The sequence below is a fragment of the Leptospirales bacterium genome (assembly GCA_019694655.1).
Classification (GTDB): Bacteria; Spirochaetota; Leptospiria; order Leptospirales; family Leptonemataceae; genus SSF53.
Genome location: JAIBBN010000003.1, coordinates 55,533 through 286,218 on the forward strand (window position 1 = coordinate 55,533; position 230,686 = coordinate 286,218).

A 230,686-nucleotide genomic window follows, 5' to 3' on the forward strand; every position below is an offset into this window, starting at 1 on the left:
CGCATCGTGGACGGCGCCTCGCGCAGCAGCGTGCTCGATTTGCCAGGCGCCGATCAGGCCCTTGGACGCGTGCGAGGCGAACTGGAGGAGAGCGATACCGAATCCATTCGACGCTTCGCGGAGCGCGTCGCGCGACAGGCGGCGTTGAATCCCGAGCTGCGGCTGCGACGTGACAATCTGCTGGCACATTCGCCGGAAGATGCGCGCGAGGATCTGTCCGGCTTCTGGCCTGGCGAGCAGGAAGCGGGCGACGCGGCGCGCGAAGCCTTTGAACTTCTGGAAAACCAGAAGGTGGTCACCGCCACGCGCAGCCAGCGTACGCTGCGTCAGTCGCCGGCGGCGGTTTACGTCGTGACCGAACGCCAGATTCGCGAGCGAGGCTACCGCACCCTGGTCGACGCGCTGCATGACATTCCGGGCTTTGATATCATCCATACGTATGGCATCTTTCCAGAGTTGGTGCATCCGCGCGGCCTGGTTGGCAACAATCAGCGCACGCTGATCTATATCGACGGCATTCTCGACAACAATATCAGCGAGCGTGCAACGCTTGGCGGCTCGTTGCGATACCCGCTCTTCAACGTCGAACGCATCGAGGTAGTGATGGGTCCGTCTTCCGCGCTCTATGGCGCCAACGCCTTTGGAGGCGTGATTCAAGTCTTCACCAAGGGCGGCGACACAGCGCCCGGCGGCGATGCGGAAGTAGGTTATGGTCGCTACCTGGATGCTGGATACGCGCCCGGCGCCTACGGGGCTGTGGCCGGTCGCGGTCGCAGCAGCGATTCGGACATGCATTACTCCGCCGCTGGATGGTTTTTCAGTTCGCGCGGTCCGTACTTTGGCGATCGACAATCCTTGCGCTCTAAGTCGGTCAACGAGAACGACCCCCGCTGGCAACTGGAGAAGGAAGCCTGCGGCGGACCGTGCGTCATCCCATCCGACGCCATTGGTTATGACTGGTCGCCTTACTACAATGCATCGCAGGAGGAAAGCTACAATCTCTCCGCACGCCTGCAGGCTGGCGGCTTCTCACTGCGCACTGTCAACTGGCAGCATGTACAGGCCGACGGAACCTTTGCCAATGGCAGCAACCTGGTCGATACCGATCAGCTTGGGTTTCAGCGTTCGGGCTGGAATTTTCGCAACAATGCCGCTGCTCTGGCCTATGACTGGAACATTGCCAGCGCTGCATCGCTCAACAGCGAGATAGCAGTACGGCACACGGAATTGCTGGGCTCCAGTCGCGATGTAACCGTCAATCGTGCGCCCGATCCGCTGTTCTATTACGATCTAAACCGTAGCGGCGACTTCAAGCTGAATGAAAACTACAGCCGGGCTGACTATTCGCTGGAGTGGCGCGAAAAGCTGGAATGGAATATTTCGCGCCGTCTGCAGACCCTGGCCGGCGTCGAAGCGGTGCAGGAAAGCACGCCGCGAGATTACGGCGCAGCCAAGCGATATGTGTTCAGCACCTACGCTGGCTACTTGCAGGCTCAATTCCTGCCAATCGATATGCTTGAGGTCTTGATTGGTTATCGCTATGACTTCAATACGAACTACGGCCAGGCGCATACGCCGCGCGTCGGCCTGACCTTAAGCCCCGCTGGATGGCTGACGCTGCGCGCCATGGCCAGCACCGGTTTTCGCGCGCCGACGCCCTGGGAACTTTTCAACGAAACGGCTCAGCGTCGCGCCAATCCTGATTTGCAGCCTGAGCAAATGCGCAGTTATGAGCTGGGCGCGGGCCTGCGTTTCTTGCGCGACTACTATTTGCAGTTCACCTTCTATCGCAACGAGATCAGCGACCTGTTGCTGGAAGCGCAGGCGAGCGCGCTGCCCAGACCGGAAGGCGGCTACTACAATCAAAATCAAAATGTCGGCCGCGCCCGGATTGTTGGCGCGGAGGCGCAGCTGGACGCGCGGCCCCTGGAATCGATCAACGTGGCTCTGGGCTACAGCTACAATCGCGGCTTCTACTTTGATCTCCCGCTTGGGCAAGCAGCGCCGCTTTCGACTCGCGGCCGACCGGGCGATGATCTGCTGCGCGACTACATTGGCGCGGCAACCGGAACGCGTCCCGGCGATGAACGCGGCGATATCCCCAACATCGCTCCGCACCGCGTTTTTGTAGGCCTGACCTGGCGTCCGATTCTCGACCTCAGCCTGCACCTGCGCGCCAATTACGCCGACATCCGTCGCACAATTGCCAGCAATCCAGAAAAAACCGTAGCCGGCTATTTACTGCTGCAGCTAAACATCCGCTATGAGAATCTTTTTGGCCTGCAGGGATGGTACGCCAGTCTGCTGTTGCGCAACGCAGGAGATGTCAGCGCCTATGATCCGGGCATTCGCAACGCAACCGGCGACTACTACCCCACGCGCCATCCCATCGAGGAGCGCAATATCTGGTTGAGTTTAGGCTACAAATTCTAATGTTCGCACCATCCACGCCAGGTTGCGTCAGTTTTCAGCCAATCAACGGAGAAAAGGTTTCCAAACTATGCGGCGGCAGTCCATTCAGCAAGTGAAGCGGCTGAGCTGCATTGCATTTCTGCTGCTGGCGCAGCTGGGCCTGCTGCGGCCGGCGCTGGCTGAGGAAAATAGCTCCGTCACTGTATGGATTGCTGTTTTCCAGCCGGCGGAAGGTGAGCGGCGCAATGAGCCGCTTGAGCAGCAGTTACAAACGGCTCTGGCCACGGCTTTTGCCGCCCAGGGCTACGCTGTGGAGCGCGGCAACGGTTCGCTCTCGGATTTGCCGGCGGGCGCAGGCTTGGCCGTGGGCGGCTATTACGCTCGTTCCAGCGCCGGCCGGGTCAGCCTCTATGGCTTGATTGTTGATCGCGGCCGCCGTCGCGTGATCGATGCTACCGCGCGCAACAGCGTGCTGGACCTGCCGGGCGCCAGCGCCGCACTTTCTCATGTCCGGCGCGACCTGGAAGAGAGCGATGGGCAGGCCATCGAGCGTTTTGCCGGCCGTGTGGTGCGGCAGGCGCAATTGAATCCGGATTTGCGTTTGCGTCAGGACAACCTGGAATCGCAAACGCCTTCCGGGGCGCGCGAGGATCTCGCGGCCCTCTGGCCAGGCGAGGAGGGATCGCGGGCCGCTGCGCGCGAAGCCTTTGAACTGCTGGAAAATCAAACGGTCGTTACGGCAACGCGCAGCCAGAGTCGACTGCGCGATACGCCCTCGACGGTATACGTCATTACCGAACGGCAGATCCGTGAACGAGGCTACCGCACTCTGATCGACGCTCTGGAAGATTTGCCGGGCTTCGATACCATTCACGTTTACGGCATCTTTCCAGAACTGGTGCATCCGCGCGGACTGGTTGGCAACAACCAGCGAACCCTGGTCTACGTAGATGGCGTACTGGATACTAACATCAGCGAGCGCGCCCCGCGCAACGGCACGCTGCACTTCCCGCTCTTCAATGTAGAGCGCATTGAGGTGGTGATGGGACCATCGTCCGCCCTCTATGGCGCCAACGCCTTTGGCGGCGTTATTCAGATCTTTACCAAAGGCGGAGATGTCTCGCCTGGCGCCGAGGCCGAGGTCGGCTACGGTCGTTATCTGGATCGCGGCTATTCGCCGGGAGCGCACGCCGCCCTTGCCTCGCGCGGTCGCAGCAATGACAGCGAAATGCACTACTCAGCTTCGGCCTGGTTCAACAGTACGCGCGGGCCCTACTTTGGCGATCGGCAGTCGCTGCGTCCGCGTTCGGTTGATGAAAACGATCCGCGCTGGCAGCTGGAAAAGTCGCTGTGCGGCGGTCCCTGCACGCCAGGCGCCGATGCTGTTGGATTCGATTGGTCGCCGTACTACGACGCCTCCGCTCAGGAGGACTACAACATCACCGCTCGTTTTCAATCGGGCGGCTTTTCACTGCGCACTGTGAACTGGCAGTTCCGACAGCCCTACGGAACCTTTGCCAACGCCGGCGCCCAGGTCGACACGCACCAGATGCGTTTTAAGGGCTCCGATTGGGATTTTCGCAACAATGCCGCGACCATGGGCTACAATGCGAGCCTGGCGCAGTCGCTTTCGCTGGAAAGCGAGATCGGCGTGCGCCATACGGAAGTGCTGGGCAGCAGCAGCGACGTGACGGTCGATCCGCCGGACCCGTTGTACTACTACCGTCTGGATCATACTAAGGGATTCACAACTAACGACAAGTATGCGCGCGCCGACTATTCGCTGGAATGGCGGGAAAAGCTGGAATGGAACGCCTCGCGCCGGCTGCAAACCATCGCCGGAATTGAAACAACGCAGGAAAGTACGCCGCGCGGCTACGGCGTGTCCGAGCGCTTTCTATCCACTACCTATGCCGGCTATCTTCAGGTGCAAATCCTGCCGCTGGATGCCTGGACGGTGCTGCTTGGCTATCGCTACGACCTGAATACGGACTACGGCTATGCGCACACGCCGCGCCTGGGCCTGACTTACCAGCCCTGGGATTGGCTTTCGCTCAAGGCCGTGGCCAGCGCTGGATTCCGTGCGCCGACCGCCTGGGAGCTGTACAACGAAACGCCACAACGTCGCTCCAATCCTGACTTGAAGCCGGAGCGCATGCGCAGCTATGAATTTGGAGCTGGCCTGCGCTTCCTGCGCGACTACTACCTGCAAACAGCCTTGTATCGCAATGAAATCAGCGACCTCCTGCTGGAGGTGCAAACCACCCAGCCGCGTCCGGTAGGCGGCTACTACAATCAAAACAAGAATGTGGGTCGCGCCCAGGTCTACGGCGCAGAGGCGCGCCTTGATGCGCGCCCCTGGGAGTCGCTGAACTTTGACCTGGGCTACAACTACAATCATGGCGAATATCGCAACCTGCCGCCGGAGCAGAGCGCACCGCTTTCGGTGCGCGGCAGACCGGGGGACGATCCGTTGCGCGACTATCTGGCAAGCTACAGCGGACGGCGCGTCGGCGATGAGCGCGGCGACATACCCAATATCTCGCCGCATCGCGTCTTTGCCAGCGTCGTCTGGCGCCCGTGGACCGATTTGAGCGTCAGCCTTCGAGTTATTCACTATGACGTTCGTCGCACCATTGCCAATAACCCGGAGCGAACGATTCCCGGTTATTACTTGACCCACATCAATATTCGATGGGAGAATTTTCTGGGATGGTCTGGATTTTACGCCGCTCTGTTGATCCGCAACGCCGGGGATATCAGCGCTTACGATCCGGGTATTCGCATTGCCGATGGCAGCTTCTATCCTTCGCGCCATCCGCTTGAGGAACGCAACGTATGGCTGAGCATCGGCTACAAATTCTAGTTGCAATAGCGCTGATGCTGGGCGCCTGCGCGGCCTCCGCAGAAGCGCCGGTCCAGGCGCCGTCCCCGCAGCCGGCTTCTGCAGCGGACAGCAGCGGCGGCCAATCGGCAACTGCTGCCGTACACGCTCTGGTCAGCGCTGATAGCGGATACTACCAGGAAGCGCTGCTGGGAATTGAGTCGTCGCTTGAATCGGAATTGCAGGTACACTACATCGACATCCAGTCGGCGCCGGCCGCCGCTGAAGCGTTGATTGACAATCTGGACCGCCCGGGCTTGATCCTGTTGCCGCTGGGCGGCGCCGCCGCCGCCTTTGCTTTACAGTATGCTCAGCAAGCGACGGTGCTGGCCGCGCTGGCCCCTTCGCCCAATCGACTGCGCGAGTTGCATCAGGATCTCTGCGGCGTCAGCCTGCCAGTTCCAACCGATGACTACATCTCGGCCCTGCGCGAGTTGCGTCCGGGAGCGCGGCGCATCTACGTCGTCTATGCCAGTCAGGAGGGCGAATTTTCGGCTCTGGCCCTGCGTCTGCACGAAGACCAGCAGCATCTTTCGCTTACCTGGGCCAATGCGCCCTCGCTGGCGCGACTGCGGGCGCAGCTGGCCCAGGCGCCCGAGGATATCGAAGCTGTCTTTTTGCCCGCCGATCCAACCTTTGGGCGCGAAAGCTTTCAGGCTCTGGTCGAGTTCAGTCGTTCGCGCGGCATTCCGTTGATGGCGGGCTTTGCGCCGCTGGTTCGTCTGGGCGCAAGCTTTGGCTATGCGCCGGACGCGTTTCATGCCGGAGCACTTAGCGCACAACTTGCAAATCGCATACTATCGGGCGGCAACTGCGCCGAAGAGGGAATGCATCCTCTGGATTCCGCCGCTTACCAGCTCTGGATCAACGACGAGGCTCTGGAGGGCATCGGCATCCGCGCGCCGGACAGCCTTCGCCTGCGCGCCCAGTCGGCTCGTGCGCAGCGCGCCGGTCTGGACCTTTACCTCGAAGGTCGTTACGAAGCGGCGCGCAGCGTATTTGCCTGGGCCGCTTCGGTGGACCCGCAAAATCCCGCCCTGCGTCGCTACCTTTCGCTCACCGTGGAAAAACTCTCCGGTCGCGAATTGCAGGCCGAACGCGATCGCGCCCGCCAGGCGCAGGCGCGCGGCGATTTGAGCGGCGCAGAAAGCGCCTTGCGGCGAGCGCTTACGCTCAGTCCAGACAATGTAGAATTGCGCGGGCAGCTGCGCCAGGTGCAAACGGAACTCTGCGAACGCAACCGATTGCGCGGAAGGCAGACGGAAGCCTCGGGGCGCAGCATCGAAGCGCTGCGCATCTTTGCTGGCGGCGAGTGCATGAACGCCGATGCCGCCCGGCTGCGCCATAGCCTGCGCGGGGAGTTTGACGGCATCCTGGAGCAAGGTCTGACCAGTTATCACGGGCGCGACTATCGAGGGGCCATCGAAAAGCTAGAGCAGGCACTGCTCATCGATCCAGGCAGCCAGAACGCGCGCGCCTACCTGGATCTGGCGCGCAAGAAACTGCAGGCCCTTGAGCGCTTGCAGCGCCAGCAGCCTGTTCGCTGAATCGCTCCGCAGGGCAGACCGATGCCAGCGGCGATTCGCGCTTGCGATGGGGCGCTGGAAGCGTCCTGCTGGGTCATGAGTCCGAAGCCAAAGTGGATCGCCCGTCGCTGGCTGCTGCGCATTACGCCGGGTCGGACCGATGAGCTGCTGGATATTGAAATCCTGAAATCCGAGCGCATTCGCAGTCTGGCAGTGTTGAGCATTGTCGCCAGCGGCGCACTTGTCTGGCTGGCGATCTATCTCCTGGCAAAAGACTCTTTCAATGAGTCGCTGGGCATGCAGTTCCCCTTTGAAGCGCTGCTCTTTACTCTGGTAGGCGCGGCGCTGTACGAGAGCGGTCTGGCGCTGGCGCTTCGATTTCTGATTGCGCGTCGCCGCCGTTTTCCCGACGTTCCGCGCCACCTGCATACAATTCTGGAAACATCGATTCCCGGAATGCTCCTCTGGATTCTCTGTGAACGATTGACGTCGCCGCTTTTCGCCCTGCTTTCGCCGCTGACACTGATCTTCTTTCTGTTTATCATCCTTTCCATCTTGCGTTTGCGCATGGGGCTATCCGCGCTAACCGGTTTGACGGCGGCCATCTGGCTGGCGGCGCTCTCCTAGCGCTATCTTCCGCAGATACCGGCGGATCTGGCGCCGTCCTACTTGCGATCGACGGTCCCGGCCATGGCGCGCGCAGCGCTGTTGCTGGTGGCCGGCCTCGTGGCCGGTTTTGTGGGGCGCCAGTTGCGTCTGCGATTGTCGCATTCTCTTGATCTGGTTGAGGAGCGCAATCGGGTCGTGGGCATGTTCGGTCAGTATGTGAGTCCGGAAGTTGTCGATCGGCTGCTGCAACAAAAGCAGGAACTGCCGCCCGAAATGCGGCACGTCTGCGTGATGTTCATGGATATCAGAAATTTCACGGCCTTTGCTGAAAAGCGCGGTCCGGAGGAGGTCATTCTCTATCTGAATACGCTCTTTCAAGAGCTGATTGAAATTGTGAACCGCCACAAGGGCATCGTTAACAAATTTCTAGGCGATGGCTTCATGGCCGTATTCGGCGCGCCGATCTCCAGCGAAGGGCGAGATGTGGACAACGCAGCGCGGGCCGCGCTGGAAATTCTGGAGCGCATCGATCAGCTGAATCGCAGCGGACAGATCGCTCCCACTCGCGTCGGCATTGGTTTGCATGCCGGGCCGGCAATGACCGGCAGCGTCGGTTCAGCAGATCGTAAGGAATACACAATTATTGGCGACACGGTCAATCTCGCATCGCGCGTAGAACAATTGAACAAAGAGCATGGCAGCGAGCTTCTGGCCACCGATGCAGTGGTGAGCCAGCTTGGCGCCGACGCTGTCGCCCGCGGATTGCAGGCCCGCGAATTGCCAACGGTGCAGATCCGCGGGCGCGAGGCCCCGGTTCGACTTTTTCGCCTGCGCTGAGGTCGTTGCCGCTCTCCGTATCTCAACGCTGGAATTGCTCGAGATCCTGTCCGGCCAGCGCCTGCTCCAGGCGCTGTGCGTGGCGCTCGACGCTTGCTGAGGTCTCATCGTCGACAAACATCCCCGTTGCTTTGACTACGGCTTCGGCTGTGGCCTTGTTGGATTCAAATTCGCGTTCGATCGTCTGCCGCGAGTTTTCCAGCTGCTGTCGGGTTTCGGCTGGCAGGTCGTTGCGCGCCAGCTGTTGCTGAATCTCAGCCAGACCCTCTTGCTTTTTCTGCTCCAGTTCCTTTATAAAGGAGCGCGCTTTGACCACGCTGAAGGCCAGGGCGATCTTGGCGTTGGTCTGCTGGAATTGGGCCAGGCTTTCAAATCCCGCTTCGCGAGCGATTTTTTCCATTTGCGCATCGTCGCCGCCCTGTCCGCCAGGCGCGCCTGCGGCGCGCATGCCGTCTGCGGCGCGAATGTACTTTTCGATGGTGGCGTCGTCGATGGCGCCGCCCAGCAGTTTACTGCAGAGCGTGAATGCTGCCAGACATAGCAGGATAAACAGGAAGATTGGTTTGCGCAAGTTCATTGCATACTCCATCGGTAGTTGCCAGAGAAGGTGTCTCCCGGATTGCTGCGGTCAAGCAGAACAGCCTTGCCGATCGCCCGCGGTTTAGCCGCGGGGGCGCAGTTTCACGGTAAAGATCAGGAGGAATACCGAGAGCAGCGAACAGCCAAGGATAAAGTAGAGCATTTGGTCCCAGCTTTGCTCGGCAAGCACGCCCGAAATCTTGGCCATGGCGGCTCGGCCGCTGTAGCCCGCCAGCCCAATGAAGCCGGCGGCAGCGCCCACTGCCTTCTTCGATGAAAAGTCCAGGGCAGCAATGCCAATCAAAGCAACAGCGGGATAGACGAAACAACCAATGACCGCAAAGGCCGCATAGACGACCCACAGCTCGCTGTGCGGTGCGTAGACCAGTACGGCAAACGCGCCAGTGACAATCACCATGCACAGCAGGCTGACCAAACCGCGCCGCCCCTTCAATCGATCTGAATACCAGCCAACCAGGATCGTCGTGGGGATGGCGGCGGTTTCCAGCACCGAGGTGCTGAATCCGGCGGCAACAATATCCACGCCGCGCGCCTCTTTCAAGAAATGCGGACCCCAGTCAATCATTGCATAGCGCGCAATATAGACAAAGAAATTGGCCAGCGCAAAGGTCCAGATGATTCGATTGGTCAGCACGTTGTCAATGATCAGCTCGCGAATGTTCAGTTCCTTCTCATGCGTTTCACGACCTGCCGGCGGATAGTCGTTGCGAAACTCTTCAATGGATGGCAAGCCGAGGGACTGTGGCGTATCACGCAGACGCGCAAGGAGGTACAGGGCGCCAGCCAGTGCAATCGCGCCGGGTATGTAAAAGGCGGCCTGCCAGCCGATGACTTTCGTGAGCAGTGCGGCCAGCGCGCCGATGCTTGCCCCGCCGACGTTGTGCGCGGTGTTCCAGATCGAAAACTTCAGGCCCCGTTCATTTTCGCTGAACCAGTGGCCAAGCGTGCGACCGCAGGGCGGCCAACCCATGCCCTGAAACAATCCGTTCATTCCCCACAGCGTTAGATGCAGCCAGTAGTCATGCGCTGCCGAAAAGGCGAAGTTGCAGAACGCCGTCAGCGCGAGGCCGAGGGCCATGAAGGTGCGCGGGTTGGAGCGATCCGACCAGGCCCCCATGAAAAACTTTCCGACTCCATAGGTAATTGCGGTGATGGCCGCAAAGTCGGCCAGTTCGCTCTTGCTGTAGCCCAGCGCTGCGCCGAAGTCGGCCTGCACCGGCGCCAGATTGTTGCGCACCAGATAGAAAAGCGAATAGCCGATGAAGGTCGCTTCCAGCATTTGCCAGCGCAACCAGGGGAAGCGCCGTTGCACCTCGGCCTGCGGCAATTGCGGACGGTGCGCGGCCGGCTGCAGGAAGGGGAGGTTGGCAAGCATGCGCTCGAATCTGGAAGAGGCGCCCTTGCCGGCAATCTCATTCAGCGTACATTTTGGAGAAAGCGATGCCGCGATTTCAGCCAGCAATCAATCATCTTGCGCTGTTTGCCCGCGATCTGCCGGCGCTGGCGCACTTCTATGGCCAGACGCTACAATTATCGGAACTGGCGCGCCGCTTCGGGACCGCCGGCGAATTGCGCGCCGTCTGGTTCAACCTGGGCCCCAGCGTATTGATGCTGGAACTTGCCGACGCGCAGGCGGCTTCTGCAGCGCCATCGCTGCCGCCGGCAATGCGTCCGGCCGGCGCCTTTCTCTTGGCCATCAACGTCGATGATCGCCAGCGTCAGCGATTGCTGGCTGCGCTTGCCGATGCGGGCGTCGCGCTACTCCGCCAGAGCGAATACAGCGACTATTTCCTGGATCCCGAAGGCAATCGACTGGCCCTGAGCCGGTTTGAAATCGCAACATTTCTTGAGGCCGAGGGCGAGTGAAATCAGTTGCAGGCCGCCAGCCAGGCGCCTGATTCGACAGCCGGAAGCTATGCTGAACACGTCGCCCAGGAAACGCCCGCTGCGCCGCCTGATTTTTCCGATCCTGCTGATGATCGTGATCTACGTACTGCTGGGCAATGCTCGCAGCGTTGCCGAGAATCCCTTTTTTCCAGGCGCCAGCATCAGCGTAAACCGCATCGTGCCCGTGCTCGGCGGCGTGCTCTTTGGCCCCTGGGCGGGCCTCGCAGTTGGATTACTGGGCACCGCATTCAATGCAGTCTCCCCGGGCGGCGGCTACTTTGAATGGTTGAGTATTTTGCCGCATGCCCTGATGGGCCTCGCTGCCGGAATCCTGGCGCGCATGACGCCAACGCCGCTGCCGATGCTGGCCGTGTATCTGGGCATCGCCCTGCAGGCCGCCGCCTTCTGGATTGCAGGCGAGACCAGCTGGATCGAACTCAGTCGATCAAACTTTATCTGGCGTCAGCTGAGCGATGGATTGGTAACGATCATGGCAGCTCTGGTAGTGGCGGCGCTATTCCGCATTACTGCCGCCAGCGTACGCGATTGAATGGCCCATCAGTCTCTGCCAGGTGAGATCGCTATGGAAGAACAAAGTATGCCCGTTTCGCTGGAAAAACGCGTCTGGTTTGGCATGGCCCTGATCGGCGCTGCACTCACTTTCTTTTTTGCGCTGGGCTTCTATTTCTACACCATATTGCTCAGCCTGGCGCTGGGTCTTGCCCTGATTACGCTGGTGCGCAAGTTGCGCGGCGACCTTTCCAGCAAACTGGATCCCTATCGACTCTCTGAACGGCGTCGTCAGGCGCATACGATTGTCATTGCCGCACTCTGGATCATTTCCGCCGTCTATTTACTGCTTGTTTCTCTGGAGGACCTGAATCAGGCGCTCGATCGACTGCGGCCCGGTTCGCTGAGCTGGCAGACTTTTTACGATCAGGGACTCCGGCCTTTCTTGCCGCGCGAGGTGCGCACCAGCGCCTACTTTCAGGAGATCTTTCAGTCGACCGGCGACTATCTGGGGGCGCTGCTGCAGGCAAAATTTGCGCAGATTCCAACCGTGCTGTTCACCTGCCTGTTGATCATACCGCCAATGCTATTCCAGTACTTTCGCAGCGGTCAGGACCTTCGCCAGCGCATGGCACTACGCTTGCCGGAAGAGTTTCGCTCCAGCTTCGAGCAGGCCTGGTTGCGCACCGGGGCGCAACTCAATGACTATCTTACCGTCGCGGTTGCCGAGGCAACGGTGGTGGGCGCCATTTCCTGTCTGGGCTTCTACATTGGAGGCGTCAAGGGCTGGCTGATTCTTGGAGTGCTTGCCGGCCTTGCCAATATGGCCCCGGTTTTCGGGCCGATCATTGGCGCCATTCCGCCAGTGATGATCTCGCTGGCCTTGCGCGATCCGACCGCCGCCCTGATCGCGTTAGCTACCAGCGGCTTTGCACATGCCGTCGACAATCTGGTGCTGGTGCCGGTGATGGTAGCGCGCAAAGTCCAGGTCAATCCGCTGGCTGCAATGTTGCTGCTCTTGACCGGCGCCGCGGCCTTTGGCGCGATTGGCATTGTCTTTGCGGTCCCTGTCTATCTGGTCTACCGCATCATTCTGACCGAAAGCTACGGCGCACTGGTGCGCGTTTACGATCCAGGAATCGCGGCGGCCTTTGAATCGCGGCAGCAGGCGCTAGCGGATCAGCAGGCCCCTCAGCAGCAGTCACAACAGCAACAGCAGTAGTCCCCACTTTGTCGCGCCGCTCAACGTTGTAGCGGGGCCTCCGGAGAACGGCGGCTGAGATGTCCCTGCAGCGATCGGCGCAGTCCGAAACGACGGTCCACCAGCGGCAGCAGTGCGCCCTCAATGACTGCCGCCAGTACAAAGGGCGTGGCCAGCGATGCCAGCAGCAACGCGGCCAGCAGGGCCGGGCGCTGCCAGTTGGCCAGCGCCGCCATGCAGACAATGCCAGCGCTCCAGATTGCCAGCGAAAGGATCAACGCCGACCTTTGCAGGCGGCGGGCCCAGCGAGCATGCTGCAGAAAGCTTCGAATATGCATAGTGTTTCGCTCCCTGGCGATGCAGCCAGCATCGCGGATTGAATCTCTATGCAGTCAGACGAATCTGCGTTGCCTGTGGTTGCGACAAATTACGGTCCGAAAAAAGCGAACTTCGCGCCCGTCCGGCCGTCCCGCTATTGCTCGTCTTCGGCAAGCGTAATCAGCATGTCATCGGGGCCCAGATCGAAGGTCTCATCCTGCGGCGGAATCAAGCGCACGCCAAAATTGTTTTCCGGCGATTGCTCCGCGCCGCCCAGTCGGATGCCGATCAGCGTCTCGTTGCGCGCTCGCGCTTGAACGATGCACTGCGCATAACTCAGGCGCGCCGGCAGATTGCCGAAAAAGAGCGAGGCGGGTTTGAGATAGACCTCGGCGCCGTCGGCGCTGAATAGATCGTCATAGATCGCCATCACGTCCGGCTCCTGTGATACCTGGGCGACGATTCGAGAAACAAACTGATTGGAGATCAGAAAGTCGCGTACGCCTGTTTGCAGAACCAACTCAATATTTTCGGAGTCCATCACCTCGGTGATCAGTTTGGTGTCCGGCTCGCGACCGTTTTGCGCTGTCGTCTGTCGGAAGTGCTGGCGGAACTGCAACAGAATGGCAATGGAGTCAGCGTCTACTTCCTCGGCGCTTTCGCCGTCGCCGGCCAGCAGCAGGGCATTGTCATAGCTTTCTGGCTGCAGACGCGCCAGAATATCGGGAGAGTGGACGTCGGCTTGAATCAGTTTGATGCTCAGGTTGCTGCGCGATTCGCGCAGCGCATCAACGGCGGACTTGATCGTTTGCGTCGGCTGGGCGACAACGACATGGATTTCCGATCCGGGGCTGGCGTAATCGGCATATTCCCCGATGATTAGCGGCGTCTTGGAATTCCAGCCAACCAGCAATTGCTTTTCCGGCTTCAATTCGCGGCGTCCCTGCGGCAAGAGAGCGGGGGCCAGCGCCGGGCCAGCGTCCAGACAGCGAATGGTTGAATCATCCTCGGCCAGAACAATCGCCTCTTCGCCATCAACTGGCTTGTAGCTGGCCGGCGGATTCAGATGAATCTTGCCTTGCACGTCGCGAAAGCCAAGCAGCGCACAAGCGGGAAAGGCCAATTGCAGAAGGTCAAAGCTGCGGCCGCCCCAGCCGCCCGCGTGGCGATAAAAGTAAAACTCACAGCCTTCAAAGCCGACCAGATTCTGATAAACGACTGCCAGACCGGAGGTGCGCGAGGTTTGCACCAGCAGCCGCGCCAGAATCAGATCTTCGTGGATTGCCACGATTCGACCGGGCGCCAGAGCCTCTGCCAGCTTGCGATTGCGGTCCAGATGCAGTTCGGCGGCGATGGGCGGCGCCACATTGTCGCAGGCGGCCAGGATAGCCAGAATTGCCTTGAGGACGCGCGCATCGCCATTGGCGCGCGCATCGCGCGCGGCGGATGAACCGGCTTCATTCAAGACGACTACGCCGCGCGCTTCGCCTACCGCCATCTTGCGCAACGAATCGATGCTGGTGGTAGAGCCGCTGCGCGTAATGATGCGCGTCGATTTGCGGTCCTCGATGTGCTCCGCAAAGTAATCGTCCATTGTCTCTTTGTCCGCTTCGGCCAGAACGCCAATTGCCGCGTCGCGCTCCGATTCATTGGCGATGATCAACTCGCGTATCACCTCCACCGATCGATCGCGAAAGCCCAGAATCAACGTGTGCCCGCTCTCCAGCACTGCGCTCTTGCCCTTGCGCAATTCCTGGAGCCGCGCCTCAAATTGCTGCGTAATGAAGGCAACCAGGCTGGAAAAGAGGACCAGCCCCAGGCTGACAGTGGCAATGCCCCAGAATTTGTTCAGCGCGTTGGCGTCGCCGTCTTCGGCCACCGCTCCGGCGTCCGATATTTGTAAAAAGGTGCGCCACAGCTGATCATTGAGCGCCTGCAGGTTTTCGTCCGGCCAGATCAGGCCGCCCAGCAGTCGCAACAGGGCCATCGCCGCGTAAGCAATGGCGAACAGGCTGATCAAGGCCAGAAAGACGGAGAGACCGCCGCGGGCCATGAAGTTGTCGATCGCGTAGCGCAGGCGCGCGCCAAAGCTGGCGCGTTGTTTGGAAGATGACATCAGAGTGAGAGGGCTTTTCGCCCGGCGACTGTAAAGCGCTTTTCGCCGTGCTGACTGGCAGCAAGGCCTGGCGCGTTCCAGCGCAATCGCCTGCGAAAAATTCTTGAAGCTCAATCCGGCCGCCAGCCTGCTCGTCGCCGCCGCGGGCCAGGAAGTCTGCGATAGGAGTCTTACTTGTCCGGACACGATTCTTCGTTGCGCGCGATCTTTTTTGCGCTCTTTGCCAATCTGGGCATCGCTCTGGCCAAGGGCGCCGCGGCGTTCTATACTGGCTCCGGCAGCATGCTGGCCGAGTGCATCCACAGTACTGCTGACTGCGCCAACCAGTTGTTGCTTTTGCTTGGCCTGCGCCGATCGCGACTGCCGCCGGACGAAGAGCATCCGCTTGGCTACGGCAAAGTCGTCTATTTCTGGAGTTTCATTGTCGCCCTGTTGCTGTTTAGCGTTGGCGGGCTTTTTTCCATCTACGAGGGCCTGCACAAGTGGCAGAGTTCGGAGGCGGTCGAAAACCCATGGGTCGCTTTAATCGTACTCGGCGTATCTATCGTGCTGGAGTCGGTCAGCTGCTATGGCGCCTTGCGCGAAGCGCGCAAGTTGCGCGGCCAGCGCTCCTTCTGGTCCTGGCTTTCGCAATCGCGCAACGCTGAGTTGGTGGTTGTTCTGGGCGAAGACATTGCGGCGCTGCTTGGACTCAATCTGGCTTTTGCCTTTGTACTTGCTACGATGCTCAGCGGCGATTCGCGCTGGGACGCCGCCGGTTCTATTGCCATTGGCATTGTATTGCTGGCCGTGGCGATCTATCTGGCGCGACACATCAAGGGGCTCTTGATTGGCCGATCGGCAGATCCTGAGATGCGCGCCATGCTCGAAGATCATATTGCCCGCGACCCGGCTATCGAACGCGTCCTTAAGGTGCTTACTGTGCAGTTTGGTCCGGATGTGATGCTTGCGGCCAAGCTAAAGCTCGCATCCGACCTGTCCCTGGCCGAGGCGATAGACGCCATCAATCGACTGGAGCGCGAACTCAAGGCGGCCTTTCCGGCAGTGCGCTGGTCCTTTATCGAACCTGATATGCTCGACTGAGCGCTCCGTTGCGCCAGGTTGGTCCGATGGCTGCCGCTTTGAATTCGCGCCCTGAGACGATCCTCTCCATACGCGGATTGAACAAGATCTACAGCGGCGGGCTGCAGGCGCTGCAGGACATCCGCCTCGATATCCGCCGCGGCGAAATCTTTGCTTTGCTGGGACCAAATGGGGCTGGCAAGACCACGCTGATCAGCGCCATTTGCGGAATTGTGCAGATCAGCTCTGGGACCATCCTGGCTGATGGACACGACGTGGTGCGTGATTCGCGCGCCGCACGATCGATCATTGGCCTGGCGCCGCAGGAGCTGGCGACGGATGCCTTTGAGAGCGTGTGGGCAACAGTGCAATTCAGCCGCGGTCTTTTTGGCAAGCCGCCCGATGCGGCTTTCCTGGAACAGCTGCTGCGCGATCTGGCGCTCTGGGATAAACGTTCGGCGCGCATCATGACTCTTTCCGGAGGGATGAAGCGACGCGTGATGATTGCCAAGGCGCTGTCCCATGAGCCGCGCATCCTTTTTCTTGATGAGCCGACGGCGGGCGTCGACGTTGAATTGCGCCGTGAAATGTGGTCCATCGTGCGCCGACTGCGCGATCAGGGCGTCACCATCATACTGACCACGCACTACATTGAAGAAGCTGAGGAAATGGCCGATCGCGTTGGCGTGATTCAGAACGGTCGCCTGATTGTAGTTGAAGAAAAGGACGCCTTGATGCGCAAATTGGGCAAGCGTCAGTTGATCTTGCATTTGCGTCACCCGCTGCGATCAATCCCAGAAACGCTTTCCGATTTGCCGCTGCAGCTGGAAGGCAACGGCGAGTTGCTGGTCTTCAGCTATGATGCTGCGCGCGTCGAGAGCGGCATCAGCGAGTTGCTATCGCGTTTACAGGCGCAGCAGGTCGACTTCAAGGATATGCAGACCCGCGAGAGTTCTCTGGAAGAGATCTTTGTGAGCCTGGTAGGAGGCAAGCTGTGAATCTGTATGCCATCCGGGCTATTTATCGCTTTGAAATGGCGCGCACCGGCCGCACCCTTATGCAGAGCATCCTCTCGCCGGTGCTTTCCACCTCGCTCTACTTCATTGTTTTTGGAGCGGCGATCGGCTCGCGAATGACGGCGATCAATGGCGTAAGCTACGGGGCCTTCATCGTTCCCGGCCTGGTCATGCTTTCCATTTTGAACGAGAGCATCTCCAATGCCTCCTTTGGCATCTATATGCCCAAATTCACTGGCACGATCTACGAAACGCTTTCAGCGCCGATTTCCTTTGTCGAGGTGCTCTGCGGGTACGTGGGTGCTGCGGCCACCAAATCTTTGATCCTGGGCGCGCTGATGCTCGCGGCCGCCAGATTCTTTGTGGACTATCAAGTAGCGCATCCAGGCTGGATGCTATTCTACTTGCTGCTGACAGCAACGACCTTTAGCCTGTTCGGATTTATCATTGGCATCTGGGCCGACGGATTTGAGAAGCTGCAGATCATCCCCTTGCTGGTGGTAACGCCGCTGACCTTTCTGGGCGGCAGCTTTTATTCCATACAGATGCTGCCGCCGCTCTGGCAGACTGTCTCGCTTTTCAATCCGGTGGTATACCTGGTCAGCTGCTTTCGCTGGAGCTTTTTTGGATCGGCAGATGTCGACGTTCCGCTGAGCACAGCAATGATCCTGCTCTTCCTCTCCCTGTGTTTGGGCTTTGTCTGGTATGTCTTCCGCAGCGGCTGGCGGCTGCGTCAGTAACCGGCCGGCGCAGTCTGGCGCTCAACCGCCCCACAGGCGGCGCTCCAGGGCCAGCAGTTGTGCATCGCCTGGATAGGTATTGCGCGCGTCGGCCATCAGTGCGCGGGCTCGCGCGATTCGCCCGGCGCGTGCGCTCATTTCAATCAAATGCAGCAGATTGGGAATGTGCTCCGGCTCGCGCAGCAGCAGCCTCTCGCCTTCTTTGACGGCATCGTAGAATTGCTCCAGTTTTCCAAGGGCGACAGAAAGCGGAAAAAGGTAGCGAGTGAGGTGCGGATGCGCCGCCAGAAGGACGCTGCCTATTTCCGCCGTCCGTTCGTAGTCGTCGGCTTCGATAGCGCTTTCCAGTTCGGCAATGGTTTGTTTCATTACCTCCTGGTTCAAATCATCGAGCATGTTTTCACGCCAGCCCAGGCGCAGAATGGAAAGATCGTCGGAGGGATCGCCGTTTTGCAAGAGCGATCCAAAGACGCCGCGCAGGCTGCCGTCCTGTTCTTCAATGCAACGCAAAAAGCTGCGACCCTCGTCGCCCTTGTCATCGCCGCCGGAGGAAAATTCATCGCGCCCATCGGAGCCCAGGAATACCGCATCGCCGCAGCGCAGCGGCGTCACATCAATACAGGGAAACGCTGCCGGACGGTCATGACCCAGCTTGCGCAAGCGCTGACTGGCGAACAGGTAGCGCGCCCGGCCATCGCGATACAGCGCAATTTCCGGGTGCATGGCATTGATCGTGTACAATGAGCCGGTATAGTCATCGAGCAGTCCAAAGACTGCAGACATCAGCATACTGCCTTCGAAGCTTTCGAAGGCCTTGTGCAGCGCGAAGTAGCAGCGCTGCAGCCAGTTTTCGGGCGAAATATCGCGGTCCTGCTCCGCCGAGAGCGTATGCTGCACCATGGATTTGAAAACCGTACCCAGCACCAGCACGCCGCCGGCGCCCTGGATTGATTTGCCCATTGCATCGCCATTCAGAAATACAATGTAGGGTCGACCGCCCAGATCCATGTTCTCGGTGATATTGATATCGCCGCCCAGCTCCCACTGACGGTGGCGAAACATGAAGCGCTTCTTCTGGCGAACCATTGAATCTACGGAGGTATTGGCGCTGGATGCGCGGCTGCGACTGAGCGGCTCAATGAGCAACATGTTCAAGAAGTAGTCCATGTCCTGCTGTTCTTTCAGCTCGCGAACTTCATTCAGCGCTTTGCGCAGCTCGGCGGTCCGGTCCTCCACCTGCGACTCAAGACTGGTATAGAGACGGGCGTTATCCAGGCTGATGGCGATCTGCGATGTCAGGACATTGAGCAATTCCATCTGACCGCGATTGAATGCGCCAGCGCTGAGCGTATTCTCCAGGTAGACGGCGGCAACCAGCTTGCCGTGACGCAGAACGGGATAGCAAAGAACCGAGCGCGGCTGTCGGGAAAGAATGTAGGGGTCCTGAACAAAGAGTCCTTCGCGCGTGGCGTCGGCCAGCAGCACTACCTCTTCTGTTCGCAAAACATAGCGAACGATGCTGACGGCCAGCTCCTCCGTTTCTTCCAGCGGCGCATTGGCAAAGATCAGCGCGCCATCATTGCGGTTGGATGATGCGGCGACGCGCCAGCGTTCGCCGTCATGTAGCGTCAGGGCGCCGCGATCGGCGCCGGCTATCTCAAACAGAATTTGCAGCAAGCGATCCAGCAGGCGATCACTCTGAATTTCGCTGGAGATTGCCTGCGAGGCGCGAACGACAGCCTCCAGGTCCATGGCGCTGCCGGCGTCGGTCAATGCGTCATCGGTTGCCGAGAGACCGGCGCTTTCCGGGTTTTCTCCAATAAAACGGGCCAGGGTCGCCGCCGCCTGGACGGCCAGCGGTCGGCTGCCCCAGGTGCGGAAGGCGCCCTCCGCCAGTTGCAAATGCATGACGGCATATGCCTTTTCCTCCTGCGCGGCGCAAAGCTCAGCAAGCAGTTGGTGGGCGATTGCTTCCTCCAGCCAGAAGCGATTGTTTCGCGCCAGTCGTTGCGCTGCGTAGAGCTTGCTACGGGCTCGGCGGGTGCGGCGTTGTAATTGGAGCAGCAGGGCATGAGCAATGGCCGCTTTGTGCCCGTAGTTTTCCGGGCAATTGGCCGCCCAGCTTTGCAGCTGCCGCACGCAGCGCGCCAGTTCGCGACGAAGAGTCGCCCGCTTCCAGCCGCGGTGTTTCGCCGCTTGCCGGGCCGCAATCAGCGCCTGAAAAAAGCAGAGTTCCGGAATGAACATCATTCCCAGCATCGCGCCGCTGAGCGGCAGCGCCAGACGCAGATAACGGTCGGCCTGCGTCAGGTCTCCAAAGAAGTACTCCAGTCGCGCTTTGCAGAGATAGTAATCGAAAAGGGCATTGGCATTGCTTGATGCCAGCCATTCGGGCAATGCGCTTCGCTCATCAAAGTAGTCACCCTGCAGCAGCAGCAAATCGCTGGCCTGTCCGCGCAGATTCTGGATGAACTGCTTGTTCAACTGATACAACTGGTAGGCGTTGTACTGCTTGAGACTCTGGAACAGATCATCGTGTCGGCGAAAGCTCTGCAGAGTCTCTTCCAGATTGCGACGCATCAAGGACATCTGGAAATGCATATTATTGAGCGCGTAGGAAGTGTACTGCAGGTCGCCATTGGCCAGCCCGCTTTCAATGGAGCGGCGAAAGATTGGCTCCTGTTCGCGCGCCGCCGTGCGCCAATGGGCGATCATTGTGGCGTGGATGAAGAGAACGCGGCATTCGATGGCCCGGGCGCGATCGCCGAATCGCTCGAGGGTTTGAATGGCCAGCTTTCCGAGTCGTTCGCCCGCCCGGTAGTTCCCCAGTGCGGCGCACTGCAATACGCCAAAGGTGGCGTAGGAAAAAGCGGTCAATGGCGCAGCGCCATAGCGCAACGAAAGGTTAACCATTTTCAGGACCAGCAGCGGGAAGAGCGCGGGTTCGCCAATGTAGGCAGCTGCCAGACTGGCGTTGAGAATACGAATAGCAGCCCGCGCCCGGACCTCTCTCATCTCGCCAATTGCGGAGAGGCTTGTGATCGGTCGACGGCCCCGTCGCCGCCAATAGCGGAGCAGTTCCAGGATCAGATTCCAGCGGCCGGCCCGGCGCGGCAGCGGCGCCTCCAGTTCGCGCAGTGATTCGCGCAGTTGCTGCAGCGCTTCGGTCATTCGATTCTGACTTACGTACATCGAAGCGCGCAGTTCAAAAATCGGCGCCTTATCGACGGCGTCCCTGGCATGGCGAAGGATCACATCGAAGGTGGACTCCGCCGCCTCGTAGTCTTTGCTCAGGTATTCCGCCGCCGCTTTGCCGGAAAAGAGCCCAAGCGATTCCGTGTAGCGCTGCAGCCAGGCATCCTCGGGTAAAAGGTCGATAGCAACCTTGTAGTAGCCCAGGGCAGCGTCATAGGCCGTTGCCGCCAGCGCCCGATCAGCCGCCGTATGGTTCAGGCGCAATCCCTGTTCGCGCTCATCCGCATCGCGCAGCAGCGGCAGCGCCTGATTCAACTGGGTGACGACTGTAAAGATGTGATCTTCAAGTCGAAACTGATCGAGCATCGCCAGGTAGCTTCGGGCGATCAGTAAATGCAGCCGCATGCGTTCATTGGAGTCGATCAGAGCATAGGTTGCTTCGCGAATCTTGTCGTGAGCAAAGTTCGCGTCGTTTTTGCCAAGGCGCAGGAATCCCTCGTTGGCCAGGCGGACAAGCGATTCGGATGATTGCTCCGGATCGTTCGTTTCAATTTGCAGAAATACGTCGCGACGAAACCATGCGCCCACGCAAGCAGCAACTTTCAATACCTGTTGATCGACTTCGCTTTGCAGACGAATCCGCTCGATCATGAACTCCGCAACATTGGCGGAGATGTGCGCCTGCTCGACCTCTTCTGCGTTCCAGACCCATCCGGCGCCTTCGTAGCGGAGCAGCCGCTTTTGATAGAGGCTGCGAAAGACCTCGCCCACAAAGAAGGGATTGCCCTTGGTTCGATTGTAGATAAGCGTCGCCAGCCCGAGGGCCCGCGACTCTGGCAGCCGAAGCGTGTCTTGAACCAGCTGCGCAACGTCGGCCTCCGTCATCGGCGGCAGAGAAATCTCCAGCAGCGGCGCATCGCTACTGCGCAGCGATTCGAGCAGCTTGCTCAGCGGGTGGCTGTCATCGACCTCGTTGTCGCGATAGGCAAGTATGAACAGCAGGTGACGGATTTCGCGATTCCCCAGCGCGGACTCCAGCAGTCGAAGGCTGGCAGCATCGGCCCATTGCATATCATCCAGAAAGATTACGCTGGGATAGGACCGGCTGCCAAAAGCGGCGATGAAGCGCTGGAAGAGAATGTGAAAGCGGTTTTGCGTCTCCTGAGCGGACAGCGCCGCCAATTCGGGCTGCGGTCCAATGAGCGCCGAGAGCTCCGGAATGACGTCAATGATGGCGCGGCCGCCGTCGCCCAGGGCCTCCAGCAGGCGCTGCCGCCAGTAGTCTACGTAATCGGCGCTGCCGGTTAGAATTTGCCGAACCAGAGACTGGAAGGCGCGCACCAGTCCGCGATAGGGGACGTCGCGCTTGTAGCTATCGTACTTTCCATCGCCAAACAATCCGCGCGCTGCAATGATCGGCGCCTGCGCTTCTTGAATCAGGACCGATTTGCCAATTCCCGAACGCCCCGATACGAATATCGTTTCCGTGCGGCCGGCTCGCGTACGCTCGAAGGACTGTACAATCTGCGCTACCTGCAGGCTGCGGCCGTAGAGCCTTTCGGGCATTGAGAAGCGGCTGCTGCGGTCGCGCTCGCCAACTGCAAGCTGCAGATGATAAAGGCCCTCTTCACCCCTGTTCTCCAGCTCCTGCTGACAGAGCAGAAGATCAAAGAGCAGTCCATCGGCGCTCTGGTAGCGATCTTCCGGATTCTTTTCCAGGAGTCGCATGGCGATGGCTGAAAGCGCCGGCGCCGCGCCCACTCGCTCAGCCGGAGTTGCCGGCGTGCGAGCAATGTGAGCATGGATCAAACCGAGGGGGTCCTGGACCGAGAAGGGGGCGTCGCCGCACAGATAGTGATAGAAGATGGCCCCCAGCGAATAGAGATCGCTGCGATAGTCGACGGAGCGACTCATTCGGCCCGATTCCTCGGGCGACATGTAGGCCAGCTCGTCGCTTCGGGAGAGGTCCAGCAGCGGCGAGGGGCTTCGACGCTCGAGAAAGGTAGCGGCGCTGAAATCAAAGAACTGAATGCTGCCGTTGACCACGTTGTAGAGCATCGCCGCCGGTCGCATTGCCGAGAGCACGGCGCCACAGCTGTGCAGCCGGGCAAGGGCATGCGCCGCGCCGGTGACAATATCTAGCGCCAGGCTGTTGTCCCCGGGCCCTGGCGGCGGCAGCGGCGTTCCTCCGCGGTCTTCCAGGATCAGGCTGAGGCCGCGCGCGCCCTGCACCAGTCGCGGCGGCGTGAGCTGAAGCTGAGCGTACAGTTTCTGCAGAAATTCGTATTCCTCGCGCAGTCGCTTTTCTGTTTCACTCTGCCGCGGGCCGGGGATGCATTCGCGGACCAGCTCACTGCCGCCGTCCGTTTCGACGCGCAGCAGTTGCAGGCCATTGCGCTGTGCCAGGATAGTTCGCTGCGGACTGTCTACGGGAACATGCGCCATGGCCAACTACCACTTGCCGGCGCTGAACCCTCCATCCACGGGAATCACGGCGCCTGTTACATAAGACGCAGCAGGAGAGGCCAGCCAGACTACAGTGTCAGCTATTTCTTCCGGCGCCGCAAATCTTTTCATTGCTGTAAGATCCAACTTTTTCTGCGTACGCTCTGGATTGGCCTGCAGACGTTCGGGACTGTTCATTCCGCCGAGTACCGGTCCGGGCGCGATGGCATTGATGCGAATCTGCGCTGGGGCCGCCTCGATGGCCGCTGCCTTTGTCAGCGCCAGTACGGCGCTCTTGGAGGCGCAGTAGGCCGCCTGAGCGGGCAGAGCGATCAGGCCGGCGACCGAGCTATTGTTGATGATGGCGCCGCCCTTGCCGCGCGCCATCAATCCAATTTGCGCCTTCAGGCAATAGAAGACTCCGTTGAGATTGATGGCAATGATACGCTGCCACTCGTCGATACTCATTTCGGCGACGCTCAGATGCTTGCTGGCAGTTGCGCCGGCATTGTTGAAGGCTACGTCGAGGCGCCCTTCGCATCCGGCAATGTCCTCGTGCAAATTACGCACGGAATCCGCGTCGCTCACATCGCAGCGGATGAAACGGTGCGTGCGATTGGCGCCGAGGGCGGCCAGCGCTTCCCGGCCGCGAGTTTCATCGCGTCCGCTGATAATTACCAGGGCGCCCAGGGCGGCAAAGCGCCGGGCAACGCAAAGGCCCATGCCGCTTGTGGCCCCCGTGACCAAAATGACCTGATCGGCAAAGGCGTCTTTCGATTGCGAGGCTTCGCTCATTCCCAGATCCGATCGCGGTCGGCGTCATTTTCGATGCGTTGCAGGAGGTCCAGAGTCACCTCGGCCAGCGCATCAATCTGGTAACGCACGCCAAGCTCGGTCATGGCCTGGCGCTGGAAACTGAAGGGATGGGCGATGTTCATGGCAATGAAGGGCGCCCGCGCCGCCCGCGCGGCGCGAGCAATCTCTGCTTCTTCATCCATAAACAGCGTCTCGCGCGGATCAAGTCGAAAGATATCGTAAATGATCTGGCGAACGCCCGGCCGGATATCGCGCGTTTGAATATAGCCAGGCCCGTCAAAGTAAGCTTCCAATCCGCGCGTGTTGGCGTCGAAGTAAGAGCGGTCGGCGCCGCCGTAACAGACCACGCGGTAACCGCAGCCGCGCAGTAAATGCAGCATGGGCTCCAGTCCCGCATTGCGACGAATGCGCCGACTGCTTTCAAAGGCGCGGCGCTCCTGGTGATAGAGATTGACAATGTCCTCCTCCGTATGGGCAAGCCCGTAGCGTTCGACCAGGAATCTGGCGGCATGACGCTGGGGCCTTGCAAATACGTTGGCCTCAACCTCGGCGCTGTAGGATACGCCCAGCTTTTCCGCTACAGCCAGGGTGATAGGCGCCAGAATGTTTTCCAGGACCACGCCGTCGAGGTGCAGAAAGACGTAGCGAATCACCCGTCCCCCTACACAATCTGACGGCGCTCAATCAGCCGGCCGTAGCGGCGAATGGCTTCAGCCAGATTCTCGCTGCTATTCTGACTGATCTCCAGAATTTCAAAGCCAGCGCGGCGCTGATCGGAGGCGCTGCCATCCTCAGAGCTCCAGGCGCACCGGCAGCGGCCGTGGACGAAGCCGATGTTCTCGAATTGCATAATAAAATCGAGCGGTTGAGCATCGCCCGCCGGCGGCTGATCTTTTGCGGCCCCTCGCGCCGAGAAGCCGCCCTGAGAAAAGTCGAGCAGCGCCGATTGCCATTCGTGTTCTTGCTCATTGTCCTGGTAGTGGATGCAAATCTTCCGCTGTAAGTTGGGGGGCAAGGCAAAGCGCATGCTGCGATCCGAGTCCTCCGATTGCTGCGATTTCAGCCGACGATACAGTTTCAGAGGCAGTATGGTGCTGGAGGCCTGGACGCGACTGATTTCCTGGCCGTCCTGGTAGGCGCTGAAATGCATCAGTATGGCTCGCCACATTCCATCCTTGTCGACCTTCAGGGTGGCAGGTTCGGCAATCAGCTTAATTGGAAGATTGATGCGAGCGTATTGTAGAAACTGACTGCTGAGCGAATCCAGAAGGAAGGTTACGCCTTCGACAGGTACATTGCCGAAGACGTGGTGGCAGGCGATTCCAAACTGCCTTGCCGCCTCGGTTATGTGCATGCCGGAGATGTGTTTGAGATTGGGCGGAGCAAAGAAGCCATGATCCTCGGGGATAAAGAGACTGGCATAGAAGCGGTCCACAGGAAAGCGGGCCCCGGATCGACACAGGATCTCCGATACGAGCGCTCGCTCCGCGGCGCTGCTGTAGAGTTCAAAAAGTTTCAGTGCGCGCAGGATTTGCAGCTCTTGCTCCTCATTCAGCGAGTCGGACAGCCAGTAATGGTCGGCTGGCGATTGCAGAGAGTAGATCGAACGCAACAGCTCCTGCGTTTCCGGGTTTGATTGCAGCTTTGCCAGCATGCCATTGGCCTCGGCGGCGTTCAGCTGTAGCGGAAGACCGCGCAGCAGATAGGCGGGGCCGTTGCGGCCGGCGCCTTGCGCATACAGGCGTTGGAGAACGATAAGCTCGTCGGCGCCAATCCGATCGCTCAAATGGGTTTCGAAGAAATCGGCATCGATTTCCCGCGGCAATTCCCGTCGTATGTTGGCCACAAATGAGTCGCTTTGATAGTATGTACGAGTGTAGTGATTGCTGACTATGCGCGGTCCATAGGCGGTATGTTGGGCAATCCGTTCGGCAACTTGTACGGTCATGAGGGCCTCCACAGATGAATGGCCCCGATGCTAAGCGACAGCGCTTCCGGCGCCAAGCGCAATTTTACAATTTGTCTTAGTTTGGCAGTGTATAGTTAATATGACTTGTAAAGGTACTTTTTGAAATAACAGCGATTGACCATGGGACGGGCCTCAGCGGCGGCGCGGGGGGTGGTCGGGATGCGGGTCGCCGGGAAAGGGTGGCGTAGCGGCGCGGGAGGGAAAAGGGGCAGCGGACGGTGGAAAGGGGCGACCTGCGAGCCAGGCTTAGCGCCAGGCCCGCGGGTCGTCCGCCTGGGTCAATGGTGCATCATGCCCATTTCGGCGCAGGCTTCGGGCATATGACCGCCCATCATGTCGCTGCAGGCGGCGCCAAGCATGGCGTCCATACAGGCCTTGGCCTTTTCCAGTTCGGCGCGTGTCAGCGGCCGAGCCGGTTCGTCGCTTCCGGCGGCCGGCTGACGCGACTGGGCCACTGAGGCTTCGAAGCGCGCCTGACAGGCATCGCCGCCTGGCATCATGCGTTCCGCCATCTCACGCTGTGCAGCTGGCAGACTGGCAAGCTGCTCACGCATACACGCGCTCATCTTGTCGCAAACTTTCTGGGAATAGCCCTTCATTTCGGCAGCAGCTTCCTCTGCGGAAACGGGGGCGTTGGGATCTTTGGAGCAGGCTGCAAAGAGCGCCAGAAGGGCGGCTGCAGTCAGCGCCAGGGTTGCTTTGTTCATACCTGGCAACTCGCGGCCACTGCTGGCGTGGCAATCGTAAATTGAGTGGCGCTTTGCAAATCTGTGGCGCCTCGCCCCCTCAGGGCGTGCGCGCTTGATTCTCCAGGACAGCGCCGCCCTCCGATGGCGGCGCCTCGCGCACGATTTGCTGAATCTCGCCCAGCGCAAAAGTGAAAGTCTGCGCGCCGCACTTGAATTCAATACTGCTGTTAGCGGAAAACAGGACTGCCCCGTAGCCGCCCACTTGAGCGTTCAGCGCCGGAGACGCGCTACCCGGTCGCAGTGATTCGATTTTTCCCGGCTCCAGGCGCAACGGTTCCAGACTGTCTGCGGCAAGCGCTCTGCCCTGTATGCTCACGATCTGTCCAATAAAAAGAGCGCCGTCGCTGGCGCTCAAATAGAGCGCCTGGGGCGCCGCTGGCGCTGGCGTCGCATTGCCCTGAACAGAGGCGATTTGCGCCCAGAGGACCTTGCGCACGCTGGCCCCGCGCAGCTCCAGTTCAGCGTCTGCCGGCAGCGCGCGGAAGTGCGAGCCATCGACCAACCGAACCTCGTACATGCCTTCGGTGCGAACAATCGATGCTACGCGCTCCGCTGGCGTTTGCAGCTGGCCGCGAATTGTGCTGAAGCGTAGCTGGCCTTGCAACTGGCCTTCGATGCTTTCTCCGCTTTGCAGCTGCACTGAGGGCGTCAGACTGCGCGCCAGAAAATCAGCAAAATAAAAGCGATGTCGAGCGGCATCGGCGTCGCTGTAATAATCCATGACAATTTCAACGCGGTCTACCGGGGCGCTTCCATTGTAGCGCACTACGTAGAATTCCCCTTCCTGACCGTTACGCGAAATATTTTCGTAGGGTTGGCTGACATCAATGGCGCCGAGCTGCGTTTGGCCGCTGAACAGGGCGACCGAGGCCTTGTCCACGGTATCGGAATAAAAGCGCAGTGCGCGCAGCGCCACCGGCGATTTAAAGCGAAAGCTGAAGGTCACCACCTCGGACTGGTGGCGGACAAAGCTGTCCAGCGAAGAATCGAGAATTGCAACATCGCGACCTTCCGCTGGCGCGCTGCTGGAGTTGAGCTCAATTTGAGCGGCAGAAACGGCCGCGCCCAGCGCGCCGTGCGCTCCCAGGTTTGGCGTGGCAACAGCGCCCGGGCGTCCCTGCGCCAGCGCCGGTTGACTGAAGCTCAGCGCCGCCAGAAGCAGGGCCAGAAGTTTCCAGAAATGCATTGAGTACGCTCCGCGATCCAACAGACCGCTGCGGACGAGGGACGCTGCCAGTGGCGTCGCGTAAATCAACAAAATGCTCGAAGACTGGCCTTTTTTCCGGGATTTGCCGGCGGCGCTGACGGAAGTCGATCAGTCTAGAATCGCAGAGTATGTGCCGACGCTCATCATTTCCTTGCGATCGAATGCGTTTCGCCAGCTCGCCACGCAATACGGCCTCGTAGAACTACGGGGCGGCGCTGCCGCCTTCTGATACCTTCTCTCAAATCCTGATTTTTTCGCTCTTTGCGCGGCTTTTGGCTTGATAGGGGCCGCTGCTTCCAGGGCGCTGATTGCATCCTCTCAACGGAAGGATTTGAATGCAGCAACCAGAATACGACAACAGTATCGTTCGTGGCTGGGTAATCAGCGCTATCGTTTGGGCGGCGGCCGCATTGCTTGTGGGCGTGCTGATCGCTTTCCAGATGGTATTTCCCGAACTGAATACCTCTCTACCCTATTTTAGCTTTGGTCGACTGCGGCCATTGCATACCAACGCCGCCATCTTTGGCTTCACCTTGAGTTTGGTGTTCGCCACGATGTACTACGCAGTCCCGCGTCTATTGAAGACCCCGCTGTGGTCGCCCGTGCTCTCCCGGGTCCATTTCTGGGCCTACATACTGACCATTATCTCCGCCGCCATTACACTGCCGGCCGGTTATACACAGAGCAAGGAATACGCCGAGCTGGAATGGCCGATCGATATCCTTATCGCCCTGTGGTGGGTGGTCATGTGTATCAACTTCTTCATGACCATTGCCAAGCGCAATGAGAAGCATCTCTATGTAGCCATCTGGTTCTGGATTGCCACCCTGGTGACCATCCCGATCCTCTACATCGTAAACAATCTGGCAATTCCCGCCGGACTGCTGAAATCCTTCTCTGTCTACTCGGGCGTAACCGATGCCAACATCCAGTGGTGGTATGGCCACAACGCCGTGGCCTTTGTGCTGACCACGCCGATTCTGGGCATGATGTACTACTATCTGCCCAAGCACACGCGGCTGCCGATCTTCAGTCACCGCATCTCGATCATCCACTTCTGGTCGCTGATCTTTATCTACATCTGGGCCGGCCCGCACCACCTGCTGTACAGCCCGGTGCCCGGCTGGGCGCAAACCCTGGGCATGGTCTTCAGCGTGGCGCTGATTGCGCCTTCCTGGGGCGGCATGCTCAATGGCTTTTTGACGCTAACCCAGGCCAAAGAGAAGCTGCGCACCGACGCCACCCTGAAGTTCATTCTGGTGGCGCTGACCTTCTATGGCATGTCCACTTTTGAAGGTCCGATGATGTCGATCCGCGCCGTCAACGCGATCTCGCACAACACGGACTGGACCATTGGTCACGTGCACAGCGGCGCCCTTGGCTGGGTGGCTGGCATGTGTTTTGTGGCGCTTTACTATCTGGTGCCGCGGCTGTGGAATGCGAAGCTCTACAGCGAACGTCTGGCAGAAGTGCACTTCTGGCTGGCAACGGCCGGAATTCTGTTCTACGTAGTATCCATGTGGATTGGCGGCGTTGCTGAAGGACTGATGTGGCGCGCTGTCGACGCCATGGGAGAACTGCAATACCAGACCTGGGCGGAAATCATTGATCAACTTAAGATCTACCGATTCTTCCGCGGACTGGGCGGTCTGCTCTTCCTCAGCGGCTTCCTTGTCATGTGCTACAATCTGGTAAAGACGATCCGCGCTTCTGGCGAGGGATTTGAGCCGGTAGATCTGCGCGAGGCGCAGCCTGCTCGCGCTTAACAGGAGTCCATAATGAGCGAATCGAAAATACCAAAAGAGCTTACAGTCTACGAAAAGCTCAGCGCCAAACTGGATTCCAAAGCGCTGCGCTTTACCATCTTCACCACGATCGCCATACTGATTGGCGGTCTGGTGGAAATTCCGCCCTTCTTCATGATGGGCCAGGTGCAACCCACGGACCAGCAAAAGCCGTACAGCGCGCTGGAACTGGCCGGTCGCAACGTCTACCAACAAGAAGGCTGTTTCTACTGCCACACGCAATTGATTCGCCCCTTCAAGTGGGAGACGGATCGCTGGGATAAAGCCCGTCAGTATGGACCGGAGCCTTATTCCAAAGCTGGCGAGTTTGCTTATGATCATCCCTTCCTGTGGGGGTCGAAGCGCACCGGTCCGGACCTTTCGCATGAGTCCACCATCCGTCCCAGCGCGGCGTGGCACTACGATCACCTGCGCAATCCGCGTGCAGCGGTAAGCCAGTCGATCATGCCTGCCTATCCATGGCTGGAGAAGACGCCGATCGATGTCGCCGAGACGCTGGCCAGCATGCGCGCCCTGAGCGTTGTTGGCGTGCCCTACAGCGATGCGCAGATTTCGGCGGCCGAGAGCGAGCTGGCCGGAAAGACACAGGCCGATGCGCTTGTCGCCTACCTACTGAAACTGGGACGCGACAGTGTGGCGCCACAGGCTGCCTCACGGTAAGCGTCGATGGACGAGTTGTTGATCGGAATCTACAAGGGTTTGCGTTTGCCGCTGCTGGGCATGGTGTTGTTGTTCATCACCTGGTATATCTACCGCCCGTCGCGCAAACGCGAACTGGAGCAGGCTCGCTTTGATATGCTCAATGACGAGCTGGACCCTGAACTGGGCGAACGCGCCCGTATGGCCGCCGAGGGGCGCGCCCAGGAGGCGAACTGACAATGGCAGATAGAAAAGAATATCGTGATGACGAAGAGATCTACGAGGGTCGCGGCTGGCTTCCCACGTGGTGGACAGTGATGCTGTGGGCTGGCTTTGCCTTTGCTGCTGTCTATAGCATCTACACCCATGGAGTCGCTGGCTGGTCGCAGGAAGCGCAGTACCGCGAGGAAAGCGCCGCCATCGAAGCGCTGCGTCCCAGAACAGTGGCCACGCTGGGCGAAGATGGCGCCAATCCGCTGCGCGGCGATGCCGCGGCCATTGATCGCGGTCATAAGACCTTCCTGGCCAACTGCGCTGCCTGTCACAAAGAAGATGCTACCGGTAATATCGGTCCCAACCTGACTGATACGACCTGGTTGCATGGCAATACGGACCGCGCCCTTTTCGCGCTGATCATGGAAGGAGCGCTTACTCCGGACACCTGGAAGCAAAATCCTCCCAAGGGACCAATGCCGGCGCACAAGGACCTGCTTGGCGCTCAGAAAGTGTTGGAGGTCATGTCCTATCTGGCTACATTGAATACAAGTTTGAAGCCCAGATAAGCATGGCGCGCTGCCAGACAGCGCACAATCGATGCAGGAACCGTCCGTCTCCCTGGCCGCTGTAGCCGGGAGACGCGGCGGGGATCGCAGGGGAGGGCCGGATGGTAATCGCCAGGCCAATCGAAGGAAAACACCGCTCAATCAAGAATCGAATCAACTATCTGCTATTCGCCCTGTTCATGGGGCTTCCCTTCATTCGAATTGGCGGCGTGCCGCTGGTGCTGCTCGATATCCCGGCGCGCAAGTTTCATATCTTTGGCCTTACCATCTGGCCGCAGGAGCTGTACTTCCTGCACATGCTGGTCATCTTTCTGGGCCTCTCGCTTTTCTTTTTTACGGCGTTGTTTGGCAGGATCTGGTGCGGTTACGCCTGTCCGCAGACAATCTTTACTGATGCTTACAATTTTACCGGAAAGCTGATCGTCGGCAGCGCCTTTGGCAAGCCGACGATGACTGCGCTGGATCGGGTCAAGCTGGCTGTGATCTGGCTGCTGCAGTCTTTCTTCTTCAGTTTCATCTTCCTCGCATACTTTGTACCGTTTGAGGAAATGTTCCGTCGCCTGGCGCATTTTGAAGTATTTGCCGCCGGATCATCGCTGCCCGCCTTCTGGGTATTGGCCCTGGGCGCTTCCACGGCAGTAGCTTTCTTCAACATGTTCTACTATAGAGAGAACCTCTGTCGCTATGTTTGCCCTTATGGCCGCTTTCAGACGGCGCTGCTCGATCGGCACAGCCCGATCGTCATGTACGATTTGAAACGCGGCGAGCCGCGACGCGAAAAAAAGCAGAAGATCGGCGACCACGGCGGGGACTGCATCGATTGCGGCATGTGTGTTCAGGTTTGTCCGACGGGCATCGATATTCGCGATGGTCTGCAAATTGGCTGCATTACCTGCGGGTTGTGTGTCGATGCCTGTGCCCAGGTGCTTTCGCGCTATGACAAGCCGACGCTGATCGACTACCGCACGGTGCATGAAAGCGAAAATCCGACGATTGGCCGCCACCGTCCCTACTTTCGGCCGCGTACATTGGTCTATGGCATCCTGATCAGCATCACTATCGTAAGCTTTGCAGTGATGCTCTATTTGCGCACGCCCATCTACGCCGCCGTATTGCGCGACCAAAGCATCCCTTCCGCTTTCATTCCGGGCATCGGCTACCAGAATGTCTTTGAAATCCATGTCGGCAACAAGTCGGCCAATCCGCTGAACCTTGACCTGCGCCTGGAAAGCGATCGCGGTCTGGAGCTGGCCTCAACGCAGGAGGGCTTTACGGTCCCGCCGGAAGACCTGACCAGCATGCGCGTCGTAGTGCGCTATCCATCGCCAGCCCCGCAGGCGGCGGGCGCGGCGCCTGTGACCTTTGTATTCCAGGACCGCGACAACCCCTCCAACGTGCAGCGCGTCAAGGCCAGTTTCAATCTGGTCTCGGTGCAGTAGGCCTTTGATGTCACGATCGCTGCGAACAGCTTTCATCACTATCGGCCTGTTTTTTGCCGTACTCTTTGCGGCTGGCGCTTATACAATGAAGCTGGCCTTTGCCGGGCACGAGCCTGCTTTGAACGAAGGCTACTACGAAATGGGCCTCGACTATCAGCCGCGCCTGGACGCGCTGCGCCGCGGTCGCGAACAGGGCTGGCGTCTGCTTCCCGATTTCGAAAACCACGCCGTACTGTCCAATGCAGCGCCGGTGGTTGTGTGGCGGCTGCAGGCGCCGCCCGGTCGCAGCATCGAGAGTGCAAAACTGAGTATTACCGTGGAGCATCCGGCCTCCGTGCGCGGCCGGCGCCAGGTGCAGGCAACTCTGGATCAGGCGCAACGCGAGGGCCCATCGATGCTGGTCTTTCGCACGCCGTTGAAGTTTGAAAGATCCGGCGTCTATGAAATTCAGGCGGAACTCAGCGTCAATGACGCAGTGGTCGTCGGCGTCTGGCAGCTTAGCGTAGCGTCCGGAGCGCACTGATGCCGGGACTGTTGATCATGCTACCCATCGCCATTGTACTGGCCTTGACCTTTCTGGGACTGTTCTTCTGGAGCATGCGCAACGGCGACATCGAGGACGCAGAAATGGCTTCGTTGCGCGTGGTCATGGAGGACGATGATGGCGTTGACCTGAGCGTTGGCAGGAATAGCGGCAAAGAATCCCCCGCAAGGTCAAAGGTCGGCGGCGGCAAATCCGGGGGGAGCGCGCTGGCGTGAGCGCCATGCTTGGCCTCGCGCTCCTGCAGGGCGTGGTGGGCTCCGTACACTGCGCCGCAATGTGCGGCCCTTTTGCCTGCGCGCTCAGCGCCGGGCAGCGCAGCCTGACGGTTCAACTGCTCTACAATCTCGGTCGCAGCCTTTCCTATATGACGGCGGGCATGCTGCTCGGCTGGCTTGGCGTGGGCGCAGATGCCTTCTTATTTCGCGATGCCGCCGCGTGGATCGGGGCCTTGCTGATGATTTACTTCGGTCTGGCCACAATCTTTCCAGCGCTGCAGTGGAAGACGCCAATCAGCAGCTGGATCTATGCGCCCATGCGTATGGCCGGTCGCCTGCTTGGTTCGCGTGCGGCGCGCAGTGAAAACGCCCTGCTGCTTGGCATCGTCAGCGGACTCTTACCCTGCGGCTTGCTGTATTCGGCCTACGGACTGTCCCTTGCTCAAGGGCATCCGCTGGGCAGCGCAATGGTGATGTTTGCGTTCAGTCTGGGAGCTTATCCCGTACTGCTTGCGATCGGGCTGCTTAGCGGCGAGGCCGGTCGACTGCTTCAGGGGCGGCCGGCGCGCGCCGCCCTTGGTTTGTTGATGCTGCTGGCCGGCTTCTGGATCATTATCATGCGCTACCAGGGTCAAATGCATCACAGCCATGAGATGGCTCCTGAGCAATCGGCGGCCGAAGCTCCGGCCGGGGTGCTGCGATGAGCGCAGCGCTGAGCGCCGCTGCGCCGGCCGTTGCAAAGCTACAGCATTGCAGACATTGTGGTCAGAGTCTTCCGCCGGGCAAGGCGCCCGCCGAGGCCCTTGATCCCGAGACGCAAGGTCCGGTCAGCTTCTGCTGTACGGGTTGCGCCGGCGCCTTCCAGTGGATCCACGAATCTGGCGCCTCTGCCTACTACCGCTTTCGCAGCGAGTACGCGCCGCGTCCAGGCGAGGGTTTGCCTGACGACCTTTACACGATGCTGGAAAAGGAAGCGGCAGCCGATGAGAGCGGCTTTCGCAGCGGCGTCTATCGCCTGGAAGGATTGCATTGTGCCAGTTGCGTCTGGCTGAACGAGAAACTGCTCTCCCGTCTGCCCGGGGTGGATCAGGTTAAGGTGCAGCTGGCCAGCGGCCGCGTGCGTTTGCGCTGGAATCCGGCAGCAAGCAGTCTGGCTCAAATCGCCGCCGAGGCGCGACGCGCCGGCTATGTCCTGTCTCCGGCTTCCGGCGCCGAAGGCGGCCGCGAGGACCAGCTCTCGACCGATCTTTTGCGTCGCATGGCTCTGGCCGGCTTCTTTGCCGGCAACATCATGCTGATCAGCGTTGCGCTGTATGCGGGCTACTTTGACTTCATGGACCGCTACACGCGAAACTTTTTTCATCTGACCGGCTTTTTACTGGCCACGCCGGTAGTCTTTTATTCGGCGCGCGTTTTTTTCCGCGGCGCCTGGTCGGCCTTGAAGCTGCGCCTGCTGAGCATGGACATCCTTACTTCGCTGGGAGTACTGCTGGCTTACAGCTACAGTATCTTTGCCACGCTGGCCGAACGAGATCAGGTTTACTTTGATTCGATCTGCTTTGTAGTTTTTGTGGTGCTGATCGGGCGCTTCATTGAGCGGAGGCTGCGCAGCCGTGCGCTCTACTTGCTGGAAAATCTTGGCAGCCGTGCGCCGCGCGCGGCGCGCCTGGTCGCTGCCGATGGCATTCACTGGATTCCCAGTTCGCAGATTGCGCCGGGACAGCGCCTGCGCCTGCTGCCCGGCGAAGCGCTGGCGGCGGATGGCGAACTGCTTGCGGAACGCGCCGAGTGCGATGTTGCCGCTCTCACCGGCGAATTCGAACCGGCCCTCTACCGCCGCGGACAGGTCATACCAGGCGGTGCAAAGGCCCTGGGGGCCGGCTTTGATATACTGGTTCGACGCGAGGCCTCGGCCAGTTACTTGAGTCGACTTAAAGAACTGGCGGAGAGCTCCATCGATAGCGCGCCGCGCGGGCAGCTGCTTGCCGAGCGTATTGGCCGCTGGTTTGTCGCCTTTGTTCTTGTGGCGGCGACGGGGACGGCGCTCTACTGGGCGTGGTGGAAGGGCGATGTCGGCGCGGCGGTTTTGAACACCGTTGCACTCTTGATCGTAGCCTGCCCCTGCGCCTTGAATCTGGCCATTCCCTCGGCCTCCATTGCTGCGGTGCAGCGGGCCTTCCGACGGGGCGTAGCCCTGCGCGACGCCAGCGCACTGGAGCGGCTGGCGGCGGTGCGAACTATGGTCTTTGACAAGACGGGCACGCTCACCGCCGGTCGTTTGAAACTTGCCGCTGTTCAGATTCTCGATGCTTCCATCGACGAAGTGCGCGCCCTGCAACTGGCTGCGGACCTCGAATCCAGTGCGGCCGTGCGTCATCCCCTGGCCGAGGGATTTCGTCGCGCTGCTGGCGCCTCCGCAACCAGCTTTGACTCCGCGACGTTTTCGCCAGGCTGCGGCGTCGAAGGCAAGGCCGGCGGCGCCGCGTATCGACTGGGCGCACTGCACTGGCTGCAGGCCGACATGCGTGGCGCACTGGCGCCGCCGCCGATGGCCGCAATCGGCATGAGCGTCTATCTCTGGCAGCTGACAGAAGGGCAAGCCCGCCCCCTGGCCGTGTTTGGATTCGAGGATTCGCTGCGCGAAGGCGTGCCGGCGATGCTGGCTGAACTCTCGCGACACATGAAGATCTTTTTGCTCAGCGGCGATCATCCGCAAAATGTCGAGCGGCTGGCAATGAGCCTTGGAATTGTTGATTTTGCCGGCGGCCGACTGCCGGAAGAGAAAAAGGCAATGCTCCGCGACCTCAAGCGGCGCGGCCCGACGGCCATGGTCGGCGACGGCGCCAATGATTCTGGAGCTCTGGCGCAGGCTGATGTGGCGATCAGTTTTGCCCATGGCGCAGATCTGGCCATTGCGCAGGCCGATCTGCTCTTGCTGAACGAGGACCCTGCTGCACTTTCCTATGCGTACCTTCTGGCGCGCTCCATGCGCCGCAAGGTGCGTCAGAATCTGGCCCTGGCCTTCCTCTACAACGCCGCCCTGGCGCCGCTGGCGATGATCGGACTGCTCAATCCGCTGGTTGGCGCACTTTTTATGGCAGCCAGCTCGATCACGGTGGTTCTCAACTCCCTGGCCCTTCGGTTGCCGCGGCATATAACCGAAACTGAAAAAGAGCTATGGAACTCCGCGAATACGTAGCGCTGACCGGCGCGTTGAAATCATCGCAACCTGTCCGATTGCCGATCAGCGTTCTGGCCAGCACACAGCAAAACCTGGCTGTCGGTCTGCTGGCCAACGCCCTGGCCGATATTGGCGCCGCTCATCTGCAACCAGCAATCAATCTGGCCGTTCAGGAATTGCTGAACAACGCCGAGCTGGCGCTGCACTTTGAAGACTTCCTGAGCAGCAGCGGTCGCCAGGCGGACGATCCGGAAGGAAGATCGGCCTTTGCTGGCGAGTGGAAAGAGAAAAGCGCGGCATTGCGCGCCGCCCTGCGCAAGAAGCCGCCGCGCATTCAACTGGAGCTCAAAATCGAAAATGGCGAACTGTTTGTCGCCGTTCATGGTTTGGGCGCGCTCTATCCATTTCAGGAGGAGCGTATCCGCCAGCGTTTGCAGGCGGCAGCAGCGGCGGACAGTTTACAATCACTGGAGAAGATGAACTGGAAAACAGAACAGGGCGGCGGCCTTGGCGTAGCGGTCGCTGCCATTGCCCTGCGCCGGGCCGGCGGAGAGCTGCAGTTCCACAAGAGCGCCGAGGGCGTTCGCTTCCAATTCAAGGTCGCTCCGGCGCGCGCCGCCGAGGAGCGGGTCGATCCGGGCGTTCTGCTCGAACTGGAGGCGATCCCGGCTTTTCCCGAGCACATTCGCAAACTGCGCGAACTCTGCGACTCGCCGGTCTCCAGTCTGAAGCAAGTCGCTGATTTTTTGAATCGCGAGCCGGCGCTGGCCAGCGGCATCATTCGCCTGGCCAACAGCGGCGGCTTTGCCGGCGGCAATATCATTGATCTACACGAGGCGGTGAAGATCGTCGGGCTTCGCAATATTTCTCAGCTCTTGTTGCAAGTGGGCGCTCTGGAAGTGCTGACCGCACGTTATGGCGGCAATGAGGAATTGATTGAACATCCCGTGCGCGTAGCATCCTTTGCTCGCTCGCTGGCCAAACGAAACAAGCGCGCAGCACTGGCCGATCAGGCCTATGTCGGCGGCTTGCTGCACGATCTAGGCAAACTGGTGCTGTACGCCGCGACGCGTAATCGTCCGGGATACGATTTTCTAAGTCATCATCGCAGCCGCAATAGCGTGGTGGAGATCGAAGAACTGGCCTGGGGCGTCGGACATGCGCGGGTAGGCGCCATGCTGGCTGCCAAATGGAATTTCCCTGCGCCCTTGATCGCCGCCATCGAGCGCCACCACGCGCCCCTGGCAACAGCCGACGCCCACCGCGACTTGTGTGACATGGTTTATCTGGCCAATGCTATGGCTGACAGTCTCGACGGCCAGTTGGACTTTTACTGTCTGGATCCGGGCGTTCTGGAGCGCTTCAATTTGACCAGCGAAGAGGCGTTCCTGATGCTCTCTTCGGCCCTGGACAGCGAAGCCTCGCGCTAAGGCGACGCGATCCTGGCAGCAGGCCTGTTAGCTAGCGTCGCAGGTCGCCCAGGCGGCGCACAAATTTCACGATCTGGTAGTTCCAGCGATAGAAAATGAAACGCAGCGGTCGCGACTGGTAGCGGCAGACGTGGCCCACAGGCAGGCTGCGGTTGCGGCGATTGCTCCAGGTGATTTGCCCGCGAACGGAAATTGGCCGCCAGCGGCCGGGCAGTCCGTCGCTTTCCTGACCATTGAGGTCGCCAAAGCGCAGCGTAAGGATTTCGCCGTCGGCAAAACTTTCGAGCGCCGATAAGAATACGCCCGTAGGTCGAAGATCAAAAAGGCTGAGCGTGACTTCGCGTCCGTCCTGCCGCGCTACGGCTGCGCCGCAAACAGCCGGCGTGCGCAACATCAGGTCGCGAAAATAGAGAAAGTTGATTTTATCGCTCAACAACAGCAGTACTGCAACCGCCGCCGGAAAAAGTGAAAACAGCGAATGAATCAGCGGGCCATCGAGGTCCGGCAAGCGTCGCGGAAGTTGCAACGGATCATGCAATAGCCACGCGGCAAGCGCCGCCAGCAGGAAGAAGACTCCAGCTGCCGTGCGCCAGGGTCCCCAGACCGAAAGCAGTAGTTGCGGCGTTTCCTCGGGCGCTTCTTGCATTTCATCGAGGCGCTTCTCATACTCGCGCTGGGCGAGCGCCACATCGAGATCGTCCGCGTCGATGCCTATCATCTGCAGTACATTTCGTCCAAACTGGACGCGGGCCTGGGCCAGGGTCAGCTCCAGCCAGATCATGCCAATAATCAAAAGCGGCGAGATCAGGTAGACCGCCGCTCCGCCGCGCAAGATCATCCAATCGTAGAGTCCGTGGATCAGGATCGGCCAGAACAAAGCAGCGAAGATTCGTCGGTAGCGGCGCAGGGAGAGCCAGCCGCTACCGGTTCGCTGCGCTGAGGCTGCGGCCGCTTCACTCTCTGTTGCCTGGAGCGATTCGGATTCCTGCAGTTGCAAAAAGGAAGGGCTGGAGAGCAGGGACATGGATACGAACCAGGCCATGATGCCCGAGAGGAATGCATGCAGCGGGATGCAGGTTAGACTGCGCAGTAGAATGACGTAGCCCGGAAAGCCGGCCGCATAGTACAGATTCTCGGCTACCGCAAAGCCCAGACCAATGAGAATTCCATCGAACACGCCTTCCACGGCGGTGAAGGTTTCGCTACTGCGCCGGAGCACGTTGTAAATAAACAGGAAGCGCACCAGCTCCTCGATGGCCGAAGCGTGCAGGAATGCTTCGATCAAAGGGCTATTGTCTGCTGGCAGGAGCTGGTGCAGTGCGCGCTGAACCAGCATGGTCAAGGAGGCGCTGAAAAGGCCGAGAAAGAAGGCGCGGCTTTGCAGGATGATCGAACGGCGAAAGACGAAGTGCCTGAAGTAAGCGAAAAAGAATACGGCAAAGACCCCCAGGGGGGCCGCTACCTTGACTACGCTTTCCAGTTTTTCCATCTTCAGATATGCTCAGCGTACCGGAAAGCCTGTAGAGAAAAAAAACGCTCCGGCCGTTTCCAACCGGAGCGTTTCGCCTCGAAGCAAAGGACCGATCAGGCGTTTGGGCGCAGGCGTCGGTAGGCGTAGATTCCAGCCAAACCAAGGGCTGAGATCAACACGGTAGCGGCAAGCGCAAAGACGCCGCCATTGCCTGATTTGCGCAAATAGCCGGCCAGCGCCGAACGGTGCGATTCGCCAATGCGCTCCAGTTTGATGCTGCGGATTTTTACGTTTGCATCATAGTCGCCTTCTTTGAAGCTATCGTTCAACCAGGTGACCAGGAGCAGCTGATTGCCGCCGGTCAGGTCAATTGTCGTTGATCCGCTCTTGTACTTGTTGTCGGCGGCTTCGACGTTCAACGCGGCGGTTACGCCATCGGCGGCCAGTAAGAGCTGAAAGGCATCGTATCCGCGCGGGAGTTTCAGCTCGCCGTGATTTCTGGCCTCCACCGTAACGCGGTACTGTCCCGCCGGCAGATTGGCAAAGCAGAAGCCAGCGGCCTGGTTTTGCCAGTAGGTGTAGAGCGCGCCCTCGTCATCCAGGAAGAAACGGCCATTGGTGTAGCACATTTCTGATCCGCTGCGGTCCAGAGAGGATGCGGCGCTGACGCCATCAGCGTCCTCTACCCACACATCGCCAATCTGAATGTTTGCATCATAGACGCCTTCCAGATAAGCGTCGTTGGTCCAGACCAGGTTCAACTCCGGATTTCCTTCTTCCAGTTGGACCAGTACGGAGCCCGTATTCCATTCGCTGTCTGATGCTTTGATCAGCATGCTGCCAAGGACTCTGTCACTGTGACGATCTTTGACCAGCACGATGAAGCTGGTGTAGAAAGAGGGCAGGGGGCCGTGGATATTGCGCGCCTTCACATGGAGACGGACCCAGCCGCTATTGCACTGGTGGAGTACTTTGGCGACCAGTTCCTGATCTTGCCAGTAGGTGTGCAGCAGGCGGTCGCCGCTGTTGCCATCGGTATACCATTTTCCGCCCTCCGGATGCAGTTGGACGGTGCGCTTGCTGCAATCGTCGCCGCTGGCGTTTTCATCATCAGAGTTGCCGTTACCGTTACCGCCAGCATTTCCATTGCCGTTGCCGCCAGCGTTACCATTGCCGTTGCCATTGCCGCCAGTATTGCCTGAACCGCTGTCGCTATCGCCGCTGCCTGATCCGCTGCCACTATCGGCGCTGCCTGATCCGCTGCCGCTATCGGCGCTGCCAGAGCCGCTGCCGCTGTCGCCGCTGCCAGAGCCGCTGCCGCTGTCGCCACTGCCAGAGCCGCTGCCGCTATCGCCACTGCCTGATCCGCTGCCGCTATCGGCGCTGCCAGAGCCGCTGCCGCTACCATTGTCGGCGACCTGGTCCGTATCGCTGCCGCTCTGACCGTCGTCGCCTGGAGGAGTCTCCTCGCCCCAGCCGCCGCCGCTGTCTTCATCCCCGCCAACTACGACGCCGCTGCCGCCGCCGCCCGAGCTTGTATCGCCCGGCGCCGGATCAGCCGGCGGATCCAGTGTAACCGGTTCGGTGGCCGGGGTGTCTCCGGCGGAACCGCTGTAGTCATCAGGCGTTACGCCCGGTCCGCCAAGTCCCGCCAGCAGAAGTAATGGCAGCAGATTGTCATCGCTGCCGCCACAGGTGGTTGCTCCGCCGCTCAGCAGCGCAACCAGCAACGCTCCAGTAATAATACGCTTCATAGTGCTTTCCTTTTTCCCCGCGCCAACGAGTCGTCCTCGAATATCGCGTTACTACAGTCTTATATACGGTCAGCCTCCCATTCCCATTACCGGCTCACTATGAGATTTCTGCCGCAGATGTTCAGAAAGTGCTAAAATCAGGCCTTGCGGGGGGGGCTGGCAAAGCTCCCAATGATGGCCGCTCGGCGACGACCCAGCCCCTGTCGCGGGGCGCTCAGGACGCAATTTCTTAAATATTGACTTATTCGATCGTTATTTGAGCCTTGGCTGCACGGCCCCTCTCTCATGCGCCTATCCCGGAAATCTGACTATGCACTGCGCGCCATTTTCATGCTGGTCGATCATCGTGGCCGCGGGCCGCTTTCCATTCGGCAGCTGGCAGAGGCCAACCGAATTCCCAAACCTTTCCTGGAACACATCCTGCTGGAGATGAAGGCGCGCGGTTGGGTCGAGAGCTTGCCCGGCAAACGCGGCGGCTACCTGCTGGCCCGCGACCCGGCAGAAATCACAATGGGTATGATAGTGCGCCATTTTGACGGGATTCTGGCGCCAATTGATTGTGTTTCGGTTGCCGCTTATCGTCGCTGCAGCCAGGAAAGCGTCTGTCGCTTTCGACGCGTGCTGCTGGAAGTGCGCAATGCAGTGGCCAGCATGATGGATCAGGCCAGTCTTGAGGTCGTTCATCAGCGCGCGCTGGTATCGCATCGCGAGGTCTTCTCCGAAGGCTTCGTTGGCGGCGGAGGCATCTAGGCCTATGACTTGCCAGGTCCGCGGCGCTGAGCCTGAGCCCACAATAACGACTGAATTAGACGTATATAGTCCGATTCGCGGCGGAGGATGGCGGCGGCGCCTGTGGCCGTTGTTTGGTCTGGCGCTGGCGGCGGCCTGCAGTCAGGGCGGCCCCGAGCGCCGGCTCCTGCATGTTTCCTTTGATTCTACTTCCGAGCTTTTTGCGCAGTTGAATCCAGTCTTCCTGGAGCAGTGGCAGGTCTACAGCGGTCAGCGCTGGCAAATGGACCAGAGCCACGGCGGCTCCGCGCGCCAGGCGCAAGCCGTACTGGAGGGCCTCGATGCCGACGTCGTCAGCCTGGCCCTGGCCTATGATGTCGACCAGCTTGCCGATCCAGGCGGCCTGCTTTCCGTCGACTGGCAACAGGATCTGCCCGAGCACAGTTGCCCCTTTTTCTCCACCATTGTCTTCGTTGTGCGTAAGGGCAACCCCTGGCGAATTAGGGACTGGAACGATCTTTTGCAGCCGGGACTCAAGCTGGTCATGCCCAATCCGCGCAGTTCCGGCGGCGCTCGCTGGGCTTACCTTGCGGCCTGGGCGACGGCGCGCAGACGCGGCGGAGGGGAAACGGAGGCCCGCCGTTTTCTGAAAGCATTGCTTGCCCATGCCCAGTCGCTGGCGCCCAGCGCCCGGGCGGCGGCCAGCGACTTCGTTCAGCGTGGCCGCGGCGATGTGCTGCTGGCCTGGGAGAATGAAGCGCAATTGATCCTCGAGCGCCTGGGACCGGAAGGCTTCGAAATTATTACGCCGCCCATCAGCATTCTGGCCGAGCCGGCTGTTGCCGTAGTTGCCGCAAATGTCCGTCGGCACGGGGCCGTGCAAATTGCCCGGGCTTACCTGCATTACCTCTACCAGCCACAAGCCCAGGCGCAAATCGCTCAGTTCCATTTCCGCCCTCGGGATCACGCTGCATTTGCTCTGGGAAATTTCAGCAAGCTGCAGTTGCTGGATATTCGCCAGGAGTTTGGCGGCTGGCGCCAGGCGCAGCGTCGTCATTTTGCCGACGGCGCCGAATTTGATCAAATTTTCGAAGAGGTTTTCCGGCCTTGAGCGCAAAAGTCGCACACGGCGAGCTGCCCAGGGATCCTGCGAATGAGCGCGGCGCGTCGGCCGGTTCTGGCAGCGTCTTTCATGTGACATTGCTGCGACAATTGACCCCTGTTTGTCATGACTTTGTAATGTGGCTGTGGGATTACAGGATGCTTACAGGAGCATCTCGAATGGATTTCAAAATAGCCCGAATGATCGCGCTGGCGGCGGGGCTGATCGCCGCTGCGCCCTGGCCTTTGCTGGCTTACGAAGAAGAATGGAATGATCCAAAATTCGCCGATCCGGCCCCCGCTGTCGAGGAACCGGGCGGCGCGGAGCAGCTCTTCCGCGATTCAAGATTCCGCCTCGACGGCGTGGTATGGGCAGGCTATGAGTTTTTGGACTATCAGGCCAATGGCGCCAGCGACAGCTCCGGTCCAAACTCGGAAAAAGCTGGCTTTCGCGTGGGGCGCGCCTATGTCAACGCGCGCGGCGAGGCAGTGCGCGGACCCTATCAGGGCTTTGGCTTTCGCGTGACATTTGACGCAGCGCCAGCCGCCGGTTTTGGCGACGGATGTTCGGCCGACGGCAATTCGGCCTGCACGGGCGCCAATACCAGCCTCGCCTTTCTTAAGTACGCCTATATGAATGTGCCGCTCTACGCCGGCGGACGGCTTTTTCTTCGATTCGGGCAGCAGGAGACGCCGCTGATTGATGCGCCCAATGGCATTTCGCTGCAGGAAATCTGGGACTACCGCTATCTGGATTCCGATGGCAAGCCCATGTACGAAGAGCTGGGACTTGGCTCCTCCACGGACCGCGGTCTGAGCATCAACTTCAAACACGACTATCTCGGGATCTCCGCCTTACTTGGCAATGGCGAAAGCTACACGCGCGTCAATGCCCAGCAAATACGTCGCCAATCGCTGAGCGATCTGGCGCGAGGCGAAGGCGACTCCTATGGTCTGGATTTTTACGGCGCAGTGAGTCTGCGACCGACCGGCAAGGATCGCGATCTGGAATTGACCCTTACGCTCCCCTTTCGACTGCGCAACATTACAGGCATTGCTCCGGAAGAGACCAGCTTTGCATCGGTGGATCTGAGCAATCCCGCCGCGCCGCAGGCCAGTTATCTAATCGGCGACGAACGCGCCAAAAAGGACGCCGCCTACGGTTATGAAGCGGATGGCGTAATTCGCAGCGGCGATCTCAGTTTTACTGCCGGCCTCGGCCAGGCGGTGCGCGTCGATCGACGCGGACGCGCCTTCAGTTACAATCAGACGACTCTGGCCAATGGCATTGATCCAAACAATCAGACGCAAGTTCTGAACAGCATCAGCGTCGAGGAAGACGCCTATGGCGTAGCAAGCTACTTCTTTGCTCACGCGCGCTATGAATGGCTGGGCGCCTTCTTTCGCTACAGCGAAGGGAACTCCGATTCGGCCCTCAATGGCGCGCTGGGCGTCAGCACGCGGAAAAGCTGGCTTTCGCAAATGATCAATGCCGATCGCGCCGACGGCGTGCTGGGCAATTTGAGCTTCGGTGAAACGCGCAGTCTCGACCTGGGTCGTTCGCGTTTTCGCAAAATCACCTACGGTTTGACCTGGCACGCCAATGACCGCTTTCGGCTGAGCATTGGCCTGAGCCGGATCACCGGAACGACTGCCAGCGGCGGCGAGCGCCGCGTCAACGCACTGCAGCGCGTTTCCGGACAGGGCGCGGCTTCCAGTTTGAATCTGGCGCAGCAGCTGGAAAACAGTGCAAGTTTCAAATCCCAGCTTGGACTCAGCTCCAACGACCGCGTCGATCTGAACGACTTCATCGGCCAGCGCCAGGTCGAACAGCAGATCTTCGTTCGCTCACAGTATCTCTTTTAGGCGCGCGATGGAGGCCGGGTGAAAGCAAGATTCAAGAAGCACAGCATCTTACCCGGCTTTCGTCTGACCCTTGGCTACAGCGCCTTCTACACGCTGGCGGCAGTGTTACTGCCGCTGGCGGCAGTATTCTGGAAGGGCGTCGAAGGCGGCGCATTTCTGCGCGCCGCCTTCGACCCGCGGGCCTTGCAAGCTTACCGTGTCAGCTTTGGCTGCGCCCTGCTGGCTGCCGGACTCAATGCCTTCTTTGGCTTTGTTACTGCGTGGGCTTTAGCCCGTTACCAATTCCCGTTCAAGCGTATACTGGACGCTGCCATTGATCTACCCTTAGCCATACCCACGGCAGTTTCGGGCATTGCCCTGTGCGCTGTCTTTGCCCCGGACGGCTGGCCCGGGGCGTGGTTTTATGCCCTTGGTATTGAGACGGCCTACACTCCCCTGGGCATCGTCATTGCGCTGACCTTTATTGGACTGCCATTTGTGGTACGTACCCTCCAGCCGGCCTTGAGCGAGCTGGACCGGCAATTTGAGGAAGCGGCCTTGAGCCTGGGCGCCTCGCGCTGGCAGTGTTTCTGGCGAGTCATCCTGCCGGAAATGGCGCCGGCGCTTTTGATTGGCTTTGCCCTGGCATTTGGCCGAGCGCTTGGCGAATATGGCTCGGTGATTTTTATCGCTGGCAACATTCCCTACCGCAGTGAGATTGCGGCGCTGCTGATTGTCTCCCGACTGGAACAGTACGACTATCATGGCGCAGCGGCCATCGCCTGCGTGATGCTGCTGATTTCCTTTTGCGGATTGCTGGCCTTGAATTTGCTGCAGCGCCGCCTCAGCAGGGGGAGCGCTTGATGGATCAGCGGCCGTCGGCAGACAGGCAGGCGCCGCGAGTCAGCGGCGATCCAATGTGGCTCAAGGCCGCCTGTATAGGCCTCTCCTTTGTCTTTGTTGGCATTCTGGTGGCGACGCCCGTGGCGGCCATTTTCCAGCAGGCCCTGGCAAATGGCATCGGAGCATACTGGCAGGCGATCAGCAGCGACCAGTCCAGGCAGGCGATTGTACTCAGCCTGCTGGCCGCCTTTGTCGCCGTCCCATTGAACACGACCTTTGGAATCGCCGCGGCGTGGGCCATCGCTCGTTTTGAATTTCCAGGGAAGGCAACCTTTTCAGCAATCATCGATTTGCCCTTCTCTGTTTCACCGGTCATTGCCGGTCTGGTCTTTGTCTTGCTCTTTGGCGGTCGGGGCCTCTTTGGAGAATGGTTACAAGAGCACAACTTTCGAATTATTTTTGCCGCGCCGGGCATTGTCCTGGCCACTGTTTTTGTAACTTTTCCCTTTGTGGCGCGGGAATTGATTCCTTTCATGCAGGCCCAAGGCGCTGAAGAAGACGAGGCCGCCATGAGTCTTGGCGCCAGCGGTTTGCAAACCTTGCTCCGCGTTACGCTTCCTTCCATCAAGTGGAGTCTGCTCTACGGCATGATCCATTGCGCCGCCCGGGCCATGGGCGAATTTGGCGCAGTCGCCGTAGTTTCCGGACACATTCGCGGTCGCACGGTTACCGCGCCGCTGCAGGTGGAGATACTTTTCAATGATTTCCAGTTCACTGCGGCCTTTGCCGTCGCCTCGCTGTTGGCCGCGATGGGACTGGTAACTCTGCTCTTGAAAATCTTGCTCGAAGGACGTCGCGCCGATCATGGAAATTGAAATCAAAGGTCTCACCAAGCAGTTTGGCGATTTTGCCGCACTGCGCGGCGTTGATTTGCGGGCGCCATCGGGCGCCTTGACGGCGCTGCTGGGACCAAGCGGTTGCGGTAAGACGACGCTCTTGCGTATCGTTGCTGGATTAGAAACAGCAGACGGCGGAGAGGTGCTCTTTGGCGGCCAGCCGGCGGCGGCGCAGCTCAAGCAAAGGCGCGTCGGCTTTGTCTTTCAGCACTACGCTCTTTTCCGACATATGAGCGTCTTTGAGAATGTCGCCTTTGGACTGCGCGTCAAGCCGCGCCAGCAGCGACTGTCGCGCCCGGCGATTCGCGAGAAGGTGCTGGAACTGTTGCACCTGGTGCAGCTCAGCGGCTACCAGGATCGCCTGCCGGCGCAACTATCCGGCGGCCAGCGGCAGCGGGTTGCCCTGGCGCGGGCCCTGGCCGTGGAGCCGCAGGTCCTTTTGCTGGATGAGCCCTTTGGCGCGCTGGACGCTGGCGTCCGCCGCGAATTGCGCCGCTGGCTGCGCAAACTGCATGATGAAGTAAAGATTACATCGCTCTTTGTTACCCACGACCAGGACGAAGCTCTGGAGGTCGCCGATCAGGTGGCCATCATGCGCGCCGGAAAACTGGAGCAGGCGGGCGCTCCGGAGGCCGTTTACGCCCGTCCGGCGACGCCCTTTGTCTTTGAGTTCCTTGGCGCTGTGAATCTGTTCCACGGGCGAATGGAAAACGGGGCCTTGAACGTCAGCGACGTTCATTCCGAAGAAGCCGATCGCGCAGCGCTGGTCTATGTGCGTCCGCATGAGCTGGCCCTTTCCCGTCAGCGCGCCGCCGATTCATTGTTTTCAGCCACAGTGGAGTCGATTCGATCTGCCGGGCCGGCGGTACGCGTGTTGCTGCGCAGCGAGCGCGGCCAGAATCTGGAGGCCGAGCTGAGCGCCGAGCAGGGGCGTGCACTTGCTTTACTGCGCGGCGAAAGCGTCTTTGTGGCCCTGCGCAACAAACAGGTATATTTCGAAGATTTTGTGATTTGACCTTCCCGGAAAGCGCTGCGCCATTCCTGGTCGAGGACCGAGGAATCTGCATCCGGCGCCGCAATTTCCAGGATCGACGCCGGATTTCTTCTTGCTGTCCGCGCCGTGCCGGTTGCAGCTCTGGCGCTATGGCCGATTACTCAACGACAACAACCGTCTCCTGGGGCGAACGCCTCAAACAATCCATCACCACTACTCTGGTAGGCGCCGGGCTATTTCTGGCCGCCTTTCCAGTCCTGTGGTACAACGAACGCTGCTCGGTGGATAACATCCGAGGACTGGAAGCTTACGCCCAGGAATTGCGCAGTGTCGATGCCAACAGCGTCAGCGGCGCCGACGAGGGCAAGCCGGTGCATCTCAGCGGGCAGGCGGTGACCACCGAAACCTTGCACGACGATCTCTTTGGCGTTTCACGGGTTGCAATCCGCATTGAACGCGATGTAGAAATGTATCAGTGGAAGGAAACAGAGGAAAAAAAGACGCAAAACAATACCGGCGGCAGTCAAACGACCACCACTACGTATAAATATACCACCGAGTGGTCTTCCAGCTATCACGATTCCTCCCGCTTCAAGGAACGCAGCGGACATTCCAATCCCTCCATGCCGGCGCACAGCCAGACTTTCACGGCAAACAATGTAACCATCGGCGCGCGACGCTTCAGCGCGCAGATGATCAGCCAGATCGGCGGCAGCCAGGAGCTGGTTCCGGATAATGCCGGCGGCATGAGCCTGGCCGGACGCAGCGGACAGGCGGAGGGCGGCTACATCTATTTCAGCCAGGGCAGTCCTGGCAGCCCACAGGTGGGCGATGTGCGCGTGAAATTCAGCTATGTGCCATCCGATCAGACGGTTACTATCTTTGCCCGCCAGACTGGCAATTCTTTCGCTGGTTTGCCGCGCGAACATGGTACAGACATTTTGCGCGTCGATATGGGCCAGCTCTCCAAAGAGCAGGTAATCGAGGCTCAGGCCAGTTCGGATAAGGTGATGCGCTGGATTCTACGGATCGGCGGTTTTGCGGCGATGTGGATTGGCCTTGCCCTCTTTTTCCGGCCGCTGCGCGTGCTGGCCGATGTGTTGCCTTTTCTGGGCAGCCTTCTGGGGGCCGGCCTGACCATTTTCTCCGGCATCATTTCAGTGGTGCTGAGTTTCAGCACGATTGCGATCGCCTGGATTTTTTATCGGCCGCTGCTGGGCCTTGGACTTCTGGCAGTTGTAGCAGGGGCCATCGCTCTGGCCGTATTCATCGTCAAGAAACGCAAGGCCGCAGCGCAAAGCGCCTGATTGCATAGTGCAATGTATGCGGCGCAGCGTCAGGCTACGCCGCAGGCCAGATCCCCCGCAATTGCGGGGGATTTTTTTTAGCCGATCTCGCCGCTTTGCAGGCTGTGATGCACAAGCAGAAAAGCAAAAATCAGTCGATCAAGAGTCCGCGCTAGAGCGGCGTGCTCCATTTCGTCGATGCGGCCGTCGGCCAGGGCCAGGCCGTAGAGTCGCACCAGCTGTTTGAGTCGCGCACTGCGCATCACCTTCAGCCACCGCCCGATATCATGCTCCTGCATATGGCGCTGAGGACCCAGCTGACCCAGGCCATGCCAGCGACCGCCCTCCAGGCGAAGGTGCAGGCGAAACTCGTGGCGTAAATCGGTGCAGTCAAAGGCGGAGGCGCTTTCCAGGCGGGCGCGCATAGCCAGCAAATGATTCAGCGCATCATCCAGACGCGCAGCCAGTTGAAAGCGCTCCTGCCCGACCAGTTGGCCATCCGCAGTAAGACGACGAAATTCCTGATCCGCTTCATTGATCTTCTGTAGCAAGGTTTGCAGCCAGAATACCGTCTGCGAAGCGGCCGCCAGGTTGTAAGCGGGCCGAAAGCCTTGCGCTTCTACTACGCCGTCGCTGCGCAGAACGATCTGGTTCTGAGCGCTCATGCCGCTTCGGCCGCCGCCTGTGGCGAGCTGGCAGCCGGCGCGCCATGGATATGGAGCATGCGCGAAAGCAGCAGCGCAATGACGCACAATGCTGCCGCCGTCGCGCCAGCGCGGTCAAAATGCTCGATCACGCCCTGATGATCGCTGATCAGCGCGCCGCCCAGCGCCGCTGCCGCGCCCATGCCAATTTGTTGCACCGCCGAATTGATACTCATGAAGCCGCCGCGAATCCGCGCCGGTACTGTAGAAGTGACCAGGGCCATGGCCGGAATGAAGCGGCCATTGGCGGTGATGAAAAAAAGCGTCGTTGCGCTCAGCGCCGCCCACAAAGGCGAGGGTCGCATGTTGCTGATCCAGAAAATGGGTATCAGCGAAAGTAAGAGGAACAAAGAGAAAACGCGACGCTTGCCAAAGCGATCGGAGAGATGTCCGACAGTGGGCGCCGAAATGAAGGTCGCCGCGCCGCCTACAAAATAGATCCAGAACAGGTCTTCGTTGGCCACGCCAACATTCTTCTCCATGTACTGAGCAATCATCGGAATGATGGTGAAGTGTCCCAGCATTAGAAAAAAGGTAAAGACCAGGGCCTGCGCCACGCCGGGTTGTTCAAGCAGTGAACGCAGTCGCAACCAGGGATGAGCGCGCTGGCTCTCGTCGATATGAGCGCGCATCGATGGCACAAGGGCGGTAATTGCCGCCAGCAAGATCACGCCCAGAGCGGCAACGGCCACAAAGGGGGCGTGCCAGCCAATGTGATGCGCCAGCTTGAGCCCCGCCGGAACGCCAAACACCGAGGCCGCCGAAAAGGAAAGCATCACTATGCCCATTGCGCGACCGCGAAATTCCAGGGCGACGGCGTCGCCGGCTATGGTGAGTACCAGCGCGCCGGTCACCCCGCCAAAAGCCCCGGCCACGGTGCGCGCGGCCATCAGGCTGTAGTAGTCGGGGGCGATGGCACAGGCCAGCGTGCCAAGGGCGAAGCCAGCATAGAGCCAGAACAGCGCCGCTTCGCGATCCAGGCGATCGATAAACAAGAAAACAACCAATCCGGCAATAGCGGCGCTGATGCCATAAGCCGAAACCAGCCAGTTGAACTGGCGCACACTGATCTGAAATGCCTCGGTCAATTGCGGCGACAGCGGCATCATCACCATGAAGTCGATGATGTGCGTAAACTGCACCGCGGCAAGCGCCAGCAACAAATAGAGTTCTTTACGGGACATGGCTATCAGGTCAAAAAAAAGCCGGGGGCCTGCGGCGACCACTGAAAGACTGCATCCGGTTTGAAAGCGCGCATGGAAGGAGTCGCTTCTGTGCGGCAGAGCAGACCGCAATATGTAGTTGCCGCCCTCCAGGCGCCCGCTGCTCTGTCACACTACAGTATGCGCAACATCGCCGTTCTTTGCAATGATGAGCAACTGAATGCGGAGATTGCCGCCGCCTGTCAGGAGTTCGATGACGAATTCAGCCCGGTCTTTCTGGCTGCGGTCGATTCTTTCGTGCAGTATTTGAACTACGAACTGCCGGAGATCGATATCGTCTATTTCGGCGCTGCCGGCGTCGACGTCAGTACGGCCCTCGATGCCGTAAAGAACGACCCCTGGCTTCACTTTGGCGGAAGCATTGTCATCTACGATGAAGCAAGCGAACATGACCTGCTGGAACGCTTTCGAGGCGTCAACATCATCGCCCTGATCCATCGCGACCGCGTTTCACTCTATCTGCCGCGCGCCCTTTCTGTCTTGTATCTAAATCGAAGCATCCTCTTCCAGCGAGATTTGCACGCTCTGTTGCAGGCCAATCTGGAAGGCGCTTTCGTCATGAACAACGACCCCTTTGACGCCGCCACCTATTCTAATCTACTATCCAACTTTCTTTATAACTCCAATTTGCTTTCTCTGGAGGGGAAGTACGACTTTAACACCGCCCTGACCGAACTGCTCTACAATGCAATCGAGCACGGCAATTGCGGCATAACCTTCGAAGAGAAAAGGGAATTTCTTGCCGGCAACTCCGACATAGTTCGCTTGATTCGCGAAAAGAATCAGGCGCCGGAGGTAGGTCGACGCAAGGTGCGCCTGAACTACCGCATTTCTCCGGAGCGCTCTTCCTTCGCCATTCAAGATGAGGGCGCCGGATTCGACTGGCGCAGCCGCTACGGTCGCGAGGAAAACACGGAAGAACTGCATGGTCGCGGCATAATGATTGCGCGCCACTACTTGAAAGAGTTGCGCTACAATGAAAAGGGCAATGAGGTCTATTTTGAAATTGGCCATCTGGAAAATGAAAGCAACGCTGTGCCGCGCGTCTTTTCGCAGACTGCTGTTGAGGAATATCAAGACGGCGAAATCGTATTTCGCCAGGGAGACTCTTCCAGCCACATCTACTACATTGTGGCCGGTCGATTCGATATTTTTGCTAACGATCGGAAAGTATCGACCCTTACTCCAGCCGACATCTTTCTGGGCGAGATGTCCTTTTTGTTGAACAATCGACGGTCAGCTACCGTGGTAGCGGCCGGCGGCGGTTCCTTGATCAAGCTTTCCAAAGAAGCGTTTATCAACGCCATCAAGCGCGAGCCGCACTACGGAATATTTCTGGCGCGGCTGCTGGCGCAGCGACTGCAGCAATTGCACGACTTTCCGGTTTGAATTGTGACGCCGTGGCCGGCGCCAGCTCCGTCTTCAAAAGGGCAGGCGCGATCCAATCAGCGGGATTTCTTTGCGTCGCAGCCAGAGAATGGAAGCCGATAGCAGCAGGGCGGTCATCGCCAGCGCAAAAAGCAGGCCGCCATCATCCTGTACGACTACGCCAAGCGGACCGAGGTGCGCTGCCAGCGCGCCAAACATAGCGCCTGCGCTCAACACTGCGCCGCTGGCGGCGCTGCGAGGAATCACCAGCAGAATAGCAGCGACCAACTCCATGATGCCTGAGCCAATGCGTCCCCACGGTTCTGCCCCCAGCGTCGTAAAGATATACACCGACTCTGGCGCTGCTGTAAATTTGAAGAAGAGCGTCTGTACCAAGATCAATGCGACGACGATCTGAGCAATCCACAGGTAGTAGTTGCGGGGCGATGCGCTTGCCATATTGGGCTTTAGTCGCTCTGGCGCGGCATCCGTCACCGAAAAAAGTTGCATCGGGCGCCGGCCGCCGTCGAAAACGGTTCATGATTCAGTCGCTGCAGTTTGAAAGTTTGGAAGACCCTGCCGGGGATCTGCAGGAAGAACTCTGGGAGCGGCTGCGCGAGCACGGTCGCGGCAAACTCAGTAATCCGGCCCTGGCCGAGCACGCCTCGCTGGCTATTCTTGCTCGGGAAGATGGCGTTCTGCGCGCCGGACTTCTGGCGCTTACTTATTTCCAGGGGATGAATCTGCAATGCCTGTGGATTGACCAGAGCTGGCGCGGTCGACGTCTGGGATCGCATATGCTTGGCCTGGCGGAAGAGGCGGCCAGGGAGCGTCATTGCAACGTGATATTTGGCCACAGCTTTGGATTTCAGGCGCGCGACTTCTATGTCAAACACGGCTATGAAGTTTTCGGGGTGATTCCCGAGTATCCGCCGGGGCACGGTTGTAGCTTTCTAAAGAAAAGCCTGGCCTGAGGCCGGCGAAATCAGCGACCGCCGGCTCAGGTTCTTTGCGTCTAGCCCTTCAGCTTGCCGCCCAGAATTCCGTCCACGCTGGCCATGCCGCCGCCGCGGATCGTCAGAGCAATGGAGATGCCGATGGCCAGGAAGTGCAGCTCCCAGCCGAGACCGGCCTGTGTACTCACGAATCCAATGGCCCGGTGCATCAGAATTGCAGCGCCAATCATGATTACGCCCAGGCTGGCCGCGCTGAAACGGGTCAGAAAGCCGGTCAACAGGCCAAGCGAGCCAAAGGATTCGCCAATGATTACCAGAAAGGCGACCACCCCGGGCAGACCGGCGCCGGTCAAAAAGCCATAGGTCCCTTCAAAGCCGTAGCCGCCAAACCAGCCAAATAGCTTCTGCATGCCGTGCGGGAAAAAGAAAAGCCCCAGCGTTAGCCGCAGGATCAGGGAGATGTAGTCGCTGCTGTCAGTTTTCAGCAGTTTTTGTAGCACGCTCATTTTAGCTCGCTCCTTGCCGCCAGCGGCGGCGGCGACCGGTGGCCGCCGTGTGTTTCTCTATTTGTAACCGCACGGGTTCCAAAAGGTACGCATTTTTTTTGGCCGGGCGGGCCTGCGGTGGGAATTGTAGAATGCTTGCCGGCGGCGCTATTTGTGATGATGCTGGTTACAAAATTGCGCGCTGGAGCCAAGCCCTGTCCACCCTGTCATCGGCCCTTCTGTCCAAAGCCAGACCGCGTCTTTCGCCCGCAGACCCGGAGCGAGAACTGCGTTTGCGCCTGGAGCAAAGGCAATCGGAGCGCGCCTTGACGCTGATCGAACGGCACTATGGCCCCAGGCTGAAACGTCTGGCGCTGCGCTTGCTTGATGATGAAGATGATGTCGCCGACGCCATGCAGGAGACGATGATTGCCATCCATCGCTCGCTGGATCGCTTTGGCGGGCGTTCGCGCGTCTACACCTGGGTTTATCGGGTCGCTTTACAAACGCTGCTGAACTGGCGCCGGGCGCGTTCTCGCCGCCGTCGCCGGGAAAATCCTTCGACCATGCAAGCGGATATGGCCGGCGCCAAAGCGCCCGATAAAATTTGCGAGGAGCACTTTCGTCGCCAAATGCTGCGCTCCGCACTACTGGAACTGCCCGCCCGCCAGCGAATGACCTTGCTTCTCTTCGAGGATCAGGGTTTTAGTATTCGCCGGATTGCCAATTTCTTTCAAGAGGACGAGCGTGCAACGCGCGCTCGTCTGCACCGGGCCCGCGCTACGCTGCGTAAGGCGCTGCAGAAGGACCGCCGGCTGCCAGGCGAAGAATTGCTTGGACTCTTTCGCATCGATGCGGTCGGCCGCTTACGCTGAGCGTCGGCGCCGGCATCAAAGCATAGGCGCGCTATCCGCTGCGTCCGGTCCGCGGATTGCCCTCGCCCAACTTGACGTCTGACAGGCTGCTGCCTGGCTCAGCCGGATGGGCTGGCCTTTCAGGAACATTGTCTTTGAAGGCGGCGGCGTCTGGGGCGCCGCCTATGGCGGCGCACTGCTCAAGCTGGAAGAGCAGGGGATACTTGCCCAAATGGAACGCGCCGCGGGCACATCGGCGGGCAGTATTGCCGCCCTGACTGTAAGCCTGCGCTACAATGCTCACCAGATGCGCAAGCTGTTGCGCGACCTGGATTTCAGCAGCTTCACACAAAAATCCGAGCCGCTAAAATTCCACGATCGCTATGGCTGGTATACGACCGGAGCGCTGCTGGACTGGATTCAGCAATTGATCCGCGAGGCGGGACCCAATCTGGGCCGCGATTTGACCGGACAGGAGACCTTTGCTGATTTGAAGGCGGCCGGGGCGCTCGATCTGGTCGTTTTCGCCGCCGATCTGAATCGCCGCCGATCTATAGCATTCAGCGCGCAAAATACGCCTGCCGTTCCGGTGGCGGAGGCGGTACGCGCCTCGGCCTCCATTCCTGGATTTTTTCAGGCCTGCGAATTGAAGGTCAATGAGGAAAGGGCGCATATTTTTGTCGATGGCGGGATTCTGATCAACTATCCGATCATGGCCTTTGATCGCAATCGCCCCAATCGAGCAACGCTGGGTTTGAAATTTACCAGGCGCCGCCAGCAGCCAGACGCCCCGGCGGCGGATTTCAGTTTTGGCATGTGGTCGCAGTGGGCGCGCCAGCTCTACGATACGATCAGCAATCAGCGCAATGAAATTCTCTATCGAACTCCAATCTATTTGCGTCGGACAATCTTTATTGATGTCGGCGAAGCCTCCGCAGTCAATTTCGCCATCAGCGATTGGGAAAAGAATGAACTGATGGAACGCGGCTACCAGGGCGTGGAACGATTTGTGCACCGCTGGCAAACGGAGCACAGCCCGCTGGGACTGCTGCGCCGGCTATTTGGCTGGCGGCCGGAGCGCAAAGAGGCGGGTCTGTGAATCGCGGCGCCGCGCCGGCGCAACTGCAGCGGCGGATGAGCGATGCCCGAGCTTCCTGATCTGGAGTACGTGCGTGATCGACTCCGCGACGAGCTGCTGTCCTCCGGCCCGCGCGACCTGATGGAGTTCCGCGTTCGCCAGCCGGTGGTCATTCGCAATTTGAGCGGGCGTCCGCTGGAGGATTTGATGGCCGGCTGCCAGCTCGCCGGCATCCAGCGCGTCGGGCCTTTTCTGCAGTTTGAATTCGGCCAAGCGCGCCTGGCGGTGCATCCGATGCTGGCTGGCGCCTTTCGCCTCGCCGAACGGCCGCAGATGCGCGCCCTGTGCGTCGCCTTTCGCTTTGGCGAGCAAAGCTGGCTTTGCTACGGCGACGATAAAAAGATGGGGAAACTATACTTTTACCTTTCCGGCCAGGAATCTATGGTCCCGGACTTGCTCCACGCGGGGCTGCCGGTTCTATCCCCGGAGTGCAGCGAAGGCGCCTTTCTCGATATCCTCGCTCGCCGTCGCCAGCAGGCGCGTGCATTCTTGATGGATCATTCCAACCTCAGTGCAATAGGCAATGCGTACGCCGATGAAATCCTTTTTGAAGCCGGAATTCATCCCAAGACATCGGTTCAGCAATTGAGCGACGAACAGCGTCGCCGACTGTTTCAGGCCGTTCGGAGCGTACTGCAGCAAGGCATCGAACATGTTCGTGCGGCCGGCCGCCCGATCGAAGAGAAAGTACGCGATCATATGCAGGTGCGCAATCGCAAGGATCAACCCTGTCCGCGCTGTGGGACGCGCATTCGTCGGGCTAACGTCCTTGGCTACGACGCCTTTTTCTGCCCGAGCTGCCAGCCGGATACAAAGCGCGGATTCATTGATTGGCGACTGACCGAGGCTTGAAAGGCGGCCGGAAAGCGGCTTTACGGCGCCGGCCATTGGCCTATTCTGGCTGACCCGCTGGCGCAAGCTGCGGCTGCGAGGCGTCCGTTGACGCGCAATTTCATGGCCCCAAAAAAGAAACACGCACACAAGAACAACTACTACAACGACATTGCTCTGAAGCTGGCCAGCGAAGTCTTCGGCGTCGAACACTTGCACTATGGCTACTTCAAAGGGATCCAGGCGAACATTGAAAACCTGCCTCGCGCGCAAGACGCCTATCTCAAGAATTTGCTGAGCTTTATTCCCAGGAAAGGCGTCAAGAGGATCTTCGATGTCGGCTGCGGCGCGGGGGGAGCGGCAGCGGCGCTGGTGAAGCGCGGCTACCAGCTGGTCTGCCTGGCGCCGGATCCATATTTGATTGAAAAGACGCGACAGCGGACGGCCAACAAGGTACAAACCATCACCGACCTCTACGAGAATGTCGAGGATGAGGTTCCTGGAGCGTCAATGGACTTGATCCTGATGTCGGAGTCATGCCAGTACGTAAACGTTGACGCCGGCTTTGCCAACCACCGCCGCTTCTTGAGGCCGGGCGGCTATCTCCTGGTTGCCGACTTTTTCCGGACCAGGCCGGCCGATGAACGCAATCCCAGTAAGTCGGGTCATATGCTGGGGCCCTTTCTGGAGGCCGCACAGCGCAGCGGATTTCAGCTGTTGCGCCAGCAGGACATCACCGAGGCGGTAGCGCCTACAATGGATCTCTACCAGTCCTTCATTACCAATCGAATCTTTCCGGTCGTTGAGGCGCTGCTGGAACTCCTGCGTCGCGCGCTGCCGCGCACATTTGCCGTATTTCGTTTTTTTCTGGGCAAGCGCGCGTCCGCGTTGCAAAGCAAATACCAGAAACAGGGCGCAGCGCTATTCAAGGAATATAAACGTTACATGGTATTTTTGTTTCAGCTTTCCGCCAATTCCTGAAAAGGGGTCATGAATCCTTCTCTCCTATACCTGATCGCGGTTTGTCTCTGGTTCATGCTGCTTGGACTGGCGGTGGTCAGCTGGCGGGGCCTTGCCGTCCTCGGTCGCAAAAAACGCATCAATCAGTTCCCGGGCGGAGTACAGCATGGCGGCGACGCCTACTGGCGCCTGAATCGCGCCCATGCCAACACTGCCGAAAACTTGCCGCTCTTTGGCGCCGTTGTGCTTGTGGGCAATATCAGCGGCGCCGCCGGCGAGACCTTCGCCTTACTGGCCCTGGTTTACTGGTTGTTTCGCATGATCCAATCGGTCATCCACGTTAGCTCCGGTTCGGAAATTGCCGTGACCTTGCGCTTCAGCGCTTACTTCGTACAGCAGATCTGCGTTTTGTTGATGGTCTTCCAGATCTTGCGCCATGCCGCCTTGATCTGAGGCGGAGCAGAGCGCAATGCGCCGGGAACGAAGCGCGCACGTCGCGGCCCTGCTGCTGCTGGCGGTCTTTTTTTTGCTTGGGCTTCTTCTGCCTGGAATACACTGGCAGTTGCAACAGCGCTCGCTGAGCGCTTCTGCGGCTGACGGCGATCTGGCCAGAATCGACGCACTGCGCGCCCGCCGATTCTTTGTACGCTTCAATCATGGCTCGCGCGTTTCGGGCAGCCGCGGATTGCGCCGCGCCGGCGATGAGCTGCTTGCGGCCCTGGCAGAGGACGATATTCGAGGAGCAGTGCGCGGCGGTCAGATGCTGCTGGCCCCGGCTGCCGGTTTCGCGCAGCTTGCCGGGCTGCGAAATATTCTGGTCCATCTTCGCGGCCAGGGCGACGGGTCGCGGGCATTGCTATTGATGGCGCACTATGATTCCGCGCCTGGCAGCGAGGGCGCCAATGACGACGGAGCTGGCGTCGGCGCTATTGTTGCTGCCTTGCGCGCCCTGAAGGCAAGCGGGCGGATCTACCGCGACGCGGCCGGAGATTTGCGCCTGCAGGCGCCTGTGGACCTTATGGCGCTTTTTACCGATGGCGAAGAGCGCGGTCTCCTGGGGGCTCGCGCCTTCTTACAGGATGACGCTCTGGCCAATCGCGTAGCGGCCGTCGTCAATCTGGAAGCGCGCGGCGCTGATGGGCCGCCGCTGCTTTTTGAACTTGGCCCCGGCAGCGGCGGTCTGGTGCGCAGCGCCCTGCGATCGCCGGCAGTCCAGTTCCATTCGCTATCCGATCCATTGTTTGGTCTTCTGCCCTACGGCACAGATTTTGCGCCCTTCAAGAGCGCAGGCATCGCCGGCGTCAATCTGGCTTTCATTGAGGGGCCCGAGCACTACCACAATGCCCTCGACGCAGTCGCCTATTCCAACTTTGCATCGCACCTTGCTCTGGCCGGCGCCGCTCTGCGCATTGCTGAGGATTGGATTGCAAATGCGAACCCACAAAGCTCAATGCAGCCCGATCTGGCCGGATTCAGCCTGGGGAGCGGCGGCATTCTGCTGGAGCGTCGCAGTGCTCAAGTACTGAGCCTGCTGGCGGCATCGATCTGGCTCTGGATTGCATTCTGGCATCTGCGGCGCTGCAGCGCGGGCCGCATGCTGTCGCTCTGGCTATCTGTTCGCTGGCTAGTTCCGTGGATTGTTCTAGCGCTATGCTGGTTGCTGATCTGGCGAGGCGCTCAGGCCTGGCTCCCCGAGTTTGCCGGGCGTAGCTCGGGGGGAGAAATATGCACTGCTAAATGGTTGAAACCTGGACTTCTACTGGCCTTGATCGGACTTGCCTGGCGTTGGCGCCTGCGCTGTCCGGCCTTGCGCCAGGCAGAAACGGCGCGCTTCGAACGAGCCCTGATCTTCGGCATGCTGGCCTTGCTTTTCAGCTTTGACGGCGCTGCGGCTGCCTGGCTGGCGCTGCCGCTTGCTGCCGGCGCTCTTCCGGCGCAAGGCGCCCTGCGCCTTGCATCGCCGTGGCGAATGGTCGCCGAAAGCCTCGCCCTGGCGCCGCTGGCAATCAGTCTTGGCTGGCTCTGTTCCCTGCTCCATTTTTCCCTGGCGCTAAGTTCGATGTGCGGTTGGACTGCATTGCCGGCTGCGCTCCTGCCCTCGCTTGCGGCAGGAGCAATTGCCGAGCAGCAATGGCAACGGCGCAGCGCTCTGGTCTGTATCCTGGGAGGCGCGGCGCTTGCTCTGGGCTCGATGCTTGGCGCAAACGTCTCCTGCCCGTTGCAGGACAGCCTGATCTATTTGCAGGCCGGCGGCGAGGCGCAGTACGCCAGTTGTGATCAGCCGGCCGATGCCTTTGTGCAAAGCGTACTTGGCGCCGACTCAGCAGAGCGACCGCCGCTCATTACCGCGGCGCCGTTGTGCTGGCCCTTTGGCCGCGTCGGCGCAAGCCCGCGCTTTGTGGCGCGCGGAGCGCCGCCCCCCTTGCTGCAGTTTCAAACGGCGCCAGGCTTGCTCAGGCTGCGCGCCCAAAGCAGGCGCGCGGCGCCGCACCTCTTGCTGCGACTTCAACACAGTTCGCCGCTGGAATTGGAGTGGTCCGGAAAGAGAATACGCCTGCAGGCCCCAGACCGCTGGTATTCGCCGGCGCCTGGCGCCACCCTGCTGCTGATCAGCGACAGCAACTTGCCGGGCGGCGCCGTTGAGCTGCAGATTCGCGGCAGCGTGCAGGCCATCCAACTGATCGACCAGAGCTCGGGTCTCCCATGGGGCTTGCAGCCTGCCGGCCGTGCTGCGCTGCCAGGCGGCCGTTTTCCCTGGAACGACGGCATGATTGTTGCCGGCCCCAGATTCGCGCTTCCGGCGCTGGCCGAGTAGCTGCCCGCAACCCACGCCGGGCGCAAAGCGATTGACCCAAAAAGCCGGACCGGGCCAAAAGTGCCGTCGCGGGCGAACAGCGCGGCAGAATCTGGCGTCCAATGAACCGGCAAAGTTCCGTAGACGCTTTCGGAGTTTAGAATGTTAAAAATGCGATCCATCAGCGGCGCCCTGCTTTCCCTGGTCTGTTGCGCTTGCATCGCTTCGGCGCCGCGCGGCGAAGCTCTGCCGATCATGCAGGGCGAACTGGATCCGCGCATCCACAAGTTGATGGGCTCGCAGAGCGAACTCTACATGGCGCCGGACAGCATCCAGGCTTATCTGGTTTCCTCGGAACCCGCCCGGCGCGGCGACCGATTGGAAACCTTTCCAGTGCTGCAGCGCGGGCCGTTGCTGACTGCAGAGCAAGCGGGGCGACTGCAGCGCATGATGATCAACCCGCAAAGCTACAACTTTAACTCGGTCAAGAAGTGCCCCTTTTTGCCGCGTCTCGGCCTGGTTTTTTACAAAGGCGACGAGCGCGCGCACATCCTGGTATGTTTTTCCTGCAATGAATGGAGCTTTGGCTCCGGCGATCGCGGCGCTATCGAAGATATGGATTCGGTACGCCCGGAATTGCTGCGGCTGGCGCGCGAGCTCTTTCCTGATGACCAAGTCTTCCGCAGCCTGGAGGCGGCTCGATGAGAAAAAAAGAATCAATCACTCAACTGATTTCAGGCGCCTGTCTGGCGCTGCTGATTGCTGTGGCGCCCGCGGCGCTATCGGCGCAAACGCTGCACGCTGTTATTGCCGTGGATTCGGCGGACAGCAGCATTGGCGAGTCGGTCCAGAAGGATCTCGAATCGATGACCGCTCTGGCGCGGGAGATCAGCGCCAATACCGGCATGCGATTGAATCTGAAGCAAATCAGCGGCCGTCAGCTCAATGAAGGCAGTTTGATGGGCGCAGTTCGTGCATTGCGGCCAGCGCAAAACGACATGATCTTCTTTTACTATTCGGGCCACGGCTTTCGTCGTCAGACGACGCAAACCAACTGGCCGGTGCTGGCGATTCCGAATTCCGGCGGCATTGAATACAGCCGCATTCTCAGCGAATTGAGCGCCAAGAATGCGCGCTTCACGCTGGCCCTGGCGGACGCCTGCAATAGTTACATCGATCGTTCGGTGTCGCCGACTATGAACTTTCGGGCCTTCAGCGAGCCCAGCGCCAACAACTACCGACAGCTATTCTTGCAAAGTCGCGGCCGGGTCTTCGCCACCAGCTCCAAGCCTGGACAGTATTCTTATGCCTATGATGACGGCGGCGCCTTTACTCTGGAATTCATGAAGGCGTTGCGATCCGAGCTGAACGGACAGCAGGCCCCCAGCTGGGATCGCATGATGCGTCAGGCCGGTCGTCCCATTGGATCGGGGAGTTCCGTAATGAATCCGGTGGTGCAGGTTGCCTTGAATCAGTCGCCGGGCAACGTGGCTGACAACGATACGCCTCCGGGCCCGCCCGGTCCGCCCACGCCGCCGCGTCCCAATCAAACGACGGAGGATGAGGACGAGGCTGTCGATATTGAAGACGTAACGGAGTACGACGACTCCGACAGCGACGATGACGCCACGGAAGTTGGCAGCGAGGCATATTGCAACGAGCTGCGTGATTTTATGGGCACATTGCAGCGCATGGAATCCAACATGCCGGCAAACGTGAATCTCAGCCGGGACCGCACCCGTCGCGAGCAGTTGCGCCGCATGGCCGATCAGCTGGCGCAGATGGGCGGCGATGATCGCTATGGCGCGATTGTAGAACGGCTGTCAATTGCCGTAAAGCTTAACAATTGGTCCGGTTTTCGCGCCGCTTTTCGCGATCTTAAAAGTTACATGACCGGCCACCAGCGTCAACACTGCCGCTGATTGGAACATGACTTGACGGAGGCGGGCGCAACGAGCCCGCTTCCGGTCAGAGTGTCTACGCCCCCCGACGTTTCGCTGATCCTGCCTACCTACAATGAAGCGGAGAATCTACCGATTCTGCTGCAGCGACTGGCAGAGGCCCTCAAAGGACGTCGCTACGAGATCATTGTTGTCGACGATAACAGTCCGGATCGCACCTGGGATGCCGCCTCTCGCGCTTCGCAGGCCGACGATCACATTCAGGTAATTCGGCGATTTGAGGAACGCGGGCTTTCGTCCGCAGTGTTAACCGGCATGTCTGCAGCTCGCGGCTTGTGTCTGGCGGTGATGGACGCCGATTTGCAGCATGATGAGCGAATTCTTCCGCAGCTGATCGACCAGGTTCTGCAGGGCGAGGCGGACATCGCTGTCGGCAGCCGCGGCGCCGAGGGCGGAGACTACGGGGCCTGGTCGCGCCGCCGACGTTTGATGAGCTGGGCGGCCGCCTTTGCCGCGCGTCTGGCCTTGCCCATCAAGATGACCGACCCGATGAGCGGCTATTTCGTCATATCGCGCGAAGTATACCGCGAGACGGCTGAACAGATCAACCCGCGCGGCTTCAAGATTTTGCTGGAATTTGTAGGGCGAGGGCCGCGCTGGCGTATCCGCGAGACCGGGTACAGCTTCCGCAATCGTATTCATGGCGAGACCAAGCTCAGTCCCTCGGTCATACGCAATTACTTTGTTGCTCTCTATGATTTACGCTTTGGCCGCCTGATTCCGCCCTCCTTCCTGATGTACGGGGCGGTCGGCGCCAGCGGGGTTCTGGTCAATCTGATCGGGTTGCAGCTGGGCGAACTGTTGGGTTTGCCGCATTTGAAAAACGAAATTTTGCCCTACTTTGGTCCGATCTATCTGGCCGCAGTCCTGGGCTACCAACTGGCAATTTTGACTAACTATGTGTTAAATAACTATTTTACTTTCTGGGAACGGCGGCGTCGCGGTTGGGACAACGTGAGTGCGCTGCTTGTATTTCAGGCGGTCAGTATGCTGGGATTTCTGGTCTATCTGGCCGTCTTCCATCTGTTGCAGGCCAATGGCTTTCTGCTGGGCGCGCTCTCCGAGGAGCCGCGTCGTGCGGTGAATGCCATCGTCGGCACCCTGGTTGCGATGGTTACCAACTACTATCTAAACATCAGCTTTACCTGGAAAAGCAAATGAAGTTCGCGCCTGTCGCCCTCTGGCAAACTTCGCGCGCGATCGCTCTGGCCCTGACCGGCGGCGCGCTTTTTGCGGCGGCATCGACCTTTTTTGTTTCCTGGCGCATTTTTCAGTCGGAGTGCAGCTCGCGCGACGTTTTGCAGCCCGATGGCAATGTGCGCATGACCGAAGCGCTGGATCGTTACCAGGACTTGCGCGATGGTCGCGTACTTCGCACCCTGAGCGGTTATTTTTTGCAAGGCGACACCTGGCCGCCTTTTCGATCTACCATTGCCCTGGCGATCTTTGCTGCTGCCGGTCCGTCGCAGGAGGCGGATGCAGCGATTTCGCTTTTTTTCTACGGTCTACTCTACCTGGCTCTGGCGATCATTTTTTTGCGGCTGGGTCCAGGCTGGCTGAGCGGGGCCTGCGCCTTTGCCTTTTGCAGCGCGATGCTGCTGAGCGCAGGCGAGCTGCCCGCTTATTCTCTGGCTTCGATGCTCGAAACGCAGGGGATGTTCTTTCTAAGCCTTGCTTACTTTGCGCTTTTTGAACTGTATCGCAGCCCGCCGAGTCCGCCGCGCTGGCTGTGGATCTGGCTGGCTGTCGCCCTCGTCGGTCTGGCCGCTACCAAGTATCCATACGCTCTGATGCTGCTGGCCGCGGCGCTGGCTGTAGAGTTCCTGCGTTCGCCCGCGCAGCTTGCTGAATTTGTGGCTGGCCTGCTTGTCGATCGTTACCGCGGGCTGCGACGGCTGCTGGCGGCGGCGGCGCTGCTTGCCGTGCTGGCGATTCTTTTTGCAGGCAAACTGGGCTACACCGGTCTGAACAGCAAGACGCCGCGCTATGCAATCTGGCTAATTGCACTGGCCCTGTTCCTGGATTTGAACTGGGGATTCTTACGACAGCCTGAACTGTTACGGCGCGCACCGCATACGCTGCGCGCCATCTACCTGTGCGGCGCGGCGCCCTTTGCCGCCTGGATTCTCCTGCACCCCGATCGCTTCTCCAGTATCATTGGCGGGCAATTCTGGCAGCCGCCGCCGGGCATTGATCCTTCTTCGCTATTTCGCTCCTCATTCTTTGAGACCTTGTTCTTGCATATCTTTGCGCACGGCGGCGTTTTCCTGATTTTGCTGCTGGCGGCGCTGCTGGCCCTTGGCTTGCTTTTGTGGCGGGGAGGCGGGCCCGGGACAGAGCGCGCCGGGCAGTCCCCGGCCATCGAGACGCCGGCGCTCAGAAAAATTCTCCCTGGACGTCAGGCGGAGTCGGCAGTCAAGGCCCTGCATTGGCTGTCCGTACGGCTGCGTCCCTTGCGCCATCCGCTGGCCTCGGCTTTCTTCCTGATCTGGCTGCAATTTCTGGCGCAAGAAGTCTTTTCGCCTAACAAACAGGATCGCCACATCTACCATTTCCTGCCAGCGATGCTGCTCAGTTGTTCGCTCCTGGTGTTGCATACTTCTGGCTTTGTTCGTGATCAAAGGCTGCAGGGCTTGTTGCGCTATTTGCTCCCAACCGCCTTCGCCATTGCTGCTGCGGCGCTGGCGCTTTTACCGGGCGGAGCTTTGCGCAGCGACTGGGCCCGAGTCGACGGACGCCAGTTCTGCTTTACAGGGCGCGAGGCGCAGCTTTTCGAACCTGCGCGCTGGACAGTACGACAGCTTGAGGCGGGGCGGCGAACGATCGTGCTCAACTGGATGCATGGCGCGCCCATTTCCCGCGGACAGCGCGAGCAGGGCAGTGAGATCGACCTGTTGCTTCGCGTCGCCGCAATCCAGGCCGGAGGCGCAGTGCGCAACGATAGCCGCTTTCTGTGGAAGGACTGGAGCGAGTTTGATCGATTGCTGGCCGTGACGCCGCTCTGTGACGCCGCGCAGACGCAGGCGCGCGTTGCACGGCGCGCAGCCCAGGTTGGAGCGGCCTTCGAGCTGTTGCGCAGCGCAAGAGAGCCGGGGGGCAGAATCTGCAGCTACGAGTTTGCCCTGAGCGTTCCGGGATTGTGATTGCTCTGATCGGGGCGTCGCCGACGCGTCTGGAACTGCCAGGCCGCAAAAAGCCCTGCGGTTTTAGTCGACATCTGGCGCGCGCACTCCGTTCTTGCAGGCAGGCCTGTTCCTGGCGAAGCGCGGCAAACGGCCGACGCCGGGCAGGCCACAGGGCCGGCGGAGGTACCTATGTCAAAGGCAGAAATGGCGCGCTACTTGCCGAAGTTGATCAGCAAGCGCAACAGCATGCCCTTGTACATCACCTGGTTTGTTACCAATCGCTGTAACCTGTTCTGCGAGCACTGCTTCTACAGCGCCGAATTGAATCAGCCCTCGCAGGAATTGAGCCTCGAGGAAGTCGAGCGCTTCACCGCCACCATGGACCCCTTTCCGGTCTTGCTCTACAGCGGCGGCGAGCCCTTCATGCGTAAGGATCTGGCGGAGGTCACGCACGCTTTCTACCGCAACTGTCAGATCAAATACCTCAGCATCCCCACCAACGGCACCTTTCTCAAGCCAACGGAGGAGATTGCATCGCGCATGCTGGAGCTCTGCCCGGATGCCACTATCGTTCTAAATTTTTCCATCGATGGATTGGAACCGGAGCACAACCGCATCCGCGGCTCCAACAAGTCTTTCGCCAACGTGTTGCGCACATTCCATCACATGAAGGCCCTGAAGCAAAAATACAAAAACCTGCGCACTGGCTTTGTCTGTACCTTCACTGCAACCAACCAGGACACCATTCACAGCCTCTACGATTTCTTGAAGCAGCAGGGGCCGGACAATATTTCCATTAACCTGATTCGCGGTACGCCCAAAGTGCCGCAAACCAAGAATATCGACTTAGCGCGCTTCAAGGAAATCACGCAGCGCGTTCAGGCGGACCTGGAGAATTCCTCGCTGCCCGGCTATGATGAATTTTTGGCCGCCATGTCGCACAAGAAGTACGACATGGTAATCAGGACCTATGAGGACAACGCCTTCCAATCCATCTGCTACGCTTCGCAGATTGCCGGCGTTATCTATCCCAATGGCGATGTCTACCCCTGTGAATTGCTGGATAGTTCCAGAATGATCGGGAATATTCGCGATTTTGGGCTGGACTTTCGCAAGTTGTGGAAGAGCCAGCGCAACCGTGAAATCGCCGACTGGATCGTTGATACGAAATGTTTTTGTACGCATGAGTGCAACGTACATTGCAACACCGCCTTCAATCCGAAGCTATTTACGCAAATTGCGGCCAGCGCGGCGTTGCGCAAGGCGCGCAGTATCTTTGTTTCGCGTCCCGCTCCGCCGGCCGGGCCGCAGCTGCAGCCGGACGCCGCATTGGAGTCGGGCATGGCCCTTGGCCACGAACATCACGCCCAGGCCGAAGAAACTCCGGTAGCGCCTGGCTCGCATCGCTGAGCTTCAACACAGGCGGCGAATGCTGGCGCGCCAGGGGATTGAGCAAGGCGAGTAAAGCGGACGAGAGGAAGAATTGGCATGGTGAAACAAATGACCTCAGGCGCCTTTCAAGCCGGTAAGCTTGCCGTCAGCGCCGCAGACTGGAGCGCTGGATTTGCACTGCAGGGCGTGCGCCAACTGCTTTCAGCTTCACTGAGCTGGGGTGCTGCGGGCCTGCGCGCTGCAGCGGCGGCAGCAGAAGCGGCGCCCGGGGCCGCCGGTCTTGCCGATGCTGCCGAAAAGGCCGCGCAGTCCCTGCAGCAAGCCCATGACTCGGCCGACGCCGGTCTATCGCGCGCCATCCAGACGGTTGGCCTTTCCATGCGGCGCGCCCTGGATGCAGTGGAAGGAGCTGATGGCGCGCTGCATCGCGCGCTTTTTGAAGACATTCGCGTCTCCAGTATCCTCGGGCGGTCCTTTGGCGGCATAACCGAGGTCTCTTCGATTGAGGCATCCTTTCGACTTGCCGGCCGCGACGTTTCCATCGACGAGCTGGTCGCCGACTTTCAGCGCAGCGCATTACCGTCGGCTGCCATTTGCGTACCCGGTTTGTTTTGTGATGAAACGCTATGGGATGGAGAGGCCGGCGCCGGCGCAGCCAACGCCAGCCTCAGCGACGAAATGCGTCAGGCCGGATACTACCCGCTGATGCTTCGTTTCAATCCGGGGCTGCATATTTCCGAAAATGGGGCGCACCTGCTGCGGTTGATGGAGTCATTACTGCAATCGGAGACATTTCGTACGCAGCAACTGATTGCGATTACCTACAGTCAGGGCGGATTGATTCTGCGCAGCGCTCTGTTACAGTCCAGGAAGGATGGAAGAAATCTACACCAACGATTGCAGCGCGCGCTGCTGGCGGCCTCGCCTGATGGCGGTTCCTATATCGAAAAAATAGGCTTCTGGTTGGGCATGGCTCTGGGGGCCGTGCCAGCGCCTGGCATGCAGGCCGTCGCCTGGGTTGCCGATCAGCGCAGCGATGGCATCAAAGATCTTTCGCACGGGATCATCCGTCAGGAGGACTGGCAGGAGGGCGGGCAGCTAGAACGTTACGGCGCTCAACGCTACTTTGGCGAGCTTGATGAGATCGATGCCTACCAGGTCTACAGTCTGACCGCCGCCAAAGGCGAGCTCTGGACCGCCTGGTGGGGAGATGGCATTTGTGAAGAAGCCAGTCTCAAGGCAATCAGCGATCTGGCCTACCGGAAGCGCGCCGATGGCATAGAGCGTGTGACCGTGCTATACGGCGTATCGCACTTCCAACTGCTCGGTTCAGAAGGCTATCTGCAATGTCTGCGGCGTTTCTTGAAGTCCAAATCGGCTTAGCGCCTGCTGTCGGCCGCAGCGCCAGTGGCATGGCGCTTCATTGATTTTTCCCGGGCTTCCTATCATAACGGTCGCGCGTCTGCATTGCGCGGATTGAAGACGCGCACGTCGACGCGATAGCGTTCCGGTTCATGGTAGATGCCGCGAAAGATTCCGTAGCGAAGCAAGCCGTAGACCATGCCCAGCGCATAGCTCAGGTGGTGAACTGGATAGAGCAGAAGCGTCAGCAGCGTCACTGCTGCACTCTGACAGCGTCCCAGCGCCGCGCCCGCCGACCAGAAGGCCAGTGCGCTGTAGAGCGCCAGCGGAGCGGCATAGAGCCATTTCCAGAGAGGGGCTACAGGCAGGAGCATCGCCAGCGGAAGACTGAGCAGATAGAGTGCAAAGGCAAGCGGCGCCAGAAAAATCATCTCGAAGGCGTGCGGTTTGATCAAGAAGTGTTCGACTCTGCTCTTGCCGTACTTTGCAATCTGGTTGCTGAACTGTCGAAGACTGCTGCGCTGGCTGCGGTACACCGGAATGTCCGGATCATAAATCAGGCGATTGCCGTCGGCCGCAAGGCGGTTGATCAGCTCGTTTTCTTCGTTGCCTGAGTGAAAATTTGTATTGAAGCCGCCAGCCTTGCGTACCGCCGATGTGCGCATGCTCTGATTGCAAAGGATCAATTCTCGCTCGTTGCTGTCGCGGCGTTCGCCAATGGACATGTAACGGGCGCGGATACCCGCTGTGGCAAAGCTCGATTGGAAGATCTGACCAAAGGCCCGCTGCAGGCGCGTGTCGCTGGCAGGGGTCAGCGATGGCCCGCCGATGGTCGCGATGCGCGGGTCCGCCGCGTACATGGCCAGGTGCTTGCGAACATACTTCTCGTCCGGAATGATGACATCGTTATCCAGAAAAAAAATAAAATCGCCGCTGCAGCGATTCAATCCCTCATTGCGCTGCACCGAGCGGTGGCGGCCAACGCACACTACGATTTCGATCTTCGCAGCGGGATAATCCTGGCGGCGAATGGAATCCAGACTCAGCTGGTATTCCCCGCCAGGCGGAATCGGAATCAGGAAGCTAATTTTCGGTAGTTGCTTAGCGGAAGCCATATCGGGAAGCCGCCTCCGCCGCTTTTTCTGCTGGTCGGGCGGCGCTGAGCTGGCGGTCTTGGGAGAGTCGAGTAAATCGGCCAGGCCCGTGTCCCATGAAACTGTACGATATATCCATTGATTTGACGCAAAGTCTGCCACACTGGCCGGGCGAAAAGGGCTTTTCGATAGAAAAAACCCATCGCGGCGACGTCTGTGTAAGTGAAATCGCTATGGGGCTACATTGTGGGACGCACCTTGATGCGCCCTTTCACTTCTTGCCGCAGGGTCGTAAGCTGGACGCCATACCGCTTTCCAGTTTCATGGGGCCGGCGCGGCTGCTGCATATCCCGGATTCGCCGCGAATTGAACGCGCACACCTCGAAGGACAGGATTGGACCGGCGTGCGTCGCGTACTCTTTCGCACGCGGAATTCGGATCAGGATTGGCGCAAGGCGCCCTTTGACGAGGGCTTTGTCGGCCTCTCCGTCGAGGGGGCATCATTCCTCGCGGAGCGCGGAGTGGAGCTGATTGGCATCGATTATCTTTCCATTGAGCCCTTTGGCTCCGATGGAACCGTGCATAACATCCTGCTGGGCAAGGAAATCGTGATACTGGAAGGCCTGGTTCTTGGCGCCGTTCCGGCGGGCGATTACTTTCTGGTAGCGGCGCCGTTGAAGATGCCCGGCGCTGAAGCCTCGCCTACGCGCGCCTTCTTGTTGCAGAGTGATGCTCTACGCAACGCGGAGCTGTAATGAAAGCAACGCGTCTGGCGCTTCTTGGTCTTGGCCGCATGGGCCTGCCGCTGCTGCAGCGCGCCGCAGAACTCGGCGTCGACTGTGCGGGTCTCGATCTGGATAAGTTCCGACGAGAGCAGGCGTCGCAGCTCGGACTTAAGAATTTTGCCAGCCTGAAAGATTTGCGCGATTGGTCCAGGCGCGATGCCCTGACCGTCCTCTTGCTGCCCGCCGGTCCAATCATCGACCAGGCCCTCAGCGATCTGGACCTGGCTTCCGGGGAGCTGATTGCGGATTTTGGAAATTCAAACTTCAACGATTCCCGCCGGAGGCAATCGCAGCTGAAGGACGTCGGCGTTGATTTCCTGGATGTCGGTATGAGCGGCGGGGTGGAGGGCGCCCGGCATGGTCCATCCTTGAGCGTAGGCGGCGAGGCGGCTGCCTATGATCGTGCAGCAACTTTGCTTGCGGCGCTGGCTGCGCCACAGGGCCTCTGTTATGCTGGTCCGCCAGGCTATGGCCATCTGGTCAAAACGATTCACAATGGGATCGAATATGGCATCCTCCAAGCGCTGGGCGAGGGACTGCACGCGCTTTCGGCCTTTTACGAAAGCGAGGGTCGGTCGCCGGAACTTCCGGCGATTCTGTCGGCCTGGAGTCATGGGAGCATCATAGCATCGCGTTTGTTGCAGGATGCGCAGCGAGCAATGGCGCGCGGCGCTCAGCTTGAGGCCAGCGGTATGATTGGCGGCGGCGAGACGGGCGGATGGGCGCGCGATGTTGGCCAGAAGCTTGGCGTCGCTATGCCGGCGCTTGATGCTGCGCTGGCTGCACGACAGCACTCCAGGTTACAGCCCGAGCTATCCGGTCGCATCATTGCAGCTATCCGCAACCAGTTTGGCGGTCATAATATTGGCGGGGACTGATGGACCGAATTCTGGCTCTGGATCTTGGTACCAGCCAGTTTTCGGCTTTTGTCTTCAAGCGTCACAACGAAAACCGTTATCAGCTGGAGCACAACCTTGCAGCCACGCCGGGCCTCCGACTTCTGGAAGATGGCAACGCAGTCATCGCTCCACAGCAGGCTCTGCGTATTCTATGCGTTCTGCTGGCCAGAATACGTCGCGCAGGGCTTGGCCCAATCAACGCCGCTGTAGTTGCGGCAGCGATGCATTCCTACCTGGATTGTGATCGCGATGGCGCTCGACCGGGCCTGGCATCGCTCTGGCTCGATCAGCGCGCAGTCTCCTTTGCCCGACGGATTGCCGGAAGTGAAGAGGGACGGCAGTATCGTCGGCAAAGCGGCTGTCTCCCTTCGTCGACAATCCCCTATCTGCGCCTTCGTGCAAGCGCGGAGCAGTGCAGTCCAAAACGCAGCTGGCGCAGCCTGAAGTCGTGGCTGCTGCTACGGCTTGGCGCAGTCGATTTTGAAGACGAGGCTCTGGCCGTCGCCAGCGGCCTCTGTCTGCGCGAGTCGCGGCAGTGGTCGCCAACCCTCTGCGACGAGGCCGGACTTGGCGTAGCGCAACTTCCGCCAATTGTATCCTGTCAGCAATCTCTGAAGCTTACGCCGAACGCGCCGCTTCGACGTTGGCTTGGCGTCGAGCAATTGCTGGGCGGCGGTTCTGATGGCGCAGCAGCTCACCTGGGCGCTTGCGGGAATGATGAAGATGGTCTCAGCGTCAGCGCCGGCACCAGTCTGGCAGTGCGCTGCTCTATGCCGCGACAGGTCCTCGATTGCTGGCCACAGCTGTTTCGTTATCCTTTAAACGATGATCGAGATTTGCTTGGTATTGCCGCTAACAATGGCGGTCATGCTATGCAGAGTCTTGCCCAGGACTGGAAGCTGACGGAACTTGCGCTAGAGCAACGACAGCAACTACGACCGCCGGCCGAGCAGGTCTTGCAGCTTTGTTCGCCCTTCGTGGTCGGTGAGCGTTCCTTTGACACTGCGGCGCTGCCGGCCGCCGGTCTGCTATCCGCTGCCGATGCTGCGCTGCCAGCAGACATTGATGACTTGCTGCGTTGGAAATTGATACTAGAATCTATAGTATTTTTGCTCTGGCATTTGATCCAGCAGTTGCCGGCGACCGGGCCGCTGTATCTGAGCGGCGGCGTATTCAAGCATTGGCCGTGCGCGGCACGATGGCTGGCCGCTCTCAGCGGGCGTCGCGTTCTGGCCCCTGATCTGCGGCGCAGCATCGGCGCCGGCGCCTTGCGCTGGCCTGGTCTCGAATGTGAAGGGGGGGCGACGGAGGATGCGTGGCTTTCCGCTCAATCGCTGTCCGGCGAGGAGGGCGCTGCATTGCAGCGGCGCTGGCAGCGGTGGCGCCGCCAGATTCTCAGACTTTGAATGCAATTCTGGAGCGAAGGGCGCGATATACCTGCCCCTGGGCCTTGAGATTGCCGCTTTCTGGGTCGATGACCCAGGGTCTGAGCTCAAGGTCCAATGCGCCATTTTTCAACGCATAGCCGCCAGCTAAGAGTTCGTTGTCCCCATGACGGAGCAGTCCGTCTGGGATGTAGAAGCGACTCTGTGGTCCAAAGTCAGACCAGTAGCGCCCAATGTAGACATCGTTGACATAGAGATGCAGGACCTGCGGTCCGCTGACGATTGCCAGCAGCGGCTCTACAAGTCCCCGCGGACGACGAAGCTTGAAGCGGGCGCGCAGCCAGATGATTCCATCGTCCGGGCGCAGCTGCGGCCATTCACGACTCTTTTCCCAGCGCAGGCCGTTCGCCACGCGCGCCAGCTCCTCGCCGGGCAGGGCTGAGAAGTTCCAGGGCGACTTATCCTCGCCCTGTGTCCGGCCGTAGACCCGCCAGTCAATCTCCCGACCGCCGCGCAAACTGGCGGCAAGCAAGCCGCGGGCATTGCGAAAGTCATTGATGCCAAACGGACCGCGATTGTAGCCCAGGCTTTCCGTAAGTATATATAAAGTATTTACGCCTGGCTGCAGGGCGTCGCTCAAATCGTAGCGTCGTCCGCCAAACATCGCAGGATCCGGACCGTTCTTGGCGCCGGGCCGACCGGCGCGATCGCTGTAAGTAATATGGCCGCCGGGCGAGCGGTGGTTGATCCAGAGCCAGACGCGGTGTCTGACATTCAATCGAACGGAGGCATGATCTTTTGCTTCAAATCGCAAGGCATAGCAGACATGACCGCTGTGAAAGCCGTGTTCCATTGGATTGCGATCTTCCGGAAATTTGATGGAACGCCACGGCAGGTCAGCTTCCAGGTCAACTCTGGCCAGCTCTACATGACGCAGATGTAGCGGCAACGCCGGGCCCGACGGTCCGCGCAGGCGACTGCTGCTCCAGCGACTCTGGCGATAGCTATGCAGTTCGCAATCGTGATGCGCCTCAACTTCCAGCGCCCCTCCCGGCAGATAGGCCGCGCCGCGCGGACCTTGCCAGGCCAGGCCTTGCTCAGGTTCGGCGCCAAAGCTGCGCGCTTCGCGAGCCGAAAAGATCATCAGGCGCAGCCGGCGGTCGCCAACACGCAGGCGACACTCGCCCAGGCCGCTGAAATTCACGCGCCAGAAACGCGTAGATCCAATGATCTCGCTCTTCACTCTCAGGGCGCCCTTCGTCTCCTTCGGTTCTTGATCGAAGATCAGCTCGCCGTTGTTCCACTCCAGAAACCAGCTTTCCTCGCCCGCCGACGGAAATCGCGCCAGCCAGGGCATGGTGCAAAGCAGCAGTCGGGCCGAACCTAGCGCAAGACCGGCCACGGCGACAAAGCTTTGCCGCGGGGGAAGGCCGCCGCTGCTGCGCATCGAACCAAGCCGCAATTCGAAATGGCTGCGCCGGCCGTTGGAGAAGTTGCGCAGAAAATAGAATTCCACGCCGGCTGGCGAACGGCGCGCGCCGGCCAGCATCTCCGACGCTTCCGCCTTGCTGAAAAAGGATTCGGAGGTGCAGAGCTCATCGACGAAGCTCCGGGCGAAAAGAATGGCCTTGCGCAGTTGGTGCATGCGGCCCGAGAGGTAGCCATTTTCGCGAATAGCGGCGCTGTAGTCATAAGAACTGTAGACATCGGGATCGCCCAGCGTGCCCCAGTTGGTTCCTCCGTAGTACATATAAATGGAAAAGGCCGACATCCCCTGGGCCAGCATCGATTCCACCAGGGTCTTCTGGTAGTCCTCTCCATAGTAGTCGTAGATCTGATCGAAGCCGTGGCCATGGCCCCATTGATTGAACCAGCCGCCCTGCAGTTCAGCGATGAAAAAGGGCGAATTGGCGGCGACCGTTCCGGAGGAGCGCAGTTGCTTTTCTTCCTTACGTACTGCTCGATCAAAGTCGCTTTCCTTCCACCGCGCCGCTTGACCTGGCTTCGTTGTACGCGGATGCCAGATGATATAGCGGTCAAAGCTGTAGAGATCGACGCTTGCCCGGTCCTCGCCAGGATGCGCCCAGGAACCTTCGATCCAGGGGTCGTTGTGGAAAAGCGGCGCCGTAATGCCGCATTGTCGCGCCGTTCGCATCAGATCGAGCATGTAGGGGTTCAATCCGAGGTCGATGAACTTGCGCTGGATCAGCTCATTTTCAATCTGCAGGGCGATTAAGTTGCCGGAGGAATTCTCGGTGATTTGAAATTCACGAATTTGTGGCAGCAAAGCCTCGAACCACTGACGGCAGGCGGCAGCATAGGCCTCATCGTAAGAAACGCGCAAATGGCTTTTGAGATGTCGCAGGCGAACGGCTCGATCTGCAAGCAGCCATCCGGGGAAGCCGCCGCCGCTGGTTTCAGCGCAGATGTAGGGACCGGGCGCGGCCAGCACATACAGACCAAGCTCCTGGCAGATGCGCAGCAGTGCGGCGACGTCGCGCGGTCCATCAAAGCGGTAGACTCCACGGCGCGGACTGTGAAATCCCCAGTGGAAATAGATGCGCACGCAATTCAGGCCGCCCATGCGATAGCGAATCAGGATTTCGCGCCAGCGCTGCCAGTCTGGCATTCGCCAGTAATGAAATTCGCCGCCGGCCAGCAGGACGCGGCGGCCGCGAATCTTGAAGCTGTGTCGATCCCAATCCAGAATAGGACCGTAGAGGTCGCGGCGATAGGCAAGCGATTGCGCCGTCATAGATGCCTGAGCCTTTCCAAATGGCGCCGGGCGACAAGCGAAAGCAGCATTCAGCTGCGGGCATTGCGCATGGTGACAAATTCCTCTGCCGCCGTAGGATGAATGGCAATGGTGCGGTCGAAGTCAACTTTGCGTGCGCCCATGCGCAGGGCGACGGCAAAACCTTGCGTCATTTCATCGGCGCCGCGGCCAATGACCTGCAGTCCGACAACGCGTTGTTCGTCTCCGCAGCAAATCAGTTTCATTCGAGTAACCGGCTTTTCGCTCTGCAGGGCGTAGTACATGTTGATAAAGCGCGATTCGTAGACCGTCGCCGCCCCGTACTTTGCCAGCGCCTCTTGCTCGCTCAGGCCAACCGCGCCAATTGGCGGATCGCTGAATACAACTGTCGGAATCAGATCGTACTCCAGTCGTGCGTCGCTCTGGCCTCCAAAGAGTCGATCGGCAAGGCGGCGACCGGCGGCTATCGCCACCGGCGTCAGCGCGGGTCCGTTGGTTACATCGCCAACGGCGTAGACGCCAGCGCTTTGCGCGTTCTGGAAGGCATCGACAGCAATGCCGCCCTTTGGGTCGCACTGCAGGCCAATGGTTTCCAGCCCAAGGCCGGAGGTATTTGGCCGACGGCCAATGGCCCACAGCAATTTCTCTGCGCCATAGACCTTGCCTGAATTTGATTCGAGCCGCAGCTCGCCGCCGTCGCGCCAAAGCCGCAGCGGAGTAAAGGATCCCTCGAGCTGCATCCCTTTTCGGCGGTACTCGGCGGCCAGCTCGGCGCCAAGCATTGCATCAAAATGGCGCAGTGGAAATTCGCCGCGCGTCAGCAGCGTAACCTTTACGCCCAGCGCTTGCAGAGCGCCGGCAAGCTCTACGGCAATGTAGCCTGCGCCAACGACCATCAGCGATTTCGGCAATTCGGTCCAGGTAAAGAAGTCATCGGAGCTTTCGCCCAGTTCAGCGCCCTTCAGCTCCGGCCGCTCAGGCTTCGCGCCAACGGCAATCAGAATGTGCGGCGCTCGCAGCTGGCGCTGTCCAGCTTCCACAACGCCCGGAGCAACAAAGCGAGCGGAGGCCTCGACAATTTCGATGCCATCTTTCAACAGGTTGCTGCGGTAAATTTCATTCAAGCGCGCAACATAGGCATCGCGCGACTGCTTGAGGGCGGAGAAATCCAGCCACGGCTGCTGCAGCCGAAAGCCATAGGCTTGCGCTTCAATCATGGCCTCTTGCAGCTGAGCCGCATTCCACATTACCTTCTTTGGAACACAGCCGACATTCACGCAGGTTCCGCCCAGGCGCTGTCTTTCAATCAAGGCCACACGCGCGCCATAGGAGGCTGCGCGGCGGGCGGCGGCAATTCCGCCGCTTCCGCCGCCCAGTACCAGAAAATCAAACTCGGTTTGCATTCCCATAGGACTCCGCTGATGCAGCCAGAGCGCTATGCGAGCAATCGGTCAGTCTTCGCTTGGCTCAATTGGCTCCGGAATCGGATCGCTGGCGGGCGTGTTACGCGGCGCCAGAGCCTGCTTGCAGGCCGCGCTCAAGCTGGCCTCATTTTGCTTCAAGCACTGGAAGATACGTCCCTGACCGCGCTGGATGCCAGCACAGTGCGTCTGTATGTCCTGACGGCAGGCGCGATGAGCGCCCTGCACCCGAGAACGAATCTCGCTCATCCGCCGCTGAAGTCGTTGTTTGCATTGAGCGGAAAGCTGTCCCTGATGCTCGCGCAGGCAGGCAGCAATACGGCCTTGCCCGGGCTGTACATCGGCGCAGAATTGCTGCCGATCGGCAGCACAGGGACCCTGTCTTTGGCCCTGTCCGGGCTGGGCGCCCGCCGCAGCGACTGCCAGCAGCAGCAGCGCTGCAGAAAACCATAGATTTTTAGATTTCATCCGTCTTTCTCCAGGTCGCCTGAATTGTGTGTGCGACGATTTGCATATGCCTTTAGCCGCAGGGTCTATCAACTGAAAAATACTCAAGCGCCGGACTTGGCCGGCGACGGAGCTTTGCGCGGCCGAAAGATATGCGTACTGTGCCCGAGAAATACCTCGGCGCTCTCCATAATTGTTTCGGAAAGCGTAGGATGTGGATGAATGGTGAGCGCCAGATCCTCGGCGTTGGCGCCCATCTCGATCGCCAGCGTGATTTCTGCAATCATCTCGCCCGCGCCCGGTCCGACCAGGGCGCCGCCCAGGATGCGTCCATCGTCGGGATCCACCAGCAGCTTGGTGAAGCAGCCATCAATCTTGCCAAGGGTCAAAGCGCGGCCGGAGGCAGCCCAGGGAAAGCGAACCACTTCAACTTTGCGATCCAGCTCGCGGGCGCGATTTTCAGTCAGGCCGGTGTAGGCTATTTCCGGATCGGTAAAAACGACGGCGGGTATGGCCAGAGGCTCGAAGACCGACTTGCCGCCATGGATCACTTCCACGGCAACGCGGCCTTCGTGCGAGGCCTTGTGCGCAAGCATCGGCTGTCCAGCAACGTCGCCAATTGCAAAGATCGCCCGTTCTGTGGTGCGGCATTGCTCGTCGGTATGAATGAATCCGCGCTCCGTAACACGTACGGCGGTATTCTCCAAACCCAGGCCGTCTGTGACGGGTTTGCGACCGGCTGAAACCAGGATGCGATCAAAGCTCTGCGTCGGCTGTTCCACGTTGAGCCCTTCAAAACGAACCTGTAGCTTCTGTCCATCGACCTTGATCTCGGCGACCTTTGTACCAAGCAAAATCTGGCTCAGTTGAGTCTTGAGACGATCATGCAGCGGTCGAACCAGATCCTGATCTGTGCCGGGCAACAGCTGGTCGGCCATTTCGCAGACCACCACTTCACTGCCCAATGCCGCATAGACCGAGCTCATTTCCAGGCCAATGTAGCCTCCGCCCAGCACCAGCAAGCGTTTGGGGATGTCGCGCAATTCCAGCGCGCCGGTCGAGTCCATGATACGATCGGACTGTGGAAAATGTCCAAAGCGTACCGGCTGCGATCCGGTGGCGATAATAGCATGATCGAATTGCAATTCGCTTTCGCCCGCATCACTCTTGACCAGCAGCGTAGACGCGTCCTTGAAGCGCGCTTCGCCGCGCAGATGACGCACCTTGCGCGATTTGGCCAGGCCTCCAAGGCCGCCGGTTAATTTTTCAACTACTTCGTTCTTCCAGGCGCGCAACCGATCGACATCGATCTTTGGCGCGCCAAAACTCAGGCCAAAGCTCTCGGCGTGCTTCGCTTCATGAATCACCGCTGCGGCGTGGAGCAGAGCCTTGGAGGGGATGCAGCCTTCATAGAGACAGACGCCGCCGGGATTGGCGCGTCGTTCGACCAGCGTTGTTTCGATGCCAAGGTCCGCCGCCAGGAAGGCCGCGGCATAGCCGCCAGGTCCGCCGCCAATCACTACCAGTTGAGTACGTTCCGCCATGCCAGTGCCTCAGAGCGCCATGTGAATTGGTTGTTCCAGGGCTTCGCAGATCCAGCGCAAAAAGCGCGCCGCATCGGCGCCATCGATGATGCGGTGATCATAGGAAACGGAAAAGGGCATCATCATGCGCGGTCGAAACTCTTTGCCATTCCAGACCGGTTGCATTTTGGCCCGGCCTACGCCAAGCACGGCTACATCCGGCCAGTTTACGATCGGCGTGAAATAGGTGGTGCCCAGTCCGCCAAGGTTGGTCAGGCTGATGTTGCCGCCCATCAATTCCTCTGGCTTGATCTTACGATCGCGGGCGCGTTCGGCCAGCTCATTGAGTTCTCGTGAAATCTCCAGGACGCCCTTTTGATCGACATTGCGGATCACCGGCACCAGCAAGCCGCGTTCCGTGTCCACTGCGACGCCGATATGCACGTAGTCCTTGTATACAATCTCGTCGTTTTGAAGATCGAGGCAGGCGTTGAATTTCGGAAACATGCGCAAGGCCTGCGCCAGAGCCTTGAGCGTAATGGCCGTTACGGTGATGCGCTGCCCGCTCTTTTCCAATTTCTTAGACTTTGCTTTGCGAAACTCTTCGATTTCGGTAATGTCTGCGTCGTCGTACTGGGTGACGTGCGGGATTGTATTCCAGGACAGCGCCATCTTCTCGGCGGTCTTGCGCCGGATGCCGCTCATCGCCTCGCGCCGAACGGCGCCGAAAGCGCTGAAGTCAGGAAGCGGCGGAGCGGACATTGCACCGCCGCCGCCGGCGGCCACGCCGCGTCGCTGCACCACATCTTTTACGTATTGCTTAACATCGGATTCGCGAATGCGTCCTCCCGGTCCGGAGCCCTGGATGCGCTGGATCTCGGCGCCCAATTCGCGGGCCAGTCGACGAACCGAGGGCGAGGCCGGGGCCGGATTGCCAATTTCGCCTGGTCTACCGCGCTTCGATGGCGCGACTGGCGCGACTGGCGCGGCGGGCGATGCCGTCGTCACTGTCGCGGCTGGAGCAGAGGCCGGCGAGGAAGCTGCAGGCGACGCTGGCGCAGCAGCAGGCGGCGCTGCTGAAGCTGGCGCGCTTGCACTCTGCGCCGCGCTAGCTGTATCAATGGTGGCAATGACCTGACCGACCTTGATCTTCTGTCCAGCCTGGATGCGCAATTCGCGAACCACGCCGGCAAAAGGCGCCGGCACCTCCAGCGAGGCCTTGTCGCTTTCCACTTCCAGCAGGGCCTGTTCGGCCTGCACCGATTCGCCGACGGCAACCAGCACCGAAGTTACATCTGCGGTTTCAATGTTCTCGCCCAGCGAGGGGATGCGCACTTCTTGAATCATGTAAAGCTTCCTGCTCGTTCTCCCATCAAGCCCAGTGCAGTCGATGCGGATCGATTTTATCGCCAGCGATGCCAGAGCTCTGGCGCAGTTTCTGCGCCTGCGCGCGGTCAATCTTGCCGGCCTCGGCCAGCTTGTTCAGCGCTGCCAGGGCAATGTAGCGGCGATCAACCTCAAAGTAGTCGCGCAGCGATTGTCGACTTTCGCTGCGTCCAAAGCCGTCGGTGCCCAGGGCGTGGAAGGGCGCCTGGATCCAGCGGGCAATGGAGAGCGGCAGCGCCTTGGTATAGTCCGACGCGGCAATGACGACGTCGCCCTTGCCCTTCAAAACTTCAACGATGTAGGGCGTGCGACTCGGCTCGCCCAGCAGCGCGGCGCGCTCGCAATCCATGGCGTCTTTCCAGAGTTCCTTGTAGGAAGTGACGCTCCAGACATCGGCGGCGACGCCAAAGTCTTTCTCCAGCAATTCAGCGGCCGCCAGCGTCTCGTTCATGATTGCGCCGCTGCCAAAAAGCTGAACGCGCGCCTTCGCCCCGGATAGGCCGCTTTTGCGAAAGAGGTAGATGCCGCGCAGAATTTCCTGCTTCAGCTTCTCGGCGGGACCTGGCGCCGGCGGATGTTCGTAGTTTTCATTGCCGGCCAGGATGTAGTAGATAACATTCTTCTGTTCTACAAACATCCGACGATAGCCTTCTTCAATGATGGCCGCCGCCTCGTAGGAGAAGGCTGGATCATAACAGAGCACGTGCGGGTAGGGGTAGCTCAGCAAGGGCGTATGACCGTCCTGATGCTGCAGTCCCTCGCCAGCCAGGGTAGTGCGACCGGCCGTGCCACCGATCAAGAAACCGCGGCAGCCCATGTCGCCGGCGGCCCAGATCAAATCGCCGATGCGCTGGAAGCCAAAGATCGAGTAAAAAAGAAAGAAGGGGACCATTTGCACGCCGTGCGAAGCGTAGCTGGTGCCGGCGGCAATGAAGGACGACATGGCGCCGGCCTCGGTGATGCCTTCTTCCAGAATCTGACCGTCCACTGCTTCCTTATAGTAAAGCAACGTGTCGCGGTCGACGGGCTCGTAGCGCTGGCCGACGTGCGAATAGATGCCCACCTGGCGAAACAGCGCTTCCATGCCAAAGGTGCGAGCCTCATCAGGGATGATGGGCGTGATGCTTTTGCCGCCTTCCTTGTCGCGCAATAGCTTGGAGAGGATGCGCACAATCACCATTGTTGTGGAGGCGTCGCGCCCTTCGCCCGCTTCGTAGAACTCCTTGAAGATCTCAAAGGACAGCGGTTTCAGCGGCGGAGAATCATTGCGTCGCGCCGGCAGCGGACCGCCCAGTTTTTCGCGCCGCTCGCGCAGGTATTTGACCTCCGGACTTTCGGCGCCCGGCGAATAGAAAGGCGCATCGCCAACGCGATCGTCATCGATGGGGATGGCAAAACGCGAACGAAAACGCCGCAGTTCGTCGTCGTTCAGCTTCTTCTGGGAGTGCGTGATGTTCTTGCCTTCGCCAGCCTCGCCCAGGCCGTAGCCTTTGATGGTCTTGGCCAGAATAACCGTGGGCGCGCCATCGGCCTCCTGCACGGCGCGACGATAGGCGGCGTAGACTTTCTCTGGATCATGACCGCCGCGATTGAGCTTCATGATGTCTTCGTCGGTCATGTTCTCGACCATCTTCTTCAGTCGCGGATCGGCGCCAAAGAAGTGCTCGCGAATGTAGGCCCCGTCGGAGGCGCTGAATTTCTGGTACTCGCCATCGACCGCGCTTTCCATACGCTGTACCAGAGCGCCATCCTGGTCGCGCTCCAGCAGCGGATCCCAGGCCGCGCCCCAGATAACCTTGATCACATTCCAGCCGGCGCCGCGGAAAATTGCCTCCAGCTCTTGAATGATCTTGTAGTTGCCGCGCACCGGTCCGTCCAGACGCTGCAAGTTGCAATTGATGACAAAGACAAGGTTATCCAGCTTCTCGCGCGAGGCCAGGGTGATTGCGCCCAGCGTTTCCGGTTCATCGGTTTCGCCGTCGCCCAGGAAGGCCCAGACCTTGCCGGTGCGCTTGACGATGCCGCGATCCTCCAGGTAGCGATTGTAGCGAGCCTGGTAAATGGCCATGATCGGCCCCAGTCCCATGGATACAGTAGGAAATTCCCAGAAGTCTGGCATGCAGTAGGGATGCGGATAGGAAGAAAGACCGCCGCCCTTGCCCAGCTCGCGGCGGTAGTTAGCCAATCGCGATTCATCAAGGCGCCCTTCGAGGAAGGCGCGCGCGTAAAGTCCAGGCGCACAATGCCCCTGGAAGTAAACCAGGTCGCCGCCGGACTCGTCTTGCTTGCCGCGCAGGAAATGATTGAAGGCTACTTCCAGCAGCGTCGCCGAAGAAGCGAAGCTGGAGATGTGGCCGCCAATGCCATACTCGACGCGATTGGCGCGCACCACAGTGGCCATTGCGTTCCAGCGAATCAGACTGCGCAGTCGCCATTCAATCTCATGATTGCCCGGGTAACGCGGTTGTGCATCGTGGGCGATGGTATTTACGTATGGAGTGTTCGCGGCGTACGGGAGATGGATGCCGAACTCTGCGGCGCGGTTCTGCAAATTTCGCAGCAGCCGTTTGACTCGCTCCGGGCCGCCGTGCTTGATGACGTAATCCAGCGATTCCAGCCACTCCTGTGTTTCAATCTGCTGTATTTCCAGATCTTCTTTGTTCAGGCCAGGATCGGACATAGAGCCCGAAGGCGACGCTAAACAGCGAGCCGGTCAATCAATTTCGCGGGCGCCGCCAGCTTCTTGCAGCTCGTCGCTCAGCTGCGAGGCCAGTCAGGGGCGAGAATTCTGCGCGACAGCAATTGGCAAGGCCGCAGCAATCGAACCAGGAGAGTTTGATCGATGCATCGCACCATAATTTTATCATCCCTGCCAATACTGGCTGTGGCCTGCCTGGCGGGCTGTAGCGGCGCCGGCGGCCAAAGCGCCCGGGCTGATCTGCAGGCCAAAAGCGACAGCCACGTCAGCGGAACGGTTCAGTTCCATGAAACAGCCGATGGCGTGGAAGTGAGCTACCAGCTCAGCGGTCTGCCCGGCGCCGGACAGTATGGCTTCCATATCCATGAAAGCGGCGACTGCTCGGCTGCCGATGGCAGTTCGGCCAAAGGGCACTGGAATCCAGCTGGCGCCGACCATGGCGGTCCGGAAGGACCCGGTCATGCTGGCGACCTTGGCAATATTGAGGCCGACCAGAGCGGCGCGGCCAACGGGTCAATTTCATCCTCGCGCTTTCACCTCGGCAGTGAGCCAAGTCCAATCGGCCTGGCGGTGATTGTGCACGGCAAGGCCGACGATTTGCATTCACAGCCTACGGGAAACGCCGGTCCGCGTATTGCATGCGGAGTGATTGTCGCCCGCTAACTTGAAACGAGACATGGCCGTCGAACTGGCAGAGCCAAGAGCGGAAGAGCGCATGCAGGCTTTGCTGGTCGAGCCTGACGATGCCGCATACTATCGCTACTCGGGTTTGCTTGGCATCTGGTTTGGCGAGTATCTGCAAATTGAACGAGCCGTTGACCTGACGGCCGGTCTGCAGCTGCTGTCCAGCGGCCGCTTCCAGATGGCGGTGCTGGAGGCTAACTATCCGGGGCGCAGCGACGGGCGAGCCGTGGTCAGCGAGATCATGTCCAATCCAGGCGCCAGCGATACGCCGATTGTCATTCTGACCGTCGACAGCGATCCGGCTCTGGGACTCTACGCCATTCGCGAGGGCGTCAGTGAATTCTTTCAGAAGGCGGCGCTTGACAAACAGGTTTTTGAGTATCGCATTCGCAATCTGTTGCAGCGCGAATTCCGTTCGCGCATTTTGCAGTCGGAAGTGAGCGAATCGATCGAACGCTTCCACCACGCGCAGGGTCATTCGCAAAGCGAGATCACCGAATTGAATCAGATCGTGGCCGCCATGAAGCGTGAACTGGAGGCCGAATACGAAAACAAGATTGCGCTGGAGAAGGATAAAAACCGCATGCAGCAGGTCTTTGGCATGTACGTAGACCCCAAGCTGGTTGATGCAATCTTAAAGAATGAATACAGCGTTGATCAAAAGGGCATCGTGCAGCAGGTTACCGTACTGTTCGCCGATATTCGCGGCTACACCAGCCTCGCCGAAAAGATGAGTCCGGCGGACGTGATCGCCTTCCTGAATACCTACTTCACCGCCATGACCGAAGTTATCATGGGTTACGGCGGCATGATCGACAAGTACATTGGCGACGGCATCATGGCGCTCTTTGGCGCTCCCAGCGCTGATCCCGAGCAGACCGAAAACGCTCTGCAGGCTGCTATGGAAATGCAGATGGTCTTTGAACTGTGGACGCCAAAATGGGAGGAAACCTTCGGCATTCGTCCAGCGATGGGCGTGGGCGTCGCCACCGGCGAGGCCGTCGTGGGCAACGTCGGCTCCTTTCAAAAGATCTCCTACACCGCAGTCGGCGATACGGTCAATCTGGCCTCGCGCCTTGAGAGTTTGGCCGGACCTGGCGAGGTCATCATTCCGCAGAGTCTCTACGATCGCCTGAGTGAAGAGCTGCGCCGCAAGTACACCTACACGGCGCGCGATCCAGTTTCGATCAAAGGCAAGAGCGGCCTGTACCAGAATTACCTGGTAAGCTATCCGGTCTGAGGGACCAGGCGGCGCGTCGCCGGCGGCAGAACCCCAGGCAGCGGCCGCTCAGAGCGCCATGGCAAAGCGGTACAGATCATGCTGTTGCATGCGTTGCTGGAATTCCAGTCGCGCCGCCGCCTCGCCTTCGCCGCCAAATCCAAAGAGCTGACAGTAGTTGTCGTAGCGCTCGTTCTCAGAGTCCAGCAATCGACCATAGCCCGATTTCTTGGCCATCAGCTCAGCCAGCGCCACAATCTGCACGCCCTGACCCTGTGTGGCCGGCGCGGCGTAGCGCTCGCCAATGGCGGCGACGATTTCTGGCGGAAGCTGCCACTGGACGGCCGCCGCCGCGCCAAGCTCGATATTGTCCACGCCAAAGTGCTGGCGTTCGATCTCGCGAATGTCGCGATTCTGTTCCAAAAAATCGGTGAGGGTTTGAACGTACTTTTTACGATCAATGGCGTTGAGCGCAATCTTTCCAAGGTCATGCATCAGACCGCCAAGCAGAGCCGCCTCCTCCAATTTTTGCAGTCGGCACTGAACGGCGATCAATTGCGCCAGAACTCCGGCGGCGATGGAGTGTTCCCAGACTTCTTTGCGAAACTTGGCGTAGTTGCCGGCGCTGAAGATCGAATCGGCGAAAGCCAGCGTGACCATAGTGCGCACCGTGCGAAAGCCCAGGCGCATGATCGTCTGGTTGACGGATTGTACCTGCTGCCGCGCAGCGCGCGAGTAAAACGGCGAGTTGGCCAGGCGCAGCAGTCGCGTCACCAGCACCTGGTCGGATTCGATCATCAACTCCAGGCGCTTGATGTCGATGTCATTGTCATCGCGCGTAGCCAGGATGCTGACCAGTACCGGGGGCAGAATAGTCAGGCTGCGCGTTTTTTCCAGGTAGCCTTGTAGAGTTGCTGCGTCGCTCATCGCCAATGGTTCCCGCGCCTCGCCTGCGGACTGCGTACCTCAGGGATTGCCGGCAGGGGCGGGAGTCAGGCGCACTTTCATCTCCATGCGCTTGTGCGGCAGATCGCTTTGATTGCGCGGTTCCGCCACAATGCGATCGGCAACATCCATTCCCGAAACAACTTCTCCAAATACGGTGTACTGTCCGTCGAGAAAGGGACTGTCGGCCACGCAAATGAAGAACTGCGATCCGGCGCTGTTGGGATTCTGGCTGCGCGCCATGCTGACAATTCCGCGTTTGTGGCTGCGCGAGCTGAATTCGGCGCGAATCTGGTAGCCCGGTCCGCCCATGCCATAGCTCTGCACGGCATTGAGGTCTTTGGTGTTGGGATCGCCGCCCTGGATCATAAAGCCAGGAATCACGCGATGGAAAATCGTTCCATCGTAGAAGCCCTCGCGGGCCAGTTTCTTGAAGTTCTCCACATGGCCAGGGGCCAGGTCCGGAAAAAAACGAATTGTGATATCGCCATGCGGCGTACTGATAACTGCAACCTCGTCCATTCCAGCTCCTGGGCCGCCCGCATGGCCGCTGGCGTCGCCAACTGGCGCGGTCTTTTCGCCGCAAGCCAGTAGCACGACTGCCGCAACGCAACACGCGAATCGGGTCATTACTTTCATGCCGGACATCAATGGCCGGGCCCGGCGAGGGGCAAGCATGAAAAAGCCGGCAGCATGGATGGTATCTCTGATCCCGGCGGCGGACCTGGCTGCAGCCCGAGGCCCTTGTTGCTCAGGCTTCTGCGAGGCCCGTGCGCCGGCCGCTGCGTTCAGGAAGCGGCGGCTTCCACTTCAAGCCCAGGCGACGGGCGCCACGGCGGGCGCGATCGTTGGCTCGCCCTTCATCGATGATCTTTTGCGGCGCCTGCTTCAGATCCCAGGCCAGACCGACCATACTCAGCAGTTTGATAAAGTAGAAGGAGAAGTCGACCTCCCACCAGTAGAAGCCGTTGCGTGCAGCAGCCTGGTACTTATGATGATTGTTATGCCAGCCCTCGCCCAGTAGCAGCAGCGCCAGAACGAAATTGTTGCGGCTGGTATCCTCGCTGTAGTAGCGTTGACGCCCCCAGACATGGCAGAGCGAATTAATCGAATACGTAAGATTGGAAAGCAGGAAGGTGCTCACAAAAAATCCCCAGACCACGGCGTGCCAGCCGCCGGCGGCAAACAGACCCAGAGCCAGCAGAACCGGCGGCAAATACCACAGGCGATCGATGAGGCGAATCTCCGGGTAGCGTGCAAAGTCGATGATCCTTTTCTGATCATAGTCGCGCGACTCGTCGTATAAGAACCAGAGCCAGTGTGAATGCCAGAAGCCGTGCCGGGGCGAGTGGTGATCCTCTTCGCGGTCGCTGTAGCCATGATGGTGGCGGTGTTTGGCAGCCCACCACAAGGGCCCCTTTTGAGCCGCTGATGCGCCAATCAGCGCCATCAAAAATTGTGCGGGTCGTCCCATTTTGTAAGTCTTGTGCGAGAAATAACGATGGTAGCCGGCGGTGATTGCCAGCTGGCGAACGAGCCACATTGCCAGACAAAGCGCCAGGCCCTGCCAGGAAAAATAGGTGGTAAACACGAACAATACGGAGAGCTGCAGCAGCAGGAAGGGCAAGGCGGCGAGACTGATTGTTCCTTTTCGGAGATGGATTGCAAAGCGCGAAGGGGCGCTGGCGGTTGCTTGAGACATCAAGAGGTTCCTCGCGTTTGCGGTCCTGGCAGGACCGGCAGCAAATGCGAACCACGGGGCGCGGCGGCGGTTGCAAAAAAGCGCGCCAGCAGCGGCGCGCGGCCAGATCTTTTTGCTGCGCGGCTGCAGGGCGTGCGGCCTGGTGTCCGCGGCGACTGGCATGGTTGAAAAAACGGTAAAATCGCGGCGTCGGCTGTTGCTGCTGGCCGGCGTTCTGGCCGCCCTTTTGGCCGCGGGATTCTTCAGCCTGCTGTCCTTTGCCTATCCACAGGATCGGCCGGTAACCTGGCAGCATCCCTATCTACGCGGGACGCCGCTGGTCTTCGGTCACCGCGGCGACCCTGCACATTACCCGGAGAATACCCTGGCCTCCTTTGCCGGCGCACTGGCGGCCGGCGCCGACATTCTGGAATTGGACGTACACTGTACGCGCGACGGCGTTGTTGTCGTCCACCACGACGAAAGCCTGGAGCGCAGCGCTGGCGACCCGCGCCTGATTCGTGATCTGAGCTTCAGCGAACTGCGCCAGATCAATGTCGCCGCCAGGCTTTCTCCTTCCGCGCTCTTGCCGGAGTCGCGCGCGGTCTTGCAGGGCCGCAGCTTTCAGGCGCCGACCCTCGCCGAGGTTCTCGATGCCTTTCCTGCGGCGCGCATCAATATTGAAATCAAGCAGAAGGCCCCGCCGATGGAGCAACAGCTCTGGGCCGTGTTGCAGCAAAAGAAAGCGCTGCAGCGCGTGATGGTTGGCAGCGTTTCGGCCGACGCTTTGCAGCGATTGCGCCAGCTGAGCAATGGCGCCGTGCTGACTTCGGCGGCGATGTCGGAGGTGGTTCGGTTTTATCTGGGCTGTCGTCTGGGTCGAAGGATGCGTGTTCCCTTTGCGGCGCTGCAGATTCCCGCGCAGCCTACGTTAGGAATTGATCTGGCCTCGCCGCAGATGATAGCCTGCGCTCACAGCAATGGCATACAGACGCACTACTGGACAGTCAATGATGCACCGCGCGCCGCTGCTCTGCTGGCGGCCGGCGCTGATGGCCTGATGAGCGACAATCCGCGTATGCTGGTTGAAGTCCGCAAACGGCATCGCAGGGAGCATCCGCGTCCCTGAGCGCCATCTCTGGAAACGGACTCCGTCCCAAATTGATCAAGGCGCCGCGAAGGACATTTGACTGGCTATCTGGCACGCTTTCCGATGACCGAACATGAAAGCGATAGCCGTCATCCTGTCCATGCTCTTTGCGCTGGCAGCCCAGTGTTCGCCGGAGGCGCAGCCCGTGGCAGAGGCCGATGAACGGCCGGCCATACTCTTTCTGGGCGACAGCTTGATTGCGGGCTACCGCCTGGAAGCCAATCAGGCGCCGCCGGCGCTCTTTGAACAAAAGCTGCTTGCCGCGGGGATGAATTACCGGGTCATCAATGGCGGTCGTTCCGGCGATACCAGCGCGGGCGGCCTGGCGCGCTTGAACTGGTACTTGCGCCCGGACTTAAAGCTCAAGATCATTGCTATTGAGCTTGGGTCAAACGACGCGATGCGCGGCCAGCCCGTGGCTGAAATAGAAAAAAACCTGATTGAAATTGTATCGCGCATTCGAGCTTTCGATCCATCAATTCAGGTATATATTTTTCAGATGCATACCTTTCCGAACATGGGCCCGGCTTATGTACGCGACTATGCGCGCATCTTTCCGCGCGCTGCGAAATCGAGCGGCGCTACGCTCTTGCCTTTTCCGCTGGCCGGTATTGCCGGTAAACCGGAGCTGAATCAGGACGATGGCATCCATCCAACGCCGCGCGGCGCCGAAATCATGGCGGAAAATATCTGGCAGGCGCTCCGTCCGTATCTGCGGGATCAGAACACATGATTGAACAACAGCAAGCCTGGCAGCGCCCGATCCGCAGACGCGACTTTTTGCGATTGGCGGCGCTCTTTGGCGCCGCGGCGGCGGGCTGGCATCGTCCGCTGGCGGCACAGGCCGCCCCGCTGGCGGCAGTGATCGGCGCCGGGGCCGCGGGGCTTGCCGCGGCGCAGCGACTGAAGCGCGCTGGCGCGCGTGTTGTGGTGCTCGAGGCGCGCGCACGCGCCGGCGGACGGGTATGGAGCGAGTCCATCGATGGCGCCGCCTTCGACATGGGCGCCGCCTGGATCCACGGCGCCTCGACCGGCAATCCCTTCTATCGTCTGGCTTCCGCTGCCGGGCTGCGTCTTGCGCCCACAGATTTTGATTCCCTGGCCTTGTTTCGAGGTCGCCAGGAGTTAAGCGACGACGAGCTGGAGCAAGGCGAGGCGCTGGCAAGACGCATGCTGGCCGAGGCCAAAGACAATGCCGGCGCGTCCTCGCTGGCAGCTGCGCTGCAGGGGCCCATCGCCGCCATCGCTGCAAACCGTCGCGATGTGGCGCGGTGGTTCATCTATTCTGATGTGGAACTGGAGTACGCAGCCGAGGCCCATGACCTGTCGCCTGCAGAGGTCGACGAAGATTCCCAGTTTCCCGGAGAGCATATGCTCTTTCCCGGAGGCGCCTGGAGTGCGTTGCAAACGCTTGCTCAGGGCATCGAAATCCGTAAGTCCTGCGTGGTAAGGCGTCTGTCTCTGCGTCCCTCTGGCGTGGCCATCGAAACCAATCAGGGAACTCTTGAGGCTGCGGTTTGCATCTCGACGCTGCCATTGCCCGTGCTGCTCAGTGGGCGCATAGATTTTCAGCCGACGCTGCCGGCATCGCTGCGCGCCGCTGCGGCGGGGATCCACAGCGGTCTAATGAATAAGGTGGCTATGCTTTTTCCGCGCAAATTCTGGCCGGATGTCACGCGCTTTGCTTCGCTCGACCATCGACTGCCCTTTGAATTCTGGAACTACAGCGCAGTCGTGGGCCGACCAGCGCTGGTCGCTCTGTGTTGCGGTCAATCGGCGCTAGAGATTGATCGATCTTCGTCGACGCAGGCCGCGGCCCTGGCCATGGCCGCTCTGCGCAGCATGTTCCCAGGCGCTCCTGCGCCCGCAGCGGCGCGCTCCACCGCCTGGCGTTCCGATCCCTTTGCCGGCGGAAGCTACGTCCACGTAGCGCCTGGCGGACGCCTTAGCGACATCAGCAAACTGGCGGCTCCAATCGAGGATCGACTGTTCTTTGCCGGCGAACATACGCATGAGGAGTATCCCTCAACAGTTCACGGCGCCTTACTTTCCGGCGAGCGCGCCGCCGCCGAAGCCATCGAGGCAATGGACCTGCAGAACTAGCGCGCTGGCCAGGCTACTCCTCGCGCAGAATTTGCAGCGGCCGGGCGCGCGCTACGTCGCGACTGATCGCCAGGCCGGTCAGCGTGTTCAGGGCAATGATCGCCAGGCCCAACAGCAGCAGCGTTGCATAGGGCGGCGCTGCCGAGGCGTGAAACAGATAGCTCAACAGCGCGCGGTTGAGGCCCTCCGCCAGAATCCAACCGGCGAAGACTCCCAGCGTCGCCAGCAGCGCATACTCCGTCGCCAGGATGATGTTGAGATCGCGGAAGCTGGCCCCCAGCGTCTTGAGCAGCATCGACTCGCGCAATCGGGCAAAGCGTCCCGCTGCAATCGCGCCGGCCAGTATGACTACTCCGTTCAATGCGGTCAGCAAGGCCAGAAACTGGAGCACGGCCGAAATCGTGCCCAGGATGGCGCCCAGTTGATTGGCCGCTTCGGTTACATCGATGATCGTCAGATTTGGAAAGCGCCGCGCCGCCTCGGCCTGCAATCGAATCACGTCGCCAGGCGTGGCGGCGCGAAAGCTGGCCATATAAACGCGCGGCGCGTACTCGATTTCGCCGGGACTCAGCAGCACCATCGTATTGGGTTGCATCGACTGCCACTGCACGTCGCGCAGCGAGGTGATCTTCGCATCGAGGGGGAGACCCTGAATATCAAAAGTCAGTACATCGCCCAGATCGACGTCCATGGTTTTAGCCCATTGTTCGTCAAGGGAGACCTCCTGCGTCGGCGGACGGCCCGACCAGAAGCGCCCCGCAACCACCGTTTCGGAAGCAATCAACTGTTCGCGGTAGGACAAGAAATACTCGCGCGTGCGCGCTCGATCTTCCCACGAGCGTTGCACGCTGTCGCGCTCCACATGGACCACATCGATCGGGCGACCGTTGATCGCTTTGATGCGCGCCGTGACCATTGGCGCAATGGAGAAACGACTGACCGAGGGCTGTGCCGCACTCCAGCGCTCGAAGTTTTCTCGCTGGTCGGGCTGGATATCGATGACAAAAAGATTGGGTCGGTTCTGGTCGACGCTGAGCGCTATCTCTTTTTGAAAGCTAGCCTCAAAAATAAATACTGTCGCCAGCAATAGCGCGCCCAGGCCGGTGGCGACAATCACCGCGCTGGTCTGGTTGCCAGGTCGATAGAGGTTGGCCGCCCCCTGCCGGATCAGGTAGGAGCGAATGCGCGGCAAAAAGAGCCGCGTGAGGCGCATCGCCGCCTGCGCCAGCGCAAAGAGCAGCGCCACCGCAGTCAGAACAGCGCCACAGAAGTAGAGCGAAGCCCACAGCGAGCGCGTTTGTGTGATGGTCAGCAGCGCCACCGCCGCCGTCAATCCGGCGCCGCCCAGGCCATAGACCAGCCAGTCGCGCCATTGCAGCGCAGTTTTTTCATCGGAGCGACGCAATACGCGCAGCGGTGAAACGGAACGAATGCGATAGACCGGCAATAGAGTGAAGACAAAGGTAGCAATCAATCCGGCCAGGGCGCCCTCGACGCAGGCGCGCCAGCTGAAAGAAGCGTGCAGTTCAATCGGCAACATGCCGCGCACCAATTCGCTCCGCGCAAGCCATTCCAGAGCGCCGGCAAAGAGCGCGCCGGGAATTACGCCAAGCAGGCTGCCAATCGCGCCCAGCATCATCGCCAGCAACAGATAGATACGAAAAACATCGCCGGGTCGGGCGCCCATGCTGCGCAGAATGGCGGCGTGATCCAGGCGATCCTTGATAAAGACAGTCATAGCCGAGCCAATACCCAGACCGCCCAGCAGCAGTGTGATCATCCCGCTAATCGACAGAAAGCTGGAAAGCCGCGCCAGAAAACGCTGCAATCCGGATACAGCCTCGCGATAGCTTTCAATTTCGATATAGGATTGCGAGGCCGCTTCCCAGTTTCGTTCCTTCCAATCAAGCACGTCCAGAGCCGCCGGGGCCAGAACCAGTTTGCGATAGCGGATGCGGCTGCCGGTTTGAACCAGACCGGTCTCGGCCAGATGAGCGCTAGCAATGTAGACCACTGGCGCAATGCCCACGCCGGAGGCCGGGCTGCCTGGCGTTTTGAGAAAACTGCCCAGGTAGACAAACTCGGCCTTGCCGAGCATCAATTTCTGGCCGGGGCGCAGCGACAGCGCTGCTTCCAGCTGCGGATCGGCAATCAAGCCGCGCTCGCTGCGGCGCTGCAGGGCCTGCCAGGCGCCGGCCGGCCTGGTTTCAATCCTTCCATAGAAAGGGAAGGCATCGGAAATGGCGCGCACCCGCGCCAGTCGCGCCAGGTCCGCGCCTGCTCCGGACCGCGCGGGGGCCAGGAGCATTGAATTGAATTCGATCAAATCTGCAAAGCGTGCGCCGCGCGATTGTAAATCGCGCAACATAGATGCGCCGCTGGCTGTGGACTGCAACGGAGCATTGGATTCCAGGCTCAGATCGGCGCCCATCAAGCTGCGCGACTGACGGGCGACAGCTTCCTCCAGACTTTCAATCGCCGTTCGCACCGCGGTCAGCGCCGCAACGCCAACGGCAATGGCAAAAATACAGAAGGCCAGCTTGCCGCCGGAGCGGCGCATTTCGGCAAGAGCCAGGCGCAAGGCGCTCTGCCAGTTCATGGGCGAGATTTTCCACTCTTCACGGCGCGCGCACGGCCGGCGCTCGATCGCTTTGGGATGCCTTTGCTTCGTGCGGCTGCCTTGCTGTGGACGGCGGCGCCCTTGCCGCGACGGCCATGTTCAATGATGCGGTGGATGCGGCCATCGCGCAACTGGATCTCGCGAGCGGCCAGGGCGGCCAATTGTGGATTGTGCGTCACCAGCACCAGCGTGGAGCGCCGGTTGGTTTCCAGCAGGATATCCATTACGATCTGTCCATTTTGCGAGTCCAGATTGCCGGTTGGTTCATCGGCAAACAGGATTCGCGGATGTGTAATCGAGGCGCGGGCAATGGCCACCCGTTGCATCTCGCCGCCGCTCAATTGCGCCGGGTAGTGCGCGGCGCGGTCGCCCAGCCCCACGCGCTGCAGCCATTCAGCGGCCCGCGCTGCGGCCGCGGCATCGCGCAGCAACTCTGCCGGCACGCGCACATTTTCCAGAGCGGTCAGCGTCTGGATCAAGTGAAAGGACTGGAAGACAAAGCCCATCTTTCTGGCGCGCAAATCCGAGAGCCGGTCCTCGCTGAGTGCGGTGATGTCGATGCCATCCACAACAATCTGACCGCGGCTGGGTCGATCCAGGCCGGCCAGCAAGCCGAGCAAGGTGGACTTGCCGCTGCCGGAGGGGCCGGTGATTGCCACAAACTCCCGTTCCTTGATGTTCAGGGCGACGCCATCGAGTACTGTCAGGACGCTGTCGCCGCGCCGATAATCGCGGCCAAGATTTTCTACATACAACATAGGGTATCTCGAAATAGTAATGCCCGCGCCGCCTGTCGCCGCCGTTTTTCACAAAGCTTTACAAATTTGGTCGCAGCGCAACGAAGCAATGGCTTTCTGTCGGATCTATGGCCATCCAAAGCCAGAGCGATCTGGCGCGCGAGCTGGAGTCTGTCGGCATGCTGCGCCGCGTCTCCGAAGAACTTGATCCACGTCTGGAACTGGCGGCCGTGCAGCGGCGCGTCTTCGCCGCCGGCGGACCGGCGCTGCTCTTTACTAATGTAAAGGGAACGGAATTTCCCGTTCTGGCCAACGCCTTTGGGCAGATCGATCGCGCCCGCTACATCTTCCGCCGCACGCTGTCTGGCGTCAGCGCTCTGGTCGGGGCGCGCGCCAATCCACAGCAGCTGTTGCAAAATCCAATGCAACTGTTGCGCGCCGTACGGGCTGCAGCGCATGCCTTCCCCCTGCCGGCCTGGCGCGCGCCGGCCTTACAGCGTCGTCTGCGGATCAGCGATCTGCCGATGATCGTCGGCTGGCCGCGCGATGGCGGCGCCTTCATCACGCTGCCGCAGGCGCTCAGCGAGCACCCTCGCTTGCCTGGCTGGCGCCATTCCAATCTCGGCATGTATCGCGTGCAGTTGAACGGCAATCGTTACCAGCGCGATGAAGAAATTGGACTGCACTATCAGATTCGCCGCGGAATTGGCGTGCACCACAGCCTGGCCCTCGAACAGGGCCAGCGGCTTAAGGTTTGTATTGCAGTAGGCGGTCCGCCAGCACATGCTTTTGCAGCGGTGATGCCGCTGCCCGAGTCGATGCCAGAGCTGGCCTTTGCCGGAGCGCTGGCCGGACGCAACCTGCGATGGCGACGGGTAGACGGCGTGCTGGCGCCAGTCGACGCCGACTTCCTGATTACCGGCGAAATAGCCGACGAATTGAAGCCGGAAGGGCCCTTTGGCGATCACCTTGGCTACTATTCTCTCCGCCATCCTTTCCCGGTGTTGCGCGTGCGCGGCGTTTACGCCCGAAGCAATGCCGTCTGGCCGATGACGACGGTTGGCCGACCGCCGCAGGAAGATACCATCTTTGGAAAATTGATCCACGAGATTGCTGCGCCGATGGCGCCGGTGATGATTCCGGGACTGCGCCAGATGCATGCTGTGGATGCGGCCGGCGTGCATCCGCTGCTGCTGGCCGTTGGCAGCGAACGTTTTGCTCCCTACCAGGCGCGTCAGCCCATGGAACTGCTGACGATTGCCAATGCTGTGCTGGGATTCAATCAGGCTTCGCTGGCCAAGTACCTCTGGATTGCGGCCGGCGAAGATGATCCACAGCTTGATGCCCACAATATTCCGTCATTTCTGCAACACATGCTGCAACGCGTCGACTGGCGGCGCGATTTGCATTTTCAAACGGCGACGACCATCGATACCCTGGATTATTCTGGCCAGGGTTTGAATCAGGGATCCAAATTGGTGATTGCCGCCGCCGGCGCGCCACGGCGTCGGCTGCAGGCGCGCGTTCCTGACATTCGACTGCCGCGCGGTTTCTCCGGGCTGCAGGCGGCGATGCCCGGCATTCTACTGCTCGCTGGGCCGCGCTTTCGAAGCTATAGGCTAAATGACGGGCAACTTGCGCCTTTGTTGCGCTGTCTGGAGCGTTGTGCTGACGAATTGCAAGGTTTCCCACTGGCGGCGCTGGTCGACGACGTCGGCTTTGCAGCGGCGACGCTGAACAACCTGCTCTGGACGCTTTTTACCAGATCGAATCCCTCGCACGACATACATGGCGCCGGACAGGAGATTCGACACAAGCACTGGGGCTGCAAGGGAACGCTGCTGATTGACGCCAGATCGAAGCCGCATCATGCCCCGCCCTTGATCGAGGATCCGCGCACACTGAAGCGGATCGATCGATTATTTGCTGCCGGCGGCAGTCTGGCGGGCATCGACTGAGCAGCGCTCCACGGCGATGATGGAAACGGCTGGCCCTCAGGCGCAGCAGGCTGCAGATTGCCAGCGTACATGTCGCTCTTGACGATCTTTCTTTTTCTCTGCGGTATTGCATTACTGGTTATTGGCGCCGAGTGGCTGGTGCGCGGGGCCTCGCGCCTGGCTCTGGCCTTTCAAGTATCGCCGCTGGTGATTGGCCTGACAGTAGTTGCCTACGGCACCAGTAGCCCGGAATTTGCAGTCAGCCTTAACTCGGCGCTGCAGGCGCAGCCCGACATTGCCGTCGGCAACGTGGTCGGATCCAATATCTTCAACAACCTTGTCGTCCTTGGGCTGTCTGCTGCCATCGCTCCGCTGGTTATCGCTCGCCAGCTGGTGCGCGTCGATGTGCCAATCTTGATTGGAGTCTCGCTCTTGACCTGGCTCTTTGCGCTGGACGGCGTGATTGGACGCCTGGAGGGGGCGACGCTATTTGCAGGCGCGGTAGTTTACACGATCTTGCTGGTCTGGATCAGCCGACGGCAGAGCAGGGCGCTGGCTCTGGAAAAAACCGAGGCCGCAGAACTCATCGACGAAAGTGAAAGGCCTCGCGGCGCCAGACAGATCCTGTGGCAGATTGGCCTCTTGTTTTCCGGCCTGGTTCTCCTTGGAATCGGATCGCGATGGCTGGTGGATGGCGCTGTGGCCCTGGCGCGCTATGCCGGACTCAGCGAGCTGGTAATTGGTCTGACCATTGTTGCCGCCGGCACTTCGTTGCCGGAAGTTGCCGCCTCGGTCGCCGCAGCAATCAAAGGCGAGCGTGAAATTGCTGTCGGAAATGTGATCGGCTCCAGCATCTTTAACCTGCTGTTCGTGCTGGGCGCCAGCAGCGCCATTTCGGCGCGCGGCGTGGCCGTCTCGCCAGATGTCTTAGGCCTTGATCTGCCGGTGATGCTGGCTACGGCTCTGCTCTTTGTGCCGGTCTTTCTGCGCGGCTTCAGCGTGGAGCGCTGGGAGGGCGGCCTTTTTCTCTCTTACTATGTAGTCTACGCTGCTTACCTGGCCTTGAAGGGCGAACACAGCGCCAACGCCGCGCTCTTTGGGCAGGCGGCGCTCTATGGTTTGCTGCCGATCACCGGCGCCACGCTGTTGGTCTTGCTGATTGTACATTTGCGACGATCGCGCCGCAGCGCTCCTTAGAGCTCAGTGCAGCCGGAGGCGGAAATTTTCCAGACTTAGAGGCATTGGCCAGCCTGCATCGGGCTGGCCAACGGCAAAGCCTGAAGCCGAAGTGGCGCCGCTATGGATTGGATTACGCTGCTGCTTTTCATTGTTGGTATCGTATTGCTGGTCGCCGGCGCCGAATTGCTGGTTCGCGGCGCTTCCCGACTGGCCCTTGCGCTGCGCGTATCGCCGCTGGTGATCGGTCTGACCATCGTCGCTTACGGAACCAGCAGCCCGGAGCTGGCCGTCAGCACCGTTGCCGCGCTGCATAATCAAGCCGACATAGCCCTGGGCAATGTGGTGGGCTCCAACATTTTCAATGTACTGGTCATCCTTGGAATTTCAGCGGCAATCACGCCGTTGATCATTCATCAGCAGATCATTCGCCTTGATGTGCCGGTGATGATTGGCGTATCTGCGTTGACCTTTGTATTTGCCCTGGATGGGCGCATCCAGCGCTGGGAGGGCCTTGTGCTGGTCATCGGCGCAGTCGCTTATACGATCCTGGTGGTCTGGCTCAGTCGACGCGAAACAAAAAGCGTGCAGGAAGAATACTCCGGAGAATTTGGCGAAAGCGAAGCGCCTGGCGGCGCAAAGTCGATTCTCTGGCAGCTGCTGCTCATTGCCATCGGGCTGGGCATGCTGGGTTTGGGTTCGCGCTGGCTGGTAGACGGCGCCATCTCTCTGGCGCGCTACCTTGGCGTCAGCGAGCTGGTCATCGGTTTGACAATTGTTGCGACGGGCACCTCCTTGCCAGAGGTCGCTGCTTCGGTTGCGGCGGCCTTGAAAGGCGAGCGTGACATCGCTGTTGGCAATGTGGTCGGCTCGAATATCTTCAATCTCTTGCTGGTGCTGGGCGCCGCCGCCGGCATCTCCAATCAAGGCATAGTTATATCGCAGACTGCTTTGCATTTTGATTTGCCGGTGATGATTGCGGTGGCGGCGGTCTGCCTGCCCGTTTTCATGCGCGGCTTCAACATGCAGCGCTGGGAAGGATTGCTCTTTCTGGCTTACTACATTGCCTACGTGAGCTTTCTGGCGCTCAAGGGACAGAACAATCCGCGTCTGGAGTTGTTCAGTAACGCAATGCTCTATGCAGTGCTGCCCTTGAGCGGCCTGACTGTATTGATCTCGTTTGTTGTCTGGAGAGCGCGGCAGCGGCGCGCTTCTTGATGGCTCTCAATGGAATTGAACCGGCTGGCCTTTGATGAACAGTCGCCGCAACGCGCCTTCGCCGCTTTCCGGATCAACGGCAATTTCCACGTAGGCGGCCGGCGGTTCGGCATTGCGCCCCTGTTCGATGCTGGCTGCAGCCACAGCCTCTTCGATGCGCGCGGCCTCGCTTTGCGGCGTGAAGTATTCCTCGATGCCGTAATTCAAGACGAGGCGCTGCTCCCAGCTTTCGACAACGCGCCCGCGCAGCACGATGGCGCCCGGGGTTGTCAGCAAACGCCGATCGCGGCTGATAGCTGATACATGGCGTACGGTGCGGCCCTCTTCTTTGCTGAGTTGAACAAAGACCGTTTCTCCTTGCTTCCACTGCGCGGTGTCCGTGGCCGGCAGGCGCGGTACACTCGCTTCAATACGACTCGCCGCCAGGTCCAGACGCACGTAGTAGCCGGAGAGCAAACTGCGCGGGTCCAGCGGCTGCACGGCAAGCAAGGCCGGCAGCCCGCTGTCGAGCAAATGCTGACGCGCAAATACCATCTGACCAAGCGCTGCCAGCTGCAGGATGATCAGCGCAACGAATCCGGGAAATCGCAACCGGTTCCAGAGCTTATCCATGCTTTGCTTCTCCTTGTTCCATTTGCGCCAGCAGGCGGCGTCGCTGTCGCTCCAGGATCATACCGAGCGCAAACAGAAGGACGCCGCAGGTTATAAAAAGCAGCGAACCGCTGAGCAAATCCCAGAAGGTATCGATGACGCGCGTGGCGGCGTGCAGCGCAAAGGCGCCAATTGCGGCATTGGCCAGCGCCGCCGAATTGATGCGTACGCTGTAGAGCAGGGCCAGGCCGCTGAAGGCCAGCAGCATGAAATTGAAAATCAGCTGGTAGACAATGACCGGCGTGTGCGGTCCGCTCACAAACAACATCAACAGCGTGAGGGCAAAGATGCCAAAGGCCATGCCGGCCGGCAGCCGCTCTTTGACTTTGTAGTAAGCGGCGCCAAAGAGCGCCAGCGCCACGCCGGCAAAAAGGGCGATCAAGGCCAGCACGACGCCGCCGGCCTGCTGGATGGAGTCCTGAATGCCAGGCTTGAAGGAGATCGCGTAAAGAAACAGAAATACTGCGGCGCCAATGATGGCGCGCAGCACGCCGCCAGGATAGCTGCGTCCCGGCCGCTCTGGCAGCCAGGTCGCCGTCAGTTCATTGATCATAAACGCCACCGAGGCAAAAAGCAAGAAGCCCAGGTTGTAGGCGATGTAGAAGACGCCGCCTTCTCCGGCGGAGCTGGAGCTGACAGCCAGTGCAAATAGCCCGATGGCTTTACTGAACAGTGCTACGATCGCAATCAAGAAGGCCGCGGCGCGATCCACGCCGCTGGCGCCTTCTTCAAAGTAGGATAGAAAGAGCAAACCAGCCAGTAGCGCCAGCAATGCCGTGTGCATCACGGCGACCAGCGCTGCCTGGTTTTGAATCGGAAAACTGAGCGGCAAGAGCGCCAGAAGCAAGGCCAGGATTTGCAGGTAGACAGCGCCGCTGCGCCTCTGCCAGAGCGTGAGTCCAAGGGCGCTCAGCCAGAAGGCCGCCAGCAGCAGGCGGGGAACCAGCGGCGCAGCATCGACAAGGGCAAAGCCGCCCTCCAATTTAAGCGGCCAGGCCAATAGCATGGCTGGCAGCGAACAGAATACCCAGCCAAGCAGGCGCGCGGTCTGTTGACTGAGCGCCGTTATCTCGTCGCCCGGCAGACGGGCGACGGACAGAAGTAACGCGCCGCCGGCGGCCAGAGCTGCGATCAGGATAACGCCGCTGGCATCGCTGTCGCTCCAGTAGGCCAGACTGAAGAGCGCGTAGAGCGGCAGCGTCAGCGAACACAACCACAGTCCGATTCGATCGCGAATCTTCCAGAAGGCGAAACCAAGCAGCAGCGGGAAGATCAGAAAATGCGGGCTCAGATGATCGTATTCGCCCCGTTCCCAGGCGTACCAGATGATAGACAGCAGCAAGCTGGCGTAGAGCCCCCAGCGTTCCAGAAGCAGGAGCGAAAGCAGCGCGCTGACCGCCAGCCAGAGCAGCAGTCCGTTGGTCGGATGAGCGCTGATATGATAGATCTGGGCAACCAGTCCAATGGCCGCGCCAAAGGCCAGGAGACCAATCAGCAACAGACCGCGCGCCGCCAGCGGATGCGGTCGAACAAAGTAAAAGACAAAGGTTGCGCTGTGGATTGCAACCAGCGCCGCGAGAATCTGGATCAGCCGCGATGTTGGCGACATAGCTGCCCAGTTCGCTGAGTAGAACAGGATCAATCCCAGGCCAATGAGCAGCGCCGCCATTCCAATCAAAATGGCCGGCAGTCGGATGCGAACGCCGCCTCCCGATCGGGCTTTGGCCGCTGCCTGCAACTGCTGCAACTCGCTGCGATATTCTGCGGCAATGCGCTCGCTCTGCTGGCCATCGATCAGGCCGCGCTGTGGCCAGCGTGTTAGCTCGACCAGCAGCGTCTCAATCCACTGAATGCGGTTCATTTCTTCCTCGCCAGGTTTAGACGGCGCCGTGCAGCGCCTGGTGCGATGGCAGACGCGCTATTTTCCCGCGACGCTGCATCATCTCCGATAGTATGCCATACAGAAAATCTTCCAGCGCCGACTGCACAGCCGGCCCCTCCAGCGCGCCCAGGGCGAGAGCGATGGCCTCGCCGCTGGACAGCCCCTCTTGCAGGTGCTGACGGCGCAAGGCGAATCGCTGCCGTACGCCTTCGGGCAAGCGCACGCTGCTGACGTTTTCCATGCCCGGCAGCCGTCGGAAAAACTTTCGCGTCTGACCCCACGCTCCGTCGGGCACAATCAACTGCAGCGGCCCTTTCCACTGCGCTGCCCATTGCGCCGTGAGCTCCGGGGCGCCCGCCGATGGATAGAGGTAGAGTCTTTTGGCGCCCGCTTGCCGCGGCGCCAGGTCTTCGCTGCGCAATGGCCCCTCGGGATTGCCATGCAGGACGATGCGCGCCCCGGGCAATGCCAGGCAGGCCAGACGCGCTGTATTGCTGGTCCACTTGCGCATCGAGGCATGCATGACTACCAGGAGCTCGCAACGGGCGGCAATCTGCGGCAAGCGTGCGCAGGGACACAGGCTGCGTCGTAAAAAACAGCTGGGACATCGTTCCGATAGCGGTGGGCGCCGGGCCATCGCCGCGGAAAGTGTCGCGCCAATGAGTCCTGTAAAGCCGGAAAGCCCCGCCTGGCCCGACGCGGCTCATGAATTGCAACATCTGCTGGCCTTGCTTGAAATCGAGCAAGAGGCAGATCGTAAGCGTTTTGAGGAAGAACTGGAAGCAAAGAGTTTGGCCGAGCGCGTTGCCAGCGGCGCAGCGCTCGATCGGCTCAGCTTCAGCGAATTGCGCAGTATTGTCGGCGGCCGCTATCGCCTGCGCCTTTCGCATGCCAGCGCTGTGCGTCGTCGCGTATTCCAGAGCGGCCAGCCGGCAATGCTGGCCTGGCGTCGCGACGAGGCGCAGTGGCAGCGTCTGGCTGCCATCGTTGTCTGGGCCAGCGAGCGCGAGCTTGAGGCAGTTGTAGAAGAATTTCCAGAGTTTGATGAGAGCTGTGAACTGGCTCTGTGGCGACGCTTTGATCAAAGCGCCTACGAGGACATGCGCCGCGCTTTGCAACTGGCGATTGCGGCAAAAGATGCCGACTTTCGCTGGCTGCGCGATGGCCTGCTTGGCTATCGATCGACCTCGGGGGTCTCAAGCGAGATTCCGCCGGCGGCCTCCGCGGCAATTGACAGAGCGGCGCTCAATTCCTCGCAGCGCAGTGCAGCGCGCCTGGCGCTTGGCGCAAATCCGGCAGCGCTGATTCACGGCCCGCCAGGTACGGGCAAGACTACGGCAACCACTGCGGCGATCGCCGCCTGTCTGGCGGCCGGTCAAAGCGTGCTGGCCGTTGCGCCCTCCAATCGCGCCGTCGATTTGCTCAGCGAACGCTTGCATGCCGCCGGTCTGGCAGTACTTCGTCTGGGACATCCGGCGCGCGTGGATGAGACGCTGCACGGTCTGACCCTTGACGGATGGCTGGAGCGCAGTCCAGAGGCGCCTGCGCTGGCTCGGGCGCGTCGCGAACTGGAGCGGACATTGCAGGAGGCGCGGAGATTTCGCCGGAACTTTGGACCGCGAGAACGCAGCGAGCGAGCCGCTCTGCGCGAGCAGGCCCGTCAGTTGCGTACGCAATTGCAGCAAATGGAACACGCGCAGCTGCAGGCGCTGCTCAGCGGCGCACGATTGGTCTGTTGCACGCTGGGCGCGCTCAGTGCTGCACTGCCGATCGATCGGCGCTTTGACGTTGTTTTTCTGGATGAGGCGGCCCAGGCCCTTGAGCCGCAAGCGTGGATTGCTTTGCTACGCGCTCCTCGTCTGGTGATGGCGGGCGATCATTGTCAGCTGGCGCCGACCGTCCTTTGCGGCGAGCCGCAGCTGGCCGAAACGCTATTCGAAAAGGCGATGAAGCGTCAAAGCGTTCCGGCGCAGCTTTTAACCGTTCAGTATCGCATGCGCCATGCGATTGCGCTTCCTTCTAATGAGGAGTTCTACGGCGGCCAATTGCAAACCGACCCCGCAGCAGAGGCGCGCCTTTCGCCCGCGGCGCAGATTTTTCAATCGCCGCTGATTTTCATCGATACCGCCGGGGCCGAACTGGAGGAGGAGCAGGACGAGCATAGCAAGAGCCGTCGCAATCCCGGCGAAGCGCAGTTGCTGCTTTCGCTGCTGCAGCTTTTTGCTCCAGAAATTCAGGCGGCGGGTTTGAGCGCCGGCCTCCTGACGCCCTATGCCGCCCAGGCACAACTTTTGCGCGACGGTTTACGCCAGCGTCATGCTGACTGGAAGTGGATCAGCGCCGATACCATTGACGCTTTTCAAGGCGGCGAACGCGACTGGATTGCCTTAAGTCTGGTGCGCAGCAATGATCGCAGAGAGACCGGGTTTCTGGCGGACGTGCGGCGAATGAACGTAGCGATGACCCGCGCCCGTCGTCTGCTCCTGGTCGTAGGCGACAGCGGCACGCTGGCGGCGCATCCTTTCTACCAGCGCTTGCTGGAGCGCATCCAGCGCTACGGCGACTACCGCAGCGCATTTGAGTTTATCGACTGGTAATCTCCTGGCTCAGCGCTTGCGTTTTGCGCCGCGCACCGCCGACGCCGTCCACGGGTCTTCCGGCCAGTGGTGCTTCGGATAGCGGCCGCGAAGTTCCTTGCGCACTTCGGCGTAGGTTTGATTCCAGAAATTGCGCAGGTCGCGCGTTATCTGAATCGGTCGCATAGCGGGGCTGAGCAGTTCCAGAGTCAGCGCCACGCGACCGAAGGCGATCCGCGGCGACTCGGCGAGGCCAAAGACTTCCTGCAAACGGACCGCCAGCCGCGCCTCGCCGCCGACGTATTCCACAGCAATCTGCGAACCGCTTGGAACGGCAAGGCGCTCCGGCGCTCCTGCTTCCAGTCGTTGCAGCTGCTGGCGATTGAGCCTGGCGCGCAGCGCGCCAGTAAGATCGACGCGCTGCAGTTCGCGGAGCGAAGCGGCGTCGAGTGCAAAGGGCGCCAGCCAGATTTCTAATTCGGCAAGCAGACTGTTTTCATCGCAGGGCGGCAGATCTTCGCCGTGGCTGCGCAAGAACTCAATGCGGCGACGCAAGAGTTCCGCCTCCTCCGGCATCTTCAGCGCCGCCAGACCGCGCAGGCGAAGTTGCGACCAGATCAATTCATGGGCGCGCTCCGCGGAGAGCGGAGCGCTGCGTGATTCCAGCGCCAGCGCCCCCAGACGCAATTCGTGAATTTCCTCGCCGCGAGCTCCTTCGCCGGTCAAGCGCGCCGCAATCGTAGTTGCTAAGTCATTCTTAAATATCGAGCGTAGCTCGTTTTCCGGAAGAGCGGCCGCGATGCGCACGCGCGCCCCGGCCTCGTTCGCCTCAAGATCGGCTATTGCCAGAAAGGGAGAAGCTGCCAGCGGATCGCTCTCTGGCGCGGAGGCGCCGCCGCCGTTGGCCAGCAGATAGCCGCCGCCTGCCCGCCGTTTTGCAACGCGATCGGGATAGGCGAGGGCGACCAATCCGCCGGCGCTGCTGGCTGGCGCTTGAAATGCCGCAGACTGCGTTGTGCTGAGCGCTCGACGGGCCTGACGCTGCAAGGCCGCCGCCGTGCGCAGCAGATGGGCGAAGGCCCCCTGTCCGCGGGCTGAGGAATGGCGTTCAGCGAGAAGACCCAGGCGGCGCGTTAGATCAATGCTGGTGCGGCCTTCTGTTGAATCGTTGATCATAATATCGCGCTCCGAGAGCAAGACGGCGATGCGACAGGCCTCGTCCTGCATCGATGCGTTGGGCGCACATAGTATCATACGGGCCAGTCGCGGATGGACGCTGAGCGAAGCCATGGCCCTGCCCAGGCTCTGGATCGCGCCCTGCCCATCAATGGCGCCAAGCTTCGTCAGCAGACTGCGCGCTTCAGCAAGGGCGGCGGGCGGCGGAGCATCCAGCCAGCGCGGCGCCTGCGCTCCCCACAGGGCAAGCTCCAGCGCCAGCGGGCAAAGATCGCTGTGCAAAATCTCGGCCTCGTTATGGGCCACAAGCAGCGCATCATCGCGGCGGCTCCAATGGCGGAAGGCTACGCCGGCGGTCAGACGGCCGGCGCGCCCGGCGCGCTGTGTGGCGGAAGCTTGCGAAATTGCTTCGGTGTGCAGCGCGGCGAGCCCGCGCGCCGGCGCCAGGCGACTGACGCGAGCCAGGCCGCTGTCAATCACCACGCGAATGCCGGCGATGGTCAACGATGTCTCCGCAATATTGGTGCTCAGTGTGACCTTGCGACGACCTTGCGCATCGGGCTGCAAGGCGCGTTGTTGGTCGGACAGTGTCAGATCGCCATAGAGCGCCGCCAGCGTCGCTTCGCCTGAAAGCATCGTTTCCAGCCGGGCCCTCACGCGACGAATCTCCCCCTGTCCCGGTAGAAATACCAGCGCATCGCCTGCGCTCTGACGCAATGCGCGCAACGTGAAACGTGCAAAGCGATCGGCAAAGACCGCTGGCTGTTGTGCGCACTGGCGAGCCGCGCTTTGCAGCGAAGGCGCCTCCTCCTCGTAGTTTAATTTAACATCAAATTGTTTGCCGCTGGCCTGGATTTGCGGGGCGTCGCCGAGGTAGCGCGCGGTCGCTGCCATATCCAGCGTTGCGCTCATCACCAGAATTCGCAGATCGGGTCGCAGGGCCTCGCGCGCCTCCAGGGCCAGGGCCAGGGCCAGGTCGGCATGGATGCTGCGCTCATGAAATTCATCAAAGATCAAGAGTCCCACGCCGGGCAGTTCGGGATCGCGTTGCAGGCGTCGTGTGAGGACGCCCTCGGTAGCGACCTCGATTCGCGTTGCGGCGCTGGTCCGACTCTCCAGACGAACGCTGTAGCCCACCGTATCGCCCAGTCGGCATCCCAGCAGCTCGGCCAGGCGCGCGGCGGTCAGCCGCGCTGCAATCCGGCGCGGCGAAAGTAGAATCATGCGTTGCCCTTCGCCAAGCAGCTCCAGTAGAGCCAGCGGCAGCGCTGTACTCTTGCCGGCGCCCGGCGGCGCCGAGAGCGTCGCCACTCCGCTTCGACCCAAAGCGTGGCGCAATTCTGCTGCGCACTGGACGGCCGGAAACTGTTCAACGGACAGTGCGGGCAGCTTCATTGAATCAGGCGCCGCTGCCAGTGGGCGGTTGCGGCGGCGCCGCTGCCGTCTCCAGAGCGCGTTGCAGCAAGCGCAGACTGCGCCAGCGCCAGGGCTCCTCTGGATTCCACGAACGGAATAGCAGACCCAGAGCGCTCACGCCGCCGCTGAAGAAATGTTCCGGCGGCCGCGGACCCCACAACTGGAAGGCGTCGCCAGCGGCGAGCGAACTGTAAGAAGCCGGGAATCGGCCGTTGACGCGATCGCCGTCGCAGACGTGGGCAAAGGGCATGTCCCCCGGGCCGGCAAAGCAATCGTAAAGCGCGCTGCCAGCGCGACGCCGCACCGGTCCCCAGATGCGGCGCCATCCGCGCTCGATCAGGTATTCTCCGCCCATGGCCAGATCGTCCAGATGCTCGCATTCGAAGTTCAGGGAGATAAGTCCAGGTCGCGCCGATTTGTAAAGCGCCAGGCAATGGTGGTCGACTGCCTTGCGACCGCTGTTCGGTCGCAGAAAAACGGCCGCTGGTTCCTGGTCCTCTTCGGGAAGAAACAAAAATTCGGAAGCGCAGAGGCCAAGCGTATCCTGGTACCAGCGGCTGACGCCGACGATATCGCCGACGCCCAGCTCTACGGAGTGCAATCGATAGATATGCGTCGGCTGAGGCCGCAGGCGAATCGGTTCATTGCGACGATCGTGCTCGCGTACCGTATTGCGCGGCAAGCGCGGCGCAAGTTCCAGGCTCTCTACATGATTGGGATGGGCGCATACCTCGATGAGGCGGCCCTCGGGATCGACGAACTCCAGCGCCGGCTTGCCAAACAGACCGCCGCTGCGGCGTTCGCCAGAGCGCTTGCGCGCAAGGTTTTCCAGATCGCGTTCGCGCGCGGCCAGAAACGCCAGGCGAAGAAGGGACGGAGGTCCTTGCTCAACATGCAGCGCCGGGTCCGAAGGCGCAGCGCCGCGCAGGCTGAGTGCTGCAGCGTCGCGGTGCGAAACAATGAGGCCAAAATCCCTGGCAAATCGCTGCCCCTCTTCCAGCTCCGGAAGTCGCAACCCGGCGCCAAGCAGCCGCGAAACCGGCGCCGGGCAGGCGCGTGTACGCTCTGGAACCAGCGAACTTTCTTGCCATCGAGCGGCGCGCACAATTGCAGAGCCTCCGCTGGCCTGCCTCCGGCAAGCGCTTTCGCTGGTGAAAGAGCTTGCCCCGGACATTCTTGAATGGGAAGCTGGGGAGTGCCTGCCTTCTCGCCGCCGGAAGTGTTGTTGCTGGGTCCAGGCCCTTCCAATCCAGATCCGCGGACGCTACTGGCCCTGGCGCGGCCCACCATTGGCCACCTTGACCCGCGCTTCGTCCAGATGATGGACCAAACGCGATCGCTATTGCGCTTTGCGTTCCAGTGCAAGCATTCCATGACTTTGCCGCTGAGCGCTCCGGCCTCCGCCGCCATGGAGTTTGCCTTTGTCAATTTGCTGGCAGCGGGTGATCGAGCGCTGATCTGCACCAACGGCGTCTTCGGTCAGAGGATGGCCGAGATTGCCAGACGCCGGGGAGCAATCGTGCAATGCCTGGATTTCGAATGGGGGCGGGCCATAGATCCGGAGGCAGTGCAAAAGGCGCTGCAAATCGGCGCGCCGCCGCGCCTACTGGCCTTTGTGCAGGCGGAAACTTCGACCGGGGCCCAGAGCGATGCCGCCACACTGTGCCGGCTGGCACATCAGGCCGGGGCCCTGACAATTGTCGATAGCGTGACGGCTCTTGGCGGGACGCCAGTGGAGGCGGGCATGTGGGAGGCCGATCTATGTTATGCCGGTTCGCAGAAATGCCTCAGTGCGCCGCCCGGTCTGGCGCCCTTGAGTATTGCTCCGCGAGCCCTGGAACAGATCCAGATGCGAACCGATAGCTGCGCCAGCTGGTTTTTTGATGCCGGTTTGCTTGATGCCTACTGGAGCGAATCGCGCCAGTCCCGTAGCTACCACCACACCGCGCCCGTGAACCAGCTCTATGCTCTCCATCAGAGCCTGCAACTGCTAGAAGAAGAGGGCCTGGAAGAGGCCTGGCAGCGGCATCGCCGCGTCCATAAACAGTTGCTGGAAGGACTGGGAACTCTTGGCCTGCAACTGCTGCCGCCGGAAGAAGAACGCCTGCCACAGCTGAATGCCGTGCTGGTCCCGGAGGGCGTCGATGAAGCGGCAATTCGTCGCCGTTTGTTGCTGGAACACGATATTGAAATTGGCGGCGGCCTCGGCCCGCTGGCCGGAAAAGTCTGGCGCATCGGACTGATGGGCTACAACGCACGCCCGGCGTGTGTAGAGCGCGTCTTGCTTGCTCTCTCGCGCGTGCTGGAGCGCAGCCTGTGAATTTGCAAAGGCAATTGAAGCCCCTGCTGGCGCTTTCCGCTTTCGGCGCTGCCAGCGGCGTTCTTTGCGGCCTGGCCTGGCCAGCGCCGGAAGCAATCATCCTCGGCGGGGCCAGCGCTGCGGCGCTGTTCTTTGCTTATCTCTACTACCGGCGGGCGCCGGCCATTGTCGCCGATGCACCCGGCGCAAAGGCCGAAGTAAACGAAAGCCAGCGCAAACTGCAACAGCGACTGGAAGCGGCCGAGCTGGAACTGGTAATGTCCGAGCGGCGACGCTTTCAGATGGACGCTTACCAGGCCTTTTCACGACGCCTGCTCAGCAATGGTCGCTTCGATGAATTGATCGACGAGATCTTTGACTACGTCTCTTCCAACTTTGGCATTGAGGCAAGCTTGCTCTATTTGCATGACCGCGAGCGAGGCGATTTACGACACGCCCGTTCACGATTCCCGGACTTCCTCGATGAGGAACGGCGGCGGTATGCCATCAATCTGCGATTACCGCTGGCCGCTCATGCTTCGGTGCACGCCGCCGCCGTGCGTCGTCGCAAGCCCTTTTACATGCCGCACGTTCGCGGGGCGCCATCGGATTTTGATCTACAGGGCATCGCTCATATGAAGCTGGCATCGCTGCTGGTTGTTCCTCTCTACGTGGAAGAAGAACTGCTTGGCGTGATCGACTTTACCAACCACGAACGGCCGCTGCGCTTGAGCCGCGATGACTTGCACAGCATAACAACATTCTGCGAACAGATTGCGACGGCAGTGAAAAGCATGTTGCTTGTGGAGGAGGCCGAAAGCGCCCGCCTGCGCGCGGAGAGCCTGCGTCTGGAGGCCGAGCGCCGGGAGATTGAATTGGAGCGGCACGCCGCTGTTAACCGTCAGGTGAATGCCGAAACCAACCTTGATGCGGCTCTCGATGTGATCTTCGATTTTATCCGCAGCCACTACAATGCAGACGGCATCTGGCTGCAGTTCCTGGACGACCAGGCCAATGAGCTTTATACCTATCGGGCAGCGCGTCCGGAGTCGGTTAGCGAAGAACACTATCGCTTCATACTCGGGCTGCGCATTCCCTTGAGCGCGGAGGGCGGCATCGCCAGTCGCGTCTATCAGCGTCGCCGGCCATTCTATATGCCGCGACCGCCGCGCGATATTGTTGCCGAAATTGACAGACGCATCTTCGATATGCTTCACCTGCAGTCGGCATTTTGCGCTCCGCTGGTGATTGGCGGAGAGCCGATTGGCGTTATCATTGTGACGCGCTTTGGCGGCAGGCTGAGCCTAAACCGCAATGACCTGCGCAGCATCGGCCGCTTCTGCGATCAGATAGCCGGCGCCATAAACAAGGCGCGCATCCATACCAGTTCTGAGATCTCGCGGCTGATGGCCGAACAGCGTCTGGAGGAAGTGCAGTTGCTCAAGCAACAGCAGGACCTTGACTACTACCTGACTGCCAATCTACTTCCGCCGCTCACGCAGATCATCGGCGGGCGCAACGTTGCCATCGAAAGCTTTGTCCGTCAGAAGAAGCGTTTTCCATTCAAGCGCTGGATTTGTGAAATCGGCGGCGATCTGAACATGGCGCGGCCGATCCAGGTCGGCGCACAGAGCGCACAATTTTTCCTGAACGCCGACTCCATGGGCAAGTCCATTCAGGGCGCGGGCGGCGCGCTGGTGCTGGCCTCAGCTATCCGCACTTTGCTGGAGCGAGAACCTGAACCGGAGGATTCTCCGGAGCAGTGGCTGTCGCAGGCCTACAGCGAACTGGATGCGGTCTTTCAGAACTTCGACGGCTCGATGTACGTAACCTTTTGCATGGGCCTGATCGATGAACAAAATGGCTGGGCCTACTGGCTCAACGGCGAACACCCTGCGCCGCTCCTGCTGCGCGACGGGCGGGCGCAGCTGTTGCGCGGCCATTCAATGCACAAGCTTGGATTTCGCCTTGGAGTCAGACCGCGCGCCGTCAACCTGCTGCGCTTGCATCCAGGCGATGCACTGATCCTTGGATCTGACGGTCGCGACGATATCATGGTCTATTCTGGCGGAGCGCAGGTCATGAACGATCGGGAAGAGCTCTTTGTTGAAACCCTGCAGGCTGCAGGGCCGGATCTGGAATCGGTCTACAAGGGGCTGCGTGAGCGCGGCAGCGTAACCGACGATGTATCGCTGCTGCGCATTGACTATGCAGGCGTTGCAGCGGAGGCGATTCATGAGTGGCGGGAGGAGGAGTTGATGAGCGTTCTGCGCAGCTTCGGCGCCGGCGAAGCCTTGCCGCCCGAGCGCTTTGAGGCGGCCGCCACCCGAGCGCTGGAAATAGGTCCGCCGCCGGAAGATGAAGACCTGTTGACCCTGGACCGGTTGATGGCCCGTTATGTGCAGGGCTTTCTCAACGCCAACCGAGCCGATCGGGCGCGGACCATCGCACTGCACTGGCTGAACTGGAATCCAGGGGCCAGCGAGCAGCTGACCCTTGCGGCGCGCGCCGCGCTGTTGCTGGGCCGCGCGGAAGAAAGCGTCGCACTTGCGAGCCGCGCCAGCCTGCGCGATCCAGAGAATGCCCTGGCCTTCCAGTTACTTGCCGAAGCGCGTCTGGAAAACGGCGAGCGTCAACTGGCGCGAAGCGCATTTGAGCAATTGCGCAGTCTCAAGCCGGCCTTCACCGACGCACTGGCCAGCCTTGCTCGACGTCTGGAGCCCTGACCTCAATCCAGACCACTTGCCGGGGGCTTTCAGTGCTCGTCCAGGAACGCCTTCAGTCGTTGTCGGCTATCGCCGTCCGAGCGGCGAAAAGCAATGCCCACGCCATTTTCGTCGATGCGCACCACTCCTCCCTCCAGTTCTATCTGCCCTTGATCCAGACTGAGTACAATCTGCACGCTCTGGTTGGTCTCCAGCGGACAGTTCGGCCAATCACAATAGAGGCCGGTCAGACTGAGGTCGCGCGTGCGTAGCGGTCGATCATCCAGGCGTACCGCCGTCTCTACTGGCTTACGACGCTGGTAGCGCCAGCCGCGCGGGTATGTTTTCAGGTAGGGCGCCGAAATATCCTGACGGGCAAAAAAAATCAAGAGCGCCGCGCCAAGCGCCGTGGCCAGCAGCGCCGCCAGATTGTAGCCTTCTGGCTGCACCAGCAAGGTAGCAAGATTGTGCAGGAGCAGCAAGAGAGTATACAACAGGAATGCGTACCATGCCCAGCGGCGGACCAGCAGCAGGCCAATGCCAATCGGTATGGGCGCCAGAATCAAAAACAGAGCGTAAGGATGCAGACGACCAAGCGCTGCGCGCCAGGCGGCAAGCGGCAAGCCATGGTAGACCGCCAGGAGAATGTAGTTGCTGGCCGGGATCGCCAGGAAGGCAAGGCCGGCCAGCAGCAACGACCAGGGCCGAGCCAGCCGGCGGCGACGAAGTCTTGCCAGAAAGTTTACGGACATGGTCGACGCTGGCTCCTGCCAGAGCTGGCCCCCGGGCTGCGTTTGCTTCAACGAATTTTCATAGCTCAAGCTCATTTCGCAGCTTCGCGAATCGCATGACGGCGCGCCTCCGGCAGCAAGTGCTGGCAAACGATGCCGCTTCCATCGCCACGCTGGTTCCGAGAATTTGCAGCCCACGCCGCCGCCCGCTACAGCCTGGGGCTGGCGGCGGCGCCGGCGGCGCTGGCCGCGCTGGCCTGGGCGCTGGAGTCTCTGCTATTTGCAATCCGTCCCGGAGACCAGGCCTGGCCAGGCCGGCTGGGACGCAGCTTGATCGAGAGCGTCTATCTGCTGGCGCCCCTGCTGAGCATGGCCGGTATCTATCTCTCTGGCGTCGCCGCATCCACACTTTCTTTTCACAGCCGGCGCCTCGCCTGGCTGCGCGCGGCGCCGCCGCTGATCGGCTCGCTGGCGATTTTCTGGTCCTTTATTCGCGTTACTGTGTACTACTATATGAATTTGAAGATCGACGCCGGTCTTGCATTCTATGCCCTGCTTGAATTGCGCCAGTTGATCGCCAGCGAAACAGCCATCGCCGTTTCCAGCGTCCCATTGCATCTCCCCTTGCTCTATCTCCTGCTTATGACAGGATGTGCGGGCTGGCCCTGGATCTACGGCCGCTGGCGGCGCACCCGCTTTGGTCAGGCGCAGGAATCGCGCGGCGGCCGCATGCTGGCGCTGGCCGCAACTTTGATGCTGATCTGTGGAGCGGCGGCGCCGGCCCTCGCCCTGGGCGCTTCGCGGGCCGCGCAGGCGGCGCAAGCCGGCGAGCTGCTGGGCGGCCGCGCCCGCATTCGCATGATCACTCTCAACCGCCCCGAGGATTTTCCAGCCTTCGAACTGAAGCCGCCGCTCCATCGTCCGCAACGTTTTGCGGCGGCGCGCTTTGGCCTACAACTGCCGGAGGGTACGAACGTCGTCTTTATCGTTCTGGAAAGCGCACGCGATAGCTTCGTAGAGTTTGACCGTACACAGCATTTCCGCAGCGACGCTGATACCCTGAGCGTCGATCGTTTCTTTGTTCCTGTCCCGCACAGTTCCAATTCACACTATTCGCTGTTTACGGGCATGCACAGCGGTCGAGACTTTCTGGAAAAATACCGCAGCCTGCGTCCCGAACCGACCCTGGTTGCGCAGCTGATGCAGCGCGGATATCGTTCTTACTACATTTATACGGACCACACTTCGTTTGAGAACGAAACAGTCTTCCTGCAGCGCCTGAATTTTCAAATCACCGAAAAACGCGACTTCCTCAATCGCATCAATCCCCAGACCGGCCGCGCCTACATCAGCTTTCCTTTTGGCCTGGATGATATGGCTCTGCTACATGGCGCCATGGAGGCGCTGGACCGAGATCAAGGTCCCTTTGTGATGAGCCTGGTGATGACCAACAGCCACTACCCTTATTTCAATCCGGATCCGCAACATTTCCAGCGCTTCGACGATGCCACTTCTCTCGGTCGGCATCGAAATGGCGTCGACTATGCCCTGCATGTTGCTGATCGAGTCTACGAAGAATTTCAGAAACGCGGATTGGACAAGAATACGCTTTTCGTTCTGTTTTCCGACCACGGGGAATCCTTTGGCGAGCACGGCTTCTATCGACACTCCTTCAGCGTATTCAATGAAGAGGTTCGCGCGCCGATCATATTCAAACATCCAGCGCTGGCCAGATTGCCGATGCATCGCCTGGAACGCGGGACGATTCTGGATGTCTATCCGACAGTATTCGATCTGCTGGGTTTGGACTGGCCGGAGTCGTTACACGGCCGTTCGCTCCTGGATCCGGCCTACGAGTTTTTCCTCCCGCTCTGGGTGTGGCGCCTGGACGACTATCGCGGTTTGATATATCAGGATGTGAAATGGGTATACAATGCCCTTGAGGATACTCTGGTTTCTTACGACCTTGATGATCAAAAATTGCAGGCCTGGGAAATGGATGAGTATGCGCGGCGATTTGTCAGCGCGCTGCGCGATCTGGATTACGGCAAGGCGGTTGGCGTCCATGCCGCAGCCGGCTCGCGTCGCGCGCCTGCCGCGCCCGAGTCTCCAACGATAGGCGGCGGAGGCTTTGTCTCCGGCGGCGGTCGCTTTCGGCGCGGCGAATAGCGTCCGGCGACGCTTCAGTAGCCGCGGTCGTACCAGGTGAAGATAACGCGCGGCGATTTGCCGCCCTGGCGATGGCACTCGCTCAAGGCGCGACTGGCAGCGCTGGCGTGATCGGGAAATCCCAGGGCGACTCCCAGGATGTTGCCGTCTGCGGCCAGGGCGCCATGACCTTCGCCGGCCGAAGAGGCAAGAATTCGCACGTTTGTGGCGCAGCCATTGCTGTTACAAGCCTGCATCGCCAGGCGCTCCGCCTCTTCCACGGTGCGCACATTGTAAGCGTAGCCATAGGCCTCTTCGCTCCAGGCTACAGCCGAGGCGGCGCCCAGCGAGGCAGCCGCGACCATAGCCGTCAGCATTAACAGGCAGCGCAGCAAACGATTCAAGGGCATGGTCCAGGCTTGGCGCGGGCGATGAGCGCGCAATCAATTCGCCGACGCAGCCGCTCGAAGGGCCGGCCAAGCCTATGCCTCCTTTGCTGCACGCGGCCTTGACTCTGGGCGGCAGCGCCGCAGCCTGGCGGCCATGCAGCGCCCGAGGCCCATCTATCGTCGCTGGCAGTGCAATGCGCTCCTGGCTCTATTGTTTCTTGGGTGTCAGAGCGTTGATCGCGCCGGCGAGGCGCAGGAAGAGCGCGCTCGCAGTATACTGTCGCGCAGCGCGGGCGGCGGCCTGCGCGGACTGTACCTTCCGGTAACCCGTTCGCGCAATCTGGCCTACGTAAAGCGGCTCGATGCTCGCGCCAGCGACTACGGGGTCAATCAGTACGTCCTGGATTTGCAGGGCTATCAGGGACTGCGCGCTTTGATCGATCCGGAGGTGGTGCAGTTCTTGCGCAGCAGGGGACGGCGCGTCGTAGCCCGGATGGTTTGCTTTGAAGGCGGTCTGAGAGAACTGCCGCCTGCGGAGCGACATATGCAGGCGCTGCGGACGATGATGCGCCAGTCTGCACAGGCGGGCTTTCAGGAGATTCAACTGGACTACATACGCTTCAGCGATGGCCGGCTGCCGTATTCTGCCGTTGTCCGCCAGAAATTCCTGGATGAACTGCTTGGACAATTGCGCGCCGAGGCGGACGGACTGGGTTTGAGTCTTTCAGCCGATGTCTTCGGTCGCGTAGCATTCAATCGCCATGATCACATTGGACAGGATCTGGAGGCCTTTGGCAAGCACCTCCATCGCATCTATCCGATGCTCTATCCAAGCCACTTCTACGGTCAGCGCGCTCGGCTGAGCAATCCTTACGGCGCAGTTCGCGACGGCTTGAGTTCAGCGCACCGCAGACTGGCGCCGCTGGGAGTGGAAAGCGCCGCCTACATTCAGGTCTTTTCGATTGGTTTGGGCTACGCCAACATGACCTTGCCACAGTACGTCGCCGCCCAGGTGCGCGGCGCAGAGGATACGCAGGCTCTGGGCTGGATCGCCTGGAATCCAAACGGCGTTTATGAGGATCTTTTTCGCGGCCTCAATCTGCTGGCAGCGGAGCGCGAAGCCTCAGGATCGCGTGAAGATCGTCCAGATGCCGATGACGATGAAGAGAAAACCGGCAATCAGCTTAATTGTTGCCGGGCTGACCAGGCTGGAAATTCGATCGCCAGCCAGCACGCCAATGCCCGCGGCCAGCGTCAGCGCTGAGGCGCTGCCCAGAAAGACAGCCCACGGCGAACGGCCATCTTCCGCCGCAAAACTCATAGTTGCCAGCTGCGTTTTATCGCCCAGCTCCGCCAGAAAAACGCTGATGAAAACCGCGCCGAAACTTTTCCAGAACATCGCCTACTCCAGTATGAATTCTTGCTCAACGTGTGCTGTTCGCTGGCCTTCGCGAAATTCGGCGATCGCGCGGTAGCGTCCCTCTGGGCCGCGTTGAAAGTCGTAGGCCCAGTGGTGCATTCCTTCGCCGTGCATGACGTAAGCGTCGCCGGCGGTACTTTGCCCATCCGGGGCCAGCACCGTTAGCGTCAATTCCGCCTGATCTACCTGCCGACCGCTGGCGGCTTCGACAATCGTCAGGCTCAGGTGATCGCTGTAACGCGCCGCTGGCCGCGGCGGGAGGCCCATCATACGCAGCATGGCATTGCGCTCGCGCAATCCTTGCAGATCAAAGACAAACTGATAACCTCCGGCCTTCTGCAGATGGGCGCCGCGCCCCTGCAACGCAGCGGAGGATTCTTTCTTGCAGGAAGCGATTGCGACACACATCAGCAGCGCCAGCACGAGCGGCTGACAGATTGCTGACCGCCGCGTTGTGATTGGACTTGAATGCCTGTCGATTCGGGACGCCATGGACCAACTCTGCCGAGGACCGCTCTGGCGCCAAGGGCGACGCGCCGTCGATGCCCTCAGCCCGCCAATTTTTCAGCAAGCGGCGCGCAGGCCGAGCCGCTTTATACCACCAGCCGCGCCCGCTCTTTTTGAAATGCCTCGTTGATCGTCAGGCCATCCGCAGAACAATAAGCAGGCTTGATGCCGCTCAAGAAATACATGTCGATCTCGCCTTTGTTTTTGGCGCCAATGCGACCGCGATATTCGAAATCAAACAGATGCTTGGTGCGTTCATAAACCGATGCACTGACATTGATACGACCGGGCATGCCGCTGGACTCCAGGCGGCTGGCGGTATTGACCGTGTCGCCCCAGACATCATAGGCAAATTTCTTTTCGCCAATGACCCCGGCGACCAGATCTCCGCAATGTAGACCGAGTCTCAATTCCCAGTAGGGCTGGCCCTGCGCTTCGCGTTCGGTCTTCATACTCTGCATGAAACGCTGGATATCCAGCGCCGCCAAACAGGCATCGATCGCATGCGTGGCATTGGATTGCGGAATGCCGCCTACGGCCATATAAGCGTCGCCAATTGTTTTGATCTTTTCCAATCCCCGTTCGCGCATGATCTGATCGAATGTGCGAAAGCAGGAATCCAATTCGGAAATCAGGTTTTCCGGACTGAGCCGCTCGGCAATGCGTGTGAAGCCCACGAAATCTGTGAACAACACGGTGGCGCTGGCGTATTGCTTTGGCGTGACGTGGTCCTCGCGTTTGAGTTCCTCGGCGATGCTCTCCGGTAAGACATTGAGCAAGAGGCGGTCGGACTTGTTTCTTTCTACCGTGAAGTTTCGCGAAAGAATCACAACCAGCATGCCCGTAAAAAATTGAACAAAGACATAGTTGCCGGCTACGTCCGGCAGACGATTGGCGGCGTCGGTATAGGGGCGAATGTAGCCTGGCGCCATAGTTTCAATGGCAAACAGCGCAGCCGTGGCCGAAAGAAAGAGCAGGCTGACCAGAATACGCTGCGCCAGGCTGCGCCCCAGAATATAGCCGATGGCCAGACCGGGAATCATGAAGTACTGCGCGCCGCCCTGCGAACCGGCATTGGCCAGGATGTTGAAAAACAGGTAGCCGCAGATGGTTAGCATCATCGGCCAGTAGAGCGAGTAGTAGATGCTGTGTACGCGAGAGAAGTAGTAGTAGACCAGAAATAAGATGCCTGAACCCAGGCTAAGGAAAAAGGAGATCTTGTCCGGGGCGCCGGGCAGTCCGCCCAGATTGGCCGCTGCACTGAACAATGCCAGGCTGTTAAAAATTCGGTGCTCCAGCGAATTTCTTCGCGGATCGCCAGTTACCCTGTGCAAGATCCGGAACCAGGCGTTCGTTATTTTGTGCATCATGTCCTCTGCTCCTGTTTCGCCTGCACCTGCGGCGGGCGCCCCTCATTCAGTCGCCGGCGCAAGGCCGACCTTGCAAAAAATCAGGCGCCAATCGGCGGCGGCCTATCCTCTCTCAAACGCTGCAAGAGCGCACCCAGAATTTGCAGATTGCCCATCGGCTGCGCCCCTCGCTTTCGATTGGCGGCGCCAATCTCGAACAGAATGCGCCACTGCCGAAAGAGCATGCGGTAGATCTGGCCGATGGTATAATCCGGATCGTAAATCACGGTCGCTTCGGCAGTCGCGCCGTTGAGTTCCAGCAGCGCCAGGTCTTCGCCGCGTCGAAAGGCCTCGCGATCGCTGTAGCGCACGTCGAAGCGTCCAAAGTAAAAGCCGTCAATCTGGTCGGCGATCTCATCGAAGCGACGACACAGGGATTCGTTGATTAGAGCAGCGCCATCGCGAAAGATACAGCCCTGGAAATGATTGCCGGTGCGGGTCAGGACAATTTCTTCGCCGTCTGCTGGCGTCTCTTCCAGTCGATCGGCAAAGCGCTTTAGATAGACGCGCCATTGCATTCGGTAGCGCGGATGGTCCAGAATCAGACGCTGTAGATTGCGCTTTCCGTCGCCGCGTAAAATAGGAAAAACCTTCTCCGTGATGGCCAGAATTTCGCCCCTTTGCTGGTCCGGATAACGATAGTAGAATACGCCGGCCTCGCCGGGTCCGGCGTGGTAGCGCTGCAGCACAAGCGGCAACGGATTTTCCTGAAGAGCAAGTTGCAGTTGTGCGCGGTCATGGACGATGCGCAGACCGACGCCCTTTTCGCCGACATTCGGCTTGGAGGCCAGCGGAAAGCTAAGCCCTGCTGCACGCATCGCCTGCAACGCTGCGGACATCCGTTCTTCCAGCGGCGCAGGAGAGGCCAGGACATGTTGCAGTCGCCAGCGCAGCGGCAATTGATCCAGAATGCGCGCCTTGGATTCGCCAATGAATCCGCTGTTCTCCATGCCCGGATTAGAGGCGGTTACAGTTTTGAATCCGCCGTAGCGAATCGAGAGCCAGGCGCACCACGGGACCAGCGGCGCGTAGAAGATCCAGGGCGGCCAGAATTCGGGTCGTCGCATGCGGCCCAGACGGGCCAGCAACCTGGAGCGACCCTCGCGGCTGAGCAGGCCCATCAACAAGCGCAATAATAAGTAAATACTAATTATTGCCAGAGCCACGCCTGTCCACGCGCTGCCAGTGAGACCCTGAAACCAGGCGGCCAGTCCGGCGCCAAAACGCGCTGTGGATAGCACCAGCAGGGGCGTCCAGATCAGCCCGGCAAGCAGCGCCGCTCCGGCCAGAACGCCGGCGCGCCCGCCCAGCAGCCCGGCGCCCACGTAGGTTGGAAAACGCAGGCCCGGAACAAATCGACTGAAGAGGACCAGCTTCCAGCCTTCGCGATCAAAGCGCCGACGAAGTTCCTCGAGTTTCTTCTGCGGCAGGCGATTGCGCAGGAAGCCCAGCGATTGCAGACCCGCTCCTGCAAGTCGCCCCAGGCCGTAGAGACCAAGGTCGCCCAGAAAAATCCCGATAAAGCAGGCAAAGACGGCGCTGATCGCGTCCAGCTTGCCGGCCTGAACCAGCAGGCCAGCGGAGATGCAGGTCAAATCCTCCGAAACAAACGTAGCGCTGATGATAGCCAGCAGTCGGCCCCAGGCGCTGAGCGTCGGATCCAGGCGCAGATCGACCGGCAGTTGCGGTTGTTGCAGATGCGACAGGCTTTCGCGTACTGCATTCCCGCTGCTTGCGCCGCGGTTGGTGCGTTCGATGAAGTCTTCAATCAATCGCGCCAGCCGCTGCGATCCGCTCGCACTGAAGACCATAAAATGGCTTTCTTTCAGTATGACCAGATCGCTGTGCGCAACCAGACGATGGTGTTCCTCCGCCGCCCAGGCCGGAACCAGCGGATCGCGATCGCCGTGGACAAAAAGCGCCGGCACAGGAAGGTTGCTTAACTTCTGTCGCAGACTTCGCTGGTCGAGATCCATAAACTGCTTCAGGAAACCGTGGCGCATGGATGCGGAGCCAAGCAGTCCAAAATGTGGAAGTAGTTCGAGGCCTACAGCGAGGAAGGCGTAGCCCAGGTTGTACTTGAAGTGTTCAAAGGAATAGTCGCCGCTGCCTTCCGCTTCCTGAACGCCCAGGGCGCCGTAGGCAATGACACCCTGCACCCGCCGCGGCGCAAGAGAGGCCAGTTCAATGGCTACGGCGCCAGAGAAACTATGGGCAAAGATCCAGGCTGAATTCAGATGCAAGTGGTCCATCAGCCTGAGCACTGCCTGCGACTGGGCCGCAGCGCCACAATCCGGCGCGTAGGCATCGGAATAGCCAGCGCACAAGAGGTCCGGGCTGATCACATGGAAGCGCCCGGCAAGAGCAGCGCTGATCCGCGACAGGTCGGAGGCAGTACCGGGGCTGCCGTGCAGAAGCAAGATCGCCGGCGCTCCCTGGCGCCCTTCTTCGCGATAGGCCATCCAGCTGCGTCGCTGGCCGGCGGCATTCAGCGCTACGAGCCGACGATCGGCGGGCAGCGATTCAGGGAAACCCTGAACAATTTGAGAGGCCAGCAGGGCCAGCAGGTAGAGAACAGCCGCTGGAAAGGCGCGACCGGACTTCACTGACGGTAGTAGGCCAGCGTAGCCGGCGCGACGCCCAGCTCAGGCGTCGGCGAGAGGCCGAAGGCGCGCATCTGGACGGCGATCATTGCGGCGTGGTGTACGCCGTGGTGGTGAACAAATGCAATTTCGCGGAGCAGTGTGCTTGGAATCCAGATTGGCGCCTGGTCCGGATCAACATACATTTCAATCAAGAGATCGCGATCGTTCTGCAGCGAGGCGTTGCCATCGAGGTGCACCAGCAGTCGACGCAAGCGTTCGTGACCGGCATCGCGCTGGCTTTCTTCCGGTCGACCGCGTTGCCGGCGGTCATACTGTACGCGACCCTCGGACAAACCGTCCAGCAGGGCCTCGATATGGTCCAGCAGGTGGCGCAGGTGCGCGCCTACAGTAGAAGGAAATGCCGGCAATTGAGTCCAGGCGTATGCGACGTCGCTCATCCTTTGCCAGATGTTGGCATCCACTTCCTCCAGAAAGCGTCCGAGACTGCTCAGCGCTTCCTGCAGATCCGTTGCCTGACCCTGGTTTTCTTGCATCTACTGCTTGCTCCCTTGCCTTCTCACTGTTCTGAGTCCCGGTCCAGCGCTCTGGTTACGCCGCGATTACAAAAAAGCGGCCCGGTCTGGGCCTGCAAACAAATTCCATGGTCGCTCTGGTCTTGCTGGACTTGACTGGCCTGAAGCTTTGCGATCCCGTTTGCCATGGAATTTCGCAGTACCGAGCGCTACTATTTGAGCCCCGAACTGGGCGCCATCGTCAATATGGCAATGGTCATGGAGCGGCCGCTGCTGCTGACAGGCGAGCCCGGCACCGGTAAGACGCAACTGGCATTTGAAATCAGTCGCAGTCTCGGAATGCCGCTGGAGGTACTGCGCGCCAAATCCACGATTCGTGGCGAAGAAGCCTGCTATGTGCAGGACACTGTACTTCGACTGAATGATGCTCGCTTTGGCCCAGGCGCCAGCGGCAGGGACGTCAATCGCTTCTACGACTATGTGATCTGGGGCCCGATTGGCCGCGCCTTTCGCTGCGCACAGCGCTCCGTGCTGTTGCTCGATGAAATCGACAAGACTGAGTCGGATGTACAGGACAACCTTCTGGATGTGCTGGAGTCGGCGGAGTTTACCATCCGGGAAGTCAACGAAACGATCCGCGCCAATCATCCGCCGCTGATCTTGATTACTTCCAACGCCAAGCGCGAGCTATCCGATCCCTTCCTGCGGCGCTGTTTTGCTCACCACATCGCTTTCCCAACGCCCGACGAAATGCGCGCCATTCTGCGGCTGCATTTTTCAAACCTTGATACGGATCTGGCCGAGACGGCGCTGCGTCTGTTTTACGAATTACGTCAGCGCGGCTACGAAAAGGCCCCGGCCACCAGCGAACTGCTCAACTGGGTGGAGGCGCTGCAACGCAGCGCTACAGAGGCGTCAGCGCTTCATTCGGCGCGCGAGTTGCCCTTCATTGGCGCGCTGCTCAAGCGCAGCCAGGATTTGCTCAGCTACCGCGGCAATCCGCAGCACAGCGATGTTCGTTGATTTCGTCTACTTGCTGCGCCGCTACGGGGTTCCAGCTGGCCTAGACCAGAGTCTGGATTTTGTGCGCGGACTGCGCCGCGGATTGGCCGAGGACCTGGATTCGATCTTCCTGTTTGCTCGACTGTGTTTTGTGCGGCGGCCAGAACATCTCGATAGTTTTGAACGCGCCTTTGTATTCTATTTCATGGGCGTCGATTTGCCGGCGATGGCGGAGGGCGACCCAGAACTGCTGGAGAGCAAACAGTTTCGCGAATGGCTGCGCGCCGCAATCCAGCGCGGCGAGCTGCAGCCGATTACTCAGAACTTGAGCGCCGAGGAGCTGATGCGTCGCTTCTGGGAAACGGTGCGCCAGCAAATGGAAGCTCATCACGGAGGCTCGCGCTGGGTCGGCGTTGGCGGCGTGTCGCCTTTTGGACACAGCGGATTCGCCCGGCGCGGCGTGCGAGTGGGAGGTTCCAGCGGCCGGCAGAGCGCACTCCGCGTTTTCGGCGATCGCCGCTATGTCGACTATTCAGATGATCGATCGCTGGCCGGCGCAGGTTTGCGTCAAGCTCTGGGGGAACTGCGCAAGCTGGAAGCAGTTGGCGCCGAAAGCGAGCTGGATGCTCCTGAAACCATTCGCCGATCGGCGCTCAATGGCGGAGAAATCGAATTGGTTTTTCGCCGCGAACGCCGCGACCGTATCAAAGTAATTGCCCTGATCGATAACGGCGGCACATCGATGACGCCCTATGCCGCCCGTACGCGCCTGCTTTTTCAGAAACTGCGCGATCGCTTCCACGACTGCTCCATCTATTTTTTTCACAATACTATATATGAAACCATTTACCGCGATCCTCAGCGTAGCAAGGCCTGGGCCATCGAGCAACTCTTGCGCGAAGACCCAGAAGCGCGGATCATCATCATTGGCGACGCCAGCATGGCGCCAGAGGAGCTCTACTCGGCGTGGGGCGCGTCGGCCTGGAATGATGCCAGCGCCGTTCCATCGATTCAGATCCTGCGCCAGATCAAGCAACGGTTCCCGCGGACGGTATGGCTGAACCCGATGGCCGCCCATGTCTGGCAGGGCGGCCGCGGCGTCTGGAGCCTGGAGCGAATTCGCGAACTGTTTCGGATGGAGGAGCTGAGTTTGCGCGGTTTGAAGCGCGCCGTTCATTTCCTGAACGGAAAATGATTGCCGCAGCGCGATTCGCCGCAACACTCAGCGCGCCGCGACAGCAGTCGCTGGCGGGAGTGGCATGCAGGCTGGCGCATTCTTGCGGGAACTGATTCGCGGAGAGGAAGAGGGCGACGTTGGCGGCGCATCGCTCTCCGTCTGGACCTTGCGCGCTAAGTTGATGGTCATGATCACTGCCGTCATTGCCCTGGCGCTGGTGCTGATGATCATACTGACCAACTATTTTTCGCAGCGCGATGGGCGCATTCGCGTGGAAGAAGCCAACACTCGCGTCACTCAGACATCCGCGGCCAGCGTCAGTACGATACTGGAGTCCACTCAAACTGCTGCGCGCATCGCCGCCGAGGGTCTGGCACACAGTCCGAATGCGCGCGCTGCTGTAGCGCGCACGCTCTTTGGCGCAGATTCTAACTGGCTCTACTTTGGAACCTATCGCAAGAGCGCAGGCGGGCTCATCGCCGGCGAGAATCTCAGCAACAGCGCATTCCTGTCGGCCAGCGAGTTGAGCGCCCAGGATCTGCAAGCGGCAGTGCTTGGTCGGCAGCGGGAGCTGGCGCGGGTCTCGGCCAGCGGAAGCGCCATGGTCAATCTCAGTCCGGCCTTGCGCCGGCCAGTGGCGGCGCTGTCCTTTACCAACGAACACGGCAACGAAACGCTGGTGGTGCTGCTCAAGATGGAGGCCTTCCTGGAGGCCTTTCAGTCGCGGGGCATTGCTGTGACCTTTCTGGTTTCGGACGATGGCGTGGCCATTGCTCATCCCGATCGTCGCGTTGCACTGGCGGCCACCAACATGGCCGAAGAACCGGCGGTGAAAGCCATGCGCGAGAGCCAGATCGACAACGGCCTTGGCCGTTTTCGCGGGCTGGACCAGAACTTCTATCTGGCTTCCTTTCAGCGCCTGCCCTTTGGCGGCGGCGTAATCACCCAGGTGGCCGAAGACAGCGCCTTCGAAGAAATCTACAGCATCCGTCGGCGCAATATCTACCTGATGCTGATGATTGTCGCGGCTGCAGTGCTGGTAATCTATTTCTTCGCCCGCAGCATTTCCCGTCCGGTCAAGCGGCTGACCCGGGCCGCCGGCATGATTGAGGCCGGCAACTATGAGTTGCAGCTGCAGCCGGAAACGCGCGACGAAATCGGAACCTTAACGCAATCCTTCAATTCTATGGCTCGCGGCCTGCGCGAACGAGAAAACCTGAAGACCTCCTTTGGGCGCTTCGTCAATAAGGAGCTGGCTGAGCTCTCTCTTTCCGGCCAGTTGCGCGCCGGCGGGGAACGGAAGGACTGTGCCATATTCTTCTCCGATATTCGCGGCTTTACTGGCATCTCCGAAAAGCTGCGTCCGGAGGAAGTGGTGGAAATGCTCAATGGCTATTTCTCCGAAATGGTGGCCTGTGTGAATGCCAACCACGGCGTGGTTGATAAGTTCATGGGCGATGCTATCATGGCGGTCTGGGGCGCACTGCGCCAGCAAGGCAATCCAGTAGAAAACGCCTTCAACGCAGCGCTGATGATGCGTCAGCGCCTGCGTCAATTCAATCAGCGCCGCGGCAGCGCACGCAAACCGATTCTGCGCATTGGCGCCGGAATCAATGCTGGATCGGTGATCGCCGGGCAAATTGGCTCCGATCAAAAGATGGAATACACCGTAATTGGCGACGCCGTCAACACCGCATCGCGCGTTGAGGGCTTGAGCAAGGTGCATAAGCTGGATATCCTGGTGACCCAGGAAGCGCTCGATCGGGTACGCGGAATGTACCGCACCGAGCTGGTGGACGAAACGCAGGTCAAGGGACGCAACAAGCCGGTGCGCATCTACGCATTGCTTGGGAAAATTGGCGATGCCGACGCTCCCGAATCAACGTCAGAGCTGCGCAAGCTGCTGGGCATTGAAGCGCCCAGAGGGAGCAAGAAGCGCTGATGTTTCGGCTGCGGAATCTAGAGCGCTTCCTGCCGCCAGCGCTGCTGTTTTTGATCATCGGAGCCGGCCTGGCATTCTATCTGGACTACAATCGCAGCGTCGACCTTGGTTCGCGCGAAGTCATTGGTTATATTACCTATAAGTACAATCTTGTGCAGCGCAAATTCGATGATCAAGTAGTCTGGGCCAATTTGCAGAACAACAGCATGCTGGCCAACCGCGACACGGTGCGCAGCGAAGACTACAGCGAGGCCCGTATTCATCTGCGCGATGGCACCGTCATCAATGTCGATGCCAACACAATGATCTATCTGGAACTCACCGACGATCGCGCGCGGATCCATTTTCGATCCGGCGCCATTCGCATTGACCAGTCCGAAAATGGCAATAGCGTCGAAGTGCAGGCCGGCGAACGCCAGATCAGGGCCGAGGGCGCCGATTTCAGTCTGGGCGATGGCGAAGGCGGATTGCACGTAGCGGTGGAACGCGGCCAGGCCGAATTGCGCAGCGGCAATTCGCTGCAGAGCGCCGGCGCCAATCAATCGGCGGTGCTGGGCGACAGCAACGTCGCGGTCCGCGATCAGCCGGTTCGGGCGCAATCGCCGGCGAACCTTTCGGTAACGCCGGGCGGTCCGGATGGCGCCAACGTATCCTTCCGCTGGGAATTGGTCAAACCGCTCAAGGACCTGCACCTGCAAATCAGTGCGCATCGCGACTTTCGTCGCCTCGAGCGCAATCAGCCAGTAAGCGGCGGCGCCGCCGTAGTGCACCTTTCGCCGGGCGGTTGGTACTGGCGCCTGCAGGGAGTCAACGAACAGGGACGCCTGGAAAGTACCGAGCCGCGTAAGGTAGCAGTAGTGAGCAATACGGCGCTGCGTCTGTTTGCGCCGGCCGACAACGAGCGTCTCAGCTTTTTGCGTCAGTCGCCAACCATTCAGTTCAGCTGGTCGCCGCAGCCCCTGGCCCGTGAATTTGAACTGCAACTGGCCAGCGATCCAGGCTTTCAGAATATTGTGCGCAGCGAGCGCAGCCAGTCCGCCGGGATTGGCCTCAGCGGCCTGGCTGCAGGACAGTACTACTGGCGGGTGCGAAGCATCCCGGCGCTGGAAAACGTGGCGCCAGCGCTCAGCGTGGCGCGGCGCCTTCAGCTGCGCCAGAGCGATCGTGCGGCTGCGCCAAGCGCCGCGACGCCTGGCAACAATGCAGAAGTGCCGGCAAATCAGGCGGCGCTCTTGACCTGGAACAATGTTCCCGAAGCGCGACGCTATCGCGTCATCGTTTCCCCGCGGCCTGATCTCTCGGCGCCCGTGCTCGACGCCACCACGTCCCAGAACTTCATCGAAAGTCCGCCGGCGCCGCCCGGCGCCTACTACTGGCGGGTTGAAGCAGAGACGCCGGCCGGAACGGCGTCCTCTCCACTGTCGCGTTTCAATCGACGTACGTCCGAAGCTCAGGGCGATCCTGAAGCAACGCCGGCGGCGGACGCTGCAGGCAGCGAGACTGCTGCCGAAGTCGGCGATCAGGACGGCCAGGGGCCGCCGGCGGCGCCGGACAATTTCGTTTTCCAGTCGCCCGCATCGGTTCGCTGGCGTGCAATTCCGGGCGCGCGAAGCTATCGCTTTCAGCTGCGCAATTCTGGCGGACGCATTCTTGTCGATCAACGCGTCAGCACAGCGCACAGCGAGCTGCAGATTCCCGACGGCGCTTATCAGGTGCGCGCCGGCGCACTGGACGGGCGCGGGCAGGTAGCGCAATGGTCGGCCTGGCGCGCTCTGCAGGTGACTGCGCGCAGCGCTCCACAGTCCGCCGATGCAGCGTCGGCTTCTACGCCGCCGGAACAGAGCCCCGAACCATCGCCAGCCGCGGAGCGCAGCGACTGGGAAAACAGCAGCTTTGCAGAGTATCTGGCCTATGTGCAACGCCTCGATCGCCGCTGCGGTCCGCGTGAAACGCCCGATCTGCTCATCGACCATTGCCAGGATAGCTATGTAACGCTGCGCCTGGCCAATCGCGAGCGACGTGACGTATTCTTTTTCATTCGACTGATCGGCGGCAATCTGTATCGCCGCATGGACGCCTACCGTTACTTTGGTTCGCGTTGCCCGCCCGTCTTTCAGCCGGCGCGCGAGTTCATGCTCCGACGACAGGCCGACCTGGCAAACACGCCGGAGTTTGACGAGAAGCGTTCGCTGTCCAATGCGCTGACGGAACTCTCCCGATGCCAGGCGCGATGACACGCAGCTGGCAATGGACCGTAGCTGCGGCCCTGACTGCGGGCTACGCTGGCTTTTACTTCTGTCGCAGCAACTTTGCGGTGGCCGAAGGCTTGATGAGCGCGGAGTTCGGACAAAGCGGAATTTCGCAGAGTCAGATTGGCTGGATTGCCAGCCTCGGTATTGCCTTTTACTTCGTTGGCAAATTTCTTTCAGGCATCGTCGCCGATTTTCTTGGCGGACGCGCGGTCTTCTTTCTGGCCATGGCTCTTTCGGTCTTCTTCACCGTGCTGGGCGGCGTCGCCGCCACGCCGCTGGTCTTTGCCGTATTCTGGTCCGCCAACCGTCTGGTGCAATCCGCCGGCTGGCCCTCATTGGTCAAAATTGCCTCGCGCTCTTTTGCCCACAGCTGGCAGGGCAGCGCGCTGGGCTTCATTTCAGTTAGCTATCTGGCCGGCGATGCTATCGCTCGCGCCTACTTCGGCAGCTTGATCGCCGGCGGCATGGGCTGGCGCGGCATATTTTTCTCCGCCGCTATCGCTCTGGCGATCATTGCCGCACTCTGCGCCCTTGCTATTCTGCCGGCGCCTGAGATGACTCTGGAAGAGCAGGGCGAGCTGGCCGAGGAACATCTCTTCGGTCATCACCACGGAGAGCATCAGGGGGTGCGCGCCGTCCTGGCTCATCTGCGTCCCTACATGCTCAGCCCTCGTTTCTGGCTGGTAGCGGCGATGAGTTTTGCACTGACCTTTGTGCGCGAGACATTCAACTTCTGGAGCGTGGCGCTGCTGCGCGACGTCGGCGGTCTCGATCAGGCCAGTGCTGTGCTCGGCAGCGCAATTTTTCCGGCGGCCGGAGCGCTGTCCACCATTGGCGCTGGTCTGCTCTCCGATCACCTGGCGCGACGTCGAAGGGTATTGATCATTTTGCCGGGCATTGCCCTTGGAGCGACGACGCTGCTGGCGCTGTATTGGGGCGGCGCTGCCTTACCGCTCTGGTCGCTGCTGCTATTTACTGCACTTTCGGCGCTCTTTCTCATCGGTCCCTATTCGCTGCTTAGCGGCGCAATGGCTGTCGATCTTGGCGGCCGGCACGGCAGTTCTACTGCCGCCGGCCTGATTGATGGCATTGGCTATGTTGGCGCGCTATTTTCCGGCTGGGGAGTGGCAATGCTCGCGGCGCACAGCGGCTGGCAGTCAGTTTTTGGCTTGCTGGCAGGCGCCTGCGTGATGGCCTTCCTCGCCGCCCTGAGCTACTATCTGTTGCGACGCCACGGATCATAAGGCCTTAAAGCCAGCGACACACCGCTGTCACATTGCCAGGCGAAAACTCCTTCATCAAACAGCGCGTTCTCGTCTCCGGGACGGAGCGCTTGCTGGATCTGTTGAAACAGGAGTCAACATGCACGCATCAATCGCAAGGCTGTCGCGCGTCCTGGCGGCGGCAGCGGCGGCCGTCGCCCTTGGCGCCACAAGCTGTACACAATTTCTTCAAGAACTCGGTCTTAAAGACAACGACCCGCTGAGCTACGAATTGCTGGGACTCCTGGCGCCCTGCGGCAACCTGCCGGTTCTGGCTGGCGCGCTGGGCACGCAAACCGTTCCAGCCAGCGGCGCCTGTCTGGTTGGCAACGTATTTGTGCCAGGCGGCGCCACGCTTACAGTCAACGCCGGTACAACAATCTACGGCACTTCTGGCTCGGCGCTTTTCGTCCTCGCTGGCGGCAAGCTGAACGCAGTCGGCTCAGCTTCGCAGCCAGTGGTATTCACTTCGGCGCAGCCGGCCGGACAGCGCACCTCGGGCGACTGGGGCGGGATCGTGATGATCGGCCGCGCCTCGACCAACGCTGGCGTGCGGCGGACCGAAGGAACAGATCCACAGAACTATGGCGGAAGCACTTCGAACAATGACGCCGACAGCTCCGGAACGCTGCAATACGTGCGCATCGAGTTTGGCGGATTCCCGGTTACGGTGGGCAATGAACTCAATGGCCTTTCACTCTATGCGGTAGGAACGGGCACCACCATCGACCATATCCAGGTGCACATGGCGAAAGATGATGGCATCGAATTCTTTGGCGGCGCTGTAAACGTCAGCCGCGCCCTGGTCACTGGCGAATCCGACGACGGCTTCGACATTGACTACGGCTATCACGGTAAAATGCAGTTCTTGATCGGTCAGAAATACAGCGACGGATCAGCAGGCCTGGGTTCAACCGATCCGCGCGGTCTGGAATGGAACGGACGCGGTCAGAATGGCGATGCGCTGCAGCCGCCCTATGCACAAAACGGAACGGTTGCTGTAGCAAATGTTACCATCATCGGCCCGCAGCCGGCGCTACCGGCCGGCTTACAAGTATCACGTTTTCGCGTGGGCATGGCCGGAACGCTGGCGCACTTTATCGCCTGGGATTATGGCGGCGGCGCGGCGGCAAGTTGCATCGACCCGGATTCATCGATCGGTTTTCGCCAGGGCTATGTGCAGTCGGCAAGCTGGCCTACCTGTCCGGCGGGTCCGGCAAGTGTAAACGTGCTCGTCGGTCAGACGACGCAGCCCTATGTAACGGCGGCCACGTCCTCCGGCGGCGTCGCTAACTACCAGCCGGTCGGCGGCTTGCCAGCGACTGGCGCCACGCTGAAATCTGCAGCGCCCTTTGCGGGAGATTCGTTTTTCACAGATAACTCGACCTTTGGCGGCATGCTGAGCGGCGACAACTGGACCAGCGGTTGGACTAACTTCTCCGATCGCTGAAAAGGTATCGAGGTCTGGCATGAACGCGTGCGCAAAGATTCCGGCGCCGATTGGCGGCGTCTTGCGTCCTTCAGCGACGCTGCTGCTGGCTGCTGTTGTCCTTCTCGCCGCCGGTTTCTGCCGGCGAGGCGACGATTGGCGCAGCGCTGAGTACCGTCGGCGCTATATCGCGGATCGTCGGGCGGCGCCGCTGGAATTTCAGGGATTGCAGCCCACTGCTGAACAAGCGGCGCTCACGCTGGCCCGCCAGCTTGCCGCTGGCGGCGCGCCGGGCGGCGCTCTGTTGAGCGAGCAAGAATACACGGACTGCTACTGGCCCAATCTGCCGGCAAGCTACACGGACCGGCCAGAACTCAGCCCGGCCAGCGCGCTGGCTGCCTACGTCAGCATGCGCGACGTGATTCTGTCCGTCGAAGGCCCAGAGTTCGCCGGCGCGGACTGGGTCAAGGCCAGCATCAGCTGGCGGCGTCCGCCTGATACTTTCGGCGTCATCCGCCTTCACTATCCGGATGTGATCCAGTTTACTGCGGGCAATGGCAGGAAGCATCAAACGCGCAGCTTCAACGTAATACTTGAATATAAACAACAATTTAAGGTGGCCGGACTTTCGCCCGGGTGAGCGTCCGCGCTGATGGCAAATCAAAAAGCAGGAAAGTAGAATGAGAATCCTCAAGAAATACTGGCTGAGAGCGGCGGCGCTGGCGCTGATCGCATGGACGCCATTGCTTTATGCACAGGCTACCGGCCGCATTGTCGGTCGTATTGTCGATCAACAGGGCGAAGCCGCTTTTGGAACAGCGGTCACAGTCCAGGGAGTCCCTGGCGCCGCAGCGACCGTCGATTTTGATGGCAGGTTTTCGCTCAGCGTTCCGCCAGGCCAGTACAACCTGTTGATACAGGGCGTTGGCGTGGCCCCGCAAAGCGTGGCGGTCACGGTCGTTGCCGGACAGACGGCGACGGTCAACCGCGTGGTTTCTCCGCCGGTGGCCCAGGAGGCGACAGTCGCGGGGCGCGCCATCAATAACACGGAGGCGTCGCAACTGGCGCTGCAGCGTCGCGCTTCCACGGTCTCTGACGGCATCAGTCAGGAGGCCATCCGTCGCACGCCGGATAGCTCGGCAGGCGACGCACTGCGTCGCGTCACCGGCGTAACCCTGGTGGGCGGCAAGTACGTCTTTGTGCGCGGCCTTGGCGAACGCTACTCCAACACCGAACTGAACGGCGCACTCGTCTCCTCTCCTGAACCGGACCGCCGCGTGGTGCCGTTGGACCTTTTCCCCGCTTCACTGATTAAGAACATGCAGGTCATTAAGACCTTCATTCCAGAGATGTCCGGCGACTTTTCTGGCGGCATCGTGCGCATCGAAACGCAGGAATTTCCGGATGAATTCACGATGACCCTTGGCCTCGGCAGCGGCGGCGTTCTTAACGAAACCGGCGGCCGATTTCTCACCTACCGCGGCAGCGCAACTGACTGGGCCGGACGTGATGACGGCTTTCGTGATCGTCCCGAGGTGCTGGAGCTATTTCCAAACAACGTGCCCTGGATTCGCGGTTCGTCGCTGGGCGGTCTGCCGGCCGATCTGGTACAGGGTTCCGCATATCTATTTCCAGATACGCTGAACGCGGAAGAAATCAAGGCGCCCTTCGATCGCAATTTCAGCTTTTCGATCGGCGATTCCCTGGACACCGGATTCATCGGCCGCTTTGGTTATCTCTTTGGAACGTCTTACCAGCGTCGCTGGCGCCGTCAGGAAGTCACCGACAACCAGTGGCGCGCCGAAAATCCCATTGCCAATGGCACGGAGGAAACGGCCTATCTCCTGCCGCTGCAATCAGCGACGACTCGCAACTACAACGAAGAGGTGCTCTGGGGCAACAACCTGAACCTCAGCCTCGAACCGAATTCCAACCACCGCATTTCATCGCGCACCTTCCTGTCGCGAAATTCAGATAAGTCCGTTGAGGAATCCAGAGGGATTCTGGTCCCCGCCGCGGAAAACCCGCTAGATTTCAACACGCTTGAGACCAGCTGGATCCAGCGCCAGGTGTTGCACGAAGTGCTCAGCGGCGAACATGCGCTGACGCTGCTTGGCGACCGCGCCCAGAAGCTGAGCTGGAATCTGAGCACTTCGCGCGCCACGCGCGAGCAGCCCAACACGGCCGTCCAGGCATGGACCAAGAACGCCGGCGAGTTGCGCTTGCCCGAGCGCCGCACTGGAACCGGCAACTTCCGCTTCTATTCGGATACCGAAGATGTGACCGACAGTTTGCAGGCGGACTACGAGATTCCCTTTGAACAATGGAGCGGTCTGATTGCTAAGTTCAAGCTGGGCGGCTATGCTATGCGCCGTCACAAGGACTACAACCAGGATGTTTACAACTACCTGCAACTTGGTCAGACCACGATCAATGAACTTTACGTTCCGGGCCTGAATCCGGCCTACGGCCTGACCAGCTCGCTCTTACAAGATGTAACTCGTTTCCAGGAACAAACCGGTCTGTTTGACGAATACCGCGCCAATCAGAGACAACAGGCCTACTACGGTCAGGTGGATCTGCCGCTGCTGGCTAAACTGCGGCTGATTGCCGGCGCGCGTTACGAGGACAATTACCAATTCGTACGCACCTACAATAGTTCGCAGCCTTACGGCCAGGAATACGACATCCGCAGACCTGGCATTGGCGAGCTGCGCAACAAAGATACCTTGCCTTCCGCCAATCTGGTCTGGGAATTCTTGCAGGATATGAACCTGCGCTTCGCCTATACCGAAACTTTGAACCGTCCCGACTTTCGCGATCTTTCCAGCGCCGGATTTCAGACCTCCTTCACCGGCGAGCGCGTCTTTGGCAATCCGTCCCTGCGTCGCGCCTACCTGCACAACTATGACGCACGCTGGGAATGGTACCTGAGCGGCGAAGAGTACTTTGGCGTGGGCGCCTTCCTGAAGGATATCAGCAATCCGATCGAGAAGATTGGCCTGGCGGCATCCAACAACGAGCGCGACTTTACCTTTGTCAACGCCCGGGACGGCGAGATTCGCGGCCTGGAGTTCGAAGCGCGCCGGGACTTTCTGGAGCGTTTCAACTTGAGTGCAAACCTCTTCCTGATTCGCTCAGTCGTGACGATTCAGAATTTTGAGGAGCGTACGGTAATTGGCGCCGGCTTAACCGACCTGGCCGCCATTCAGGCCGCTTATCGCCCCACCAATCTGGAACGTCCGCTGGTTGGTCAGTCGCCCTATGTGGTCAACCTGCGTCTGTCCTACTACCTGAATGAGGATAAGACCGGTTCCGTGGGTCTGCTGTACAACTACTTTGGCGATCGCCTGGCTGCCGGCGGCGCCAATGGAGCGCCGGATACCTATGAGCGCGGCGTCGGCATCTTTGACCTCGTCTACGAGCAAAAGTACGACGAGAACTTGAGCTTCAAGGCCGCGATCAAGAACATCCTCGATGCACGTTTTGAACAATACATTGAGAACCCATTGCTGGATCGCCAGGAGATCCTCACTTCCTACCGCGATGGCGTAGGACTCTCGGCTAGCCTGAACTATCGCTTCTGAAATAGCCGCAGTTGATTCGATGCACTTCATGGAATGCGCCCTCTGCGGGGCGCATTTTTTTTGCAGCCGCCGTCCGCGCGCAGGGTTCCGGCAATTTCTTCATTTTGCTGTCACCGCTCTGCAATGGCCGGCGACCATAGTTCAATCATGGAAGCAACGATCGATCGACAGAATCTGTACTCGCTGGTGCGCTTGCGCGGCGAACTGGACCTGTATAATGCCGGGCGATTGCGCGAAATCCTGGGCGCAGAAATTGAGCATGGCGCCTCAACCCTCGTGGTCGACTTGAGCGGCATAAGCTACGTGGACTCCAGCGGGATTGGCGCACTGATCTTTGCCCGAACGGCGATGGAGAAAGCAGGCGGAAAGTTCTGTCTTGCGGCGCTGCAGGCGGCGGTGCTCTCAGTCTTTCGGATGACGCGACTGCTGAATTTCTTTGCGATCTTTGACTCTGTGGCGCTGGCTGCGGAAGCGACGCAAGCCGGCGCCCTGAGCGGCAGGACGCCCGGCGCACAACCGGCGCGCTCTTAGGAGAGGATATCGATGGAGCTTTCTCAGGCTCGTGAGATTCCGGGTCGGATTCGACATTCCGGCCTGCCGCAAGCGCCGCTGGAATGGCCGGTCTTTTCGGCCTATGAAGTGGGCAAGATCGTTCTGCCGCTGGCAGAACTTTCCGGGGAACTGGGCGGCGCCTCGCCGGTGCTGAGCGAGGATTGCTCGACGCTTACGCTCTTTCAGATCTACCGAAAATTTCCGCGCGCCGATTTCTTTCCCGTCCAGCGCAGCGATGGGAAGATCGTGGGCTACCTGCGCCGTCAGATGTTCTTTGCCAGCCTCAGCCAGAATGAGTTTACGCGCGACCTGCTGCTGCGGGCCGAAATTTCGGTGTCATCGCTGATGGATCCGCGCGTGGCAGTAATCGACGCCTATGCGCGACTGTCTGACGCCAGCGAAGTCTTGATGCGTCGCGACGAGGAGCTTCGCTTTGATCCGTTCGTGGTTGTGCTTGATGGGCATGTCATCGGCATTTCCTCGGTGCGTCGATTGCTGGAAGGCTTGAACCGCTACTTTCGAATGGATATGGAAGCCTGCGCGCGCGCCCAGCAGGCTATGCTGTCGCCTGCCAGCAATGGCGTTGAACAGCGCAGTCTCTGCGAATCTCGAGTTCGGGCTTTGACGGCCCCGGGCGGCGATCTCGCCGGCAGCATGGAACTCTCCGAACGACTCAGCCTGCACTATCTATTTGATGTTTGTGGCAAGGGATTGCCGGCGGCGCAAATGACGCTGGCGCTGGGCGCTGCGTTGCGCACTCGATTTGCTGAGCCCTGGCCAGCTCATATCGATTTGCGCCATAGCGGATTTTACCAGCACCTGCGAATGCTCAATCGTTTGTGCTTTGAAATGAGCGCCGAGGGCGTCTACGCTACGGGTATTGTGCTGCTCTTCGACAAGCAGTCGCTGGCCGTGCGTCTTTTCGACTACGGACACGCTCTGGCTTTTCTGGGGCGAGGCGCACGCGTTTTTGATTTGTGCGCCAGGCTGGTCGGACGACAGAGCGAGACTCCGCCCTTCTTTGGCATCGATCCCGAGGTGCGGCCGGCGCACCTCAGCTACCAGTTGCAGCGGGGGGATCTGCTCTTGCTCTGCTCGGACGGAGTCGTTGAACAAAAGAACCAGCGCTCCGTAGAATGGGGTCGGGAAGGTCTGTCTTCAGCGCTGCGTAGCGTGGATCGCCAGGCCGGGCCGGCTGCAGCGCTGGATTGGATGGAAGCAGCCTGGAATGCCTTCCGCGGCAATGCGCGCATCAGCGATGACCGCAGCTGGTTTGCCCTGCGCGTTTGAGATTGCCTGCTCGCTTTTTCATCGACGTGCAGTCGGCCCCCGGCCAGGTGTTGTCCATGCACGACGAGCCGCTGCAGTTCAAGGTCGATGAGCTTTCTGATCGGCGGGTCATTTCGCTGAGCGGGAAGTTAATCCTATATAATATCGAAGAACTTCGCCAGGAACTCTTTCGGCTGGCGGAAGTCGACCAAAAGGATGTTGTCATAGACCTGGAGAAATTGGATTACCTCGACAGTTCCGGTATTGGACTCCTGGTTCAGGTGCATCGAAAGGTAACGGCCGGCGGACGCAAGATTCAGCTGCAAAAGACGGGCGAATCGCTGTTGCGCGTGCTGAAAGCGGCCGGACTGGATCGAATTTTTGAGTTTATTTGAGCTCAAGCGCGTCCCCCGGGGCGCTGGTTCTTAGGTCCGTTACAGCTCCAGACGCCAGCCACGCAGGGATTGCTCAGCGTCCGGCAGACGCACACTTTGACACGAAAAAGACTTGTGTTCGCGCCGCCCCCTGGCGCTTTTTTACGCCGGTCGCCGAAGCTGCGACCTCCGAGGAGCGGCATGTCCCAGATTCAAAGTCTGATCGATCAACGTGAGCAGAATTTTCCAGAAAAGCTGCTGGAGGCCAGGCAATTGCTTGAGGCGCAGCTGGCGCAGGCTGAAACGCGCGCCGATGCTCTTGCCGATCTCTGTCAGACGCTCTTCTGGCTGGGAGACTACAGCACCGATAAGGCGAAACGCGAGGAATACTTCGGGCAGGCCGTCGAAATGGGCAAACAGGCAGTGGAAGCCAACCCCGCTTCAGTCAAAGCACAACTCTGGTACGCGGCATCGATGGGCTCGCACGGAATGGAGCGCGGCATCATGTCTTCGCTCTTTTATCTGGGTCCCATAGAAAAGCATGGCAAGCTTGCCCTGGATCTGGATCAAAACTACTTTGATGCTGCGGCGCTGCGACTCCTGGGCCGCTTCTATCATCAGGCTCCGGGTTGGCCGATTGGCGCCGGCGATCTGAAAAAGTCGCTGCAAATGCTGCAGAAAGCGGTAGAAATTGCGCCAAATTTCCCCTACAACCACCTCTACCTGGGCGAAGCGCTGGCGGCCTCCGGGAAGAAGGCCGATGGCAAGCAGAAGATTCAGCATGTTCTGGATATGCCGGCGCGCCCTGGTCTGGAACTGCTCTTTGAACGCTGCAAGGCGGACGCCGCGGAAGCGATCAAGAAGGTCTAGTTCCTTCGGCGTGCGCCAGACCCAGTCGCAGGAATATCCTGGGCCATAGCCAGATCGCCCACAACACGGCCGTGAAATAGCGCAGGTAGCGCAACGCAAAGTCCAGCGTTTCGGGCAGGCGATGGAAAAGGGCGCCTGGTCCGTACAGGATCAGGACGACGCTTGCCACGCCCAGGGCGTAGCGCAGCAGCCGGGCCAGCCAGGCGCCGTCGGTGCGAAATTTTGCCTGTCGTTCACAGAGCGCGCTGCCCAGCAAGAGACCGGAGAGAATCCCCGCATACCCAAAGTAGTCTTTGCGATGAAAGGGACTCAGCTCCAGAAAGCCGGGCGATCGCGCTGCGTTTTGCAGCCACTCCGCGCGCAACGGGAAATTTGCAAACATGAGATGCAGCCCTTGCATCAGAAGCAGCAATACTGCAGCAAGACCAATGGCCAGCGCCGCCTGCAGACCCAGATTGCGCTGAAAATACCAGGACTCGAAGCGCTGCGCATATTTCAGAAACGCCAGCAATATCAAGGCGCCAATCAGCCAGCCCAGCAGCACGCTGTGCGGAAAGTGCATGGCCAGATAGACCCGTGAAAAGGATACAAGGGCCGCAAACACTCCAAGGACCAGCCAGGGCCAGCGACGGCGCAAGGAATGCGCCAGGCCGCTGGCGGTATACAGCCAGAAGGCCAGCGCATTCTGAGAATGACCGGAGGGCGGGCAGAAGCTGTTTTCAAGATACTTGGGCGTAACGTCGCCGGAATACCAGTAGGGCCGCGGACTGTGCAGCAGCCACTTGGCCAGTCCATTCAGATAGCTGGAGCAGGCGATCAGCGCCAGCATACGTCGGCCCATGGCGCGGTCCAGGCACCAGTAGACAAATGGAATCAAGGCGATGTAAATCTTTTCCTCGCCGGTCCAGGAGAGCGCAATCATGATCCAGTCCAGAGCCGGGGACAGGGCCGCCTGCAGCGCTACAATCCACTGAATTTCCGGGTCCATCCACGGTGCATAAATCATCGCTTGCGATCCTCCCGCTTGTCCTTGGCGAGCCCGTCAACCCGCGCCTTCGTTGCTGATTTGTCCAGCGATTGAAAGTCCGCCACCAGCAATGTACAATCGTCCTCAGCCGGCGCGCCGGCCTGGTAGAGTCGCAATTCAGTGCGCACCTGTTCCATAGCCGCCGCCGGCGCCATTTCGGTGGTGCCGCGAAATAGCCCCAGCAATCCGCGCTCGCCAAGCATATCGCCGCCCGGCGCCATCGATTCGCTCAGGCCATCGGTATAGAGTACAAGGCGCACGCGATCCTCCAGCCAGAGATCGTCGTGACGATACTCGCTGCCGGCAAAGGCGCCCAGCACGCGCCCGTTGGGTCGCAGGAAACGTACCGGCGTTCGATCCTCGCGGCGCAGCACCATAAAGCCTTTGGGATGGCCGGCATTGCAATAGCGCAGACGACGATCTTTCAGATTCATATGCAGGGCAAGGGCCGTGACAAACGCGTCATTCAATCGGCCAAAAAGATCGCGATTCAAGCTGTGCAGCAGTTTTTCCGGCCGGTGCAGCAGACCGCGGCGATGTTCCAGGGCTGCGCGCAGCGCCGACAGGTGAATGGCGCCGCTCAGACCATGACCGGCGATGTCGGCGATCACAATAGCGTATTCATCGCGATCCAGGCGCTCCACCAGGTAAAAGTCTCCGGACAGATCGGTCTCGCCATGGGGCTGATACCAGAGCGCAAACTGCAAGCGCGGATCGTCGGAGGGAAGCTCGCGCTGCAGGTTCTTGCGATGAATCCTGGCCGCGGCGCGCAATTCGCCATCGAGGGCTTTGCTGCGTTCCTCCGCGCGCTGCACGCGCACTCGCTGCTCGCCCAGAAGCGATGCCGCGCCGCTGGCAAATTCGGTATGCAACGCTTGCAGAAATTCTTCGCTACTCTGTCTCAAGATTCGCAAGGCGAGGGCGCGCTCCCGCTCGTTTTTCAGCTCGCTGGTCTGCATCGCTTCCGCCTCCAGCAACTCCAGCAGCAGGCGTTCGGCGCGGTAGAAATCGGCCAGCGCCGGTCGCTCTGATTCATCGGAGAGAAGGCGCGCGCTCAAATCGCCGGCGCCGCGGAAAGCAGGCGGACTGTCCTCGGCCAGCGAGTACAGTCGATGGCGAAGCAGTGCAAAGTAGTCCGTCGCAGTATGCATCGACATCAGCTTCTGGCCGCCGCTCAGGCGCCAGTACCAGTTCTCGGTGAGCGACATCTGGCTGAAGTTGCGGCCGGCGGCGCGAAAGACGAAGGCGCCCAGTTCCTTCAGCGCCGTGATGGCGACGCGACGAAACTGTCCTGGCGGTCCTTTGACTACCGGCGACTCGTAGTCGCGAGTCAGCGCCTTTTGAAAAAAGTAGATCAAATCGGCGCGCAGTAACTGGAAGAGCTGCTGACGAACCAGGCCCAGCTCCTCGGGGGCGGGCGCAGGCAGCAGGCGTTCTTCGAGATAGAGCAGGGCGCCCAGAATTGCCTGGCGCTGCGCTTCATTCAACGAGGCTTGCCTGCCAAGGGTCGCGATACGCCCGGCCAGCAATTGCAGTACATCGGGCGATTCCATCGAAGTCTTCGTGGCCGGCGGCGTCGGCGGCAGCAAGTGCTTTCGTCTTCGGGGCCGGAATTCAATTTGCCGTCGTTGCCGGCGGCGCGAATAGTCGTCTCAACAAGGCGCCCGGCGAACCAGAATGATGAAAGAAACTGCCATGCTGCCCTTTCCTCAGGATGAGGTCGAGGCGCGGCTCAAACTGCTGGTGCGTGTTCTTCCGGGGCTTGGCATGAATCTGCTGGCCATGCAGAAGGACGTGCACATCTCGCGCTCCCCCAGCGACGACGAAGATTTTCGGTTGATGCAGCGCGCCGAGGGGGCCATCGAATCGGAGCTTGTCGATACGCTGCTGGCCAGTTTTCCCGCCGATCGCGTCAATGGCGAGATGCAAGGGCGCGTTGGCCGACCGGACGGCGAATTCGATTGGTGGATCGACGCCCTCGATGGAGCGCGCAATTACATCCACGGCCTGCCGCATTACTGCATTTCCGCCGGGCTCTGCTTTCGGACCGCTCCGGTAGCCGGCGTCGTTCTATCGCCGGTGTTCTCCGATCTTTACCACGCCATCTATGGCGGCGGCGCCTTTCGTAACCATGAGCCCATTCAGGTTTCCACGGTCAGCGAAATGGGCCGCAGCCTGGTTGCTACTGGCCTGCCTTACCATCGTCAGGAAATCATCGCCGATCTGATGGGCGATATCAATGCCTTCATGCTCAGCGGCGCCGGTCTGCGTCGCAGCGGTTCCGCAGTGCTTGATCTATGCTGGATCGCAGAGGGACGCATTGATGCCTTCTGGGAGCGCGGTCTGTCGCCGCACGATCTGGCGGCCGGCGCGCTGATTGTGACCGAAGCTGGCGGCCGACTCTCCACCTTCGATGGACTGCCTTACCAATTTTCGATGCCCGATGTCATCGCCGCCAATGCCCTGTTGCATCCGCGAGTCGTGGAAACGCTGCAGCGAGCGCGCAAAGTTGAAGGAATGAACTGAGCCGGCGATTGATTCAGGCCCCGCGTTCGATGCGCGCCAGCGCGTCGCCCACCCGCACCACCTCGCCCACGGAGCGCAGCAGTGCGGAGATGACGCCATCAAAAGGCGCCTCCAGCGGAAAGGCCGCCTTGTCTGTGACGAGTTCGCATAGCTCCTGACCCTCGCGAACACGGTCGCCCTGGGCGATGTTCCAGGATACCAGCTCAATGCGCTCGGCGTCGCCAATATCCGGCACCTTTAAGTCGACCTGCTCTGCGCTCATACGCTCATCGAGCCTGCGGGCGATGAACTGGCAAGCAGCTTCGCCCGTCCGGTTGTCGGAAAACGGTTGTAGCCTGGAACGGCGGGCGGCGTCGTACACAACAGGGAGCTTGCAAGCAGGGAATCATGGCCGCCGCTCAACTCGAAGCAATCCGCGCCAGTCTCGAAAAGACTACGATGCTGCCGCACGAAATCGACCAGGCCATGCCGCTGATCGACGAGATCCTGGCGCTCAAGAAACAGAAGAACGCCGTCATACTGGGCCACAACTATATGACCCCCGATGTCTACCATGGCGTTTCCGATTTTGTCGGCGATTCGCTGGGACTGGCGCGGCTGGCAGCCGCTTCCGATGCCGATATCATACTTTTCAATGGCGTGCATTTCATGGCTGAAACCGCCAAGATTGTGAATCCACAGAAACTGGTTCTGATCGCCGACCTCAAGGCTGGATGTTCGCTGGCCGAGTCGATCACCGCCGCCGATGTGCGAGCGTTGCGTCAGCAATATCCCGGGGCGCCGGTGGTGACCTACGTAAACTGTTCGGCAGCGGTAAAAGCCGAAACAGACATCTGCTGCACAAGCGCCAACGCACTGCGCGTCGTGGAAAGCCTGCAAGAAGATACGATAATCTTTTTGCCAGATGAATTTCTGGCGCGTAATGTGCAGCAAAAGACAGCCAAGCGCATCATCTCCTGGGAACGCGGCAAGTGTATGGTCCACGAACTCTATCGCGGCGATGATATCGATGCAGCGCGCCGCCAGTTCGACGACCTGCTGGTCATCGCCCATCCGGAGTGCGACGTGGATGTGACCGGACGCGCCGACTACGCCGGCAGCACTTCACAGATGGCCGACTACATCGCATCCACTGATCGAAAAAACATCATGCTGGTTACCGAGTGCAGCATGGGCGACAACCTGCGCGCCCAATTTCCAGAGCGGCATTTCGTATCCACCTGTCATACCTGTCCGCATATGAAGAAGATCACCTTGCGCGGCGTGCGCGATGCGCTGCTCTACAACCAGTATGCGGTGGATGTGCCTGAAGAAATCCGTCGTCGAGCGCGGCGCGCCGTAGATCGAATGTTGGAGATCGCCTGAGCGCAAGGCGTCCATGAAATCGAGAATTACCTGGGTCATTTTGCTGACCAGCATCGCCCTGCTGGCAGTAGCGTTGAGCGCCTTTTCCTCTTTCTTTGTTGACTACTTATGGTTTAGCTCGCAGCTACAGGCCGACGCCTGGCGGCGCACCTTGCAGCAGCGCCTGCTCTTTTACGGACTGGGCGCCTTGATGTCCTGGGCTGCCGCAACGGCGGGCTTTCGCATCGCCGCCTGGCGAAGAAAAAACTATATCTTGCTGAATCGCGGTCCTTCTGGCGACGCCTTCTTTCACCTTGCCGCAGCCTTGCTCGGTCTGGCGGTGGGAGGGCCTTTTGCCCAACCGCAGTGGAAGCTCTGGGCGCTGGCCCTTGCGGCGCCGGAGTCCGGCGTCATCGATCCGGTGCACGGTCTGGATGCATCGGTCTACATGTTTCACCTTCCGCTCTACGCTCAGCTTCTGCAAGATGCAGCCTTCCTGATTGTCACAGCCGCGCTTTTTGGCGCCGCCGCCTATCTGGCGCCGCTGCGCAATCTGGCCGGTCGTTGGAACTGGCGTTCGGCGGAACGCGCCATGTTTTTTGCTCTCCCCCAGCTGGCGCTCAGCGGCGCACTGTTGCTGGCGGTTCTTGCACTTGCCGCGCTGCTGGCGCGCTTCACGGCGGTCATTTCCGGAAGCGCGGACAATATCTCCGGCGCGTCCTACCTTGACGCTCATGCTCGACTGCCCGCCTACTTTTTAGCCGCGGGCTTGTGCGCGGCAGGCGCCGTGGCCCTGGCTATTTGCGGCTTCCTGCGCAGCTGGCGGCCGCCAGCGCTCAGCCTGGCGGCCCTCGCCGTGCTGCTTTTTGGGACGCTTCAGCTCTATCCGGGCTTCGTTTATTTCACGGAGGTCTATTCCAGCGAGGCGATTGCCCAGGCGCCCTTTGTTCGGCGCAGCATCGAATTCACCCGACGCGGCTTTGGCGTTTGGGCGGTGCGACTGGGGCGACTGCCATCGGCCGGTCGCTTTGGCGCCGGCGCGCTGCGCAGCCAGTTGAATCTAGAAGCAATCCCGCTGTGGAGCAAGCAAGAGGCGCGCAACGCCTTTCGGCAGCAACAGTCGTGGCGAAGCTTCTACGATTTCAATGATGTGGATTTGATTCGCTACCAGATCGATGGTCGTCCGCGTGAAATGCTCAGCGCGGCGCGCGAATTAAACCGCGCCCGCTTACCGGAAGGATCGCGCAGCTGGGAGGCGCGGCGGCTGCAATTCACCCACGGCTACGGCATGGTCATGGCGCCGGTAGCCGCCGCCGGCGCCGAGGGCGCCCCGCAATACTGGATGCGCGATGTGCCGCCGTCTGCGGCCCGTCCGGGTTTGCCGGGTTTGCGCCGCCCGGCGATCTACTTTGGCGAGGCGGACAACGAATACGCCGTGGTGCGCACCGCTCTACCTGAGGCCGATTACCCGCTGGAGGAAGGCTACGCCGAGACCGCCTATGATGGAATGGGCGGCATCGAGATCGGCGCAGGGCTTCGGAAATTCTTCATCGCGCTGCAATTCGATTTCTGGAATTTGCTTTTCTCGGAATATATCAAGAAAGATTCGCGCATCCTGCTGAATCGCGAAATCCGCGGCGCCGTTCAGAAGATTGCCCCCTTTCTGGTCCAGGACAGCGATCCCTATCTGGTTGCCGCCGACGACGGCCGACTGTACTGGATCCTGGACGCTTACACGGTTAGCTCTCGCTATCCCTATGCGGCTGCAGTAGATGGCATCCTGAGCGCGGCGTTGCCAAGCTCGGAGCAGCGACTGCGCGCAACCTTTCGCGGACGAAACTACGTACGCAACTCCGTCAAGGCGGTGATTGATGCCTACGATGGCCGTGTGCGCCTCTATATTTTTGACCGCAACGATCCCCACATTCGCGCCTGGTCGCGCATCTATCCGGAGATGTTCTTGCCGATCAAAGAAATGCCGGCCTCTTTGCGCCGGCGTCTGCGGCATCCGCGCGATCTATTCATGCTCCAGGCTGCCGTCTACGCCACGCATCATGGCGAGGATGTTCAGGCATTCCTGAAGGGCGAAGACCGCTGGCAATTTGGTACGGAGGTTGTGCAGGGCGTACAGCAAGCTATGGATGCGCGCTACGGGGTCGTAGAGCTGCCCGATGAATCTACGCCGGAGTATGTGATTTCACTGCCGCTGATTTCTCCCGCCCGCCAAACAATGGTGGCGTGGATAGCGGCGCGCTGTGATTTTCGCGACAATCCGCAGGCCAATCGCTTTGGCGAGATTGTCGTCTACCAGGCGCTGCGCAGCCAGGCGCCGCCTGGTCCGCTGCAAATTGAATCTTTGATCGAGCAGAATCCGGATATTTCGCGAGAGATGGCGGAGTGGAACCAACAGGGCGACCGCGTGCTGCGCGGAAGGCTCAGCGTCCTGCCAGTAGATGATAGCATTCTTTACGTGGAGCCTATCTTTGTCCAGCCGCCCAAAGGCGGCAGCGCCGAATTGCGTCGCGTTGTAGCAAGCGATGGCAATGTTCTGGCCGCTGGCGATTCGCTGGACGCAGCGCTGCTGGCGCTGGCCGCCGCCAGCCAGCAGGATGCCTCGCCGCCGGAATCGCCCGATGCCGATTTACGCGCTGTGGCCGCGCGCGCCCTTACAGCTTTGAAGCGGGCGCAAACCGCCGCCGGGGCCGGCGACTGGGTGGAGTACGGACGACAGATGACTGAGTTACGCACATTCTTGAATCGTATGGTGGCGCAGTGAAAACGATGCGCGTCGGGCAGGGCGTCGATTTTCATCGCTTGATTCAGGATCGGAATCGCCCGCTAATGATCGGCGGCATCGAAATCCCGGGCGATCTGGCGCTACAGGGTCACTCCGATGCCGATGTCGGACTGCATGCCCTGAGCGACGCACTTCTTGGCGCCCTGGCCCTTGGAGATATCGGCGATCATTTCCCGGATACCGATCCGGCCTGGCGCAATATGGATTCCTCGGCTATCTTGCAGCATTGTCTGCAGAAGATGCTGGAACGCGGCTATGGTCTGTCCAATGTCGATCTGACCTTGCTTGGCGAGCAACCCAGGATCAAGCCGCATCGGCAAAGAATGCGCGAGCGCCTGGCGGACCTGCTTGATCTACCGCTGGACGCTGTCAGCGTCAAAGCAACCACCACGGAAAAGATGGGCGCCCTGGGACGCGAAGAAGGCCTTGCAGCGATGGCCGTCGTCCTTCTGATTCCTGCTTGAGTCGCGCGCAGCGTAGTTCTTGATGCGCCGATGAGGGCGGCTTGTTTCTGGTTTGCGACCGGTCTCTCGCTGAGCGCATTGTGCGGCCTTGGGGCTCAACCGACAACCCCGCTTTCCATTGACTTGAATGCCGAAACGGCCTGTGTTCGAGCCTGGTCGCCAGCCGCCGCCAGTGAATTTGCTTTAGGAGCGCAGGCCGACCAACTGCACAGCTTGCAAGAGAATCCCGACTGGCATTGTGCGCCGCCATCGCAAAGCGGGAGCAGGCGTCTGCGGGCCAGCGACTGGCCCCTGGCTGCGCCATCGTCTCTGGCAGAGCGCCTCTGGCCTGGCAAAGCGGCGCCACAGGAAATGACCGCTGTCCTGGCTTATAGCCTCAGTGCTGAACAATTGCAAAGGGGCCCGTGGCGTCTGGAATTGCAGTCGATTTCATCGCAGTGGATCATATATCTCAACGGTCGGGCCCTGCACAGTTGCTGGCCGGCGGAAGGCATCGGACCAACGGCGGCCTACTATGCCAGGCTCTGCCCCAAACCGGTCTGGAAACACCGCCTTTCGGTGGCGATTCCTCCGGATTGGCAGCAAGTCGGGCGCAACCTGCTGGTGTTTCGGTTCCGCGGCGACCTGCGCCTGCTTTCCACCGGCCTGCCAGAGCCGGGAACCCATCAACTACAGGCGGGCGGCGAACGCGATGCCGAGTTGTCGCTTCGATTCAGCTTTGGATTGCTGATGCTCTTCTTTTTTACCGGGCTCTTTCACGTTGCATTGTTTGCAATGCGCCGCGACGAGAAGGCCAGTATCTATTTTGGTCTCTTTTCGATCGTACTGGCTCTCTACTACTTCAGTCGAAGCATCTGGCGGGAAGTTTTTTATGCTCCGCTGGCTATAACAGAGCGCGTGGAAAATGGAATGCTGGCGCTGCTGACGCCCTTGATCGGCATCGCCCTTGAGCTGCTGATCGAACGGCGCCGTATATCCTCCGTATCGCGCGTTGGCGTCATCTATTTTGGACTGCTGGCGATCTTGATGGCGGTCGGGCCGCCGCACTACGCCGAGTTTCTCATTCCGCTATGGCAAATCACCGCGCCGTTGTTCATAGTGTACTATATTGCGCTCCTGGTTCAGGGCGCCTATCGCAGCGCGCGCACGCCCGAGGGACTCTCGGCGCAGGCGGCTCTGGCGTCGCCCTCGCTGCAATTGATCCTGGGCGCCGCGCCGCTGGCCGCCGCTGGCATCGTTGATATCGTTGCCGCCGGCTACTATCGGGACCGTCTCGAACTTACGCCTTATGCCATGCTGCTCTTTTTGGGCGTCGTTTCCGTCATCCTGGCGCGCCGCTTTGTTCGGGCGATTGAGAAAGTCGATCTGCTCAACCGCCAGATGAATGAGCGCATGGAGGACTTGAATCGGGTCAATCGCTCGCTGGCCGAGTCCGAAAGCCGCTACCGATCGATGATTGAGGGCGCCAGCGACATCATTCTCAGTCTGGATTCCAATCTATGCATTCTGGACGCCAATCGCAACCTCCATCGATTGCTGGGCATCTCGCTGCAGGTTGCGCGCGGTCGTCCTTTGATGGATCTGGTTTATCTGGATCGCGATGAGGCGTCCGGCATTACCAGCAAGCAGCTGCTGAAAGAGAAGCTGGAAACCTGCCGGCAGAATCGGACGCCCTTCTGGCTGAAGGTGCGCTTGCTATCGCATTACACCGGCGAACCGCGCGAGCTGCACCTGCGCGTCGATGCCGCCGAACGCAACGGGGAAGTCGAACTGACCTGCAAGCTGTCAAGCGTCGTTGAAGATAGCCTGCTGCGCTATTTTGTTTCGGAACGGCAGAAATATGTGCTGAGCAACTCCATGGTCAGCGCCGAGGAGTTATCACAACGACTGGTGCGCAATCTGGAAAAGTATCTGGAGGAGAGTCACGTTGTCGGCGTTCGCTTTGGGCTGCGCGAAATGCTGGTCAACGCCATTGAACACGGCAACCTGGCGATCAGTTTCGATGAAAAGACGCGCGAACTAACCGCTGGCAACTACAAGAAATTCATTCGCGCGCGTCAGCAGGATGATCGCTACCGGCAGCGTCGCGTTGTCGTGCACTATTCGCTCAATCCGCTGCGCGTAATTTTCCTGATTGAGGATCAGGGGAATGGATTCGATTGGCGCCAGCGATTGCAGCGCAGTCCGGATCATGATACTCCGCACGGCCGCGGCATTCAGCTTACTTCCCACGCCTTCGATCGGATTCGCTATTTAGGAAATGGCAATCGCGTCTACTTGCTCAAGCGTCTGGGGCGTCGTCGCAGTCTCTGATAGTTCAGCGCTCGGCCGCCTGCAGCAACGCCTGCAAGCGTCGATAGCGCGCCTGGTCCGATACCGCTGCAAAATAGTATTCCTCGAAATGCATTGCATCCCTTTGCAGTTCCTGCAGCGCGTGATTTCGCTTCATATATTGATCCAGATATTCAGGAAAATTTACAAATTGCAGCTCCCTGTGTTCTGCAAGCTTTTCCATGACCTGCGGACGGTAGCGGATGATTTCAAAATCGGCCGGCATGCCCTGCAGACGAAGGCGATTCCAGCCGAAGTCCCGTTCTGGCGGCGGCGGATAGAGCGATAGATCAACGGCGCGCTCGCGCAGATAGGCAACGCTCGCCGCCTTCTCGTGACCAATTCGTCCCCGTTGGAGCAGGTTCTGGCGAGCCAGTTTCGCTTCGGTCAAACCGGTAGAAGCCTCCACAGCAAATAGCGGATCAAGGTAGTAGATCAAATGCGCCCCGGCCCCCCAGAAGGCAAGTCGGGCGCCGCTCCGCTGAATCAGAGGCGACAGGCTTTCCAGCCAGATCGCGTTGCGTTGCATGCCAGTTCGCGAGTAGATTGCCGACTCTTCGACGATTCCCAGGCCCCAGAGCCAATTCCGGCTCGGCTGGAAGCGATAGGGGTCCGCGCGCAGCGCTGTTGCTGCAGTCACAAGGACGGTCAACGCCAGCGTCCAGCTCCTTGCCTCGCGCAAGTAATGTACGCTCCAGAGCATGGCCCGCGCCAGCAGGAAATAGCTCAGTGGTGCAATTACCACCAAATGGCGTGCAAACATGAAATCGCCGCCGATCCATACGACGTAGAGACTCCACGCTAGCAGGGCGCCGGCTACGGGAGCAATGCGTTCTTCGCAGGCGTTCTCAGCTCTTGAAGAAGCAGCTGGCATTTGCCTTACGCGCTCCTTTGCAGCAAGCCGGCGATAAAGCGCCAGCAAAAGCACCAGCAGAGCGCAGGCTGGCAACATCCAGTAGCTGCCATAATATGCGGCGCTGTAGGCAGCGCCCTGCCGCCAGTAAGCCTGAGCGGCAGATTTTGCGTAGAATGTATTGGGAAACAATGCCCCAAAGTACTGCCAGCGCCAGATCCAGTAAGCGGCAAAGAGCAACATTGCTGGCGCCTGCAGCCGAAGCAGTCGCAGAGCTTCGCCTGCTGCCGCCGCCCGGCGCACCGCCGGCCGCGATCCCGGCGCTGTTCGCAGCGCCTGAAGCAGCATGCCGGCGAGTGCGCCGCCATAGAGCGCCATTGCGTCCGGGCGTAGCAGTCCGGCCAAAGCCAGCAGCAGAAAACCGCGCCAGAGAGGAGCGCGGCCGAGAGAGAAATCAAACAGGGCGGCGCTGACGAATAGCGTGAAAGCCATCGTCTCCAGCCCCGAAGTGGCAAACAGGCTCAGGTGCTGGTGGACGACGAGCGGCAGCACTGCCAGCAACCAGTGACGACCAAGGACCTGCTGCGCCGTCTGCGCGCTCAGCCAGAGCAACAACGCGTACGCCGCAATGCCCATTGCAATCGAGAAGGTTTCTGGAGCAACACCCAGGGCCATGCCTCCGGATAGTAACACCGTCCACAGAAAGTTGGTGTAGCCTTCCACACGTTCGCCGCGGTTGAATGCCAGCTCGCCGTAGCGCAGCAGGTTTCGGGCGTAGCGAAAACTGATGAACGCATCGTCGCACAGCCAGCGCAATTGCCAGGCATGAACGGCAGCCGACAGGCAAAGCAAGATAGCGACAATCGAGCGCCAGCGACCCATGCCTAGCGCGGAATCCGAAAGGTTAAGACGAAGGATTGAGTATCGACGTCGGCCCTGCGAGCGACAAAGATGAATTGGCGGCGCAGCAGGGCTTCGATGCGCTGCGTTTCATCCGCCGGTCTGGGTCGTCCCTCAGCGGCCAGCGCCCCTTCGAGGTAGGGCGCGCGGAAGTAGGTCAGTTCCATGCCAGGATAGCGACGTTTCAATTCGCCCAACAAGAGCGGCGCATCGGCAGCTCGTTCCAGCAAGAAATCATGAAAGCGAAGTACACACGGTCCCCAGAGCAACGCCGCCGTTGGATTGTCAAATAGCGCCAGCTCGCCTGCCGCACTGCGGCAGAGGCGATCGTAATTTCGCATGGTGTGTGTGGCGCCGCGCATGATTGATATGCCGCGCCGCAATTGCCAGCTTCCCCAGACGAGGCTGGCAGCGAGCGCCAGCGTGAGGGCCCCCTGCAGCCAGGGGCGCCGGCGCTGGCCTTCTTCATAGATCTGCAGGACACAGAGATCTACAGCGACCAGAGCTGGAGTCAGCAGACTCAACAGGTATCGCGAACCCCAGCTCCACTGGCCATCATGTGGCGCGGAAATCAGAATCAGGATCAGCGCCAGCAACGCTGCAACCGAACTCAGGAAAACGGGCCGCGATCGCTTACGCAAGGTCGGTATCAGCGCCGGAGCAAAGATCAGGACCAGGAAAGGGGAATGACCAAAAAATCCCGGCTGAAACTCGCCCAGCTTACTGGCGCCAATCAACATGCTCTGAACAATTGCGCCGCGCTGCTGCAGATTAAACAGGTGTTCCAACTCCAGGGCGCCCGAAATCTTTGTGCCAAGTATCGAACCGCTGCTGAAGAAATGAAAAATTGCGATGGCGGTCAACATCGCCACAGCGCCGCTGAAGGCCGCCAGAGTGTGCAGTAAAGATCCCCGGACGCGATTCCAGAATCCATCGATGGACTGTAATGCACCCAGGGCCATTGGCCAGAAAAGCGCCTCCGGTCGAAAGGCAAAGACGGCGGCTGCCAGCGCGGCGCCGACAAAGCTCTGCCAGTAGCGGCCCTGCTGTCTGGCGCGTAACATCAAGCAGGCGCCAGATGCGGAAAGCAGCAGTGTCGGCATTGCTTCGGAAAAATCTACGGCATGCATCAGAAGGGGAGTCGACACAACGGCGGCCAGTAGCGAGGGCCACGCCAGGCGCCAGGCCCTTGCCAGGACCAGAAGATAGCCCAGAAAGATCAGACCATTGGCCAGCGGCCCGGCCGCCCGTTCGCCGAACGAAAACAGGGCGGCGCCAAACCAGGCATAGGCCAGAGGAAAGACCGGTTGCCAGCTGCCATCCGGCTGGCGCGCCAGATAATTGCCAGTTTTCAGCGGAAAGTAGCGCAGCTCGGCGTCAAGCTCGCCCAGCTCATGATGAATGGCCGGGCTGCCATAGCGCAGAATGGATTCGCTCTGCAGATAGCGCATCATGGCATCGTTGGTAAAAACGTGCCGCGGCGAAATCTGCGTAAAGCCCCACAGCAGGGCTAAGGTCCCGAAGAGCAGGGGCGCCCATTTGCCAGACTGCCGAAGCGCCGTCTGTCGGCTGCTGCTCGCGCCCTGTGTATCCATGAGCTTACAGATCGAGGTTTACAACCAGTCTGGCATTGTTCTCGATAAAGCGGCGGCGCGGCTCGACATCATCGCCCATCAGGACATCAAAGGTTCGCTCCACAGCTTCCAGCTGCAGTGTATCCTCATCCAGCGGCTTCACCTGCAACATGACCCGCCGTTCCGGATCCATGGTGGTCTCCCACAGCTGCTCCGGATTCATTTCACCGAGACCTTTGTAACGCTGAACCATGGTCTTGTCGCTGTTAAACTTTTTGAGCAAACGCTCCTTTTGCTCATCGGTGAATGCATACTCCTGGTTCTTACCATTCTTAACCAGATAGAGCGGCGGCTGGGCGATGAAGAGATAGCCTTTGTCTACCAGCGGGCGCATTTTCTTGTAGAAGAAGGTCAATAGTAGCGTGCGAATGTGCGAACCATCGACATCGGCGTCGGTCATAATAATGATCTTATGGTAGCGCAGCCTTCCTTCCGTGAAGCCTTCTTCGCCAAAACCAATGCCCAGCGCCGTAACCAGAGTTTTGATCTCGTCATTGTTCAGAATGGCATCATCGCGCGCCTTAAGCACGTTCAGGATCTTGCCCTTGAGCGGGAGGATAGCCTGATTGTTGCGATTGCGTCCCTGCTTGGCTGAACCGCCGGCCGAATCGCCCTCGACGATAAATAGCTCTGAGCGCGATGGATCTCGCTCGGAACAGTCGGCCAGCTTGCCCGGCAGACCGCCGCCCTCCAGAATGCCTTTGCGCTTGGTAACCATCTCGCGCGCCTTGCGGGCGGCCTCGCGAGCGCGGTTAGAAAGAATGCACTTCTCAAGAATTGGCCGGATCTCTCCCGGATTCTCTTCCAAAAAGAGCGTGAGCTTCTCATTGACGATCTGCTGCACTATGCCTTTGATCTCGGCATTGACCAGTTTCTCCTTGGTTTGAGAGTTGAATTGCGGTTCGGGAACCTTAACCGACAGAACGCAGACCAGGCCCTCGCGCACATCATCGCCGGACAGCGTGGCGCCGCCCAGTTTCTTTTTCATACTCTCGTCTTTCTTCAGATACTCATTCAACGTTCGGGTGAGCGCTGTGCGAAATCCCTCGAGGTGTGTCCCCCCCAGCAGGTTATTGATGCCATTTGTGAAGCAGAAGAGTTGTTCGCTCTGATTCTCCGTATAGGAGAGGGCAAACTCGCCGACAACGTGGTCCTTCTCGCCTTCGAAGTAGATGATCTTCTTGTGCAGCATCTTCCGCTTTTCGATCAAGCGTTGAACAAATTCGATGATGCCGCCCGCGTAGTGAAATTCTTCCTGCCGGACCGGTTTCTTGCGCTCATCTACCAGATGAATTTTCAGACCCTTATTCAGGAAGGCCATTTCCTGCAATCGCTGGAACAGCAGACCGAATTTGAACTCCGTAGTGGTGAAGATTCCAGCATCCGGCTTGAATCGTACTACTGTACCGTGCCGCTCCGTTTTGCCGATCGGCTTCACCGGTCCTTTCGGCACGCCGCGTTCGTAGCGTTGCTTGTAGATCTGTCCATCCTTGTGAACTTCCGCTTCCAGCCATTCGGAGAGGGCGTTGACTACTGAAACGCCCACGCCGTGCAAACCGCCTGATACCTTGTAGGCTTCTTTTTCGAATTTGCCGCCAGCGTGCAGCACGGTCATTACGACTTCGAGGGTGGATACTTTCTTTTCAGGATGGATGCCAACGGGAATCCCGCGTCCATTGTCGTATACTTCGATGATATTATCGGGCAGGATGCGCACCAGGATTTCGTCGCAGAAGCCGGCCATATGTTCGTCGACCGAGTTGTCGACGACCTCGTAGACCATCTTGTGCAGGCCGCTGTGATCCTGCGTTCCGATGTACATTCCGGGGCGCTTGCGTACCGCCTCCAGACCCTCCAGCACTTTGATCTTGCCGGGGTCGTAATCATGCCGCGCTTTTTCGTGAGCGGCGCCTTTCTGTTGTTCGCGAGCCATAGTGTTCGGGCATCTTGCCTGGCGCCGTCAGGCCGGCGCGGATCGATCCCTGTCTCCGATTTCAGCTGTCGACGGCGCTGCCGCCGAAATCAGCGCGAGACATAAATTATGGAAGGGGCCTTGCTCTGCCAGCCATTTCCGCAGGCAGAGCCGCCAGGGCTTTAGCGACGGTTCTTTTCTAGCTGCTCGGCGTATTCGATGGTGTATTGCGCCCAGGGAATTGCGTTCAGGCGGGCCTCAGGGATCTTCTTGCCCGTACCCTCGCAGACGCCGTAAACGCCTTTGTCCAGTTTGTCCAGAGCCAGATCGATCAGGCGGATCTTCTCAATGTCCATGTCCGAGAGTTTGGTCAGGACTTCATTGTTGATTACGCCGTCGGCCAGATCCACAAGATCGCCTTGATCATTGTAGACCATGTATTCGCGTTCAATCTCCAATTCACGGAGGATTTCGGCTTTGGCCTCCAACAATCGCTGCCGGTACTTGTCGAGTTTGGCTTTATCCATCACAGACCCCGGAACATTGGGATGCGCGGCGCACAGTCCGCGGCTGAATGAAATTAGCCACCGGGGGGGGGGCCGGCAAGTCCGTCAAACATTCTGTCACATGCATCGCTTGAGGTCTCTGCCATTTTTTTTTCGGACTCCAGGTGAAAACACCAGGAAAGTGCTTGCCTCCTAATGCGGTGCACTAGCTTATGGTGCAACGCACAAATGACCGGCGCCAAGCCGGCGACTGTGGAGATCAGGAGGACGTCCATGCTCGAGAAAAACATTCAGGATATTCTGAACGCCGGCATCGGTCTTTTCAAAGTTGGAGAACAAAATTTCCAGACTGCGATCCAGGCCATCACCAAGGCTTTCGAAGATCTGAAAAGCAAAGGCGCAGCGGACAATTCGGAAGCCGCGCAAAAGGTTCGCGAGGTTCTGGACAATACCATCAAGGGTCTGAACGATGTGGCCAGCCAGGCGCAGGCTAACTTCGAGCGAGTGCTCTCTGAGGCGCAAAAGAACTACACCCAGGTGCTTGATCAACTCAAGACTGTGGTTGGTGAAGACCGCATCAAAGATGTAAACTCGCGTTTCGAAGAACTGGCTTCCTTCATCAAGGAGAAAGCCGGTCAGGTGAATACCGCCGCGACCAGCTTCGCATCGCAAGTGCAGACCACTGTTGCTTCTGCTACCAAGAAAGCAGGCGGAGCAGCTGGCGCGCCGAAATAAGCGTCGAACGTTCCTGGCAACAATGAGGCGCCGGCGGTTGATTCGTCGGCGCTTTTTTTTTGCACGGCGGATTAAGGCGCGCCGTGCGCTATTCAGCGCAGGGGAAAGCCGGCGGCGGCCAGCGCTGCTACACAACGCTCCAATAACATTTGGAGTTCCTCGCCGCTCAGCGTTCCATCCTGTTTCAATGCGCGCAACTCATAGCTGACCGACTTCTTTGCCGCCGGCAGCGGAGCGCCGCGGTAGATCGCCAGTAAGCGCATGCTGCGCAATTCAGGCAAGGCCAGCTGACGGAGTACCTGTAAAGGAACCTCGCTGCCGGTCTTCTCATCCAGCAGCAGCGATAGTTCGAACGCGGAATCTGGAAAAATAGATGGCGGGCTGTAGGCGCGCTTCTTGCGTTCCAGCAGGTGCGCGGTCAGGAAGGCGTCAAAGTGCAAATCGGCGATCAGGCACCGCCGACGCAGATCAAAGCGATCTTGAAATACGGGATGCAGGATGCCGGCGTAGCCCAGCAATTCGCCGCTGCTGGCATGCAGGCTGATGGCGCAGCCGGGATGAAGGTAGGGCGCTGCATCCTGCGGCCTCTCGACAATCGCGCATTGCAGCGCGACTCCGCATTCTGCAGACAGTCGATCCAGCAGCAGTCGCATTTCATTCCACTGCACGAAATCATTCTGTTGATCGAGGGGAAGATCTGAATCGTTACGATCCGGCAGCGAATAAAGCAGGGTGATTCGCCGCTCTTCCTCCGCCAGCCGCGCCTTGTTTGCAGCTCGTCCGTCCTTCAAGAAGACGCGCCCAAATTCGAAGATCTTGAATTCCGGAAACCGATTCTCATTCTGGGCCGCCTGGCGCAGGATTCCTGGAATCTGCGAGACGCGCAATTCCGGTCGATCGCCAAAGACCGGATTCTGCAACTGCAACCCGCGTCGACCGACGATCAGGTTATCTTCTGTGGCGGAAAAACTGTAGTTGTATACCTCGCTGTAGCCGCCGGCCGCCGCCAGCAACAAACGCAGTTTGCGCGCCAGGCTGCGATCACGATTGGGCTTCAAGGCCTGCACCGGCGCTTGCGGCGCCCGCGGCGCTATGTTGTCATAGCCAAAGACGCGACCGAGTTCCTCAACGATGTCCTCGGCGATGGTAATGTCATACTGCGATCGAAAGGCAGGCGCCAGCAACTGTAACTCGGGGTCTTTGCCGGCGAGCGCTTTGACTTCGAAGTGCAGACGCCGCAAGGTATCAACTGCCTGCTTTGCGCTGATCGCAAAGCCCAGTCGCGCCTGTAGAAAACTGAGTCGAAGCCGAATCCTGTTGCGTCGTTCCTTTTGCGGTCCGGCGCCGCTGAGGGCGCCGGGTTGCAAGTCCGGACAGCTATGGCGCAAGAGCTCGACAATGCGCCCCAGCGCCGGGGCCGCCTTGGACGGATCCTGACCCTTCTCAAAACGCTGGGCAGAATCAGTGCGCAGTGCAAGCGCCGAAATTGCAGCGCGAATCCGCTCTCGAGGAAAACAGGCCGATTCCAGAAAGAGGCGCGTGGTCTGCGGCGCAATGCCGGAGTGCAATCCGCCAATGATGCCGCCGATGGCCACTGCCGTTTTTGCGCTGGCCTTGCCATCGAAGATGATGATGGCTTCCGGCGGAAGCGCACGCTCCACGCCGTCCAGGGCAGTGAAGTTTTTCAGGTCGCGGGCTCTGGAGGCGCTGGCGACCAGCACCGAATCGTTCCTTAACAGCGAAGCGTCAAAGGCGTGGTTAGGCTGCCCAAGCTCAAACATCGCGTAGTTTGAGGCGTCGACAACATTGTTGATGGGCTTCTGACCGACGGCCAGCAAGCGGGCCTGCATCCAGAACGGCGAAGGCTTCACGCTTACGCCGTCGACGTACATGCCGAAGTAGGCGTGCGCCGCCCCCTCTTCAATTTCGATGCGTTTGACGCCGCTCTTGCTGCTGGCGGTCGGCCGCTTTGGCTTTTGCGCCGCCAGCGGATCGAAGCGCAGCGGCTTGTGAAAGAGCGCGGCGATTTCACGAGCAAATCCAAAATGACACCAGAGATCGGGTCGATGCGTAATCGACTTATTATCGATATCCAGGACAGTATCTTCCAGGCAAAGTACTGCAGCCAGATCCTTGCCAGGCGTCGGCGCCTTGAGTTCTTGTTGCTTGCAGCATAACTCAAGATCCAGCAAACCGTCGGTTTCGCCAAACAAACGATCCAGGCCAAGTTCCTGCGCCGAGCATAGCATGCCCCTGGACTCGACGCCGCGAATACGCGAGGTCTTGATTGCAATTGCGACGCCCTCTTTGCCCGGCAAAGTTGCGCCCGCCGGGGCCAGCGCGGCCAGCATACCGGCGCGAACGTTTGCCGCGCCGCATACAATCTGCAGGCGCTCCTTGCCGGCGGATACCTGACAGATCGAGAGCCGATCGGCCTCCGGATGTCGCTCAACCGACTCGACCCTGACTGCCACAACGGACTTGAGATGAGCGAAGATCGATTCCACTGAGTCGACTTCGCAAACCGCAAGCGTCAGACGAGCAGCAGTTTTTTCGGGACCTACGTCGCTCAGATCGACGTAGTCGTTCAGCCAGTTCCATGAGAGTTTCATATTATAGTGTGCAGCGGCCTCTGCATCGTGCAGAGGCCGCTGCACGAATTCAGGCTTCCGTAGATTGCAGACCGTCGCAACACCTCCTGTGTTGCGCGGAACCGAGAATGATCGCTGCGCAGGCCGCGGCCGGTGGGCCGCTTCGCTGCCAGCAGCGCGGCGCGCTGCGCCTGGCCTGCTGCGCGCGTCGGCCTCTCTGTCGTGCAGCGTCCGCTGCACGAATTCAGGCTTCCGTAAATTGCAGACCGTCGCAACACCTCCTGTGTTGCGCGGAACCGAGAATGATCGCTGCGCAAGCCGCGGCCTGTGGGCCGCTTCGCTGCCAGCAGCGTGGCGCGTTGCGCCTGGCCTGCTGCGCGCGTCGGCCTCTCTGTCGTGCAGCGTCCGCTGCACGATTCAAGGCTTCCGTAGATTGCAGACCGTCGCAACACCTCCTGTGTTGCGCGGGACTGTGAAAGATCGCTCCGCAAGCCGCGGCCTGTGGGCCGCTTCGCTGCCAGCACCGCGGCGCGTTGCGCCTGGCCTGCTGCGCGCGTCGGCCTCTCTGTCGTGCAGCGTCCGCTGCAGGATGCAAGGCTTCCGTAGATTGCAGACCGTCGCAACACCTCCTGTGTTGCGCGGAACCGAGAATGATCGCTGCGCAGGCCGCGGCCTGTGGGCCGCTTCGCTGCCAGCAGCGCGGCGCGTTGCGCCTGGCCTGCTGCGCGCGTCGGCCTCTCTGTCGTGCAGCGTCCGCTGCACGATGCAAGGCTTCCGTAGATTGCAGACCGTCGCAACATCAAAACTGTTCCAGGAAGCGCAGATTGCCAGAGAGGAAATGGCGGATATCCTCAATGCCGTAACGCATCATCACCAGGCGGTCCAGGCCCAGACCAAAGGCAAATCCCGACCATTTCGCGGGATCAATGCCGCCCGAGCGCAGCACATTGGGGTGCACCAGGCCACAGGGCAAGAGCTCGATCCAGCCGCTCTGCTTGCAAGTGCGGCAGCCTTTGCCGCCGCAGATCAGACACTGGATATCAAGTTCAAAGGCCGGCTCAACAAAGGGAAAGTAGCCCGGTCGCAGTCGTACCGTGACATCGCGCTCAAAGACCTGCGACAGAAAGGTCTTCATGATAAAGATCAAATTGGCGGCGCTAACCTCGCGATCGACCAGCATGCCCTCCACCTGGTGAAAGGTGTTTTCGTGGGAAGCATCGATCTCTTCGTAACGATACACGCGGCCGGGGGCAATCATGCGGAAGGGGGGCTGCATCACCTGCATGGCGCGGACCTGAATCGGGGATGTATGCGTGCGCAGCAAGTTGCCGTCGCTGGTCCAGATCGTATCCTGCATATCGCGCGCTGGATGGTCCGCAGAAAAGTTTAGTTTTCCAAAGTTGTTTTCGTCTGTCTCGACCTCCGGGCCATCGACGATCTCAAAGCCCATCGAGCTGAAAATATCCTCGACTTCCATCTGCATGCGCGTGATCGGATGGAGCCGTCCAATGGGAGCGGACAGCGGGCGCAGCGCATCGTAGCGCTCCGCCGCCAGGCGAGAGCGCAATTCCGCCGCCTTCAGCGATTCGCGTCGAAGATGGAGCGTTTCCTCGACCAGCTGGCGGGCGCGATGCGCGGCCTGGCCCGCAGCGGGCCGTTCTTCAGCCGGCAGATCGCGCAGCGACTTCTGCAATTCGCTGAGTTCGCCCTTCTTGCCAAGCAAGCGATGCTGAAGCTCCTCCAGCGCCGCCAGGCTGGAGGCCTGCTCCAAAGCCCGTTGCGCTTCCTGGGCAAGACTTTCCAGTTGGGCCGCCAGAGACATCCCGGTCAAAGCGCCGTCTGGCAACAACCTGTCAACCATCCGCTTCGGAATCGCTTGTCAGCCCTCTGCCTCTGTGAAAAGTGTCCCTTTCGAGCAGGATACCATGGCGCTTCCCAAGCGAAAACCCTCCAAACAGAAGACCCGCCAGCGTCGGGCGCATCATGCCATTGGCCGCCCCAACCTGGCGGCCTGCAAGAATTGTGGCAGCTTCATTATGCCGCACCGCGTCTGTCCCTCTTGCGGCTGGTACAAGAACCGCGTGGTCCTGCCGCCCAAGCAGCGCTCGGCGGAATAAGCTATCGACCGCTCTTCCTGAGGCCTGACGCAGGCCGGGAAGAGAAATCTGGTTTACCAGGCAATCAAGGGCCGCGCCAATGTGCGCGTGTGGATCGCAGTAGATTGCATGAGCGCCGAACTGGGCGTGGATACGGCGGTTCATGGCGCCATTCAGGCAGTGCGCGAATTTGGCAGCCGCGTCCTTCTGGTCGGCGATGAGGCGCAGGTTGGCGCAGCGCTGGCCCGCTTTCCGGGAGATCCTGAACATATTCAGGTCGCGCATTCCGAAGGCACAATTGAAATGCATGAGTCGCCGGCTCGCGCCGTACGCCAGAAGCGCAACGCCTCCATCATGGTAGCGGCGCGGCTGGTCAAAGAGGGGCGGGCATCGGCTTTTTTTTCTCCCGGCAATACTGGCGCCACGATGGCCGCCGCGCTCTGGGAACTGGGTCGCATCGAAGGCGTCGAACGGCCGGCGATTGCGACAGCTTTGCCGCGGCAGGACGGCGGCGCGACAGTGTTGATCGACAGCGGCGCTAATGTCGACTGCAAGCCGGAGTGGCTGATCCAATTTGCCATCATGGGCGAGGTTTATGCGCGCGAAATCCTCAGCCTGGTCAATCCCCGGGTGGCGCTGCTCTCCAACGGGGAGGAGAACAAGAAGGGCGACTATTCCACACAGACTGCCCACCGCGAACTGCTGAAGCTGCCCTACAACTTTATCGGAAACATTGAAGGCCGTGATCTCTATGGAGGAACCGGACGCACCGCGGATGTCGTGGTCTGCGATGGCTTTGTCGGCAACATTGTGCTCAAAGCAACGGAAGGACTGGCGCGCTCCATATTTGGCCTGATGCGGCGCGAAATCGAAAGCACCACGCTGGGACGGACGGGCGCTTTTATGCTCAAGCCTACCTTTCAAATGATTCGAGCGCGCATGGACTACAGCGAGTATGGCGGCGCCCCGCTGCTGGGCGTGAATGGCAACTGTTTGATCGGCCACGGCAGTTCCAACGCTCGCGCCTTCAAGAATGCGGTACGGGCGGCGCAGCGCTTTGCGGAAAAGGATCTCTCCGGTCGAATTACCGAATCAATTCGGCGATTTGGAAATTGATTTTTCGTCGTCGATGCAGCGTCGCTGCGCAGCCTGGACCTGATGATACTTCGCTCAGCTTTTTTGTGTCTGCTCGTCCTGGCTTGCTGCGCCCGCCCGGAGACGGAAGCCCCGCATTCCAACATTCACATTGGAAATCTGGAGCCGCGCGATCTCTACCGTTCGCCGGAAAAACGGCAACTTCGTTACATGCGCGGCGATCTGATCGACTGCCGTGATGTCAGCATCGACTATCTGGAGGGCAACGTTCGCGGCGATAAAACGCGCGGCGTCGTGATCAATGTAATGCGCGGCGTCATCGACGGCGGCGGAGTCACCGTGAACGTTCTGCAGGGAAGCATTGTGCGCGGCGATAACGTAAGCGTCAACCTGCTGCTGGGCGAAGATCTCAGCGCCCGGGCGAAGGTCGGACGTCGCGTCGATCCCTCAGAAATGCAGCAGTAGCAGCGGACTCAGCAGGCTATTGTCCGGCGCCTGATAAAGCTGCGAACGCCGGGAAAGCTCGTCGTAGCCAGTGCCCTGCGCGTCATGGAACGACGAGATTGCGCGGCCGCTCAGCCATGGCGATGCCGCTGCGGCAAACTCTGCCGCGGCCTCCGCCGATTGATAACCAAACCAGCTGTCAAAGAGCGCCTCGCCGCTTTCCAGATAGAAGTGCAGCAGATAGACCACGCCGGCCAGTCCCGCCAGAAAGATCTGGTTTTGTTGATGACGTGCGTAGGTCGCACGCGCCGCCGATTGGTTTGCCGAATGCTGGTAGATAATCAATCCAAGTGCGCTGTTGGTGATGCTGCCGGCCTGCGAACCGACCGCCTGGGCCAGCGCCGGGTTGGTAACGAAGAGCGTCAGCGGGTCATTCTTATAGGCGTTGCGCGCGGCGACGCCGGCGTTGTATTCCAGCAGCACTCCGCCGACGGGCGCCAGAAAGGCCGCGCCCCAGAGCGAGGAGTTGCGATACTCGCCGCGAAACAAGGCCGGCAGACCCGGCGCCATCGAAGTCCAGATTTCCGGCGCACTCAACTGTCGCTGTGATTCATCTGCCGCTTGCTCCTGGGCCGCCTGCTGCTGCTGCCGTCGAAACTCGGCGGAAGGTTGCTGGTATTGCTCGGGTACCGAGACGCGATCGTCGGCAATGACCACGGCCGCTGCCAGTTCGCTGCGCTGCTCGCGGGGATTCTCGATGACCAGCGAATACTTTCCATCGCGCAAGACGGTCGGATCCAGTTCCGTTTCCAGCACGCCGGGAGCGGTCATTCGCGCCGGAACGAGGGTAGACTGCTGCTCGCTCTGATTGCGGATGATGATCCGGCTCTCCGGCGTGAAGTACAGGCCTTGAATTGTGACGCGCTGTAGTTGGCCGGATTCGCTTGCTCCCTGCGGTTGGAGGGCCCCGATCACGGGACGACGACTGGCGCGTACCTCAAGCTCGCGCCAGGCCGACCAGGGTCCCTGTCGTCCCGCTTGATTGATGGCGCTCAAGCGTTGTTCGTATTGCCCAGGCGTCAATCGCGCTGGAAAGGCGTTGTCGCGCAGGCGTTCGTCGACAAAGGGCGCTTCCTCCCCCCGACGCCGTATCTGTAGCTGGTAAGCGGCGGCGCCGGCCAGGGCCTGCCAGCGGATGACGATCTCGCCGCCGCGCGCTGGCGCAGCCCCGGGCTGCGCCTCGACTGCGGCGCCTGCGCTCCACGCCAGCAGCAGCGCCAGCGCCACAGCATGCGCTCTGGAAAACAAGGAGCTCAAAAATATGTATTTTACAATCTTCATTCAGGCACAACGTACTGGGTCGGCGGCGAAATAAACTCCGGCGGCGGCAATTCCTCCGGGGCGCTCAGCTGGAAGCGGCGGACAGCCTCCGCGGAACAAGCATTGCGCGCCGCTGTGCGGCAGGCTCGCACACTGAGGCTGTAGTCGCCGCTGAGCAGCTCGGGCGAAGGCGGGGCCTGGAATTCCAGTCCATTGACGCGAGTCCGCAGCGCCGGCCGCGGCCGTCGTCCCAATTGCGTCAAGGTCACATCATAGTAAGTCGCATTGCGAACAGCTGTCCAGCGCAAGTGCAGCCCATCGCGATCCGCCAGATTGACATTTTGGTCCGGCGCTGGCGCAAGAATCTCCGGCGCCGCTGGCACATCGGTAATCCGGAAGGCGACTACTTCGCTGCGCAGAATTTCTTCATCGGCATCCGTCAATGCAACCTGGTAGTACCACTGTCCCTCGCCAAGATCGTTCAGACGCAGGCTGGCCCCGCTGACGCTTTCCTCACGAGGCGCGCGCATATCCCGGGAACGACTCAGTCGCAGCACATAGCGGCCGCCTCCCTCAGTGCGCTGCCATTGAAAAAGACAGCCATCGGCGCGAATTTCATCGAGGCTTAGTTCGGCCCCTTCCGCTGGCAACTGAGTGCGCAAGGCGCCGCCAGCGCTGATCGCAAATCTGGCAACACTTGAAAATTCTGTTTCCAGTCCGCCGGCATCGCGACCGCGCAGGCGCCAGAAGTAAGCGCCTGGCGGCAACGGTTGGCTGAGACGTGTAAAGCTGCCATGGACGGCGGCGCTGGCAGCCAGATCGGCGAAGGACTCGGAACGTGAAATCTGCAGCGTAGTTTCGCGGAGTTCCGCGGATTGGCGCCAGGTAAAAACAATGCCCCGGCTGGCCACGGCCTGCGGAATGTTTCGGCCTTCAGTAGGTTGAGCCGGCTGTGGCGGCGGCGCGCGTTCGGATCGCAGCACGCGAAAACTTTGCGCAGCGGAACTTGTGTTCGATGCTTCATCGCGGCCCAGGCTGCGCACTCGCCAGTAATAGTCGCCGGCCGACACAGGCAGCGAAAGGCCGGTCAGCGGGGAATTCTTACTGCGAACCAGATTTGTGAAACTGGCATCGTGAGCAATTTCCAGAACGTACTCCTGGGCCTGATCGTTGGCGCTCCATGCGAAATTGACGAAGGGCGCCTCCGCTGAATACTGAAAGACGCGTCCCGCCGCGGGGGCCTGCAGTCGCACTGGCGCGTTGCGCAGCACGCTAAAGCGGCGCACCTCGCTGTATTCAAGTTGGCCGTTCTGCACATTGCGCGCCGCTATTCGCCAGTAATAGTTGCCGGCGCCAAGCGATGCCGCTGCGTTTCCCGCAGAGCTGGACAGCCGCAAATCCGGACGCAGGAAATTGCGTCGCTGACTTACTTCGAGCGTGGCTTCGCCGGAAACTCCCTGCCACTCGAAGCGCAGACTGGCGCCGCCCTCGTTCACAAAGAAGCTGGCCCCGGCCGGCGGATTCTGCAACTGAAAGGGTATAGGGCGAACCTCAATCGCGCCTCCCTGCGACACGGTGGCGCGCTGGCCCGCGCCTAACGATTGCGCCTGGCCATCGGCGGAGGCCACTGTCGCCTGGCCGCTGCGTACTGTAACATCTAGCGCCTGCTGGTCATCGCGCCGCGCCAGCTGCACGTCGCTGGAACCGACGCTTACGGTTTGGTTGGCTGACTGAATGGTTACCTCGCCGCCGCCGGCGGCGCCGCGGTCGGCCTGCAGCGAGCCATAGGCGAAATTGATGTTGGTGCGGTCTCCAACGGAGACGACGATCATCGTGTTTTCATCGACCTTGATGCGCGTTTGATCATTGAGTACGATTTCCGCAAGGGAGTAGTCCCCCGTCCGAATCGAATCATTGTTGTAGATCGGCACCTCATCCTCCAGCGCTTCCCAGATAGCCTGGGATCCATACTTGCGCTGTGCGATATTGCGGCGGACGATCAGCGTACCGACTCGCTCGCCAGAGCCCGGTCCGTGCGAGCGCGAATTCAAATACAGGCCAATGCCAGCGCCCAGCGACAGGGCGCCACAGATGGCAATTACATACCAATCGCGTCGGTCGGGGCGCAGGGTGCGCAGGATTGGCGCCTTCTCCAGCAGGCTGGCGGACATCGGATTGAACTTTACGCTCAGCCAGCGGCGCCGAGCACCTCAAATTTCTCTTCTTTGGCGTCCGGATCGACGGCTTTGCCCTTGTCGAATTGAATGCCGAGCATGGCGCGCACGGCGTCCATATCCGCCGGACATTGCGGATCATCCGCTCGACCGATTACAGCATAGATGATTTGCGGCTCCGTCTTGCCCTTGACCTTGATTGCCGGCTGTTCCTCCACGCGAAAAATGCCGGAGACGCGTTCAAAGGAGTCCTGAGAAATCAAAATGTCTGTGCCGAAGGGTTTGTTCAATGCCTCAATGCGCGAGGCAAGGTTGACCGCGTCGCCAATGACGGTGTAGCTCATTTTCTCGCTGGAACCAAGTTGGCCGGCCACCACCGGACCGGTATTGATGCCGCAGCCCATTTTGGCAAAAGGGCGCTTGCCTTCGCCGCGCTTGTTAAACTCGATCAAGGCCCGGCGCATCATCAGTGCGGCGTTGATCGCATGTTCTGTATCGTTGCCGGTACTGTCGATGGCGCCCCAGTGGGCCATCACGGCGTCGCCGATGAATTTGTCCACTTCGCCGCCGGTCTGGTTCACGCAGGCCACCATGCCAGTGAAATACTCGTTCAAATAGGCGACCACTTCTTCCGGCGTCATCTTTTCGGACATGGCGGTGAAGCCGCGCAGATCCGAGAAAAAGATGGCTGCATCCTTGGTCTCGCCGCCCAGCTTCAGCTCGCCGCTGAGCGCCATTTCGGCGACTTTCTTGTTGGCAAAGCGGGACAGTGCGTCCTTCACCTTTTCCCGTTCTTGCAATCCAACGGCCATGCTACGAAAACTGTGTGTCAGGCTGCCGATTTCATCGCCGGTGATCGCTTCGATATCCACCTGGTAGTCGCCAGCTTCAATCTTGCGCGTGGCCCCCACCAGATCAACGATCGGCACGGTAAGCGTCTTGGAGAAAAAGTAAACAATCAAAAATGAAATCGCCAGGGTGATGATCAGAATCAGCAGATTCTTGCGCTGGATCTGCGCGACGGCGGCAAAGGCCTGCTCTTCATCGGCGGCGGAAACGATTCCCAGTCCGCCCACGCCCAGCCTGGCAAAGGCGCCCAGATAGCTCTTGTGATCGGTATCAACGTAAGGCAGGACTCCGGTACTGACGCGATTGTCCGGAGCAAACATTCTTTGCACAATGGGCGAATCGACGCGATTGGCGTGGGCCAGTACTTGATTGGAATCAGTATGTGCAATCAACTCGCCATCGCCGCCGACCATGTAAGTGGTCAGGAGCGTGTTGCCTTCGATTTGAAAAGCCTTCAAGATCTGCGCTGGATCCACAATCAAGATGGCCGCCGATTGACCCAGCGGGATGCCAATGCCCAGCAAGGGAATGCTGCCCTGCGATGCATTGACCACCGCAATGCCGCCGCCGAAGCTGCGGGCAAAGCGCGGCGCATTGCTCTGTATAACTTCAATGACCTGTGCGGCGCTCAAGCCGCTGGTGTTCAGATACTCGCTATTGGGCAATTGTCGCCGCAAACGCAATCTTTCGCCGGCGGCATCGGCCACGGCCAGATAGACGAAGTCGGGGTTGTTCTTGAAAAAGAGCGAAGCCAGCAGAGCTTGTTGGGCCGGCGTGCCAATGTTTTGCTCCAGCGTGAGCGCCATGACATGCGACTTGTAGGCCATGTTGCGTATTTCTGATTCAACGCGCTGACCAACGACGGACGCTACGGTGATGTTGTTTTCCTCAATGCGGCGGCTCATGCCGTTGCTGAAGTCGATGCTGGCCAGTACAATACTGGTGGTCAGTGCGGCAATGATCAGGCCGGTGATAATGGTCAGCAGCTTCACGCCAATCGTGAAGCGTCCCTTTTTCCAGGCTCTGTCGCCTTTGACGGCGCCGCCCGGCGCTGCAGCTTGCCCTGCAGCGGGCGCTGCACTGCTGCTGGATGGAGGGGCCCCGGCGCCAGCCGCCGCAACTGGTGTTGGCGCGGTTGCCGCGTGCGGCGTTGCATCAGCCTCTGCCGCCGCGTGCTCAGGATTTGCCTCGGGCGGTTTCGGGACGTCGGTCGGCGCATTCTGTGGTGCGCTGGCAAACGCTGGTTCTGCGCTCTGGCCGATGCTCAGGCGGGGGTCATCAAAAGCCTCCTCCGGACCCTTTTGCTGGGGCTCTTCTGGCAGCTCGGGGAGAGTCGTCTGGCTATCTTCGGGCGGCAATCGATAGCCTGGATCAAGGTAGTGCTTGAATTCCTGGATGAGGCGAAGCAAATCCCGCGGCGCAGCGCTGCGCAAAATATACTCGCCGGCCTGTTGCGGACTGAGTCCGCGCATCGAACGCAGCGTCAGCAGAAAGGATGCGGCCAGCAGTGCGGCGTAGGCTTCGACGTCGCTGCTGAATAGCAGGCGGCAAGCGCCTTCGCGCAGGGCGGCCTGCAGCCGCCGACAGTGGTTCTGAATCGCACTGTGTTCCCCATCGCGCAGCGACTGGAGCGAAAGGCGCTCCAGACGAATTCCCGGACCGCGGCAAAGACGCATCAGTTTGCTGATATTGTCTTCCGTTTCTGAATCGCTTTCGGTATCTACCAGCAGGAAGACCGAGTGAAAGCCCTCCAATTTCCATTGCTGGACGCATTCCAGTCCCAGGCGGGGCGGCAGGGGGCCTTCGATCAGCTCGGAAAGGCCTGGATCCAGGCGGAGCGGGTGGGCATTCTTGAACTGAATGAGCGAGCGCATAGTGGGGTCACTTCTGACAACGGCCTGCGGCGGACAATTGTCTTGATATTTTCGGTTCGCCCGGCATGTCGAATCAAGGGAAGTCTTTTCTATAAAAGAGCGCGTCCCGAAACCCCCGTCTGCGGGGATTTGGGCCAAACGGAACGGTTTTCAAAATTCTCTGCATTGCCTGCGGCAATGGCGAATTCCGCGGAGAATTCGCCTGAATTTTTCAACCGTTCCTCGCATTCGCTTTGCGAATGGCGCGACCTCCTGTCGCGCAGAGCCGGTTTTGGGACCGGCGCCAGGTAAGCCGCTGCCGCCGTCCCAGGCGGTGTTGAATTTTCTCGCATCGTTCACTTTTTTTCCACTTGCTGACAAAGCTCGCTTTCATAGCGTGCGCCAGTCGTTGGTGACAACGGCAAAAATATTCGTTTACACTTGTCGGCTACAGGAGAACTGATATGGCTGATTTTGAAAAGGTGAAGCAGATCATCGTCGAGCAGCTCGGCGTTGACGAGTCGGAGGTATCTCCGGAAGCTCACTTCATCGATGACCTGGGCGCTGACTCCCTCGACACCGTTGAGCTGGTAATGGCTCTGGAAGAGGAGTTCGGCATCGAGATCTCCGATGAAGACGCCGAGAAAATTCAGACCGTCGGCGACGTTCTGAAATATATCGACGAGCACGCTAGCTGAGTTAGCGACCTGAACTGGCCGCCCGGCAGCGGGCGGCCAGTTATCTTATCGGCCCGCCTTTTTTCCTTTGCGGCCCGCTTCCCTCGCAGGCATCGTCCCTTGTGGCGACGAGCCCCCGAAAGCCATCGCTGAAAAATATCAGCCCGGAACGCCGCCGCGAGCTGGTGGCTGTCTGCCGTCGTTTGCGAACCTCATTCAAGCGCCTGGATCTTCTGGATCTTGCACTCACTCACAGTTCCTATCGAAACGAGTCCGGGGGACAGCTCGATAATCAACGCCTGGAGTACCTTGGAGATAGCGTACTTGGCCTGGTGATCAACGAGCACCTGTACCGCTCACGGCCGGCCTTCGCCGAGGGCGAACTGGCGCGAATGAAGTCGGCGCTGGTTTCCGAAACTTCGCTGGCTCAAGTCGCTGCGGGGATGGGCATCGGCTCAGCGCTGCGTCTGGGACGCGGTGAGAAGGCCAGCGGCGGCGAGAAACGCAGCTCCAACATGGCCGATGCGCTGGAGGCGGTCATTGCTGCTGTCTACCTGGATCGCGGATTGGATAGCGCACGCCGCTTTATTCTGCGACATTTTCAGGAGTCGATCCAGTTGCTCAGCGACCCAGCGCGCGCTCGCGATCCCAAGTCGCGCTTACAAGAGCTGGTGCAGCGCAAGGCTCGAACGCGGCCCATCTATGAGCTGGTCGAGTCTCGCGGACCGGATCATCAACGCGAGTTCACGGTGCGCGTTACGATTGCCGGCAAAGAGTTTGGCCGCGGCAACGGCGGATCGCGCAAGCTTGCCGAGCAGGCCGCCGCCGCACAGGCGCTATCCCGCGCGGAGAAGGAGTTCGGGCGTCGTGCTCCATGAGGCGGTAACGGTTCAACCGCAGAGCGCCGCGGCCTATCCCGTTTATATAGAACCCTCGTGGGATGGGCTCTTTGATAATCGACTGCTGGAGAACTTCAATGCCGATCACATCTTTGTAATCAGCCAGCGCGGTCTGCGCGACTATGTGCTCCGTGATTTGCTTTCGCGCCTGACCGATGAATTTCCTGGCGCGCTGGAAGATCGGCGCGTTGTGTATATGGGCGAGGGCGAAGAATCGAAGAGTTTTTCGGCTCTGGAGGAGGCGCTGTCGAAGCTGGTGCGCGAGGGCGCCAATCGGCGATCGTTGATTCTGGCGGTAGGCGGCGGCGTGGTGGGCGACTTTGCCGGACTGGCAGCGGCCTTGCTTTCGCGCGGGACGCGCTTCGTGCAACTGCCGAGCACTTTGCTGGCCGCAGTGGATTCCAGCGTCGGCGGCAAGACGGCCGTGAATATTGGCGTCGGCAAAAATATGATCGGGGCCTTTCATCACCCGGTTCTGGTTTATTTTAATCAGTCGCTGCTTGGCACCTTGCCCGAGCGAGAGTGGAGCTGTGGCCTGAGCGAGATGTGCAAACATGCCTGTATGGACAGCGCCGAGATGCTGAGTCGCCTGGCCGGTCATGCTAGCTTGATGCGACAGCCAGCTTCCGTTGAGTTGCGTCAGGCCTTGATCGATTCAGTACGCTTTAAGGCCAGAGTAGTATCAGAAGACGATCGGGAGAATGGCTTGCGCGCCATACTGAATCTGGGACATACCACGGCGCACGCCATCGAATCGCTGGCTGGCTACGGTCGGTTCTTGCATGGGGAGGCGGTGGCTCGAGGTCTGGTTACGGCGCTGTTGCTGTCGATGAACAAAGTTGGCCTGCCAGAGGACGAAGCGCAGCGGGCGCTGGAGGCGATGGCGGCGCTGCGACTGCCGCGAGATTGCGGGGGATTGGAGGCCGACGCCCTGTTCGATCATATGCAATTTGATAAGAAGAACTATGGCGGACAGGTGCGCTTCGTCTTGCTGCAGCGTATCGGGCAGCCGCTGTACGACCAGCCGGTCACCCAGGCTGAATTCAGGGCGGCGTGGGCTGAGCAGGGTCGCCGTTTTGGCCGCAACGATGGGATGGCGCAATGACGGCCCGCGAAAATCAGGAACTGGAACGCATCGAATCGCTGCTGTACGAGTCGCGTTATCAGGAAGCTTTCGATCTGATCAGAAACATGCGCCGCAGCGCCGGCGATTCTATTTCAGCGCGGGCGCTCTATGCTGGCGCCTGCGCCCTCTTCGGTCTGGGGCACGTTCTGGAAGCGGAAGAGTGGGTCGAGCGACACGGCGAACGTTCGCGTTATGATTCCAGTCATCTATTTCTGGCAGCCTATCTGGAATTGCATCGGCGCCGCGTCGACCAGGCGCTGTTACTCTGGACGCGCATCATCCAGTTGAATCCGGCGGACACCTTTGCCGATTCCTTGATCGAGCGCAGTCGAAGAGGCGAAGCATTGCTCGATCAGGAATTGCGCGGGGCCGCCAGTTTTACGCGTTTTGTTCCTCTGCCAGGCGCGGCGCCCGGGCCGTCGATCGCCTCCGGGCCGCGTCCGCTTTCTCCCTACTGGAAGCTGGCGCTGCCGGCGCTGCTGCTGGTGCTTGCATCGCTTGCCGCCGGCTTTTATTTCCGGCCTTTGTTGATTCTGATTCGCGGCGATCGATTTCGCGCTGCGGAAGACGCGCTGCCGCTGCCGCCAGCGCAGGGCAGCGTTTTGCCGGCCGATTCCTTCCAGAATGACCCGCCCCGATTTGTCTACGCTACGCGCGACGAGGCTCTGGCCGAATACAAAGAGGCGCGCAGCCTGATCGGCGCCGGCAAAGTCAACCAGGCGCGCATGGCTCTTGGTCGCCTGGAATTGTCCAATGCATCGTTCGAAATCAAGGAACGCGCACTGTTATTGCGCGATGCCATCCCGCTGGCTCTGGCAGCGGACGAGTTGCGCGACTCTGTAACGCCGGCGGCGCTTGTACAGGACCCGTACATGCTGCGCGGCGCACAGGTCGATTGGAGCGGGCGCGCCGCCGATGTTCGTCGCAGCGGTCCGGCGCTCAGTTTGCGTCTGCTGCTGGAAGGGCCGCTGCAGGCTGAAATCCACGTTCTACTTCCCGGCGCCGATGGACAGACTCCGCCGCCGCTGGAAAACGGCGCTACGGTGCGGGTATTTGGCGATCTGGCCAGCGTTCGCGGCCAGCGCATTCAGATCTACGCCCGGTCCATTGAATCCGGGCGCTAAGGGGCCGGCTAGAACTGGGCCTGCAAAATCAGATAGGCAAAATCTGCGCGTCGATCAAAGCGATGGAGCTGCTGATCCAGCGGCAGATTGCGCCGGTCCACCGCCAGGGCGATGCTGTCCTCGGCAAATATGGCGCTGTAGCCCAGGCCGAGCAGCAAGCCGCGAACTCGAATGGAGTAGAGCAGATCATATTCGCGAAATAGATTCTGACCCAGCGATGCCGCCGGAAGGACTTGCTGCCCGTCCAGAATCCAGGGGCCGTAGCGCGCATTGCCCGCGGCCTCAGTACTCAATCCGCTGCGCGGCAGTCCGCGGGCATCGTAATAGGCATCGGCGCGCTCGCGTTTTACAAAGCGCCAAACTTGAATCTTCAACTTTCCCCAGGCGCCAAAATCCCAGCTCAGGTTGGCGCTGCGCGCCAGAATGTTGCGCATGCTGACGCGATCGGCCCAGCCCAGATGTTCATGCGCATCCGGAAAGAGCGGCTGAAAGGTGCGGGACTCCGCGTCGCTTCGATCCCGATCGCCGCTGGCTTCTATGTATTCTGCGCCCAGCCGCAGTCTCTCAAAAAAGGTCCAACCGGCGCTCAGCGCCAGCGCACGGCCGGCATACTGTTCCGGCTCGGTCCAGAGGCGGCGCTGTTGCGGCACGCCGTTGGCGTCCAGCAGCGGCGCGCCCGCTGCATCGAATAAGGGAACTTCGACGCGAAAGGGGTCCCATCCAGCGCCAACCCGACGTCCCGTTTCGCCGCTTTGCATCATTGCTTCGGCTGTCCAGTCCAGGGCGTGGCTGGAGCGACCCTGCCAGTCGCGGTTGGTCAGGCGCAGTCCAATGGTATGCAGATTGTCGCGCTGCCTTGCTCGATCCTGGGTCGTTACCGTGGCGCCGGGAATGGCAAAGCGCGGCGTTGCAGCCGGCATCCATTTCTTATATACCCCAAAATAGTAGGCTTCTACCAGGAAACCATTGGCTGGCTGAAAGCTGTTATGGAATCCGGCAAAGTAAGCGTCGTCCAACTCGCGCCCGACGCCAGCGCTGACGCGACAGGCGGCGCCGTTCTCATCACAGCGAATGATGATGTCCGAGGAGCGCGCACCAGTCGCCGGCTGATTGCCTGCGTCATCGCTATCCTCTTCGGCCAGCACGGCTGCAAAGAGCTGGGCCCGATAGCGGTCGCTTTCAATGTGCAGCCGCATGGCGTCAAAACTGCGGCCAACGTTGCTCCAGTCTGCGGCGCCGACCAGGCGGCCGTCGCCGTAGGCAAGAATCTGGCGTCCGGCGCGAATGCCAAGCGGTCCCAGCAGGCGGTTCCATTCCAGGTAGGCTTCGCGCAGGTCCAGCGATTCATTGCTTTCCGAGTTGGCGGTGGAGAGACCGCTATCGCTGCCGGGCGATCCGCCCCAGACTCGCGAATCTTGTAATGTAATTCGCAGCCGCAGATCCTCGTTGAACTCCTTGGCCACGCCAACCTGCGCGCGCTGGCCGACAAAATCAGCCTGATCGTCAGTGGATCGATTGAAATCGAAATTACTGCGGTATTCCGGCCGCAGACGTAAACTCGCAAATACGGCAAAGCCATCCAGCCAGCTCTGACCCCAGGCATCGGATTGTTCGTCCCAGGCGTCCGGCGGATTTGTCGCGGAGGAATCGGATGCCGGCGACGGCGCGCTTTCCTGTTCCGGCTCAGACGCGGTTTCAGTTGCTGGAATCTCCGCACCGACCCCGCCCTCGGCAGCAAGCGGCAGCCCGCAGGGAGTCACACAAAGCGCCAGAGACAGGAGAAATACAGAGCCTTGATGCTTGCGATTTTGCTGCCAGGCGCTCACGGGTCCAGAGTTGATCTACAGTCCCTTCGCAAAAAACTCAGTAAGAAGTTGGATCTGGACTGTGGTCTGTAGCCAGATCCGTCATTCGGTGACAGCTGGTGCAATTGCGATAGCGCACATCCTGATCCATCAGAGTTTGAAAACTGCGATCGACCTTCAGCTTACGAAAAAACTGGCGTAGATCGCGGCGGCTGAAATCGCCGTCGGCATCATAGTCATTCGAATCGCCGGCGCTGGCCAGTTCTGTTTCGTCCGGATCGCTGGCTGGCGCAGTGGCGACCTGTCCCTCGCATACGCAAGAGATGGCGCCGCCGGCGGGGTTATCGCCGGGCGCCACGGCAAACCTGGTCCCCCGCACGGAGGCGACCATGGTAGGCGTATGCACCTGGAAGCGGCGTCCCTCGCCAGGCTGAACATGAAACCACCCAAAGCCACGCTGCATCTGGATACTCTGAGCGCCCTGTTGCATCATCTCCTCCAGCGCCGCTTCGCTTTTCTCCCCGAGCCGGAGCTCGGCGTGGGGCGTGCGGATCACCAGCCGCGACTGGGGACCGGTCTGCACGCGGTCGCCATTGCGCAATTGCAGGCCAACGCGAAGGCTCTGCCAGGCGCCGCCGCCGCGCTGGAATTTTACCAGACCGGTGGCGCGGGTGACTACGGCCTGCGCTGGCTGTGCCCAGAGGACGGCCCACGCGCCCAGGGCGCCGGCGAGGCTCAGGGCGACGGCAATTTGAAATATCCGGGGGCGCAGGGTGGTCGACATCAGTCAGAAGCGCCTTGTGATTGCGTAAAGGCAAGGCTAAATCGTCAGAAATACGCTGGCGCCGGCGGGCGGGCCTGGGCCTGGGCTGAAAGCTGGGGCCAGGCTGCGCCCCCAGGAAAGGCTTGATTTCTGGCCTGGATTGGCTTATGCATTCTGTACAGGGGCCGATGCTAGAATTAGAAGCGGGCAAGCAGCAATGGAGCCCAGGGCATTAAAGACTGATAGGCCAGCAGTCGACCACAGTGTGGCCGATCTGCTGCAGAAGCGCGTTCAGCGCGTCAGCGCTGCGCCACTTGACGCGCCCAGGCCAGATGCCGCCCCGCAAAACCAGGCGCCTGCCGTTGATCCGCGCAAGCTGGTTCTGCAACCACGCCAGATGCCGCTTGAAGAGCGCTTGAAGATGGTGATGAGCCTCGAAGACGTGCAGCGGCTGTTGCTGCTGCGCAGTCCTTATCCGCAATCGCCCAGTCTGCGCAGCCTCTTTGAGGGTGAAAAGGGTCTGCTTGTGGACCGTCTTGGTTAGGCGACACAACGGCCAGGCGCTGTTGGCCAGGAATCTGCCGCTTTAATTTGAGTAGAACAGCAGGCTAAACGCCGGCAATTGCCAGGCAGGATGCGGTTACATATTCCTTCGGTAACTGCCGCCAGCCTGGTACAGAGCCTGCGAGATCTGTCCAAGACTTGTGCATTTGACGCACTCCATCAATTCAGCAAATAGATTTTCACCGCGCAACGCACAGCGCTTCAGTCTCTCGAGCGCGGCGGCGGCGTCGCGGTCAAATACGTGGTGCAGTTGCTCGACGCGCCGGATCTGCTCTTGCTTTTCGCGATCGCTGGACCGAATCAACTCAGTCTCTGGCTGCCCGGGCTCGCTGGCGTTCAAGAAAAAGTTAACGCCAGCTATCGGCAATTCTCCGGAGTGCTTGCGACGCTCGTATTCCAACGACTCTTCTTGAATGCGCGAACGTTGGTACATCAGTTCCATGGCGCCCAGAACGCCGCCGCGCTCGCTGAGACGATCAAATTCGGCCAGCACCGCCTCTTCAACGAGATCGGTGAGCTCTTCTATAATGTAAGATCCCTGCAATGGATTGTGATTCCGATTCAGTCCCAGCTCTTGATTGATGATCAGCTGGATCGCCAGCGCGCGTCGCACCGATTGCTCGGTAGGCGTGGTGATTGCCTCATCAAAAGCATTGGTGTGCAGGCTGTTACAATTATCGTAGATGGCATACAAAGCCTGCAGGGTCGTGCGAATATCATTGAAGTCGATTTCGCGGGCGTGTAAGGAGCGGCCGCTGGTCTGTATGTGATACTTAAGTTTTTGCGAACGCTCATCGCCTCTGTAGAGGCGCTGCATGGCTACAGCCCAGAGGCGGCGCGCCACGCGACCGATAACTGCATATTCCGCATCCAGTCCGTTAGAAAAAAAGAAGCTGAAATTCGGGGCGAAGGCATTGATGTCCAGTCCGCGACGCAAATAATATTCGACGTAGGTAAAGCCATTGGCCAGGGTGAAGGCCAGTTGTGTGATTGGATTGGCGCCAGCCTCGGCCATGTGGTAGCCGGATATCGAGACCGAATAGAAATTGCGAATGCCCTCGGCGACAAAGTACTCCTGGATATCGCCCATCATCTTCAGCGCAAAGGGCGTGGAAAAGATGCAGGTATTTTGCGCCTGGTCTTCTTTCAAAATGTCGGCCTGCACGGTGCCGCGAATTTTTTTTAGTACATCGCTCTTGATGCGCTGGTAGCGTTCGGCATCAACCAGCCGATCGCCGGGCAGGCCAAGCGTGGCCAGTCCAAGTCCGTTGTGGCCGGCTGGCAGCGCTTGTTGATAAACCGGCGCCGGCAGGCCGCGCCGATCGTAGAATTCTGCAATGCGTTGCCGGGCTTGTTGCAACTCGCCGCTTGCCGCCAGATCGCGTTCTACGGCCTGATCGATCGCCGCATTGAAAAAGAAGGCCAGCAGTACTGGCGCTGGACCGTTGATTGTCATACTCACTGAGGTGCCTGGAGCTCCCAGGTCAAAGCCCGAATAGAGCCGTTTGCAGTCGTCCAGGGTCGGCACGGAAACGCCGCTGTTGCCGACTTTGCCATAGATATCGGGGCGCCGCGCTGGATCCTCTCCATACAGCGTTACCGAGTCAAAGGCCGTGGAGAGTCGCGCCGGCGAATTCTCATTCTGATCGGCGCGCCCCTTCGTTAGATAGTGGAAGCGCGCGTTACTGCGTTCCGGTCCGCCCTCGCCGGCGAACATCCGCGTTGGCGCCTCATCCTGTTTGCGAAAGGGAAAGACCGAAGCGGTATAGGGAAAGCTCCCGGGCAGATTTTCGGCATAGTAGTAGCGCGCCAGCTCGGCAAGCGATTGATAGCGGGGCAGGGCGACCGTCGGCGCGCTGATTCCGGCCAGGCTTTCGAAGCGCAACTTCTGGCGCAATGTACGATCGCGCACGCGATAGACCAGTTCGGCGCCGCTGTAATCTTTGTGCAACTCCGGCCACCGCCCCAGCCAGCCAAGCAGCTCTTGATCAATCTCGGATTCAAGCTTTCGCAAAGCTGTGCGCATCGACGTCGAAGCGACAGCGATCTCGTCGCCCGGCGTTTCCAGATCCTGGACCAGCTGCAGACTGCGGCGCAGGGCCTCCAGGTCGGCGGCCCTGTTGACGTTTTCCCCGGCCATGCGCCAGTAGTCGCGCAGGCACGCGCTGACTTCAGACAGGTAGCGCTGTCGAGAAGCGGGCAGTATTTCAAGGTCCAGGCTCTGCTGCGTTTCGGCGACATTGATTCTGGAAAACGTTGCCGCTGCTGTGCTACGTTGCTCAATCTGCTCTACAATTGCGTTGTACAACTGGTGTACGCCGGGGTCATTGAAGCGACTGGCGACAGTAGCATAGACTGGCATCTCTTCCGCCCTCAGCCGGTATTCAGAGCGATTGCGCAACATCTGCTTCTGGACCTGCCGAATGGCATCGTCTGCACCGCGCTTCTCAGCCTTGTTCAGAGCTACCAGGTCGGCATAATCCAGCATGGCGATCTTCTCCAGCTGACTGGGCGCGCCAAACTCCGGCGTCATGACATACAGCGATAGATCGACAAGCTCGGCAATTGCCGCATCGCTCTGGCCTGCGCCGGCGCTTTCCAGAATGATCAGGTCAAAGTCTGCGGCCTGCAGGAGTTCAAGGGCGCTTTGCGCTGCGGCCGAAAGGCTGGCGCCATGGTCGCCGCGCGTAGCCATGGAACGAAAAAACAAGCGTTCGCCAAAGGCGGCGCAGGCGTTCATGCGGATGCGGTCGCCCAGCAAGGCGCCTCCTGTCTTGCGACGGGTTGGATCGATGGCGAGGACAGCCAGGCGCAGCGCCGGATTGAACTCCAGCAGGCGCAGGCAGAGTTCGTCGCAAAGGCTGGATTTCCCGGCGCCGCCAGGGCCGCTGATGCCCAGGAGCGGGGGACGCGTTTTGCCCTTCAGGCGCGCAGCAAGGTCTGGCAGCCTGGCGCCCTCGATCTGGCCAGCTTCAACAAAGCTGATGGCCTGCGCCAGGCGGCGCCAATCGGAGAGTGCATCCAGATGGCCGTTAAGCTCCGCCGCCGGCGACCAATCGCATACCTCCAGCATCTCATTGATCATTCCCTGCAAACCCAGGCGGCGGCCGTCCTCTGGTGAGAAAATCCGTGCAACGTCTTGTTCCGCCAGCGCCTTGATTTCTGAGGCGACTATCACGCCGCCGCCGCCGCCAAAAATCCGCAGTCGATGAGCGCCGCGCTCATCCAGCAGCTGACGCAGGTAGCGGAAGTATTCCATGTGGCCGCCCTGGTAACTGGATATGGCAACGCCCTGCACATCTTCTTGAATGGCGGCCTGTACAACTTCGTGCACTGAGCGATTGTGGCCCAGGTGAATCACTTCCGCTCCGGAGTTCTGCAGCAGACGGCGCATGATATTGATGGATGCATCATGACCATCGAAGAGCGCTGCGGCGGTAACAAAGCGGATCTTGTTGCGCGGCTGGTAGGCGGCAACGGCCTCTGTAGCGGGGGCAATTTTCATGGCGGCCTCGCCGGCCTGCTGGCCAGCGGGCCTAAGGGAAGAGTCCATTGCCAGCAGAGTGCTTCTGCACAAGCCGCGAGGCAAGCCCAATTGCCAGGCTAAGGCGCGAGGCGGCCGATACTCAGAGGGTATGCGCATTTTGTCGACAGCGCTCCTGCTCTGCTGCACGGGGCTGGCCGCTGCCAACGATGGCTGGCATCTGATCCTGCAAAGCAGCGATCCAGTTGAAGCAATCGCCTGGAGCGACGAGGGCGCTTCTCTGGCCCTTTCTTCGCTGCGTGGCGTGCGCGTCTACGATGCCGGCAGCGGCGCCGAACTGGCCTCCTTTCGGTCGCCACGCTGTTTGATCCATCGCGTCAGTTTTCGCGGCGGGTTGCTGGGTGTCGGCGCTCAGGATTGTTACCCCGTCGAACCGGGCGGTCCGGGTGTCCTGCGCTTCTGGAATTCCGCCGGCGAACTGCAACGATTGCTGCGCTATCATCAGGCGCGATTGCCGGCAATTGCCATGAGCGCCGATGGCCAGCGCGCCGCCGCTGTAGCCCTCAATGGCGAATTTCGTCTTTGGGATGCTGCCAGCGGCGAGCTATTGCAGCGTCGCAATCTGAGCCCGGCCGAGCAGCGCAATTTCATCAGCGCCTGGGCGATCAGCGCCAATCTCAACGTGGTCGCACTGCGCGACTGGCGCGAACGCTATATGTTGCTGTATGATGCTGCCAGCGGCCAGCTGCTGCAGCGCAGCGAATACCCCTACCTCGACGATCAGCCGCTCTTTCAATTTGCGCCTGATAGCCAGAGCTACTTTGACGGCGCCCGCTGGCGTCGCCTCAGCGACGGATCGGCGCTGCTTACGTTACCGCTGGAGGATGGGCTGGCCGCTACGCGCGCCGCCTTTTCGGAGGACGCAGGCATTCTGGCGGTGGCCAGCGCCGAGCTGGCCGCCCCCGCTGCGCAGCGAATTTCGCCGGATCGCTTGCGGCATTTTCGGATTCGACTGTATCGCGCCGGTTCGAGCGCGGCAGTTGCTGAATGGCCTGTGGAGCTTATGCTGCGTTCGCTGGCATTTTCTCCGGATGGACAGCGACTCTGTGCAGGCGGATTTGACGGCAGGTTGCTCTGTCGCAGCCTCGGCCCCTGAGGGCCATGCCAGAGCTTCCAGAAGTAGAAACGGTCGCCCGCAGTCTTCAGCCGCTTTTGCCCGGCAAACGCCTGCTGGAACTGGAAAGCGTCTGGCCGCGAGCTGTCGCCGGCTTGCCGGCTGCGTCAAAGTACTGGCAAGGGGCGGCGATCCTTTCGGTAGATCGCCGCGCCAAATACTTGATCCTGCGTCTGTCGTCGGGCGCACTGATTGTTCATCTGCGTATGACTGGCCGATTGTTCTTGCGCGAGGCGCCGCCGCAAGATCGACGTTTTCTTTCGGCGCAGTTCCGCCTTGATTCGGGCGAATATTTGATCTTTGAGGATACGCGTCGCTTTGGTCGCATCGATTTTGCCGCTGATGAGGCGGCGCTGAGTCGTCGCTTTGCGGCGCTGGGTCCGGAACCTCTGGATCGGAATTTCAGCGGCGCCTTGTTTTTTGAGCGCTTGCAACGAAGTCAGCGACAGATCAAGGCTCTACTACTGGATCAGGGCTTTATCGCCGGTCTTGGCAACATCTACGTGGATGAGTCGCTCTGGTATGCCGGAATCCATCCCTTGACGCGCGGTGCGGACATTTCGCGCCAGCAGACGATGCGTTTGCTTCGCGGTATTCGCTCCATTTTGCGCCGATCGATTGCCGCCAATGGCGCCACCCTGCGCGATTTTCGTTTCCTGGGCGGCCAGAAGGGCGGCTACACGGCGCGGATGCTGGTCTTTCGACGCCAGGGTCAGCCCTGTCGGCGCTGCGGCGCCAGCATTCAAAAGATCCGCGTCGCGGGGCGCGGAACGCATATCTGTCCTCGATGTCAGCGCGGGCCGCGCTCAACGACTTCATCCATGTCTCGCGCCGGCCGTCACTCAAAGCGTCACTGAGGCCAGGACTGGCGCCGCTTGTATTACAGCTCGGTCTCGCCGCTGCGCAGATCGGATTCCAGATCGCTGGCTGACCGGATCAGATCCTCGGACACGTGACGTAACTCATCCGAGGAGTTTACAAAGGTCTGGGCGCCTTCGTTCATGTGCACGGCAGCCTCCAGGATTTCCTGCACGCCGGAGAGCTGGTCGCCAGTGGACTCACGCATCGCCCGCGCCATTTCCTGAATGTTGTGCGTGGCCTCGGCCAGTGCGGCGGTGGCCGCACTCTCGTGGCTGATCAACTCGTAAACACGATCGGTGATGCGTACCGAACTGCGGACGCCGTCAATGATGCCCTTCAGGTCGCGCGCCACTGCTTCAATGGATGCAACGCCGGTTGTTGTGTCCTGCCTGGTTTCGGCGATCAGGCGTTCGATCTCGCCGGCGTTGCGCCGCGACATCTCGGCCAACTTGCCTACTTCATCAGCCACGACCGAGAAGCCGCGGCCTTCCTCGCCGGCCCGCGCCGCCTCAATGGCGGCGTTGAGCGCCAGCAGGTTGGTGCGATCGGCAATATCATTGATTACGTTGACGATTTCTTCGACTTTCCTGGCGCCGCGCTCGATGCGGTAGATGTTTTCCAGAGCGTCCTTGAGACGCTCCTCGCTCTGCTGGGAGCGGTCCAGGGTCTGGCCGCCGCCGGAGCTTGCTTCGCGGCTGAGCGCTTCGATTTGTTTCATGGAGGATCGAATGCGATCCGAGGATTCATAGCCGGTGCCGCAAAGGCGATCCTGCTCGGCGGCGCGATCGGCGATCGATTGAATGGATACATTCATCTCTTCCATAGCCGCAGTTGTTTCTTCGATGGAAGAAAGCTGCTCCTTGCTGCGATCGCCTACGTTTTGACTGAGGCCTTCAACACGCCGCGAGATTTCGCTGAGGTGGGCTGTGGCAGCGCGCGATCGATAGACCATTTTATTCATCACGCCCAGACGTTCTTGCGCCAGACGAGCCTGACGGCTGCTGCGCAGGGCCAGATCGCGAACCTTGCCAATCCCTGCCGCCAGCAAAAGACCTGTGGATAGCAGAAAGACCGTTCCCAGCGCCCAGTCCACCGGCGAAACCTTCATTGGGTCAAGCATCGTGCGGCCCTCGCCGAGGCTGGCCGGCGAAAAATAGACGATGCTGAAGCTGATGGCGCTGTGCATGCCGGCGCAGGCCGCGGCGCTGAAGCGGGTGAAGGCCGGCGAAAAGCGCAACAGACTTTCGCAGAGGAGAATGAAGTAAACGCCGTAGAGTGTGGGGCTCTTTATGGAGATTGTCCAGGCTTCATTTTTCGTTTCCAGATAGCTGAGCTGGATCAAGGCCAGACCGCCAAGTTCCATGACCATACAAAAGTACTTCCACGACGGCCGAAACGAACCAGCTTTCAAATTGAGTATGGACAGCAGCAATGAGAGTGCGTAGAGACTGATAGCAATGAAAAAGTAATGCTTGAGCTGTTCGAGGGCGCCGGTGGCCACTCCAAAGGCGGCGCCGCCGGCGAAGACAGCCAGCAGAATCACACGAATCCGGTTCGTGATGGATTCGCCCTCGCGCTCCAGCTGCAGTTGCTCGTCGGTTGTGCTGTTGATATGCATCAAGGATGGCATCCCGGAAAATCAGAGAATGTCGCCCGGAGCGCGCAGCACAACCACAACTTCATTTGAGAGCTGTGATTCTACGCCTCGGTCATCTACGGCGCTGATCGCAAAGTAGTAGCTGCGATCGGCGGCCAGGAAGGGCGGTCGCGGAAAGGCGGGGTTGCGGGGCGTATTGTAGGCAATCAAATCATTGTCGATGATCAGCCGCATCTTATTGGCCAGGCGCGTTCGAATCAGCGCGGGCCTGCGGATTTGTTCGTCCCGTTCGGACGCCGTCAAGCTCAGAAGGGCCTGTGGACTGCGGATCGCTGCCGGTCCGCCGTCGGCAGGTTGTCGGTCAATGTGCCCGCTGTAGTCGCCGGAGCGGTAGCCGTAGTAGATCCGGTAGCCGCCGCGTTGTACAGCTTCGCTGGCGCTGGCCTCCCATTGCAAGCAGACGCGCAACGGACCGGAGAGCTCAGGCAACAGCTGCACCTGCAGCGGCGGCAGCGGAGCGCGACGCGGACTGTAATCCAGGGCGACGGACTCCAGTACCGGCGATTCGCTTCCCGAGGGATTGGCGCGCAGCTTCGCCTTCCACTGAAGGTAGCGAAAATTCTGCAGCTCCGCCTGCGATCGACTGAGCCGCCGCCAGGGCAGCTGTCGTTCCGGAGTGTCGGCGGCAAAGCGTTCCATTGAAGTGCGCACAAAATAGGCAATGGCGCCGCCCGTTGGCTCGCGGGATCGAAAACTTAGCAGGGCGCTGGCGGCGGGGATGTGGTCGGCGGAACTGAGCACATCCGAAATGACTTCGCCGCTTTGCTGCGCGTAAGTTCCGTCGCCCTCATCGATCTCTGCGGCGGGAAAGATCGAAGCTTGTATTTCACCTTCCGCCAGAAAACGATCCACCAATCGAAATTCATCTATTAACCCGGCGTAGCTGTCGCCGAGAACAATCGAAGAGCGATCCTCGGGGTGGAAACTCATTGGCATCACGCCCTGTGCGCCGGCGGCGACAAAGCGATCCTCCTCTCGCCCATTCAGGTAGAGCACAAGTTCGCCGCTGGCTGCGCGGTAAGCGAGGGCAATGTGACTCCACTGGCGCAGCGGCAAGGAATGATCCGAATTCAGCCGTGCGCTGTAGCGCGCGCCGCCCGGTCCCTCGAAGAGGCGGATCAAGTCGATTTGCAGGCGTCCCTCCAGGAAGCTGATTTCCAGTCCGCGCCTCTGGCCGTCCAGCAGCGTCGCCTTTCTCAATACAATATCGCTTCGTCCAAAGTAGACAGGCTTGAGCCACATCTCCATGCTGAAATCGTTGACCACGCCTGCGCCTGGCCACAATTCCTCCGGCGAACGGATGGCGATGCGATTTTCACGTCGATTGAAGAGCGCCGCCAATCTGCCAGCGCGCGAGTCGGCCGTATCGATATAGCTCGATTGCTCGACTCGATAGTTGCTGGCCTGGTCGCGTAGCAGCGGAGCAGGTCCTTGTTCAAAGTCTAAATAGAGCATGGTATCCGGATCGCCCTGGCGTTGCAAACGACTCAGTCGCAAATCCACCGAACCGTCGCGCGCCTGAATTCGTTCCACGCCGTGGAGAATCAGACGGCCAAAATCGCGATTCCCTCCGCCGCCCTGCTCAATGTTCAAAGGACTCAGTGCGGTTGCTGACAGGAATAGGATGATCGAGACGAGGAGCAATGGCCAGCGGAAGCCCATAGCTCTACTATCGGCCTATTGCGGGTCGTGCATTGCAAGGATCAGCCGGGCGCGCTCCAGAGGGGCCAGCTCGTCAAATAGCCGCAGCCGCGCCTGGGCCAGAGGTCTGGACAAAGCGGGGCCAGGCTCCGGTTTCCCTGATGGACAATTGTCACCTTCCCGGCTGAGGCCCTGGATCCATTCTGACCAGGCGCCGATCCAGGTTTCCTGCCGCTCGCGCTCCAGCTCGATGACAAGCCGCTGGCGGGAAAGGCACCGCTCCAGTCGGCTCGCTGGCCAGGCCCCCTGTGCCGCAGCCTGGCGCAAGGCGTCTTCAAGCTGGCGATGGTAGTGCTGCTGCATTGCAAGCCAGGCCGACAGCTGAGATCGCTGGCGCTGCTGCAGTTGGGCGGCCGCTGTGGCGCGATTCCCAGGGCTCAGGGCGCAAAGTTCAGCGCCAAGCCGGGAGCTGCGACTTTCCAGATCGGCGTGCAAACGCCGGTCGCGCGCCGCCGCCAGCTCCTCTACCAGATCGCTATCCAGTGCCGGCGCAGAGTAGGCGGCAACGAACTCGCCATGCCTGTCGTCGGCTGGCAGCAGAAAAAACCACGGCGTTTCTTCTATTGTAGATATTTGCAGCTCGATGCCTGGCGGCGCACTCCAGCAGCCAGCCAGCAGCCAGGCGACCGGGCCGATCCAGAGTACAGGGTTTACAAAACGCCGGCGCGGCATCCAGCCATAGCAGCGCTTCGGCGCAAGGAGGGCAATCCACCTTCGCCAGCGGATCAGACTCTCCTTGCCCGGGCGGCTGCGTCCGGCCAGCCTGGCGAAAATTAGTCCGCTGACCAATCTTGCAGTCAAAGAGCTGGCCTTCGGCGCCGGCGTCAGGGCAATGGTGAAACCATGAGGCGTGCCACTTTCCTTTTCAGTCTGTCGCTGCTGGCCCCTTCCGTCCTTACGGGCCAGGCTACGGCCGAGAATCAGAGCTTTCCCGAAAGCGAATCCGCAGCCGGCGCGGCCGGGGAAAATGCGCCAGCGCCCTTATCGACCTCCGCGGATCAGCCTGCCAGCCCCGCGGTCGCCAGCGATTCAGGGCCGCGGCCACAATACGCTCCGTTTCCCCTGGATGAAAACGGAAGGCCGCGCCCTTTGAGCTTACAGGATACGATTCGACTGGTGCTGGATAACAACAATGTCCTGCGTATTCGTCAGCTGGAAATCCTCAAGAGCGACACCGATCTCTTGAAGGATGACGCGCGCTATGCGCCGGTCCTGGAGGCTGGATACCAATCACAGGATACGATCAACCGGCGCACTCCAGGCTATTTGAGCACGGGAAGCGAATTTTCCACGGACATCGTCTATGCGCGATTGAAGACGCTGTTTGTGACGGGGACCTACTTTGAACTGGGGGCTTCCGATACGCGCTTTGAATCAAACCGCAACAGCGGAACAGTTCTCGATCAAATAACCGGCGGCGGCGGCGATCCGCTACGTCCCTCGCGTCCGCTGCACACCGGCGCCTTGACTTTTGTTCTGCAGCAGGAATTGCTGCGCAATTCATTTGGCTATGCTCAGCGTCGATTGAACGACATCTACCGCAATCGGGCGCAGATTGATCGCGAGACTCTGCAATATGATCTCACCCGACTTGTAGTCCAGACTCTGGTCAACTACTGGTCCTTGAGTATTGCCGAGGAGAACTTGCGCACTGCCGACGAACTCTTGCGCAATACGCGAAACATCCGAACGATTACGGCGCAAAAGCGCAATATTGGCCTGGCCGAAGCCTTCGAAGTCAATCAATGGAATGCACTGGTTGCCGGCGCCGAATTGCGACTGGATCAGGCGCGCCTGGAACGCAACAACAAGCGTCGCGAGTTGCTGCGCAACTTAAACCTGGATCCGGAACTCGAACTGAGCGGCGCAACGCAGTTGCCCAGCAACCCGCCGCAAGAAATGAGCGTCGACGCCGACCTGCTGCAGGCTTACAACACGCGCCCGGATTTCCGATCGATTCGGCTGCAAATGGAGAATGCCCGTCGCGCCGCCGAAATCGCCGACAACCAGCTCTTGCCTTCGGTCTCAGTAGGCGGCAGCTACAGCAGTCGCGACTACGGACGACACGCGCAGACCTCCTGGAATGAGGTCTCCAATGGTCGTTATCCAGACTACAGCGTGCAATTCAAGGTGGAATATCCGCTCTGGAACGAAAGCGCCGAAGTTGATGTTCGCAACGCTCATATCAGTCTGCGACAACTATCCTTGCAGGAGGAAGAACTGCGCCGGCAAATTCATGATGAAGTGCTGCAGGGGCAAGAGGCAATTCGAACCGCATACAGCGGACTGCAAAAGGCGCGCCTGGCGGTGGAGGAAACCAACCGATTCTACCAGGGACTTGTCGCTCGCTATCGTCAGGGTCGCTTCACCGCTGTTGCTGTCAAAGAAGCGCTCGATGCTCTGGTGCAGGCGAGGCAGGGCGGCACAGAAGCCTTAATCAACTACAATATCAGTCTCTTGCGCTACGAATTGACTCGCAATACCGTTTTTCATACCTACGAAATTGATATTGACGAGACGCTCAATCGCGCATTGATCGAAGCGTCCAGCTATGAGGCGCCGGCTGCGGCGCCGGAATCGCCCTGATCTGCTGGCAAGGCAAAGCGCAGCGTCGCGGCTTGTGCCAATCGTCTGGCGCGACTGCTTCCGCCGCGCCGGGTAGCGCCGTTCGCATAGATTCGCCACTTTGCCCAGAACTGGCGCAGGGCCTCGGCGCGATCGCCTTCGCTGAGTTCGTTGGCGCAAAGCAGCTTGTAGAGGGCGCGCGCGCGCCAGTAGTCCAGGTCGACGCTCTGCGAAAGTTGCGGCCAACCGCCGCTGCGCTTGATTGTCAAAGGCGCCCGAACAAGTCCAATGGGACTGCGCTGCAGCAGCCGCAGCCAGAGTTCAAAATCCTCGCATACTCGAAAACGATCGTCAAATCCGCCCAGCTCAAGGAAGAGCTGCCGTTCGATCAATAGCGAGGAACAGGAGATAAGGCAGGTCGCCATTGATTCGCGCAAAAACATTCCGCTGCGCGGTTGCAGGCGGGCAGGCTGATTCAGCTGACGGCCATTCTTGATCCATAGTTCCGCCGTGTGACAGGCCCTTAAGTGCGGTCGGCGTTGCAGGTAGTGAAGCTGGCGCGCCAGACGTTCCGGCTGCCAGAGATCGTCGGAATCCAGGAAAGCCAGCCAGCGACAGTTGGCCAGCCGCACGCCGGCGTTGCGCGCCGCCGCTGGCCCGCGACGCGCTTCGAAATGCAATTGCCACTTCAGGTCTGGATATTCTTCGGCAATGCGTCCGGCGGCGCCAAGGTCGCGGCGCCACTCCGGGTCCGGCGCATTGGCGATAACGATGATTTCCTGTGGCGGTCTTGTTTGCTGAAGCACGGAGTGCAACGCTTCGACCAGCAGCTGCGGTCGCCCGGCCACGGGCAGTATGGCGGCGACGCTCTGATCGTTTTGGGCTGGACCCTGGCCTGGCATTTTTGCTACCTGGTAACAGACGCTTCCGGCGCGCCGGAACAGTAGAGTGAGCCATCATGCCAACCTACAGCTACCGTTGCAAACATTGCGGTCACCAGTACGAAGCCTTCCAAAGTATGAGCGAGGCGGCGCACAGCGACTGTCCGGAGTGTAAGGGACAGGTAGAGCGATTGATCGGCGGCGGCGCCGGCATTGTATTCAAAGGCAGCGGCTTCTATGTGACCGATTATCGTAAGTCCTCGTCAAATTCCGGCGGCGGCAAGGGCGAGTCTTCTGCCGGCGCAGCAACGCCTGCCTCTGGCGCAGCATCCCCTTCGCCATCAACAGGCGCCTCCAGCTCCAATTCCAGTAGCAGCTCATCGAGCGGCGCCGCCAGCTGAGTCATTCGATGCTGCCAAAGGAAGGCGGTGCAGGCCGCCTGGGCATTCTGGCCGGTCGCGGAGAGTTGCCCTGGATTGCGGGTCGCGCCGCTATTCGCGCCGGCGAGAATCCATGCTTTTTCCTTTTTACGGACGAGCCGCCGCCGGCGGATCTACAGGATCGCTGCGAGCTGGTGGTACTCACTCGCTTTTATAGTTCATTTCTGCGCGCAGCGCAAAAACAGAGAATTTCCAGGCTGTTGCTTCTGGGCAAGGCGACGCGCGATTTGCTCTACAATCGGCCGCGCTTCGATTTGCGGACGCTTTTCCTGATTGCACGTCTGGCCAGCCAGAGCGACTACTCTCTCTTCGAGCGTCTGGCCCAGGTTGTCGAGCAGCGGGGCATTCGGATCATCGATCAGGCTACGTACTTGAAGGAGCTGCAACTAACGCCGGGACGCTATGGCCGCAAGCTGAGCGCCGCGCAGTTGGCGGACGTGCTCTTTGGTCTGGGCCATGCGGCGGAAATCAACCGTCTGGATATCGGGCAGACGGTTGTTGTAGGCAATCGCGCCGTGCTATCTGTAGAGGCCGCAGAAGGGACCGATCAGTGCATCCGCCGCGGCGGGTCGCTCTTTCGCGGTCGCGGAGCGGTGGTCTGCAAACTGGCCAAGAGCGACCACGATGGACGCTTCGATATCCCTGTGACCGGACTTTCTACCCTGGAGAGTATGATCGAGTCGAAATGTCGCGTGCTGGTCTTTGAGTACGATCGCACCTTTGTTGTTCAACCCGCTGAATTCTTGCAGCGTGCGGCGGCGGCCGGCATCACCGTTCTTGCTGTTGATCGCAGCCAGCTCTCCGCGCCCTACCTGAAAAAACTAAATGGTCGGGCTGCGCCGCCAATACGATGAAACTGGCTTCGATTTTTTCTCGCCGCGCGTCCTCCGTCGAAAGAGCGCGCAATCCTGCCCCGCCCGACCCGCGGCAGCCGGTATTGATTGTTGCCGGCGAACATTCCGGCGATCTCCTTGGGGCGGACCTCATCGCCGAGCTCAAGCTGCGCGGCTTCGGCGCCTTCTTTGGCACGGGCGGCGATGAAATGCAGCGTCAGGGAGCGGAGCTGATCACTCATGTCCGCGAAATGAACGTAGTTGGCTTTGTCGAAGCGCTGCGGGCATATCGCCGGCTGAAGCTGCTGGCGCAGCGCTTGCGTCGCGAGGCGCAAGCGCGCAAGGCCGGCATGGCCATCCTGATCGACTATCCTGGCTTCAATTTACGCCTGGCTGACATGCTGCGTTCCGATCGACTATTTGTAGTCTGCCTGGTGAGTCCGCAGTTGTGGGCCTGGAATTATGGGCGTATTGCCGCCATCCGGCGTTCCGTGGATTTGATGTTGCCGCTTTTCCCGTTTGAGGAGCAGATCTACCGCGAGGAGGGAGTGCCGGCGGCGGCCATCGGTCATCCGCTGGTGCAACGTATTCCCCGGCGCCTGCGGCGGGAGCCCCCGCTGGCGTTACAAAGCGCTCGGCGTCCGGTGATTGCGCTCTTGCCCGGCAGCCGTCGTTCCGAAGTATCGCGCCTTGTCATACCAATGCTGGACGCGGCGCGTATCCTGAAGCGCGCCTACCCTCGGCTGCGATTGCTACTGGCCGGCGTCGAGCAGCGACTGGATCCGCTGTTGCGTTCCGCCCTTCAGCGCTATCCGGATCTGGAGGTGGACTACAGCATAGGCCAATCGCTGCGCATTTTAGAGAGCTGCGACGCGACCATCATCGCATCCGGCACGGCCACGCTGGAAGCCGCCTATCTGGGCAAGCCGATGGTCTTGCTGTATCGCGTTGGCTGGCTCAACCTGTTTCTGATATCTGCCGTAATTCGAACGCGCTTTATCGGCATTGTCAATATTCTGGCCAGACGGCCGACAGTTCTGGAATTGTTGCAGACCGAGGCGACCGGCGAAAATGCAGCGCGCGAGATCTGTCGCATTCTGGAAGATCGAAGTTACCGGGAAGCGATGCTACAGGAGCTGGCCTACGTGCGCAAGCAGATGGGTCGTGGCAATCCTGCCGCGCATGCCAGCGATTTGATTCTGGATCGGATTCGCCAATTGACCGGTCGCTGATCGGCGCCGGCTAAGCGCAGCGGATGCCTGGTTCGGTTACGGTGCGCTGAGTTCCCAGCTTTGCGTCGCGGATTTCAACTGCAAAACAACCTGCGGCTGAAAGGCGTGCACATCGACAGCCTGGATCTCCAATCGATAAAGACTGGTTTCGCCGGGCGCAATGTTTCGCGCCCGCGCCTGTTCCTGTACAGTATAGACCTGACCGCTGTTGGCCTGCATCCGCGCAATGATCTGTAAATCCTCGCCTCCAGCCGGGAAGTTCAGGGGCTTTGCGCCACGATTGTGAATGCTGAGAAAAACGGAGGCCTGACCTTTGCTGGCCTCCTGCAGATTCACGCTGGCGCGCATTTCCAGATCGCCGTTCATCAGCGGCTGGCTTGATTCTACTCGAGTCTTCTGCAGTGCGCCGCTCTGCTGGACAAAGAGCATTACCAGTACGACTATAGCCAGGTCGGCCACGATGATCCAGAGGATACGGTTACGCAGTTTGCTGCGTTCGCGAGCGCGCTCCTCACGATCATTGCTCAGGTCTTTTGGACTGCGGTAGTAGTACTTCATGAGCCCTGTCCTCGCTGAGAATCGATTTGATTGCGGCCGGAAACTCGCTGGCTGAGGGGTTGGGGCCGGCATGCCTTGCCGCCGCCGAAAGCAAGCTCAGGCTGGCCAGCATAGACTGCAAAGCGCTGCTGCTGGAGGTCTTGCATAGCGCAGCAAGCAGAATGCCAGCGAGGGCATCGCCGCTGCCGGCGGTTGCCAGATCGCCCTGCGGCCCTCCCACCAGGTGAATATCGCCGTCGGGAGAGAACAAGATGCTCTGCGGCCCCTTCAGCAAACACCAGCACCGCAGTCGGTCGCGGTGCCAGCTCTGCGCCCGAAGCAGAGCGTTCACACAATCCACTGGCGCGCCGCCCAGGCCTTGCCATTCTCCGCCGTGCGGCGTGAGCAGTGTGCGCCGCCGAAGCTGCTCCGGGAAGTCCCCGTCCAGAGCTAGCGCCGTCGCCGAGGCGTCCAGGATGAGCCAGGCCTCCGACGCTGTGGCAGCTACTGCCAGTTGGAGGAGGAGCATGCGCTGGGTCTTTAGCATTTCGCTTTGCAGACCGGGACCGATGGCAAGTGCTGCGGGCTTTCGCCCTCCGGCCTGATTGAGCTCCTGCCAGAGCACGGACGGTTCGCTGCTCATGGCCAACGCCACGCTACCCTCGGCCGGCAACCAGCCGTTGAGAATTCCGCCGCCGGCGGCAAAAAAGCTCCGCGCGGCAAGCACTGCCGCACCCTCCATGCCGCTTGAACCGCCAATCAGCCAGGCATGTCCGGCGCGGTACTTGTGGTCCAGATCAGAGCGGCGAAAGAAGTTGTGCGCGGGCAAGTTGTGGCTGCTCCACCAGGCGCTTGGCTTGAGGCCAGCGCTGAAGCCAAGCGCGGCAAGTTCCAGGCTGCAGCTGGACCGCAGCTGCGGATGCAACAGTGCAGCCAATTTCCAGGCCCCAGTGCAGAGGACACGATCGGGGAGGGGTGCGTCGGCCGGTGCGGCGCCAAAGCTGCTGGGCTGTTCCTCGAAAAGTCCGGCCGGTACATCGATGCTGATCAGGCGCGGCCTCTGCACCGTGCGCTGACGCGCCCGCTGTACCGACAGCAGGATTGCCGAAAGATCTGGACGCAGCGGCGGCCGCTGACCGGCGCCCAGCAACGCTTCAACAATCAAGTCAGTCTCTTGCCATTCAATTGCATTGAGCTGTTCAACAGCGATCGGCAGCACTGCCACAGATGTCTGGCGTTCTACCAGCCGCATCGCCAGCGCCTGGTAGTAGCGCGAAGCGTCGCTGCGTGGGATGCCGTGCGCCAGCAGCAGGATCTTTTCTGGCGCCTTCCCGCCCAGCTGGCGCCAGGACAGAAGGTGGTAGAGCAGGGCATAGCCGTCTCCGCCATTGTTGCCGCCGCCGCAAAGCAGCAGTAATCTGCGGCAAGATTCCAGCTCCGATTGCAGCGCCAGAAAGCAGGAAAGCGCCGCCTGACCCATCAGCTGCTGTTCGTTCAGTCCCTCTTGCTGACTGGCGCGATCCAGCTGCAGTGCGCTTTGATAGTCGAACAGCGGCTGCTCATTTCCATTCATAGAGCTCGAAGCGACCGAGATACAGCCGCGAGGTCAGGATGCGTCCCTGCATTGTCAGGTAAGTGTCGCGCCAGCTGGCGCGCATTCCCGGGAAAACGATCTGCTGGTTGTTCAGGTACTCGCCGTCTGGACTGAATACCTTGAACAAAGCGCCGGCGCCATCTTCGTCTGACTTAATCAGATAGAAGCCGCCGTCCGGTCTGCTCCAGCCGAAAAAATCCTGGGCGTCGTCGCTGCGCAGCAATTCCAGGGGCTGACCTTCGTATCCGTTGCGCCGATAGATGATGCGTTCCACCAGCTCGAAATCGCCGCGGCGTCGCATGGCTGCACAGTAAATGGCAAATTCAGCTCGCGGTCCGGGGGCGATATCCTCGATCTCGACCAGGTAGCGCGTTCGTTCTTCGTCGGTGGCCGCCGGAAATCCAGCATAGCGCCCAACCAGCGCGCCATCTCGAAATACGCTCAGTGTCAACTGAGCCGCGTTGCGGTGCAGAACGTAAAGCAGGCCCTCTTCGTCCGCTGTCAGCCGTTCGATTTGCTCGAAGCTGGCGCTGTTGTAGCCATCCACGCCAAGAGCGCCCAGCAATTTGCCGTCCTCGTCAAGATGCAGAATCTGCGAAGGGCGAATGCGGATATCCGATACTTGCCCCGAATTACGGTCTTCGGCAGGCGTGGGCGCCGCTGGCAGCGGGGCCGGCGCTGGGCCCGCGGGCTGTCCAGCTCGCGGCGGCGCACTGTCCTGAAAGCTCTGGATATAGACGTGTTCGCCCTCCTCATCGGCAGCGATCAGTCCCGGCACTCCTAACTTGACGCGGTTGAGTCGAATGTCCTCCGCGCCCGGAGGCAGAGCCTCGGCGATGATTCGCTGCGCTTGATCGCTGCCCTTGCCGAAAACGCGCACCAGGCGACGGGCCGGATCGGCCACATAGAGCAGCGCGCCGCCAGTCGCCGGGGCCAGCGGGAAATTGTAATACACGCGACCGTTGGCTTCCGCCTGGATCATCTGCTCTGGATTGGGCGCGTCGGGAAGGCGTACTGCCAGCGAAAAAAGCGTGGCGGGGCTCAGCTCCTCAATACGAAAGCGCGCGCAAGCGCTGATTTGTCCGGTCAGCGTTGCCAGGCAAAGAATTGCCGCTGCGCGGAATGGCAATTTGTGCAACAGAATGGCTGGCATAGGCTGGATCGCAGAGCAGTCTGGCGAGCATCGCTGAAGAGTCAAGCCGGCGCCAACCTCCGCCGCGGGAGGCGCTCGCTTGCTGTGCTGCGAATGAAAGGCAGTTGACAGTTTGACGGTGTCGGGCATTTGTGGCTCTGTGAAGGAGTGGGAATTTCCCTCTCCTTTTTTTATGCCGGTAGGACGCGTAGCGCGCTGCTGGCGGCGAGCCCGGAATGGAGTTTTTGGACCTGCTGCGCGATGTTGCGCCGGAAGGCCTGGACGTTTACTCCGGGAGGCTGCAAAACCTGGCGGACGGGTTCCACATTGAAGTGGAGCTCGATGGGCTGAAGGACCCGCGAGGCGCTGTCAGCCTCCAGGATTGTGAGCGTTACAGCCATCGGCTGATTGAGCGCGTGGATCTGGAACTGTCGATGGACAGTCGTTGGCGCAGCGCGCTTCCACCCGGACTTTCCACAGAGAATTATAGCGTCGAGGTATCCTCGGCGGGAGCGGAGCGTGAGCTTCGGTTGCCGCAGGAGCTTGATCGCTTTCGTGCGACGCCGCTGTTCATTCGCTTTCAGGCGGAGGGAACGACGCACGATGCGATCGTGCACTATCTGGGTCGCGGTCAGGTTGAGGGTCAGGAGCGCTTGCTCTTTGAACGCTTCGAGCCTCGATCCCGTCGCGCCCGACGGCAAAAGGGGCGGGGTACGCGACGCGCGACGGTCAAGGAGCTGACGCTTGAGCCGGCTCAGTTGAGTTACGCGCGTCTCTACCTGGATTTCTGAAGCAGATCCTCGGGACATGCTTCCGGGGGCGAGGGCGGACATTATGGCGAAGACAACCAAAAAGGCGAGCGGCGGCCCGGATCTGCAGGCCTTCTTCAATTTCATTAATGATATCAGCGAGCAGAAAGGACTCAGTCGAGACGAAGTTACGGAAGTGGTGCGCAGCAGCCTGATCACCGCCTACCAGCGGAAGTACGGACAGGAGGCGGATCTCGAAGCAATTCTGGACCGTGAGAACCTGATCATTCTTGTTATCTACCGTCGTCACGTTGTGGAGCATGTGATGAACCCGCACCGCGAAATATCCGTAGAGGATGCGCGTCCGGAGAAGGCCGACGCCCGGCCAGGCGACATACTGGAAAGTCGTGAGAACCCCTTCGAATTCTCGCGCATTGGCGCTACCAATGTTCGTCAAATTTTGTTACAGCGCCTCAAGGAACTGGAACGTGAGATCATTTACAATGAATTCAAAAAGAAAGAAGGGGAGCTGATCAACGGCTACTTTCTGCGCTGGCGCGATCGCGATGTCATGTATGTCGACCTCGGGCGCGCCGAGGGCGTGATGCCGCGCCGCGAACAAATTCCGAACGAACGCTTTCGTCCCGGCGATCGCGTCAAGGCCCTGGTGCGGCTGGTGGAACTGAAGCGCGAGAAGTCGCGCGAACCTGGTCCCTTTATCACTCTCTCGCGTGCGGCGCCGGATTTTGTGCGTCGCCTGTTCGAAATGGAAATCCCGGAGATCTATGACGGCGTGGTAGAGATTCTCTCGATCGCGCGCCAGCCTGGCTATCGGTCGAAGGTCATGGTGCGTTCCAACCGTCAGGATGTGGATCCAGTCGGCGCCTGCGTCGGCATCAAAGGCGTACGCATTCAGTCGATTGTGCGCGAACTGGGCAATGAACGTATCGACATTGTTAACTTCTCCAACGATCCGGAAGAATTGATCGCCAATGCGCTCAGTCCGGCGCGCGTCAGCGAGGTGCGCGCCGATTCCCGAGCGCGCGAAGCGCTGGTGGTGACGCCAGACGATTCCTACAGCATGGCCATTGGCAACAATGGCGCCAATGTGCGACTGGCCTCGCAGCTGACGGAATACCGACTGACAGTGAAGTCCCAGACACAATTCAGCGAAGAAATGTCCTCGCCGGAGGCGCGCGCGCAACTGGAAGCGCTGTTTGCTCCTCGGCCCGCTGAGGAAGCCGCGGAAGAAGACTACACTCCGCTCAGCGAATTGCCTGGCTTGACCTCGCGCGTCATTGGTTTGCTGGAAGAGGCAGGAATCAAGAGCGTTGAGGATTTGTTGGAGACTGCGCCTGAACAGCTGGAAGCCTTGCCGGGCGTTGGTAAGACTACTGCCAGGCAGATCTTGCAAATCCTTTCGGAGTCTGTAGAGTTCGAGGAGAACTAACGCTCTTGCAAAAGCCAGGAACGATCAATGCTTTCCTGGCTTCCAAAATAATTGGACGCTTCCCCGGAATCTCCTTGTGAGCGTCAGAGCAGCGAAAAAGGTAGCTTGAGACCGTAGACGGAATGGCGGACGATAAACAAAAGAATCCCGGCAAGATCAAGGATCAGTTGGGCAGCGCTGGCGGCAGCCAGAAGAAGAAGCTGGTCATCAAGAAGAAAACCGGCGAGCAAGCGCACGATATTTCTGACACCTTCCGTCGTGAAGATGGCGGGCGTCAGCAAGCGCCCCGTCCCGAAAACGCTCCGCAATCCGGCGCGCGCGCGCCCGGCGCCGGCGGCGATCGCCCGGCGCCAGCGCCTCCGCGACCGATGCAGCGTCCCGGCGGCGCACCCGCCGAACGCCGACCGGACGGTCCCGCTCGATCTGGAGCGCCGCGTCCTTATTCTGAAAATCGAGGCGGTCCGCGCCCTTATTCTGACAATCGTGGCGGTCCGCGCCCTTATTCTGACAATCGCGGCGGTCCGCGTCCCGGCGGCGGTCCTGGTCAGGGCGGACCACGCGGGCCCGGCGGTCCGCGTCCCGGCGGCGGTCCCGGTCAGGGCGGACCACGCGGGCCCGGCGGACCTCGCCCTGGCGGTCCGCGGCTTGGCGGCGCTACCCCCTTTGATGCTGCAGTGCAGAGTGCGCGTCGTCAGCCCGGCGGACCCGGCGGACCCGGCGGTCCGGGGGGATATGGCGGGCAGCGACGTCCAGGCGCTCCGGGCGCCACCCAGGGCCAGGCAGGCGCGGGCGCAGGCGGGCAGAGACCGCCCGGCGTTGGCCGTACTGACCATCGCCGCGACGACAAAGATCGCGATCGTCAGCGCGAGAACGCCAAGTTTTTTCAGAAGCAAGAAAAGAAGAAGGCCTCTTCGGCCAGTTCAGTTCCGAAGCAAATCGAGATAATGGAGAGCATTCAGGTCGGCGACCTGGCGCGCAAGCTGAACCTCAAGCCCAGCGAGATCATCGGCAAGCTGATGAAGATGGGCGAGATGGTCACAATTACCAAGGCCATCGATGCCGACACTGCGACTCTGGTTGCAGCCGAATATGGCTGCGAGGTGAAGGTTGTCTCGCTTTACGAAGAGACGGTCATCAAAGAAGAGCTTGATGCGGAAGATCGCCAGGAGACGCGTCCGCCGGTGGTAACCGTGATGGGACATGTGGATCACGGTAAAACGCGCCTGCTTGATACCATTCGCAACACCAATGTCATCGACACGGAATCGGGTGCGATCACTCAGCACATTGGCGCCTACCAGGCGGTAACTCCCCAGGGCCGTATCACTTTTCTGGATACGCCGGGCCACGAGGCTTTTACTGCGATGCGCGCCAGGGGCGCAGCTGTCACCGATATCGTTGTCCTGGTTGTGGCCGCCGATGATGGCGTGAAACAGCAGACCATCGAAGCCATCAACCATGCTCGCGAAGCAAAGGTTCCGATCATCGTCGCCGTAAACAAAATCGATTTGCCGGCGGCGGATGTGGAGCGCGTCAAGAAGGAGCTGTCGCAATACGGACTGTCCTCTGAGGACTGGGGCGGGGACACGGTCTACTGTCCCATTTCAGCCAAACAAAATACTGGAATCGAGCACCTGCTGGAAATGATCCTGCTGCAGGCGGACATTCTCAAATTGAAAGCCAATCCGGCGCTGCGCGCTGTTGGGCGCGTGGTCGAAGCGCGCATTGACCCGGGCAAGGGTCCGGTGGCAACCGTGCTGGTTCAAAAGGGTACGCTGCGCGAAGGCGATCCCTATGTCGTGGGCGTTTTCTCCGGCCGTGTGCGGGCGATGTTTGACGACCGCGGCCGTCGCATCAAGGAAGCCGGGCCGGCTACGCCGGTGGAAATCGCTGGTATCGACGGCGTGCCTGATGCGGGCGATCCCTTCCAGGCGGTAGAAAACGAAAAATATGCGCGCGAGGTTGCCACCAAGCGACAGCATTACAAGCAAATCACCTCCGCCGCCGACCGGACGGCGCCGTCGCTCGATGGCCTGGCCGGCTGGGTGCAGGAACACAAGGAAATCAAGATCATCATCAAGGCCGACGTACAGGGCTCGGTGCAGGCAATCCGCGATGGCCTGATCAAGCTCTCCACCGACGATGTCAAGGTGCGCGTCGTTCACGGCGCTACTGGCGCAATCAGCGAGTCGGACGTGAATCTGGCCAGCGCCTCCGAAGCGCTGGTAGTTGGCTTCCACGTTCGCGCTACGCCGCGAGCCTCGGAACTGGCCGATCGCCAGCGCGTTCAGATCAAGTACTACAGCATCATCTACGATGTGATCGACGACATTCGTCTGGCGATGGAAGGCATGCTGGAGCCGGATACGGTGGAAGAGACCACCGGCACAGCCGAGGTGCGCGAGGTGTTCCGCATCAGCCGCGTTGGCAATGTTGCCGGCTGTATGCTCGTCTCCGGAAAAGTCCAGCGCTCCAATCAGGTGCGCGTCATTCGGGACAATACGGTCATCTACAGCGGCAAGCTGCGCTCGATACGGCGCCACAAGGACGAGGTGAACGAAGTGGCCGAAGGGTACGAGTGCGGCATCGCCCTTGAGAACTACAACGACCTTCAGGTTGGCGACCGGCTGGAGTGCTACGAGCTCAAGCAGGTTGCGCGCAAGCTCTGATCCGGCCAAAACGGGCCAGACTTCTCTTGGATGAAGCCAATACGGAAAGCACGGATGGAATCCGCCATCCTTCGCGAACTGGCCGGCCTGCTGTTGCGGCGCAAAGCAAAGGACGAACGCCTTGGCCTCGTTTCGCTGACCCGCGCTCACCTCGCCTCCGATCTCTCCACTTTGCGCGTCTCCGTTTCGCTCTTTGGCGAGCGGAAAGAAAACAATCTGACCTGGAAGGCGCTGCGCGCTCATTCGGTGTGGTTTCAAAGTGAACTGGCGCGCAACCTGCGCTTGCGCCTGACACCGACGCTTACCTTTGAAATCGATACCAGCATTGCCGAGGGCGACCGAATCTTGAATTTGATCGATGCGAAGCATGAAGAACAGGAGTCTTGAAGGCTTCTGTCTGGCGGACAAGCCGGCGGGCATGGGTTCGGCGACTCTGGTCGGCAAATTGCGGCGGGAACTGGGCGGGGCCAGCGTTGGCCATTGTGGCACACTGGACCGCTTTGCCAGCGGCCTGATGGCGCTGCTGGCGGGCCGGGCCACAAGCCTTGCAGATTTCCTCTTACATTCGCAGAAGGAGTATGTCGCTGATTTTCACTTCGGGCGCAGTACGACAACGCACGACCCGGAAGGGGAGACCATAGAAGAATGGTCCGCGGAGCGGACTGCCGAGCGACTGCGCTCGTTGCAGAATAACATCCAGACGTGGTTCGAGGCCCTCGCTACGCTGGAACAGCAGCGGCCGCCGCTCTATTCAGCGCTGAAGCTTGACGGTCGTCGTTATTCCGATCGCGCGCGCGGCGGAGAAAGCCTGTCGCCTCCGGCGCGGCCCGTCCGAATTTTCGAGGCGCAGATACTTTCGACGGATTGGAGCCGTGCATGTTTGCAAGCGCGCTTGCTGGTCAGCGGCGGCTGTTATATCCGCGCCATTGCCCGCGATCTCGGGGAAGACCTTCAGATTCCGCTGCACCTTGGGGTTTTACGGCGCACGCGTCTGGGCGTCCATAGTATCGAGAGTCCGGGCATCTGGCGTCCCGGAGAAAGTGCGCCAATGCTGCAATCAGCTGCTATCGCCGTGCCCGAGTGGCCGCGCTTTGTCGTTTCGGCTGCGGCCTGCCAGGAATTGCGGCATGGTCGGCGTCCCTCCTTGCCGGCAGCGGCGAAGACTCCGGGACACACTCTGCTGCTTGCCGCCGATGGGCGCGTGGTCGCCTGGATTGAGGGCGCCGGGCAGGACTACCGTCTGCGGCGGGTCTTTGCCGGCGCGGAGGCGCCGTCCCCGGAGGGGCTTGCTCTTCCGGGATGAAAAAGCGCTTGGCCCTCCCAGGCGCTGCGAAAACATGGAGATGACTCAAAGTGTAAAGTGAAATCGCTGTATGGCAACGCAGACTGTAAAAAAAGAACTGATCAAAGAACACCAGCGCCATGGCAAAGATACCGGCTCCACCGAGGTGCAGGTCGCCCTTCTGACCACGCGTATCCGAGATCTGACTGAGCATTTCAAGACCCACGCTCGCGATCATCATTCGCGCCGCGGATTGCTGAAGCTGGTAGGGCAGCGCCGTCGCCTGCTCGACTATCTGAAGCGCAAGAACGCAGAGCACTACCGGTCGCTGATCCAGCGTCTCGGTATTCGTAAGTAATAACGCAGCTCGGAGTGCAGCGCAGGCTGCCCCGCCACAGGTGTACTATGCCCGTATCACGTACAGAAACCAAAACCGACCGTCAGACTCTGTCTATCGAAACCGGCAACTGGGCCAAGCAGGCCCACGGCGCCGTCGTTTTTCGCACCGGCAAGCTCACGTTGCTGGCTACGGTTTGCGCCGAGAAGGAGCCGCGCGAAGGCCAGGACTTCTTTCCGCTGACCGTCGATTATCGCGAAAAGTTTTACGCCGCCGGCCGTATCCCCGGCGGCTACTTCAAGCGCGAGCAGCGCCCTGCAGAGCATGAGACGCTGATCTCGCGATTGATTGATCGTCCGGTACGACCGCTCTTTCCTGAAGGCTACCTTTCCGAGGTTCAGTTGTTGATTACACAGCTTTCCGCGGACGCCGATTGTTCCGTAGAGGGCCACGCCATTACCGCCGCCAGTGCAGCGCTGATGGCTTCTGATATTCCGTTTCATGGCCCGATCGCCGGCGTGGTAGTGGGTCGCATCAATGGGCAGTTTGTCGCCGATCCATCGCTGAAAGAAAAGGAAGCCAGCGATCTGGAGCTGGTAGTGGCCGGTTCGCAGGACGCCATAACTATGATTGAGGGCGGTTGCCGCGAATTTACCAATGAGGAAATGATTTCCGCCCTGGAATTTGCGCACCAGCGCATTCGTGAGCGGCTCAAGTTTCAGGAGGAGCTGGCCCGGAACAACGGCGCGGCCAAGCGCGAGGTGATTGTACACAAGCCAGACCAGACATTGATGACTGCTGTCCGCGACTATGCCTTTGCCAAACTGGAGTCAGCCAATCGCAATTCGGACAAGATGGGCCGCAGCGAAGGCATATCAGCTGTTTACAAAGAAACGGTGAAGCACTTTCAGGAGAAGCTGGCTTCCGAGAACTTTGTCGGACTGGATCGCGCCGTTAAGGATATCAAAAAATTCCTTCACGAACTGGAGTACGAGGTTGTTCGCAATAATCTCTTTCAGACTGGCAAGCGCGCCGATGGCCGTCGCGCCGACGAGATTCGCGATATCAGCATCGAGCTGGACGTGCTGCCCGGCGCCCATGGCTCCGCGGTCTTCACGCGCGGGCAGACGCAATCGCTGGGCGTGGTAACGCTGGGCACTGCGGCTGACAATCAGCGTTACGAAACTCTGGCCGGCCAGCAAATCCGCACCTTCATGTTGCATTACAATTTCCCGCCCTATTCCACGGGCGAAGTAAAGCGCATGATGGGGCCGGGACGCCGCGAAATCGGCCATGGCAATCTGGCCTTTCGCGGACTGCGCGAGGTGCTCCCAGATCAGAAGGAATTTCCCTACGTAACACGTATTGTTTCGGAGATTCTGGAATCAAACGGCTCTTCATCCATGGCCACGGTATGTTCCGGTTCGCTGGCGATGATGGCGGCGGGAGTACCTGTGCGCGCCGCTGTATCCGGCATTGCCATGGGCATGTTCAGCGACCAGGCCAGCGGCAAACACGCTATTCTCTATGATATCGCCGGCATTGAAGACCATTTTGGCGATATGGACTTCAAGGTAACCGGAACGCGCAAGGGCATTACCGCCTTTCAACTCGATCTAAAGCTAACCGGGATTTCTATTGAGCTGTTGCGCGAGGCGCTGGGCGAAGCGGAGAAGGGTCGTCTGCACATCATGGACAAGATGGATGCGGCCATCAGCAAACCGCGCGATAGCCTGTCGCCAATGGCGCCCCGGATTACACAGATTCGAATCGATCCGGACCGCATTGGCGAGCTGATCGGGCCGGGCGGTAAAATCATCCGCGCTATCATTGAAAAGACCGGCGCCGAAATAAGCGTCGAGGATGACGGCGTGGTCAGCATCTCTTCCGCTTCGGGCGAGGCCAATGACCATGCAAGACGCATGGTTGAAGATATCTTCCGCGACATTCAGGAAGGCGACGAGTACAACGGTATCGTCAAGCGTTTGGTGGATTTTGGCGCGTTCATTGAGATATTCCCGGGTCGCGAGGGTCTGCTGCATATTTCCAAGATGTCTCTGGAGCGGGTGCGTGCAGTGAGCGATGTGATGAAAGAAGGCGATATTGTGCCGGTGATTGTAGCCGGCGTCGATCGTACCGGCCGCATTGACCTGGCGCATAAGGACGTGGGACTGGGCGGCCGGCCGCGCGGCGATCGCGGCGGCGAACACGGCGATCGCGGCGATCGCGGACGTCCGGAGCGCGGCGGTCGCGGTCACAGCGACCGGGGCGGCGGCGGGCGTGGTCACGGAGACCACCGTCGCGGCCGTTCCGATCGCGGCCGTCACAGCTGACTTGACTATGAGCGGCGAGCGGCCTCGCGTTCAGGTCTTTCTGGCGCCAGGCGCGCGACTTCCGGAAAAGGCCACGCCCGGCGCGGCCGCTCTGGACGTTTACGCCTGTCTTCCGCCAGATCTGGAAATTGTCCTGGGTCCTGGCGATCGCATCGACGTGCCGACCGGTCTGTGGTTTGCAATTCCGCCAGGTTATTTGATCTCAGTGCGCGCCCGTTCCGGTCGGGCCTTGCGCGAAGGTATGGCCTTGCCCAACGCGCCTGGCACCATCGACAGCGACTACCGTGGCGAGTTTCGAGTACTGGTTGTCAATCTGGGTCAGGCGCCGCTGCGCATCAAACATGGCGAGCGAATTGCACAGATTCTGCTGGAACGCAGCATTGACTTTGATTGGGAAGAAAGCAAGACGCCTCTGGACCCAGATGCAACGCATCGCGGTGCAGGCGGATTTGGCAGCACCGGACTGGCCTGAATCTTTTCGCAGGCCAGCTCGTTCTGCTTGAACCTTCCGCGGCCGCAACTCATCTAACTGCTATGCGACTGGGCTCTGGCATCCTCGGCCTGCTGCTGTTTGCATCGGCCCCGCTGGCAGCGGCGGGAGAAGCGAGGCCGCAGCGAAGGGCGTCGCTTTCCTACTACTACGGGCAATTCAGCGACACCAATCTGGGCGACATCTTGCTGACTGCAAGCACCGACTATCGCGGCGACTACCTCCATGCATTCAGCTACAGTCGGCCGCTGGCTCTGGACTTGATGGAGTTGCCGCTGGAAGCCGAAGGGCAGGTGGTGCGCCACAGCGGACGCACCACGCACATGGAATTCAACGGCGCCCTGGTTGCTCGCTGGCAATCAAGCGGCGGCGGCTTCAGTCTGGCGGCTGGCGAGGGCCTTTCGCTGGCCACGCGCAATCCCGATCTGGAGAATCCGCGCCGCAGTCCGCTTTCGCCGGGAACGCAATCGGAATACAGTCGCAATTTGCTGAACTTTCTGCTTTTCGAGGCGGAGGCGGCAATTCCGCTCGATGCTTACCAGCCTCGCGTCTTCTTACGCGTGCACCATCGCTCGGGAGGCTACGGTCTGCTCTGTCCGCCAACCTGTGGCAGCAACTACGTAGCCTACGGCCTCCGCTTTTCCCTGTAGTCTGCGTCGCTACGGGCTTACACGGCTGCCCGCTCATCGGGCAGAAAAAGCGCGGCCTGTCTGCAAAAGCCGCCGACATTCCGTTTATGGAGGAAAACCGTCCGCTCTCCGCTACGCCCGCATCTTCTGCTACCGCAACCACGCCCCCCGCGGCCCCAGCATTTCGTAAGTCGGCATTGACCGAGGCCCTTGCAGTAGCGCTGATCATTGCCGGCCTGCTGTCCTTTCTGGCATTGCTCTCCTATCAAGCGCAGATTTCACGCGGCGCCGAACCCTCGGCCGCAGACAATCTGATTGGCAGCGCCGGTCACTGGATGGCCGCCGCCAGCTTCTTCATGCTGGGCAAGTCCTCCTTCTTGCTTGGCCCGTATTTGCTGCTGCTTGGCGCGCTCACGCTCTACCGCGGCGGATTCAGCGATCCGCTTTCGCGGGTGATGGCGCTCCTGACATTGCTGCTTGGCACAGCGCTGGTTGCAGCGCTGGCCTTTGCCGAGGATGGTCGCGCCTCGCAGCGCGCCGGCGGACTGATTGGCCTCAGTGCTGGCGGCGCTCTACAATCGCTCTTTGGTCACTACGGCGCCTTGATCATTGCCGCCGGCGTTCTGATGGGCGGCATTTTCCTGGCAGTCCGAATCCCGGCGCCGGTGGCGCTGCGCAGGGTGCAGCTGTGGCTGCGCGAGACGGGCGAACGACTGCTACAACGCGAGTTGTGGATGGCGCCGGCGCCGACCAGCATAGAGCGCCGCCCGGCTCAACCGCGCGCCGTGCTGGAGCGATCCGAGGCTGAAAACAAGCCATGGATCCAGCGCGTCGAGGATCTGATTGCGCCGCTTGCCCAATCGCCTCCCTCCACGTCCGCGTCCGAGCGCGAGCCGGTCGCCAGCGCGGCGCCTGCTGCAAGCCCTGCGCCGACGCCCCTGTCAGCTTCTCCTGCAGCGCCGCCACTGCGCGCTCCGCGTATGCCGCGGCCGCCGGCGCGCGCGCTACCCGCTACTCCGCCCCGTCCCCTTCAGGCCACAGCCGGCCTGCGCGGGTATTTCAGCGATGATGGCGCTCGTTTTCACTTTGGCGATTTCTCTGGCAATCGGGCGCGGTCATCGCGCCTCCAGTCGCCGCCGCAGCGCTCTTCCCTGATGCGTCCGCTTGATCTGAGCTTGCTGGAGCGCGCCCCGCTGCCGCGGCCTGCGCCTGGCGCCGCGCTGCAGGTGGAGCTGGAAGATAGCGCTACGTGGTTTGAAGCGATTGAGGAATCGAGGCAGGAAGATGTGGCGCGCCAGAGTCGTCAAGGTCTGGCCTCCGTCCCGGCGACGGCCGCTGAGCATGGAGCGCCGTCGAGCCTGAAGGCGGACTTAGAGGAGATGGAAGAGACGGCTGAAGGACAGAGCCCATTCGATTCCTCGACAGCAGTGCAAGTCGAAGAGATGGATGCAATGCCGAGGGTCGAGCTTGCAGCGGCTTTGCCAGGTCCGGAGGAGGCAACACTTGCGCTCCCCGCCGAAGCGCCGCGCCGCGCCATTCAATCGGAACGTTCGCCGGTTGAATCGATGGTTCCGGTCTTGAACCTAAAGGCTCGCGAGTACCGCGTTCCCGGCTCGCTTCTGGGTTCGGCGAAGGGCCGGCCCCCGGAAGACATCTCGCGTGAAATCCAGGAAACGCGCAGTCGTCTGGAGCAAGTCATGCGCGATTACGGCATCCAGGCGCGGGTGGTGGAGATCCAGCGCGGACCAATCATTACGCTTTACGAAGTAAAACTGGAGCCGGGCGTCCGCGTGGCCCGCATCCTTGGAATCGAAGACGAGATCAAGATGAACCTTGAGGCGCCATCGGTGCGCATCATCGCGCCGATCCCCGGCAAAGCTACAGTTGGCGTGGAGATTCCCAATCGCCATCGTGAACCGGTGCTGCTTGGCGATCTGTTGCGCGGCGAGCTGGAGCAACTGAAGTCCCGTCGCGATTTGACCATTGTGGCCGGCAAGAATATCGCCGGCGAAAAGCAATATGTGGATCTTACACGTTTGCCGCACCTGCTGATCGCCGGCGCCACCGGCGCCGGCAAGTCGGTCTACATGAATGCAGTCATTGCCTCGCTGCTCTATACGCGCAGTCCGGAAGATGTTCGCTTCATCATGATTGATCCGAAGATGGTGGAGTTGAAACTCTACGACGGCATACCGCACTTGATCATGCCGGTCATCACCGATGTGCGCCGGGCATCCAAGGCATTGCAATGGTTGCTGGCGGAGATGGAGCGGCGCTATTCGATTCTGGCCCGCTTGAAGTGTCGCGATATTCGTTCCTATAACGATCGCATCGCCGGTCCGCAGGCGCTGCCCGGTCTGGAATCTGGAGAAGGGCGGGCGCGCATGCCCTACATCGTTATGGTCATTGACGAGCTGGCCGATTTGATGATGGTCTCTGCAAAAGATGTCGAAGACTCGATCATTCGTCTGACGCAAAAGGCGCGCGCTGTCGGCATCCATCTGATTATGGCCACGCAGCGTCCTTCGGTGGATGTGATCACGGCCTTGATCAAGGCCAACTGTCCGGCGCGCATCGCTTTTCAGGTGGCGCAGCGTACCGACAGCCGTACCATCCTCGATATGAATGGGGCTGAGACCCTTTTGGGCAAGGGCGATATGCTCTACAAATCGCCGGCATCCACCAGCCTGGTGCGTCTGCAGGCGCCCTTGATTACTGAGGACGAAATTGAAAAAATCGTCCGCGAGACGCGCCGTTTTGGCGAACCAGCCTATGTCGATCTGGATGATGCGCTGGAGGGAGAAGCCGGCGACGATGATTCGGAGATCGATGAGGAGCTATTCCAGCAGGCCTGGCGGGTGGTGGAGGAATCCGGCAAAACCTCGACCTCCTATGTTCAGCGACGACTGCGCATCGGCTACAATCGGGCCGCCAATTTGATTGAAATCATGGAGCAACGCGGCTACCTCAGCCCCGCCCTGGGCAACAAGCCGCGCGAGATTCTCAGAAGGTCTTGACGGAAGCGGCGTGATGCAAGCCCTGGTAGCTTGTTGCAATGCGTCATAAGCCATACATCGTCCTGGGCCTGTTGACGGCGGCGCTGCTCTTATTTGCCGCCTGCCGGCGGGAGGAGCCCATTCTCGCGGACCAGTCCGGTCGTAGCTGGATTGCCCACAAGGATGTGGCCGATCGTGTACAGAACAAGTTTTCGGAGCTGGAAAGTTACCAGGCTCGCTTTTCCATATCAACTACGGAAGGATCGCGCGGCGCCCAGATGAGCGGCCGGATTTTCTATCAGAAGCCAGGCAGGATTCGCTATGAATTCGACCAGCCGGCTGGCAATCTGATTGTTTCCGATGGGCGCATCATGTGGACCTATATTCGGCGTCTGAATGCCGTCGGAAAACAAGAGCTGGATCTACAACGCAACAACCAGAATGACAAGCCAGTGTTCGAAAGCGATGTCGTCACCGGGCTGAGCCGATTGTTTCGCAAGTACCATTACCACTTCGATACGCCTGAGCAGCCGCGCAGCGTAGATGGCAAGAATTACTTCGTCCTGGATCTCGAGCAGCGGGAGAAGATTGGCGGATTTGAACGTATGCGCCTTTTTGTCGATCCAGAGAGCTACCTGATCCAGCGAGCGGAAGGCGCGGATGGTTACGGTAAGAAAAGTGTGATTACCTTTAGCGATATACAGCTCAATCCGCAGATCCCCGGCTCGCTGTTCCAGTACGAGCCGGCTGAAGGCGTCCGGGTGGTGCCCAACCCCCTGGTGCGCGAAGAGCAGTAATCAGGGACGGTATATTTCCATGGTTCTGTCAAAACGAGTAGGCGCAATCTTGCGCGAGGCCCGCGAACTGCGTAAGCTGTCCGTCAAGGATGTGGGCCGCGAAACCAACATCACTCCGCGCTATATTGAAGCGCTGGAAGGCGAGGACTACAGCCAATTTCCTGGCGAAACCTATGCCCTCGGCTTTCTGCGCAACTATGCCGAATATTTGAATCTCGATACCGACCATTTGATCAATCTCTATCGCGGCCATCAAATCGATCTCTCCGAGGCGCCGCTCAAGGAACTGACACGCGCAACCTCGCCGGTACTGCCCTTCTTCAATTTATCTGCTGTCAATCCGCGCTACTGGTATCTGGCTGCCGGCGCTGGCGCACTGATTCTGATCATTGCCAGCTTTGCCAGCGGTTTGATTTCCCTGCCACACTGGTCTTCCTCATCCGGCGGCGGGGCCTACTGCCAGCGCGATGAAGTGACGCCGATCACCTTGCCGCCGCAGGGCTCCTTGCCGCGTGAAGAGCAGCTTTCGCTTTCCAACGCCGTGCGTTTTACAACCGGGGCGCACACTTTGGTACTCTGTCTGGACAAAGTAGAGCGCGGCGCGGACCAGCAGGCAATCGGCGCCTTCCACCTGCGCATCAATGAAGATCACAATTATTCCTTCGAAGCCCGCGAGGGTCAGACCATCACTCTCGACGCCAGCGCTGCGGAACTGGCCGGACTTGATCGACCGGTATTGATTACTCCCGACGTACTTGGCGATGTAAGCGCCCGGGTAGCCATTGAAACCGGCGCTGGCAGCTCTGCCGTAGTTCCTCCGACCGAGAGCGAAACCCCTGAAGGCAATCCGCCCGGGCAGAACAATCCGCCAGGCGGCGGCGGGGATATCCAGGTTACACTGCAGTTTGACAGCGTGAGTTTCCTGTCGTGGGTGGAAGACGGCGCCGCGCATAGCGGTCGGGAGATTGCCGCCGGCGAGCGGCGCACCCTGGAAGCGCGCAACCGCCTTGAGATTCGCATTGGCAATGGCGCCGGCGTACGCATCTTCCGCGAGGGGGCTGCACCAAGGGTTGCCGGACCTCCTGGCAAAATTGTAAATCTGGTTTACCGCCGCGTTCCCCATCCGCTGGATCCTGGCGCCTCGCGTATTGAAGAAAGCATCGAGGTAGTTCAGTAAATTGCTGGCCGGCCCCTGGCAGGTCGTTGAATTACTCCCTGCCAGGCGCTAGAGCCTTGAGACCGGCAGCGCAATGGCGGCCAGCTACTACATTACAACTCTTGGTTGTCCCAAGAACCAGGCTGATTCCAGAGAGATGGATGTCAGCCTGGCCCGGCAGGGTTTTGAACGCGCCACAAGCGCCGACCGAGCGGACCTTCACTTGATCAACAGCTGCGCCTTTATTGAGTCGGCGCGCGTAGAAACAATTCAGATGGTCATGGAGGCGGCGCAACTGAAGCGCAGCCATGGCGCACAGCATCTCGTTCTGGCTGGCTGCTTTGCTGAACGCTATAGCAGCGAGGTGCAGAATGAATTGCCGGAGGTGGACCTCAGCTTTGGAACGGGGATCTACCACCGCGCCGGTGAAATCGTAGCGGAGCGTTTTGGACTGAGCGGCGCCCACAGCATCGATCAGGCTTCGTCGCTTGCCAATTTTCTGCCGACGCGATTCGGTCGACCCTATGCTCCAGTAAAATTGTCCGACGGCTGCGATCGCGGCTGCTCTTTTTGCGCTATCCCGCAATTTCGCGGCCCATTCCGGCAGCGTGAAGAGACCGAAATTCTCGCTGAATGTGCGGCGCTCGTCGAGCGCGGCGTGCGGGAATTGATGCTGGTGAGCCAGGATACAAATCGTTACGGGGGAAGAGATGTGCAGGCGCTGCCGCGCCTGGTCGAAGATATTTCGCAATTGCCGGGCGTGCAATGGCTGCGGCTGCTCTATCTGTATCCCGATGCTCGTACCGAACAATTGCTGCGCGAGCTGGCCCGACGTCGACCTGCGGCGCTGGTTCCTTATCTGGAGACTCCCTTGCAGCATGTTAGCGCGCGCGTTTTGCGCGCCATGCGCCGCTCCGGCGACCGAAACCATTTTGCCGATTTATTTGCCCTGGCCCGGGACCTGTTTGCGGACCTGGAAATTCGCACCAGCTTTCTGGTCGGCTTTCCAGGGGAGGAAGAGGAGGACGTCCAGCAGTTGCTGGAGTTCATTAAGGAAATGCGCCCCGAGAAAATGGCCGTCTTCACCTATAGCCCGGAGGAAGGAAGTCCCGGCTTCGATCTTGGCGATCCGGTGAGCGAGGAGCAAAAGGCCGAGCGCGCCAATCGGCTGCGTCAGGCGCATCTGGCGGTGTTGCGCGAATTGCACGCACAGCGCGTCGGGCGCAGCTACCGTTGTATGGTAGAGAAATCCAGCGGTCAGGAACTGGCCGTCCGGCGGCCGCAGGATGCGCCGGAAGCGGATGAGCTTGTATTCCTCGATCCGGAACCTGGTTTGCGGCCTGGCGATATGGTCGATGTTGAAATCAGCGGCTTCTTTGAATATGACATGAGCGGCAGACTGCTGGCAAGGAGCGCCCGGTGAATCGAATCTGGACGATCCCAAATATTCTGACCTTTCTGCGATTCCTGACAGTTCCGATCTTTATTTTCCTGCTTCTGCAAAAGGACCAGGCCAGTCGTCTCGCCGCCTTTGCACTGTTCGCAGCGGCCAGCATCACCGACTTCATTGACGGCTATCTGGCTCGTCGACTGCGCCAGGAAAGCGAGCTGGGGAAGTTTATGGATCCCCTGGCTGACAAGGCGCTGGTGACTGCGGCGCTCCTGACATTCATCAGCATGTCTGTTCAAGTGCAGATGTGGATGGTGCTTTGTATCATCGGTCGCGATCTATTGATTACCGTACTTCGCTATCTCGCCGTTTATCGCGGGCAGAGCCTGCGCACTTCGCGCTTTGGAAAATTCAAGACAGCCTTTCAGATGTTCAGCATCCTGGCGATCATCATTACGTTCGTGATGATTTCCTATCGCGAGCGCGATGCGATCAATGCCAGCTATGAGGCGGCACAGCTGCAGGGTATCTCGGCCTACGAAGTGGCGCTCGGCAATTTGCGCAATTTCAGCGCTGATCGCGGCGGCGTGGTGTATCAGCTGGCCAGTTTCTCGCCCTATTTCTTGATGCTGTTGACAACCTTCATGACTTTGATCTCCGGCATCCGCTATTTGATTACGAACTACCAGCTATTTCTGCCGCCCTACAATCTTCGACGGAAGACGTCTTCATGAACGAGAGCAGCATCAGCGACATTCTACGTAAATTGATCGCCGGCCAGAATCTGACTGCGGCGGAGGCCAGCGAAGCAATCACGGCAATCATGACTGGCGAAGCCGGCGAAGCGCGGACGGCTGCTTTGCTGACGGCCCTTGCCATGAAAGGCGAAAGCGCCCAGGAGATTGAAGCCTGCGCTCGCGGAATGCGCAGTGCGGCTCTGACCTGGAGCGGCGGGGCGCCGCCGCTGCTACTGGATACCTGCGGAACGGGCGGCGACCGTAGCGGAACGCTCAATATATCTACGCTGGCTGCCCTGTGCCTGGCGGCGATGGATCTGCCCGTTGCCAAGCATGGCAATCGCGCTGTATCCAGCAGTACCGGCAGCGCTGACCTTCTGGAAGAGCTGGGCGTTCGTCTGGCAATGAATCCAGAGGAGTGTGTGCAAAGCCTTGCCAGCGCAAAGATCTGTTTCCTGTTTGCGCAGGCCTGGCACCCGGCGATGAAGTACGCCGCCCCGGTGCGGCGCGCGCTCGGTGTTCGCACTATTTTCAATCTGCTTGGACCACTGACCAATCCGGCGCCAATTACGCACCAGGTGGTTGGCGTTTTCGACGCCCGATTTGCGACTCCCCTGGCCGAGGCGCTGGCGATGCTTGGTCGTCGCGGCGCCTTCGTGGTCCATGCGCTGGATGGATTGGATGAGATCAGTCCGGCAGTGGAAACGGATTACATACGAATCGAAGATGGCAAGGTCCTGGAGCGCGGCCGGATTGCGCCGGAGGATTTTGGCCTGGTCCGTTACAGTCTTGATCAAATCCGGGCCGGCGATCGCGCCCATGCCCTGCTGCGCGCACGCGCTATTCTAAACGGTCACGGCAGCGATGCGGAAAATGCAACCGTGGCAATGAATACAGCAGTCGCGCTTTGCGCGGCCAGGGTCAGTTCTGGATGGAAGGAAGCTGCGGATCGGGCGATGGCGACGTTGCAGAGCGGCGCCGGCGCCGCCGTACTGGAGCGCTGGATTCAGCAGTAGCGGCCTGCGTCTTTGGTCGCCTTTTGTGTGGACAGTCGCAGCCCAGGCGCAGACGCTGCCGCGCATGGATATGCTCGAGTACATCGCCCAGCAGTCGGCTAGCGCGCCGACCCCTTCGAGCGGCGCTCAGCAGGCGCCAGCGCCTGGCTCTCAAAGCCCCTTTGGCTTTGGCGATCCTTTCTTCTTTGTCGTGATTGGCGGCCTCTTCTTGTTCATGTGGCTCTTTGTGATGCGGCCGCAGCGCAAAGAGGAGAAGCGGAAAAAGGAGATGCTGTCGCTTTTGAAGAAGGGCGATCGCGTAGTGACTACTGCCGGTATTCTGGGGTCCGTCGCCAATGTAAAAGATGAAACCGTCACGCTCAATGTGGGCGATGGCGCACGCATTGAATTTCTCCGGTCGGCAATCAGTTCCGTGGTAAGTGAGAACGGAACTGCGGTTGAAGTCGCCGATTCAAAGCCGGCGAAAAAGAAGTAAACGCTTCCTTAAGAACGGGAATCCATGAAGGCCTACCTTCTGCGACTGACTTTGCTGCTGAGCTTGCTCTTGGGGCCAGGGATTGTGGCGCAGGCGCCGTCGGAAGATAAGCCTGCAGGCGCCCCCGTCGAGTCTCCAGTAGCGGCCCCTGCGCCTGCGGCGCCTGCGCCAGCGACGCGCCCGGCTGCACCGCCGCAGCAGAAGCAGCCGGAGCGGCGCGAGGTTCGCCCGCCTGCGGCCCCGCGGCCGCAGCAGGCGGCTGCGCCGAGCCCCGCGTCGCCAGATGCCGGCGGAAATGCGCCGGTCGGCGTGCTCAATGAGCTGCCCGATCTGGACTTCGGTTTCATCCCGGGCTATGAAGCCGCGGCGCGCGAAAGCTTCTCGATCCCCGAGGGCGCCGAAGCGGCCGACCCAGGCCCCGCGCAAGCTGAGCAAAGCTCGCCGCCGCAGCCTCGCGGTCCCGGATTCTTTTCCCGGCTCTGGGACAAATTCGGCGCCGACAAAACTTATCTGAATCTTCTGCTGGTTGTGGGCGCGATCATACTGTTCATATTCTACCGGCTGCGCGGCGGCCGCGGACGCCCCTGAATTTCCTCCAATCCCGTGGAAGGATAGCTCCTGGACCATGAATGAAAAAAGTGATCTGATTTTTCGCAGTGTACTGGCCGGCGTGGTTGTGCTGATCTCCATTCTGCTGCTGCTGCCCAACTTCGCCACCCAGCAACTGGCCATCGCCTTTCGCAGTTACTACCGCGATGCTGCGGGGCAGCGCGTTGAGGTAAGCGCCGCGGAGGTGCAGGATTTTGTTCAGGACCGCGAGAACGGTTTACGCCTCTACTTTCCCGGGGCGGAATGTCTCCCCGCCGCCGAAGGCGCCTATGGCGCCGAGCGGCGATGTGTGCTCAGCGGTCGCTTCATTACCAGCGCTCGTATCAATGAATTGGTTCAGGCCTTTCCGAACCTGATCGATGAACGGGATACGAAATTGCTGCCTCACTGGAGCGAGCGCCTGACCGGCTTCTGGACGGAACGCGGATTTCGCGATTTGCGCATCAAGCTTGGCCTGGACTTGCAGGGCGGTATGCGCGCCGTATTTCGCGCCGATTTTGAATCCTATCTGCAGCGGATTCGCGAAAAGAATGAGCCGGAAATCCGCCGCGTCAGCGATCGTTTGTCACAGCCTGGCATTGACGCCGAAGAAAAGAAGGAACTCAGCAATCGCCTCGCCGTTTTACAGTCTGAATTGAATCTCGATGCCGGCCGTCGTCTGGAGCTGCTGCGTGAAGCAAAGACGATTATCGACAAGCGACTGGCCGCCCAGGGACTGACCGAGCCTGAGGTGCGCGCCCAACCGGAGAGCGAGAGTATCGCCGTCGATATGCCGGGCGCCGCTAACTCTTCGGAGGTACTGGAACGTATCAAGGACACGACGACGGTTGAATATCGAATTGTAAACGACGACGCAACAAATCGGGTTAACAGTGCGCCGGAAAGCGCAGCCGCCCTGCGCAGTCTGCGCCAGATCTACGCCAGCGGTCGGGTCGACAGCTTTGAGGTGAATCAAATTCTGGCCGATACCGCAGCTAAGGCCGGCATCAAAGCGGACGAGGGTCGGCTCTTTTTGCTGTGGCGTCGTCCGCCAGGCATCGAGGGTCGGGCTGCCGTGCCGCTGGAATTTCGAGTTCTTGGACCGCCGGTGATGGACGGTTCGGATATGTCATACGCCGATGCGGCGGTTGGTCAAAATTCCGGCTACTACGAGATTCATTTTCGCCTGACCGCCGCCGGCGCGGAGCGGTTTGGCGACATTACTGCCCAGAACGTCAACAAGCAGCTGGCCATCCTGTGGGGCGATCGCGTAGTCTCCGATCCCAACATCAGAGGACCGATCTATGGCGGCAGCGGCCAGATCACCGGCGACTTTGATCAAGCCGAGGCCTCCGAAATTTCCGGAGTGATACGCGAGGGCGCATTGCCGATGCCGCTGGAAGTGATTTCGGTTTCCTTTGTCGGCCCAAGCCTGGGACAGGAGTCCATCGTCAACGGCGTCATTTCCATTGTGCTGGGCTTCATCGTTGTAGTGCTTTTCATGCTCGGCTACTACAAGTGGTCAGGGGCCGTAGCGGTTGTGGCGCTTTTTCTGAACCTGGTAATTATGACGGCGGTGCTCAGTTTGCTTGGCTTTACGCTGACTCTGCCCGGATTTGCCGGCGCCATTCTGACCGTCGGTATGGCCGTCGATGCCAATGTAATCATCTATGAAAAGATCAAGGAAGACCTGCGCGCTGGCAAGGCAGCCTCGGTTGCCGTGGACAGCGGCTTCAAATCTTCGCTCTGGACGATTCTTGATTCAAACATAACAACCTTGATCGCTGCCCTGGTGCTGTCGCGAAGCGAGGATGGGCCGATCATCGGCTTTGCCATCGTGCTTTTCTTTGGCCTGATTACTTCGATGTTTACGGCGCTCTTTGTATCCAGGCTGATCTTCAGCTGGATTCAGCAGTTGAGCGCTTTCCGCCGGCTCTCCATCGGCTACGGCTTTGCCCGCCAGGGAGGCGGAAGATGATCCAGTTCTCGCGCTTTCGTTTGCTGTTCATTCTGGTTTCAACAATTGGCATCGTTTCCTTGCTGGCAACGACCTATATCCATTTTGGCGGATTCAAGCAGTCGATCAGCTTCAATGGCGGCATTCGCTTCTCCATGATCCTTCCGGCTGGAATGAACAAGGATTCCCTGGAAGCGGCGTTCACCAGGGCCGGTTACAAGCCTGATCAAGTGCGCGTGACGGATTTGATTGGCAATAAGTACGACGTGGAGCTGGGCCCGGCGCTGCGCGACCAGGTAGCAGCCCGTCTGAAGCAAGAAGAGCGAGAGCGCGATGCACAGGCCGAGATTTTGCGCCGCGCTGGCAAGCCGATCCCGGCGGAGCTGCGTCGCTCCTACAATGTGCTCGATGTGATCGAAAGCGCAGCGCTGGCCGAGCTCAAGCTGGAGCCTCAGGTCATTCAGTCGCGCGAAACGATCGCCGCGAGTTATGGCGAAAATCTGACCGAAATGGCCATCGGGCTTCTGGGTTTCACCTTTGCCGGCATTGGCATCTATCTGACATTCCGATTCCGCTTCGCCTTTGCGCTGGGCGCCTCGCTGGCGCTGCTACACGACCTGTTCTTTACCATTGGATTTATTGGCGTGATGCGCATTGAGCCCAGTATTCCGGTACTGGCCGGCGTTTTGACGGTCATCGGCTATTCGATCAATGACACGATCGTGATTTTCGATCGTATTCGCGAGACAGCCGAGGACCACGCTCAGGCGACAGTCAAGGCGACTATGAACCTGGCAATTACCCAGACCCTGTCGCGAACGACGATCACCTCGCTGTTGACCCTGCTGGCGGTGCTGGCCCTGCTTCTGGGCGGCGCGCAGACGTTGATTGATTTTGGACTGGTGATTGCCTTCGGCATTGTTGTTGGAACCTATTCGTCGATCTTCATTGCCGCCCACTTTGTTCAGTACTACGAAGAATTCCGGGCGCGCCTGCGGGGCGCCTGATCGCACTGCGGCTACTATTGCAGACCGCGCTGCAGGAGCTGGCGCGGCAGTCGCTGCTGGCCATGGGAAGAAGCGCGCCCAACCCGCCGGTGGCGGCGGTTGTGTTGGAGCGTTGCGGCAGATCCTGGTCCCAGGCTGCAGCCGGCGCGACCGAGCCGCCTGGCAGTCGCCATGCCGAGATTGTCGCGCTGGATCGTCTGACTGCACACAGGCCGCCGTTTGGTGCAGAGCCTGATGCGCTGCGCATGTATGTGACCCTCGAACCCTGCACGCACACCGGCCGGACGCCGCCCTGCACGCGTCGCATCCTCGCCACGGACGCTCTCCATACGCTGCGCGCCGGCTGCCGCGACGCAAGCCTCGCGATTTCCGGCATCGAGCAGCTGCAAAGCGCTGGTCGCCGCGCCGCTATCTGGCCGCCCCTGGCGCGACTGGCCGACGACTTCCTGGCCGGATTTGTTTCGCGCAGCAGCGGGCAGGGGCCGCGCCTGCATCTCAAAGCGGCGATCGATAGCGCCGGTCGCATGGGCAGACGCAGCGCCAGGCAGAGGATCAGCGGGCCGGCAGCTACGGCCTTCGTACATGCCCTGCGCTCCAGAATGGATGCTGTGGTCGTCGGTCCCGGCACAATTGTTTACGATCGTCCGCAGCTCAACGTACGCTCTGCTGATGCGGAGGCTCTAAGCCAGGCGGCCGAAGGCGCAAGATCCGGTCGCGATTGGCTGAGCGCTTCGATTGTGGCGCACTGTGCGATGCTGCTTCAGTCGCCGCTCCAGCAACCGCGTCGCTTCTTCTTGCTTGGCGATTTTTTTCAAGATGCCGCCGTCTGGCTGCGCATGCAGGCGGCATTGCCTGGGCCAGCGCCGCACTATGCGCTGCTGGAAAACGGCGATCGGCGCTGGCTGACGCTGGCCGCCGACTGCTCTACTTTGCCAGCGGTGCGCGATGCGCAATTCCCTGCCGCCTTGCGCTCCTGGCTGACGGCGGCCGGCTGCAATGATGCGCTGATCGAATGTGGACCGGGTCTGCTGCGCGCCCTGCGGCCTTCCATGCAGCGCTGCGATCGGCTGCTTCTGCTGGAATCAAGGCTGGTCGCTGATCCTGGGCCTGAGGCCGATGCCATCTACGCGCCTCGGGAAATGCTGGAGGGCCTGCGCCGCTTTGCGGATGTTCGCTGGCGGGAAGACGAGTTGAGTCTCTGGCATGTCGCTGACTGAGAAAATCAAAGCGGAGCTAATCCGCGGACTGAATGATGTCCAACGCGCCGCTGTAGAACACGGCGAGGGGCCGCTGTTGATAGTTGCCGGCGCCGGCTCCGGCAAGACGCGAGTCATCACACATCGCATCGCCTATCTGGCGCGCATCCACAATGTCGCGCCCTGGCGGATTGTAGCGGTAACCTTTACTAACAAGGCAGCCGGCGAGATGCGCGAACGCCTGGCCTCGATCATGGGGCCAATGGCCGAAAATGTCTTTGTACGCACCTTCCACTCCCTGGGCCTCTATCTGATCAGTCGCAACGCCGATCGCCTGGGTCTGAAGTCATCCTTTAGCGTTCTCGACCAATCCGCGCAGACCACGCTGCTCAAGACGGTGATGAAAGATCTCAAAATGAACGACGGAGGATTGACGCCGCAGGCGGCGGCCCAGGCTATCAATCGCGCCCGCGACGCCTACCAGTCCCCGGAAGACGGCGGGACCGACGCCTTTTATGGATCGCGCATTGCCGAGATCTATCGCGAATATCGCAAGCGGCTGCGTGCAGCAAACGCCGTGGACTTCGGCGATCTGCAGTATGAAGCGGTACGACTTCTGGAGCAACATGAGGACCTTCTGGCCTACTATCAAAATCTCTGGCGCTATCTGCTGATTGATGAATACCAGGATACAAATCGCGTGCAGTACCTGCTGGGTCGGATGCTGGCAGCGTCGCGGCCTAACATACTGGCCGTCGGCGACGATGATCAATCGATCTATTCCTGGCGCGGCGCAGACATCAGCAATATTCTGAATTTTCAGAAGGACTATCCTTCAGCGCGCTTGTTACGCTTGGAGGAGAACTACCGCAGCACCCCCGAGATCCTGCGGGCCGCTTCGACGCTGATCGCGCACAATCGACAGCGTCATGAGAAAACGCTTTATACGCAGCGCGAGTCCGGAGATCGACTGCGCTACCAGAGCTACGAGGACGAGGAAGGAGAGGCGCGGGCGATTGTCAGCATGTTGCGAAGTTTACGCTCGCAGGGCCGCGCCTACCGCGAGATGGCGGTCTTTTACCGAACCAACGCCCAGTCGCGCGCATTGGAAAAGTCGCTGCAGGATGACAACATTCCCTACGTTCTGGTTGGCGACATTCGTTTTTATGAACGCAAGGAGATCAAGGACTTGTTGGCCTACCTTTCGGTCGCAGTCAATCCGGCAGACGACCTCAGCCTGGAGCGCATCCTGAATACGCCGCCGCGGGGCGCCGGTGAAACCACGCTCGACAAATTGCGCGCCTTTGCCGCGCGCGAGGGACTTTCGTTGCTGGCAGCGCTGGGGCGCGTTGGCGAGCTGCCCGGCATTCGCGCCGCTGGCAAGCTTGTAGCGCTGTCACGTCGCTTTGCAGACTGGACCCAGGCCGCAGGCGATCCCGCGCTGGAGGCCCCGGCCAGCCTCGCCGAACGAATCCTGCGCGAAAGCGGCTACGAGGAATGGCTGGAAAACGATAGCAGCCATGACGCTCCGGGCCGCCTGGAAAACCTGCGCGAATTTCTGGCCGGCGTAGAACGCTTTCAAAAGGACTGGCTGGCCACGCCGCAACTGGTGCAAGATCAGAACGTTGATCCGGCATCCTTCGTTCCCGATCAGGCGCGCCAGTCGCCGCCGATGCTTCGCGACTACCTGCAGCGCATCGCTCTGTATACCTCCGATGTGGAAGGCCGTAGTGCAGACGGAGGTGAGAGCGTTTTCTTGATGACTTTGCATAATGCCAAGGGTCTGGAATTTCCTGTGGTTTTCATTGCCGGCCTGGAAGAGGGCTACATTCCACATGCCCTGGCGGTGGAGGAGGGCGGCTTAGAGGAAGAACGTCGCCTGCTCTATGTAGGGCTGACGCGAGCGCGCGAACAACTCTTCCTGAGCGGCGCCCGGCGACGCCTGGTCTTTGGCGGCTACGAAAACAGAGCGACATCGCGTTTCTTGCGCGAAGTGGATAGTAGGGTCTTCGTATCACGACCCGGACTGGAAGAGTTGCACTCCTCGCCGCCGGAAGGACCGCCGCGCGCTGCAGCGGGCGGCACAATGCACTGGCGGGGCAAGAGCCAACAACGCACGGACCTGCGTCAGTATCGCGTCGGCGAGCGCGTCGTCCACCAGCGCTATGGTCCGGGGGCCATTCTCAGCGCCGAAGCGGCGCCGGTTGGCCAGAAGGTCTGCATACTGTTTGACGCGGAGCAGCGTGAGCGCTATTTTCTGACCGCTTACACGCCGCTGCGGCCGGAAAAGTGACGGCGAGGCGTAAACAGCGCAGGCCGTGGCGCCGAAATACTGATAGCGAGGGAATCGAATGAAGGCGTTGCTATCTCTGCTGCTTGGCCTGACGGCCCTGGTCCCTGCGGCCCTGCTGGCTGGCCCGACCGAGGGCATTCGGCAGGAATTCCGGAGGGTGGAAGAGGCAATCCGCAACCAGCGGACCTCGCCGGAAATGCGCCTGCGTACGCTTGAAGAAAACCTGACTCGCGCGGTTCGGGCCGCAGTGTTGCGTCACTACTACGCCAAACGAAGCGAATACCTCAACGGCCTGAGCGCCGCGACCATCCAGTACGAAGCCCTGCCGGCCAGCGCTGGCGGACCAAGTATGATCTACTACGTGAAGTATCGCAACTTCCTGCTGCAATTGCACTACGCTATCGATCCACAGGAATTCATCCAATCGCCCACCAATGAAAAGTTTCTGGAGTCGCCGGGCGACGACTCTCACAGCGCTCCGACCAACCCGGGCGGCTGATTGCAGCCTTGAGCGTCGGGCTCTCAGCATTGCAACCTGGCCTGTTGCGCGCCGCGCTTGCTGCGGCGCTGGGCGCTTTAAGCGTTCAGCGCAGTGGAAGGCTGGATGTTCGTCAGAAAGAAGACGCCACGCCGGTGACGCGCGCCGATCTTTTGGCCAATTCGATATTGCGCGAGGCCCTTGGCGCCCTCCTGCCGGAAGCAGCCTGGCTCTCGGAAGAGTCTCACGATGACCTTGATCGGTTGCAGCACAAGCAGGCATGGATTGTCGATCCGATCGATGGTACGCGCGAATTCGCTTCCGGCGTCGCGGAGTATTCCGTTTCCATTGGTCTGGCTGTTGGCGGCGAAGCCCGTTTGGGTTGCGTGGCGCTGCCTGCCGATGGTCGCATCTTGATTGGCGGCCCGGGGCTGGGACTCTGTGACTGGCGCTTTGATGCCAATCAGGCGCTGCCAGCGCAGGCTGCAGCGTATTCTCCGGCGGATTGGCTGCATCAGGCCCATGCACTGGAACTACAGATGACGGCGCTGCCATCGCCCGCAACGCCGGCCTTGCCGCAGGCGCGGATGATGGTCTCACGATCGGAGATGGATCGCGGCGTCTACAATGCTTTGCAGGGCCGGGTGCAGGTTGTTGCCACCGGCTCCATTGCTCGCAAGCTGGCCTTGCTGGCTGCTGGCCAGTGCGACGTTGTGCTCAGTCTATTTCCCAAGAGCGAGTGGGACATCTGCGGAGGCGCGGCCTTGATTGGCGCTCGCGAGGGCTGGCGCATGATTGATCTGGAGCGGCGTCAGCCAACGCAATTCAATGCCCCCTCGGTGCGCAGCTATGGGCTTTGCGCCGGCCCGGCATTGCTGGTGGAAAGCGTACTGCGTCTGGCCGACGATCTGGGACTGAAGTTGCGTCGCAGCTACGATTGATTTTCGATTGCCAGCGCACCGACTTGCTGGGGTGCTAACGGTGCGATGAGCGAAGTCCGCAAATTGCATCAGGAGCGGCTGCTTGATCAGGCCATGGAGAAATCACGCCCGGTAACGGCCTTTCTGAAAAACGGCGTTCAGGTGAAGGGCAAGGTGCTGGCTCACGACAATTTTACGATTTTACTGGATACCGAGCGCAATTTGACGCTGGTCTACAAGCATTCCATTACCAGTCTTTTCCCGGTGCGCTTTGCGGCGCCGCGTAGATGAAGCGTATAGTAGTAGGCGTCGATGCCCGCCCGCTGACCTCGCCCACTTCAGGCGTAGCGCGCGTCATCGCGCAAACCATTCGTCATTTTCCGGATCGCGATCGTTTTCGATTCCGGCTGTATGCCAGCGCGCCAGCGCATCCTGATTTTGCAGAGCTAACGGCTTCGCCGCTGGTTGAATGGGTGCAGGGCGGCGGTCCGCTGGCTTCGCGCGCCGGACTCTGGTTCAATGCGGCGCTTCCTCTGGAATTGCATCGACGCCCGGTGGACGTTTTCTGGGGCTCACAACAGGTTACTCCGCCGTTCTTGCCTCGCGCCTTGCCGGTGGTGTTGACCTTCTACGATCTGGTGCTGGAATTCTTTCCGGAAACGATGCGCCGACTGGCGCGCCTGCAGCAGCGCGCTGTGATTCGGATGAGCATCAAGCGCGCGGACCGGATCTATTCAATCTCGGAGCAGACCAATCGCGACATGCAGCGTATCTACGGCTTCCCCGCCGGGCGCGCCGCAGCGGCCCTGCTGGGCTATGAACCGCCGCCGAATCTCAGTCCGCTGGTCCGTCGCGAGATTCGCCGGGAGCTGGCGCGGCGCCTTGGATTTGCTCTGGATCGAAATTTTATACTGGCCGTGTCCACGATTGAACCGCGGAAGAACTATGAGGTCTTGCTGAAGGGCTGGCAGAGTTATCGCCAACGGCTGAAGAAGAAGGCCCTGCCACTGGTGATTGTCGGTCGGCGCGGTTGGGAGCGTCCTGAGTTTTACGCCGAGCTCGATGGCGCCATTGCCCGGACCGGACAGTTGCATGTTCTGCAGGGACTTTCCGATCGACTGGTCGAAGAACTCTATCGCAGCGCGGCGATGTTTTGCATCCCCTCGCGCTATGAAGGCTTCGGGCTTTCGCTGCTGGAGGCTTTGTGCTTCGGCCTGCCAGCGCTGGCCAGCGATCTGCCCTGCTTTCATGAGATTGCCGGAAAAAAGGCCCGCTATCATTCTCCCGATGATGTTCAGTCCTGGACCGCTTCGCTGACGGAAGAAACCCTTGCCCAGCGCAAGCACGGCTTCAAGCCAGTGAAGTTCAGAGCGGAACGCTGGAGCTGGGAGCGGACGGCCGCAATCTATCGCGACGCCTTTACTGAACTCACTTCCTGAGGGGAAATCATTTCGCAGTTGCCGTCGAAGACAACGCCATCTGCAATTTGTAGCTTTGCCGTGCGGATGTTACCGTGCACCCTTCCGCTGGCCAGCATCTCCAGACGATTGCGCGCCTCAATGTTGCCATAAACCTGGCCGCCAACGACCACGGCGCCGGCGCGAATATTGGCGCGCACTATTGCTGTCTCTCCAATCAACAGAACGCCATCGGTGATGATCTCACCCTGGAATTCGCCATTGATTTGCAGCGGGCGCTTGAATTCCAGCACGCCTTCAAAGCTGGTTTCCCTGCCGAGGACCGTCGAAACGACGCCGCCCTCGGTAATTTCCATAAGCAGGTTATCTTTCTTTTTGGCCATCGATGCCCGTATCCAACTACTTGGTCTTCATCACGAAGACGCCATCCCAGTCTGCGCCGGGAGGGTCTTTCATGTATGCCTCGCAACGCTCCACATACAATCGCGAGGGACCATCTTCTGGCAAGGCCTGCAAGGCCTCCAGGAACTTATCTCGTGCGGCAGACCATTTTCGCTCTTTGTAGAGGGCAAGGCCCTCATCATAGATTTTGAGGAGTTTCAGCTGCTGGTCAGTGAGCATGGCGGACCTGAACTCCAGCAGACGGCGCCCGCCCGGTCCTGCAAGCGAAATCAGGCCGAGGATTGCGCTTCAGTGCAGGGCCTCTTCGATTGCCGAACCGGCCTTCTGCAATATTGCCAGCGCTTCCTCTGGCGCCGGCGGTTCATTGCGAAAAGCGGCGCAGAGCTGACGTACATATTCCTTACGCCGCATCCCGGCCAGCACGGTGACCGGCGTTGGCCTGGCCAGCAGGTAGAGCAACGCTTGCAGGGCCAACGGCAAGCCGGCCAGCCGCGGCGAAGATTGACGCAACGCGTCCTCCACCGACGACATTCTCTGGTGGTAGCGAGCATCGAGCTCTCGCTCCCAGTGAGCAAGGGCGGCGTTTGCAGTCCGTGCCAGGGCCTCTACGGCATAGCGCTCGCCTTCCGTCTCTGCCAGAGCATTGAGACGATTTGCCGCTCGCTGCAGTGGTGATTGCAGCAGATGTAGATTGGCCCGCAGCGCCTCGCGATGCAGCAGTCGCGGGCGCAGTTCCTGGATGATTTGAGAGGGCGCCGGCAATTCCGGGCCAAATCGAAAGCGTTCTCCGCCAAAGCGCTCCTGAATTTCGCTTTCAATTTCCTGCAGTCGTCCGATCGCCGCATCGAAATCGGCAATCTCCGTGTCGCCGTCGTCTGGCGGAGGATCGGCCAGGCGCGCCAGGCGGACCAGCCCGTGGCGCTCGTGCATGGCGTTCAGCGGGCGGTTGCTCATTGTCCACAAGCCGCGTTGTTCGGCTACGTCGCTCAGCAGATAGCCGCCCGCTCGACTGAAGCGAAAATCGCTTTCCAGCAAGTTTCCGGGGAATTGCAGCACTCGAAAGTTTGGACCGGCAAGCTCCAGCGTCATCGGCAGCGAAAGCAAGAGCGGCTGGTCGGCTGCCAGACTCAGGGCATTGGAGGAAACTCCATAGCAGCCGATGCGCCCCTGCTCGACCAACTGCTCCAGGCGGGCGAAGGCGCGAGCAAGCAAGCCACGCATCTGCTCGATGCTGCGCCTCTTGCCGCTGCTGCCAGACATCGCTGTTTCCGGATTGTGCAACAGCAGTACATCCAGACTCGGCTGCTTGAGTCGACTCAAGCTCAGCGCAAGTTGATCCTCGAGAAAGTCAGGGTCCAGAGAGTGCCAGGATTCTGGACCGATCGCATCCATTTGTGAGTAGCGGCCCGATCGCAATAGCAGGCGGGCGCTTTGACCTTGTAGAAAGCCAGCCTTGCTGACTAAAACGATCATCTCACGGCGCAGCCGACGAGCTCGAAAAAGCTCTTCCAGAGTCTGACCAATCATGGTTTCAGAGGCGCCGTCGGCATAGTTGCCGGCTGTGTCGATGACGTTGACGCCGCTTAGCAATGCGTCGCGCAGAGCGTCGACGTGTTCGCGCACGCCCCGATGAACGCGATAACTTCCGAAACCAAGACGGGAAACCTCCCAACCGATCGCCGGCCGATGCCAGTAGCGGTCGATGTAGTCCTGATTGGAATCGGCAATGCGCTGGAAGTATTCCGTTGTAGCTTCGGCGCTTGCCCCGCCACGGGCTTCGCTGGCGCTGCCAGGCCCTGAGCTGAGCATGCCTTGCTTCTACCGCGAGACGAATTTCTGAATATCGCTCTGCAGAGAGGCGGCTTCTTCGTAGCGCTCCGCCTGAATTGCTCGGAACTTTTTCAAGTAGAGCCGGGCCAGATCGAGACCGCCGGCCTTCAAATCGCGCAGCAAGTTTCCCGTATCAAACTGGGGGAAGCGCTGCATGGCGTGGCGCAGCAGTGAATCCAATCGATCGCGCGAGGCCGAATCGCCGCTGCCGGATAGCGCCTGTTCCATTTCTTCAAACAGTCGCGACTCCGAATTGGGCGTCTGCGGTTCAGGAGCGGAGGGCGGGGAGGGCAAAGCGCGCAGCCTCCTTCCAGAAGGCGGAGCGCCGGCAGCAAAGCGCTTGCGGCAGAGTTCGACGTAGGCAAGTACCAGCTCGTTGAGCTGTTCCATCCGACGCCGCATGTAGTCCTCGCGCTCCTCTTCGGCCGGTGCGATATAATCTTCAGTGCGCACGATATCGAGGCGATCATCCCGTGCGGCAAGCGTCTCCAGCTCGGATAGATCGGCGGCGCTGATCGGCGGAAAGATTACCACCGGGAAATTGCTCTCTTGAGCGCCGACGAAGCTCACAGCAATGTGACAGGCAAGCACGCCATCTTCCGGTTCGATTGGATTTTCGCCCCGAACCTCGCAGTAGACCAGCAGGTTGCCGCTGGGTTTTTCCGGATTTCCCGACTCGAACTGCAGCATCACTGGAAAGCAAGCGCCGGGCTGCGGATTCGTCAACCTACTCCTGTCATTCGCGAACCAGCAGGTTGCGCGAGGCAAAGGCCAGCTGCAGCGCCGAACCGGGCAAGAATAGCGCGGCTGCCGGCGCCGCCCGCGACCAGCTCAGCGAAAAAAGAAAGGGGCTGAATAAAAAGAGCATCGACAGGGCCAGATAGAAGATGCCGCCCCAGAAAAATAGGTCGCGGGAGTCGCCAGGATGGCTGCGCGCACCCCACAGAGCCATGGCGACAAACAGCAGCGCGCCCCCTGCCAGGCGGCCAGCCCACAAAAAAGCCGGCGAAGATTCCGCGGACTGGAAGAGCAAAGCCGCCAGCCATTCGGGCGCCGCCAGCAGTGCAGCGGCCAGGGCCAGCAGCGGCAGCATTGTCAGCAACATGTAGAAGCTGAACTGGCTCTTCCACATGCGCCGGGCCATAGTCGGAGACTTGTCTGTCCGGCCTCGCTGTCAATGGCATTTGCCGGCTGTTGATCAGCGTCTTTCGAAGTCCTTGTAGAGCAGGCTGGGCTGGATCTCGCGATTGTTCTGATACTTGCCGGAGCGATACTCGACGATGGCGCCCTGCACGGTGTGGTAAAAGATCTGGCAGATGGGCGTACCGGCATAGATTCGAATCGGCTGGATGCAGGAGATTTCAAGCGTCCAGTAGCCGCAGAAGCCCACGTCGCCGAAACCGGCGGTCACATGGACGAACATCCCCAGCCGGCCAATCGAAGAACGACCTTCCAGCATTGGCACCAGGTTGCGAGTCTCCGTGTACTCCAGAGTACGGCCAAGATAGAGCCGACCGGGCGAAAGCAGCAGCCCCTCATCCGGTATGCGCAGCTTCTGTGTTGCGTTTGGACGGCGCATGTCCAGTTCGAGCTCCGCATACACCAGCAGTTCGTCATGCAGGCGCAGGTTGTAAGAGTTGGGATTGATCAGTGATTCATCATATGGCTCAATCTTGATGTCGTCATTCAGTCGCTTTTTGATTTCCGGCCCGGTCAATATCATGACTTCTATTCTCCAGTGAAAATGGGACGCCGCTTTTCGCGAAAGGCCGCCAGCGCTTCCTGGCGATCGTGCGTCGGAATTGTGGCCTGGTAGCATTCCTGCTCCCATTGCAGTGCGGCGGACAATTCCATCTGCATTCCACGGGCCATGGCCAGTTTGGCCTGGCGCAGCGCAATCGGCGCATTGGCCGCGATTTCGGCGGCCAGCTGCGAGGCCGCAGTCTGCAGCGCGGCGGCGGGCAGGGCGCGATTGACCAGGCCAAGGTTTGCAGCCTCTATGCCGCTGATGCGCCGCGCGCAGTAGATCAATTCAGCGGCTCGCGAGGCGCCAATCAAACGCGGAAGGCGCTGCGTGCCGCCGGCGCCGGGGATGATCCCCAGCGATGTCTCTGGCAGCCCCAGCAGGGCGTCCTCCGCTGCCAGGCGAAGGTCGCAGCAAAGTGCAAGCTCAAGGCCTCCGCCCAGGGCAGCTCCGTGGATCACCGCGATGGTTGGGGCGGGGAACTCCGCCAGTTGTTCGAAGAGCGCCGAGTTGCTCTGCAAAAATTCGCTTACTTCGTCAGGGCGCATGCCGGCGCGCTCTTTGAGATCCGCGCCACTGCAAAAGCCGCGACCAGCGCCGTCCAGAAGCAGCGCGCGCGTCGAACGCCCTGCCGCCAGACTGCCCAGCTCTTCCTTCAGCGCCTGCTGTAGCTCGCGATTGATTGCGTTGAGCTTCTCCGGACGATTGAGCGTCAGCTCCACAATTTCACCGCCGCCTGCCAGTGGGCTGCGCTTGAGACTCAGGACCGCCGCGGACATAGACTGCGGGCTTTGTCGGCTGCCGGGCTGGCCGGTCAACTCGTTCAGCGGGGGGCCGAAGCGACTTGCCCTTGTTCGCCGCCGCGCGGCGATAGGTCGACCATGCCTGCTTCGCTTTCGGAAAGCTCGGCCCGTACCATCCAGCGAGCGGCCTTGCTTTCGATTTTCGCCGGCGCTCTGATTTCGCTGATTAAATTTGCGGCCTTTGTGATCACGGATTCGGCTGCCATCTTCTCGGACGCTGTAGAAAGCATTAACAACGTGCTGGCAGCAAGCGTGGCCGCTTACGCCGTCTATCAGAGCGCGCGCGCGCCAGATCGTGAACATCCCTTTGGTCGCGGCCGCTGGGAATACTTCAGCGCTGGCTTTGAGGGCGGCCTGATCATTCTGGCCGCCCTGGCGATCCTGTATGAAGCGGCGCCGCGACTGCTGGGCGGCGAGGCGTTGCGACAGCTGCGGCTTGGCCTGGCGCTTACTGCCGCGGCTTCGCTGGCCAACGCCGTACTCGGTTGGTACTTGCAGCGAACCGGGCGGCGCCTGAACAGCGAAGCGCTGGTTGCCGACGGCAAACACGTATTTTCTGATGTCATCACCAGCCTTGGCGTACTGCTGGGGGTTGGCGGCGTCGTATTGAGCGGCTGGCAATGGCTCGATCCGCTGGTAGCCTGCGCCATGGCTCTGTGGATACTGATTTCGGGAGTGCGCATCGTCCAGTCCAGCTTCCATCGATTGCTGGATCGAGTCCGACCGGAGACGCTGCAGGCGGCGGTGGCTGCGCTGCACGCCGCCCGGCGCGACGCAATGATCTTTCCCCATCGACTGCGCCTGCGCGAAAGCGGCCCGCGTCTGGAGATCAACTTTCATTTGATCACTCCGCGTTTTTATACAATCGAGGAATTGCACCGACTGGAAAGCGCAATCGATCATGATTTGCAGACCTCCCTCGACCGCCCGCTGGACTTGCTGATGCATAGCGACCCGTGCTCGCCGCTGCATTGCACCATTTGCCGCGTTCAGGGCTGTCCGCTGCGGCGGGAGGCTGCTACCGGCGACCTGCACTGGGATGCCAGCAGCCTCACTGGCGACGGTCATCTGGCCCTGGCGCCTGAATCGCGAAGTATTCCCGCCGGCAGCGAGTGAAGGCCGCCGGCGCGAATTCGTTTTGCCTTGCCAGGCGCACAAACCGATAAATACAGGGAACGCCGCGCCACTGAGGCGCGCGCCCGGCAACCATGGCGCAAAGCAATAAGCTCGTCTTCAAGCCCGCCCAGATCGCACAGGTGCAGGAATCGGTGGAGCTTGATATCCCCGATAAGTACAAGAAATACCAGGGGATCGATGAGACCGATGAGTACGAGGTAGATGCCGACGGCAATGTAATTGAGCAGTACCACGGCCCAACGATTGAAGAAATCGAAGCCGAACTGGAACGCTACCGCAAGGAAACCGAAGAGCGCATTCAGAAGGAAGTGGATGAGGCGCACGAGCGCTCGCGCCAGATCGAAGAAGAGGGCAAGGCCGTCGCCTTCAACCTGATCCAGGAATCCAAGGAAAAAGCCAAACGCGAAGAAGAAGCGGCCCGGCTGAACGCCGAACAGATCATCGAGCGCGCCAAACTGGAAGTCGAGCGCATGGTCAAGGACGCCGAAATGCGCGTCGCCGAAATCGAGCATGAGGCCTACCAGAAGGGCTATGACGCCGGCCGGGAAGTCGGCTTCAAGAAGGGACAGGCCGAGGTTCGGCGGCTCATTGACCGCCTTGGAACCATTGTAGGCCAGGCCATTGACGTGCGCGAAGAGATCATTGCCGCCTCCGAAAAGCAGATGGTGGATATGATCCTGATGATTGCCCGCAAGGTGATCAAGGACGAAGTAGTCGAACGGAAAGAAGTCGTCCTCAACAATATTCGCGAAGCTCTGAAGCGAATTAAGGATCGCGACCGCGTCGACATCCGCGTCAACTTTGCGGACCTGGAATTGACCACGGCGCACAAAGACGAACTGATCAAGATGATGGAATCGCTGCGCAAGGTCAACATCTACGAGGATTCGCGCATCGATCGCGGCGGTTGTATTATCGAAACCGACGTTGGATCGATCGACGCCCGCATCTCTACCCAGCTCAAGGAAATCGAAGAGGCAATTCGCAACGCCGAGCCGTTCTAACATAGTGTGCAGAGCATCAGGCATCCTGCCTGATGCTCTGCACGAAATTCATTCGCAATCGAGACGCGCAAGGCATCCCTGCCTTGCGCTGGTCTTGCGCACATTCGGCCTTTGCGCAAGTTCCTTGCCCGGCGCAGCTTGCATCGCTGCGCCGGCGTCGCTGCGCTCCGGCAAAGGCCGCGCCGACATCCTGGCTGATGATCTGCACACAGTTCATTGGCAATTGAGGAGCGCAAGGCATCCCTGCCTTGCGCAGGTCTTCGCTACCCTTGGCCAGGCGCAGCCTGAGCCGAGGCCCCTGTGTGTTTTAGATTGGGCCTGGCGGCGGCATGAGCCGATGGACGGGGCAGGACAGCTTCGCCCCGCAAAGTTCCAGGCTTGTCGGATTGGCACAGGGCCCGGTCGACACAGTCGAGAATTCCTCTTGCCGGGCCTTGTGCAGCGGCCACATTCGGCAGGTGGCAAGCGAGCATACTTCGAGTCTAACGCCGTGGAAGACGCCAGATCATCTGGAAAATACAGCCTGGCATGCGGTTGATATTGGTCCGGTACACGAGTTGTGGTGTTTCATCGAAATCCCACGCGGATCCAAATACAAGTACGAGATGCACAAGCCAACAGGCATTGTGATGGTCGACCGCGTGCTGCACAGCGCGGTCCACTATCCGGCCAACTACGGTTTCATTCCGCGAACCTTCTGCGACGACAATGACCCCCTTGATGTACTGGTGCTTGGCCAGCAGGAGGTGGGCCCCAGCGTGCTGATGCGCGGCCGGCCCATCGGCGTCATGACCATGCACGACAATCAAGAACGCGATGATAAGATCATTGCCGTCCATGCCAACGATCCGGAATACAATCACTACCAGGATATCAGCGAGCTTCCCGGTCACAAAACCAGGGAACTGGAACGCTTCTTCACCGACTACAAGGCCCTTGAGTATGAGGGGCGGCGCGTGGAAATTGATCGATTCTCTGGCGCCGAGGCGGCGCGACGCATCATCCATGATGCTGTAGAATTGTATATCACCACCTATGTAAATCGGAAGCAATGAGAGCCGCAATGCGCGTTTTGCTCTCCATTCCGCTCCTGGCGGCGGCGCTGTTGTCTGGCAGCTGTCAGGTAGCGCAGCCAGCCAATGCGCCGCCATTCTCGGCGGTGCATGCCGATGTAACCTTGCACTATCAGATTCCTGCTGCTGGTCCGCTAGGACCGCGACGCGGAGAGTCTTGTATCTACAGTTATGCAGGCGTCTGGGCCAGCGGCGATGCAGGCATTCGAGCGGCGGCCGCCGCGGGCGCCGTCAGCAATATTCGTGCGGTGGACTACAGCTATTACAGCTGGTTCTGGATTCTGTTCCAGCGTCAGTGCACTGTGGTCTACGGCGATTGACTGGTCGGAGTTGCGCTAGCGTTCTTGCTTTTTGACGATTTCAAACACGCTGCGGCTTCCCAGCAACAAGCCGCGCGAAACCCACGGCGCTCGCCCGTGGCGCAACACCTCGCCGATCAGACGTTGCAAACCCAGATCCATGGAAATTGCATAGTCTTCCCAGTGTAACGGAAATTCGAAATGCACTGCATCGGCGCCAGGGCGCACACCCTCCGTAGCTCGGGCCGGATCGGGAGAAATAAAACTGAGCGCGCCCTCGGCGCGACGCCCGCGAGCGTCGCCTTCATGGTGTGCAAAGAGCGCAATGCGCCAGCCGGTAAAGGGCAGGCCATCCATACTGCTGATCTCGCCCCAGGTAACGCCATTCAGTCGAATAAATCCGCCGCCGCTGCGGGTCTGGCCAATTTCAATCAGTCCAGATCCTATTTGTGCTGAACCGCGCCCGGTGCGAAACAACAGGTCCACCGGCGTTGCCACGTCCATGTTCAAATCATGGAGTTGCAGGTCGCGCAGTTCCATGCGATAGACTGGCGTTCGAGTCTCATCGCGTACAATGATCAGCCCATTGCGAACATCGCCGCCGCGGATTTCAACGCGATGTCGGCCGGGCAGGAAGCGATTCTTCTGGTGCGAATCAACGCGATTGACATACTCCAGTCGCGCCCGATCCAGCCGCAGGCCAACAATACGCAAATGGAAAAAGAAGAGATGCAGAAGGGAGATGCGAAAGCGCAAGCCCTGGCACTCGAAATAGACGCGATCAGATTGCAGCGTCGGTTGAATCATCATCCGAAAATTCCGCGCCCGAAAACTTAAAAGCGGCAAGATGAAGCCGACGCCGCCAAAGCCAATGCTGAAGGAGGGCGCCAGCCAGCGGTTGAGCAGTCGCTGCAGCAGAGGTCCGTAGAGCAGCAATTGCGCCAGCAGCAGCAAGGCAAGGGGAAGGGTGGCGTAGACTAACATGAGAGCGCCGCCGGAGCAGGTGCGCGGCCCGGAAGGAACGTGGCGAGGCGGGGAATCGAACCCCGGACCTACGGGTTATGAATCCGTCGCTCTGACCGGCTGAGCTACCTCGCCCTGAAATGGGTTCGGCCGGAATTCCTGCCTGTCTGTTTCAGGCATTCTCCGGCCGAACCCGCGATTAGCGCGGACAGGATTTGAACCTGTGACCTTTGGGTTATGAGCCCAACGAGCTACCAACTGCTCTACCGCGCGGTGTTACGGACAGGATAGCCAGAGCGGGTCCAGCGTCAAGCCGTTCCGCATACTCGAAGCATCAGGGCCGCGCTGCTCCAGCGATTGACCGGATGCTGCCCCGGAATCAGCTTGCCTCACACTGCGCCAGACAGCGTCATGCGCAGGCGGCCCTTTTGTCGCCAAGTGAATGCAATGACGCTATCCTACTCGCTTCCTGACGAAATTCAGCACTACGAAAAGAAAATCTATGACTTGCGGCAGCTGCTGGAAATTTCGCGGGCGCTCAACTCAACCCTCGACTACGAATACTTGATTCAAGCTGTGCTGGATATGTGTCTGGCGCAGGTGCAAACGCTGCGCGCCGCTTTGTTTCTGACGCCGGATATGGACGCCGACGCACTGCAATTGATGGATGGCTACAAGGGATTTGAGCTGAATGAAGCGCCCGCGCACTATCGAATCAATCTCGATTCGCCATTGATCAACTACTTCGAGTCCAACACCAAATCGCTGCCGCTGCAGGATGCCCTGGCTCGCTTCGAAGACGAGGCCGGCGTTCGTCTGGTCCGCGAAATGGGCGGCGAATTGATTGTACCGATGCGCGCTAAGGGGAAGGTGATTGGCCTGATCGTGCTCGGGGAGAAGGTCATTGGCGGCCTCTATCCGGAAGAGGAGCGCGGATTTCTTTCCGATCTTGCCTCGCTGGCCGGCGTGGCAGTGGAAAACGCCCGTCTTTACGAACGCGCCACCGTCGATATGATGACTGGCCTGAAGAATCACGCCTATTTTCAGAGTCGCTTCAAAGAGGAACGCGAAAAGGCCGCTCGCAGAGGGACGCCCCTTGCGCTGCTTTTGACCGATGTGGACAAATTTAAGAACTTCAACGATACCCACGGTCATCAGGCCGGCGACGCTGTGCTCAAGGAAGTCGCCCGCAACCTGATGAGCGTGGCCCGCAAATCCGACTTTGCCGCTCGCTACGGCGGCGAGGAGTTCTGCCTGGTGCTGCCAGGGGCCGATGCCGAGCGCGCCCGCGAAATCGCCGAAACCCTGCGTCGTCAGGTGGAGGCTTGCACTGTAGTGCACGAAGGCAAGGAAATGCGTGTTACGCTTTCGGTGGGAGTCGCCATCTTTCAGACGGAAGAAGACCTGAAGACCAACAAACGCATGGTGGAACGCGCTGACAAAGCCCTTTACGCTTGCAAGCATGGCGGACGCAATCAGGTTCAGGTCTACAGTCCAGCCATGGGCTGAGCCGATATTGAATCCAGGTCCCTTCAAAAAAAAACAGGGACCAGAACGATGACCGCCGCGCCGCGTTAGTGCGAAACAGAACCACGGAGGGTTCCTGTGGCTGCAAATTTGACCCTGGAAGCGAAGCCGCTGGCGGCGCGGTCCGACCGTTCGGCCGAGGATGTTACTTTCGATGCGCTGGAGTGCCTGACCGAGCTGCGCTCCGAAGACGCATTGACCGGCGTCCAGTATCGCGCCTGTCGCATCGAGTACCACCGATGCCCCAACGAACGCTGCGTAAAGCGGCTGCTTTGAAAAACTGTACCGAAGGTCGGACTCGAACCGACAAGGGATTGCTCCCGGTGGATTTTGAGTCCACTGTGTCTACCAGTTCCACCACTTCGGCAACGTTCGATCTCCCGGCGCCGGGGCCGGAAGCGGCTGACAGCCTGCTGCAAAGCCGGGAGGCGACAATCAATTTTCGAGCAGATGGACGATTGTGCATCTGCCGGTTGATGTAAATGCTGATCCTTTTTCGCACCTTGGAAGGGCCGCCGCCACCTTCCGTAACGCTCAATGAAAGCGAGCTGCGCCACTTGCGCGCACGTCGACTGAAACCCGGCGCGACGCTTGGCCTGGGCGACGGCGCCGGGCGCCGCTGGTCCGGCCAGCTTTCGGCGGACCTGCAAAGGCTCGAGCTGGATCTTTCCAGCGAGCTACGCTGCGCAGAGCCTGAGCTCAGGCTCTATTGCGCGCCGCCGGAACGCAATCGTCAGGACTGGCTTTTGCCCAAGGCGGTAGAGCTTGGCGTGCACAGCCTGACCTGGCTGCAAACGGCGCGCAGCGAGCATCGCCCGCTCGACGCTGC

General features: G+C 60.1%; 189 protein-coding genes, 3 tRNA genes and 1 pseudogene (2 of these 193 only partly in view). 120 read left to right on the plus strand and 73 right to left on the minus strand.

Features of this window, described 5'->3' with window-relative positions; translation table 11 throughout:
- The 4 genes and pseudogenes from K1X75_06175 to K1X75_06190 form a co-directional block, all read left to right on the plus strand.
- Nucleotides 1-2,433: the 3' portion of a TonB-dependent receptor gene (locus K1X75_06175; GenBank protein MBX7057635.1), read on the plus strand. It extends 312 nt beyond the left edge of the window; 2,433 of the gene's 2,745 nt are visible here — the last part of the coding sequence; the start codon falls outside the window, past its left edge; its stop codon occupies nucleotides 2,431-2,433.
- A gap of 67 nt (nucleotides 2,434-2,500) precedes the next feature.
- A complete protein-coding gene (locus K1X75_06180; GenBank protein MBX7057636.1) occupies nucleotides 2,501-5,278 on the plus strand; it encodes a TonB-dependent receptor in 2,778 nt (925 codons plus the stop codon).
- Nucleotides 5,251-6,843: a hypothetical protein gene (locus K1X75_06185; GenBank protein ID MBX7057637.1), complete on the plus strand. Its 1,593-nt coding sequence runs from the start codon at nucleotides 5,251-5,253 to the stop codon at nucleotides 6,841-6,843. The genes K1X75_06180 and K1X75_06185 overlap by 28 nt, the downstream gene beginning before the upstream one ends.
- 75 nt (nucleotides 6,844-6,918) lie before the next feature.
- Nucleotides 6,919-8,268, plus strand: a pseudogene (locus K1X75_06190) (adenylate/guanylate cyclase domain-containing protein).
- Between the two features lie 22 nt (nucleotides 8,269-8,290).
- On the opposite strand, the gene K1X75_06195 reads toward K1X75_06190, so the two are convergent.
- Nucleotides 8,291-8,845, minus strand: coding sequence for a hypothetical protein (locus K1X75_06195; protein MBX7057638.1), 555 nt, complete (start codon nucleotides 8,843-8,845; stop codon nucleotides 8,291-8,293).
- Nucleotides 8,846-8,929: 84 nt separating this feature from the next.
- A complete protein-coding gene (locus tag K1X75_06200; GenBank protein MBX7057639.1) occupies nucleotides 8,930-10,243 on the minus strand; it encodes an MFS transporter in 1,314 nt (437 codons plus the stop codon).
- Between the two features lie 65 nt (nucleotides 10,244-10,308).
- On the opposite strand from K1X75_06200, the gene K1X75_06205 reads away from it, so the two are divergent.
- From K1X75_06205 to K1X75_06215, 3 genes are read left to right on the plus strand one after another with little or no spacing between them, the layout of a single operon-like run.
- Nucleotides 10,309-10,734: a VOC family protein gene (locus tag K1X75_06205; protein MBX7057640.1), complete on the plus strand. Its 426-nt coding sequence runs from the start codon at nucleotides 10,309-10,311 to the stop codon at nucleotides 10,732-10,734.
- 49 nt (nucleotides 10,735-10,783) lie between these two features.
- On the plus strand, nucleotides 10,784-11,305 hold the full coding sequence (locus tag K1X75_06210; GenBank protein ID MBX7057641.1) for an ECF transporter S component: 522 nt from the start codon (nucleotides 10,784-10,786) through the stop codon (nucleotides 11,303-11,305).
- Between the two features lie 33 nt (nucleotides 11,306-11,338).
- Nucleotides 11,339-12,487, plus strand: a complete 1,149-nt coding sequence (locus K1X75_06215; protein ID MBX7057642.1) for an AI-2E family transporter — start codon at nucleotides 11,339-11,341, stop codon at nucleotides 12,485-12,487.
- Between the two features lie 20 nt (nucleotides 12,488-12,507).
- Here K1X75_06215 and K1X75_06220 read toward each other — a convergent pair whose 3' ends face one another.
- On the minus strand, nucleotides 12,508-12,804 hold the full coding sequence (locus tag K1X75_06220; GenBank protein MBX7057643.1) for a hypothetical protein: 297 nt from the start codon (nucleotides 12,802-12,804) through the stop codon (nucleotides 12,508-12,510).
- A gap of 134 nt (nucleotides 12,805-12,938) precedes the next feature.
- Nucleotides 12,939-14,900: a hypothetical protein gene (locus K1X75_06225; GenBank protein MBX7057644.1), complete on the minus strand. Its 1,962-nt coding sequence runs from the start codon at nucleotides 14,898-14,900 to the stop codon at nucleotides 12,939-12,941.
- A 174-nt stretch (nucleotides 14,901-15,074) separates the two neighbouring features.
- Here K1X75_06225 and K1X75_06230 point away from each other — a divergent pair, with 174 nt between their 5' ends.
- The 3 genes from K1X75_06230 to K1X75_06240 are packed head-to-tail and all read left to right on the plus strand — an operon-like array spanning nucleotide 15,075 to nucleotide 17,718.
- Nucleotides 15,075-15,983: a cation diffusion facilitator family transporter gene (locus tag K1X75_06230; GenBank protein MBX7057645.1), complete on the plus strand. Its 909-nt coding sequence runs from the start codon at nucleotides 15,075-15,077 to the stop codon at nucleotides 15,981-15,983.
- Between the two features lie 26 nt (nucleotides 15,984-16,009).
- Nucleotides 16,010-16,960, plus strand: coding sequence for an ABC transporter ATP-binding protein (locus K1X75_06235; GenBank protein MBX7057646.1), 951 nt, complete (start codon nucleotides 16,010-16,012; stop codon nucleotides 16,958-16,960).
- Nucleotides 16,957-17,718 (plus strand): ABC transporter permease, encoded by a 762-nt coding sequence (locus K1X75_06240; GenBank protein MBX7057647.1) that lies wholly within the window; start codon nucleotides 16,957-16,959, stop codon nucleotides 17,716-17,718. The genes K1X75_06235 and K1X75_06240 overlap by 4 nt, the downstream gene beginning before the upstream one ends.
- A 21-nt stretch (nucleotides 17,719-17,739) precedes the next feature.
- Here K1X75_06240 and K1X75_06245 read toward each other — a convergent pair whose 3' ends face one another.
- The 6 genes from K1X75_06245 to K1X75_06270 all read right to left on the minus strand — a co-directional run bounded on the left by K1X75_06245 (nucleotide 17,740) and on the right by K1X75_06270 (nucleotide 28,078).
- Nucleotides 17,740-23,358 carry an AAA family ATPase gene (locus K1X75_06245; GenBank protein MBX7057648.1) on the minus strand — a complete coding sequence of 1,873 codons (5,619 nt, stop codon included), beginning with the start codon at nucleotides 23,356-23,358 and terminating at the stop codon, nucleotides 17,740-17,742.
- Between the two features lie 6 nt (nucleotides 23,359-23,364).
- The gene (locus K1X75_06250) at nucleotides 23,365-24,153 is read right to left on the minus strand and encodes an SDR family oxidoreductase (GenBank protein MBX7057649.1); all 789 of its coding nucleotides are present in this window, start codon (nucleotides 24,151-24,153) and stop codon (nucleotides 23,365-23,367) included.
- Nucleotides 24,150-24,827: a hypothetical protein gene (locus K1X75_06255; GenBank protein ID MBX7057650.1), complete on the minus strand. Its 678-nt coding sequence runs from the start codon at nucleotides 24,825-24,827 to the stop codon at nucleotides 24,150-24,152. The genes K1X75_06250 and K1X75_06255 overlap by 4 nt, the downstream gene beginning before the upstream one ends.
- 8 nt (nucleotides 24,828-24,835) lie before the next feature.
- Nucleotides 24,836-26,122: a hypothetical protein gene (locus K1X75_06260; GenBank protein ID MBX7057651.1), complete on the minus strand. Its 1,287-nt coding sequence runs from the start codon at nucleotides 26,120-26,122 to the stop codon at nucleotides 24,836-24,838.
- A gap of 299 nt (nucleotides 26,123-26,421) precedes the next feature.
- Nucleotides 26,422-26,850 (minus strand): hypothetical protein, encoded by a 429-nt coding sequence (locus tag K1X75_06265; protein ID MBX7057652.1) that lies wholly within the window; start codon nucleotides 26,848-26,850, stop codon nucleotides 26,422-26,424.
- 79 nt (nucleotides 26,851-26,929) lie between these two features.
- Nucleotides 26,930-28,078: a hypothetical protein gene (locus K1X75_06270; GenBank protein ID MBX7057653.1), complete on the minus strand. Its 1,149-nt coding sequence runs from the start codon at nucleotides 28,076-28,078 to the stop codon at nucleotides 26,930-26,932.
- Nucleotides 28,079-28,434: 356 nt separating this feature from the next.
- Between K1X75_06270 and ccoN the strand changes: the two genes are divergently transcribed.
- The 10 genes from ccoN to K1X75_06320 all read left to right on the plus strand — a co-directional run bounded on the left by ccoN (nucleotide 28,435) and on the right by K1X75_06320 (nucleotide 38,134).
- Complete coding sequence (gene ccoN, locus K1X75_06275; protein MBX7057654.1) at nucleotides 28,435-29,865, plus strand: cytochrome-c oxidase, cbb3-type subunit I; 1,431 nt, start codon at nucleotides 28,435-28,437, stop codon at nucleotides 29,863-29,865.
- A gap of 12 nt (nucleotides 29,866-29,877) precedes the next feature.
- Complete coding sequence (locus K1X75_06280; protein MBX7057655.1) at nucleotides 29,878-30,564, plus strand: cbb3-type cytochrome c oxidase subunit II; 687 nt, start codon at nucleotides 29,878-29,880, stop codon at nucleotides 30,562-30,564.
- 6 nt (nucleotides 30,565-30,570) lie between these two features.
- Nucleotides 30,571-30,780: a hypothetical protein gene (locus tag K1X75_06285; protein MBX7057656.1), complete on the plus strand. Its 210-nt coding sequence runs from the start codon at nucleotides 30,571-30,573 to the stop codon at nucleotides 30,778-30,780.
- A gap of 2 nt (nucleotides 30,781-30,782) precedes the next feature.
- On the plus strand, nucleotides 30,783-31,325 hold the full coding sequence (locus K1X75_06290) for a c-type cytochrome (protein MBX7057657.1): 543 nt from the start codon (nucleotides 30,783-30,785) through the stop codon (nucleotides 31,323-31,325).
- A 101-nt stretch (nucleotides 31,326-31,426) separates the two neighbouring features.
- Nucleotides 31,427-32,764 (plus strand): cytochrome c oxidase accessory protein CcoG, encoded by a 1,338-nt coding sequence (gene ccoG / locus K1X75_06295; protein MBX7057658.1) that lies wholly within the window; start codon nucleotides 31,427-31,429, stop codon nucleotides 32,762-32,764.
- A 7-nt stretch (nucleotides 32,765-32,771) separates the two neighbouring features.
- Nucleotides 32,772-33,287, plus strand: a complete 516-nt coding sequence (locus K1X75_06300) for a FixH family protein (GenBank protein ID MBX7057659.1) — start codon at nucleotides 32,772-32,774, stop codon at nucleotides 33,285-33,287.
- Nucleotides 33,287-33,523 (plus strand): cbb3-type cytochrome oxidase assembly protein CcoS, encoded by a 237-nt coding sequence (gene ccoS, locus K1X75_06305; GenBank protein ID MBX7057660.1) that lies wholly within the window; start codon nucleotides 33,287-33,289, stop codon nucleotides 33,521-33,523. Before K1X75_06300 ends, ccoS begins: the two co-directional genes overlap by 1 nt.
- Nucleotides 33,520-34,227, plus strand: a complete 708-nt coding sequence (locus K1X75_06310) for a sulfite exporter TauE/SafE family protein (protein MBX7057661.1) — start codon at nucleotides 33,520-33,522, stop codon at nucleotides 34,225-34,227. Before ccoS ends, K1X75_06310 begins: the two co-directional genes overlap by 4 nt.
- Nucleotides 34,224-36,722 (plus strand): heavy metal translocating P-type ATPase, encoded by a 2,499-nt coding sequence (locus K1X75_06315; GenBank protein ID MBX7057662.1) that lies wholly within the window; start codon nucleotides 34,224-34,226, stop codon nucleotides 36,720-36,722. Before K1X75_06310 ends, K1X75_06315 begins: the two co-directional genes overlap by 4 nt.
- Nucleotides 36,701-38,134, plus strand: a complete 1,434-nt coding sequence (locus K1X75_06320; GenBank protein MBX7057663.1) for an HDOD domain-containing protein — start codon at nucleotides 36,701-36,703, stop codon at nucleotides 38,132-38,134. Before K1X75_06315 ends, K1X75_06320 begins: the two co-directional genes overlap by 22 nt.
- A 31-nt stretch (nucleotides 38,135-38,165) precedes the next feature.
- Here the strand turns inward: K1X75_06320 and K1X75_06325 are convergent, their stop codons facing one another.
- On the minus strand, nucleotides 38,166-39,623 hold the full coding sequence (locus K1X75_06325; protein MBX7057664.1) for a PrsW family intramembrane metalloprotease: 1,458 nt from the start codon (nucleotides 39,621-39,623) through the stop codon (nucleotides 38,166-38,168).
- 95 nt (nucleotides 39,624-39,718) lie between these two features.
- A complete protein-coding gene (locus K1X75_06330) occupies nucleotides 39,719-41,359 on the minus strand; it encodes a hypothetical protein (GenBank protein MBX7057665.1) in 1,641 nt (546 codons plus the stop codon).
- Nucleotides 41,360-41,644: 285 nt separating this feature from the next.
- Here K1X75_06330 and K1X75_06335 point away from each other — a divergent pair, with 285 nt between their 5' ends.
- The 7 genes from K1X75_06335 (at nucleotide 41,645) to K1X75_06365 (ending at nucleotide 49,074) form a co-directional block, all read left to right on the plus strand.
- Complete coding sequence (locus K1X75_06335; protein ID MBX7057666.1) at nucleotides 41,645-42,109, plus strand: Rrf2 family transcriptional regulator; 465 nt, start codon at nucleotides 41,645-41,647, stop codon at nucleotides 42,107-42,109.
- Nucleotides 42,110-42,113: 4 nt separating this feature from the next.
- On the plus strand, nucleotides 42,114-43,199 hold the full coding sequence (locus K1X75_06340) for a sulfate ABC transporter substrate-binding protein (GenBank protein MBX7057667.1): 1,086 nt from the start codon (nucleotides 42,114-42,116) through the stop codon (nucleotides 43,197-43,199).
- A gap of 170 nt (nucleotides 43,200-43,369) precedes the next feature.
- On the plus strand, nucleotides 43,370-45,055 hold the full coding sequence (locus K1X75_06345; GenBank protein ID MBX7057668.1) for a hypothetical protein: 1,686 nt from the start codon (nucleotides 43,370-43,372) through the stop codon (nucleotides 45,053-45,055).
- 18 nt (nucleotides 45,056-45,073) lie between these two features.
- Nucleotides 45,074-45,898, plus strand: a complete 825-nt coding sequence (gene cysT, locus K1X75_06350; GenBank protein ID MBX7057669.1) for a sulfate ABC transporter permease subunit CysT — start codon at nucleotides 45,074-45,076, stop codon at nucleotides 45,896-45,898.
- Nucleotides 45,899-45,951: 53 nt separating this feature from the next.
- Complete coding sequence (cysW, locus tag K1X75_06355) at nucleotides 45,952-46,752, plus strand: sulfate ABC transporter permease subunit CysW (GenBank protein MBX7057670.1); 801 nt, start codon at nucleotides 45,952-45,954, stop codon at nucleotides 46,750-46,752.
- On the plus strand, nucleotides 46,742-47,788 hold the full coding sequence (locus tag K1X75_06360) for a TOBE-like domain-containing protein (GenBank protein ID MBX7057671.1): 1,047 nt from the start codon (nucleotides 46,742-46,744) through the stop codon (nucleotides 47,786-47,788). The genes cysW and K1X75_06360 overlap by 11 nt, the downstream gene beginning before the upstream one ends.
- A 128-nt stretch (nucleotides 47,789-47,916) precedes the next feature.
- On the plus strand, nucleotides 47,917-49,074 hold the full coding sequence (locus K1X75_06365) for a TMEM43 family protein (GenBank protein MBX7057672.1): 1,158 nt from the start codon (nucleotides 47,917-47,919) through the stop codon (nucleotides 49,072-49,074).
- 77 nt (nucleotides 49,075-49,151) lie between these two features.
- Here the strand turns inward: K1X75_06365 and K1X75_06370 are convergent, their stop codons facing one another.
- Both K1X75_06370 and K1X75_06375 read right to left on the minus strand, forming a co-directional pair.
- The gene (locus K1X75_06370) at nucleotides 49,152-49,718 is read right to left on the minus strand and encodes a hypothetical protein (protein ID MBX7057673.1); all 567 of its coding nucleotides are present in this window, start codon (nucleotides 49,716-49,718) and stop codon (nucleotides 49,152-49,154) included.
- Nucleotides 49,715-50,941 (minus strand): MFS transporter, encoded by a 1,227-nt coding sequence (locus tag K1X75_06375; protein ID MBX7057674.1) that lies wholly within the window; start codon nucleotides 50,939-50,941, stop codon nucleotides 49,715-49,717. Before K1X75_06375 ends, K1X75_06370 begins: the two co-directional genes overlap by 4 nt.
- Nucleotides 50,942-51,031: 90 nt before the next feature.
- On the opposite strand from K1X75_06375, the gene K1X75_06380 reads away from it, so the two are divergent.
- The gene (locus tag K1X75_06380) at nucleotides 51,032-52,369 is read left to right on the plus strand and encodes a cyclic nucleotide-binding domain-containing protein (GenBank protein MBX7057675.1); all 1,338 of its coding nucleotides are present in this window, start codon (nucleotides 51,032-51,034) and stop codon (nucleotides 52,367-52,369) included.
- Nucleotides 52,370-52,402: 33 nt separating this feature from the next.
- Here the strand turns inward: K1X75_06380 and K1X75_06385 are convergent, their stop codons facing one another.
- Entirely contained in the window at nucleotides 52,403-52,807 is a 405-nt protein-coding gene (locus K1X75_06385; GenBank protein MBX7057676.1) for a DoxX family protein, read from the minus strand.
- A gap of 80 nt (nucleotides 52,808-52,887) precedes the next feature.
- On the opposite strand from K1X75_06385, the gene K1X75_06390 reads away from it, so the two are divergent.
- A complete protein-coding gene (locus K1X75_06390; protein ID MBX7057677.1) occupies nucleotides 52,888-53,322 on the plus strand; it encodes a GNAT family N-acetyltransferase in 435 nt (144 codons plus the stop codon).
- 41 nt (nucleotides 53,323-53,363) lie between these two features.
- Here the strand turns inward: K1X75_06390 and K1X75_06395 are convergent, their stop codons facing one another.
- Nucleotides 53,364-53,804, minus strand: coding sequence for a DoxX family protein (locus tag K1X75_06395; protein ID MBX7057678.1), 441 nt, complete (start codon nucleotides 53,802-53,804; stop codon nucleotides 53,364-53,366).
- Between the two features lie 137 nt (nucleotides 53,805-53,941).
- Here K1X75_06395 and K1X75_06400 point away from each other — a divergent pair, with 137 nt between their 5' ends.
- The 12 genes from K1X75_06400 to K1X75_06455 all read left to right on the plus strand — a co-directional run bounded on the left by K1X75_06400 (nucleotide 53,942) and on the right by K1X75_06455 (nucleotide 68,227).
- A complete protein-coding gene (locus tag K1X75_06400) occupies nucleotides 53,942-54,664 on the plus strand; it encodes an RNA polymerase sigma factor (protein ID MBX7057679.1) in 723 nt (240 codons plus the stop codon).
- Nucleotides 54,665-54,770: 106 nt separating this feature from the next.
- Nucleotides 54,771-55,742, plus strand: a complete 972-nt coding sequence (locus K1X75_06405) for a patatin-like phospholipase family protein (protein ID MBX7057680.1) — start codon at nucleotides 54,771-54,773, stop codon at nucleotides 55,740-55,742.
- A gap of 42 nt (nucleotides 55,743-55,784) precedes the next feature.
- Nucleotides 55,785-56,633, plus strand: coding sequence for a DNA-formamidopyrimidine glycosylase (locus K1X75_06410; GenBank protein ID MBX7057681.1), 849 nt, complete (start codon nucleotides 55,785-55,787; stop codon nucleotides 56,631-56,633).
- Nucleotides 56,634-56,735: 102 nt separating this feature from the next.
- Nucleotides 56,736-57,593, plus strand: a complete 858-nt coding sequence (locus K1X75_06415; GenBank protein ID MBX7057682.1) for a class I SAM-dependent methyltransferase — start codon at nucleotides 56,736-56,738, stop codon at nucleotides 57,591-57,593.
- 9 nt (nucleotides 57,594-57,602) lie between these two features.
- Entirely contained in the window at nucleotides 57,603-58,025 is a 423-nt protein-coding gene (locus K1X75_06420; GenBank protein ID MBX7057683.1) for an MAPEG family protein, read from the plus strand.
- A gap of 16 nt (nucleotides 58,026-58,041) precedes the next feature.
- Complete coding sequence (locus tag K1X75_06425) at nucleotides 58,042-60,387, plus strand: M28 family peptidase (protein MBX7057684.1); 2,346 nt, start codon at nucleotides 58,042-58,044, stop codon at nucleotides 60,385-60,387.
- 141 nt (nucleotides 60,388-60,528) lie between these two features.
- Nucleotides 60,529-61,071: a hypothetical protein gene (locus K1X75_06430; protein ID MBX7057685.1), complete on the plus strand. Its 543-nt coding sequence runs from the start codon at nucleotides 60,529-60,531 to the stop codon at nucleotides 61,069-61,071.
- Nucleotides 61,068-62,288 (plus strand): caspase family protein, encoded by a 1,221-nt coding sequence (locus K1X75_06435; protein ID MBX7057686.1) that lies wholly within the window; start codon nucleotides 61,068-61,070, stop codon nucleotides 62,286-62,288. Before K1X75_06430 ends, K1X75_06435 begins: the two co-directional genes overlap by 4 nt.
- Before the next feature lie 51 nt (nucleotides 62,289-62,339).
- Entirely contained in the window at nucleotides 62,340-63,488 is a 1,149-nt protein-coding gene (locus K1X75_06440) for a glycosyltransferase family 2 protein (protein ID MBX7057687.1), read from the plus strand.
- The gene (locus K1X75_06445) at nucleotides 63,485-65,470 is read left to right on the plus strand and encodes a hypothetical protein (GenBank protein MBX7057688.1); all 1,986 of its coding nucleotides are present in this window, start codon (nucleotides 63,485-63,487) and stop codon (nucleotides 65,468-65,470) included. The genes K1X75_06440 and K1X75_06445 overlap by 4 nt, the downstream gene beginning before the upstream one ends.
- A gap of 171 nt (nucleotides 65,471-65,641) precedes the next feature.
- Nucleotides 65,642-66,862 carry a radical SAM protein gene (locus tag K1X75_06450; protein MBX7057689.1) on the plus strand — a complete coding sequence of 407 codons (1,221 nt, stop codon included), beginning with the start codon at nucleotides 65,642-65,644 and terminating at the stop codon, nucleotides 66,860-66,862.
- A gap of 78 nt (nucleotides 66,863-66,940) precedes the next feature.
- Complete coding sequence (locus tag K1X75_06455; GenBank protein ID MBX7057690.1) at nucleotides 66,941-68,227, plus strand: alpha/beta hydrolase; 1,287 nt, start codon at nucleotides 66,941-66,943, stop codon at nucleotides 68,225-68,227.
- 62 nt (nucleotides 68,228-68,289) lie between these two features.
- Here K1X75_06455 and K1X75_06460 read toward each other — a convergent pair whose 3' ends face one another.
- The gene (locus K1X75_06460; GenBank protein ID MBX7057691.1) at nucleotides 68,290-69,321 is read right to left on the minus strand and encodes a glycosyltransferase; all 1,032 of its coding nucleotides are present in this window, start codon (nucleotides 69,319-69,321) and stop codon (nucleotides 68,290-68,292) included.
- A gap of 95 nt (nucleotides 69,322-69,416) precedes the next feature.
- Between K1X75_06460 and K1X75_06465 the strand changes: the two genes are divergently transcribed.
- The 3 genes from K1X75_06465 to K1X75_06475 are packed head-to-tail and all read left to right on the plus strand — an operon-like array spanning nucleotide 69,417 to nucleotide 72,390.
- Complete coding sequence (locus K1X75_06465) at nucleotides 69,417-70,055, plus strand: cyclase family protein (protein ID MBX7057692.1); 639 nt, start codon at nucleotides 69,417-69,419, stop codon at nucleotides 70,053-70,055.
- A complete protein-coding gene (locus tag K1X75_06470; protein MBX7057693.1) occupies nucleotides 70,055-70,963 on the plus strand; it encodes a hypothetical protein in 909 nt (302 codons plus the stop codon). The genes K1X75_06465 and K1X75_06470 overlap by 1 nt, the downstream gene beginning before the upstream one ends.
- Entirely contained in the window at nucleotides 70,963-72,390 is a 1,428-nt protein-coding gene (locus K1X75_06475) for a hypothetical protein (protein ID MBX7057694.1), read from the plus strand. The genes K1X75_06470 and K1X75_06475 overlap by 1 nt, the downstream gene beginning before the upstream one ends.
- Here the strand turns inward: K1X75_06475 and K1X75_06480 are convergent.
- The 6 genes from K1X75_06480 to aceE form a co-directional block, all read right to left on the minus strand.
- On the minus strand, nucleotides 72,380-75,124 hold the full coding sequence (locus tag K1X75_06480) for a beta-galactosidase (protein MBX7057695.1): 2,745 nt from the start codon (nucleotides 75,122-75,124) through the stop codon (nucleotides 72,380-72,382). The genes K1X75_06475 and K1X75_06480 overlap by 11 nt on opposite strands.
- Before the next feature lie 50 nt (nucleotides 75,125-75,174).
- Nucleotides 75,175-76,527 (minus strand): glutathione-disulfide reductase, encoded by a 1,353-nt coding sequence (gorA, locus tag K1X75_06485; GenBank protein ID MBX7057696.1) that lies wholly within the window; start codon nucleotides 76,525-76,527, stop codon nucleotides 75,175-75,177.
- 48 nt (nucleotides 76,528-76,575) lie between these two features.
- The gene (locus K1X75_06490; GenBank protein ID MBX7057697.1) at nucleotides 76,576-77,013 is read right to left on the minus strand and encodes a cysteine rich repeat-containing protein; all 438 of its coding nucleotides are present in this window, start codon (nucleotides 77,011-77,013) and stop codon (nucleotides 76,576-76,578) included.
- 83 nt (nucleotides 77,014-77,096) lie between these two features.
- Complete coding sequence (gene lpdA / locus K1X75_06495) at nucleotides 77,097-78,536, minus strand: dihydrolipoyl dehydrogenase (GenBank protein MBX7057698.1); 1,440 nt, start codon at nucleotides 78,534-78,536, stop codon at nucleotides 77,097-77,099.
- Between the two features lie 9 nt (nucleotides 78,537-78,545).
- On the minus strand, nucleotides 78,546-79,862 hold the full coding sequence (locus K1X75_06500) for a 2-oxo acid dehydrogenase subunit E2 (GenBank protein MBX7057699.1): 1,317 nt from the start codon (nucleotides 79,860-79,862) through the stop codon (nucleotides 78,546-78,548).
- 25 nt (nucleotides 79,863-79,887) lie between these two features.
- Nucleotides 79,888-82,581, minus strand: a complete 2,694-nt coding sequence (gene aceE / locus K1X75_06505; GenBank protein ID MBX7057700.1) for a pyruvate dehydrogenase (acetyl-transferring), homodimeric type — start codon at nucleotides 82,579-82,581, stop codon at nucleotides 79,888-79,890.
- Nucleotides 82,582-82,743: 162 nt separating this feature from the next.
- Here aceE and K1X75_06510 point away from each other — a divergent pair, with 162 nt between their 5' ends.
- Nucleotides 82,744-83,262, plus strand: coding sequence for a superoxide dismutase family protein (locus tag K1X75_06510; GenBank protein MBX7057701.1), 519 nt, complete (start codon nucleotides 82,744-82,746; stop codon nucleotides 83,260-83,262).
- A gap of 13 nt (nucleotides 83,263-83,275) precedes the next feature.
- A complete protein-coding gene (locus K1X75_06515; protein MBX7057702.1) occupies nucleotides 83,276-84,523 on the plus strand; it encodes an adenylate/guanylate cyclase domain-containing response regulator in 1,248 nt (415 codons plus the stop codon).
- 48 nt (nucleotides 84,524-84,571) lie between these two features.
- On the opposite strand, the gene K1X75_06520 is transcribed toward K1X75_06515, so the two are convergent.
- The 3 genes from K1X75_06520 to K1X75_06530 form a co-directional block, all read right to left on the minus strand.
- Entirely contained in the window at nucleotides 84,572-85,429 is an 858-nt protein-coding gene (locus K1X75_06520) for an HDOD domain-containing protein (protein MBX7057703.1), read from the minus strand.
- A 39-nt stretch (nucleotides 85,430-85,468) separates the two neighbouring features.
- Complete coding sequence (locus tag K1X75_06525) at nucleotides 85,469-85,969, minus strand: peptidylprolyl isomerase (GenBank protein ID MBX7057704.1); 501 nt, start codon at nucleotides 85,967-85,969, stop codon at nucleotides 85,469-85,471.
- 229 nt (nucleotides 85,970-86,198) lie between these two features.
- Nucleotides 86,199-87,149: an acyl-CoA desaturase gene (locus tag K1X75_06530; protein MBX7057705.1), complete on the minus strand. Its 951-nt coding sequence runs from the start codon at nucleotides 87,147-87,149 to the stop codon at nucleotides 86,199-86,201.
- Between the two features lie 160 nt (nucleotides 87,150-87,309).
- On the opposite strand from K1X75_06530, the gene K1X75_06535 reads away from it, so the two are divergent.
- From K1X75_06535 to K1X75_06545, 3 genes are all read left to right on the plus strand, one after another.
- On the plus strand, nucleotides 87,310-88,257 hold the full coding sequence (locus tag K1X75_06535) for a hypothetical protein (protein ID MBX7057706.1): 948 nt from the start codon (nucleotides 87,310-87,312) through the stop codon (nucleotides 88,255-88,257).
- A 94-nt stretch (nucleotides 88,258-88,351) separates the two neighbouring features.
- A complete protein-coding gene (locus tag K1X75_06540) occupies nucleotides 88,352-89,011 on the plus strand; it encodes an arylesterase (protein MBX7057707.1) in 660 nt (219 codons plus the stop codon).
- Nucleotides 89,008-90,381 carry an FAD-dependent oxidoreductase gene (locus K1X75_06545; GenBank protein MBX7057708.1) on the plus strand — a complete coding sequence of 458 codons (1,374 nt, stop codon included), beginning with the start codon at nucleotides 89,008-89,010 and terminating at the stop codon, nucleotides 90,379-90,381. The genes K1X75_06540 and K1X75_06545 overlap by 4 nt, the downstream gene beginning before the upstream one ends.
- A gap of 13 nt (nucleotides 90,382-90,394) precedes the next feature.
- Here K1X75_06545 and K1X75_06550 read toward each other — a convergent pair whose 3' ends face one another.
- Both K1X75_06550 and K1X75_06555 read right to left on the minus strand, forming a co-directional pair.
- Nucleotides 90,395-92,980, minus strand: a complete 2,586-nt coding sequence (locus K1X75_06550) for an FtsX-like permease family protein (protein ID MBX7057709.1) — start codon at nucleotides 92,978-92,980, stop codon at nucleotides 90,395-90,397.
- Nucleotides 92,977-93,759: an ABC transporter ATP-binding protein gene (locus K1X75_06555; protein ID MBX7057710.1), complete on the minus strand. Its 783-nt coding sequence runs from the start codon at nucleotides 93,757-93,759 to the stop codon at nucleotides 92,977-92,979. Before K1X75_06555 ends, K1X75_06550 begins: the two co-directional genes overlap by 4 nt.
- Before the next feature lie 107 nt (nucleotides 93,760-93,866).
- Here K1X75_06555 and K1X75_06560 point away from each other — a divergent pair, with 107 nt between their 5' ends.
- The 3 genes from K1X75_06560 (at nucleotide 93,867) to K1X75_06570 (ending at nucleotide 98,069) form a co-directional block, all read left to right on the plus strand.
- Complete coding sequence (locus K1X75_06560) at nucleotides 93,867-95,696, plus strand: UbiD family decarboxylase (protein MBX7057711.1); 1,830 nt, start codon at nucleotides 93,867-93,869, stop codon at nucleotides 95,694-95,696.
- 69 nt (nucleotides 95,697-95,765) lie between these two features.
- On the plus strand, nucleotides 95,766-96,872 hold the full coding sequence (locus K1X75_06565) for a calcium/sodium antiporter (protein MBX7057712.1): 1,107 nt from the start codon (nucleotides 95,766-95,768) through the stop codon (nucleotides 96,870-96,872).
- 102 nt (nucleotides 96,873-96,974) lie between these two features.
- Nucleotides 96,975-98,069: a calcium/sodium antiporter gene (locus K1X75_06570; GenBank protein ID MBX7057713.1), complete on the plus strand. Its 1,095-nt coding sequence runs from the start codon at nucleotides 96,975-96,977 to the stop codon at nucleotides 98,067-98,069.
- Between the two features lie 6 nt (nucleotides 98,070-98,075).
- Here K1X75_06570 and K1X75_06575 read toward each other — a convergent pair whose 3' ends face one another.
- The 3 genes from K1X75_06575 to K1X75_06585 are packed head-to-tail and all read right to left on the minus strand — an operon-like array spanning nucleotide 98,076 to nucleotide 101,239.
- Nucleotides 98,076-98,681, minus strand: coding sequence for a GDYXXLXY domain-containing protein (locus tag K1X75_06575; protein ID MBX7057714.1), 606 nt, complete (start codon nucleotides 98,679-98,681; stop codon nucleotides 98,076-98,078).
- Complete coding sequence (locus tag K1X75_06580) at nucleotides 98,674-100,581, minus strand: DUF2157 domain-containing protein (GenBank protein MBX7057715.1); 1,908 nt, start codon at nucleotides 100,579-100,581, stop codon at nucleotides 98,674-98,676. Before K1X75_06580 ends, K1X75_06575 begins: the two co-directional genes overlap by 8 nt.
- Nucleotides 100,582-100,597: 16 nt before the next feature.
- Nucleotides 100,598-101,239, minus strand: coding sequence for a DTW domain-containing protein (locus K1X75_06585; protein MBX7057716.1), 642 nt, complete (start codon nucleotides 101,237-101,239; stop codon nucleotides 100,598-100,600).
- A gap of 22 nt (nucleotides 101,240-101,261) precedes the next feature.
- On the opposite strand from K1X75_06585, the gene K1X75_06590 reads away from it, so the two are divergent.
- Entirely contained in the window at nucleotides 101,262-103,199 is a 1,938-nt protein-coding gene (locus K1X75_06590) for an AAA family ATPase (protein MBX7057717.1), read from the plus strand.
- A gap of 9 nt (nucleotides 103,200-103,208) precedes the next feature.
- On the opposite strand, the gene hrpB is transcribed toward K1X75_06590, so the two are convergent.
- Both hrpB and K1X75_06600 read right to left on the minus strand, forming a co-directional pair.
- Nucleotides 103,209-105,749, minus strand: a complete 2,541-nt coding sequence (gene hrpB, locus K1X75_06595) for an ATP-dependent helicase HrpB (protein MBX7057718.1) — start codon at nucleotides 105,747-105,749, stop codon at nucleotides 103,209-103,211.
- 4 nt (nucleotides 105,750-105,753) lie between these two features.
- Nucleotides 105,754-106,875 carry a hypothetical protein gene (locus K1X75_06600; protein MBX7057719.1) on the minus strand — a complete coding sequence of 374 codons (1,122 nt, stop codon included), beginning with the start codon at nucleotides 106,873-106,875 and terminating at the stop codon, nucleotides 105,754-105,756.
- 90 nt (nucleotides 106,876-106,965) lie between these two features.
- On the opposite strand from K1X75_06600, the gene K1X75_06605 reads away from it, so the two are divergent.
- Together K1X75_06605 and K1X75_06610 are read left to right on the plus strand one after the other, a co-directional pair.
- Entirely contained in the window at nucleotides 106,966-108,090 is a 1,125-nt protein-coding gene (locus K1X75_06605) for an alanine--glyoxylate aminotransferase family protein (GenBank protein MBX7057720.1), read from the plus strand.
- Complete coding sequence (locus K1X75_06610; protein MBX7057721.1) at nucleotides 108,087-110,795, plus strand: GAF domain-containing protein; 2,709 nt, start codon at nucleotides 108,087-108,089, stop codon at nucleotides 110,793-110,795. The genes K1X75_06605 and K1X75_06610 overlap by 4 nt, the downstream gene beginning before the upstream one ends.
- Nucleotides 110,796-110,824: 29 nt before the next feature.
- On the opposite strand, the gene K1X75_06615 is transcribed toward K1X75_06610, so the two are convergent.
- Nucleotides 110,825-111,601 carry a PilZ domain-containing protein gene (locus tag K1X75_06615; protein MBX7057722.1) on the minus strand — a complete coding sequence of 259 codons (777 nt, stop codon included), beginning with the start codon at nucleotides 111,599-111,601 and terminating at the stop codon, nucleotides 110,825-110,827.
- A 57-nt stretch (nucleotides 111,602-111,658) separates the two neighbouring features.
- On the opposite strand from K1X75_06615, the gene K1X75_06620 reads away from it, so the two are divergent.
- On the plus strand, nucleotides 111,659-113,674 hold the full coding sequence (locus K1X75_06620; GenBank protein ID MBX7057723.1) for a sulfatase-like hydrolase/transferase: 2,016 nt from the start codon (nucleotides 111,659-111,661) through the stop codon (nucleotides 113,672-113,674).
- Nucleotides 113,675-113,688: 14 nt separating this feature from the next.
- On the opposite strand, the gene K1X75_06625 is transcribed toward K1X75_06620, so the two are convergent.
- The 6 genes from K1X75_06625 to K1X75_06650 form a co-directional block, all read right to left on the minus strand.
- Nucleotides 113,689-114,063, minus strand: coding sequence for a DUF4189 domain-containing protein (locus K1X75_06625; protein MBX7057724.1), 375 nt, complete (start codon nucleotides 114,061-114,063; stop codon nucleotides 113,689-113,691).
- 1,102 nt (nucleotides 114,064-115,165) lie between these two features.
- Nucleotides 115,166-115,441, minus strand: a complete 276-nt coding sequence (locus tag K1X75_06630; protein MBX7057725.1) for a TMEM165/GDT1 family protein — start codon at nucleotides 115,439-115,441, stop codon at nucleotides 115,166-115,168.
- A gap of 3 nt (nucleotides 115,442-115,444) precedes the next feature.
- Nucleotides 115,445-115,885 carry a hypothetical protein gene (locus K1X75_06635; GenBank protein ID MBX7057726.1) on the minus strand — a complete coding sequence of 147 codons (441 nt, stop codon included), beginning with the start codon at nucleotides 115,883-115,885 and terminating at the stop codon, nucleotides 115,445-115,447.
- Nucleotides 115,886-116,055: 170 nt separating this feature from the next.
- Nucleotides 116,056-117,336, minus strand: coding sequence for an adenylate/guanylate cyclase domain-containing protein (locus K1X75_06640; protein MBX7057727.1), 1,281 nt, complete (start codon nucleotides 117,334-117,336; stop codon nucleotides 116,056-116,058).
- 83 nt (nucleotides 117,337-117,419) lie between these two features.
- Entirely contained in the window at nucleotides 117,420-119,984 is a 2,565-nt protein-coding gene (locus K1X75_06645) for an alpha/beta fold hydrolase (GenBank protein ID MBX7057728.1), read from the minus strand.
- Entirely contained in the window at nucleotides 119,981-120,517 is a 537-nt protein-coding gene (locus K1X75_06650; protein ID MBX7057729.1) for a hypothetical protein, read from the minus strand. Before K1X75_06650 ends, K1X75_06645 begins: the two co-directional genes overlap by 4 nt.
- Before the next feature lie 165 nt (nucleotides 120,518-120,682).
- On the opposite strand from K1X75_06650, the gene K1X75_06655 reads away from it, so the two are divergent.
- The 12 genes from K1X75_06655 to K1X75_06710 all read left to right on the plus strand — a co-directional run bounded on the left by K1X75_06655 (nucleotide 120,683) and on the right by K1X75_06710 (nucleotide 136,212).
- A complete protein-coding gene (locus tag K1X75_06655; protein MBX7057730.1) occupies nucleotides 120,683-121,519 on the plus strand; it encodes a MoxR family ATPase in 837 nt (278 codons plus the stop codon).
- Entirely contained in the window at nucleotides 121,509-122,693 is a 1,185-nt protein-coding gene (locus tag K1X75_06660; protein ID MBX7057731.1) for a VWA domain-containing protein, read from the plus strand. Before K1X75_06655 ends, K1X75_06660 begins: the two co-directional genes overlap by 11 nt.
- Nucleotides 122,694-122,757: 64 nt before the next feature.
- On the plus strand, nucleotides 122,758-124,617 hold the full coding sequence (locus K1X75_06665) for a HAMP domain-containing protein (protein MBX7057732.1): 1,860 nt from the start codon (nucleotides 122,758-122,760) through the stop codon (nucleotides 124,615-124,617).
- The gene (locus K1X75_06670; GenBank protein MBX7057733.1) at nucleotides 124,617-126,851 is read left to right on the plus strand and encodes a FecR domain-containing protein; all 2,235 of its coding nucleotides are present in this window, start codon (nucleotides 124,617-124,619) and stop codon (nucleotides 126,849-126,851) included. Before K1X75_06665 ends, K1X75_06670 begins: the two co-directional genes overlap by 1 nt.
- Nucleotides 126,848-128,113 (plus strand): MFS transporter, encoded by a 1,266-nt coding sequence (locus tag K1X75_06675; protein MBX7057734.1) that lies wholly within the window; start codon nucleotides 126,848-126,850, stop codon nucleotides 128,111-128,113. The genes K1X75_06670 and K1X75_06675 overlap by 4 nt, the downstream gene beginning before the upstream one ends.
- Before the next feature lie 118 nt (nucleotides 128,114-128,231).
- Nucleotides 128,232-129,581 (plus strand): hypothetical protein, encoded by a 1,350-nt coding sequence (locus K1X75_06680; GenBank protein MBX7057735.1) that lies wholly within the window; start codon nucleotides 128,232-128,234, stop codon nucleotides 129,579-129,581.
- A 19-nt stretch (nucleotides 129,582-129,600) separates the two neighbouring features.
- Entirely contained in the window at nucleotides 129,601-130,200 is a 600-nt protein-coding gene (locus tag K1X75_06685; protein ID MBX7057736.1) for a hypothetical protein, read from the plus strand.
- Nucleotides 130,201-130,240: 40 nt separating this feature from the next.
- Nucleotides 130,241-133,147, plus strand: coding sequence for a TonB-dependent receptor (locus tag K1X75_06690; GenBank protein MBX7057737.1), 2,907 nt, complete (start codon nucleotides 130,241-130,243; stop codon nucleotides 133,145-133,147).
- Nucleotides 133,148-133,294: 147 nt separating this feature from the next.
- Nucleotides 133,295-133,678, plus strand: a complete 384-nt coding sequence (locus tag K1X75_06695; GenBank protein ID MBX7057738.1) for an STAS domain-containing protein — start codon at nucleotides 133,295-133,297, stop codon at nucleotides 133,676-133,678.
- Between the two features lie 12 nt (nucleotides 133,679-133,690).
- A complete protein-coding gene (locus K1X75_06700) occupies nucleotides 133,691-134,989 on the plus strand; it encodes a SpoIIE family protein phosphatase (GenBank protein ID MBX7057739.1) in 1,299 nt (432 codons plus the stop codon).
- On the plus strand, nucleotides 134,986-135,363 hold the full coding sequence (locus K1X75_06705; protein MBX7057740.1) for an STAS domain-containing protein: 378 nt from the start codon (nucleotides 134,986-134,988) through the stop codon (nucleotides 135,361-135,363). Before K1X75_06700 ends, K1X75_06705 begins: the two co-directional genes overlap by 4 nt.
- A gap of 180 nt (nucleotides 135,364-135,543) precedes the next feature.
- Nucleotides 135,544-136,212 carry a hypothetical protein gene (locus tag K1X75_06710; GenBank protein MBX7057741.1) on the plus strand — a complete coding sequence of 223 codons (669 nt, stop codon included), beginning with the start codon at nucleotides 135,544-135,546 and terminating at the stop codon, nucleotides 136,210-136,212.
- On the opposite strand, the gene K1X75_06715 is transcribed toward K1X75_06710, so the two are convergent.
- Complete coding sequence (locus tag K1X75_06715; protein MBX7057742.1) at nucleotides 136,199-137,218, minus strand: phosphatase PAP2 family protein; 1,020 nt, start codon at nucleotides 137,216-137,218, stop codon at nucleotides 136,199-136,201. The two genes, K1X75_06710 and K1X75_06715, sit on opposite strands and share 14 nt — an antisense overlap.
- Nucleotides 137,215-138,792: a serine/threonine-protein phosphatase gene (locus K1X75_06720; protein MBX7057743.1), complete on the minus strand. Its 1,578-nt coding sequence runs from the start codon at nucleotides 138,790-138,792 to the stop codon at nucleotides 137,215-137,217. The genes K1X75_06715 and K1X75_06720 overlap by 4 nt, the downstream gene beginning before the upstream one ends.
- Nucleotides 138,793-138,916: 124 nt before the next feature.
- Between K1X75_06720 and K1X75_06725 the strand changes: the two genes are divergently transcribed.
- On the plus strand, nucleotides 138,917-139,765 hold the full coding sequence (locus K1X75_06725; GenBank protein MBX7057744.1) for an inositol monophosphatase: 849 nt from the start codon (nucleotides 138,917-138,919) through the stop codon (nucleotides 139,763-139,765).
- Between the two features lie 13 nt (nucleotides 139,766-139,778).
- Here the strand turns inward: K1X75_06725 and K1X75_06730 are convergent, their stop codons facing one another.
- Complete coding sequence (locus K1X75_06730) at nucleotides 139,779-140,027, minus strand: lipoyl domain-containing protein (protein MBX7057745.1); 249 nt, start codon at nucleotides 140,025-140,027, stop codon at nucleotides 139,779-139,781.
- Between the two features lie 125 nt (nucleotides 140,028-140,152).
- Between K1X75_06730 and nadA the strand changes: the two genes are divergently transcribed.
- The 4 genes from nadA to K1X75_06750 are packed head-to-tail and all read left to right on the plus strand — an operon-like array spanning nucleotide 140,153 to nucleotide 146,683.
- Nucleotides 140,153-141,130, plus strand: a complete 978-nt coding sequence (gene nadA, locus K1X75_06735) for a quinolinate synthase NadA (protein ID MBX7057746.1) — start codon at nucleotides 140,153-140,155, stop codon at nucleotides 141,128-141,130.
- 13 nt (nucleotides 141,131-141,143) lie between these two features.
- On the plus strand, nucleotides 141,144-143,885 hold the full coding sequence (locus K1X75_06740; protein ID MBX7057747.1) for a UPF0182 family protein: 2,742 nt from the start codon (nucleotides 141,144-141,146) through the stop codon (nucleotides 143,883-143,885).
- 5 nt (nucleotides 143,886-143,890) lie between these two features.
- Nucleotides 143,891-144,370, plus strand: coding sequence for a 2-C-methyl-D-erythritol 2,4-cyclodiphosphate synthase (gene ispF / locus K1X75_06745; protein ID MBX7057748.1), 480 nt, complete (start codon nucleotides 143,891-143,893; stop codon nucleotides 144,368-144,370).
- A 30-nt stretch (nucleotides 144,371-144,400) separates the two neighbouring features.
- On the plus strand, nucleotides 144,401-146,683 hold the full coding sequence (locus tag K1X75_06750) for an ATP-binding protein (protein MBX7057749.1): 2,283 nt from the start codon (nucleotides 144,401-144,403) through the stop codon (nucleotides 146,681-146,683).
- Between the two features lie 4 nt (nucleotides 146,684-146,687).
- Here K1X75_06750 and K1X75_06755 read toward each other — a convergent pair whose 3' ends face one another.
- The 4 genes from K1X75_06755 to K1X75_06770 form a co-directional block, all read right to left on the minus strand.
- Complete coding sequence (locus K1X75_06755) at nucleotides 146,688-148,436, minus strand: hypothetical protein (protein MBX7057750.1); 1,749 nt, start codon at nucleotides 148,434-148,436, stop codon at nucleotides 146,688-146,690.
- Nucleotides 148,437-148,438: 2 nt separating this feature from the next.
- Entirely contained in the window at nucleotides 148,439-150,049 is a 1,611-nt protein-coding gene (locus K1X75_06760) for a hypothetical protein (GenBank protein ID MBX7057751.1), read from the minus strand.
- 4 nt (nucleotides 150,050-150,053) lie between these two features.
- Entirely contained in the window at nucleotides 150,054-152,021 is a 1,968-nt protein-coding gene (gene gyrB / locus K1X75_06765; GenBank protein ID MBX7057752.1) for a DNA topoisomerase (ATP-hydrolyzing) subunit B, read from the minus strand.
- 161 nt (nucleotides 152,022-152,182) lie between these two features.
- Complete coding sequence (locus K1X75_06770; protein ID MBX7057753.1) at nucleotides 152,183-152,527, minus strand: TraR/DksA family transcriptional regulator; 345 nt, start codon at nucleotides 152,525-152,527, stop codon at nucleotides 152,183-152,185.
- Nucleotides 152,528-152,734: 207 nt separating this feature from the next.
- Here K1X75_06770 and K1X75_06775 point away from each other — a divergent pair, with 207 nt between their 5' ends.
- On the plus strand, nucleotides 152,735-153,241 hold the full coding sequence (locus K1X75_06775) for a hypothetical protein (GenBank protein ID MBX7057754.1): 507 nt from the start codon (nucleotides 152,735-152,737) through the stop codon (nucleotides 153,239-153,241).
- 92 nt (nucleotides 153,242-153,333) lie between these two features.
- Here K1X75_06775 and pheT read toward each other — a convergent pair whose 3' ends face one another.
- Together pheT and K1X75_06785 are read right to left on the minus strand one after the other, a co-directional pair.
- Complete coding sequence (pheT, locus tag K1X75_06780) at nucleotides 153,334-155,898, minus strand: phenylalanine--tRNA ligase subunit beta (protein MBX7057755.1); 2,565 nt, start codon at nucleotides 155,896-155,898, stop codon at nucleotides 153,334-153,336.
- A 733-nt stretch (nucleotides 155,899-156,631) separates the two neighbouring features.
- Entirely contained in the window at nucleotides 156,632-157,654 is a 1,023-nt protein-coding gene (locus K1X75_06785) for a phenylalanine--tRNA ligase subunit alpha (protein ID MBX7057756.1), read from the minus strand.
- A 103-nt stretch (nucleotides 157,655-157,757) separates the two neighbouring features.
- Here K1X75_06785 and rpmF point away from each other — a divergent pair, with 103 nt between their 5' ends.
- The 3 genes from rpmF to K1X75_06800 all read left to right on the plus strand — a co-directional run bounded on the left by rpmF (nucleotide 157,758) and on the right by K1X75_06800 (nucleotide 159,488).
- Entirely contained in the window at nucleotides 157,758-157,949 is a 192-nt protein-coding gene (gene rpmF, locus K1X75_06790; protein MBX7057757.1) for a 50S ribosomal protein L32, read from the plus strand.
- Nucleotides 157,950-158,036: 87 nt separating this feature from the next.
- On the plus strand, nucleotides 158,037-159,044 hold the full coding sequence (plsX, locus tag K1X75_06795; GenBank protein ID MBX7057758.1) for a phosphate acyltransferase PlsX: 1,008 nt from the start codon (nucleotides 158,037-158,039) through the stop codon (nucleotides 159,042-159,044).
- 42 nt (nucleotides 159,045-159,086) lie between these two features.
- On the plus strand, nucleotides 159,087-159,488 hold the full coding sequence (locus K1X75_06800; protein ID MBX7057759.1) for a hypothetical protein: 402 nt from the start codon (nucleotides 159,087-159,089) through the stop codon (nucleotides 159,486-159,488).
- Here the strand turns inward: K1X75_06800 and K1X75_06805 are convergent.
- The 3 genes from K1X75_06805 to K1X75_06815 are packed head-to-tail and all read right to left on the minus strand — an operon-like array spanning nucleotide 159,471 to nucleotide 165,684.
- The gene (locus tag K1X75_06805) at nucleotides 159,471-160,808 is read right to left on the minus strand and encodes a hypothetical protein (GenBank protein ID MBX7057760.1); all 1,338 of its coding nucleotides are present in this window, start codon (nucleotides 160,806-160,808) and stop codon (nucleotides 159,471-159,473) included. The two genes, K1X75_06800 and K1X75_06805, sit on opposite strands and share 18 nt — an antisense overlap.
- The gene (locus K1X75_06810) at nucleotides 160,805-162,958 is read right to left on the minus strand and encodes a FecR family protein (GenBank protein ID MBX7057761.1); all 2,154 of its coding nucleotides are present in this window, start codon (nucleotides 162,956-162,958) and stop codon (nucleotides 160,805-160,807) included. Before K1X75_06810 ends, K1X75_06805 begins: the two co-directional genes overlap by 4 nt.
- Nucleotides 162,959-162,975: 17 nt before the next feature.
- On the minus strand, nucleotides 162,976-165,684 hold the full coding sequence (locus K1X75_06815) for a HAMP domain-containing protein (GenBank protein MBX7057762.1): 2,709 nt from the start codon (nucleotides 165,682-165,684) through the stop codon (nucleotides 162,976-162,978).
- 443 nt (nucleotides 165,685-166,127) lie between these two features.
- Between K1X75_06815 and acpP the strand changes: the two genes are divergently transcribed.
- From acpP to K1X75_06835, 4 genes are all read left to right on the plus strand, one after another.
- Nucleotides 166,128-166,361: an acyl carrier protein gene (gene acpP / locus K1X75_06820; protein ID MBX7057763.1), complete on the plus strand. Its 234-nt coding sequence runs from the start codon at nucleotides 166,128-166,130 to the stop codon at nucleotides 166,359-166,361.
- Between the two features lie 101 nt (nucleotides 166,362-166,462).
- Nucleotides 166,463-167,218, plus strand: a complete 756-nt coding sequence (gene rnc, locus K1X75_06825) for a ribonuclease III (protein MBX7057764.1) — start codon at nucleotides 166,463-166,465, stop codon at nucleotides 167,216-167,218.
- Nucleotides 167,208-168,344 carry a 3-dehydroquinate synthase gene (gene aroB, locus K1X75_06830; GenBank protein MBX7057765.1) on the plus strand — a complete coding sequence of 379 codons (1,137 nt, stop codon included), beginning with the start codon at nucleotides 167,208-167,210 and terminating at the stop codon, nucleotides 168,342-168,344. The genes rnc and aroB overlap by 11 nt, the downstream gene beginning before the upstream one ends.
- Entirely contained in the window at nucleotides 168,341-169,489 is a 1,149-nt protein-coding gene (locus K1X75_06835; GenBank protein MBX7057766.1) for a hypothetical protein, read from the plus strand. Before aroB ends, K1X75_06835 begins: the two co-directional genes overlap by 4 nt.
- Nucleotides 169,490-169,497: 8 nt before the next feature.
- Here K1X75_06835 and K1X75_06840 read toward each other — a convergent pair whose 3' ends face one another.
- On the minus strand, nucleotides 169,498-171,315 hold the full coding sequence (locus K1X75_06840; GenBank protein ID MBX7057767.1) for an alginate export family protein: 1,818 nt from the start codon (nucleotides 171,313-171,315) through the stop codon (nucleotides 169,498-169,500).
- Between the two features lie 37 nt (nucleotides 171,316-171,352).
- Nucleotides 171,353-172,078, minus strand: coding sequence for a FecR family protein (locus K1X75_06845; protein MBX7057768.1), 726 nt, complete (start codon nucleotides 172,076-172,078; stop codon nucleotides 171,353-171,355).
- 244 nt (nucleotides 172,079-172,322) lie between these two features.
- On the opposite strand from K1X75_06845, the gene K1X75_06850 reads away from it, so the two are divergent.
- Complete coding sequence (locus K1X75_06850; GenBank protein MBX7057769.1) at nucleotides 172,323-172,601, plus strand: hypothetical protein; 279 nt, start codon at nucleotides 172,323-172,325, stop codon at nucleotides 172,599-172,601.
- A gap of 96 nt (nucleotides 172,602-172,697) precedes the next feature.
- On the opposite strand, the gene K1X75_06855 is transcribed toward K1X75_06850, so the two are convergent.
- Nucleotides 172,698-176,126, minus strand: coding sequence for a methylmalonyl-CoA mutase family protein (locus K1X75_06855; protein MBX7057770.1), 3,429 nt, complete (start codon nucleotides 176,124-176,126; stop codon nucleotides 172,698-172,700).
- 130 nt (nucleotides 176,127-176,256) lie between these two features.
- Between K1X75_06855 and K1X75_06860 the strand changes: the two genes are divergently transcribed.
- Together K1X75_06860 and mutM are read left to right on the plus strand one after the other, a co-directional pair.
- The gene (locus K1X75_06860; GenBank protein ID MBX7057771.1) at nucleotides 176,257-177,261 is read left to right on the plus strand and encodes a hypothetical protein; all 1,005 of its coding nucleotides are present in this window, start codon (nucleotides 176,257-176,259) and stop codon (nucleotides 177,259-177,261) included.
- A gap of 5 nt (nucleotides 177,262-177,266) precedes the next feature.
- Nucleotides 177,267-178,136, plus strand: a complete 870-nt coding sequence (mutM, locus tag K1X75_06865; GenBank protein ID MBX7057772.1) for a bifunctional DNA-formamidopyrimidine glycosylase/DNA-(apurinic or apyrimidinic site) lyase — start codon at nucleotides 177,267-177,269, stop codon at nucleotides 178,134-178,136.
- Between the two features lie 23 nt (nucleotides 178,137-178,159).
- Here the strand turns inward: mutM and K1X75_06870 are convergent, their stop codons facing one another.
- The 3 genes from K1X75_06870 to K1X75_06880 are packed head-to-tail and all read right to left on the minus strand — an operon-like array spanning nucleotide 178,160 to nucleotide 182,170.
- On the minus strand, nucleotides 178,160-179,758 hold the full coding sequence (locus K1X75_06870; protein MBX7057773.1) for a hypothetical protein: 1,599 nt from the start codon (nucleotides 179,756-179,758) through the stop codon (nucleotides 178,160-178,162).
- 21 nt (nucleotides 179,759-179,779) lie between these two features.
- Nucleotides 179,780-181,459, minus strand: coding sequence for a LamG domain-containing protein (locus tag K1X75_06875; protein ID MBX7057774.1), 1,680 nt, complete (start codon nucleotides 181,457-181,459; stop codon nucleotides 179,780-179,782).
- A 15-nt stretch (nucleotides 181,460-181,474) separates the two neighbouring features.
- Nucleotides 181,475-182,170, minus strand: coding sequence for a hypothetical protein (locus K1X75_06880; GenBank protein ID MBX7057775.1), 696 nt, complete (start codon nucleotides 182,168-182,170; stop codon nucleotides 181,475-181,477).
- A 171-nt stretch (nucleotides 182,171-182,341) separates the two neighbouring features.
- Between K1X75_06880 and K1X75_06885 the strand changes: the two genes are divergently transcribed.
- Complete coding sequence (locus K1X75_06885; protein MBX7057776.1) at nucleotides 182,342-184,084, plus strand: TolC family protein; 1,743 nt, start codon at nucleotides 182,342-182,344, stop codon at nucleotides 184,082-184,084.
- On the opposite strand, the gene K1X75_06890 is transcribed toward K1X75_06885, so the two are convergent.
- On the minus strand, nucleotides 184,048-184,965 hold the full coding sequence (locus K1X75_06890; protein ID MBX7057777.1) for a glycosyltransferase family 2 protein: 918 nt from the start codon (nucleotides 184,963-184,965) through the stop codon (nucleotides 184,048-184,050). The two genes, K1X75_06885 and K1X75_06890, sit on opposite strands and share 37 nt — an antisense overlap.
- A 56-nt stretch (nucleotides 184,966-185,021) precedes the next feature.
- Here K1X75_06890 and K1X75_06895 point away from each other — a divergent pair, with 56 nt between their 5' ends.
- The 3 genes from K1X75_06895 (at nucleotide 185,022) to lpxB (ending at nucleotide 187,449) form a co-directional block, all read left to right on the plus strand.
- A complete protein-coding gene (locus K1X75_06895) occupies nucleotides 185,022-185,345 on the plus strand; it encodes a zinc ribbon domain-containing protein (protein ID MBX7057778.1) in 324 nt (107 codons plus the stop codon).
- An 8-nt stretch (nucleotides 185,346-185,353) separates the two neighbouring features.
- Nucleotides 185,354-186,238, plus strand: a complete 885-nt coding sequence (gene lpxI, locus K1X75_06900; protein ID MBX7057779.1) for a UDP-2,3-diacylglucosamine diphosphatase LpxI — start codon at nucleotides 185,354-185,356, stop codon at nucleotides 186,236-186,238.
- An 83-nt stretch (nucleotides 186,239-186,321) separates the two neighbouring features.
- Nucleotides 186,322-187,449 (plus strand): lipid-A-disaccharide synthase, encoded by a 1,128-nt coding sequence (lpxB, locus tag K1X75_06905; GenBank protein MBX7057780.1) that lies wholly within the window; start codon nucleotides 186,322-186,324, stop codon nucleotides 187,447-187,449.
- Between the two features lie 36 nt (nucleotides 187,450-187,485).
- Here lpxB and K1X75_06910 read toward each other — a convergent pair whose 3' ends face one another.
- Genes K1X75_06910 through K1X75_06920 form a run of 3 tightly spaced genes read right to left on the minus strand, consistent with a single transcriptional unit; the run spans nucleotide 187,486 to nucleotide 190,733 of the window.
- Nucleotides 187,486-188,007, minus strand: a complete 522-nt coding sequence (locus K1X75_06910; protein ID MBX7057781.1) for a hypothetical protein — start codon at nucleotides 188,005-188,007, stop codon at nucleotides 187,486-187,488.
- Nucleotides 187,967-189,559, minus strand: coding sequence for a bifunctional ADP-dependent NAD(P)H-hydrate dehydratase/NAD(P)H-hydrate epimerase (locus K1X75_06915; protein ID MBX7057782.1), 1,593 nt, complete (start codon nucleotides 189,557-189,559; stop codon nucleotides 187,967-187,969). The genes K1X75_06910 and K1X75_06915 overlap by 41 nt, the downstream gene beginning before the upstream one ends.
- Nucleotides 189,546-190,733: a hypothetical protein gene (locus K1X75_06920; GenBank protein MBX7057783.1), complete on the minus strand. Its 1,188-nt coding sequence runs from the start codon at nucleotides 190,731-190,733 to the stop codon at nucleotides 189,546-189,548. The genes K1X75_06915 and K1X75_06920 overlap by 14 nt, the downstream gene beginning before the upstream one ends.
- 215 nt (nucleotides 190,734-190,948) lie before the next feature.
- Between K1X75_06920 and K1X75_06925 the strand changes: the two genes are divergently transcribed.
- The 25 genes from K1X75_06925 (at nucleotide 190,949) to K1X75_07045 (ending at nucleotide 219,096) form a co-directional block, all read left to right on the plus strand.
- On the plus strand, nucleotides 190,949-191,503 hold the full coding sequence (locus tag K1X75_06925) for a hypothetical protein (GenBank protein MBX7057784.1): 555 nt from the start codon (nucleotides 190,949-190,951) through the stop codon (nucleotides 191,501-191,503).
- 43 nt (nucleotides 191,504-191,546) lie between these two features.
- On the plus strand, nucleotides 191,547-192,911 hold the full coding sequence (nusA, locus tag K1X75_06930; protein ID MBX7057785.1) for a transcription termination factor NusA: 1,365 nt from the start codon (nucleotides 191,547-191,549) through the stop codon (nucleotides 192,909-192,911).
- 122 nt (nucleotides 192,912-193,033) lie between these two features.
- Nucleotides 193,034-195,580 (plus strand): translation initiation factor IF-2, encoded by a 2,547-nt coding sequence (gene infB, locus K1X75_06935; GenBank protein ID MBX7057786.1) that lies wholly within the window; start codon nucleotides 193,034-193,036, stop codon nucleotides 195,578-195,580.
- A gap of 54 nt (nucleotides 195,581-195,634) precedes the next feature.
- Nucleotides 195,635-195,967: a 30S ribosome-binding factor RbfA gene (gene rbfA / locus K1X75_06940; GenBank protein MBX7057787.1), complete on the plus strand. Its 333-nt coding sequence runs from the start codon at nucleotides 195,635-195,637 to the stop codon at nucleotides 195,965-195,967.
- Nucleotides 195,948-196,883 carry a tRNA pseudouridine(55) synthase TruB gene (truB, locus tag K1X75_06945; protein MBX7057788.1) on the plus strand — a complete coding sequence of 312 codons (936 nt, stop codon included), beginning with the start codon at nucleotides 195,948-195,950 and terminating at the stop codon, nucleotides 196,881-196,883. The genes rbfA and truB overlap by 20 nt, the downstream gene beginning before the upstream one ends.
- A 70-nt stretch (nucleotides 196,884-196,953) precedes the next feature.
- The gene (rpsO, locus tag K1X75_06950; GenBank protein MBX7057789.1) at nucleotides 196,954-197,220 is read left to right on the plus strand and encodes a 30S ribosomal protein S15; all 267 of its coding nucleotides are present in this window, start codon (nucleotides 196,954-196,956) and stop codon (nucleotides 197,218-197,220) included.
- A gap of 47 nt (nucleotides 197,221-197,267) precedes the next feature.
- Nucleotides 197,268-199,532: a polyribonucleotide nucleotidyltransferase gene (pnp, locus tag K1X75_06955; protein ID MBX7057790.1), complete on the plus strand. Its 2,265-nt coding sequence runs from the start codon at nucleotides 197,268-197,270 to the stop codon at nucleotides 199,530-199,532.
- Between the two features lie 7 nt (nucleotides 199,533-199,539).
- Nucleotides 199,540-200,004, plus strand: a complete 465-nt coding sequence (dut, locus tag K1X75_06960; protein ID MBX7057791.1) for a dUTP diphosphatase — start codon at nucleotides 199,540-199,542, stop codon at nucleotides 200,002-200,004.
- A gap of 62 nt (nucleotides 200,005-200,066) precedes the next feature.
- Nucleotides 200,067-200,672 carry a hypothetical protein gene (locus K1X75_06965; protein ID MBX7057792.1) on the plus strand — a complete coding sequence of 202 codons (606 nt, stop codon included), beginning with the start codon at nucleotides 200,067-200,069 and terminating at the stop codon, nucleotides 200,670-200,672.
- Nucleotides 200,673-201,277: 605 nt separating this feature from the next.
- A complete protein-coding gene (locus K1X75_06970; protein MBX7057793.1) occupies nucleotides 201,278-203,668 on the plus strand; it encodes a cell division protein FtsK in 2,391 nt (796 codons plus the stop codon).
- 38 nt (nucleotides 203,669-203,706) lie between these two features.
- Complete coding sequence (locus tag K1X75_06975) at nucleotides 203,707-204,444, plus strand: outer membrane lipoprotein carrier protein LolA (protein MBX7057794.1); 738 nt, start codon at nucleotides 203,707-203,709, stop codon at nucleotides 204,442-204,444.
- Between the two features lie 19 nt (nucleotides 204,445-204,463).
- Nucleotides 204,464-205,621, plus strand: coding sequence for a helix-turn-helix domain-containing protein (locus K1X75_06980; GenBank protein MBX7057795.1), 1,158 nt, complete (start codon nucleotides 204,464-204,466; stop codon nucleotides 205,619-205,621).
- 73 nt (nucleotides 205,622-205,694) lie between these two features.
- Complete coding sequence (locus tag K1X75_06985) at nucleotides 205,695-207,023, plus strand: MiaB/RimO family radical SAM methylthiotransferase (GenBank protein MBX7057796.1); 1,329 nt, start codon at nucleotides 205,695-205,697, stop codon at nucleotides 207,021-207,023.
- Nucleotides 207,020-207,724, plus strand: a complete 705-nt coding sequence (gene pgsA, locus K1X75_06990) for a CDP-diacylglycerol--glycerol-3-phosphate 3-phosphatidyltransferase (protein ID MBX7057797.1) — start codon at nucleotides 207,020-207,022, stop codon at nucleotides 207,722-207,724. Before K1X75_06985 ends, pgsA begins: the two co-directional genes overlap by 4 nt.
- On the plus strand, nucleotides 207,721-208,743 hold the full coding sequence (gene trpD, locus K1X75_06995; GenBank protein MBX7057798.1) for an anthranilate phosphoribosyltransferase: 1,023 nt from the start codon (nucleotides 207,721-207,723) through the stop codon (nucleotides 208,741-208,743). Before pgsA ends, trpD begins: the two co-directional genes overlap by 4 nt.
- Nucleotides 208,744-208,768: 25 nt before the next feature.
- Nucleotides 208,769-209,218 carry a preprotein translocase subunit YajC gene (yajC, locus tag K1X75_07000; protein MBX7057799.1) on the plus strand — a complete coding sequence of 150 codons (450 nt, stop codon included), beginning with the start codon at nucleotides 208,769-208,771 and terminating at the stop codon, nucleotides 209,216-209,218.
- A 24-nt stretch (nucleotides 209,219-209,242) separates the two neighbouring features.
- Entirely contained in the window at nucleotides 209,243-209,806 is a 564-nt protein-coding gene (locus K1X75_07005) for a hypothetical protein (GenBank protein MBX7057800.1), read from the plus strand.
- A 37-nt stretch (nucleotides 209,807-209,843) separates the two neighbouring features.
- On the plus strand, nucleotides 209,844-211,784 hold the full coding sequence (secD, locus tag K1X75_07010; protein MBX7057801.1) for a protein translocase subunit SecD: 1,941 nt from the start codon (nucleotides 209,844-209,846) through the stop codon (nucleotides 211,782-211,784).
- Complete coding sequence (gene secF / locus K1X75_07015; protein ID MBX7057802.1) at nucleotides 211,781-212,770, plus strand: protein translocase subunit SecF; 990 nt, start codon at nucleotides 211,781-211,783, stop codon at nucleotides 212,768-212,770. Before secD ends, secF begins: the two co-directional genes overlap by 4 nt.
- 17 nt (nucleotides 212,771-212,787) lie before the next feature.
- Complete coding sequence (locus K1X75_07020) at nucleotides 212,788-213,987, plus strand: dihydrofolate reductase family protein (protein MBX7057803.1); 1,200 nt, start codon at nucleotides 212,788-212,790, stop codon at nucleotides 213,985-213,987.
- Nucleotides 213,974-216,259, plus strand: coding sequence for a UvrD-helicase domain-containing protein (locus K1X75_07025; protein MBX7057804.1), 2,286 nt, complete (start codon nucleotides 213,974-213,976; stop codon nucleotides 216,257-216,259). Before K1X75_07020 ends, K1X75_07025 begins: the two co-directional genes overlap by 14 nt.
- A gap of 58 nt (nucleotides 216,260-216,317) precedes the next feature.
- Nucleotides 216,318-216,758, plus strand: coding sequence for a hypothetical protein (locus K1X75_07030; protein MBX7057805.1), 441 nt, complete (start codon nucleotides 216,318-216,320; stop codon nucleotides 216,756-216,758).
- A gap of 8 nt (nucleotides 216,759-216,766) precedes the next feature.
- Nucleotides 216,767-217,678: a hypothetical protein gene (locus K1X75_07035; GenBank protein MBX7057806.1), complete on the plus strand. Its 912-nt coding sequence runs from the start codon at nucleotides 216,767-216,769 to the stop codon at nucleotides 217,676-217,678.
- Nucleotides 217,679-217,723: 45 nt separating this feature from the next.
- A complete protein-coding gene (gene hfq / locus K1X75_07040; protein ID MBX7057807.1) occupies nucleotides 217,724-217,948 on the plus strand; it encodes an RNA chaperone Hfq in 225 nt (74 codons plus the stop codon).
- Complete coding sequence (locus K1X75_07045) at nucleotides 217,945-219,096, plus strand: glycosyltransferase family 4 protein (GenBank protein ID MBX7057808.1); 1,152 nt, start codon at nucleotides 217,945-217,947, stop codon at nucleotides 219,094-219,096. Before hfq ends, K1X75_07045 begins: the two co-directional genes overlap by 4 nt.
- On the opposite strand, the gene K1X75_07050 is transcribed toward K1X75_07045, so the two are convergent.
- The 7 genes from K1X75_07050 to K1X75_07080 form a co-directional block, all read right to left on the minus strand.
- Nucleotides 219,063-219,458 carry a polymer-forming cytoskeletal protein gene (locus K1X75_07050; protein ID MBX7057809.1) on the minus strand — a complete coding sequence of 132 codons (396 nt, stop codon included), beginning with the start codon at nucleotides 219,456-219,458 and terminating at the stop codon, nucleotides 219,063-219,065. The two genes, K1X75_07045 and K1X75_07050, sit on opposite strands and share 34 nt — an antisense overlap.
- Before the next feature lie 16 nt (nucleotides 219,459-219,474).
- Nucleotides 219,475-219,696, minus strand: coding sequence for a hypothetical protein (locus tag K1X75_07055; protein MBX7057810.1), 222 nt, complete (start codon nucleotides 219,694-219,696; stop codon nucleotides 219,475-219,477).
- Between the two features lie 69 nt (nucleotides 219,697-219,765).
- Entirely contained in the window at nucleotides 219,766-221,286 is a 1,521-nt protein-coding gene (locus tag K1X75_07060; GenBank protein ID MBX7057811.1) for an aldo/keto reductase, read from the minus strand.
- 9 nt (nucleotides 221,287-221,295) lie between these two features.
- Nucleotides 221,296-221,997 carry a hypothetical protein gene (locus K1X75_07065; protein MBX7057812.1) on the minus strand — a complete coding sequence of 234 codons (702 nt, stop codon included), beginning with the start codon at nucleotides 221,995-221,997 and terminating at the stop codon, nucleotides 221,296-221,298.
- Nucleotides 221,998-222,043: 46 nt separating this feature from the next.
- The gene (locus K1X75_07070; protein ID MBX7057813.1) at nucleotides 222,044-222,451 is read right to left on the minus strand and encodes a hypothetical protein; all 408 of its coding nucleotides are present in this window, start codon (nucleotides 222,449-222,451) and stop codon (nucleotides 222,044-222,046) included.
- 54 nt (nucleotides 222,452-222,505) lie between these two features.
- Nucleotides 222,506-223,030 carry a dCTP deaminase gene (gene dcd, locus K1X75_07075; GenBank protein ID MBX7057814.1) on the minus strand — a complete coding sequence of 175 codons (525 nt, stop codon included), beginning with the start codon at nucleotides 223,028-223,030 and terminating at the stop codon, nucleotides 222,506-222,508.
- Between the two features lie 5 nt (nucleotides 223,031-223,035).
- A complete protein-coding gene (locus tag K1X75_07080) occupies nucleotides 223,036-223,830 on the minus strand; it encodes an enoyl-CoA hydratase/isomerase family protein (GenBank protein MBX7057815.1) in 795 nt (264 codons plus the stop codon).
- Nucleotides 223,831-223,932: 102 nt separating this feature from the next.
- On the opposite strand from K1X75_07080, the gene K1X75_07085 reads away from it, so the two are divergent.
- The 4 genes from K1X75_07085 to K1X75_07100 all read left to right on the plus strand — a co-directional run bounded on the left by K1X75_07085 (nucleotide 223,933) and on the right by K1X75_07100 (nucleotide 227,388).
- Nucleotides 223,933-224,970: a cation diffusion facilitator family transporter gene (locus tag K1X75_07085; protein ID MBX7057816.1), complete on the plus strand. Its 1,038-nt coding sequence runs from the start codon at nucleotides 223,933-223,935 to the stop codon at nucleotides 224,968-224,970.
- A gap of 92 nt (nucleotides 224,971-225,062) precedes the next feature.
- Nucleotides 225,063-225,995 (plus strand): flagellar assembly protein FliH, encoded by a 933-nt coding sequence (fliH, locus tag K1X75_07090; protein MBX7057817.1) that lies wholly within the window; start codon nucleotides 225,063-225,065, stop codon nucleotides 225,993-225,995.
- Nucleotides 225,996-226,324: 329 nt separating this feature from the next.
- Complete coding sequence (locus K1X75_07095; GenBank protein ID MBX7057818.1) at nucleotides 226,325-227,050, plus strand: inorganic diphosphatase; 726 nt, start codon at nucleotides 226,325-226,327, stop codon at nucleotides 227,048-227,050.
- Between the two features lie 8 nt (nucleotides 227,051-227,058).
- The gene (locus tag K1X75_07100; GenBank protein ID MBX7057819.1) at nucleotides 227,059-227,388 is read left to right on the plus strand and encodes a TRL-like family protein; all 330 of its coding nucleotides are present in this window, start codon (nucleotides 227,059-227,061) and stop codon (nucleotides 227,386-227,388) included.
- A gap of 15 nt (nucleotides 227,389-227,403) precedes the next feature.
- Here the strand turns inward: K1X75_07100 and K1X75_07105 are convergent, their stop codons facing one another.
- The 3 genes from K1X75_07105 to K1X75_07115 all read right to left on the minus strand — a co-directional run bounded on the left by K1X75_07105 (nucleotide 227,404) and on the right by K1X75_07115 (nucleotide 228,603).
- Nucleotides 227,404-228,351, minus strand: coding sequence for a hypothetical protein (locus tag K1X75_07105; protein MBX7057820.1), 948 nt, complete (start codon nucleotides 228,349-228,351; stop codon nucleotides 227,404-227,406).
- Nucleotides 228,352-228,391: 40 nt separating this feature from the next.
- Nucleotides 228,392-228,465, minus strand: a tRNA-Met gene (locus tag K1X75_07110).
- 65 nt (nucleotides 228,466-228,530) lie between these two features.
- Nucleotides 228,531-228,603: transfer RNA gene (locus K1X75_07115), tRNA-Met, on the minus strand.
- Nucleotides 228,604-228,777: 174 nt separating this feature from the next.
- On the opposite strand from K1X75_07115, the gene K1X75_07120 reads away from it, so the two are divergent.
- Together K1X75_07120 and K1X75_07125 are read left to right on the plus strand one after the other, a co-directional pair.
- On the plus strand, nucleotides 228,778-229,839 hold the full coding sequence (locus K1X75_07120) for a sensor domain-containing diguanylate cyclase (GenBank protein ID MBX7057821.1): 1,062 nt from the start codon (nucleotides 228,778-228,780) through the stop codon (nucleotides 229,837-229,839).
- 96 nt (nucleotides 229,840-229,935) lie between these two features.
- Nucleotides 229,936-230,133 carry a hypothetical protein gene (locus K1X75_07125; GenBank protein MBX7057822.1) on the plus strand — a complete coding sequence of 66 codons (198 nt, stop codon included), beginning with the start codon at nucleotides 229,936-229,938 and terminating at the stop codon, nucleotides 230,131-230,133.
- 7 nt (nucleotides 230,134-230,140) lie between these two features.
- Here K1X75_07125 and K1X75_07130 read toward each other — a convergent pair.
- A tRNA-Leu gene (locus K1X75_07130) sits at nucleotides 230,141-230,224 on the minus strand.
- 115 nt (nucleotides 230,225-230,339) lie between these two features.
- On the opposite strand from K1X75_07130, the gene K1X75_07135 reads away from it, so the two are divergent.
- Nucleotides 230,340-230,686: the start of an RNA methyltransferase gene (locus K1X75_07135; protein MBX7057823.1), read on the plus strand. The gene runs 376 nt beyond the window's last position; 347 of the gene's 723 nt are visible here — the first part of the coding sequence; the start codon lies at nucleotides 230,340-230,342; its stop codon lies off the right edge, out of view.

Coding starts and splice junctions, on each gene's coding strand:
- K1X75_06180 (MBX7057636.1), top strand. CDS start 2,501: ATGCGGCGGCAGTCCATTCAGCAAGTGAAGCGGCTGAGCTGCATTGCA.
- K1X75_06185 (MBX7057637.1), top strand. CDS start 5,251: ATGGCTGAGCATCGGCTACAAATTCTAGTTGCAATAGCGCTGATGCTG.
- K1X75_06195 (MBX7057638.1), bottom strand. CDS start 8,845: ATGAACTTGCGCAAACCAATCTTCCTGTTTATCCTGCTATGTCTGGCA.
- K1X75_06200 (MBX7057639.1), bottom strand. CDS start 10,243: ATGCTTGCCAACCTCCCCTTCCTGCAGCCGGCCGCGCACCGTCCGCAA.
- K1X75_06205 (MBX7057640.1), top strand. CDS start 10,309: ATGCCGCGATTTCAGCCAGCAATCAATCATCTTGCGCTGTTTGCCCGC.
- K1X75_06210 (MBX7057641.1), top strand. CDS start 10,784: ATGCTGAACACGTCGCCCAGGAAACGCCCGCTGCGCCGCCTGATTTTT.
- K1X75_06215 (MBX7057642.1), top strand. CDS start 11,339: ATGGAAGAACAAAGTATGCCCGTTTCGCTGGAAAAACGCGTCTGGTTT.
- K1X75_06220 (MBX7057643.1), bottom strand. CDS start 12,804: ATGCATATTCGAAGCTTTCTGCAGCATGCTCGCTGGGCCCGCCGCCTG.
- K1X75_06225 (MBX7057644.1), bottom strand. CDS start 14,900: ATGTCATCTTCCAAACAACGCGCCAGCTTTGGCGCGCGCCTGCGCTAC.
- K1X75_06235 (MBX7057646.1), top strand. CDS start 16,010: ATGGCTGCCGCTTTGAATTCGCGCCCTGAGACGATCCTCTCCATACGC.
- K1X75_06245 (MBX7057648.1), bottom strand. CDS start 23,358: ATGGCGCATGTTCCCGTAGACAGTCCGCAGCGAACTATCCTGGCACAG.
- K1X75_06250 (MBX7057649.1), bottom strand. CDS start 24,153: ATGAGCGAAGCCTCGCAATCGAAAGACGCCTTTGCCGATCAGGTCATT.
- K1X75_06260 (MBX7057651.1), bottom strand. CDS start 26,122: ATGACCGTACAAGTTGCCGAACGGATTGCCCAACATACCGCCTATGGA.
- K1X75_06265 (MBX7057652.1), bottom strand. CDS start 26,850: ATGAACAAAGCAACCCTGGCGCTGACTGCAGCCGCCCTTCTGGCGCTC.
- K1X75_06270 (MBX7057653.1), bottom strand. CDS start 28,078: ATGCATTTCTGGAAACTTCTGGCCCTGCTTCTGGCGGCGCTGAGCTTC.
- ccoN (MBX7057654.1), top strand. CDS start 28,435: ATGCAGCAACCAGAATACGACAACAGTATCGTTCGTGGCTGGGTAATC.
- K1X75_06280 (MBX7057655.1), top strand. CDS start 29,878: ATGAGCGAATCGAAAATACCAAAAGAGCTTACAGTCTACGAAAAGCTC.
- K1X75_06285 (MBX7057656.1), top strand. CDS start 30,571: ATGGACGAGTTGTTGATCGGAATCTACAAGGGTTTGCGTTTGCCGCTG.
- K1X75_06290 (MBX7057657.1), top strand. CDS start 30,783: ATGGCAGATAGAAAAGAATATCGTGATGACGAAGAGATCTACGAGGGT.
- ccoG (MBX7057658.1), top strand. CDS start 31,427: ATGGTAATCGCCAGGCCAATCGAAGGAAAACACCGCTCAATCAAGAAT.
- K1X75_06300 (MBX7057659.1), top strand. CDS start 32,772: ATGTCACGATCGCTGCGAACAGCTTTCATCACTATCGGCCTGTTTTTT.
- ccoS (MBX7057660.1), top strand. CDS start 33,287: ATGCCGGGACTGTTGATCATGCTACCCATCGCCATTGTACTGGCCTTG.
- K1X75_06315 (MBX7057662.1), top strand. CDS start 34,224: ATGAGCGCAGCGCTGAGCGCCGCTGCGCCGGCCGTTGCAAAGCTACAG.
- K1X75_06320 (MBX7057663.1), top strand. CDS start 36,701: ATGGAACTCCGCGAATACGTAGCGCTGACCGGCGCGTTGAAATCATCG.
- K1X75_06325 (MBX7057664.1), bottom strand. CDS start 39,623: ATGGAAAAACTGGAAAGCGTAGTCAAGGTAGCGGCCCCCCTGGGGGTC.
- K1X75_06330 (MBX7057665.1), bottom strand. CDS start 41,359: ATGAAGCGTATTATTACTGGAGCGTTGCTGGTTGCGCTGCTGAGCGGC.
- K1X75_06335 (MBX7057666.1), top strand. CDS start 41,645: ATGCGCCTATCCCGGAAATCTGACTATGCACTGCGCGCCATTTTCATG.
- K1X75_06340 (MBX7057667.1), top strand. CDS start 42,114: ATGACTTGCCAGGTCCGCGGCGCTGAGCCTGAGCCCACAATAACGACT.
- K1X75_06345 (MBX7057668.1), top strand. CDS start 43,370: ATGGATTTCAAAATAGCCCGAATGATCGCGCTGGCGGCGGGGCTGATC.
- cysW (MBX7057670.1), top strand. CDS start 45,952: ATGTGGCTCAAGGCCGCCTGTATAGGCCTCTCCTTTGTCTTTGTTGGC.
- K1X75_06360 (MBX7057671.1), top strand. CDS start 46,742: ATGGAAATTGAAATCAAAGGTCTCACCAAGCAGTTTGGCGATTTTGCC.
- K1X75_06365 (MBX7057672.1), top strand. CDS start 47,917: ATGGCCGATTACTCAACGACAACAACCGTCTCCTGGGGCGAACGCCTC.
- K1X75_06370 (MBX7057673.1), bottom strand. CDS start 49,718: ATGAGCGCTCAGAACCAGATCGTTCTGCGCAGCGACGGCGTAGTAGAA.
- K1X75_06375 (MBX7057674.1), bottom strand. CDS start 50,941: ATGTCCCGTAAAGAACTCTATTTGTTGCTGGCGCTTGCCGCGGTGCAG.
- K1X75_06385 (MBX7057676.1), bottom strand. CDS start 52,807: ATGGCAAGCGCATCGCCCCGCAACTACTACCTGTGGATTGCTCAGATC.
- K1X75_06390 (MBX7057677.1), top strand. CDS start 52,888: ATGATTCAGTCGCTGCAGTTTGAAAGTTTGGAAGACCCTGCCGGGGAT.
- K1X75_06400 (MBX7057679.1), top strand. CDS start 53,942: ATGCTTGCCGGCGGCGCTATTTGTGATGATGCTGGTTACAAAATTGCG.
- K1X75_06405 (MBX7057680.1), top strand. CDS start 54,771: ATGGGCTGGCCTTTCAGGAACATTGTCTTTGAAGGCGGCGGCGTCTGG.
- K1X75_06410 (MBX7057681.1), top strand. CDS start 55,785: ATGCCCGAGCTTCCTGATCTGGAGTACGTGCGTGATCGACTCCGCGAC.
- K1X75_06415 (MBX7057682.1), top strand. CDS start 56,736: ATGGCCCCAAAAAAGAAACACGCACACAAGAACAACTACTACAACGAC.
- K1X75_06420 (MBX7057683.1), top strand. CDS start 57,603: ATGAATCCTTCTCTCCTATACCTGATCGCGGTTTGTCTCTGGTTCATG.
- K1X75_06425 (MBX7057684.1), top strand. CDS start 58,042: ATGCGCCGGGAACGAAGCGCGCACGTCGCGGCCCTGCTGCTGCTGGCG.
- K1X75_06430 (MBX7057685.1), top strand. CDS start 60,529: ATGTTAAAAATGCGATCCATCAGCGGCGCCCTGCTTTCCCTGGTCTGT.
- K1X75_06435 (MBX7057686.1), top strand. CDS start 61,068: ATGAGAAAAAAAGAATCAATCACTCAACTGATTTCAGGCGCCTGTCTG.
- K1X75_06445 (MBX7057688.1), top strand. CDS start 63,485: ATGAAGTTCGCGCCTGTCGCCCTCTGGCAAACTTCGCGCGCGATCGCT.
- K1X75_06450 (MBX7057689.1), top strand. CDS start 65,642: ATGTCAAAGGCAGAAATGGCGCGCTACTTGCCGAAGTTGATCAGCAAG.
- K1X75_06455 (MBX7057690.1), top strand. CDS start 66,941: ATGGTGAAACAAATGACCTCAGGCGCCTTTCAAGCCGGTAAGCTTGCC.
- K1X75_06460 (MBX7057691.1), bottom strand. CDS start 69,321: ATGGCTTCCGCTAAGCAACTACCGAAAATTAGCTTCCTGATTCCGATT.
- K1X75_06465 (MBX7057692.1), top strand. CDS start 69,417: ATGAAACTGTACGATATATCCATTGATTTGACGCAAAGTCTGCCACAC.
- K1X75_06470 (MBX7057693.1), top strand. CDS start 70,055: ATGAAAGCAACGCGTCTGGCGCTTCTTGGTCTTGGCCGCATGGGCCTG.
- K1X75_06475 (MBX7057694.1), top strand. CDS start 70,963: ATGGACCGAATTCTGGCTCTGGATCTTGGTACCAGCCAGTTTTCGGCT.
- K1X75_06480 (MBX7057695.1), bottom strand. CDS start 75,124: ATGACGGCGCAATCGCTTGCCTATCGCCGCGACCTCTACGGTCCTATT.
- gorA (MBX7057696.1), bottom strand. CDS start 76,527: ATGCAAACCGAGTTTGATTTTCTGGTACTGGGCGGCGGAAGCGGCGGA.
- K1X75_06490 (MBX7057697.1), bottom strand. CDS start 77,013: ATGAAATCTAAAAATCTATGGTTTTCTGCAGCGCTGCTGCTGCTGGCA.
- lpdA (MBX7057698.1), bottom strand. CDS start 78,536: ATGGCGGAACGTACTCAACTGGTAGTGATTGGCGGCGGACCTGGCGGC.
- K1X75_06500 (MBX7057699.1), bottom strand. CDS start 79,862: ATGATTCAAGAAGTGCGCATCCCCTCGCTGGGCGAGAACATTGAAACC.
- aceE (MBX7057700.1), bottom strand. CDS start 82,581: ATGTCCGATCCTGGCCTGAACAAAGAAGATCTGGAAATACAGCAGATT.
- K1X75_06510 (MBX7057701.1), top strand. CDS start 82,744: ATGCATCGCACCATAATTTTATCATCCCTGCCAATACTGGCTGTGGCC.
- K1X75_06515 (MBX7057702.1), top strand. CDS start 83,276: ATGGCCGTCGAACTGGCAGAGCCAAGAGCGGAAGAGCGCATGCAGGCT.
- K1X75_06520 (MBX7057703.1), bottom strand. CDS start 85,429: ATGAGCGACGCAGCAACTCTACAAGGCTACCTGGAAAAAACGCGCAGC.
- K1X75_06525 (MBX7057704.1), bottom strand. CDS start 85,969: ATGGACGAGGTTGCAGTTATCAGTACGCCGCATGGCGATATCACAATT.
- K1X75_06530 (MBX7057705.1), bottom strand. CDS start 87,149: ATGTCTCAAGCAACCGCCAGCGCCCCTTCGCGCTTTGCAATCCATCTC.
- K1X75_06535 (MBX7057706.1), top strand. CDS start 87,310: ATGGTTGAAAAAACGGTAAAATCGCGGCGTCGGCTGTTGCTGCTGGCC.
- K1X75_06540 (MBX7057707.1), top strand. CDS start 88,352: ATGAAAGCGATAGCCGTCATCCTGTCCATGCTCTTTGCGCTGGCAGCC.
- K1X75_06545 (MBX7057708.1), top strand. CDS start 89,008: ATGATTGAACAACAGCAAGCCTGGCAGCGCCCGATCCGCAGACGCGAC.
- K1X75_06550 (MBX7057709.1), bottom strand. CDS start 92,980: ATGAACTGGCAGAGCGCCTTGCGCCTGGCTCTTGCCGAAATGCGCCGC.
- K1X75_06555 (MBX7057710.1), bottom strand. CDS start 93,759: ATGTTGTATGTAGAAAATCTTGGCCGCGATTATCGGCGCGGCGACAGC.
- K1X75_06560 (MBX7057711.1), top strand. CDS start 93,867: ATGGCCATCCAAAGCCAGAGCGATCTGGCGCGCGAGCTGGAGTCTGTC.
- K1X75_06565 (MBX7057712.1), top strand. CDS start 95,766: ATGTCGCTCTTGACGATCTTTCTTTTTCTCTGCGGTATTGCATTACTG.
- K1X75_06570 (MBX7057713.1), top strand. CDS start 96,975: ATGGATTGGATTACGCTGCTGCTTTTCATTGTTGGTATCGTATTGCTG.
- K1X75_06575 (MBX7057714.1), bottom strand. CDS start 98,681: ATGGATAAGCTCTGGAACCGGTTGCGATTTCCCGGATTCGTTGCGCTG.
- K1X75_06580 (MBX7057715.1), bottom strand. CDS start 100,581: ATGAACCGCATTCAGTGGATTGAGACGCTGCTGGTCGAGCTAACACGC.
- K1X75_06585 (MBX7057716.1), bottom strand. CDS start 101,239: ATGGCCCGGCGCCCACCGCTATCGGAACGATGTCCCAGCTGTTTTTTA.
- K1X75_06590 (MBX7057717.1), top strand. CDS start 101,262: ATGAGTCCTGTAAAGCCGGAAAGCCCCGCCTGGCCCGACGCGGCTCAT.
- hrpB (MBX7057718.1), bottom strand. CDS start 105,749: ATGAAGCTGCCCGCACTGTCCGTTGAACAGTTTCCGGCCGTCCAGTGC.
- K1X75_06615 (MBX7057722.1), bottom strand. CDS start 111,601: ATGAGCTTGAGCTATGAAAATTCGTTGAAGCAAACGCAGCCCGGGGGC.
- K1X75_06620 (MBX7057723.1), top strand. CDS start 111,659: ATGCCGCTTCCATCGCCACGCTGGTTCCGAGAATTTGCAGCCCACGCC.
- K1X75_06625 (MBX7057724.1), bottom strand. CDS start 114,063: ATGCCCTTGAATCGTTTGCTGCGCTGCCTGTTAATGCTGACGGCTATG.
- K1X75_06630 (MBX7057725.1), bottom strand. CDS start 115,441: ATGTTCTGGAAAAGTTTCGGCGCGGTTTTCATCAGCGTTTTTCTGGCG.
- K1X75_06640 (MBX7057727.1), bottom strand. CDS start 117,336: ATGCACAAAATAACGAACGCCTGGTTCCGGATCTTGCACAGGGTAACT.
- K1X75_06650 (MBX7057729.1), bottom strand. CDS start 120,517: ATGCAAGAAAACCAGGGTCAGGCAACGGATCTGCAGGAAGCGCTGAGC.
- K1X75_06655 (MBX7057730.1), top strand. CDS start 120,683: ATGGAATTTCGCAGTACCGAGCGCTACTATTTGAGCCCCGAACTGGGC.
- K1X75_06660 (MBX7057731.1), top strand. CDS start 121,509: ATGTTCGTTGATTTCGTCTACTTGCTGCGCCGCTACGGGGTTCCAGCT.
- K1X75_06665 (MBX7057732.1), top strand. CDS start 122,758: ATGCAGGCTGGCGCATTCTTGCGGGAACTGATTCGCGGAGAGGAAGAG.
- K1X75_06670 (MBX7057733.1), top strand. CDS start 124,617: ATGTTTCGGCTGCGGAATCTAGAGCGCTTCCTGCCGCCAGCGCTGCTG.
- K1X75_06675 (MBX7057734.1), top strand. CDS start 126,848: ATGACACGCAGCTGGCAATGGACCGTAGCTGCGGCCCTGACTGCGGGC.
- K1X75_06680 (MBX7057735.1), top strand. CDS start 128,232: ATGCACGCATCAATCGCAAGGCTGTCGCGCGTCCTGGCGGCGGCAGCG.
- K1X75_06685 (MBX7057736.1), top strand. CDS start 129,601: ATGAACGCGTGCGCAAAGATTCCGGCGCCGATTGGCGGCGTCTTGCGT.
- K1X75_06690 (MBX7057737.1), top strand. CDS start 130,241: ATGAGAATCCTCAAGAAATACTGGCTGAGAGCGGCGGCGCTGGCGCTG.
- K1X75_06695 (MBX7057738.1), top strand. CDS start 133,295: ATGGAAGCAACGATCGATCGACAGAATCTGTACTCGCTGGTGCGCTTG.
- K1X75_06700 (MBX7057739.1), top strand. CDS start 133,691: ATGGAGCTTTCTCAGGCTCGTGAGATTCCGGGTCGGATTCGACATTCC.
- K1X75_06710 (MBX7057741.1), top strand. CDS start 135,544: ATGTCCCAGATTCAAAGTCTGATCGATCAACGTGAGCAGAATTTTCCA.
- K1X75_06715 (MBX7057742.1), bottom strand. CDS start 137,218: ATGATTTATGCACCGTGGATGGACCCGGAAATTCAGTGGATTGTAGCG.
- K1X75_06720 (MBX7057743.1), bottom strand. CDS start 138,792: ATGGAATCGCCCGATGTACTGCAATTGCTGGCCGGGCGTATCGCGACC.
- K1X75_06725 (MBX7057744.1), top strand. CDS start 138,917: ATGATGAAAGAAACTGCCATGCTGCCCTTTCCTCAGGATGAGGTCGAG.
- K1X75_06730 (MBX7057745.1), bottom strand. CDS start 140,027: ATGAGCGCAGAGCAGGTCGACTTAAAGGTGCCGGATATTGGCGACGCC.
- nadA (MBX7057746.1), top strand. CDS start 140,153: ATGGCCGCCGCTCAACTCGAAGCAATCCGCGCCAGTCTCGAAAAGACT.
- K1X75_06740 (MBX7057747.1), top strand. CDS start 141,144: ATGAAATCGAGAATTACCTGGGTCATTTTGCTGACCAGCATCGCCCTG.
- ispF (MBX7057748.1), top strand. CDS start 143,891: ATGCGCGTCGGGCAGGGCGTCGATTTTCATCGCTTGATTCAGGATCGG.
- K1X75_06750 (MBX7057749.1), top strand. CDS start 144,401: ATGAGGGCGGCTTGTTTCTGGTTTGCGACCGGTCTCTCGCTGAGCGCA.
- K1X75_06755 (MBX7057750.1), bottom strand. CDS start 148,436: ATGGGTCGCTGGCGCTCGATTGTCGCTATCTTGCTTTGCCTGTCGGCT.
- K1X75_06760 (MBX7057751.1), bottom strand. CDS start 150,049: ATGGATACACAGGGCGCGAGCAGCAGCCGACAGACGGCGCTTCGGCAG.
- gyrB (MBX7057752.1), bottom strand. CDS start 152,021: ATGGCTCGCGAACAACAGAAAGGCGCCGCTCACGAAAAAGCGCGGCAT.
- K1X75_06770 (MBX7057753.1), bottom strand. CDS start 152,527: ATGGATAAAGCCAAACTCGACAAGTACCGGCAGCGATTGTTGGAGGCC.
- K1X75_06775 (MBX7057754.1), top strand. CDS start 152,735: ATGACCGGCGCCAAGCCGGCGACTGTGGAGATCAGGAGGACGTCCATG.
- K1X75_06785 (MBX7057756.1), bottom strand. CDS start 157,654: ATGTCTCTGGCGGCCCAACTGGAAAGTCTTGCCCAGGAAGCGCAACGG.
- rpmF (MBX7057757.1), top strand. CDS start 157,758: ATGGCGCTTCCCAAGCGAAAACCCTCCAAACAGAAGACCCGCCAGCGT.
- K1X75_06800 (MBX7057759.1), top strand. CDS start 159,087: ATGATACTTCGCTCAGCTTTTTTGTGTCTGCTCGTCCTGGCTTGCTGC.
- K1X75_06805 (MBX7057760.1), bottom strand. CDS start 160,808: ATGAAGATTGTAAAATACATATTTTTGAGCTCCTTGTTTTCCAGAGCG.
- K1X75_06810 (MBX7057761.1), bottom strand. CDS start 162,958: ATGTCCGCCAGCCTGCTGGAGAAGGCGCCAATCCTGCGCACCCTGCGC.
- K1X75_06815 (MBX7057762.1), bottom strand. CDS start 165,684: ATGCGCTCGCTCATTCAGTTCAAGAATGCCCACCCGCTCCGCCTGGAT.
- acpP (MBX7057763.1), top strand. CDS start 166,128: ATGGCTGATTTTGAAAAGGTGAAGCAGATCATCGTCGAGCAGCTCGGC.
- K1X75_06835 (MBX7057766.1), top strand. CDS start 168,341: ATGACGGCCCGCGAAAATCAGGAACTGGAACGCATCGAATCGCTGCTG.
- K1X75_06845 (MBX7057768.1), bottom strand. CDS start 172,078: ATGTCGACCACCCTGCGCCCCCGGATATTTCAAATTGCCGTCGCCCTG.
- K1X75_06855 (MBX7057770.1), bottom strand. CDS start 176,126: ATGAAAATTGCCCCCGCTACAGAGGCCGTTGCCGCCTACCAGCCGCGC.
- K1X75_06860 (MBX7057771.1), top strand. CDS start 176,257: ATGCGCATTTTGTCGACAGCGCTCCTGCTCTGCTGCACGGGGCTGGCC.
- mutM (MBX7057772.1), top strand. CDS start 177,267: ATGCCAGAGCTTCCAGAAGTAGAAACGGTCGCCCGCAGTCTTCAGCCG.
- K1X75_06870 (MBX7057773.1), bottom strand. CDS start 179,758: ATGCATATCAACAGCACAACCGACGAGCAACTGCAGCTGGAGCGCGAG.
- K1X75_06875 (MBX7057774.1), bottom strand. CDS start 181,459: ATGGGCTTCCGCTGGCCATTGCTCCTCGTCTCGATCATCCTATTCCTG.
- K1X75_06880 (MBX7057775.1), bottom strand. CDS start 182,170: ATGCCGCGCCGGCGTTTTGTAAACCCTGTACTCTGGATCGGCCCGGTC.
- K1X75_06885 (MBX7057776.1), top strand. CDS start 182,342: ATGAGGCGTGCCACTTTCCTTTTCAGTCTGTCGCTGCTGGCCCCTTCC.
- K1X75_06890 (MBX7057777.1), bottom strand. CDS start 184,965: ATGCCAGGCCAGGGTCCAGCCCAAAACGATCAGAGCGTCGCCGCCATA.
- K1X75_06895 (MBX7057778.1), top strand. CDS start 185,022: ATGCCAACCTACAGCTACCGTTGCAAACATTGCGGTCACCAGTACGAA.
- lpxI (MBX7057779.1), top strand. CDS start 185,354: ATGCTGCCAAAGGAAGGCGGTGCAGGCCGCCTGGGCATTCTGGCCGGT.
- K1X75_06910 (MBX7057781.1), bottom strand. CDS start 188,007: ATGAAGTACTACTACCGCAGTCCAAAAGACCTGAGCAATGATCGTGAG.
- K1X75_06915 (MBX7057782.1), bottom strand. CDS start 189,559: ATGAATGGAAATGAGCAGCCGCTGTTCGACTATCAAAGCGCACTGCAG.
- K1X75_06920 (MBX7057783.1), bottom strand. CDS start 190,733: ATGCCAGCCATTCTGTTGCACAAATTGCCATTCCGCGCAGCGGCAATT.
- K1X75_06925 (MBX7057784.1), top strand. CDS start 190,949: ATGGAGTTTTTGGACCTGCTGCGCGATGTTGCGCCGGAAGGCCTGGAC.
- nusA (MBX7057785.1), top strand. CDS start 191,547: ATGGCGAAGACAACCAAAAAGGCGAGCGGCGGCCCGGATCTGCAGGCC.
- infB (MBX7057786.1), top strand. CDS start 193,034: ATGGCGGACGATAAACAAAAGAATCCCGGCAAGATCAAGGATCAGTTG.
- rbfA (MBX7057787.1), top strand. CDS start 195,635: ATGGAATCCGCCATCCTTCGCGAACTGGCCGGCCTGCTGTTGCGGCGC.
- truB (MBX7057788.1), top strand. CDS start 195,948: ATGAAGAACAGGAGTCTTGAAGGCTTCTGTCTGGCGGACAAGCCGGCG.
- rpsO (MBX7057789.1), top strand. CDS start 196,954: ATGGCAACGCAGACTGTAAAAAAAGAACTGATCAAAGAACACCAGCGC.
- pnp (MBX7057790.1), top strand. CDS start 197,268: ATGCCCGTATCACGTACAGAAACCAAAACCGACCGTCAGACTCTGTCT.
- dut (MBX7057791.1), top strand. CDS start 199,540: ATGAGCGGCGAGCGGCCTCGCGTTCAGGTCTTTCTGGCGCCAGGCGCG.
- K1X75_06965 (MBX7057792.1), top strand. CDS start 200,067: ATGCGACTGGGCTCTGGCATCCTCGGCCTGCTGCTGTTTGCATCGGCC.
- K1X75_06970 (MBX7057793.1), top strand. CDS start 201,278: ATGGGCGGCATTTTCCTGGCAGTCCGAATCCCGGCGCCGGTGGCGCTG.
- K1X75_06975 (MBX7057794.1), top strand. CDS start 203,707: ATGCGTCATAAGCCATACATCGTCCTGGGCCTGTTGACGGCGGCGCTG.
- K1X75_06980 (MBX7057795.1), top strand. CDS start 204,464: ATGGTTCTGTCAAAACGAGTAGGCGCAATCTTGCGCGAGGCCCGCGAA.
- K1X75_06985 (MBX7057796.1), top strand. CDS start 205,695: ATGGCGGCCAGCTACTACATTACAACTCTTGGTTGTCCCAAGAACCAG.
- trpD (MBX7057798.1), top strand. CDS start 207,721: ATGAACGAGAGCAGCATCAGCGACATTCTACGTAAATTGATCGCCGGC.
- K1X75_07005 (MBX7057800.1), top strand. CDS start 209,243: ATGAAGGCCTACCTTCTGCGACTGACTTTGCTGCTGAGCTTGCTCTTG.
- secD (MBX7057801.1), top strand. CDS start 209,844: ATGAATGAAAAAAGTGATCTGATTTTTCGCAGTGTACTGGCCGGCGTG.
- secF (MBX7057802.1), top strand. CDS start 211,781: ATGATCCAGTTCTCGCGCTTTCGTTTGCTGTTCATTCTGGTTTCAACA.
- K1X75_07025 (MBX7057804.1), top strand. CDS start 213,974: ATGTCGCTGACTGAGAAAATCAAAGCGGAGCTAATCCGCGGACTGAAT.
- K1X75_07030 (MBX7057805.1), top strand. CDS start 216,318: ATGAAGGCGTTGCTATCTCTGCTGCTTGGCCTGACGGCCCTGGTCCCT.
- hfq (MBX7057807.1), top strand. CDS start 217,724: ATGAGCGAAGTCCGCAAATTGCATCAGGAGCGGCTGCTTGATCAGGCC.
- K1X75_07045 (MBX7057808.1), top strand. CDS start 217,945: ATGAAGCGTATAGTAGTAGGCGTCGATGCCCGCCCGCTGACCTCGCCC.
- K1X75_07050 (MBX7057809.1), bottom strand. CDS start 219,458: ATGGCCAAAAAGAAAGATAACCTGCTTATGGAAATTACCGAGGGCGGC.
- K1X75_07055 (MBX7057810.1), bottom strand. CDS start 219,696: ATGCTCACTGACCAGCAGCTGAAACTCCTCAAAATCTATGATGAGGGC.
- K1X75_07060 (MBX7057811.1), bottom strand. CDS start 221,286: ATGCTCAGCTCAGGGCCTGGCAGCGCCAGCGAAGCCCGTGGCGGGGCA.
- K1X75_07065 (MBX7057812.1), bottom strand. CDS start 221,997: ATGCTGCAGTTCGAGTCGGGAAATCCGGAAAAACCCAGCGGCAACCTG.
- K1X75_07070 (MBX7057813.1), bottom strand. CDS start 222,451: ATGGCCCGGCGCATGTGGAAGAGCCAGTTCAGCTTCTACATGTTGCTG.
- dcd (MBX7057814.1), bottom strand. CDS start 223,030: ATGATATTGACCGGGCCGGAAATCAAAAAGCGACTGAATGACGACATC.
- K1X75_07080 (MBX7057815.1), bottom strand. CDS start 223,830: ATGTCCGCGGCGGTCCTGAGTCTCAAGCGCAGCCCACTGGCAGGCGGC.
- K1X75_07085 (MBX7057816.1), top strand. CDS start 223,933: ATGCCTGCTTCGCTTTCGGAAAGCTCGGCCCGTACCATCCAGCGAGCG.
- fliH (MBX7057817.1), top strand. CDS start 225,063: ATGGCGCAAAGCAATAAGCTCGTCTTCAAGCCCGCCCAGATCGCACAG.
- K1X75_07095 (MBX7057818.1), top strand. CDS start 226,325: ATGAGCCGATGGACGGGGCAGGACAGCTTCGCCCCGCAAAGTTCCAGG.
- K1X75_07100 (MBX7057819.1), top strand. CDS start 227,059: ATGCGCGTTTTGCTCTCCATTCCGCTCCTGGCGGCGGCGCTGTTGTCT.
- K1X75_07105 (MBX7057820.1), bottom strand. CDS start 228,351: ATGTTAGTCTACGCCACCCTTCCCCTTGCCTTGCTGCTGCTGGCGCAA.
- K1X75_07120 (MBX7057821.1), top strand. CDS start 228,778: ATGACGCTATCCTACTCGCTTCCTGACGAAATTCAGCACTACGAAAAG.